Origin of the sequence: Arthrobacter liuii, from assembly GCF_014639275.1 — a bacterium.
In the GTDB taxonomy this organism is placed as follows: domain Bacteria; phylum Actinomycetota; class Actinomycetes; order Actinomycetales; family Micrococcaceae; genus Arthrobacter; species Arthrobacter liuii.
In genome coordinates, this window is the sequence record NZ_BMFW01000003.1 from 1 (window position 1) to 230,686 (window position 230,686).

At 65.4% G+C, this 230,686-nt stretch carries 200 protein-coding genes, 2 tRNA genes and 8 pseudogenes (1 of these 210 cut by a window edge); 117 read left to right on the forward strand and 93 right to left on the reverse strand.

Annotated features, from left to right (window positions below):
• The first annotated feature begins 557 nt into the window (after positions 1 to 557).
• From IEW19_RS03955 to IEW19_RS03990, 8 genes are all read left to right on the forward strand, one after another.
• Entirely contained in the window at positions 558 to 3,023 is a 2,466-nt protein-coding gene (locus IEW19_RS03955) for a sensor domain-containing protein (protein ID WP_188570402.1), read from the forward strand.
• Between the two features lie 1,896 nt (positions 3,024 to 4,919).
• Positions 4,920 to 6,638 (forward strand): glycoside hydrolase family 15 protein, encoded by a 1,719-nt coding sequence (locus IEW19_RS24405; protein WP_505592650.1) that lies wholly within the window; start codon positions 4,920 to 4,922, stop codon positions 6,636 to 6,638.
• 59 nt (positions 6,639 to 6,697) lie between these two features.
• A complete protein-coding gene (locus tag IEW19_RS03965) occupies positions 6,698 to 7,717 on the forward strand; it encodes an SDR family oxidoreductase (protein ID WP_188570404.1) in 1,020 nt (339 codons plus the stop codon).
• Between the two features lie 206 nt (positions 7,718 to 7,923).
• Positions 7,924 to 8,100, forward strand: coding sequence for a hypothetical protein (locus IEW19_RS03970; protein ID WP_188570405.1), 177 nt, complete (start codon positions 7,924 to 7,926; stop codon positions 8,098 to 8,100).
• A gap of 95 nt (positions 8,101 to 8,195) precedes the next feature.
• Entirely contained in the window at positions 8,196 to 8,654 is a 459-nt protein-coding gene (locus IEW19_RS03975) for a hypothetical protein (RefSeq protein WP_188570406.1), read from the forward strand.
• Positions 8,651 to 9,307 (forward strand): gluconate 2-dehydrogenase subunit 3 family protein, encoded by a 657-nt coding sequence (locus tag IEW19_RS03980; RefSeq protein ID WP_188570407.1) that lies wholly within the window; start codon positions 8,651 to 8,653, stop codon positions 9,305 to 9,307. The genes IEW19_RS03975 and IEW19_RS03980 overlap by 4 nt, the downstream gene beginning before the upstream one ends.
• Positions 9,307 to 10,977: a GMC family oxidoreductase gene (locus IEW19_RS03985; RefSeq protein ID WP_188570408.1), complete on the forward strand. Its 1,671-nt coding sequence runs from the start codon at positions 9,307 to 9,309 to the stop codon at positions 10,975 to 10,977. Before IEW19_RS03980 ends, IEW19_RS03985 begins: the two co-directional genes overlap by 1 nt.
• A 178-nt stretch (positions 10,978 to 11,155) precedes the next feature.
• Complete coding sequence (locus IEW19_RS03990; protein WP_229748319.1) at positions 11,156 to 12,277, forward strand: enolase C-terminal domain-like protein; 1,122 nt, start codon at positions 11,156 to 11,158, stop codon at positions 12,275 to 12,277.
• A 534-nt stretch (positions 12,278 to 12,811) separates the two neighbouring features.
• Here the strand turns inward: IEW19_RS03990 and IEW19_RS03995 are convergent.
• The 6 genes and pseudogenes from IEW19_RS03995 to IEW19_RS04020 form a co-directional block, all read right to left on the reverse strand.
• Positions 12,812 to 14,647 carry a thiamine pyrophosphate-requiring protein gene (locus IEW19_RS03995; RefSeq protein ID WP_188570410.1) on the reverse strand — a complete coding sequence of 612 codons (1,836 nt, stop codon included), beginning with the start codon at positions 14,645 to 14,647 and terminating at the stop codon, positions 12,812 to 12,814.
• A 95-nt stretch (positions 14,648 to 14,742) separates the two neighbouring features.
• Positions 14,743 to 14,961, reverse strand: a complete 219-nt coding sequence (locus IEW19_RS04000; protein WP_188570411.1) for a hypothetical protein — start codon at positions 14,959 to 14,961, stop codon at positions 14,743 to 14,745.
• A gap of 547 nt (positions 14,962 to 15,508) precedes the next feature.
• Positions 15,509 to 17,004: pseudogene (locus IEW19_RS04005) on the reverse strand (phytoene desaturase family protein).
• On the reverse strand, positions 16,994 to 18,853 hold the full coding sequence (locus IEW19_RS04010) for a glycoside hydrolase family 15 protein (RefSeq protein ID WP_188570412.1): 1,860 nt from the start codon (positions 18,851 to 18,853) through the stop codon (positions 16,994 to 16,996). The pseudogene IEW19_RS04005 and the gene IEW19_RS04010 overlap by 11 nt, the downstream one beginning before the upstream one ends.
• Complete coding sequence (locus IEW19_RS04015; RefSeq protein WP_188570413.1) at positions 18,853 to 19,491, reverse strand: hypothetical protein; 639 nt, start codon at positions 19,489 to 19,491, stop codon at positions 18,853 to 18,855. Before IEW19_RS04015 ends, IEW19_RS04010 begins: the two co-directional genes overlap by 1 nt.
• A 21-nt stretch (positions 19,492 to 19,512) precedes the next feature.
• A pseudogene (locus tag IEW19_RS04020) lies at positions 19,513 to 20,268 on the reverse strand (ZIP family metal transporter).
• Between the two features lie 503 nt (positions 20,269 to 20,771).
• Between IEW19_RS04020 and IEW19_RS04025 the strand changes: the two are divergent.
• Positions 20,772 to 21,209: a MarR family transcriptional regulator gene (locus IEW19_RS04025; RefSeq protein ID WP_188570414.1), complete on the forward strand. Its 438-nt coding sequence runs from the start codon at positions 20,772 to 20,774 to the stop codon at positions 21,207 to 21,209.
• A gap of 121 nt (positions 21,210 to 21,330) precedes the next feature.
• On the opposite strand, the gene IEW19_RS04030 is transcribed toward IEW19_RS04025, so the two are convergent.
• The 7 genes from IEW19_RS04030 to IEW19_RS04060 form a co-directional block, all read right to left on the reverse strand.
• Positions 21,331 to 22,299: an aldose 1-epimerase family protein gene (locus IEW19_RS04030; protein ID WP_188570415.1), complete on the reverse strand. Its 969-nt coding sequence runs from the start codon at positions 22,297 to 22,299 to the stop codon at positions 21,331 to 21,333.
• On the reverse strand, positions 22,296 to 23,366 hold the full coding sequence (locus IEW19_RS04035; RefSeq protein WP_188570416.1) for a glucose 1-dehydrogenase: 1,071 nt from the start codon (positions 23,364 to 23,366) through the stop codon (positions 22,296 to 22,298). Before IEW19_RS04035 ends, IEW19_RS04030 begins: the two co-directional genes overlap by 4 nt.
• Before the next feature lie 282 nt (positions 23,367 to 23,648).
• Positions 23,649 to 24,149 carry a phosphatase PAP2 family protein gene (locus IEW19_RS04040; RefSeq protein ID WP_229748320.1) on the reverse strand — a complete coding sequence of 167 codons (501 nt, stop codon included), beginning with the start codon at positions 24,147 to 24,149 and terminating at the stop codon, positions 23,649 to 23,651.
• A 157-nt stretch (positions 24,150 to 24,306) separates the two neighbouring features.
• Positions 24,307 to 24,606 (reverse strand): DUF4193 domain-containing protein, encoded by a 300-nt coding sequence (locus IEW19_RS04045; RefSeq protein ID WP_188570418.1) that lies wholly within the window; start codon positions 24,604 to 24,606, stop codon positions 24,307 to 24,309.
• A gap of 32 nt (positions 24,607 to 24,638) precedes the next feature.
• A complete protein-coding gene (locus tag IEW19_RS04050; RefSeq protein WP_188570419.1) occupies positions 24,639 to 25,049 on the reverse strand; it encodes a low affinity iron permease family protein in 411 nt (136 codons plus the stop codon).
• Positions 25,049 to 25,495, reverse strand: coding sequence for a hypothetical protein (locus IEW19_RS04055; protein ID WP_188570420.1), 447 nt, complete (start codon positions 25,493 to 25,495; stop codon positions 25,049 to 25,051). The genes IEW19_RS04050 and IEW19_RS04055 overlap by 1 nt, the downstream gene beginning before the upstream one ends.
• Entirely contained in the window at positions 25,492 to 25,845 is a 354-nt protein-coding gene (locus IEW19_RS04060) for an SDR family oxidoreductase (protein WP_188570421.1), read from the reverse strand. The genes IEW19_RS04055 and IEW19_RS04060 overlap by 4 nt, the downstream gene beginning before the upstream one ends.
• A 276-nt stretch (positions 25,846 to 26,121) precedes the next feature.
• Here IEW19_RS04060 and IEW19_RS23380 point away from each other — a divergent pair, with 276 nt between their 5' ends.
• Positions 26,122 to 26,817 carry a DUF6789 family protein gene (locus IEW19_RS23380; protein ID WP_229748321.1) on the forward strand — a complete coding sequence of 232 codons (696 nt, stop codon included), beginning with the start codon at positions 26,122 to 26,124 and terminating at the stop codon, positions 26,815 to 26,817.
• A 155-nt stretch (positions 26,818 to 26,972) separates the two neighbouring features.
• Here IEW19_RS23380 and IEW19_RS04070 read toward each other — a convergent pair whose 3' ends face one another.
• Entirely contained in the window at positions 26,973 to 27,299 is a 327-nt protein-coding gene (locus tag IEW19_RS04070) for a hypothetical protein (RefSeq protein WP_188570739.1), read from the reverse strand.
• Between the two features lie 46 nt (positions 27,300 to 27,345).
• On the opposite strand from IEW19_RS04070, the gene IEW19_RS23385 reads away from it, so the two are divergent.
• The 3 genes from IEW19_RS23385 to IEW19_RS04085 all read left to right on the forward strand — a co-directional run bounded on the left by IEW19_RS23385 (position 27,346) and on the right by IEW19_RS04085 (position 28,610).
• Positions 27,346 to 27,456 carry a hypothetical protein gene (locus tag IEW19_RS23385; protein ID WP_229748322.1) on the forward strand — a complete coding sequence of 37 codons (111 nt, stop codon included), beginning with the start codon at positions 27,346 to 27,348 and terminating at the stop codon, positions 27,454 to 27,456.
• A 445-nt stretch (positions 27,457 to 27,901) separates the two neighbouring features.
• Positions 27,902 to 28,165 (forward strand): cyclase, encoded by a 264-nt coding sequence (locus IEW19_RS04080; protein ID WP_188570422.1) that lies wholly within the window; start codon positions 27,902 to 27,904, stop codon positions 28,163 to 28,165.
• Positions 28,166 to 28,370: 205 nt separating this feature from the next.
• On the forward strand, positions 28,371 to 28,610 hold the full coding sequence (locus tag IEW19_RS04085; RefSeq protein WP_188570423.1) for a hypothetical protein: 240 nt from the start codon (positions 28,371 to 28,373) through the stop codon (positions 28,608 to 28,610).
• Between the two features lie 68 nt (positions 28,611 to 28,678).
• On the opposite strand, the gene IEW19_RS04090 is transcribed toward IEW19_RS04085, so the two are convergent.
• The 4 genes from IEW19_RS04090 to IEW19_RS04105 form a co-directional block, all read right to left on the reverse strand.
• The gene (locus IEW19_RS04090) at positions 28,679 to 30,112 is read right to left on the reverse strand and encodes an MFS transporter (protein WP_188570424.1); all 1,434 of its coding nucleotides are present in this window, start codon (positions 30,110 to 30,112) and stop codon (positions 28,679 to 28,681) included.
• A 76-nt stretch (positions 30,113 to 30,188) separates the two neighbouring features.
• The gene (locus tag IEW19_RS04095) at positions 30,189 to 31,472 is read right to left on the reverse strand and encodes a helix-turn-helix transcriptional regulator (protein ID WP_308419972.1); all 1,284 of its coding nucleotides are present in this window, start codon (positions 31,470 to 31,472) and stop codon (positions 30,189 to 30,191) included.
• 256 nt (positions 31,473 to 31,728) lie between these two features.
• Positions 31,729 to 33,240, reverse strand: a complete 1,512-nt coding sequence (locus tag IEW19_RS04100) for a CYTH and CHAD domain-containing protein (RefSeq protein ID WP_188570425.1) — start codon at positions 33,238 to 33,240, stop codon at positions 31,729 to 31,731.
• A gap of 1,215 nt (positions 33,241 to 34,455) precedes the next feature.
• Positions 34,456 to 34,686 carry a hypothetical protein gene (locus IEW19_RS04105; RefSeq protein ID WP_188570426.1) on the reverse strand — a complete coding sequence of 77 codons (231 nt, stop codon included), beginning with the start codon at positions 34,684 to 34,686 and terminating at the stop codon, positions 34,456 to 34,458.
• Positions 34,687 to 34,763: 77 nt separating this feature from the next.
• On the opposite strand from IEW19_RS04105, the gene IEW19_RS24185 reads away from it, so the two are divergent.
• The gene (locus tag IEW19_RS24185) at positions 34,764 to 34,916 is read left to right on the forward strand and encodes a three-helix bundle dimerization domain-containing protein (protein WP_373283557.1); all 153 of its coding nucleotides are present in this window, start codon (positions 34,764 to 34,766) and stop codon (positions 34,914 to 34,916) included.
• Positions 34,917 to 35,196: 280 nt separating this feature from the next.
• Positions 35,197 to 35,454, forward strand: a complete 258-nt coding sequence (locus IEW19_RS04110; protein ID WP_188570427.1) for a hypothetical protein — start codon at positions 35,197 to 35,199, stop codon at positions 35,452 to 35,454.
• A gap of 67 nt (positions 35,455 to 35,521) precedes the next feature.
• Here the strand turns inward: IEW19_RS04110 and IEW19_RS04115 are convergent, their stop codons facing one another.
• Positions 35,522 to 36,028, reverse strand: coding sequence for a hypothetical protein (locus tag IEW19_RS04115; protein ID WP_188570428.1), 507 nt, complete (start codon positions 36,026 to 36,028; stop codon positions 35,522 to 35,524).
• A 178-nt stretch (positions 36,029 to 36,206) separates the two neighbouring features.
• Positions 36,207 to 36,734 (reverse strand): DUF4188 domain-containing protein, encoded by a 528-nt coding sequence (locus tag IEW19_RS04120; protein ID WP_188570429.1) that lies wholly within the window; start codon positions 36,732 to 36,734, stop codon positions 36,207 to 36,209.
• Positions 36,735 to 36,814: 80 nt separating this feature from the next.
• On the opposite strand from IEW19_RS04120, the gene IEW19_RS04125 reads away from it, so the two are divergent.
• Entirely contained in the window at positions 36,815 to 37,429 is a 615-nt protein-coding gene (locus IEW19_RS04125) for a TetR-like C-terminal domain-containing protein (RefSeq protein WP_229748323.1), read from the forward strand.
• 424 nt (positions 37,430 to 37,853) lie between these two features.
• Here IEW19_RS04125 and IEW19_RS04130 read toward each other — a convergent pair whose 3' ends face one another.
• Positions 37,854 to 38,684 (reverse strand): phosphotransferase family protein, encoded by an 831-nt coding sequence (locus tag IEW19_RS04130; protein WP_229748324.1) that lies wholly within the window; start codon positions 38,682 to 38,684, stop codon positions 37,854 to 37,856.
• Positions 38,685 to 39,471: 787 nt separating this feature from the next.
• Between IEW19_RS04130 and IEW19_RS04135 the strand changes: the two genes are divergently transcribed.
• A complete protein-coding gene (locus IEW19_RS04135) occupies positions 39,472 to 40,140 on the forward strand; it encodes a FadR/GntR family transcriptional regulator (protein ID WP_308419983.1) in 669 nt (222 codons plus the stop codon).
• A 69-nt stretch (positions 40,141 to 40,209) separates the two neighbouring features.
• On the opposite strand, the gene IEW19_RS04140 is transcribed toward IEW19_RS04135, so the two are convergent.
• The 6 genes and pseudogenes from IEW19_RS04140 to IEW19_RS04165 all read right to left on the reverse strand — a co-directional run.
• A complete protein-coding gene (locus IEW19_RS04140; protein ID WP_188570431.1) occupies positions 40,210 to 40,638 on the reverse strand; it encodes a GlcG/HbpS family heme-binding protein in 429 nt (142 codons plus the stop codon).
• Positions 40,635 to 42,818 carry a malate synthase G gene (locus IEW19_RS04145; protein WP_188570432.1) on the reverse strand — a complete coding sequence of 728 codons (2,184 nt, stop codon included), beginning with the start codon at positions 42,816 to 42,818 and terminating at the stop codon, positions 40,635 to 40,637. Before IEW19_RS04145 ends, IEW19_RS04140 begins: the two co-directional genes overlap by 4 nt.
• 76 nt (positions 42,819 to 42,894) lie before the next feature.
• Positions 42,895 to 44,295 (reverse strand): FAD-binding oxidoreductase, encoded by a 1,401-nt coding sequence (locus IEW19_RS04150; RefSeq protein WP_188570433.1) that lies wholly within the window; start codon positions 44,293 to 44,295, stop codon positions 42,895 to 42,897.
• Positions 44,296 to 44,347: 52 nt separating this feature from the next.
• Positions 44,348 to 46,096: an L-lactate permease gene (locus IEW19_RS04155; protein ID WP_229748326.1), complete on the reverse strand. Its 1,749-nt coding sequence runs from the start codon at positions 46,094 to 46,096 to the stop codon at positions 44,348 to 44,350.
• A 487-nt stretch (positions 46,097 to 46,583) separates the two neighbouring features.
• Entirely contained in the window at positions 46,584 to 47,033 is a 450-nt protein-coding gene (locus IEW19_RS04160) for a rhodanese-like domain-containing protein (protein ID WP_229748327.1), read from the reverse strand.
• A 196-nt stretch (positions 47,034 to 47,229) separates the two neighbouring features.
• Positions 47,230 to 47,902, reverse strand: a pseudogene (locus IEW19_RS04165) (glycoside hydrolase family 15 protein); the annotation flags it as partial.
• 473 nt (positions 47,903 to 48,375) lie between these two features.
• On the opposite strand from IEW19_RS04165, the gene fdh reads away from it, so the two are divergent.
• Genes fdh through nrfD form a run of 3 tightly spaced genes read left to right on the forward strand, consistent with a single transcriptional unit; the run spans position 48,376 to position 53,833 of the window.
• On the forward strand, positions 48,376 to 51,711 hold the full coding sequence (gene fdh / locus IEW19_RS04175; RefSeq protein ID WP_229748328.1) for a formate dehydrogenase: 3,336 nt from the start codon (positions 48,376 to 48,378) through the stop codon (positions 51,709 to 51,711).
• 35 nt (positions 51,712 to 51,746) lie between these two features.
• Positions 51,747 to 52,742 (forward strand): 4Fe-4S dicluster domain-containing protein, encoded by a 996-nt coding sequence (locus IEW19_RS04180; RefSeq protein WP_188570437.1) that lies wholly within the window; start codon positions 51,747 to 51,749, stop codon positions 52,740 to 52,742.
• Positions 52,739 to 53,833 carry an NrfD/PsrC family molybdoenzyme membrane anchor subunit gene (gene nrfD / locus IEW19_RS04185; protein ID WP_188570438.1) on the forward strand — a complete coding sequence of 365 codons (1,095 nt, stop codon included), beginning with the start codon at positions 52,739 to 52,741 and terminating at the stop codon, positions 53,831 to 53,833. The genes IEW19_RS04180 and nrfD overlap by 4 nt, the downstream gene beginning before the upstream one ends.
• Before the next feature lie 14 nt (positions 53,834 to 53,847).
• Here nrfD and selD read toward each other — a convergent pair whose 3' ends face one another.
• Positions 53,848 to 54,852, reverse strand: coding sequence for a selenide, water dikinase SelD (gene selD, locus IEW19_RS04190; protein ID WP_188570719.1), 1,005 nt, complete (start codon positions 54,850 to 54,852; stop codon positions 53,848 to 53,850).
• Between the two features lie 64 nt (positions 54,853 to 54,916).
• Here selD and IEW19_RS04195 point away from each other — a divergent pair.
• From IEW19_RS04195 to selB, 3 genes are all read left to right on the forward strand, one after another.
• Positions 54,917 to 55,011: transfer RNA gene (locus IEW19_RS04195), tRNA-Sec, on the forward strand.
• 37 nt (positions 55,012 to 55,048) lie between these two features.
• Complete coding sequence (gene selA / locus IEW19_RS04200) at positions 55,049 to 56,380, forward strand: L-seryl-tRNA(Sec) selenium transferase (protein WP_188570439.1); 1,332 nt, start codon at positions 55,049 to 55,051, stop codon at positions 56,378 to 56,380.
• Positions 56,381 to 56,383: 3 nt separating this feature from the next.
• The gene (gene selB, locus IEW19_RS04205; protein WP_188570440.1) at positions 56,384 to 58,180 is read left to right on the forward strand and encodes a selenocysteine-specific translation elongation factor; all 1,797 of its coding nucleotides are present in this window, start codon (positions 56,384 to 56,386) and stop codon (positions 58,178 to 58,180) included.
• A 28-nt stretch (positions 58,181 to 58,208) separates the two neighbouring features.
• On the opposite strand, the gene IEW19_RS04210 is transcribed toward selB, so the two are convergent.
• Positions 58,209 to 58,724 carry a nucleoside kinase gene (locus IEW19_RS04210; protein ID WP_188570441.1) on the reverse strand — a complete coding sequence of 172 codons (516 nt, stop codon included), beginning with the start codon at positions 58,722 to 58,724 and terminating at the stop codon, positions 58,209 to 58,211.
• 65 nt (positions 58,725 to 58,789) lie between these two features.
• On the opposite strand from IEW19_RS04210, the gene IEW19_RS04215 reads away from it, so the two are divergent.
• Positions 58,790 to 59,542 (forward strand): lytic transglycosylase domain-containing protein, encoded by a 753-nt coding sequence (locus IEW19_RS04215; RefSeq protein WP_188570442.1) that lies wholly within the window; start codon positions 58,790 to 58,792, stop codon positions 59,540 to 59,542.
• Positions 59,543 to 59,624: 82 nt separating this feature from the next.
• Here the strand turns inward: IEW19_RS04215 and IEW19_RS04220 are convergent, their stop codons facing one another.
• The 8 genes from IEW19_RS04220 to IEW19_RS04255 form a co-directional block, all read right to left on the reverse strand.
• Positions 59,625 to 60,791, reverse strand: a complete 1,167-nt coding sequence (locus IEW19_RS04220) for a cytochrome P450 (protein ID WP_229748330.1) — start codon at positions 60,789 to 60,791, stop codon at positions 59,625 to 59,627.
• Between the two features lie 913 nt (positions 60,792 to 61,704).
• Positions 61,705 to 62,679 carry a Gfo/Idh/MocA family protein gene (locus tag IEW19_RS04225; RefSeq protein ID WP_188570443.1) on the reverse strand — a complete coding sequence of 325 codons (975 nt, stop codon included), beginning with the start codon at positions 62,677 to 62,679 and terminating at the stop codon, positions 61,705 to 61,707.
• A 114-nt stretch (positions 62,680 to 62,793) separates the two neighbouring features.
• Positions 62,794 to 63,912, reverse strand: a complete 1,119-nt coding sequence (locus tag IEW19_RS04230) for an endo-1,4-beta-xylanase (RefSeq protein ID WP_229748332.1) — start codon at positions 63,910 to 63,912, stop codon at positions 62,794 to 62,796.
• A 182-nt stretch (positions 63,913 to 64,094) separates the two neighbouring features.
• A complete protein-coding gene (locus IEW19_RS04235; protein WP_188570444.1) occupies positions 64,095 to 65,069 on the reverse strand; it encodes an acetylxylan esterase in 975 nt (324 codons plus the stop codon).
• A gap of 66 nt (positions 65,070 to 65,135) precedes the next feature.
• A complete protein-coding gene (locus IEW19_RS04240; protein ID WP_188570445.1) occupies positions 65,136 to 67,454 on the reverse strand; it encodes a beta-xylosidase/alpha-l-arabinosidase in 2,319 nt (772 codons plus the stop codon).
• A gap of 28 nt (positions 67,455 to 67,482) precedes the next feature.
• Positions 67,483 to 68,349, reverse strand: coding sequence for a carbohydrate ABC transporter permease (locus IEW19_RS04245; protein WP_188570446.1), 867 nt, complete (start codon positions 68,347 to 68,349; stop codon positions 67,483 to 67,485).
• Positions 68,346 to 69,362, reverse strand: coding sequence for a carbohydrate ABC transporter permease (locus tag IEW19_RS04250; protein ID WP_229748333.1), 1,017 nt, complete (start codon positions 69,360 to 69,362; stop codon positions 68,346 to 68,348). The genes IEW19_RS04245 and IEW19_RS04250 overlap by 4 nt, the downstream gene beginning before the upstream one ends.
• A gap of 11 nt (positions 69,363 to 69,373) precedes the next feature.
• Positions 69,374 to 70,660, reverse strand: coding sequence for an ABC transporter substrate-binding protein (locus IEW19_RS04255; RefSeq protein WP_188570447.1), 1,287 nt, complete (start codon positions 70,658 to 70,660; stop codon positions 69,374 to 69,376).
• 213 nt (positions 70,661 to 70,873) lie between these two features.
• On the opposite strand from IEW19_RS04255, the gene IEW19_RS04260 reads away from it, so the two are divergent.
• The 3 genes from IEW19_RS04260 (at position 70,874) to IEW19_RS04270 (ending at position 73,927) form a co-directional block, all read left to right on the forward strand.
• Positions 70,874 to 71,881, forward strand: a complete 1,008-nt coding sequence (locus IEW19_RS04260) for a LacI family DNA-binding transcriptional regulator (protein WP_188570448.1) — start codon at positions 70,874 to 70,876, stop codon at positions 71,879 to 71,881.
• Positions 71,882 to 71,986: 105 nt separating this feature from the next.
• The gene (locus IEW19_RS04265; protein ID WP_188570449.1) at positions 71,987 to 72,880 is read left to right on the forward strand and encodes an SMP-30/gluconolactonase/LRE family protein; all 894 of its coding nucleotides are present in this window, start codon (positions 71,987 to 71,989) and stop codon (positions 72,878 to 72,880) included.
• Between the two features lie 15 nt (positions 72,881 to 72,895).
• A complete protein-coding gene (locus tag IEW19_RS04270; RefSeq protein WP_188570450.1) occupies positions 72,896 to 73,927 on the forward strand; it encodes an aldo/keto reductase in 1,032 nt (343 codons plus the stop codon).
• A 24-nt stretch (positions 73,928 to 73,951) separates the two neighbouring features.
• Here IEW19_RS04270 and IEW19_RS04275 read toward each other — a convergent pair whose 3' ends face one another.
• The 3 genes from IEW19_RS04275 to IEW19_RS04285 all read right to left on the reverse strand — a co-directional run bounded on the left by IEW19_RS04275 (position 73,952) and on the right by IEW19_RS04285 (position 76,674).
• A complete protein-coding gene (locus tag IEW19_RS04275; RefSeq protein WP_188570451.1) occupies positions 73,952 to 74,194 on the reverse strand; it encodes an NfeD C-terminal domain-containing protein in 243 nt (80 codons plus the stop codon).
• A gap of 9 nt (positions 74,195 to 74,203) precedes the next feature.
• The gene (locus IEW19_RS04280; RefSeq protein ID WP_188570452.1) at positions 74,204 to 75,637 is read right to left on the reverse strand and encodes a flotillin family protein; all 1,434 of its coding nucleotides are present in this window, start codon (positions 75,635 to 75,637) and stop codon (positions 74,204 to 74,206) included.
• A 248-nt stretch (positions 75,638 to 75,885) separates the two neighbouring features.
• On the reverse strand, positions 75,886 to 76,674 hold the full coding sequence (locus IEW19_RS04285) for an IclR family transcriptional regulator (protein ID WP_188570453.1): 789 nt from the start codon (positions 76,672 to 76,674) through the stop codon (positions 75,886 to 75,888).
• 215 nt (positions 76,675 to 76,889) lie between these two features.
• On the opposite strand from IEW19_RS04285, the gene IEW19_RS04290 reads away from it, so the two are divergent.
• From IEW19_RS04290 to IEW19_RS04300, 3 genes are read left to right on the forward strand one after another with little or no spacing between them, the layout of a single operon-like run.
• On the forward strand, positions 76,890 to 78,212 hold the full coding sequence (locus tag IEW19_RS04290) for an MFS transporter (protein WP_188570454.1): 1,323 nt from the start codon (positions 76,890 to 76,892) through the stop codon (positions 78,210 to 78,212).
• A 6-nt stretch (positions 78,213 to 78,218) separates the two neighbouring features.
• Entirely contained in the window at positions 78,219 to 78,875 is a 657-nt protein-coding gene (locus IEW19_RS04295) for a flavin reductase family protein (protein ID WP_188570455.1), read from the forward strand.
• Positions 78,876 to 78,913: 38 nt separating this feature from the next.
• Positions 78,914 to 79,672, forward strand: a complete 759-nt coding sequence (locus IEW19_RS04300) for an enoyl-CoA hydratase/isomerase family protein (RefSeq protein ID WP_188570456.1) — start codon at positions 78,914 to 78,916, stop codon at positions 79,670 to 79,672.
• A 69-nt stretch (positions 79,673 to 79,741) separates the two neighbouring features.
• Here IEW19_RS04300 and IEW19_RS04305 read toward each other — a convergent pair whose 3' ends face one another.
• On the reverse strand, positions 79,742 to 82,360 hold the full coding sequence (locus tag IEW19_RS04305) for an excinuclease ABC subunit UvrA (RefSeq protein ID WP_188570457.1): 2,619 nt from the start codon (positions 82,358 to 82,360) through the stop codon (positions 79,742 to 79,744).
• A 137-nt stretch (positions 82,361 to 82,497) separates the two neighbouring features.
• Here IEW19_RS04305 and IEW19_RS04310 point away from each other — a divergent pair, with 137 nt between their 5' ends.
• Both IEW19_RS04310 and IEW19_RS04315 read left to right on the forward strand, forming a co-directional pair.
• Positions 82,498 to 83,322, forward strand: a complete 825-nt coding sequence (locus IEW19_RS04310; RefSeq protein WP_188570458.1) for a DUF1206 domain-containing protein — start codon at positions 82,498 to 82,500, stop codon at positions 83,320 to 83,322.
• 201 nt (positions 83,323 to 83,523) lie between these two features.
• On the forward strand, positions 83,524 to 84,252 hold the full coding sequence (locus IEW19_RS04315) for an SGNH/GDSL hydrolase family protein (RefSeq protein ID WP_188570459.1): 729 nt from the start codon (positions 83,524 to 83,526) through the stop codon (positions 84,250 to 84,252).
• Positions 84,253 to 84,263: 11 nt separating this feature from the next.
• Here the strand turns inward: IEW19_RS04315 and IEW19_RS04320 are convergent, their stop codons facing one another.
• The gene (locus IEW19_RS04320) at positions 84,264 to 84,998 is read right to left on the reverse strand and encodes an SCO1664 family protein (protein ID WP_373283566.1); all 735 of its coding nucleotides are present in this window, start codon (positions 84,996 to 84,998) and stop codon (positions 84,264 to 84,266) included.
• 25 nt (positions 84,999 to 85,023) lie between these two features.
• Positions 85,024 to 85,656, reverse strand: a complete 633-nt coding sequence (locus IEW19_RS04325) for an MSMEG_4193 family putative phosphomutase (protein WP_188570460.1) — start codon at positions 85,654 to 85,656, stop codon at positions 85,024 to 85,026.
• Between the two features lie 145 nt (positions 85,657 to 85,801).
• Between IEW19_RS04325 and IEW19_RS04330 the strand changes: the two genes are divergently transcribed.
• From IEW19_RS04330 to IEW19_RS04375, 10 genes are all read left to right on the forward strand, one after another.
• A complete protein-coding gene (locus tag IEW19_RS04330) occupies positions 85,802 to 87,190 on the forward strand; it encodes a sigma 54-interacting transcriptional regulator (protein ID WP_188570461.1) in 1,389 nt (462 codons plus the stop codon).
• A 14-nt stretch (positions 87,191 to 87,204) separates the two neighbouring features.
• Positions 87,205 to 89,205: a vWA domain-containing protein gene (locus IEW19_RS04335; protein WP_188570462.1), complete on the forward strand. Its 2,001-nt coding sequence runs from the start codon at positions 87,205 to 87,207 to the stop codon at positions 89,203 to 89,205.
• Between the two features lie 120 nt (positions 89,206 to 89,325).
• On the forward strand, positions 89,326 to 89,943 hold the full coding sequence (locus IEW19_RS04340; protein WP_229748334.1) for a dihydrofolate reductase family protein: 618 nt from the start codon (positions 89,326 to 89,328) through the stop codon (positions 89,941 to 89,943).
• 120 nt (positions 89,944 to 90,063) lie between these two features.
• A complete protein-coding gene (ribA, locus tag IEW19_RS04345; RefSeq protein ID WP_188570464.1) occupies positions 90,064 to 91,917 on the forward strand; it encodes a GTP cyclohydrolase II RibA in 1,854 nt (617 codons plus the stop codon).
• A 61-nt stretch (positions 91,918 to 91,978) separates the two neighbouring features.
• Positions 91,979 to 92,917 carry a 5'-3' exonuclease gene (locus IEW19_RS04350; protein WP_188570465.1) on the forward strand — a complete coding sequence of 313 codons (939 nt, stop codon included), beginning with the start codon at positions 91,979 to 91,981 and terminating at the stop codon, positions 92,915 to 92,917.
• Between the two features lie 145 nt (positions 92,918 to 93,062).
• On the forward strand, positions 93,063 to 93,578 hold the full coding sequence (locus IEW19_RS04355) for a flavin reductase family protein (protein ID WP_188570466.1): 516 nt from the start codon (positions 93,063 to 93,065) through the stop codon (positions 93,576 to 93,578).
• 148 nt (positions 93,579 to 93,726) lie between these two features.
• Entirely contained in the window at positions 93,727 to 94,029 is a 303-nt protein-coding gene (locus tag IEW19_RS04360; protein WP_188570467.1) for a hypothetical protein, read from the forward strand.
• 25 nt (positions 94,030 to 94,054) lie between these two features.
• On the forward strand, positions 94,055 to 94,603 hold the full coding sequence (locus tag IEW19_RS04365) for a hypothetical protein (RefSeq protein ID WP_229748335.1): 549 nt from the start codon (positions 94,055 to 94,057) through the stop codon (positions 94,601 to 94,603).
• A 39-nt stretch (positions 94,604 to 94,642) separates the two neighbouring features.
• A complete protein-coding gene (hrpB, locus tag IEW19_RS04370) occupies positions 94,643 to 97,264 on the forward strand; it encodes an ATP-dependent helicase HrpB (protein WP_188570469.1) in 2,622 nt (873 codons plus the stop codon).
• A gap of 152 nt (positions 97,265 to 97,416) precedes the next feature.
• On the forward strand, positions 97,417 to 97,602 hold the full coding sequence (locus IEW19_RS04375) for a hypothetical protein (protein WP_188570470.1): 186 nt from the start codon (positions 97,417 to 97,419) through the stop codon (positions 97,600 to 97,602).
• Between the two features lie 4 nt (positions 97,603 to 97,606).
• On the opposite strand, the pseudogene IEW19_RS04380 reads toward IEW19_RS04375, so the two are convergent.
• Positions 97,607 to 99,759: pseudogene (locus IEW19_RS04380) on the reverse strand (amylo-alpha-1,6-glucosidase).
• Positions 99,760 to 99,908: 149 nt separating this feature from the next.
• On the reverse strand, positions 99,909 to 100,601 hold the full coding sequence (locus IEW19_RS04385) for an alpha/beta hydrolase family protein (protein ID WP_188570471.1): 693 nt from the start codon (positions 100,599 to 100,601) through the stop codon (positions 99,909 to 99,911).
• A gap of 69 nt (positions 100,602 to 100,670) precedes the next feature.
• Between IEW19_RS04385 and ligD the strand changes: the two genes are divergently transcribed.
• Positions 100,671 to 101,693 (forward strand): non-homologous end-joining DNA ligase, encoded by a 1,023-nt coding sequence (gene ligD, locus IEW19_RS04390; protein ID WP_188570472.1) that lies wholly within the window; start codon positions 100,671 to 100,673, stop codon positions 101,691 to 101,693.
• A 122-nt stretch (positions 101,694 to 101,815) separates the two neighbouring features.
• Here ligD and IEW19_RS04395 read toward each other — a convergent pair whose 3' ends face one another.
• Positions 101,816 to 102,436, reverse strand: coding sequence for an L-threonylcarbamoyladenylate synthase (locus IEW19_RS04395; RefSeq protein WP_188570473.1), 621 nt, complete (start codon positions 102,434 to 102,436; stop codon positions 101,816 to 101,818).
• Positions 102,437 to 102,672: 236 nt separating this feature from the next.
• On the opposite strand from IEW19_RS04395, the gene IEW19_RS04400 reads away from it, so the two are divergent.
• From IEW19_RS04400 to IEW19_RS04425, 6 genes are all read left to right on the forward strand, one after another.
• Positions 102,673 to 103,104 (forward strand): VOC family protein, encoded by a 432-nt coding sequence (locus tag IEW19_RS04400; protein WP_188570474.1) that lies wholly within the window; start codon positions 102,673 to 102,675, stop codon positions 103,102 to 103,104.
• Between the two features lie 101 nt (positions 103,105 to 103,205).
• Positions 103,206 to 103,892: a hypothetical protein gene (locus IEW19_RS04405; RefSeq protein WP_229748336.1), complete on the forward strand. Its 687-nt coding sequence runs from the start codon at positions 103,206 to 103,208 to the stop codon at positions 103,890 to 103,892.
• Between the two features lie 19 nt (positions 103,893 to 103,911).
• Positions 103,912 to 104,418 carry an HAD domain-containing protein gene (locus IEW19_RS04410; protein ID WP_229748337.1) on the forward strand — a complete coding sequence of 169 codons (507 nt, stop codon included), beginning with the start codon at positions 103,912 to 103,914 and terminating at the stop codon, positions 104,416 to 104,418.
• A gap of 152 nt (positions 104,419 to 104,570) precedes the next feature.
• Positions 104,571 to 105,836 (forward strand): inorganic phosphate transporter, encoded by a 1,266-nt coding sequence (locus IEW19_RS04415; RefSeq protein WP_188570476.1) that lies wholly within the window; start codon positions 104,571 to 104,573, stop codon positions 105,834 to 105,836.
• Entirely contained in the window at positions 105,815 to 106,036 is a 222-nt protein-coding gene (locus tag IEW19_RS04420; RefSeq protein WP_188570725.1) for a hypothetical protein, read from the forward strand. Before IEW19_RS04415 ends, IEW19_RS04420 begins: the two co-directional genes overlap by 22 nt.
• 32 nt (positions 106,037 to 106,068) lie before the next feature.
• Positions 106,069 to 106,629 carry a dihydrofolate reductase family protein gene (locus tag IEW19_RS04425; protein ID WP_188570477.1) on the forward strand — a complete coding sequence of 187 codons (561 nt, stop codon included), beginning with the start codon at positions 106,069 to 106,071 and terminating at the stop codon, positions 106,627 to 106,629.
• Positions 106,630 to 106,640: 11 nt separating this feature from the next.
• On the opposite strand, the gene IEW19_RS04430 is transcribed toward IEW19_RS04425, so the two are convergent.
• Positions 106,641 to 107,105, reverse strand: coding sequence for a hotdog fold thioesterase (locus tag IEW19_RS04430; RefSeq protein ID WP_188570478.1), 465 nt, complete (start codon positions 107,103 to 107,105; stop codon positions 106,641 to 106,643).
• Between the two features lie 217 nt (positions 107,106 to 107,322).
• Here IEW19_RS04430 and polA point away from each other — a divergent pair, with 217 nt between their 5' ends.
• The 3 genes from polA to rpsA all read left to right on the forward strand — a co-directional run bounded on the left by polA (position 107,323) and on the right by rpsA (position 113,033).
• On the forward strand, positions 107,323 to 109,965 hold the full coding sequence (polA, locus tag IEW19_RS04435; RefSeq protein WP_229748353.1) for a DNA polymerase I: 2,643 nt from the start codon (positions 107,323 to 107,325) through the stop codon (positions 109,963 to 109,965).
• Between the two features lie 68 nt (positions 109,966 to 110,033).
• Entirely contained in the window at positions 110,034 to 111,332 is a 1,299-nt protein-coding gene (locus tag IEW19_RS04440; RefSeq protein ID WP_188570480.1) for a GNAT family N-acetyltransferase, read from the forward strand.
• A gap of 225 nt (positions 111,333 to 111,557) precedes the next feature.
• A complete protein-coding gene (rpsA, locus tag IEW19_RS04445; RefSeq protein ID WP_018761235.1) occupies positions 111,558 to 113,033 on the forward strand; it encodes a 30S ribosomal protein S1 in 1,476 nt (491 codons plus the stop codon).
• Positions 113,034 to 113,117: 84 nt separating this feature from the next.
• On the opposite strand, the gene IEW19_RS04450 is transcribed toward rpsA, so the two are convergent.
• Both IEW19_RS04450 and IEW19_RS04455 read right to left on the reverse strand, forming a co-directional pair.
• Positions 113,118 to 113,627, reverse strand: coding sequence for a GNAT family N-acetyltransferase (locus tag IEW19_RS04450; protein WP_188570481.1), 510 nt, complete (start codon positions 113,625 to 113,627; stop codon positions 113,118 to 113,120).
• A complete protein-coding gene (locus IEW19_RS04455) occupies positions 113,611 to 114,300 on the reverse strand; it encodes an IMPACT family protein (RefSeq protein WP_188570482.1) in 690 nt (229 codons plus the stop codon). The genes IEW19_RS04450 and IEW19_RS04455 overlap by 17 nt, the downstream gene beginning before the upstream one ends.
• 58 nt (positions 114,301 to 114,358) lie before the next feature.
• On the opposite strand from IEW19_RS04455, the gene coaE reads away from it, so the two are divergent.
• Positions 114,359 to 115,573, forward strand: coding sequence for a dephospho-CoA kinase (gene coaE, locus IEW19_RS04460; RefSeq protein ID WP_188570483.1), 1,215 nt, complete (start codon positions 114,359 to 114,361; stop codon positions 115,571 to 115,573).
• Between the two features lie 78 nt (positions 115,574 to 115,651).
• A complete protein-coding gene (gene uvrB / locus IEW19_RS04465; RefSeq protein WP_188570484.1) occupies positions 115,652 to 117,766 on the forward strand; it encodes an excinuclease ABC subunit UvrB in 2,115 nt (704 codons plus the stop codon).
• 111 nt (positions 117,767 to 117,877) lie between these two features.
• On the opposite strand, the gene IEW19_RS04470 is transcribed toward uvrB, so the two are convergent.
• Complete coding sequence (locus IEW19_RS04470) at positions 117,878 to 119,197, reverse strand: ABC transporter substrate-binding protein (protein ID WP_188570485.1); 1,320 nt, start codon at positions 119,195 to 119,197, stop codon at positions 117,878 to 117,880.
• Positions 119,198 to 119,515: 318 nt separating this feature from the next.
• On the opposite strand from IEW19_RS04470, the gene IEW19_RS04475 reads away from it, so the two are divergent.
• The gene (locus IEW19_RS04475) at positions 119,516 to 120,544 is read left to right on the forward strand and encodes a TerC family protein (RefSeq protein WP_188570486.1); all 1,029 of its coding nucleotides are present in this window, start codon (positions 119,516 to 119,518) and stop codon (positions 120,542 to 120,544) included.
• Between the two features lie 130 nt (positions 120,545 to 120,674).
• A pseudogene (locus IEW19_RS24190) lies at positions 120,675 to 121,922 on the forward strand (MFS transporter).
• On the opposite strand, the gene IEW19_RS04485 reads toward IEW19_RS24190, so the two are convergent.
• The 3 genes from IEW19_RS04485 to IEW19_RS04495 form a co-directional block, all read right to left on the reverse strand.
• On the reverse strand, positions 121,908 to 123,221 hold the full coding sequence (locus IEW19_RS04485; RefSeq protein ID WP_188570487.1) for an alpha/beta fold hydrolase: 1,314 nt from the start codon (positions 123,219 to 123,221) through the stop codon (positions 121,908 to 121,910). The pseudogene IEW19_RS24190 and the gene IEW19_RS04485 overlap by 15 nt on opposite strands.
• Positions 123,222 to 123,285: 64 nt before the next feature.
• Positions 123,286 to 123,801, reverse strand: a complete 516-nt coding sequence (locus IEW19_RS04490; RefSeq protein ID WP_188570488.1) for a GNAT family N-acetyltransferase — start codon at positions 123,799 to 123,801, stop codon at positions 123,286 to 123,288.
• 53 nt (positions 123,802 to 123,854) lie between these two features.
• Complete coding sequence (locus IEW19_RS04495; protein WP_188570489.1) at positions 123,855 to 126,395, reverse strand: DEAD/DEAH box helicase; 2,541 nt, start codon at positions 126,393 to 126,395, stop codon at positions 123,855 to 123,857.
• A 96-nt stretch (positions 126,396 to 126,491) separates the two neighbouring features.
• Between IEW19_RS04495 and IEW19_RS04500 the strand changes: the two genes are divergently transcribed.
• The 17 genes from IEW19_RS04500 to IEW19_RS04580 all read left to right on the forward strand — a co-directional run bounded on the left by IEW19_RS04500 (position 126,492) and on the right by IEW19_RS04580 (position 145,866).
• Positions 126,492 to 127,271, forward strand: a complete 780-nt coding sequence (locus IEW19_RS04500) for a trans-aconitate 2-methyltransferase (RefSeq protein ID WP_188570490.1) — start codon at positions 126,492 to 126,494, stop codon at positions 127,269 to 127,271.
• Between the two features lie 155 nt (positions 127,272 to 127,426).
• On the forward strand, positions 127,427 to 129,157 hold the full coding sequence (locus IEW19_RS04505) for an ABC transporter ATP-binding protein (protein ID WP_229748338.1): 1,731 nt from the start codon (positions 127,427 to 127,429) through the stop codon (positions 129,155 to 129,157).
• Entirely contained in the window at positions 129,154 to 130,968 is a 1,815-nt protein-coding gene (locus IEW19_RS04510; RefSeq protein ID WP_188570492.1) for an ABC transporter ATP-binding protein, read from the forward strand. The genes IEW19_RS04505 and IEW19_RS04510 overlap by 4 nt, the downstream gene beginning before the upstream one ends.
• Positions 130,965 to 131,345 carry a GntR family transcriptional regulator gene (locus IEW19_RS04515; RefSeq protein ID WP_188570493.1) on the forward strand — a complete coding sequence of 127 codons (381 nt, stop codon included), beginning with the start codon at positions 130,965 to 130,967 and terminating at the stop codon, positions 131,343 to 131,345. Before IEW19_RS04510 ends, IEW19_RS04515 begins: the two co-directional genes overlap by 4 nt.
• A gap of 47 nt (positions 131,346 to 131,392) precedes the next feature.
• Positions 131,393 to 134,317 (forward strand): excinuclease ABC subunit UvrA, encoded by a 2,925-nt coding sequence (gene uvrA / locus IEW19_RS04520; RefSeq protein ID WP_188570494.1) that lies wholly within the window; start codon positions 131,393 to 131,395, stop codon positions 134,315 to 134,317.
• A gap of 79 nt (positions 134,318 to 134,396) precedes the next feature.
• Positions 134,397 to 135,113: an HAD hydrolase-like protein gene (locus IEW19_RS04525; RefSeq protein ID WP_188570495.1), complete on the forward strand. Its 717-nt coding sequence runs from the start codon at positions 134,397 to 134,399 to the stop codon at positions 135,111 to 135,113.
• Positions 135,100 to 135,768 (forward strand): lysophospholipid acyltransferase family protein, encoded by a 669-nt coding sequence (locus IEW19_RS04530; RefSeq protein ID WP_188570496.1) that lies wholly within the window; start codon positions 135,100 to 135,102, stop codon positions 135,766 to 135,768. Before IEW19_RS04525 ends, IEW19_RS04530 begins: the two co-directional genes overlap by 14 nt.
• 83 nt (positions 135,769 to 135,851) lie before the next feature.
• Positions 135,852 to 137,852 carry an excinuclease ABC subunit UvrC gene (gene uvrC / locus IEW19_RS04535; protein ID WP_188570497.1) on the forward strand — a complete coding sequence of 667 codons (2,001 nt, stop codon included), beginning with the start codon at positions 135,852 to 135,854 and terminating at the stop codon, positions 137,850 to 137,852.
• A gap of 68 nt (positions 137,853 to 137,920) precedes the next feature.
• Positions 137,921 to 138,844: an RNase adapter RapZ gene (rapZ, locus tag IEW19_RS04540; RefSeq protein WP_188570498.1), complete on the forward strand. Its 924-nt coding sequence runs from the start codon at positions 137,921 to 137,923 to the stop codon at positions 138,842 to 138,844.
• Positions 138,844 to 139,863, forward strand: coding sequence for a gluconeogenesis factor YvcK family protein (locus IEW19_RS04545; RefSeq protein WP_188570499.1), 1,020 nt, complete (start codon positions 138,844 to 138,846; stop codon positions 139,861 to 139,863). The genes rapZ and IEW19_RS04545 overlap by 1 nt, the downstream gene beginning before the upstream one ends.
• A 9-nt stretch (positions 139,864 to 139,872) precedes the next feature.
• On the forward strand, positions 139,873 to 140,853 hold the full coding sequence (whiA, locus tag IEW19_RS04550; RefSeq protein WP_015937022.1) for a DNA-binding protein WhiA: 981 nt from the start codon (positions 139,873 to 139,875) through the stop codon (positions 140,851 to 140,853).
• A gap of 102 nt (positions 140,854 to 140,955) precedes the next feature.
• Positions 140,956 to 141,582 carry a superoxide dismutase gene (locus IEW19_RS04555; RefSeq protein WP_188570500.1) on the forward strand — a complete coding sequence of 209 codons (627 nt, stop codon included), beginning with the start codon at positions 140,956 to 140,958 and terminating at the stop codon, positions 141,580 to 141,582.
• A gap of 259 nt (positions 141,583 to 141,841) precedes the next feature.
• Positions 141,842 to 142,852 (forward strand): type I glyceraldehyde-3-phosphate dehydrogenase, encoded by a 1,011-nt coding sequence (gap, locus tag IEW19_RS04560; protein WP_188570501.1) that lies wholly within the window; start codon positions 141,842 to 141,844, stop codon positions 142,850 to 142,852.
• 10 nt (positions 142,853 to 142,862) lie between these two features.
• Entirely contained in the window at positions 142,863 to 144,089 is a 1,227-nt protein-coding gene (locus tag IEW19_RS04565; RefSeq protein WP_188570502.1) for a phosphoglycerate kinase, read from the forward strand.
• Positions 144,090 to 144,212: 123 nt separating this feature from the next.
• Positions 144,213 to 145,028, forward strand: coding sequence for a triose-phosphate isomerase (gene tpiA / locus IEW19_RS04570; RefSeq protein ID WP_188570503.1), 816 nt, complete (start codon positions 144,213 to 144,215; stop codon positions 145,026 to 145,028).
• Positions 145,029 to 145,077: 49 nt separating this feature from the next.
• Positions 145,078 to 145,332, forward strand: a complete 255-nt coding sequence (gene secG / locus IEW19_RS04575) for a preprotein translocase subunit SecG (RefSeq protein WP_188570504.1) — start codon at positions 145,078 to 145,080, stop codon at positions 145,330 to 145,332.
• Positions 145,333 to 145,470: 138 nt separating this feature from the next.
• Entirely contained in the window at positions 145,471 to 145,866 is a 396-nt protein-coding gene (locus tag IEW19_RS04580; RefSeq protein ID WP_188570505.1) for an RNA polymerase-binding protein RbpA, read from the forward strand.
• Here IEW19_RS04580 and pgl read toward each other — a convergent pair.
• Genes pgl through tkt form a run of 6 tightly spaced genes read right to left on the reverse strand, consistent with a single transcriptional unit; the run spans position 145,819 to position 154,036 of the window.
• Positions 145,819 to 146,589 carry a 6-phosphogluconolactonase gene (gene pgl, locus IEW19_RS04585; RefSeq protein WP_229748354.1) on the reverse strand — a complete coding sequence of 257 codons (771 nt, stop codon included), beginning with the start codon at positions 146,587 to 146,589 and terminating at the stop codon, positions 145,819 to 145,821. The two genes, IEW19_RS04580 and pgl, sit on opposite strands and share 48 nt — an antisense overlap.
• A 37-nt stretch (positions 146,590 to 146,626) precedes the next feature.
• Complete coding sequence (locus IEW19_RS04590; RefSeq protein ID WP_188570507.1) at positions 146,627 to 147,568, reverse strand: glucose-6-phosphate dehydrogenase assembly protein OpcA; 942 nt, start codon at positions 147,566 to 147,568, stop codon at positions 146,627 to 146,629.
• Positions 147,565 to 149,124: a glucose-6-phosphate dehydrogenase gene (gene zwf / locus IEW19_RS04595; protein WP_188570508.1), complete on the reverse strand. Its 1,560-nt coding sequence runs from the start codon at positions 149,122 to 149,124 to the stop codon at positions 147,565 to 147,567. Before zwf ends, IEW19_RS04590 begins: the two co-directional genes overlap by 4 nt.
• A 14-nt stretch (positions 149,125 to 149,138) precedes the next feature.
• Positions 149,139 to 150,770, reverse strand: a complete 1,632-nt coding sequence (locus IEW19_RS04600; RefSeq protein ID WP_188570509.1) for a phosphoglucose isomerase-related protein — start codon at positions 150,768 to 150,770, stop codon at positions 149,139 to 149,141.
• Positions 150,771 to 150,775: 5 nt separating this feature from the next.
• Positions 150,776 to 151,891: a transaldolase gene (tal, locus tag IEW19_RS04605; RefSeq protein WP_188570510.1), complete on the reverse strand. Its 1,116-nt coding sequence runs from the start codon at positions 151,889 to 151,891 to the stop codon at positions 150,776 to 150,778.
• Positions 151,892 to 151,918: 27 nt separating this feature from the next.
• On the reverse strand, positions 151,919 to 154,036 hold the full coding sequence (gene tkt / locus IEW19_RS04610; RefSeq protein ID WP_188570726.1) for a transketolase: 2,118 nt from the start codon (positions 154,034 to 154,036) through the stop codon (positions 151,919 to 151,921).
• Between the two features lie 514 nt (positions 154,037 to 154,550).
• Between tkt and IEW19_RS04615 the strand changes: the two genes are divergently transcribed.
• Complete coding sequence (locus IEW19_RS04615) at positions 154,551 to 155,507, forward strand: heme o synthase (RefSeq protein ID WP_188570511.1); 957 nt, start codon at positions 154,551 to 154,553, stop codon at positions 155,505 to 155,507.
• A 379-nt stretch (positions 155,508 to 155,886) separates the two neighbouring features.
• Positions 155,887 to 158,140, forward strand: a pseudogene (locus tag IEW19_RS04620) (SulP family inorganic anion transporter).
• A gap of 69 nt (positions 158,141 to 158,209) precedes the next feature.
• Here IEW19_RS04620 and IEW19_RS04625 read toward each other — a convergent pair.
• The 3 genes from IEW19_RS04625 to IEW19_RS04635 are packed head-to-tail and all read right to left on the reverse strand — an operon-like array spanning position 158,210 to position 160,912.
• Entirely contained in the window at positions 158,210 to 159,172 is a 963-nt protein-coding gene (locus IEW19_RS04625) for a COX15/CtaA family protein (RefSeq protein ID WP_188570512.1), read from the reverse strand.
• Positions 159,173 to 159,179: 7 nt separating this feature from the next.
• Positions 159,180 to 159,947, reverse strand: coding sequence for an ABC transporter permease (locus IEW19_RS04630; RefSeq protein ID WP_188570513.1), 768 nt, complete (start codon positions 159,945 to 159,947; stop codon positions 159,180 to 159,182).
• On the reverse strand, positions 159,944 to 160,912 hold the full coding sequence (locus IEW19_RS04635; protein WP_188570514.1) for an ABC transporter ATP-binding protein: 969 nt from the start codon (positions 160,910 to 160,912) through the stop codon (positions 159,944 to 159,946). Before IEW19_RS04635 ends, IEW19_RS04630 begins: the two co-directional genes overlap by 4 nt.
• A 125-nt stretch (positions 160,913 to 161,037) precedes the next feature.
• On the opposite strand from IEW19_RS04635, the gene IEW19_RS04640 reads away from it, so the two are divergent.
• The 6 genes from IEW19_RS04640 to IEW19_RS04665 are packed head-to-tail and all read left to right on the forward strand — an operon-like array spanning position 161,038 to position 166,107.
• Entirely contained in the window at positions 161,038 to 161,844 is an 807-nt protein-coding gene (locus tag IEW19_RS04640; protein WP_373283562.1) for a helix-turn-helix transcriptional regulator, read from the forward strand.
• The gene (sufB, locus tag IEW19_RS04645) at positions 161,844 to 163,307 is read left to right on the forward strand and encodes a Fe-S cluster assembly protein SufB (RefSeq protein WP_110543080.1); all 1,464 of its coding nucleotides are present in this window, start codon (positions 161,844 to 161,846) and stop codon (positions 163,305 to 163,307) included. The genes IEW19_RS04640 and sufB overlap by 1 nt, the downstream gene beginning before the upstream one ends.
• Positions 163,307 to 164,548, forward strand: a complete 1,242-nt coding sequence (gene sufD, locus IEW19_RS04650; RefSeq protein WP_188570516.1) for a Fe-S cluster assembly protein SufD — start codon at positions 163,307 to 163,309, stop codon at positions 164,546 to 164,548. The genes sufB and sufD overlap by 1 nt, the downstream gene beginning before the upstream one ends.
• A 20-nt stretch (positions 164,549 to 164,568) precedes the next feature.
• On the forward strand, positions 164,569 to 164,925 hold the full coding sequence (locus IEW19_RS04655; RefSeq protein WP_188570517.1) for a non-heme iron oxygenase ferredoxin subunit: 357 nt from the start codon (positions 164,569 to 164,571) through the stop codon (positions 164,923 to 164,925).
• Between the two features lie 42 nt (positions 164,926 to 164,967).
• The gene (gene sufC / locus IEW19_RS04660) at positions 164,968 to 165,762 is read left to right on the forward strand and encodes a Fe-S cluster assembly ATPase SufC (RefSeq protein ID WP_188570518.1); all 795 of its coding nucleotides are present in this window, start codon (positions 164,968 to 164,970) and stop codon (positions 165,760 to 165,762) included.
• Between the two features lie 12 nt (positions 165,763 to 165,774).
• Positions 165,775 to 166,107: a metal-sulfur cluster assembly factor gene (locus IEW19_RS04665; protein ID WP_188570519.1), complete on the forward strand. Its 333-nt coding sequence runs from the start codon at positions 165,775 to 165,777 to the stop codon at positions 166,105 to 166,107.
• A gap of 132 nt (positions 166,108 to 166,239) precedes the next feature.
• Here IEW19_RS04665 and ypfJ read toward each other — a convergent pair whose 3' ends face one another.
• On the reverse strand, positions 166,240 to 167,121 hold the full coding sequence (ypfJ, locus tag IEW19_RS04670) for a KPN_02809 family neutral zinc metallopeptidase (RefSeq protein ID WP_188570520.1): 882 nt from the start codon (positions 167,119 to 167,121) through the stop codon (positions 166,240 to 166,242).
• Between the two features lie 58 nt (positions 167,122 to 167,179).
• On the opposite strand from ypfJ, the gene IEW19_RS04675 reads away from it, so the two are divergent.
• Both IEW19_RS04675 and IEW19_RS04680 read left to right on the forward strand, forming a co-directional pair.
• Positions 167,180 to 168,586: a class I adenylate-forming enzyme family protein gene (locus tag IEW19_RS04675; protein WP_188570521.1), complete on the forward strand. Its 1,407-nt coding sequence runs from the start codon at positions 167,180 to 167,182 to the stop codon at positions 168,584 to 168,586.
• Between the two features lie 4 nt (positions 168,587 to 168,590).
• Positions 168,591 to 169,778 carry a thiolase family protein gene (locus tag IEW19_RS04680; protein WP_188570727.1) on the forward strand — a complete coding sequence of 396 codons (1,188 nt, stop codon included), beginning with the start codon at positions 168,591 to 168,593 and terminating at the stop codon, positions 169,776 to 169,778.
• Positions 169,779 to 169,795: 17 nt separating this feature from the next.
• Here IEW19_RS04680 and IEW19_RS04685 read toward each other — a convergent pair whose 3' ends face one another.
• The 4 genes from IEW19_RS04685 to IEW19_RS04700 form a co-directional block, all read right to left on the reverse strand.
• Positions 169,796 to 170,419, reverse strand: coding sequence for an energy-coupling factor transporter transmembrane component T family protein (locus IEW19_RS04685; protein WP_188570522.1), 624 nt, complete (start codon positions 170,417 to 170,419; stop codon positions 169,796 to 169,798).
• Positions 170,416 to 171,147, reverse strand: a complete 732-nt coding sequence (locus IEW19_RS04690; RefSeq protein ID WP_188570523.1) for an energy-coupling factor ABC transporter ATP-binding protein — start codon at positions 171,145 to 171,147, stop codon at positions 170,416 to 170,418. Before IEW19_RS04690 ends, IEW19_RS04685 begins: the two co-directional genes overlap by 4 nt.
• Before the next feature lie 6 nt (positions 171,148 to 171,153).
• Positions 171,154 to 171,798, reverse strand: a complete 645-nt coding sequence (locus IEW19_RS04695; RefSeq protein WP_188570524.1) for a biotin transporter BioY — start codon at positions 171,796 to 171,798, stop codon at positions 171,154 to 171,156.
• A 278-nt stretch (positions 171,799 to 172,076) separates the two neighbouring features.
• Entirely contained in the window at positions 172,077 to 172,376 is a 300-nt protein-coding gene (locus tag IEW19_RS04700) for a hypothetical protein (RefSeq protein WP_188570525.1), read from the reverse strand.
• A 220-nt stretch (positions 172,377 to 172,596) separates the two neighbouring features.
• Between IEW19_RS04700 and IEW19_RS04705 the strand changes: the two genes are divergently transcribed.
• Positions 172,597 to 173,034, forward strand: a complete 438-nt coding sequence (locus IEW19_RS04705) for a VOC family protein (RefSeq protein ID WP_188570526.1) — start codon at positions 172,597 to 172,599, stop codon at positions 173,032 to 173,034.
• A gap of 90 nt (positions 173,035 to 173,124) precedes the next feature.
• Positions 173,125 to 174,132, forward strand: coding sequence for a DUF808 domain-containing protein (locus IEW19_RS04710; RefSeq protein WP_188570527.1), 1,008 nt, complete (start codon positions 173,125 to 173,127; stop codon positions 174,130 to 174,132).
• Here the strand turns inward: IEW19_RS04710 and IEW19_RS23895 are convergent.
• A complete protein-coding gene (locus IEW19_RS23895) occupies positions 174,129 to 174,263 on the reverse strand; it encodes a hypothetical protein (protein WP_268236235.1) in 135 nt (44 codons plus the stop codon). The genes IEW19_RS04710 and IEW19_RS23895 overlap by 4 nt on opposite strands.
• Positions 174,264 to 174,324: 61 nt before the next feature.
• Positions 174,325 to 174,474 carry a hypothetical protein gene (locus tag IEW19_RS23390; protein WP_229748339.1) on the reverse strand — a complete coding sequence of 50 codons (150 nt, stop codon included), beginning with the start codon at positions 174,472 to 174,474 and terminating at the stop codon, positions 174,325 to 174,327.
• A 367-nt stretch (positions 174,475 to 174,841) separates the two neighbouring features.
• On the opposite strand from IEW19_RS23390, the gene IEW19_RS04720 reads away from it, so the two are divergent.
• Together IEW19_RS04720 and IEW19_RS04725 are read left to right on the forward strand one after the other, a co-directional pair.
• Complete coding sequence (locus IEW19_RS04720; protein WP_188570728.1) at positions 174,842 to 177,547, forward strand: cation-translocating P-type ATPase; 2,706 nt, start codon at positions 174,842 to 174,844, stop codon at positions 177,545 to 177,547.
• Between the two features lie 144 nt (positions 177,548 to 177,691).
• Positions 177,692 to 179,290 (forward strand): ABC-F family ATP-binding cassette domain-containing protein, encoded by a 1,599-nt coding sequence (locus IEW19_RS04725; protein WP_188570528.1) that lies wholly within the window; start codon positions 177,692 to 177,694, stop codon positions 179,288 to 179,290.
• A 309-nt stretch (positions 179,291 to 179,599) separates the two neighbouring features.
• On the opposite strand, the gene IEW19_RS04730 is transcribed toward IEW19_RS04725, so the two are convergent.
• The 3 genes from IEW19_RS04730 to IEW19_RS04740 are packed head-to-tail and all read right to left on the reverse strand — an operon-like array spanning position 179,600 to position 181,161.
• Complete coding sequence (locus IEW19_RS04730; protein WP_188570529.1) at positions 179,600 to 180,472, reverse strand: SURF1 family cytochrome oxidase biogenesis protein; 873 nt, start codon at positions 180,470 to 180,472, stop codon at positions 179,600 to 179,602.
• Positions 180,473 to 180,736 carry a hypothetical protein gene (locus IEW19_RS04735; protein WP_188570530.1) on the reverse strand — a complete coding sequence of 88 codons (264 nt, stop codon included), beginning with the start codon at positions 180,734 to 180,736 and terminating at the stop codon, positions 180,473 to 180,475. It abuts the gene before it with no gap.
• The gene (locus IEW19_RS04740; protein WP_188570531.1) at positions 180,733 to 181,161 is read right to left on the reverse strand and encodes a DUF3099 domain-containing protein; all 429 of its coding nucleotides are present in this window, start codon (positions 181,159 to 181,161) and stop codon (positions 180,733 to 180,735) included. Before IEW19_RS04740 ends, IEW19_RS04735 begins: the two co-directional genes overlap by 4 nt.
• Before the next feature lie 152 nt (positions 181,162 to 181,313).
• On the opposite strand from IEW19_RS04740, the gene IEW19_RS04745 reads away from it, so the two are divergent.
• Entirely contained in the window at positions 181,314 to 182,039 is a 726-nt protein-coding gene (locus tag IEW19_RS04745; protein WP_188570532.1) for a beta-ketoacyl-ACP reductase, read from the forward strand.
• Positions 182,040 to 182,180: 141 nt separating this feature from the next.
• Positions 182,181 to 182,942, forward strand: coding sequence for an SDR family oxidoreductase (locus IEW19_RS04750; protein ID WP_188570533.1), 762 nt, complete (start codon positions 182,181 to 182,183; stop codon positions 182,940 to 182,942).
• A 77-nt stretch (positions 182,943 to 183,019) separates the two neighbouring features.
• Here IEW19_RS04750 and serB read toward each other — a convergent pair whose 3' ends face one another.
• The gene (serB, locus tag IEW19_RS04755) at positions 183,020 to 183,913 is read right to left on the reverse strand and encodes a phosphoserine phosphatase SerB (RefSeq protein ID WP_188570534.1); all 894 of its coding nucleotides are present in this window, start codon (positions 183,911 to 183,913) and stop codon (positions 183,020 to 183,022) included.
• 125 nt (positions 183,914 to 184,038) lie between these two features.
• Between serB and IEW19_RS04760 the strand changes: the two genes are divergently transcribed.
• The 5 genes from IEW19_RS04760 (at position 184,039) to lplAB (ending at position 188,065) form a co-directional block, all read left to right on the forward strand.
• Positions 184,039 to 184,824: an ABC transporter ATP-binding protein gene (locus IEW19_RS04760; protein ID WP_188570535.1), complete on the forward strand. Its 786-nt coding sequence runs from the start codon at positions 184,039 to 184,041 to the stop codon at positions 184,822 to 184,824.
• A 20-nt stretch (positions 184,825 to 184,844) separates the two neighbouring features.
• Positions 184,845 to 185,630 (forward strand): sulfite exporter TauE/SafE family protein, encoded by a 786-nt coding sequence (locus tag IEW19_RS04765; RefSeq protein ID WP_188570536.1) that lies wholly within the window; start codon positions 184,845 to 184,847, stop codon positions 185,628 to 185,630.
• 7 nt (positions 185,631 to 185,637) lie between these two features.
• A complete protein-coding gene (locus IEW19_RS04770; RefSeq protein WP_188570537.1) occupies positions 185,638 to 186,447 on the forward strand; it encodes a TrmH family RNA methyltransferase in 810 nt (269 codons plus the stop codon).
• 166 nt (positions 186,448 to 186,613) lie between these two features.
• Positions 186,614 to 186,871 carry a type B 50S ribosomal protein L31 gene (locus IEW19_RS04775; protein WP_188570538.1) on the forward strand — a complete coding sequence of 86 codons (258 nt, stop codon included), beginning with the start codon at positions 186,614 to 186,616 and terminating at the stop codon, positions 186,869 to 186,871.
• Positions 186,872 to 186,967: 96 nt separating this feature from the next.
• Positions 186,968 to 188,065 carry a lipoate-protein ligase LplAB gene (lplAB, locus tag IEW19_RS04780; RefSeq protein ID WP_188570539.1) on the forward strand — a complete coding sequence of 366 codons (1,098 nt, stop codon included), beginning with the start codon at positions 186,968 to 186,970 and terminating at the stop codon, positions 188,063 to 188,065.
• Positions 188,066 to 188,113: 48 nt separating this feature from the next.
• On the opposite strand, the gene pepN is transcribed toward lplAB, so the two are convergent.
• Entirely contained in the window at positions 188,114 to 190,756 is a 2,643-nt protein-coding gene (gene pepN, locus IEW19_RS04785; RefSeq protein ID WP_188570540.1) for an aminopeptidase N, read from the reverse strand.
• A 31-nt stretch (positions 190,757 to 190,787) separates the two neighbouring features.
• Positions 190,788 to 191,846: a YeiH family protein gene (locus IEW19_RS04790; protein WP_229748340.1), complete on the reverse strand. Its 1,059-nt coding sequence runs from the start codon at positions 191,844 to 191,846 to the stop codon at positions 190,788 to 190,790.
• A gap of 113 nt (positions 191,847 to 191,959) precedes the next feature.
• Between IEW19_RS04790 and IEW19_RS04795 the strand changes: the two genes are divergently transcribed.
• Genes IEW19_RS04795 through IEW19_RS04805 form a run of 3 tightly spaced genes read left to right on the forward strand, consistent with a single transcriptional unit; the run spans position 191,960 to position 195,351 of the window.
• The gene (locus tag IEW19_RS04795) at positions 191,960 to 193,516 is read left to right on the forward strand and encodes a circularly permuted type 2 ATP-grasp protein (protein ID WP_188570541.1); all 1,557 of its coding nucleotides are present in this window, start codon (positions 191,960 to 191,962) and stop codon (positions 193,514 to 193,516) included.
• A 60-nt stretch (positions 193,517 to 193,576) separates the two neighbouring features.
• Positions 193,577 to 194,503, forward strand: coding sequence for an alpha-E domain-containing protein (locus IEW19_RS04800; RefSeq protein WP_013600945.1), 927 nt, complete (start codon positions 193,577 to 193,579; stop codon positions 194,501 to 194,503).
• Positions 194,500 to 195,351, forward strand: a complete 852-nt coding sequence (locus IEW19_RS04805) for a transglutaminase family protein (RefSeq protein ID WP_188570542.1) — start codon at positions 194,500 to 194,502, stop codon at positions 195,349 to 195,351. Before IEW19_RS04800 ends, IEW19_RS04805 begins: the two co-directional genes overlap by 4 nt.
• A gap of 49 nt (positions 195,352 to 195,400) precedes the next feature.
• Here the strand turns inward: IEW19_RS04805 and IEW19_RS04810 are convergent, their stop codons facing one another.
• From IEW19_RS04810 to glgC, 3 genes are all read right to left on the reverse strand, one after another.
• Positions 195,401 to 195,868: a pyridoxamine 5'-phosphate oxidase family protein gene (locus tag IEW19_RS04810; RefSeq protein WP_188570543.1), complete on the reverse strand. Its 468-nt coding sequence runs from the start codon at positions 195,866 to 195,868 to the stop codon at positions 195,401 to 195,403.
• An 18-nt stretch (positions 195,869 to 195,886) separates the two neighbouring features.
• The gene (locus IEW19_RS04815) at positions 195,887 to 197,338 is read right to left on the reverse strand and encodes an SDR family NAD(P)-dependent oxidoreductase (protein ID WP_188570544.1); all 1,452 of its coding nucleotides are present in this window, start codon (positions 197,336 to 197,338) and stop codon (positions 195,887 to 195,889) included.
• Positions 197,339 to 197,427: 89 nt separating this feature from the next.
• Positions 197,428 to 198,840 carry a glucose-1-phosphate adenylyltransferase gene (gene glgC / locus IEW19_RS04820; protein ID WP_188570545.1) on the reverse strand — a complete coding sequence of 471 codons (1,413 nt, stop codon included), beginning with the start codon at positions 198,838 to 198,840 and terminating at the stop codon, positions 197,428 to 197,430.
• Between the two features lie 102 nt (positions 198,841 to 198,942).
• Here glgC and glgA point away from each other — a divergent pair, with 102 nt between their 5' ends.
• Positions 198,943 to 200,148, forward strand: a complete 1,206-nt coding sequence (glgA, locus tag IEW19_RS04825; protein WP_194398770.1) for a glycogen synthase — start codon at positions 198,943 to 198,945, stop codon at positions 200,146 to 200,148.
• A 93-nt stretch (positions 200,149 to 200,241) separates the two neighbouring features.
• Here the strand turns inward: glgA and IEW19_RS04830 are convergent, their stop codons facing one another.
• Both IEW19_RS04830 and IEW19_RS04835 read right to left on the reverse strand, forming a co-directional pair.
• Positions 200,242 to 202,356: an acyl-CoA dehydrogenase family protein gene (locus tag IEW19_RS04830; RefSeq protein ID WP_188570547.1), complete on the reverse strand. Its 2,115-nt coding sequence runs from the start codon at positions 202,354 to 202,356 to the stop codon at positions 200,242 to 200,244.
• A 1-nt stretch (position 202,357) separates the two neighbouring features.
• Complete coding sequence (locus IEW19_RS04835; protein WP_188570548.1) at positions 202,358 to 203,128, reverse strand: TetR/AcrR family transcriptional regulator; 771 nt, start codon at positions 203,126 to 203,128, stop codon at positions 202,358 to 202,360.
• Between the two features lie 19 nt (positions 203,129 to 203,147).
• Here IEW19_RS04835 and IEW19_RS04840 point away from each other — a divergent pair, with 19 nt between their 5' ends.
• The 3 genes from IEW19_RS04840 to IEW19_RS04850 are packed head-to-tail and all read left to right on the forward strand — an operon-like array spanning position 203,148 to position 206,785.
• On the forward strand, positions 203,148 to 204,503 hold the full coding sequence (locus tag IEW19_RS04840) for an acetyl-CoA C-acetyltransferase (protein WP_188570549.1): 1,356 nt from the start codon (positions 203,148 to 203,150) through the stop codon (positions 204,501 to 204,503).
• Between the two features lie 9 nt (positions 204,504 to 204,512).
• Positions 204,513 to 205,853, forward strand: coding sequence for a 3-oxoacyl-ACP reductase (locus IEW19_RS04845; RefSeq protein WP_188570550.1), 1,341 nt, complete (start codon positions 204,513 to 204,515; stop codon positions 205,851 to 205,853).
• The gene (locus IEW19_RS04850) at positions 205,850 to 206,785 is read left to right on the forward strand and encodes a MaoC family dehydratase (protein ID WP_188570551.1); all 936 of its coding nucleotides are present in this window, start codon (positions 205,850 to 205,852) and stop codon (positions 206,783 to 206,785) included. The genes IEW19_RS04845 and IEW19_RS04850 overlap by 4 nt, the downstream gene beginning before the upstream one ends.
• Here IEW19_RS04850 and IEW19_RS04855 read toward each other — a convergent pair.
• The 5 genes from IEW19_RS04855 to IEW19_RS04875 all read right to left on the reverse strand — a co-directional run bounded on the left by IEW19_RS04855 (position 206,782) and on the right by IEW19_RS04875 (position 211,409).
• Complete coding sequence (locus IEW19_RS04855) at positions 206,782 to 207,834, reverse strand: FUSC family protein (RefSeq protein WP_188570552.1); 1,053 nt, start codon at positions 207,832 to 207,834, stop codon at positions 206,782 to 206,784. The genes IEW19_RS04850 and IEW19_RS04855 overlap by 4 nt on opposite strands.
• 93 nt (positions 207,835 to 207,927) lie before the next feature.
• Positions 207,928 to 209,037 carry a serine hydrolase domain-containing protein gene (locus IEW19_RS04860; RefSeq protein WP_188570553.1) on the reverse strand — a complete coding sequence of 370 codons (1,110 nt, stop codon included), beginning with the start codon at positions 209,035 to 209,037 and terminating at the stop codon, positions 207,928 to 207,930.
• 50 nt (positions 209,038 to 209,087) lie between these two features.
• Entirely contained in the window at positions 209,088 to 210,170 is a 1,083-nt protein-coding gene (locus tag IEW19_RS04865; RefSeq protein WP_188570554.1) for a glutathione S-transferase family protein, read from the reverse strand.
• Positions 210,171 to 210,199: 29 nt separating this feature from the next.
• Positions 210,200 to 210,940 (reverse strand): M50 family metallopeptidase, encoded by a 741-nt coding sequence (locus IEW19_RS04870; protein ID WP_229748341.1) that lies wholly within the window; start codon positions 210,938 to 210,940, stop codon positions 210,200 to 210,202.
• Positions 210,941 to 211,106: 166 nt separating this feature from the next.
• Entirely contained in the window at positions 211,107 to 211,409 is a 303-nt protein-coding gene (locus tag IEW19_RS04875) for a DUF4193 domain-containing protein (RefSeq protein ID WP_018761323.1), read from the reverse strand.
• 204 nt (positions 211,410 to 211,613) lie between these two features.
• Here IEW19_RS04875 and IEW19_RS04880 point away from each other — a divergent pair, with 204 nt between their 5' ends.
• The 5 genes and pseudogenes from IEW19_RS04880 to IEW19_RS04900 all read left to right on the forward strand — a co-directional run bounded on the left by IEW19_RS04880 (position 211,614) and on the right by IEW19_RS04900 (position 215,459).
• A complete protein-coding gene (locus tag IEW19_RS04880; RefSeq protein ID WP_188570556.1) occupies positions 211,614 to 212,756 on the forward strand; it encodes a glycosyltransferase family 9 protein in 1,143 nt (380 codons plus the stop codon).
• Positions 212,753 to 213,724, forward strand: coding sequence for a glycosyltransferase family 9 protein (locus tag IEW19_RS04885; protein ID WP_229748342.1), 972 nt, complete (start codon positions 212,753 to 212,755; stop codon positions 213,722 to 213,724). Before IEW19_RS04880 ends, IEW19_RS04885 begins: the two co-directional genes overlap by 4 nt.
• A gap of 108 nt (positions 213,725 to 213,832) precedes the next feature.
• A pseudogene (locus IEW19_RS04890) lies at positions 213,833 to 214,796 on the forward strand (IS481 family transposase).
• 76 nt (positions 214,797 to 214,872) lie between these two features.
• Positions 214,873 to 215,103: a hypothetical protein gene (locus tag IEW19_RS04895; protein WP_188570557.1), complete on the forward strand. Its 231-nt coding sequence runs from the start codon at positions 214,873 to 214,875 to the stop codon at positions 215,101 to 215,103.
• 164 nt (positions 215,104 to 215,267) lie between these two features.
• A complete protein-coding gene (locus IEW19_RS04900) occupies positions 215,268 to 215,459 on the forward strand; it encodes a three-helix bundle dimerization domain-containing protein (RefSeq protein ID WP_188570558.1) in 192 nt (63 codons plus the stop codon).
• Between the two features lie 15 nt (positions 215,460 to 215,474).
• On the opposite strand, the gene IEW19_RS04905 is transcribed toward IEW19_RS04900, so the two are convergent.
• The 4 genes from IEW19_RS04905 to IEW19_RS04920 form a co-directional block, all read right to left on the reverse strand.
• Positions 215,475 to 216,500, reverse strand: a complete 1,026-nt coding sequence (locus IEW19_RS04905) for an NADPH:quinone reductase (protein ID WP_188570559.1) — start codon at positions 216,498 to 216,500, stop codon at positions 215,475 to 215,477.
• A gap of 94 nt (positions 216,501 to 216,594) precedes the next feature.
• On the reverse strand, positions 216,595 to 216,813 hold the full coding sequence (locus IEW19_RS04910; protein ID WP_188570560.1) for a hypothetical protein: 219 nt from the start codon (positions 216,811 to 216,813) through the stop codon (positions 216,595 to 216,597).
• Positions 216,814 to 217,035: 222 nt separating this feature from the next.
• The gene (locus IEW19_RS04915) at positions 217,036 to 217,209 is read right to left on the reverse strand and encodes a CsbD family protein (RefSeq protein WP_142133841.1); all 174 of its coding nucleotides are present in this window, start codon (positions 217,207 to 217,209) and stop codon (positions 217,036 to 217,038) included.
• Between the two features lie 102 nt (positions 217,210 to 217,311).
• Positions 217,312 to 218,916: a phospholipase D family protein gene (locus tag IEW19_RS04920; protein ID WP_188570561.1), complete on the reverse strand. Its 1,605-nt coding sequence runs from the start codon at positions 218,914 to 218,916 to the stop codon at positions 217,312 to 217,314.
• Between the two features lie 212 nt (positions 218,917 to 219,128).
• On the opposite strand from IEW19_RS04920, the gene IEW19_RS04925 reads away from it, so the two are divergent.
• From IEW19_RS04925 to IEW19_RS04935, 3 genes are all read left to right on the forward strand, one after another.
• Positions 219,129 to 219,590 (forward strand): GatB/YqeY domain-containing protein, encoded by a 462-nt coding sequence (locus IEW19_RS04925; protein WP_188570562.1) that lies wholly within the window; start codon positions 219,129 to 219,131, stop codon positions 219,588 to 219,590.
• A 176-nt stretch (positions 219,591 to 219,766) separates the two neighbouring features.
• The gene (locus IEW19_RS04930) at positions 219,767 to 220,063 is read left to right on the forward strand and encodes a hypothetical protein (protein WP_188570563.1); all 297 of its coding nucleotides are present in this window, start codon (positions 219,767 to 219,769) and stop codon (positions 220,061 to 220,063) included.
• A gap of 297 nt (positions 220,064 to 220,360) precedes the next feature.
• Positions 220,361 to 220,633 (forward strand): hypothetical protein, encoded by a 273-nt coding sequence (locus tag IEW19_RS04935; RefSeq protein WP_229748343.1) that lies wholly within the window; start codon positions 220,361 to 220,363, stop codon positions 220,631 to 220,633.
• A gap of 213 nt (positions 220,634 to 220,846) precedes the next feature.
• Here the strand turns inward: IEW19_RS04935 and IEW19_RS04940 are convergent.
• Positions 220,847 to 220,929, reverse strand: a tRNA-Leu gene (locus IEW19_RS04940).
• 169 nt (positions 220,930 to 221,098) lie between these two features.
• On the opposite strand from IEW19_RS04940, the gene IEW19_RS04945 reads away from it, so the two are divergent.
• Together IEW19_RS04945 and IEW19_RS04950 are read left to right on the forward strand one after the other, a co-directional pair.
• Positions 221,099 to 222,403 (forward strand): M20/M25/M40 family metallo-hydrolase, encoded by a 1,305-nt coding sequence (locus IEW19_RS04945; RefSeq protein WP_188570564.1) that lies wholly within the window; start codon positions 221,099 to 221,101, stop codon positions 222,401 to 222,403.
• 12 nt (positions 222,404 to 222,415) lie between these two features.
• Positions 222,416 to 223,575: pseudogene (locus IEW19_RS04950) on the forward strand (acyl-CoA dehydrogenase family protein).
• On the opposite strand, the gene IEW19_RS04955 reads toward IEW19_RS04950, so the two are convergent.
• A complete protein-coding gene (locus tag IEW19_RS04955; protein ID WP_102975559.1) occupies positions 223,572 to 223,805 on the reverse strand; it encodes a DUF5703 family protein in 234 nt (77 codons plus the stop codon). The pseudogene IEW19_RS04950 and the gene IEW19_RS04955 overlap by 4 nt on opposite strands.
• Positions 223,806 to 223,845: 40 nt before the next feature.
• Here IEW19_RS04955 and IEW19_RS04960 point away from each other — a divergent pair, with 40 nt between their 5' ends.
• Positions 223,846 to 224,112 carry a hypothetical protein gene (locus IEW19_RS04960; RefSeq protein ID WP_018771129.1) on the forward strand — a complete coding sequence of 89 codons (267 nt, stop codon included), beginning with the start codon at positions 223,846 to 223,848 and terminating at the stop codon, positions 224,110 to 224,112.
• A gap of 55 nt (positions 224,113 to 224,167) precedes the next feature.
• On the opposite strand, the gene IEW19_RS04965 is transcribed toward IEW19_RS04960, so the two are convergent.
• Positions 224,168 to 225,103 (reverse strand): aldo/keto reductase, encoded by a 936-nt coding sequence (locus IEW19_RS04965; protein WP_188570565.1) that lies wholly within the window; start codon positions 225,101 to 225,103, stop codon positions 224,168 to 224,170.
• A 51-nt stretch (positions 225,104 to 225,154) separates the two neighbouring features.
• Between IEW19_RS04965 and IEW19_RS04970 the strand changes: the two genes are divergently transcribed.
• Both IEW19_RS04970 and mshC read left to right on the forward strand, forming a co-directional pair.
• Positions 225,155 to 225,988, forward strand: a complete 834-nt coding sequence (locus IEW19_RS04970; protein WP_188570566.1) for an undecaprenyl-diphosphate phosphatase — start codon at positions 225,155 to 225,157, stop codon at positions 225,986 to 225,988.
• Between the two features lie 15 nt (positions 225,989 to 226,003).
• Positions 226,004 to 227,281, forward strand: a complete 1,278-nt coding sequence (gene mshC / locus IEW19_RS04975) for a cysteine--1-D-myo-inosityl 2-amino-2-deoxy-alpha-D-glucopyranoside ligase (protein WP_188570567.1) — start codon at positions 226,004 to 226,006, stop codon at positions 227,279 to 227,281.
• 78 nt (positions 227,282 to 227,359) lie between these two features.
• Here mshC and IEW19_RS04980 read toward each other — a convergent pair whose 3' ends face one another.
• A complete protein-coding gene (locus IEW19_RS04980) occupies positions 227,360 to 228,265 on the reverse strand; it encodes a PAC2 family protein (RefSeq protein WP_188570568.1) in 906 nt (301 codons plus the stop codon).
• Between the two features lie 199 nt (positions 228,266 to 228,464).
• On the opposite strand from IEW19_RS04980, the gene IEW19_RS04985 reads away from it, so the two are divergent.
• From IEW19_RS04985 to IEW19_RS04995, 3 genes are all read left to right on the forward strand, one after another.
• The gene (locus IEW19_RS04985) at positions 228,465 to 229,145 is read left to right on the forward strand and encodes an HAD family hydrolase (protein ID WP_373283567.1); all 681 of its coding nucleotides are present in this window, start codon (positions 228,465 to 228,467) and stop codon (positions 229,143 to 229,145) included.
• Positions 229,138 to 230,340 (forward strand): site-2 protease family protein, encoded by a 1,203-nt coding sequence (locus tag IEW19_RS04990; protein WP_188570570.1) that lies wholly within the window; start codon positions 229,138 to 229,140, stop codon positions 230,338 to 230,340. The genes IEW19_RS04985 and IEW19_RS04990 overlap by 8 nt, the downstream gene beginning before the upstream one ends.
• 99 nt (positions 230,341 to 230,439) lie before the next feature.
• Positions 230,440 to 230,686, forward strand: partial view of a tRNA (adenine-N1)-methyltransferase gene (locus tag IEW19_RS04995; protein WP_229748344.1) — the 5' end (the start) only. It continues 818 nt past the right edge of the window; only the first 247 of its 1,065 coding nucleotides appear in the window; it begins with the start codon at positions 230,440 to 230,442; the stop codon falls past the right edge of the window.

The following is a 230,686-nucleotide window of genomic DNA, read 5'->3' on the forward strand; positions in this document are numbered from 1 at the left end:
CCGGAGGAAACACTGCGGCTCACCCAGACCAGCCAACCCCGTGTAGGGGTCTATCCTTACGGTCCGATGGCCCAAACCCAGCGCAGCCGCAAAATCGAAGGCGGCAGGTAAACCCCGAACTGGTCCCCGAAAGTTGGACCGGCCACGTAACGGCCTTAAGCCGCCAGGTGCCTGAGCAGGTACCCCGGCGACCCGGGTCATCTCGGCCAGGGCGTCGCGCATGGGCGGGTGGCAGATGAATTACGAGAGTTCGGAAGGGTCGGCCTGGTTGCCGTCGGATCCACTCCCCACGACGATAGCGAAGAAAGGACGCCACTGAACGTTGTGTGTGTGCTGATGCTTACACGAGGGGTACCGTGGCCGGTCCGGCTCGGTGACCGTTGCTGCAGCTATCGAGGGTTTAGGTGCATGAGTCATCTTGTTCGTCCATTTCGGGGGCACTCGCAGTGCAGGGTTTGGCCGCGGGAGGCTGCCGGTTGTGGCGGCGCCTGGCCTATACTTCAGCAACTGGACCGATGGGGCTGCCGGGTTCGGGCTGGGGAGGACGCAGGGGAGCGATGGTTGGGCAAGAACGGGATGATCTGCTGACGCAGTCGCTGCTGCTGGACGAGATCGGTCAGTCTGTGATCGGGATGGACAGCAAGTGGCGGGTGACGTACTGGAACCGCGCCTCGGAGCGTTTGTATGGTTTCCGCGCCGCCGAGGTGCTGGGCATGACGCCGCAAGATTTAGGAATCGTCATGAACCTCCAGGCCGTCGGGAATGGGCTGACGGGGGAAGAAATCGCAGAACTGATCTCGCACGGACACGACTGGGCGGGCGAGTTGTGGATCCGTGACCGGAACGGCAGGCAGTTTCCCGTGCATGCAACGATCAGCCCGATCAGGGGCAGACACACCGTGCCCGTGGACATTGTGGCCATCTCAAAGGACATCACCGACAGGAAACGCCAGGAAGCGGTCCTGCGCCGCCTCTCCGCGATGGTGGAGTCCTCAGGAGATGCCATTATCGGCGCCGACATGAACGGGAAGATCACCATCTGGAACGCGGGTGCGATCAGTATGTTCGGGTGGAACCGGCCTGAGGCCATGGGGAAAACCCACGACTTGTTCACGACGGCAGACTCGGAAAACCTGGACCATCGTGTCGCCGGGCGGATCCGCAGCGGCGCATTTGTTACCGGTGTGGAAGCGCGGTGGCGGCGCAAGGACGGGTCAATCATCGATGTTGAACTGACCGTGTCACCGGTATACGGGCAGGACGGCAAGCTCGCCGGCGCTTCCGCCATCGCGCGGGACATCACGGAAATTAAGGCACTGCGGGCCGAAGCGGACGCGGAGCGGCGCCGGCTGCTGGCCGCGCAGGAGATGGCCCAGGTGGGAAGCATCGAATATTCCGCCGACGACACCGCGACCTGGCACTCGGAGGAATTCGGCCGCATTGTGGGTGCGAAGGGCGATGATTCCCTATCGCGGGCATGGATGCTGGAGCGGACTCATCCGGAGGACCGCGACCGCGTAGGGCAGGTGTGGCGCAGCCTGCACGCGGGTGCGGGATATGCCGATATCGAGTACCGCATCATCCGGTCCGACGGCGGGCAACGGTGGCTGCATTCACGGATACGGACCGTGTACGGCCCTGATGGCCTGCCGTTGCAGTTTCTGGACACGGTGCTGGACGTGACCGAGCGAAAGGACACGGAACAGGTCCTGCAATGGCAGGCGCGCCACGATGCACTGACCGGCCTGCCAAACCGGTACCTGGTCACCGAGGTATTGCAGGGGTTCCTTGACCGCGGCTCGCGGCCGGCGGTCATGTTTATCGATATTGACAGGTTCAAGCTGGTCAATGACGGCATCGGCCACCGGGGAGGTGACAGGATTCTAATGCTCCTCGGTGAGCGGCTGATGGAGGCCGTCCGGGAAGGCGATACCGTGGCTCGTTTCGGCGGTGATGAATTCGTTATCGTCTGCGAAAACTTGGGGGTGCGTGCTGCCAAGGTTCTGGCTGCTCGGATCCGCGAACGTCTCAGGGCCCCTTTTGAGGTTGAGGATCGCCAGCTCTTCCTCAACGTCAGTGTCGGCATTTCATTGGCCGGTCCGAAGGAGACGGCCGAATCCATGCTCGGTGGGGCGGACACCGCGATGTATCGGGCCAAATCGGCCGGCGGGAACGCATCGGTGGTCTACCACGCCAGAATGACCCAGCGAGCGAGTGGACGGCTTGATCTGGAGTCAGACCTACGGCTGGCCCTGGACAGGGACGAACTGTGTCTGTACTACCAACCGATCATGGACCTCGAGGCGGGCGTACCGCTCGGATTTGAGGAATTACTCCGCTGGCAGCACCCGGCCCATGGGTTGCTGATGCCGGACAGGTTTGTCCCCATCGCCGAAGAAACAGGTCTGATTGTCCCGATCGGAAGCTGGCTGCTGAAGGAAACCCTGAACCAGGTCCAGCAATGGCGCAGGGACTTGGCGGAGGGGCCTGACCTGACCGCCGCGGTTAACATCTCAGGCCGGCAGCTCGTCGCGGAGGATTTCCCCGACATCGTGGAGACAGCGATCCGGGAAACCGGCATTGATCCTTCCGCCGTAAACCTCGAAATCACCGAAACTGTCCTAATGGACGAACCCGACCTGCCAAAGGAAACACTGCAGCGCCTCTACCGCATGGGTGTCGGCCTTTCCATCGATGATTTCGGTACCGGCTACTCATCGCTGAGTTACCTCAAATGGCTCTCTGCACGGACCCTGAAAATCGACCGTACCTTCGTTCAGGAACTGGCGGCGGACCCCCGCGCCGGAACAGTGATTGAACTCGTCCTGGGAATGGCGAACAGCCTTAAACTGGACGTCGTCGCAGAAGGCGTGGAAACCGAAAGCCAGTTACGGGAATTGCGCCGCCTGGGCGTCACGCAGGCCCAGGGCTTCATCTGGAGCAAACCAATACCGGCCGAACAGGTCCCCGCTTTCCTGAGCACCTTTCCTGCCCTCAAGAAGCCCCAGGCCCCAGCGCACTAACACAGCACCCCGGTCGCGCAGGAATTACGGCAGTCGGTCCCGCCGGCGGCCACATACGAAATATGGGTTACCGGCGACATCCGCTGGTGGTGGGTCAGCCGGGGGAGTGGCCTGTCCCGGCCATCCGGCGTACGCGAACGGTGAGGTACCTGAAACGGCGGGCCGAAACGACGTCGGCACTGGTCACCGCTAACGGAATGGACCGTATTCCCTGCGCATGACTCGGGGGATGTATGACGCGGGGACTACGGTGATGGCCTGCCCCCGTTGGCGCTACGTGGTGCTGTTAGGGGTGAAGCAGGGACGGGACGCTGTTCTGGGCTACTTCGGTGAGCTTGTCACCCGTTCCCAAGCGTCTTTCAAGGCCACGGTCCAGGACGTCGTTGGTGCCAACCACATAAGGTCGGCATTCATCTCGCGCATGCCCAGAGCAATGGTAAAACGATGGACGCCGCACCGGTTATCGTCTTCGTGGTCTGCTACGGCAAAGTGGTCGAAGGCCGGGAATACTTTGACGACACCGCCAAAGCCGATGAATTTTTTCGACGTAAGACTTCCGAGGACGACCCTCTAGAACCCCGGGAAGAACTTGGCCCGCATCAAGGTGTGCCGCTGGCTTCCAGGCGTCGGAGGCCTTGACGCAGCGAGCCCGCGACCGGCGCGTTCCGCGTCACCACGATCAACAACGCCGCGAGACGGACTGCCAAGCTCGTGGGTTTCCGGTTTCCGGTTCCAGGTCACGTGGAGCCGTGACCCCCGTCCTCACCTGGCTCGATCCGGGCGCTGACGTAACTGCCTGGGGCGCAGAAATTGCTCTCCCGCACCGTCCATGTGACAACCTGGGGATCTGACCAGTCGTAGTGTTCCCTGGCCCAGACAGTCCCGCCCGGAGACTTGCTTCCCTCCCGGAGATCCGCGGGAGCCTCACTCACCGGGTAAACCTCATACAAAGGCGGATAAATCCCGGGCCAGACATCGGGCCTGCGCGGGCTAAAGTCCAGTAACGTTCCACGGATTCTTTCCGGTGACACGCGTGAATCCAACACCCTCTCCACCTTGGGCACTTGCACTCCCTCCCGAACGCTTCCAGTGTCCCCGAGTCCCAGCGCGATGCAAGAGTTTGGGTTTGGACTCCTTGGTGTCACCGTCGATGTCACCAACCTCAGCCCGGATGGATCGACTTGGGGGACAGATGCCTTCGCCAATGTCAGAATCACTCCCTGGAATCCCAAAGCCGTAGCTCCTGAAACGAGTTGAACGACAGTAAGTACGCAGTAGCCGGGCATTAGCAACGCGGCAGGGTGTTAACCGGTCGTGCAGGCTCGGTGCCTCCTGTTGTGGCGGCCGGTGGGCTGTCAGCCTTAAACCGTATCTTCGTCGTGGCGTTTGCTCCCTGCGGTGGTTCGTCGCCTGCAATTTCCGGAATCGCTACTGCACACTCTGCGAGGATGCACCCGGAACCCATCCCGACCTCGTCCGAATGGCGTTGTTCGGCTGTGTGGCCAACAACGCCGACCGGAAGAGCGGGCATGTACTGCGCGGCCGGGACGGCCGGATCTGTGGCATCGACCACAGGCTTTTGTTTTCCGCCGGATTCAGGCCGCGCACCGGGATCTGGGCTGCCGCGCAGCCGTTTCTCCCATTCTGGCTCTTCCAGTTCCTAGCCGGGGCGAACTCAACCACGGGTATTTGCCTACAACATATCATTGCGTCTACGCAATGATAAGGGAAACTTCATCCCAATGCGAACTGCGGGAGAAAAGCTGGGGGACTTGAGCATTTGGTCTGCCGAATCTGGGGGATGTTCATTGCGCCCTAGCAATTATTGCCCTTAGACTAATTGTTATGGCAGAGCCACCAATGGACTTCCCCCCGCATGTTTTGCGTGAGTACGCGATGGTTGCAGACGGTGCCCGGGCGGCGTTGATAGGTCCCCGGGGAGATGTGGTCTGGATGTGTGCGCCGCGCTGGCACAGTGATGCCGTCTTCTCGGGGCTGCTGGGTGGGCCGGGGACTTTCGCGGTAAGTCCGACCGATCCCCGCTATGTGTGGGGCGGACAGTACGAGGACGGAACGCTGATTTGGGTGAGCCGGTGGGTAACCGGGACTGGGATTGTTGAGTGCCGCGAGGCGCTGGCATATCCCGGGGATCCTACTGGGGCGGTACTGCTGCGCCGGATTTCTGCTGTACTGGGCCCGGCGTCTGTTCGGATGGTTTTGGACGTGCGGGCGAACTTCGGCAAGCACAAAATGACCCGTCTTTCCTGTCAAGACGGTGTGTGGACTGCGCGTTCCGGGAACATGAGGGTGCGTCTGGTTGGTGCGTCGAGGGCGAAGTCCGGGGAAGAAGGTCTTGAAGCGGTTTTTGAGCTGGCAGAAGGTGATTCCCACGATCTTGTGCTGGAAATCTCCGATCACCAACTTCCCGGAGAACCGGCGGAGCCGGGGCCCACTTGGAGTGCCACGGAAAATGCGTGGCATTCGGCGGTTCCCCGGTTCGATAACACGATATCCGCCGATGACTGCCGGCAGTCATATGCTGTTCTCCGCGGAATGACGGGGGTGGGGGGCGCGATGGTGGCGGCATCCACCATGGGCTTGCCCGAGCGGGCCGAGCAGAAGAGGAATTACGACTACCGCTATGCGTGGATCCGGGACCAGTGTTACGTCGGCCAGGCAGTCGCGGCTTGCAAGATGTTTCCACTGCTGGACGACGCGGTGGGTTTTGTTGCCTCCAGACTGCTTGCGGACGGACCGGATATGCGGCCGGCGTACACCACGGAGGGTGGCCAGGTCCCGGATGAATGGGACATTGGGCTACCCGGATACCCCGGTGGCGCGGGCCGGGCCGGGAACTGGGTCAACAAGCAGTTCCAGCTGGATGCATTCGGGGAGTCACTACTGCTTTTCGCCGCCGCTGCAGAAAATGACCGGCTGAACCTTCAGCATTGGAAGGCGGCAGAGATCTGCGCGGGCGCCATTATGGGGCGGTGGCAGGAACCCGATGCGGGCATGTGGGAACTCGACAACCGCAAATGGGCCCATTCGCGCCTCATCTGCGCTGCCGGCCTGCGGGCCATAGGGCGGAACGCCCCGCCGCAACAGGGGGCGAAATGGACGTCACAGGCTGACACCCTGATTACGGACGTGGCCAATGACTGCCTGCACCCCAGCGGGCGGTGGCAACGCGCACCGGATGATGACCGCGTCGACGCGTCGCTGCTTCTTCCGGTGATCCGCGGTGCTCTTCCGCCCGATGACCCCCGGTCAGTAGCCACCCTTAGAACAGTTCAGGACGGCCTGGCCAGGGACAGGTACCTGTATCGCTTCCGCCAGGATGGACGGGCTCTGGCCAAGTCTGAGGGAGCGTTCCTGCTGTGTGGTTTTGACATGGCCATGGCCCTCCACCAAAGCGGAGAGACCACTGAAGCGGCCCGCTGGTTCGAAAGAAACCGCGCTGCCTGCGGCTCCCCGGGCCTCTTCACGGAGGAGTACGACGTCGAGCAACGCCAACTTCGTGGCAATTTCCCACAAGCCTTTGTACACGCCGCCATGCTCGAAACCTCACGTCGGCTGGCGGATCCTCCGCCCCCGTGGGGCGGCCTGAATTCCTGACGGCGAGCACGGCCAACCACATATTTGGTGAAGTAACCGAGACGCGAGAAGGAGCAGGCATGAACACCTTCAAAGGCAAGACAGTGGTTGTTACAGGCGCGAGCGGCGGTATCGGGCGGGCCACGGCCATCGGCTTCGGCCGACAAGGAGCCTACGTCGCGCTGCTGGCCCGGGGAGAAACAGGACTGGCCAGTGCAGCCAGAGAAGTGGAAGCGGCGGGGGGACGGACACTGACGATCGCGGTGGATACCTCCGACCACGATGCCCTCGATACGGCAACCACCCGCGTTGAGCGGGAACTGGGTCCAATCGACGTCTGGGTTAATGTCGCTTTCACTTCAGTTTTCGCCCCCTTTGCGGATATTAAACCCGAGGAGTACAAGCGCGTCACCGAGGTCAGCTATCTCGGGTACGTCTACGGAACAATGATCGCATTGAACCGGATGAAGAAGCAGGGGCAGGGCACTATTGTCCAGGTGGGCTCGGCCCTTGCCTATCGCGGAATCCCGCTCCAGTCCGCCTATTGCGGTGCAAAACATGCCATCCAGGGCTTCAACGAATCCCTTCGGTGCGAACTGCTCCACGATGGAAGCCCGATCAGGACAACGATGGTGCAGATGCCGGCCGTCAACACACCACAGTTCAGCTGGGTGCTTTCCCGTCTGCCGAACAAGGCCCAGCCGGTGCCGCCCATATACCAGCCCGAAGTTGCAGCAAGTGGCGTCCTTTACGCGGCCGCCCACCCGCAGCGCCGGGAGTATTGGGTTGGAGGAAGCACCATGGGCACCTTGGTGGCCAATGCCGTCGTCCCAGGGCTGCTCGACAGGTACTTGGCACGGACAGGATTCAAATCCCAGCAAAGGCCGCAACCGCGCGACCCCGATCAGCCCGTAAACCTTTGGAAACCGGCAGACGAGGACCGGGACTTCGGCACCCACGGCGCATTTGATGGGCGTTCAGCAGAGTGGAGCGGCCAATTGTGGGCTTCCCATCACCACGGCCTCTTGGCAGCGGCCGGAGCTGCGGCAGCGGGATTGTTGACGTTGCTCCCTCTGTCGCTGGGAAAGAGGCGGCGATGATGGAGCCGCTGGAGACCACCCGCGGAGCATACGGCCTGTGCCAGCTGGCCTTCCCGGCGCCGGTTTTCCGTCTTGCGGTTCGCCAGCAACCGGAACCGGATGCGCGTGTCCGGGCCGTGATGCGCATTCTGGGCGCGAGGCATCTGATTCAAGCCATAGTCGTTGGGGCAGTCCCAACCTCAGGTGCGCTCCGCGTGGGTGCCGGCGTGGTCGACTTACTGCACTCCGTCAGCATGGCCGCCCTGGCCCTCGCCGATCGGCGGCGCCGCAGGGCAGCCGCCGTGGACGCCGTGATCGCAGGGCTGTTCGGAGGCATGGAATTCGCGGTTGCCTCCCGTCGTAAACGGGGCGCGCCCGCGGCGGCGCCCCGCCGGCGCGGATGATGTGGCTCTGATTGGGCCACTGGGGATCAGCGCCGCGTGTGTAGTAAGGGAAGATTTTGCGGAATGAAAGAAGCAGCGTCAGGACGGGGAGCGGCATGAAGACACCAGTTCCAACAAATGCAACCATTCACGGGATAGACCGCATGATCCGCAATGTGGAAACCGGACGATTTGAGAGGTCACTTTCCGGGCTCACTGCGGCCGGCGCCCTGGTTACCGCGGCGGAAATATATTTTGAACACGACAAGGCAAGCTTCGGCAACAAACTCATGTGGCTCCCGGTCGCCCTTGGACCGGTGGGAGCGGCTGCCGGGATCGCCGGGATCTTTAGCAAGAGGATGGCCAAGACAGCACTTCCCCTGGCTTCCGCGGCCATCGTCGCCAACGGCTTGCAGGGAACGTATTTGCACGCGCGGGGCATCGCCCAGAAGCCTGGAGGATTCTCCAACCTGACCTACAACATGGAGATGGGACCACCATTACTGGCACCGCTTCTGGTGACGCTGGTTGGCGGGATGGGTTTGCTTGCCGCAGTACTGAGGAGGGAAAAGTGACAGCACTCCCGCTTGACGCCAACGACGGCGGCGGCCGCTTTCCCGGCTTCGACGCGCAAGGACAGTCCTCGCGTTGGGATCGGGTTACCCAGGGGGTGGTCCTGGCCCGCCTGGGACGGCCCACAGATCTGCGGTTTTTTACCGTTGCGGAGGAAGCAGCAGCGAGGGCGCTGTTTGATCAGTTGCTGGACCAGCGCCAAGAGCCCCGGGTTCCAGTGGTAAACATGGTCGATGCCCGCCTGGCTGAGGACCAGACCGACGGCTGGCATTACGAAGACATGGAACCGGACCCGGCTGCCTGGCGCAGCACACTGGCTGAGCTGGACGCCGAAGCCCGTGAACGCCACGAAAGGCCGTTCGCCGAGCTTTCCTGTGAAGAGCAAACGCTGCTTCTGACCGACATTCAGGCAGCGGAAAAGTGGCGGGGCCGACAGGCGTCTCGCGTCTGGAGCTTGTGGACGCGGTACGCATGCACGGCCTTCTACTCGCACCCCCTGGCCTGGGACGAGATAGGTTTCGCCGGGCCCGCTTATCCCCGGGGATACAAGAATCTCGGTCTCAACGCCCGGGAACCCTTCGAGGTGGCGGATGCGCGCCCGGCCCAGGATCCTGCACCACACAAGGCCAAATCTGAAACAGGAAGGCAACGCTGATGGCTTCGGTAAAAGATCGAAATGCCTCGGCCTGGCTGCTGCCTCCCGTGCCCGGAACAAATCATGCCATGCGCGCCAACATGGCGCAGTTTCGTGACGAGGATGAGGTCGACGTAGTGATCGTCGGCTGTGGTGCGGGCGGCTCAACCCTGCTTCAGCGCCTGGCTCGCGCTGGCTGGAAGGCTGTGGCCTTGGACGCTGGCCCGTTTTGGGACCCGGAACGTGACTGGGTGAGCGACGAAGCAGGCTCGCACCACCTGTACTGGACCGAACCCCGGATCATTTCCGGAGATGATCCGGTACCGCTCGGTTCGAATAACTCCGGGAGGGGAGTGGGCGGCTCCATGGTGCACTACGCCGGTTACACGCCCAGGTTCCATCCCAGTGACTTTCATACCTACAGCGCCGATGGCGTGGGTGCCGACTGGCCGCTCGAGTATGGGGAACTCAAAGCCTATTACGAGGACATCGAGGGGGAACTGCCCGTAGCCGGAGAGCACTGGCCGTGGGGCGACCCACACTCGTATCCTCACAGCCCCCACCCCGTTTCGGGCAACGGTGAATTATTCCTTCGGGGGGCGCTGGCGTCCGGCATAACGGCCAAGGTTGGCCCGGTCGCGATCTCCAACGGCCGCTTCGGCAACCGCCCGCACTGCATTTACCGCGGTTTCTGCCTCCAGGGTTGCAAGGTCAACGCCAAAGCGTCACCACTGGTCACCCATATCCCCGATGCCCTGCACCACGGGGCGGAGGTTCGGGCCGACTCGATGGTCACCAGGATCGAAATAGACGACAGAACGGGCAAGGCCACCGGAGTGCATTACGTCCGGCACGGACGGGCCCGCTTCCAACGTGCCCGGATCGTCGCCGTCGCCGGTTATTCCATCGAGACACCGCGCTTGTTGCTCAACTCCGCCTGTAAACGTTTCCCGGCGGGGCTATGCAATGACTTCGACCAAGTGGGGCGATACCTGATGGTCCAGGGGGCACCCCAGACGGCCGGCAGGTTCGAGTCTGAGGTGCGAATGTGGAAGGCCCCACCGCCGGAAGTCAGCTCTGAGGACTTCTACGAAACCGACCCGTCCAAACCCTACAAGCGCGGGTTCTCCATACAGACGGTATCGCCGCTGCCCATCACGTGGGCAGAGCACGTCGCTGCGCAGGGACATTGGGGGGGAAAGCTGCGTGAATACATGAGCGACTACGTGCACTGGGCCTGTCTGGGAGCGTTGTGCGAATTCTTACCGCAGCCCGACAACCGTGTAACGCTCAGTTCGGAAAAGGACAGGAATTCAATGCCAGTCGCGCATTTCCACTACTCCCAATGTGACAATGACCGCCAGCTGATGGAGGCGGCCCAGGGAGCCATGGAGAAGATCCTCTATGGTGCAGGCGCCGAGGAAGTCATCACCATTAAACGCTTTGCCCATCTTGTGGGCGGTGCGCGAATGGCCGCCGACGAACAACGCGGCGTTGTCGACGCCGACTGCCGCAGCTTCGCCGTACCTAACCTCTACATCACGGACGGAAGCGTATTGCCGACCCAGGGAAGCGCCAACCCGGCACTAACCATCATGGCCGTCACGGCCCGCGCCGCGAATCGATTGATCGCGGGCGGTGCCGGCAAAGCCACCAAAACCACACAGCCCGCACGTCCAGCCACTGCTTAGCAAATGAACAAACAACGGCAAAAGAGACCGAACGTCAGCTAGTTCCTTTGCGGAGATCGCAAAAGGGAGCTGCGGCGAAGCCCCCGCCTCCAGGAGATGGTTTGCGCATGGTGCACATTGCCGCCGGCGGAGCCAAAGCAGAATGGCAGGAAACCTTCCCAAACAAGAAAGGCTGACCATGCCGGCCACTCGAACTAAATCCGATCCGGCCCTCACCGGCCTGGACGTCGGCACCTACACAATTCCCACCGACAGCCCGGAGGCAGACGGCACTTTCGCCTGGGATTCCACTACGGTTGTGGTGGTCCGTGCCCGGGCCGGCGACCGCGAGGGGCTCGGCTGGACGTATGCACCACCCTCCTGCTCAAAGCTGATCACAGAACTGCTTGAGCCAGCCGTTTCCGGACGGTGTGTCTGGGACACAACAGGCGCGGCCCTTTCGATGTTGAGGGCCGTACGAAATACCGGCCGGAGTGGGCTTGCTGGCTACGCCATCTCGGCGGTGGACTGTGCCTTATGGGATCTGAAGGCACGTTTGCTTGACCTTCCCCTGTTCCGCCTCCTGGGAGCGGCGCGCGACAAGATCAACATTTATGGCAGCGGCGGGTTCACCACCTACTCCCGTCAACAACTGGAGGACCAGCTCACCGGCTGGGTCCACGGTCAGCAGATCCCTCGAGTGAAAATAAAGATTGGTCAGGACAACGGAAATGACATCCCGCGGGATTTGCAGCGCATCTTCCAGGCACGCAGCATCATCGGGAACGGCGCAGAACTGTTCGTCGACGCCAACGGGGCCTACACGGCGAAACAAGCCGTCAGGGTTTTCGAAGCGGCTCAGGAATCCCGGCTCGCGTGGTTTGAAGAGCCGGTGTCCTCCGACCACCTACTCGGACTGCGGACCGTTAAGGAGGCAATAACTGCCGACGTTGCCGCGGGGGAATACGGTACTGACTTGTTCTACTTCCAGCGGTTATGCCAAGCCGAGGCCGTGGACTGCGTTCAGCTGGACGTCTCACGCTGCGGCGGCATCACCCAATGGCTGCGGATAGCCGCTGCGGTGGCAGCGTATGGACTTCAGGTGTCCGGCCACTGCGCACCGAACCTGAGCGCTCCCGTTGCTGCCGCGACAGAAAACTTTCGGCATCTGGAGTGGTTCCACGACCACGTGCGGATCGAACGGACGTTCTTTGATGGGACCTTGGACCCCAGCGGCGGCGCTATCGCACCCGATGCAGGCTCGCCGGGCAACGGGCTGACCTTCCGCGGCGCCGCCGTCGAAAAGTACCGGGTGGGTTAGACAAGCCCGGCGGACGACGCTCGTCCCCTTCTGACTCGCTGCTCCTTCCTCCCGGGCGGACCTATTCGTGGATTGCTCTCAGATCACCGGCCAAACTGACGGCCGGTGATCTGCGTGCCTCTGGGAGATCGAAGAACATGACACCTTCTTTGAGCCACGAGCGAGGGCGCCTATTCCAAGGGAGTCTTCTTCGTGATTTCTGACTGTTCGTGGCATTCTCTGCCCCTTGGGATTGAAGCCCGTGCTAGTCTCCTTCGGTCCGGTAGCGAGGCCTCGGCCTTAACGGCTATCCTCCCACTAGGGGCATTTCGCGTCTTGGCCGCAAGCCCTGAACCGCGCAGGCGAAGCAGGGCCCAATCATGCATATGGACACAAAGAAACGACTCAGCGGTTATGCGGCTTCCTCTAGTAATGGTCCCAACCGTGTTTCCCGGAGGGCGCAATCAACTATGCCGCCGTATTGACGCTTCCGCGAGCCATCCATCCATAACGGTCCGGCCAGGGCGGTTCTTCAACGCCTGGCCCGTGCTCTCGTTAGCGTTCTTCCCCGTCGTCGGCTTGGCCAAGGTGAAGTTTCCCTTTAACGCGTTCAATTCCTTCGGTAAGGAGGGCCTTGGCCGAGTCGCGCACCACGTCGACCCCGTCAGGGTCTTTCTTGAGTAGTGCCTCCGCAGTGTGCTTCGCGAACTCGAGGGTGATGTGCGGGGGAAGGGGCGGTACGTTCTTGCTTGTGTAGGCATCAATGACGGTGACCCCCTGGTGCGCGAATGCCGTGTCCCAGGCGCCGGGGACCTCGTCGTCTGTTTTGACGCGAATGCCGCGGAAGCCAAGCAACTCCGCCCACCCCGCGTAGTCTACTGACTGAACGTCCTGGGAGGTGGACCATACAGGGTTAGCATCCTCGGTGCGCATTTCCCAGGAGACTTGTGTGAGGTCGTTATTGTGCAGAATCAGGATGATCAGCTGGGGGTCCTCCCAGTCCCGCAAGTACTTTTTGATCGTGATCAGTTCGTTCATGCCGAGCATCTGGAAGGCGCCGTCGCCGATGGTGCAGATTACGGATCGGTCGGAATAGGCGAATTTTGCGGCTGTAGCGTACGGCATGGCGGCGAGCATGCTGGCAAGCCTTCCGGAAAGATCACCAAGCATCCCGCGGCGAAGTCTGATGTGGTGGCCGTACCAGTCTGCCGTGGAACCGGCGTCCGCCGTGACGATGGCGCGCGGCGGCAGGCGCTTGTTGAGTTCATGGTAGACGCGCCGGGGGTTGACGCCGTCTTTGTAGGTCAGCATCGCCTGTGCTTCCATCTCACCTTCCCACTCCAGCATCTCCTCGGCGACGGTGTTCTGCCAGGAGAGGTCGGTTTTCTGGACCAGATGCGGGATGAGCGCGCTAAGGGTTGCCCTCACATCACCCCACAAGTTGAGTTCGGTGGGATAGCGCAGCCCCATTTGCTCGGGCTTAAGGTCGATCTGGATCGCTCGCGCCTGGCCGCTCTTCGGCAGGAATTGGCTGTAGGGATAGTTTGTGCCGAGAAATACGAGAGTGTCGCAACCGCTCATTTGATGGGCACTGGGCAGGGAACCCAGGAGGCCGAGCTGCTGGGAATGGTGCGGCACGTCGGAGGGAATAACCTGTTTCGCGCGTAGGGCCGTGATCAGGCCGGCCCCGCAGAGTTCTGCGGCCTTTAGGACCTCATGGGTGGCCCCATTCGCCCCGTGGCCGACGACGAACGTGACTTTACTGCCCGCATTGATGATGTTTGCTGCCTTCTGGATCTCAGTTTGCGGGGGGACGATTGAGATGGACGGCGCAACAGCGCTGGAGCGCGATACCCAGTTCTGGGGGGCAAGCTCGGGCATCTTCATTCCCTGCACATCGTGGGGAAAGATGATCACGGCAGGACCCAGCCTGACTTTGGCGGTACGGAAAGCAGTGTCCACGACGGCCTGAGCCTGCTCCGGGGAGACGATCGTCTGGACATAGACTGCGACGTCCGCAAGAGTGCGTTCGAGATTGCTCTCCTGCTGCGTGAAGGTACCCAACGCGTTGAGCCCCTGCTGGCCAACGATCGCCACGACAGGCTGATTGTCCATCTGCGCGTCATAGAGACCGTTGAGCATGTGGAAAGCACCGGGACTGGAGGTGGCAACGCATACGCCCACCTCACCGGTGAACTTGGCGTGCGCGGTGGCCATCAACGAACAGATCTCCTCATGCGTCGGGCGCACATACTTCAGGCCTGCTTCAGCGCGTTGGGCTTTTTCCAGGGCACCATCGAACTCGCCAATCCCGTCGCCAGGAAACGCGAAGATACGGCTGACACCCCAATCCCTCACGCGTTGGACCACAAAATCGCTGACAGTTGCCATGGTTCTTCCTCCTGCTTTTGGTATTGGCCGAAGGGTCATCGTGACCAGTTCGGCCTAACTGAGGACCAGCGGCGCGCCCACCGTGGTGTTGTTGTTCAGCTGCCGCTCCGGACAGCAGCTGCCGCGAGGATGAAGCCGGTGATCACAGAAGCGGCGCATAATATCCAGAGCATGCCTATCTGTCCGCTTTTCTCCCGAACGATCCGGGGCCCGGCGGTGGAAGCCACACCGGCCCGGACCAGTGCGGTGCCCGCGCTGACGACGGCAACTGTCCAGCACAGCCACTGGATGAAGGCTGTTGAACCTTGGTCCATGATCCTCCCTTTCCGAAAGGGGCATTCGACGGCAGGGTGCAGGCCGAGATTCCTTGCTTCAACGCTACCATTGCGGGAACGCAAAGGAAATGACTTCATGTCATCCCGGACCGCGACACCCGATCATCCGCTTATTCCTCGTCCGGGTTCCAGGACCGCAGTACTTGGAGAACCGCAGTGCCCGCACCTTGATTTTCTCGAGCCTGATTCTCCGGGGCGTTCCGACGGCAGCACAAGTGGTGATCCAGAACGATAGGTTGCTGATCATCATTTGATTCCTGATTCCCCGGCAGCCCCGGTGACCGTCCTATGACATGCGGTGGTGTCCGGATTTTTGATCGAAGCGACCGCTTGGCGATGGTTGCCGATGGGGGCGCTCCGGCGCGTCATCTGGGCCTTCGCCTTCCACCGGCGGGCTGGGCCCGCTGGCTCCGTGACGTGGGCAGCGAAGTGGACGGAGAGACCTTGGGGCAGGGGCGGCCGGGTCACGAGGACACGTGTCCCAGAGCGACTGGCCCCACTGGTGCCCGTCCAGGTCCTTCACCCGCTACCTTCCCAGGTCATCCCTCGCCTGCTTCCCCGGCGGCAACGTCCGGTACGTGAGTTCCGGTGAGGGGAGTCCGAACTCTCGTTTAAGCGCGGATTGTGCGGCGTACCAACCGCACAGGCCGTGGACTGAGGGCCCCGGTGGGGTTGAGGATGAACATAGATGGACACCTTTTGCCGGTGTCCGCCAAGGGTCGGATGAGATTACCGGGCGTTTGAGTAGTTGACGGGCTGACAGTGCCCCTGCAGAGAAGTCGCCTCCAACGTAGTTCGGGTCGTATTGGCTGTATTGGTGGGCCGTGATGGAGTGCGCGGCCAGGATGACGTCACGGAAGCCCGGCGCGAATTGTTCGACCCGCCGGATGATCGTTTCTGTCGTGTCCACAGTCGAGCCCGCAGGGACGTGGGTGTAGGTCCACAGGATGTGATATCCGCAGGGGGCGCGGCTGCTGTCCAGGATCGACGGTTGACAGGCAAGGACAAAGGGCCGTCGGGGATGCCCTCCGGACGCTACCTCGGCCTCCGCCCGCGACATCTGGGCCCTGGTTCCGCCCAAGTGCACCGTGGGGGCGGCGGCAAGGGCAGGGTTGGCCCACGGTACCGGCCCTGACAGGGCGAAGTCGACCTTACTGACCCCATTTCCGTACCGGAACGAGGCAAGTCTACGCAGGTAGCGTGTGGGAAGTTCGGCTGCGGCGATCTGGGCAAGTCCCGCTGCGGAGAGGTCCAAAAGAACGGCCTTAGGCCGGGAGCCATCGCGGACTTCAGCCAGGCCGGTGATGGGGGAGTCAAGGACTATCTCACCGCCATGGTTCAGCAGGTCCTCCGCCATGGCGTTGGCGATTGACTGGGATCCGCCGACGGGGAGCGGCCAGCCGCCCGCATGGGCGTGCGCGCCCAACAACATCGCTGTGCCGCTGGTCGCCGGCCCTGGCAGCGACCCGATGCAGTGGGCGCTGACACCGGTGATCATGGCTGGGGCGATGTCACCTTGGAAGCGCGCGTTCCACCAAGGCCCGCCCTGTTCCAGGGTCCTGGCCGCGTAGAGGAGTGATCCGAGGCGGTCCCGGGGATGCGCAGCAGTTGGTGCATGGTGAGGTCAGTGATTCCGTTGACCCGTTCAACGAGGGGTTTGAACAGCCGACGGTAACGCTCGCCGTCAGGGCCCAAGCCCTCAGCTGTTCGGGGGAGGCCGCGGTAAGCGATCCCAGCTGTGTCTGCGTCCACTGCATGGGCGTAGGAGATTTCGGGAACCCGGAGCTCAATGCGCTTTTCAAGTTCAAAGGCCCGGAAGAAAGGGCTGGCAAGGGCCATGGGGTGGACAGCTGAACAAACGTCATGCAGGAACCCGGGCAACGTCAGCTCTGATGTCCTGGTGCCACCCCCGACCGTCCGGCTTCCCTCAATCATTCGCACTTTAAGCCCAGCCCGCGCCAAGGTTACGGCAGCAGCCAGCCCGTCAGGCCGCGCCCCCACAACCACGGCGTCAGGCTTCACGTTGACATTCCACAGACGGATTCCTCGCACCCGCCGGCCTGGCAGGGCTCACCTTTTTCGGGCTGGGCAGGGGAGTGTTGCTGTGTTTGGACCGGCCGTGGTGGAGTTGCAGGGCGCAGCGGATGAGGGGAAAGTGGCTGAAGGCCTGTGGGGTGTTGCCCAATTGCCGCTGGTTCTTGGGGTCCCATTCTTCGCTGAGCAGACCGACGTCGTTGCGGAGGCTGAGGAGGCGTTCGAAGAGTTCCTCCGCCTCGTTGCGCCGGTTGATTCCCAGCAGGGCGTCGACAAGCCAGAACGAGCAGGCGAGGAAGACGCCTTCGGTGCCGGGCAGCCCATCGTTGCTGGCCTGTGGGTGATAGCGGAGGACGAACCCGTCTTCGGTGAGGTGCTGTTGGATTGCCTCGACGGTGCCGACGACGCGGGGGTGATCGTGGGGCAGGAACCCTACGCGGGGGATCAGCAGGAGGCTTGCGTCGAGCTCTTTGCATCCGTAGGACTGGATGAAGGTGTTGCGCTGGCTGTCGAAGCCGTGGGTCATGACGTCTTTGTGGATGGTGTCGCGCAGCGCCGCCCAGCGGTCCCCGGGGCCGGGCAGCCCGGATTGCCGGATTGCTTTGACCATCCGGTCCGCGGCGACCCAGGCCATGACTTTTGAGTGCGTGTTCTGCCGGCGGGGCCCGCCCATTTCCCAAAGCCCGTTGTCGGGTTTGTCCCATGCACCTTCGAGGTATTCCATGAGAGCCACCTGGATGTCCCAGGAATCATCGACAGTGTCCGGGAAGGCGGCGCGGGTGAGGGAAAGCCCGTCCAGGACCTCACCCCAAACATCGAGCTGCAGTTGTGGTGCGGCAGCATTTCCTGTCCGGACAGGTTTGGATCCTTCGAAGCCGGAGAGCCATGGCAGTTCCGTTTCGGGGAGCCGGCGGGTGCCGTCAATGCCGTACATGATTTGCAGGTCAGCGGGGTCGCCCGCAATCGCCCGCAGCAGCCATTCCCGCCAGGCCGCGGCTTCGTCCGTGTAGCCTCCGGCGAGCAGGGACTGCAGTGTCAGCGTCGCGTCGCGGAGCCAGCAGAAGCGATAGTCCCAGTTCCGGGTTCCACCGGGGTCTTCCGGCAGGGACGTGGTGGGCGCTGCGACGATACCGCCGGTGGGTGCGTAGATGAGTCCTTTGAGGGTGATGAGGGACCGTTCGACGGCGTCCTTGTACTTTCCTTCCATCGTGCTGCGGCCGATCCATTCCTTCCAAAAGTCCTCCGTTGTTCGGAGCGCCGCACTGGGGTCAGTTTGCCCCGGGGCTGGTTTTCTGCTGGGCAGCCAGCGCAGCACGAAGGGCACCTTTTCGCCGGCCCGGACGGTAAATTCGCTGACCGTGCGCATGTCGCGGCCTTCGAGTGGGGCCGCGGTGGTCAGATAGGCGGCGTCGGGGCCCGCGACGGCGCTTAAGCCATGGTCGTTGCGCCGGACCCAGGGCACGATGTGGCCGTAGTCAAACCGGAGGCATAGTTCGCCGTACATCTGCACGCTGCCGCTGAGGCCCTCAACGATACGCACCAGGTCGGCGGCGTCATCCCGAATAGGCATGAAGTCGGTGACCCTGACGTTTCCGCCGGCCGTTTCCCATTCGGTTTCCAGAATGAGGGTGCCTGGGCGGTACCGGCGGCTTGTGCACTTCTGCGACCCGGCGGGTGCCAGTAGCCACCGCCCAGCGGCCGGGGCGTCCAGCAAGGCTGCGAAGCAGGCCGGGGAGTCGAAATTGGGCAAGCACATCCAGTCGATTGACCCGCTGTTGCTGATCAGCGCGGCTGTGTGCAGGTCACCGAGGATTGCGTAATCACTGATGTCAGACATTACTGCCCTTTCTGGCCGTACCGTTGACTGAATGAACCGGTAGGGGGCACCAGGCGCCGGCTGGACCGCTGCAGAGCCCGGATGGTGATGAGCACCGCCATTGCCACCGCTACGGCAGTCAGCACTGCACGGGTGCCACTTTCCGTCCGGGATACGGTGACCTGGCGCGCCGGGCCGGCAGTGCGGGGGTGGGTGACCGCGTCGGCCGGTACGTTCCAGTCGCGGGCAGAGGGGAAGGTCCCTGCCGGGAGTTTCTCCTCCCGGAGTTCCCGGAGTTCCCGGCGGGAGGCGAGCCGATCCCTGATGTCTTTGTTCGGAGCGGGCTCAGCATCGTCTGCCGCGACCGCTGCCGGGAAATCAATGATGTACGGCTCACCGTAGAAGGCTGAGGAGGCCACTGACTCAAGCCAGGTGCCCGGGGGTGTCCCAACGCCCTGGGCGGCGAAGGCAGACCGCAGACTTTCCAGAATCACGTCAAAGCTTTTGCCCTGCGCGTGCCTGGTGACGTCGAAGATGGCCAGCTGGAGCCGCAGTTTCGCGCCCGCGGCAGGGTCTTTGGCGCTGGGGTCCTGGCCTGTGGGGTCCGGGTTCAGCGGTTCCGGGTTGGCGCGGTAAGCGTCCCCTGGCTCGTTGCTCATGGGAATCCTTTCAGTCACACTTCAACTTCCTATCTGGTCAACGGTGAATGCGGCGAGGAATCCGACGGCGGCGATCAGCCCGGTGGGCAGGTGGTGTTCTTCGAAGGCCTCGGGGATCATCGTGTCGGCGAGCATTGCAAGGAGCGCTCCGGCGGCCACTGCAGTGATGAAGGCGACGACTTCGGCGGGTGCGTCCTGCAGGACCAGGAATCCGACCAGTGCCGCAAGCCCTGAAAGCACGGCGATTCCCACCTACACGCCGGACACGTATTTGGCGCTGCGACCAGCCTTTTTCATGCCGGCCGTGCTGGAGAGGCCTTCAGGGACGTTGGAACTGAAGACGGCGGCCAGCATGGCTGGGCTGACGGCGCCGGCGGTTACGAGGCCCACGCCGAGGACCACCGATTCCGGGATACCGTCCAGCAGTGCCCCAACGGCGATGGCGGTCCCGCTACCTGGCTTTTGCTGCTCCGACGGTTGTTTCCCACCCGAGCGTTTGCGGTGCTCGGCGCCTTTACGGGCCAGCAGGGCGTTGGCGGCAACGTAAACGACGGCGCCCGTGGCGAAGCCCCCGATCGTGGGCCAGAGACCACCGCCGTTGACGGCTTCCTCCACCAGTCCAAACGCGAGGGCCGAGATCAGCACGCCCGCGCCAAAGGACATCACGGAGGACACTACTTTGGACGGAATCCTCCATTTCCATGCCAGGGCGCACCCCAAAACCAAGGCCCCGCCGGCGATGGTGCCCCACATCCAGGCCAGCAACCACGCCGGTATCACGCAGCCCCTGCCAGCGGGCAAAGGGTCGGATCGTTTTTCAGGTACGTCATAAGATGGATCCTTTCCATTGTTGTCAGCATCCAGGGGCGCGGTATTTGTTGACCTGCAATGGAAGCTTTATCTTGGTCGTACGGCGGCCAGGCTTCCGCCGCCGGCCGCTGCTCCGAAAGGACCGAGGGCCGCTGGCGTCCGCACCCCCTCGGAGCCTTGCGATAGGGGAGGAAGATCGCTACGGCGGGCAGTATCTTGAGGGACCGCGCAAACCCGCCCGTCTCCAGCTCCGGATGAGTCGGTCCATCCCGTCCAGGGTTTCCGGTACGGTATCTTATGCCTGTTGTGTTTTCATGATTCTCCTTATCCGGACCGGGGTTCCCGTACTTGTGCTGTGGAATCTTCAAATTTTGCGGGGAAGCAACTATGGGAGGAAACTTGTGCCTATGGATGTAGTTGGTGGACCTGAATCAATCCCGCAACCATCGAGCCGGGAAGTTGAAGCGGTAATGCGTGCCGCAGATACCCTTTTGCGCGTCGTGTCCCGCTCGGTGGCTGAGGTTGAGGACGTGGTGAATACCCCGCAATTGCGGGTCCTGGTTCTCATCCACACCCGGGGACCGCAAAATTTGGGCGGCGTGGCCGCTGAACTGGGTGTCCACGCCTCCAACGCCACACGCATTTGCGACCGACTGGTCGCCGCTGACCTGCTCGAACGGCGCGAAGACCCGGCAGACCGGCGATACATCCGGCTCGAACTGACCACAAAAGGAAATGCCTTGGTGGACTCGGTTCTCGAGCACCGGCGGCAGGCTATCGCGGAGGTCATTTCGAGGATGCCATCGGGCCGCCGGCCGGCATTGGCGGCCGCGCTGGAGGCCTTCGCGGCAGCCGCCGGTGTCCAAGGCACCACTGACGGCCGCTTTACCTTGGGGGCCAACACGTGAAGTGACGGGGTCCTGGTGCCGCAAGCCATGTCTTCATTGAACCCTAATAGTTGCGTATCAGCAATAGTTGACCAACAGGCGGCGTCAGTGTTTGTGCCCCGCGCGGATTCGGAGCAGTCCCTCAGAGCGGCCTTATCCCCCATTCGCCAGCGTGGGACTGCCCTGGTTCAAGAGCGATCAGCCCCTCGCCGGAATTGAAGGCGTCAGGGGCACATGTCATGGGTTCCACACCCAGCCCCGTGCGCCGCCGGTGGGGCTGGGGGAGGGTGTCTCCGGAGAAGATTTCCACGTACGGGTAGGATCCGTCCACCCACAGCTCAACTCCTCCGGAGTTGTCCGGGCGCAGGAGTTTCACCCGGGCCCGCCCGTCGGCATCGCGGAGCAGGTCGGTGTAGGCCACGTCGATATGCCGCCCGCCGAGCTGTTGAAGTTCCCGCAGGTCATACTCCGTGCCCTCCACCCGCTCGTGCCCGGTGGGTATCCCCCGTTCATCCACGGGCAGGAAGGTTCGACCTGGCACCTGCACCAGTGCGGCATCGATGGCGCCGGGAGTGGTGACGCCGGTGCTGAGGTAAGGATGTGCCCCCGTCCCGTAAGGGCAACGTGATGCACTCCGGTTCATTGCCGTGGTCCGTACGGTCAGCCCTCCCGGGCCCAGGTGGTAGTCCAGGCGGCAGTCAAGGATCCAAGCCCAACCCTGGCAGGCATGCAGGGTGTAGGTGAAGGAGATGGAGTCTTCAGTGTGCTGCACAACCGGGGCGTCCCAGTTCCGCCAACGGGTGAGCCCGTGGATGGCACCGCTTTTGTCCGGCTCGCTCAGGTCTAGCTGCAGCTGCTGGCCTTCCCACTCGTAACTGCCGCCCTTGATCCGGTTGGGCCAAGGGATCAGTGACTGCCCCCGGGCGCCGGTGCACATGTCCTCCGGTCCGTACCCGTCCAGCAGGTCCCTCCCGTCCTGGTGGTATTCCCTCAATGCACCGCCCACTTCCGTCACCGTGGCGGTTTGGCTGCCGCAGGCAATGCCGTACTGGCGTCCGGAGGGGAGCAGGCGCGTTCCGGCGGTCTGCTGAGACCCGCCCCTGGGGTTCATAGCTGTTGGTTCCTGTGGCCGGGGGCCTTCAGGTCCAGGACCACCTTGACGTCGTCGGACTGGTGTTTGAAGGCCTCCGCAAAGCGTTCCAGCGGAAGCCGCCGGCTGATCAGGCGGCGAAGCCAGTTCCGGTCCGCCGCCGCCAATGCCTGCGCGCCGGCGTCGTAGTGGCGGCGGTTGGCGTTGACGCTGCCGAACACCACTCCGTTCATGAGCACTTCCTCACGGTTGAGCGCCCCCACGTCCACCCGTGTCTGCTTGCCCGTTCCGGACACTCCCGTCAGGCAAGTGACGGCGTCCTGGGCGCGGCACGTAAGGGCTTCCAGTACCACTGGAGTGACGCCTGTGCATTCCACCAGGACGTTCGGCTTGATGCCGGAGTCCGGCAGCGGTTCGCTGTGGTAGGTGGCCCCCAGGTCGCGTACAAGCTGCGGTTTGGGTCCGTCCGTGACGATGTCGAAGACGTGGACGTCCAGGCCCTGCTGGACTCCCAGCAGGGCGGCGAGCAGCCCGACAGGTCCCGCCCCGGTCACCACGGCCGTATGAGGATCGAAAAAGGCCCTCTTCCCGATCCGGTTGATCTGTTCCCAAGCCTTGGCCACGATGGTAGTGGGCTCCAACAGGACGCCCACGTCCTCCAGATCGGGGTCCAGTTTCACCATTGCCTCCGCGTTCGCCCGCCAGTGTTCCCGGGAAAAACCGTCGAGGCCCTTGATCCCGTGCTCGGTGTAGTTGCCGTTGAGGCACATATCCCATTCCCCGGCGGCGCACGCTTTACAGGGCTCCGGGTCCGGCCTGCGGACGATGCCCACCACCAGGTCCCCTTTGGCCAGCCCGGAGTCCGGGGGAGCGTCCAGCACCCGCCCCAGATTCTCGTGCCCCAGCACCAGGAAGTCCTGGCCCGGCGGCGCCTCACCGTACTCCGCGGCAACGATTTCACTGTCCGTTCCGCACAGGCCCACGGCCAGAGCTTCCACCAGCACCTCGCCCTCGCCCGCCGTGGGCTCCGAAACGTCGCGCAGGCTGAGTGAGCCTTTCTTTCCGGGAGTTACCGTCAATGCACGCATTACTTCTTCCCTTCGGATTGAGAAACCTACCTCTGTCAAGCTTCCCGCACTAGTTGCGTGTGTGCAACAGTCGCGGAATATGGAGGAAGTACTAATGGGGGCCATCTGCTGTCCCGTAGGTCTGCGGGCAGTAAAGCGACGGCCTAAGATGCGGCAATGGTGTGTCATTCGGTGAGGCTCCTTTTCAGGCAGACGGGAAACGCCGGAGGCGACCAGACCGTCCGGTTCCCTCCCGGAGGCCCTCCGGGAGGCCGGAAGCGGGGGGCCTCAGCTTCGAGGAAATCACGCTGTACGTTCAGGACGTGGCGGCTCCCCGCGGCTGACGTCCAGCAGGATCACGACAACGAGGAGAGCGATGGAGAGGCAGGCGGAGGCTACGGTGTCGGTAAACCAGTGGTAGCCGAGGTAGACACGGCTTGCTGCTTCCACGGTCAAACCAAGGGCAGCGGCACCGAAGGCACCGATCACGGCAGTTCTGCTGGAGGAACGTGAAAAGACCAGGTAAGCCCCGACGAGCAGGAAGTTCGAGGCACCAACGACGTGCCCGGATGGAAAGGATGATGTCGCGTCGGCGCCAAGCATCATTATTCCGGCCGGCGGCCGGGAACGTCCGACAGGGCGGGCGATTACCTCCGTGAGGACCACCCCCGTGATCATCGTGCCGGCCAACAGTATCGGGCGCCACAGACGTACAAACGAGGACATGCCTGCCAGGAGCAGGCTCAGGGACACGGCATGAAGAGCCAGGAAGCGGACCGTGGAGACCTTGTTGCTGTTACCCAAGGAGAAACGTTTGTGCCCGCTCTGTTGGGCAGCCCGATGACCACTGCTCATCTGCTGCTCATCGTACGGACAGATCGGTTAAGCTGCTGCGGTGGCAGGCGAGTGCCCCTGCAGGCTGCTGGTTGTGTGGTCAGGTGCTGCCAGGACCGTCAATGCTTCATCCCTCGCATTCGATGCAGTAGGCGTGCGCATCTTTCTCCTGGGCCAGTTGGGAGCGGTGTTGTACCAGGAAGCAGGACGAGCACAAAAACTCGTCCTCCTTTTGCGGGACGACTTCCACAATGAGCTCTTCGGCGATGTAATCCCCGGGCAGGTTGACTCCGTCCACGGTGTCGGCCTCCTCGAGTTCCCTCACGACGCTGCGTGCGTCGGGGATGTTTTCTGTCCGCAGTGCTTCCAATGAACTTTCTTGGGACTCTTTTACGTCAGGGCGGACTTCGTCGTAATCGCTGGCCATGGCCTTACTCATTTCTGCTCGTGCTTGTTCTCCTAATTGACGTGCTGCTCTTCTTTGGCTGGCGGCTCTTCGGATTGTTCTTCGATGTGCTTGCGCTGAAGCTCGAGTTCGTCTTCGCCCTCGTCTTCAGCTTCGTAGAGCTGGGAGTTGGTGATCCGAAGCTCGCGCATTATGGCGTCGAGTTTGAGGTGCAACGCGGCGGAATCCCGGTTCTGGGTGTTCTGGATTATGAACACCATCAGGAACGTCACGATCGTCGTGCCCGTGTTGATCACCAGCTGCCAGGTGTTGGAGAAACCCAGTATCGGTCCGGTGCAGGCCCACACGACGAGAACGGCGACGGCGGCGGCAAAGATCCAGGCATGGCCAAGGACCTTTGCGGTCCTGGAAGTGAATCTGGTGAAGAAGCCGGCCCTGTCGCCATTGCTTTTATCGGTAGTCATCATCCCATCCTTGTATGACGCGTTCCTCTGACCAGCACATCCACTGAACAGTCGCCCACCGGCTGCCCGGTAAGGCCGCCGCAGGGGCATGATATCTGGCTACGGACGCCCGCGCGGGTCCCTGATCGAAGTTCCCCGGCGGCGAAGGCCAGGGCGATGGCAGCATTGGCGACCGCTGGCTGCCGCCGTCGCCGGTCCACTGCGGCCAGGGCCAACATCGTCAACGCATGAAGGGCATCGACCCCGGCGCTGATCCAGTGCAGGGCAGCCCCACCACCGAGAGTGGTAGCGGCGGCGGCCTGCAGCAGGTGACGTGCCCCCAGGACACGGATGAACGTGCGGGCGTGGGCATCGGGGGCCCGTCCGATCAGGAAGCATTCGGCCGCTCCAGGGGCCAGGACCTCCGCGGTACCATAAGCTGCCCTGAGTACTTCGAAAGCTCTCACCGCGCATCCTTTCGGCTCAGGGGTGCCATCGCGCCCACAATCCCGGGGAGGGCCACCCCGAGTCGGGCCGTAGTGAAGCGGTGATGCGGGGAGACAATCAGCTTAAGGCCAGGCTCCTGCTCGACGCGCCCAGTGGTAGCGTCAAACTCGTGCGGGTCTACGACATCGACCGGGCTGGGCAGCGCCCTCCCGCCCGCAGGTTCAACCTTTGCCGCCACGACCGCAATGCCTGCCGAATGCCCGGCCAGGAGGGCGCCAGCGTAACCCCGCCGCCAAAAGGCGATGGCCGAGGCCCGGTCGGTCCACCCGTTGGCTCCTGTCACGACGACAACCCTGCGTGCTGTTTCCATCTGGATCCCCCCTCTGGCTTTCAGCCGGAAGTGACAAAAAGCATATCGCAAAAGTTACTTATGCGCAACTACCCCGCGCCTCGTAACCCCGTCCTCGGGCACAGCTCGTACCCTGTCCGGGTACGGGCTTCATGCACGCTGGAGTGCCTTGACGCCGTCAGATAGCTCTTCCGGATTCAAGCGGCGTACGATGTCGGGCTCCACTGGGTACGGGAAAGTCTGTCTAATCCTGCCGTTGTACTTGCGCTTACACAAATATCCCGGTTCCATGAAGGGATGAATACCGATAGCACTGGATCAACGCTGGAAAAAGTTGCCAGCGGCGGTTTGGCGGGGCTGCTCGCTACGGGAGCGATGAGCGCGCTGCTCGTTGCCGCCGACGCCGCCGGCGTGATGAACAACGAGCCGCCCCTGAAAATCGTGGATGAGTTTGCCCCCAGGCTTCCGCTGCCGCTGAGGGACACTGCCGCCGTCCTCGCTCATTTCGGGTACGGGGTGGCGGGTGGCTGTCTTTACGCTTTGATAGGCAAGAAGCAGTCCACCCTTGGCGCCGGCGTCGCCTACGGTGCACTTGTGTGGGCGGTGGGGTACGAGGGCTGGCTGCCGGCCATGGGAATATTGCCCCCCGCGCACCGGGACAAGACCGGTAGGGCGGTGACGATGCTGGCCGCGCATCTGCTCTACGGCGCCGTCCTCGGTAAAGTCGCTGGAGGCCGGCCCCGGGTCGATCGTGTCCGAGTTGAGCCTTCAGGCAATGTGGACACCGTTGATCTTCCGTCCCAACTGCCGGAATCGTATGTCACGTATCTTGCAGGAAAGGATCCCGCCTTCACCGCGACAGTGCTCCCGGTACTGGAACAATCGGCAGCAGCCCAGGAACATGGCGTTCACGTGCGCTTGGTCCCCGGAGGGGTTCAGGCACTCGTGGATCCCGCCGTGCCTTATCCCCAGGTCACCGAAGGCGTTGACTAGGACTTTTTCGCCGGACCTGGGGCGCTCACGCCGCCGTCGTTTCTGTGTGCTGACCGCATCCAAGACAATAGGAGGCGTGTGAAGCGTTCGGTCGCCCCCCACCCCGCCTGTAGGTGCCTGGAGGTATGGACGGTACAGTTTGCCCGTCGTCGCGTTCAGCGCAGCATGGACGGAGGTGGTGAGGGGAACCGGTGGCCAGGGTATTGCGGGGCGGCATTCATGAGGTGCGCCCATTGGGTGCCGGCGATGTTGGCTCCGTCCAGCCCGGTGTAGTACGTCCCGTTGATGGTGGTGTTCTCGTTCGCCCACTCAGATCCGAATCCTTTGTAGCTGCCGAACCAAGAGGCGGTAGCGATGCCCGTGGTGGCGCCAACCGTCCATGTCTGGGTATGGCCGTCGGTGGTGCGGTTTTGGCGAAGATGTCCTGTTCCTTGTCCACAGGGATGTTGTGGCCCGACCCCTTGGTCAGCAGGTGACATCATCACCAAATTCGCCCAAACCCAGATTGGAAACGTCACAGACCTGCTCGTGGCACTCAGGAGGCAGGACCCCGGACAGCAGGTCGACATTGTGGTGCAGCGCGGCTCAACACCACAGACCCTGCACGTCACGCTCGGGAACGTGGCCACAGCACCCTAGGCAGCTGCCACCCTGCGGCAACGGGCAACGCTTTGGCAGCACCATTTCCAGCGCCGAAATCACCCCATCATTTGGTTGACCGTGTAAATAAGGACGCCCGAACAAACTCAGATAATAGACGTTCCGTAAGGTCCTCAGCAGGTGGAGCTGCTAGCGGGATCATGAAGGCCGAAATAGCCTGGTCGGGAGATACCCAGGTAAGCCGAATTGCAGTGCATGCGCGCGAAGCTGATATTTGTCGAATTCTCCAATGGGCGTCGCAGCGCGTGTCAAGCACCTCGATGCCCCTTTGTCCAAGGTTAGGGAAACCGGACCGGGTCCGGGGGCTACCTGCCCGGATAGCCCATTGACAGGTGATGGGGGCAGGAGTATCACGGCCATGAGCGGGACAAACCTGCCCCGTTCCTCTGGATGGCAGAAGCAGCAGATGAGAAGGAGCAACATCATGGCGATGTCACTTGTCTTGCACCGGGTGGCGGACTACGAAGCGTGGAGGAAGGTTTACGATTCGTTCGGCCACCTTCAAAAAGAAGGCGGCGTCACCGAGGAGTCAGTGCACCGGATGGCAGATGACTCGAACAACGTCCTGGTCATCCACCATTTCAACAGTGTGGATGCTGCGCGGGCTTTCTTCGCCAGGGACGACATCCGTGAGGCGCTGCAGCGCGGCGGCGTCCAAGGCGAACCGCGGATTGAATTCTTCGAGTAGGTGAGATGGCCTGGCGGGTGTCCCGCAGACGGGACACCCGCCCCCCGTTTGTCAGCCTGGAGGGCGATTGCTTCCATTTCCCGACAACCCGGCACGCTCCCAAAAATGCCGGCCTCCGGGCGCTTTTAGAGACCGGGCATGATACTGGCAGGCGGGACCTCATTGCTGATAGCGCTCTCTTGCCCGTTTTCAGGAGAGGATTGGCATGGCCGCCGAGGACTTCTTCGTTCACCGCGAGCAAGACACCTGCAATGAGGAAGACCCGGAAACCGATTCCGCGAGGAGAGCTGGACGCTTCCATTCAGATCGACCAGGCCGACGGGTGACGGCGTCCGCGTACTACCGGGCCGAGCATGCTCCGGCCCTGGCCACGGCGATCCTGGCGGCAATGAACCTGGACCCCAGGAGGGTGTTCGCGGGCGAGCCGCCTGAGCTGAATCCGTAGACCAGCTCTCCGGCCGCTGCGCCTCAGCTCTGGCGGCTGTTGGCATCGCGCCGCGGCCGGCCTTAGCGCTAGCGCCACCACTTGGTAAAAGTCAAGGGACCCTCCGCCCGACGTGGAGGTTCGGGTCGGAGGGTGAGGAAGGCTGCGACGGCGGTGAGTGTGAGCAGGGACGCTGCGATGGTGAAGCTGAGCTGCATTCCGTGGACGAAGGCGGCGCGGTCGGCGATGAGGGCTCCGAAGACTGCGATGGCGACGGCGCCGCCAACTTGCCGGAAGGTGTTGAAGACGGCGCTTGCGGTGCCGGCTTTTTCGCTGGGGACAGTTGCCAGGACAACGGAGGTGACCTGCGGCATGGCGATCGATCCGCCGGTGCCGGTGAGGACCAGGAATGTTCCGACGAGGATCGGGGAGTGAAGCGGTGCTGTGAGGATCAGTCCGGTGAGCCCGGCGGTCATGGTTGTCAGTCCGAGAACGATGGGTGTCCGGGGTCCGAACCGGTTCGCGAGGGTCCCGCTGATGATGTTCCCGACGATGCTGAATGCCGCGGAGGGCAGGAAGACGAGGCCGGCTTGCAGCGGTGTGAGTCCCATGTGTTGTTGAAGGAAGAGGCTTAGAAGGAACACGGTGCCGAAATGGCTGGCCATAAAAGCGAATCCCCCGGCGAGGGAGACTCGCATGCCGGTGGAGCGGAACAATTCCAGAGGCATCATTGGGTGGTGCCCGCGCGCTTGGATCAGGAGAAATCCCGTGATCCCGGCCGCCGCGGCTGTCAGGCTCAGGACGACGTTGGTTGAGCCGAAGCCTTCGGCGCCTCCGGTGATGAGGCCGTACATCAACGCGGTCAGGGCGGTGATCGCGGTGGTTTGGCCGGCCCAGTCGAACGGGGCAGGCCGGCGTGGAGAGGTGGCCACTTTGGTCAGGAGCACGAGCATTGCGATGCAAACGGGGAGATTGATCGCGAACACGAGCCGCCAGTTGACGGTGGTGAGCAGTCCGCCGACCAAGGGTCCGACGGCGCCGGCTACGGCGCCGCCGACTGCCCAGATCCCCAGGGCGTGCGCACGCCGTTGCGGGTTAGGGAAGGCCTCCCGGATTAACGCCATGGACGCGGGAAGCATCACTGATGCGGCAGCGCCTTGGAGGACCCGGGCGCCGATCAGGATCCCGGCGGTCGGTGCCAGGGCGCAGGCGATGGAGGCCAGGAGAAAGAGTCCGATCCCGATGCCGAAGGCGGTTTTCGCGCCGAACCGGTCGGAGAGGTTCCCTGCGAACAGCAGGAGGGCGGCGAACATGAGGGTATAGGAGTCGATTACCCACTGCTGGCCGGAGGTTCCACCGCCGAGTTCCTTGCCGATGCTGGCCAGGGCAAGGTTGACGATCAGGATGTCGAGTGTGATGAGGAAGAACCCGAGCGAGGCCAGCAGGAGTGTGCCTCGAGCCTGTGGTTCTCCGGAGGCCGGGGCTGGCACTGGTTCGGTGGACGTTGTTTGGCGACGAGGCATGTGATCCTAAGCACGAAGGGGACGTCGTAGGGTTGGCCGGTTCTGGGACCTGGCGGTCGGTGGGTGAGGTGGTGCTTCAGCCTGCCTCGGTGGCGTGGGTGGCGGAGGGCCGGGGCATCTGGTCCTGTGGGGTGGCCCAGCTGGCGAGGATCCGCATGGCGTCCGCGGTCGCGGATCCGGGCTCGACCGTGTAGACGAGCATGACGAGCCCCGGGTCGGTGGAGAGTTCGAATGATTCGTAGCCGAATTCGAGGTCTCCGACGGCTGAGTGGGTGAGCATCTTTTGCCCGGACCGGTAGCGGAAGACATCGTGGGAGGCCCAGAGGGTGCGGAATTCCTGGCTTTGGGTTGAGAGCGTGCCGATGATCTCGATGAGTTCCCGGTCATAGGGGTCCCGGGCCGTTGCGGCGTGAAGGAGCGCGACAACGTTGTGTTTGGCGGTGTCGAAGTCGCGGTGGAATCCCGGGGCGCGTGAATCCAGGAACAGGTAGTGGGCGTAGTTGAACCTGTCGCCGGATCCGTCGTGGGGGAGCGAGTAGAGTGCCCGGCCGATCCTGTTGGAGGCGAGGCGGTCGAGGCGGGCGTTCTGTACGAACGCGGGGGCATCGATGGAGTCCAGGACACTCTGGATCCCCGGCCGGACAGTGGTGCGGTTGGAGGGTTTCCGTCGGGGGGTGCGCCGTTGGGTGATTCGGGCGAGGTCCAGCAGGTGGTCTCGTTCGTCGTCGTCGAGCTGCAGCGCGCGGGCGATGGCTTCCATCACTTCGCGGGACGCGCCGGAGATCCTGCCGCGTTCGAGCCGGGCGTAGTAGTCGACACTGACACCGGCAAGGTGGGCCACTTCCTCGCGGCGCAGGCCAGGGACGCGGCGCCCCCCGCTGTACAGCGGGACCCCTGCCTGCTCGGGGGTCAGTTTGGCGCGTCGGGTTGTGAGGAAGCTGCTGATCTCGGACCGGGAATCCATAGTTCCAAGGGTAGGTCTGCCGCCTCGGGCGCTAACAGGACCTGTCAGACCATGTCTTACCAGGACCTTCTGGTTCGGTGGCCTGCGGCCCAGCCAGCCGAACAGTTCTGCGCGTGCCTTCGCGGCTTCGACATAGTCGATGACGGATCGCTGGGTTCCGTCGGTAGGCTTCGCGAGGAGGCCGTTGAGGGGGCCGGTGTGTTCTTGGGTAACGCGCAGGTGAGTCATTCCCGTGTGGCTGGAGAGGGTGAAAGTTCTGGCGTTCTTAAAGAGCCCCAGGGGCACGCCGCCGGTCCAGGTCATCACCTCGCCCGGTATTTGTTGTACCCGGAGCCCGTACCGGCGGTCGCCGCCGGTGGTGGTGCGGACCCGGATGATGCTTCCGGTGCGGAACATCCCCCTCGATGGCGATTATCCCTAATTCCCACACGGCGTGGTTACCCGCGTCGGCGAGGATCTCGCACACGGTCGATGTGCGGGCATTGATCTGCGTCCCGGCTTCAGGGATGTGCATGAAGATTACGGTAACTGCCTGCACCGCCCGGAGGGGCTGGTCTGGCCCGCGAAACGGTGAACATCAGCTGACGCATTCCAAGGTCCGCGATTCTTCCCGCGGCTATTGGTGCTGGCGGTGAGGCTCAAGCCAGGGGGTTTAGATGCGGCGCCCGCGAGCTTTTTTGCGGAGATTTCGGTAGGCCGCCTCGGCGTTCGCTGCCGTTTCGGTCTCTTGCTCGATCAGTGCCTGGTAGACGGCGGCGGTCCCGGCGGCCATGTCCGGTGCCGCTGCGAGACGGTGCAGGAGTTCGCGGGCGACGACCGAGTCCTGGTGGTCGCCGAGGACTCGTTGGATGCGGTGGCTGGTTTTTTCCAGCGTGCGTGCCCGTTTCCCGTGGATGGCGGCGGCGGATTCAGCGGCGTGCCGGAGGCGTTTGGCGTCTTTGCGGACCTGGTGGAGCGCGGTGTCGTGCCCGGTGGTTCCCTGGGATTTTTTGGCGGCCTGGTGGGCTTTGTCGAGGCGTCGCGCAGCCTTGTTTACGAGGCGTGCGCTGGATTTGCGCGCCTTCCGGGCGGCCTTGGCTTTCGTGGGCGGGGTGTCGCGGACGCGTTCGAGGGCGTCCAGGAGCCGGTAGTACCGCTGCGAGTTCAAGGTTGTGAGGGCGCGCTGGTAGCCGGCGTTGTAGGTGGTATCGAGTTCGTGTTCAAGCTGGCCAAGGGCTGGACTGGCAGCCTCTGCATCGGGCAGGTTGTTCAGGTGCGCGAGGATACGCTCGCGTATGACCTCGGCGTCCCGGGGTCTGCCTAGGACGCGGCCCAGCCATTGCAGCTCCCGTTCCAGCCCGGCACCGGTTTCTCTGTCGAACAGGGTTCGGTAGGTCCGCAGTACTGACCGGGTGCGGCGGGCGGCAGAACGCATTTGATGCACAGAGTCGGGCGCGCCCGTCCGGACGCCGGGGTCATAGGTGAGGAGCTGACGGATCTGGGCCCCTACGTAACTGGTGACGACGTCACGGACGGGCCCGTTCTTCCGCGCCGGGTTGGTGCGGGTGGCCTTGGCTTCTGGCCAGGATCCGTCAAGGGCGCGGGCGAGCTTGGACGGATGAGCGGACGGTACTGCCCCGGCAGTTTTCAGCGCTGGTTTCGCGGCGGAGAAGAGTTTCGGGGTGGCGCGGACGAGTTCGAATTCCCATTCGTGCCATTGCGTTTCCGGGCCCAGGCCACCCAGCGGGACGGCGTGGACATCGTCGTCAGTGAAGTCGGCGAGATGTTTTCCGTCGGCCCCGTATAAGGGGTAGGTGCTGCGCCGGGTGGAGAGGCGGGCGACGGGGGAGAGTTCACGTCCTCTGGTGATGGCGGCGAGGTGGTCGAGCAGCTCGGCAGGGACGTGGTCGGGCTGTCCGAGGGGATTCTGTATCTCGGTGAGGCTGTCCGGGCTGACGGGGAGTTTTAGGTGCCAGCCCGGGTCGCTACCGCCCGTTCGCCGCCGCAGAGTCATGCCCCGGGCTGCGAGCTCCAGAGTGCCGGTGTCGTAGTAGACCGCCTCCAATAATGTCTCTGACGCTTCCCCGACGTGGTCGACGCCGGGAATCGCGGTCAGCTCCGGGATCCTCGAGCGGAGGCGGGGGTCGTACTTACGCTCCTTTTCGGTGCTGTCCCGCGCTGTCATGACGTTGCCCGGCCCGTCGACCCGGCCCCGGAAGTCGGCTTTGATGTATGAACGTTCGCCATGTGACGCCTCCTCGGTTTGGCGCCGGCAGCATCGGCCGCACGGCGCCCATCTGCGGCGGTCGTAAGCCGATTCTAGGACCTGTTCACAGCACCGGACCAGTGCCGAAAGGTCCGACCATGGCGACTCGCACTCCCACCTGGTTCCGGAGGGCGCTCGGGCCGGTGCTCGGCTGCCCCGGTACCCGTCGGCCGGTTGCTGCACGTACCCGGGATCGTCCACTCGATATCGAAATCTCGAGCCATTACGGTCGAAGGTGAAAGCCCGTCGGTCCCCCACCGGCGGGCTTTCCTCGCTACCTTCCGGGCCCTTACGTCCGGTGCGTCGGAGAACCCTGACGTGCGCTGTTCTGCAGTCGGCGGCGCTGCGGCCAGCGGCTACTCTTGGGTTAGCAGGACGACCCTTGATCAGGACAGTGGGGATGGACGACGCTCAACAGCTATGGCGGACGGACCCGGTCACACTGCGTGACTACATTGTTGACGCTGCGGCAGCGCGGGCAAGAATCACTTCCTGCCCGGTTCTTGAGAAGTTATGGCTGACGGCGCTGCTCGGCCACGAGGAGCAGGCACTGAAAGAAGGCATGCCCCTGCTTAAAGGTTCGGCTGACCCTCTTGAGTTCACACCGAATACGTCACGATTTCCCATCGCGCCATGCACAGGCCTGGCAGCTCGCTGCCGCCCACGTGGACTACTTCCGACCTCAGGCCTCTGGTTCGCATCCTGGAGTCTGACCCGGCTGGTTGGCGCGAGTCTGCGCACCGGGACGGGCCCTCGGCGCTGCCGGTCGCTGATCGTTAACTGTTCATCTGGAATTCGTTGTCCCGCGAGGGGTATTGCACGAAGATGGTGCGACGGTGTCTGTTCTGCGCTACCGGGAGGAAACTACACCCCTCTCTTCGGGGCAGGCGCCAAGAAAGGCGGGACTGGCTCCTGGTCTCAGAATGTTGAGGAGCCGGTCCCGCTGAAGGATCGGTGCCGCAGGCGCGGCGACAGGCCCCGCCCGGGAATAACTGGCCGGGGGTAAAGGCACACTTGTCCTGACCTCATCTCTTTGTTGTGAGGCCCACCGTAGAGGGCCATGCACATGCCATGCGTTCGGCCCGGCCCCTGCCCACCGTGTGCCGGTGCGCGCCCGTTGGTCTGTGGGCCCAGCTAAAGGCGGGTGATGTCGAACTCGGTCACGTCCAGCAGGCGTCGGGTTCCGCTGAGGTCGTCGGTGATCCAGAACAGTTCGTCCCCGGAGGTGATTCGTGTGACCGTTCCCCGGCGGATCACAGCGCCTCGATATGCCGCCTCGATGAGGTCCCCGCAGGCGAGGTCTGCCGTTGAGTGGACTGCTTTCTTTTTTGCAGGCGACGGGGCGAGGAGTTCTTCGGTGTTCATGCCCACAGGATCGCCTGTGCAGGTTGCAGGCCGGTATCCGCAGGATTAATGGGCCGCGTAGTCCGCTTCCGGGGGTTGTGGACCGGCTCGCCGGTAAGGACCTGTCGGTCCCACGCGAGCACATCGAAGACATCGTCCAGCAAGAGCACGGATCGCTCGATACCGGCAGGGTACGGGACTACTTTCCGATTCTGGTCGAGCACGCCGCGAAAGACCGCTTGAATCGGTGACACCATCGATTCCCCGCTCAACGTCAGGCGGACATCATGACTTTTCGGCAACCCCTGCCCTTCCTGCGAACGGCGGGGGTTTGTCATGACCGGCCGGCGATCAATCCCTAGCTGGGTGAGGAACCGGAACGGGACGATGCGGGGAGCCAAGCCCGTGACGCGGGGCCTCCTGGCGCCCCGGGATACGTTCGCCAAAAACCATCTTCGAGACACCTGCAGGTAACCCGGCTCCTGAACCATGGATATTGGGGGAGCCCTTCAGTATTGGACAGGACGAACCATGATTGTTGAGCGCAGCGCGATCGGCTCGTGCCACGAGCTGAAACCAGGTGACACGATAGAGGCGTTCCACGAAAACAACCTCGTTCATCGCGGGCCGGTCACACATACCGTCCCGGAACTGGGATTGTTCTGGATTTTGGACAACCTCACCGGAGGCCGGCGCCTCCTTGACATGTCCGAACTCGAGATCGTCCGCCTTCCGGCGCACTACCGGGACGTCTCAGCACAGGCGCATGGACAACACGACACCCACTGATGAGCCCAGGATTGCTCCCGGCCGCATGGGCGGACAGATCCCGGGACTGGGCGGCCTCGGCATCCGGTCAGCCGGCGGCGTGAAAAGCATCGGTGAAAAGCCGTGCGCGTTCGCTGAGGTATAGCTCCAGCGGCACGAAGATCGTTCGTGATGCCGCACCTCTGCTGACACTGGCGATGAAGAGTTCGGAAGATTCGACGTCGAGTAGTAACCGCGGTGGCGGGAACGGCTCTGTGGGCGCTTCGTCGCTCCAACTGCCCTGAACGTCCTCGAGACGTCCAAGCCTGACATAGGGAATAAGTGAATCGATCAGCGACGCCCCCTGCTCCTGACCTGCCAGTGCAAGATCGCCCGCACGGTCGATGCGGAAGTAGACCGCGCCCCGCGGGTGGTATGCCAGCGTGTCCCCGTGGCGGATGAACCGTGCATCGGCGACGGGAAACTCGGAGTCCTGGAACGCGGAAAGTACCCCTCCGCGCTCATAGGCGCCCAGGGTCTGTTCGCCGAGGCGGCGAAGGAACGGGCCCAGCATATCCAGCCGGCGCTGCACCTCAGCACTATCACGCTCGTGCATGCGGCCGATGTTACGCCGCTCAAAGGCGCCACCGCGACCATCAATTCGGTGGGCGCAGAGCGTCCCCGTTACGCTGCCGACGAAGGGCCGCTTGCTGGGCCTCTAACCCCCGCACACAAAGTGCAAAGTACGGTCGGTGGCGGCGTTGATGCGGTCACTGCAGAGCTCGGCGCCGCGGTCAGGTGATCCGGTCTGGGTGGGCCGTCTGGGTTCCAGTGCCATGGCCGGTGAATTTGCCAAATCGTTGCTTGGCCGTGTGTGTCCCAGCTCCAATTGGCACCTGCGAGGTGGCTTTCGCCAGGCCGAAGAGCGGCATCCCGCTGTACACCGTCTCTATTCCCGTGGCAGGCACCCGGTAGGTTTCGTGCCAGATACCCACATTTCCGGTACCGGAGAGTTCCTTCATGAACCGCCGCCACGGTTCCAGGTGCGGGGCCTCCCGGTCCGCTGCAAACCGGCGCAGATGTTCGGGGCTTTCCCAGTAGCTGACCATCATGGTGGTCCGCCCGAACCACTGTTCAAAACCGAGCATTCCTGATGAGGGATCGGCGGCAAGGTGGCGGAGCATGCGCGGCATGGCCGAGGCGACCTGGGCGACCTTCCCGATCCGCCACCACCGGTTTGCCCTCATGCCAATAAGGAAGACGGTTACCGAATCACGGCCAGGATCAGCGGTGCAGCGGCCGGGGAAAATCTGCTGTGCCACGGGACTCCTCTTCCTAGGAATCAGTCAAGAGGCCTTGACGTAACAGTGTTACAAAACAAGGTTATGGAATGATGGCGGGTATGGCAAGACCTGTAACGCACACCGATTCGCTTCGCGATCAGCTGCTCACCGTGACAGCCGACCTGGTGGACCGGGAAGGCCCGGCGCGGGTGACGCTTCGGGACGTGGCCGCCGCCGCCGGCACGTCCACCAGCGCGGTTTATTCGCTGTTCGGCGGAAAATCCCAGCTTCTCACCGCTGTGGTGGATGACGGGTTCCGTTCGTTCCGGAACTCCCAGGCCGCCGCGGCAAGCGAGGGGCTCCGGGGGCTTGGGGTGGCTTACCGCGCCTGGGCGCTGGGACATCAGGCTCTCTACCGTCTGATGTTTGGCGGTGCGCTTGCGGCGTACGCCGATTGTCGGCCTGACCCGGAGGCTGCCACTGGGGCGATGGGGCCACTTTTGGCAGTGGTCGCGGCCGGGCAGGCCGCCGGCGAAATGGCGCCGGCCCCGGTTGAAATGGTGGCGGCAGCCATCTGGGGCCAAGTCCACGGGATGGTGAGCCTGGAACTGGCCCTGATGGGACCGGTCGACATTGACTGGGCTGCCGCTTACGAGGCCGCTCTCGACGGTGTGTCCAGAGGGTGGGCCGCCCGGGTCCCGTCAGACGCCGGCGGGGAGGTACCTGAAGCGTAACGGGCGGGCATGGCGCCGTGGGTAGGGTGCCAGGCTTAGTCCCGACCGCACTGATTCCCGCCGGCGCATTCTCCTGATGCTTGTTGGGTCCCGACTGTGCCGTCTTGGCACAAGCGACGCCCAAGCACGGGCGCATGTGTTGGCGACAGTTCAACGTTGTGCTTCGGCCCTAAACAGCGGCGTTTTCCCGGCGCTATATGGCGCTTGGTGCTGCCCGCAAGGGGTCGCCCCGAGACAGGTTTCCGCGGCGGCGTAGGGCATGGTCGATTGCCCCGAGCGGAGGCGGGAGCGCGTCCTAAGCCGCGTACCAAGCACCGACGGCGGGCGTTGTCACACGAGCAGTGCCTCAAGCTGCGGAAGTCGGCCGAACAGGTCGGGGAGGCCGCGCAGCCCGTTGCGCACGGATTCGTGCGACAGCGCAAGGTCAGGGCCGGTGCTCGCCTCGACACCGGCGAGGCACCGAAGGATGTTCCACCCCGTGTGCCCCAGCCAGCCGCCGATCATGGAAACAAACCAGCTTGGACCTGACGGCCGGCAGCACTCCGCCACCCGTGACGTAGCCCTCGAGAACCGAACGGAAAATGGCGGCCTCGATGTCATCGAAGCCGGGCCCCTTCGCGAGGCTCAGCGCGGTCGAGCCGAGCTCACCGGACAGGTCAAGCATCCCCGAGAGTTCCCAATCGAGCACCACCGGCCGACCCTGTCGGGCGAGCAGGTTCCACGGTTGGATGTCCCTGTGTGTCAGCACGACGGGGCCGCGCCGTTCGCAGGTGTCGACGAAGCGGGCAATCGCGAGGAACGTCTCGACGTGAGTTGCGAGCTCGTCGGCCCACGGCTGTCCGGTCGCCGCCGCCCGCGCGGCGAGCCCGGACCAGTCCCTTGACGTCGGGTCCTCGACCGTTACGTGGGGCCACGCGACGTCGAGCGCGTGTATGCGCGCCAGAATCTCACCGACCTCAAACGCGTACGCCGCCGACACCGGAGCTTCGGGCACCTTCTCTCCTTCGACCCATCGGTGAACGACCACGGAGTGGCTGGCCAAGATCGGCTCTGGCATGGGAATGCCGGCAGCGAAGGCCGCCCGCTCAAACCTGAACACGTCCTCAACGCGGTACGTCCAGCGTCGGTCGTCGAGGTTCAACTCCTTGACCGCGAACGACCCCTGCTCGGTGTCGAGCCGGTACATCCGGTTGGCGAACCCGCCGTGGACGCGAGTCATCGGCCCGGTCGGCGCGCCGAGATGCGAAAGGTCCACCCACTCATTCTAGGAACCGGCTGTTTATTGATGCACCGAACTTTCCCGCCCGCTTCGCTCACTGCGTGCTTGAACTTCCGGTCGACCGCGCCTCGTCATCGGGAACAGACGACAAAGACCGCCAACGAATCACCGCCAACAGGTTCTGAAGCCAGCACCTCAACGATGGGGCAGCATCCGCAGTCTCACGGATGCTCTGGACGCCGGTCCTTGTCCCCATTTGTAAGGTCCTGCTCCCAACGGCGGGATCTTTCCTCAACGGTAGGGGGTCCTTCCCAAACGGCAGCCCACGACGGGCACAACCTCCGCTCAAGACTGGGGACGACCGGTCGACAATAGCCGTAGCGGGGAGTGACCCGGCAGCCTGGGAGGTGTGGGGCGCTTCGGTTGACGGCTGCGGACGCAAGGCGTCTCTCCTTTTGCGCTTGTGCTGGCCGATTTGAATGGCGGCGGAGCCATGTTCGTGGTTCCGCCGCCATTTCGGTGTGTCTCCTGGGGTAAAAAGCTGCAGCTGCCATCAGAAATCAGCACCACCTAGCCGACAAAACAGACACGTGAGGGGACCACCGCAGCGGGTCCCCTCACACCCGATTGCAGGACCCAGACAGCAATACCCGGCAAGCAGGAGCGTGACCACCCGCGTGGAGACGCGTTCCGCTCCACGGCGTTTCAGGTCCGTCGGGTGGCAAAGATTCCGGCCCCGAGTTAGAAGGCGGCTGCGGTTGGGCCAAGCTGCGGCATGATTGGCTTTATGTCTGAATTCACCGCCGCCCGAGCCCACGATGCCGTGTTGCGCCATGTAGAGGAGAGCCTCCGCTCCGGAGCCATCAAGCTCGGCGACAGGTTGCCTGGTGAACGCGCACTTGCGGAGCAGTTCAGCATTTCGCGCGCGTCCGTGCGGAATGCCATCCGGTCGCTTGAGGTTATGGGCGTCGTCCGTTCGGCGACGGGCTCTGGGCCCAACTCCGGAACGATTGTGGTCTCGAACCCGTCCACTGCTCTCGGGGGGGCCTTGCGAATGCACGTCGCGAGCCATCAACTGCCCCTCAAGGACATCGTCGAGGCCCGAACCATGACAGAGACCTGGGCCCTCGAGCACGCCGCAGCCGCACCATGGATGCCTGAGCAAATCGACGATGCGCGCCGGCTGCTTGAGGCGATGGACGATGATGGTCTGCCGTCGCAGATCTTCACTCTGCTCGACGCCCAGTTTCACGTCGCACTGAGCGCCCTGGCGGGCAACGTCGTGGTGAGCACCATGATGGAATCGATGCGCGAGGCGATCCGCGACTACATCAGTGACGTCGTGGTTCGGCAGGCTGCTTGGGAGGAAGTCGTGCACGTCCTTCGCTCGCAGCACCACGGCATCTTCGACGCTGTCGAGGCCCGCGACGGGGTCCTGGCAGCGCGTCTGGTCCGCGAACACATCGAATGGTTCTACGGACAGGCCGTCTGAGCCCGGTTACGCTCCAGCCCCCCGGTGGGTAAGCCTCCGGGGGGCTGGATCTGCGCTGTGCTGCCCTGGTCAGGCTATCTGTGCTGTAAGCCCTGTCGCCTGAATGGCCTTGGATGCCGCCGACTCATCATTGTCGGAGCTGTCGCCGCTGATGCCGACGGCGCCCTGGAGCGCGCCGTCGCCGCCGCGGACGAGTACTCCACCGGGGACCGGGATGAGGCGTCCGCCGATGGCAGCAGCTGCAGCGGCAATGAAGTAGGCCTGGTCCTCAGCTCGTTCCATGAGGGCGCGTGAGCCCATACCGAGGGCCAGGGCCCCGTATGCCTTGCCGTGGGCGATTTCAAAGCGGTTGTTCGAGGCACCGTCCTGCCGGGCGGCGGCGATAACGTGCCCTCCAGCATCGAGTACGACGACGGTCAGCGGCTTAAACCCTTGCTGCTGTGCCGCCGCGAGGGCCTCGGCAATGATGGACTGGGCGGTGTCGAGGTTCAGGCTCATGATGCGCTCCTGGCAAGGTCGGTGGTGTGCTTCTGCGCTTCGCGGCGCCGGTGGAGGATTGGTTCGGTGTAGCCGGAGGGTTGGGCAGCACCATTGAGCACCAGCTCCCGGGCAGCCAGGAAGGCCTCGGTGTCGAATGACGGCGATATCGGCAGGTACTCCGGATCACCGGCATTCTGTGCGTCCACCACCTCGGCCATGCGCCGCAGCGAGTCTTCCACTTGCTCCTGGGTGATGATGCCGTGAAGGAGCCAGTTGGAGATGTGCTGGGAGCTGATCCGGCAAGTGGCGCGGTCCTCCATCAGCGCGGTGCCGTGGATGTCGGGGACCTTGGAGCAGCCGATGCCGGCGTTGACCCAGCGTGCGACGTAGCCAAGGGTGCTCTGGATGTTGTTGTCCAGTTCGGTGCGCCGGTCGTCGGCGTCCCAGTCTTCGGAATGTCCCAAGGGGATGGTGAGCAGCTGCCGCAGCGTGGAGCGGCGTGCGTGGCCAAGCTGTGCCTGCTGGGCATCCACGTCGACCTGGTGGTAGTGGATGGCGTGCAGTGTCGCCGCGGTCGGGGATGGGACCCAGGCACAGTCGGCACCCGCAAGGGGATGGGCGATCTTCTGCTCCAGCATCTCCGCCAGGTTGTCGGGCGCGGCCCACATGCCCTTGCCGATCTGGGCCCGGCCGGCGAAACCGCACTCGAGTCCGATGTCCACGTTCGCGTCTTCGTACGCTTTGATCCAGCTGGTGGAGCGCATGTCGGCCTTGCGGACCATTGGCCCGGCGAACATCGAAGTGTGGATCTCATCTCCGGTGCGGTCGAGGAATCCGGTGTTGATGAATGCAACCCGGTCCCGCGCCTCCCAAATGCAGGCCTTGAGGTTCGCGGACGTGCGGCGCTCTTCATCCATGATCCCGATCTTGAGGGTGAGCGGTTCCAGGCCCAGGACGGTTTCCACACCGGCGAGCAGGGCGCACGCCACAGCTACCTCATGGGGCCCGTGCATCTTGGGCTTGACGACATAGGCCGACCCGGTCCGGGAGTTGTTCCCCGCGTGGGGCCCACGCAGGTCATGCACCGAGCCAAGGCCGGTGAAGAGAGCGTCAAGGATCTCCTCCGGCACCGGCTTGCCGGCCGCGTCGAGGACGGCGTCACTGGTCATGAGATGGCCGACCTGGCGGATAAGCAACAACGAGCGCCCGGGCAGGGTGAGCTCCGATCCGTCCGGAGCCGTGTAGAGGCGGTCGGGGTTGAGCCGGCGCGGGAAGGTCTTGCCGCCCTTCTCGACGTCCGCCGTCAACGTTCCCTGCATGAGCTGGAGCCAGTTCCGGTAGCCTGCCACCTTGTCCTCGGCATCCACCGCCGCCACCGAGTCCTCGAGGTCCATGATCGTGGTGACAGCCGACTCCAGCACGATGTCCTTCACTCCCGCCGGGTCGCCCGCTCCAATGGGATGGTTCCGGTCGATCTGGATCTCAAGGTGCAGCCCGTGGTGCACAACCAGCACGGCATCCGGTTCCGGCGCCGTTCCGCGGAAGCCTGCGAACTGGGAAGGCTCGGCCAGTCCCGTCCTTCCGTGGGCGGTCTCGGCAACCAGGGCGCCATCGACGACGTGATACGCGGTAACGTCCGCGTGCGACCCTTCGGCCAGGGGGGTGTTCTCATCAAGGAACTGCCGGCCGCGGGCGACGACGGCAGCACCGCGGACGGGGTTGTAGCCTTCGCTGCGTTCACGCCCTTCTGCCTCATCGATGACATCTGTGCCGTAGAGCGCGTCATACAGGGAACCCCAACGGGCGTTGGCCGCATTGGTGGCGAAGCGTGCGTTCAACAGGGGCACCACGAGCTGGGGACCGGAAACTCTGGCGATCTCCGGGTCGACCCCACCGGTGGTAATGCTGAAGCCCCCCGGTTCCTCGACCAGGTAGCCGATCGAACGGAGGAACGCCTCGTACGCCTCGGGATCGATCGGTCCTGCATGGGAGCGGTGGACCTCGTCGATCTGATCCTGCAGCCGGTTACGGGTTTCCAGCAATTCCCGCACCTGCGGGGAGAACTTCTCGATCACCGACGCTGCCCCCGCCCAGAAGGCCTCCTGCTCGATCCCGGTGCCGGGAAGTGCCTCATCCCGGACGAAGGCATAAAGGCCTTCGGCGACACTGAGTCCGTTTGTCTTCACGTGAGACGACATGCTTCTTGCTCCTAATAAAGGGGTTCGGTGGTGTGGAAACTTGTGTGTTTGACCAAGAGTGGTCCTGGAACCCGGGTCAAATGGCTTTGCCGGGGTTGAGGATTCCACCCGGGTCAATGACGTCTTTGATCGCCTGCTGAAGGGAGCGGGACGTTTCGCCGATTTCCTCGCCAACCCATTCCCGTTTCAGCAGTCCTACGCCGTGTTCGCCGGTAAGGGTGCCGCCAAGGCGCTGGGCGAGGTGGAACATGTCCCCGAGCGCGGCCTTCGCAGGACCCTCCGTGATCGGCTCGTGCGGGTCGACGACGAGCATAGGGTGCAGGTTGCCGTCAGCTGCATGGGCCACGCTGAATATCCGGACACCCGTCCGGGACGCGATGTCTTCCAGTCCGGCGAAAGCCTCAGCGAGCCGGTTCCGAGGCACGGCAATGTCGCCAATCGAGACGCGCCCGAGCTTTTCCAGGGCCGGGATCGCGTCGCGCCTTGCCTTGACCAGGGCTTCGGCCTCAGCGGCATCGGCGGCACGGTGGACCGAGGTGGCGTATGGACTGATGGCCTGGGCGATCTCGTCGAGTTCGAGGTGGGCGCCGTAGCCGTCTGTCTGGGCAAGGAGGAAGGCCCCGCCGAGCTCGCGGTGCCCGGTGCCCTCAGCCTGGTCGACGGCCTCAAGGGTGGGACCGTCCATCAGTTCCAGGATCGAGGGCTGGATCCGTGCAGCAGTGATCGCGGAGGCGGCACGGCCCGCGGCCTCGATATTGGGGAAGTAGGCTGCGAGCGTCTCCGTCCGTACGGGCTTCGGCCGCAGTCGAAGGGTGGCCTCAACGACCACGCCCAGGGTCCCCTCCGAACCGATGAAGAGCGCGTTGAGGTCATAGCCGGTGACGCCCTTAATCGTCTTCCTGCCGGTGCGCAGGATGCGCCCGTCTGCTAGGACGATGGCCAGCCCGAGCACTGATTCGCGGGTGACACCGTACTTCGCGCACCACATGCCGCCCGCGTTGGTGGCAATGTTTCCCCCGATCGAGCATATTGCGGTGCTCGCGGGATCGGGAGCGTAAAAGAGTCCATGCTGGGATGCGGCGGCGTTGACCTCAGCGTTGAGCACTCCGGGTTCGACGACGGCGATCATCTCCACGGGATCGATGGCCAAAATGCGGTTCATCCGGGAGACATCGAGCACGATCTCGCCCGCACGGGCGCTGGCCCCGGCGGCTAGACCGGTGCCCGCTCCGCGCGGGACGACGGGGACGTGCTGGGCTTGGGCAAGCCGCAGCAAGTCGACGACGTCGTCAACGCTTTGGGCGACCACAACCCCGTCCGGGATGGTGGCGGGAACGTAGCCGGAGCGGTCTGTGGCGGCAGCTTTACGGGCATCGGCGTCCGTAGTGGCCCGCGGATGTGCTGCCAGGACGGCAGCGGTCGGCGAGGGGGTGGGCGCCGCGGGCGGCGCGGCGGTCGAGGCTGTGTGAACGGTCATGATCGGGCCTTTCGGTCGTTATGCGCGGGATTGGATGCTGCCGTGGGTGTGCTCACGGCACCATCCACGCGAGGACGTTGGTCTGGAGCAGGACGAGGACAGTGAGCAGTGCGAGCAGGCCGATGCTCCAGCCCAGGAGTCGGCGGAACAGCGTGCTTTCCAGCCCTTCGATCCCGACGGCGGCCGCGGCCACGGCCAGGTTCTGGAGCGAAAGCATCTTGCCCAGGACGCCGGCGGAGGAGTTGGTGGCGGCCATCAGTACCGGTGAAAGGCCGGCATGCGAGGCTGCGGTCACCTGGAGTTGGCCGAAAAGCGAGTTCGACGAGGTGTCCGAGCCTGTGAGGGCAACGCCGATCCAGCCCAGGACCGGAGAGAGCAGGGCGAAGATCCCGCCGGCGGAGGCGAGGGCCACGCCGAGGGTTCCGGTCTCACCCGAGAGGTTCATGACGAACGAAAGGGCCAGCACGGAGCATACGGTCAGGATGGTCCACCGGAGCATTGCCAGGGTCTTGACATAGATCCTCACGCCCGCGCCGAAGCGGATGCGGTACAGGGCGAGCGTGATGAGTCCGGAGATGAGCAGCAGTGTCCCGGTGGCCTTGAGATGGTCGAAACGCATGATTTGCGATGAGGCCGGTTTGCCGTTAGGCCCGACAACGTCGAGCCAGGGCCAGCTGAACGAGAACCCGCCTGCGGCGGTCAGCCACGCCTTGATGGCCGGTATCTGCGAGATGGAGAAGACGGCGATGATCACGAGGTAGGGTGCGATGGCCATCCAAATCTCCCGGGGCGCCGGACGCGTGGAAGCATCTGGTTTCCCGTTGGCCCCAGGGCCCGGGTTGGTGGACAGTCCCGCTCCGGTGGCCGTTGCGCCGCTGGCCGCTGCTCCACCCGCGTTCAGTCCGGTGTAGGTCTGGTTGCCCGTCATTACGGACTCGTGTTCATGGGCCACGGGTGTATCAGCGCCATCACCGGTCATGGTCTCCGCGGGCTTCCAGATCCTGAGCAGAAGCAGGACAGCTGCGATGGCGACAATGCCTGCGAGAACGTCGGTGAGTTCAACAGTGAAGAAGTTCGATGTGAGGAACTGGACGATGGCGAACACCGTGCCGCCAACAACTGCAGCCGGCCATGTCTGGCGTACGCCGCGCCGCCCATCCACTAAAAACACCAGCAGGAGCGGGACAATGAGGGCCAGGAACGGTGTCTGCCGCCCCGCCATTGAAGCGAGGGTTCCGAGCGGAATGCCAGTGACGCCGCTAAGGGCGATGACAGGCGACCCCATGGCGCCAAAGGCAACGGGGGCGGTGTTGGCCAATAGCGAGACCGCCGCAGACTTGAGGGGCTTCATGCCGGCTGCCATAAGCATGCCGGAGGTGATCGCCACCGGTGCGCCGAACCCGGCAAGGGCTTCGAGGAGAGCCCCGAAACAGAACGCGATAAGGATCGTCAGTATGCGCAGGTCGCCCGAGACGGACCGGATTGTTGCTCCCAGCACCTCGAACCATCGGGTTTCCGTAGTCAGCCTGTAGATCCAAAGGGCATTGATCAGGATCCAGAGGATGGGGAAGAACCCATAAAAGGCACCCTCGGCAGTCGCGCTTAGGGCCTGGCCCACGGGCATCCGCCATACGACCACAGCCAACACGATGGAAAGGGCCAGGCTGGCTATAGCTGCCTTCCAGGCTTTGGTTCTGAAGACACCGAGAAGGATGAACAGCAGGATGAGGGGAAGGGCCGCGAGCACCGCTGCAAGCGCGAGCGAACCTAGAGGATCGACAATTTGGTGGAACGTTGTCACGAGAGACTCCTTTGTCCGAGACAACAAACGGAAAGTGTTTCCCAGCTTCGACAAATTTCGGAAGAGAATTCTCACTAAACGGAAATTTGTTTGATGCCGAGAATAGTAGGCGCTGGACCCGGCGGGGTCAATGGTCCGTCCACAGTGGTCCGTCCACAGGGCCTGGTCAGTCCGTAGCCTCTCCGCGGTGGAACGGGATGTGCCTTTACGGCCGCGACCACGGAGTGCCGAGTGAAAGCGATCGGGGGGCATGGACTGCGGGCGTCGCTGCCATGTCCGCCGCCGGCATCCTTCGGCCTGCGGGTGCACAATCGTCGCAAAGCGCAAGTGAGTCGGCGACGCAGGGAAGTCGAGCCAATCAAGCCCCTCCGAGGCCGGAAGGATTGCATGCTCACGGCGGTCTACGCTTCCTTCCTCTCAACGGGCTGAAAGCCGCGGAGACAGTCCCGCGAAGCCTGGAACTGGAAGCCCGGGCCGCTCGGGCCATTTAGTCAGGCTGTTTGCGCAGTGCTGCCCAGGCCTGGAAGCCGCCGATGAGGTCGGTCGCGCGGCTCAATCCCAGCCGTTGCAGGGTGTGTGCAGCGAGGCTGGAACTGTAGCCCTCATTGCAGACGACCACGATCCGCCGTTCGGGGTCGTCTGCAATCGGGAGCCGGTGCGGGCTTGACGGATCGAGCCGCCACTCGAGAACGTTCCGGTCAATGACGACCGCTCCTGGAAGATCACCATCGCGCTCCCGCTGATCGACCGGCCGTGTGTCAACAACAAGGGCGCCCGCTGCCATCTCCCGCTCAAGATCCGCGGGATCAACGCGCTGGAGCCCGACGCGGCTTTCAAGTAATAGTTCGTTGATAGTAAGAGTCCCGGGGGAATCGCTTAGGCCTGGACTCCGTTGGCGGATCGCACCGCCGCCTTCGGGAGTATCACTCTGCTTCACCGTTTTCCTCGCTTTGCCTGCCGCTCGCTCGGTCGTTTCACCATGAAGAGTAACGATGGGGCGGTTCTGGTCGTCAATCCCAAGGGTATGGAGGAATCAGCCAACACGCGTCAACAACGCAATATGTGCTGTTCCCACGCCTGTGACGATCCTCCTGTAGCCGTCATGTTGGCCGCGGGGAACCTTGCCCCTCCAATCATGGAGCCATGGATCCGGTCCCGGTGCGTGCTTTCGGCCCGGGAAGGGGAGTGTTGCTGTGCCTGGAGCGCCCGTGCTGGAGCTGCGGGGCACAGTGGATGAGGGGGAAGTGACTGAAGGCCTGTGGAGTGTTGCCCAGCTGCCTGCCGGCTTTGGGGTCCCATTCCTCGCTGAGCAGGCCCACGTCGTTTGCGGAGCGTGAGGACACCCGGGGGTGGTCATGGGGCAGGAATCCCACCCGGGGAATCAACAGGAGGCTGGCGTCCAGCTCTGTGCTCCCGTAAGACCGAACGAAGGTGTTCCGCTCGCTGGCGAACCCGTGGGTCATAACGTCTTTGTGGATCGTATCGCCCAGTGTGGACCAGCGGGCCTCAGGTCCGGGCAGGCCGGATTGCTGGATTCCTTTGACCATGCGGCCGGCTGCTACCCCGGCCATGACCCTGGAGTGGGTGTTGTTCCGGCGGGCCCGCCGCACGGCTGAGAGACAGTTTGTCCAGGACTTCGCCTCACACGTCCAACTGTAGCTGGGGCGCGGCCACGTTCCCTGTCCTAACGGGCCTGGGGCCTTCAAACCCCGCGGGCCAGGGCAGCTCCGTTTCGGGGAGGCGGAGGGTCTCGTCGATCGCGTACATGATCTGTAGCTTTGAGGGGTCCCGGGCCGCGGCGCGCACGTTCATTCCGCTGTCCTGTCCGATCTTGATCCTTACCCGGGGAATCCGCTGGTCAACGACCCAGCCCTCCAGCTGGTGTTCCGAGTAGGTGGTGTGAGGTCACGGACTCCGTGCAGCATATGGACTAAGTCACCGCGTCATATCAACGAGCCATGCATGGGCGGCGTTCGGTGCGGTGCAGTGTCGCCGGCCGTGCCGGGGAGTCCAGTTCTGCCTCCACTCCGGCACTGGGAAAGGGACACCCGAAAAACCCGTGGCGGTTAAAGGCTTGGGACAGTGCGTTGAAAATTGCCACGGGCTGATCCCGCGGATAGGCAACCTCCTGGGCTCCCGCCTGCAACTGTGCAAGCCATGGAATCTCGGCGGGGACAGCGCTCGGCGGTGCGGAACTCACAATGGAATGTCGAAGATTCGACAGGCCGGTACGCGGCCGCTTGTGTCGCTCCCGCCATGGTCTGGGATATGCTCCAGAAATGGCATCGCGAAGTTTTCTTCAATGGCCGGTCGTCCGTCAGCTGAGCACGGGCGACCTGCTGGGCCGTGGCCCGGCAGTTACGTCGGCCAAGACCAAGGCGATAACGCCCCGTACTGCCACTGCCGACCGCGTTGTGCAGAGTGTGTGCCCGTATTGCGCGGTTGGTTGTGGACAGCGTGTCTACGTCAAGGATGAGAAGGTAGTCCAGATCGAGGGCGATCCGGATTCACCCATTTCCCGCGGCCGGCTCTGCCCCAAAGGCTCCGCCAGCGAGCAACTGGTTAACTCGCCGGGCCGGCAAACAAAGGTGCTTTACCGTGCGCCGCGTTCCACGGAGTGGGAGCACCTGGACCTGGCCACGGCCGTGGACATGGTGGCGGACCGGTTCATCGAGACACGCCGCAGGACGTGGCAGCAGGAAGACGAACAGGGCCGGCTGCTGCGCCGTACCATGGGTATCGCCTCGCTGGGCGGGGCAACCCTGGACAACGAAGAAAACTACTTGATCAAGAAGCTCTTCACGGCTGCGGGGGCGGTGCAGACCGAGAACCAGGCCCGCATATGACACTCCGCCACGGTTCCCAGTTTGGGAGCCTCGTTTGGACGCGGTGGTGCAACGCAATCACTGCAGGACATGGCCAATGCCGACTGCATCATCATTCAGGGTTCCAACATGGCCGAGTGCCACCCTGTCGGGTATCAGTGGGTAGCCGAGGCTAAGGCCCGTGGAGCGAAGGTCATCCACATCGACCCCCGGTTCACGCGTACCTCTGCTGTCTCGGATAAGCACATTCCCATTCGTGCCGGCTCTGACGTTGTGCTTCTGGGCGCCCTCATCAACTACGTGATTACCAACGACCTCTGGTTTAAGGAGTACGTCGGCGCGTACACCAACGCGGCCACCCTGGTCCATGACGATTATCGCGACGCCGAAGACCTGGGCGGCCTGTTTTCCGGTTTCGACCCGGAAAAAGGCGCTTACGACTCGTCGTCGTGGTCGTATGCAGAAGAAGAGGGCGGCACGATCGGCGAGCCTTCGGGCCCGGAACACGGTGCCGATGCTGGGGCTCGGGCTGCCGGCGACCTGTTCGGCAGCGGCGGTCCGGCCCTGGAGCACGCAGAAGTGCAACGTGATGACACCCTCCAGGACCCCCGGACTGTGTTCCAGATCGTCAAACGGCATTACGCCCGCTACACGCCGGAGATGGTCGAGAACATGTGCGGCATCAAGGCCGCGGACTTTGAATATCTGGCCCGTGCCATTACGGAAAATTCCGGACGCGAGCGGACAACCTGCTTTGCTTACGCCGTCGGCTGGACGCAGCACTCGCTGGGAGCGCAGTTCATACGGGCCGCCGCCATCCTGCAGCTCCTGCTTGGAAATGTGGGCCGCCCGGGCAGCGGGATCATGGCCCTGCGCGGCCATGCCAGCATCCAGGGCTCCACGGACATTCCGACGCTCTTCAACCTGTTGCCCGGGTACCTGCCCATGCCCAGCGCCGGCCGCCATGACACGCTGCAGGAATATCTGGACGCCAACGCGTCGAAGCAGCAAAAGGGCTTCTGGGCGGATGCCGACGCCTATACCATCAGCCTGCTGAAGGCCTGGTGGGGCGACGCCGCAACCGCGGAAAACAACTGGGCCTTCGACTACCTCCCGAGGCTGACCGGAGCGCACGGCACCTACGAGACGGTGATGAGCATGCTCAGGGACGAAGTGGAGGGGTACTTCCTGCTCGGGCAAAACCCGGCAGTCGGCTCGGCCCACGGCCGGATGCAACGGCTTGGCATGTCGCACCTGAAGTGGCTGGTGGTCCGCGACCTGAACATGATCGAGTCGGCCACGTGGTGGAAGGACGGCCCGGAGATCGAATCCGGGGAGCTGCGCACGGAGGACATCGAGACCGAGGTGTTCTTCCTGCCGGCAGCAACCCACGTGGAGAAGGCCGGATCGTTCACGCAGACCCAGCGGCTGCTGCAGTGGCGGCACCAGGCGGTGGCGCCGCCCGGGGAGTGCCAAAGCGAACTGCAGTTCTTCTACGAACTGGGCCAGCGGATCCGCGCGAAGCTGGCCGGTTCCGACGACGACCGGGACCGTCCGCTGCTGGACCTGACGTGGGACTATCCCACGGACGAACACGGCGATCCGGATCCAGAAGCGGTGCTTGCCGAGATCAATGGGCGCCACCTGGACGGGCCGGATGCCGGCAAACCGCTCTCCACGTACACCGAGATGCGCGCCGACGGTTCTACGTCCGGGGGCTGCTGGATTTACACCGGGGTGTACGCCGACGGCGTCAACCACGCCGCCAACCGGAAGCCGGGCCGTGAGCAGGGGCCCGCGGCTCCGGAATGGGGCTGGGCCTGGCCCGCCAACCGCCGGATCCTCTACAACAGGGCGTCGGCCGACCCGTCCGGTAAACCGTGGAGTGAGCGGAAGAAATATATCTGGTGGGACGAGGAGCAAAGGCGGTGGGTCGGAGACGACGTGCCCGACTTCCCGGTGGACCTTGCCCCGGGCAGCAAGCCCGACCCCGCGCTCGGTGGTCCGGCCGCACTTAGCGGAGATGACCCGTTCATCATGCAGGCCGACGGCAAGGGCTGGTTGTTCGCGCCAAAGGGGCTGGTGGACGGACCCCTTCCCACCCACTACGAGGCTCAGGAATCGCCGGTGGCCAACGGGCTTTACCCGCAACAGCAGAGTCCGGCGCGGCTGGTGTTCCCCCGCAAGGACAATCTGAGCGCGCCAAGCGCCGGTACCCGTGGCGCGGATGTCTACCCGTTTGTCTTCACCACATACCGGCTCACCGAGCATCACACGGCGGGCGGCATGAGCCGCTGGCTTCCGTACCTGTCGGAGCTGCAGCCGGAGATGTTCTGTGAGGTATCACCAGAACTGGCTGCTGAGCGCGGGCTTGAGCCCTATGGGTGGGCCACGATTATTTCGCCCCGCTCCGCCATCGAGGCGAAGGTGCTGGTTACTGACCGGATGAGGCCGCTGGCGGTTGGCGGGCACACGGTGCACCAGATCGGACTGCCGTACCACTGGGGCGTCGGCAACAATGCGGTCGTCAGCGGTGACGCGGCCAACGACCTCCTGGGTGTGACGCTGGATCCCAATGTCCAGATCCAGGAATCCAAGGTGGCCTCCTGCGATATCCGTCCAGGCCGCAGGCCGCGCGGGGAGGAACTGCTCGCCTTGGTTGCTGAGTACCAGGCTCGGGCCGGAGTGACCATCGAGACCGGTAATCGCGCCATCACCGATCCGGAAGCGGAGGGCATTGCGCCCGGCCCCAGCGGGGACGCCAGCGCCGGTGATGGGCCGCAGACATGAAACTGATCGATACCGACCCGACGTTGGAGAACTAGATGGGCCAGCTGTCCGGACCGACCGACCCCACTGCCGATGCCCACTGGGAGCACAACCATCCGCGCAAGGGGTTCTTCACTGATACCTCGATCTGCATCGGCTGCAAGGCCTGCGAAGTGGCCTGCAAGGAGTGGAACCACAACCCGCAGGACGGCAACCTGGAACTGCTCGGGTCGTCCTACGACAACACCGGGTCCCTGGGCGCCAGCACCTGGCGACATGTCGCATTCATCGAACAGGGCCAGGAACGTATAGCCGAAGCGCGGGAATCAGGGCGGGCCCTGGTCAGCCTGGGCATGCCCCGCATCGGTCCTCCCGCGGCACCGGATCTGGCGGAAGCGGACACCACCCCGCCTGATACAGCCGACTTCCGCTGGCTGATGTCCTCCGACGTCTGCAAGCACTGCACGCACGCCGGATGCCTGGACGTCTGTCCCACCGGAGCGCTCTTCCGCACCGAATTCGGCACCGTGGTGGTCCAGGATGATGTCTGCAACGGCTGCGGAACCTGCGTGGCCGGGTGCCCCTTCGGTGTCATCGAACGCCGGAGCAATGGCACGATCAAGGTCGCCACGAGCAGGGAAGATCAGCACGACAACCATCCCGCCGTTCCCAACGTGGGCATCGCCCAGAAGTGCACGCTGTGCTATGACCGCCTGGTCGACGACCAGACGCCCGCCTGCGCCAAGGCGTGCCCCACGACGTCCATCAAGTTCGGCGACCACGACGACATGGTGGAGACGGCCCGGGAACGGGTGGCCAATCTGCACGCCCAAGGCATGACGGAGGCGAGGCTGTACGGCGCGAACGAAAACGACGGCGTCGGCGGAATCGGATCTGTCTTCCTGCTGCTCGACGAACCGGAGGTGTACGGGCTTCCGCCGGACCCTCGCGTGCCCACGGCGGACCTGCCGCGGATGTACCAGCGGGCCGGCTTGGCCGTAGCGGGCATGGCCGCGGCCGCTGCACTGGCTTTCCTGGGAGGACGCGCGTGACACTCTCAGAATTCGACAGCTTCCGGCCAGCGGAGCCCGCGCGCCGTCGTCGTCCGGATGGCAGTAAACGCGGTACGGGACGCCGCCGGGAGAACGGTGACGGCGGGCGGGAAATGCCCATGGTTCCGGAAGCGGAATTCACCTCGTATTACGGGCGCCCCGTGGTGAAGCCGGCGCCTTGGGGCGATGACGTTGCCATCTACCTCTTCCTTGGCGGAGTGGCAGCTGGGTCGGCCCTCCTGGGCCTCGGCGGGCAGTTGACCGGCCGTCCCACGCTTCGCCGCAATGCCCGGTTGGGCGCCCTGGCAGCAGTGAGTGCCGGTGCCGTTGCCCTGGTAAAGGACCTGGGTCGGCCGGAGCGTTTCCTGCATATGCTGCGGACCTTCAAAGTGACCTCGCCCATGAGCGTGGGGTCATGGATCCTCAGCGCTTTCAGCGCCGGCGCCGGCGTCGCGGCGGTTGCTGAGATCGACCGGATGACTGGGAGCAGGCTTCCGCTGGGTCCGTTGCGGAAGGTGCTGCAGGCTGTGGAGGGACCGGCCGGCGTCGAGGCCGCGGTATTCGCCGGCCCGCTGGCGGCGTACACCGCCGTCCTGCTGGGCGACACCGCCACGCCGACGTGGAACGCTGCGCACGAGGAACTGCCGTTCGTCTTCGTAAGTTCGGCCTGCCTGGCGTCTGCCGGGCTCGCCATGGTGACCACGCCGGTGCGCGAAACAGGTCCTGCCCGGAAGCTCGCCGTGCTCGGCGTCCTGGGTGACGTGGCGGCCATGAAGGTGATGGAATACCGGATGGACCCGATAGCCGCGGAGCCGCTGCACCAGGGCAAGGCGGGCGCCATGCTCAAGTGGAGCGAGCGGCTGGCAGTGGCCGGCGGGCTTGGTACATTGCTGGGCGGCCGCAACCGCGTGGTGGCCGCGGCGTCGGGAGTGGCGTTGCTGGCCGCATCGGCACTGACCCGCTTCGGTGTGTTTGAGGCGGGCCTCGCCTCTGCCAGGGACCCGCGCTACACCATCGAACCGCAAAAGAACCGGCTCGCGGCGCGCCGTGCGGCCGGCGTCACCGACGACGCGATCACCACGGGCAGCTGAGCGGACTGCCGGGGTCAGCGGATCTCGACGCCCTGGCCGCCGGTGGTGTGGCCGATCACGGGGTACCCCGGCAGTTCGCCGACCACCAGCAGGCCGCCGGAGGTCTGGGCGTCGGCCAGTAAAAGCAGATCGTCTTCGGTGATGCCGGACCCTGCGGTGATGTGCGGCCGCACCCAATCGAGGTTCCGGCGGGTCCCGCCGGAGACAAAGCCATCCCGCAAGGCCTCCAGCGCCCCGCCGATCAGCGGTACCGCGTTCCGATCGATTACTGCGCCCACTTGCGAGGCACGGACCATCTTGTACAGATGTCCGAGCAGGCCGAAGCCAGTCACGTCCGTGGCTGCCCGGACACCCGCGGCGACCGCGGCCTCGGCGGCATCGCGGTTGAGGCTCGCCATCGCCTCCACTGCTTCAGCGAATACCTCACCGGTCTGCTTGTGCCGGTTGTTGAGGAGTCCGACGCCGATCGGCTTGGTGAGCGTGATGGGCAGCCCAGGCCGGGCGGCGTCGTTGCGCAGCAGCCGGTCGGGATGCACAACGCCCGTGACGGCCATGCCGTACTTCGGCTCCGGATCGTCAATGGAGTGCCCGCCGAGCACAGGGCATCCGGCCCCGGACGCAACGCTCAGCCCGCCGCGGAGGACTTCGGTCATCAACTCCATCGGCAGGACACCGCGGGGCCAGCCCACAAGGTTGATCGCCGTGACGGGACGGCCACCCATGGCGTAGATGTCCGAGAGGGCGTTGGCGGCGGCAATCCGTCCCCAGTCGAAGGCATCGTTGACGACAGGGGTGAAGAAGTCGGCGGTGGTGAGTACCGCGAGGTCCTCGCGCACCAGGACCGCCGCCGCGTCGTCGCCGCTGTCGAGGCCCACCAGCACCTCCGCACCCGGCTGGCCGATCAGGCCGCGGACGGCGTCCTCGAGCTCGCCGGGTGGGATCTTGCAGGCGCAGCCTCCGCCATGGGCGTAGTCGGTGAGCCGGTGTGCGGCGACGACATCGGCAACGGGTTCCGGGATTGCTGTTAGGGCCTCATTCACCCGCCTAGCGTACCCCCGCAGGCAACCTGCTATATTGAGGCGCGGTGGCGTCCGGGTCCTGGTGGGCCCCCCGGTCTTCAAAACCGGTGCGGCTGAGTATCTCGGCCTGGCGGGTTCGATTCCCGTCCGCCACCGCCAACCACCGGCATGCATTGCCGCGAAATGAGGAGGAGCCGTGGACGACATTGATCCCCGCAGGCTGATCCCTCGCACGAATGACCTGCTGGCACTGCCTGCCGTCCGGGAGGCCAGGACGCGGCTGAGCGAGCGCGTCGTCAACGACCTGGTCCGGCAGTTCCAGGAGCAGGCACGGCGTGGTGAGCTTGGGCCAGGCCAGGTGCAGCCCGCCCTGCTGGCCGCCGTCGCTGAGCGCAAAGCGACAACCCTGCGCCCGGTGCTGAATGCGACCGGCGTCATCGTCCATACCAACCTCGGGCGGGCCCCCCTCTCCGCCGCTGCGGTTGAAGCGCTTGTCACGGCCAGTGGCTACGTTGACGTGGAACTCGACCTGGCTGACGGGAGCCGCTCCCGCCGGGGCGCCGGGACCCGGGCGGCACTGCTCGCCGCCTGTCCTGCTGCTGAGGACGCACTGGTGGTCAACAACGGAGCTGCGGCGCTGGTCCTGGCCACCACAGCCCTGGCCGCCGGCCGGGAGGTGGTGGTGAGCCGCGGTGAACTCGTTGAGATCGGCGCCGGCTTCAGGCTCACCGACCTGATGGAATCGACGGGCGCAAGGCTTCGCGAGGTGGGTACCACCAACCGCACCCACCTGCACGACTACGCCGGAGCCCTCGGACCCGATACAGGCTGCGTCCTCAAGGTCCACCCCAGCAACTTCCGGGTTGACGGATTCACTTCCGCTGTTTCCCTGCAGGAACTGAGTCCGCTGGCTGCGGCCAACGGGATACCACTCGTGGCCGACCTGGGCAGTGGACTCCTGGCGCCGGACCCGTACCTGCCGCAGGAACCCGATGTTGCCACTGCGTTGGCCAGCGGGGCCGACGTCGTGATCGCCAGCGGCGACAAATTGCTGGGCGGACCCCAGGCAGGCCTGCTGCTTGGCCGCAAGGAGGTCATTACGCGGTTGGCCCGCCACCCTCTCGCGCGTGCCGTCCGCGCCGACAAACTAGCCCTCGCGGCCTTGGAAGCGACCGTCGCCGGAGAACCGCCGCCGGTTGTCCAGGCGCTGCACGCCGACGCCGGGCAGTTGCGGCGCCGCACGGAACGGTTGGCCCAGGAACTCGGCGTCCCTGTCGTGGCGCATGACGGAAGGGTGGGCGGCGGCGGTGCCCCCGGTTTTCCCCTGCCTGGGTGGGCGCTCCGGCTCCCCGAAGGACTGGCGCGGCTCCTGCGCACCGGCGATCCGGCCGTCCTGCCGCGCGTCCATGACGGCTCCTGCCTGATCGATCTTCGCTGCGTGCCCCCGACGGACGATGACCGGATACTCGATGCCGTACGCCAAGCGCTGGCGTCCCTCGAGGTCGCGGGCGCAGGCAGGGCTGGCTGAGTCGTGCACGTCGTTGCCACAGCCGGACACGTCGACTCCGGTAAAAGCACCCTGGTTCGCGCCCTTACCGGCATGGAGCCGGACCGCTGGGAGGAAGAACGCCGCCGCGGGCTGACCATTGACTTGGGCTATGCGTGGACCACCCTGCCGTCCGGACAGGATGTTGCATTCGTGGACGTACCGGGGCACGAGCGTTTCCTGGGCAACATGCTTGCCGGAATCGGGCCCGCGCCCGTGGTCTGCTTCGTCGTTGCCGCCGATGAAGGCTGGCAGGCACAGTCAGGCGATCACCGCGACGCCGTCGCTGCGCTGGGCATTGAACACGGCGTCGTGGTCCTCAGCCGCGCCGACCGGGCTTCCGGGCAGCGGATTGCAGACGTGCTTGCCCGGACCCGCACAGAGCTGGCCGGTACTGGGCTTAGGGACGCCCCGGCAGTTGCCGTGTCTGCCATTGACGGGACCGGCCTGGCTGACCTGCGGGCCGTGCTCGACGGCGTCCTGGCCGGCGTGCCCCATCCCGCCACCGATGGGCGGATCCGGTTGTGGGTGGACCGCTCATTCACGATCACCGGTTCCGGAACGGTGGTGACCGGAACACTGGCAGCAGGAACGCTGGCTCAAGGTGACCGGCTGCAACTGCTGGGCCACTTTGATTCCCGGCCCGTCGCGGTCCGTGGCCTGCAGAGCCGCGACACCTCCTACACTGCGGTGGGGCCGGTCAGCCGGGTGGCGTTGAACCTGCGTGACGTATCCGCCACGGACATCCGCCGCGGCGATGCGTTGGTGACTCCCGACGCATGGCCCACCACTAGCGTCGTCGGCATCCACCGCACTACCGGCGTCGCCTACACAGATGTGCCCGAACAACTCATGGTGCACGTTGGCACTGCGTCCGTGCCTGCCCGGCTGCGTCCCTTTGGTGCCGACCACGCCCGGTTGGTCCTCGACAGGCGCCTGCCGCTCGTTCTGGGGGACCGCCTTGTTCTGCGTGACCCGGGTAGCCGCTCCGTGCTGGGCGGTGCACGCATTCTTGATGCCGATCCACCAGCCCTGCTGCGGCGCGGCGACGGTGCCCACTGGGCGGAGCGGCTTGCAGGCATGGACCCGGCCGGAGACGTACTGGGTGAAGTAGCAGCCCGCGGACTGGTGGAGGTACACCATCTGGGCCGGCTCGGGCTCGTGCCGGAGCACGACGCGGAGGCACCATCCGGCGTCAGGGTCTTCGGTGCGTGGTGGGTGCATGCTCCTCTCTTCGATGCATGGCAGCACCGGCTGCGCACCGCAGTCCAGGCCCTGCAGGACGGCGATCCTTTGGCCCCGGGCCTTTCCATGGGGGCGGCCAGGGACCTGCTCGCGTTGCCCGACGAGAAGTTGCTTTCGCACGTCATCGTCGCTGCAGGCCTCGAACAGGATGGCGGCCACGTCCGGCTTCCCGGCAGCCGTGGCACCCTCGGTGCCATCGAGCCGGCAGTGGCCGAGTTGGAGCGCAGGCTTACAGCACGTGCGTTCCATGCCCCGGAAGCCGGTGAGTTGGCCGCGCTGGGCTTGGGCACGCGCGAATTGGCTGCCGCCGAGCGCACCGGGCGGTTGCTGCGGTTGCGCGACGGAGTGGTGCTGCTGCCTACGGCGCCGGCCCTTGCGATGCGCGCCCTCGCCGGCCTGGACCAGCCCTTCACTACGAGCCAGGCACGTCAGGCGCTGGACACCACGCGGCGGATTGCGGTTCCGTTGCTGGAACATCTCGATTCGCGGGGCTGGACCCAGCGCCTGGATGCCGGTCACCGGAAGGTGGTGCGCTGACCCCGGGAGTGGGAAACCTCTCGGGAGATCATGCCGGGCCGGCGGCGTGAACCCGGCGAAGAATGTCATCCACAACTTTCCCCAGGGGAGCGGTGGCATCGATCATGATGCCGCAGGCCGGGATTTCTTCCCGTGTCCGGTAAAGGCGTTCGATCAGTATCCGTTCCGCTGCCCGCCCGCCCCATTCCTCCTGCGGGCGTCCGTCAAGCCGTCGGTTCAGCGTCTCGAGGTCGACCTCGAGAACGAAGACGGCGTCGAACAGATCGATGAACTTCGCGAGATTTCTCGACCCGCCACAAAAAAACGTAAGCGCCTCCCGCTGGTCTGCCACCTCGGCCCGCACCTCGTCAACTCTCCAAAGGTGATGGGCGTGCGCCGCCACTCCGGTAATGCCTGCCACAGGTTCGCCGGTTTCCGGATCACCTTGATAGGCCAGTTCGCGGTCGCCGTTGATGGCGTGATAGCCGCGGCGCCGCAATTCCATGCAGACCGAGGTCTTGCCGGTACCGGAGCCACCTTCGATGAGGTAGTTCTTTCTGCCCATGCCTGATGGTAGCGATACGCCAGGTCCATGTGGCCGGTCCCTGGGCTTGGTGGTTTGATTAGTCAGTGCTCCGTGTAAAACGCTTTGTGGTCTTTAGCCTGTTCGTGGTTTGCGTCAGCACGGCTTTCTCCTTCTGGTTTATCCGGCAGTCCGGCGCGGACTCACGCATGGTCCTTCCAGCTCCGCCGCAGGCGGGGGTGAAGCTCGAAACGGGCCCTCCCGGCCTCACCACCGCCGTGAACGTCACACGAACCCCGGACGCCCAGTGGATTGTGCAGGCTGCCGACCGGACGGGGATCCCTGCCCGGGCGCTGCAGGCCTACGTCGCTGCGGCGGCCGCGGCCAATGCTTCCACCCCGGCGTGCGGAATCGGCTGGAACACGCTGGCGGCTGTCGGTTTGGTCGAATCAGCCCACGGAACCTATGGCGGCGGCAGTCTGAACGCGCAGGGGCAGGCGAGCGGCCCCTTGGTGGGTCCGAGTCTCAACGGCGCTGGATTCGCCGCCATCGCGGACACTGACGGGGGCGCCCTGGACGGCGACGCCGGCTGGGACCACGCCGTGGGCCCCATGCAATTTATACCCTCTACCTGGCGGCTCGTCGGAATGGACGGCAACGGGGATGGATCAGCAGACCCGTTCAACATCGACGACGCCGCCCTGAGTGCGGCAACTTTCTTGTGCTCCCACGGCCGTGACCTCACAAAGGCGCAGGGGTGGACAGACGCCATCTACTCCTACAACCAGTCCGATGCCTATGTCCGCCAGGTGCGGGGCCACGCCAGCGATTACGCCGCGGAAACGGGCACCGCTGGATGATTCCACGGGCCCGCAGCCCCTGGCGGTTGGTGCCGGGAGCTCTGGGTCTCCTGAAAGTGCCCCGGGTTGCCGTCCGTGCCGGTCAGGCCGGCTGCCATGTGGCGGGTAGGGCCTTCAGCCCGTAAATGATGGTGCTTTCCATCCGTTCCAGCTCCGCTCCAGGAGCCACGGAAAGGCCTGGCAATCGGGACAGCAGCGCCTCCAGGGCAATCCTGGCTTCGAGCCGGGCCAGCGGCGCGCCGACGCAAAAATGTATGCCGTGGCCAAAGGCCAGATGCCGGTTGGGGCTGCGGTCGATGTCGAACACAGCCGCCCTCTCGAACTGCTGCCCGTCCCGGTTGGCGGAACCGATCCAGGCCACGAGCGGCGCGCCGGCGGGGATGGGTTGCCCGGCCACAGTGGCCTCCGCTACGGTCACCCGGTACATGGACTGGACCGGCGAGCGAAAGCGCAGCACTTCTTCCAGGGCCTGCGGGATCAAGGCGGGTTCCTTCAGGAGACGTTCGAGGGTGCCGGGCGACTCAGCCAAACAAAGAACGGCGTTGCCGATCAGATTGGTGGTGGTCTCGTTGCCGGCAACGAGCAGCAGGCTGCAGAAACCCAGCAGTTCAGGCACCGTCAGTCTTTGGCCGTCTATCTCAGCGGACAGCAGGCTGCTGATCAGATCTTCGCCGGGCTGGCTCCTGCGCTGGGCGATGAGGGCCAGGAAGTACTCGATCATTTCTGCGGTGGTGGCGTCATCCTTCCCGTTGCCCGGACCGGCCTGCGTCTGGCTCACGATCACGTCTGACCAGTGCTTGAAGCGTTCACGGTCCTCCGCGGGGATACCCATCAGTTCGGAGATCACAATGACCGGCAACGGGTAGGCCAATTCCTTTATCAGGTCTGCACTCCCGGTGGCCTCGATCCCCGCCAGCAGTTCGTCGGTGAGTTCGGCGATGCGCGGAGCCAGGGCGTCAACGGCTTTCGGCGTGAATGCCTGGGTGACCAGGGAGCGCAGCTGCCGGTGTCGTGGAGGATCGGCGGTGATCAGGCTCGAGGCGAACAATTGGCCGGAACCGGACGGGTTCCCGCCGCCCATCCGGGACGAGAACGTTGCGTGCTCGGACAGCACCCGCTGGACATCGTCGTAGCGGAACACGTGCCAGCTCCCCGATTGATCGTCGTGGAAGACGGGGGATGCTGCCCGCATCCGCTCATAGTGCGGAAAAGGGTTGAGGGGATATGCAGCAGACTGGGTGATGTCCACGATGGCCTCCCTGCCCACCTGGCGCTTTGGCCCCCTGCCGCTTACCGGCAGGACGGGCGCCAAAACCAAGTGACTGACGTAGATCCTTGATCCTAACGAAAGCCTGCTTCCGGGTCACTAGTCCCGCCGTCGAACTTCCTGGAGCCTTTGTTTGATTTCCTTGTTTCGCGGCGCCCTCCGGCCAGCCTGGGCCGGCGCTCATGCTTTGCAGCAAACCAGATGGCGGCCAGCATGAGTCCCAGCACGTCAACGAAACCCAGGAGGGATTCCCATGGCATCTGGATGGAGCCCCCGCGCATGTTGCTGTAGACGGATCCGAGGGGAACCAGCAGGGGCCAGATAACGATGAGGTTCCGGGCAACGCCGTAGGCGACCGCGTAGACCCCGCCGGGCCCGAAAGGAAGAGCATCTCCGAGCCTTCATGCCATAGCCGACGTGGTACGCCGCATACAGGGCCGCAGGACGAATGCCTGGCCCAAGTTGGTGCGGCTGATGCCCAACGCCGCAAGGGGCCTGCGCCGGATCCAGCTGTTGTAACCGACCGGACCGAGGACACGCCTTCCCGCTCAGATCCGTTGCCGCCATGGCTCCTCACTTGATGTGCATGCGGCCTGCATGCATCAAGTCTTGCCGCAGCCAAACCCCGTCCATAGGGGCCAACGGCCCAAGTGCGTCTTATGGTCTTGGAGTCTCCTCGGCAGGGTTGGCGTCCGGATGCGCAGCTTCCGGTGTCAATGCTTCTTCCGGCGCGGCTTCGGCTTGCAGCACCGGCGGCATCTGGACCCCGCGGTGGACCGAGAGATCAAGGACGGGGCCGCCGTCGACCGTTCCAAACCTGCAGGTCGGTGCGAATGGCGCGCAGGTGGACTGTTTGTCCACCCCTCGTGGCTTCTGGGCGCGCCGCTGTCTGGCTTCAGCGGCTGACCCCAGCGGCGAGGTAAATAGCGTCAATGACAGCCATATTCGAGAGGCAGTCGGTGCCTTCGGTGGGCAGCTGGGTCCCCGACTCCAAGGCGCGGACGATAGCTTCCAGCTGGTGATCGTAGGTCTCGAGGCCATGCACCGTCCACGTGCGGTCAAGCCCCTTCTTTGAAAGGGTGATGGAGTGGCCCCTGGACGGGAACACCAGGTTGTTGACCAACAGGCTTCCTTCCGCGCCGGTAACTCTGAGCGACGAGTTCAGGTGCTGGGGCCGTTCGACCATTGCCGAAGTGAGGAGGGCTGTTGCTCCCGACGGGAATTGCATGTCGGCGCTGACGCTGAGGTCGGCGCCGAGCGGGTTGAGTGTTGCACTCGCCCGACGCACGGTTGGTTCCTCGCCCATGAACGCACGGACCCAGTGGACTGGGTAGCACCCGAGGTCCATCAGCGACCCGCCGCCCAGTCGGGGGTCATGCCGCAGCGATGCAGGATCAAACGGGTTCGAACTGGAGAAGTCCGCTCGCAGCATCGTGATCTCCCCGAGCGCGCCGGAGGCCTTGACCGCATCGATTTCGCCGCTCAGAGGATGGTACCGGTCGTGGAAGGCTTCGATCAGGCGGTAGCCCGTCGATCGCGCGGCTTCAAGCATTTGCGCGGCTTCGTCCGTATTCATCGCGAATGGTTTTTCACAGAGCACGTGTTTGCGTGCCTCCAGGGCCGCGATTGACCACTTGGCGTGCTCAGAAGGTGGAAGTGCGTTGTAGACCAGGTCGACCTCCGCGTCCTCCAGCAACCCGGAGTAATCACCGTAGGAGCGGTCGATCCCATGGCGCTCCGCGAACTGCTGCGCGGGCTCCGCCCAGCGGGACGCAACGGCCACCACCCGGACGTCTGAGCGTCTGGCGGCCGGCCGAATGATCGCGGCAGGCGCAATACCCGCTGCACCCAAAATTCCTATTCGTAGCACTGCAATTCTCCTTGCCGCTCACCCCCATGATTTTAGTGTCCCGCGGGGCCAGCCTGGCGATGGAGTTCGCCTCCATCGCCAGGCTTTCGGGCAGAATTCCCTTAGGCGCTGACCCTAGCCGCGGCCGGCTCCCACGCCGCTCCTGTGGGGTGCGCCCGTCGCCAGCTCCAGGTCTTGCTGGAGGGCGTAATACTCCGGCTTGGGCTGGAGGTTCTCGTCGTAGATGCTTGCGGCACCTTCTCCCTGGAAGACCCCCGGGACCCACGAGTAGGCATCGCCAAAGCCCCACACCGTGTACGAAATACATTGCTTCACTGCCATGCACGCCTGCAGCGTTTGCGAGTATGCGGCCACCTGCGCCGACTGTTCGGTGGCTGTGACGGGCAGCGTGGTGCGGACATCCACTTCCGTTTCGGCTACATCCAGGCCAAGGTCAGCGAATCTCTGGAGGTTGTTCCTGAGATCCGGGAGCGGGTATCGCGTGTCCAAGTGGGTCTGGAAACCTACCCCGTCAATAGGCACTCCCTGGGCTTGGAGGTTCTTGACGAGCGCGTAGACCGCATTGCTCTTCGGCCCGGTGTATTCAATGTTGTAGTCGTTGTAGAAGAGCTTCGCCTGTGGATCTGCCTGGTGGGCCCAGCGGAACGCATCCGCAATATATCCCGGCCCCAGTTTCTGTAGCCAAATGCTGTTACGGAGGGTTCCATCGTCATTGAAAGCCTCGTTGACTACGTCCCACTGCCAAATTTTGCCCTTGAAATGGGTTACCTCGTCGGTGACGTGCTTACGGAGGATCTCCCTCAGCTGGTCAGGGCTCATGCTTGGCGCACTGGCTGTGAGCCAATCGGGAAGCTGGCTGTGCCAGACCAGCGTGTGTCCACGGACCAGCTGGTGGTTCGCCTCCGCGAATGCCACCAGCCGGTCTGCGGCCGCCCAGTCGTAGGTGCCCTGGGCCGGTTCAACCAGCTGCCATTTCATGACGTTCTCCGGCGTGACAGTGGAAAATTGTCCGGCAGTGATGTCGGCGTAGGCGGCATTGCTTCCCAGTTGGTCCGTGTTAACGGCCGTGCCAATCCGCAACCCGATGTTTGCCCCGAGTGCGCGGAGTGAATCCCGTTGTTGGGACGAGCCGCCGCCCTCTGCAGGCCCTGGTGCAGCCATGGCAGCGGCTGGGGTGGCAAGAAGAGCGCACAAGCCCAGCGCGCCGACGAGAAGGGAACGTTGAATAACCACTGAATACTCCTTGGTTTGAAGTCTGACTGCACGCGGATGGACTATCCGGAGTCAGGAAATACAGGAACGGCTGCTTTCGGCGGGCTGTGGCCCATATGTGGGTCGTAACTCCTATAGGTCCTCGTTTCTTTCGGGCCGCCGGGGCGGCATGCCGCGGCCTGCGGGATGGCATGTTGGGGTCGCTAAAGCACTGACGGGTCGAGCTGTTGTGCAAGGAATTGGAGCATGAAGTGGTCGTCGTCAGGCCCTCCGGCTTCATGTCCGTTAAAGGGCCAAACCTGGATTTCCTTTTCGCCACCGTAGGCGTTGTAGGCGGCGAAAACGGTCGAAGGCGGGGTGATCGGATCCATCAGCGCAACGGAGAAGTATGCGGGCTGCCTTGACCGTGTGGCGAAGTTGACACCGTCGAAATAAGTGAGGGTGTTGGCGACTGTATCGATGTCTTGGCGGTGGGTGGACAGATAATCCGCGATCTCCCGGAAGGGATAGGCGTCCGTTATGACTGTGGCCCGTGGGAAATCGCACAGGAAGGGGACAGTCACGGCCAGTGCTGAGATATCCGGGACGAGAGCGCCCACTGCCAGGGCGATTGCTCCTCCCTGGCTGCCTCCGGTGACGGCGACGCGGCCAGGATCGATCCAGGGGAGGGTACGGACGGCATCCACTGCCCGGACTCCGTCAGTGATAAGGCGGCGGTAGTAGTAGGTCTCCTTGTTGGTGATTCCCTTCGTCATAACTCCCGGGACCTGCGGGCCTGAGGCTCCCGGGTCGGGTGTGTCCCCGACAGACCACCCGGATCCTTGGCCCCTGGTGTCCATCTGAAGGTGGGCAAATCCCGCAGAGGCCCAGAAAAGGTTCTCCCAGGGACGCCCCCGGCCGCCGCCATAGCCCACGTACTGGACTACCGCGGGCAATGGCCGGCGCGGGTTCTTCGGGGTTCGCAGCCAGGCCTTGATGGGGTCGCCTCCGAAGCCGGGGAAGGTGATGTCATAAACATCGACCGTCGCCAGGCCCGCCGGAACCCGTTCGATGACGACTTCACCCCCGGCCCCGCGGGCTTCCAGCAGGGTCTGCTCCCAGAATGCGTCGAAGTCCTCTCTGCAAAGTTGGGAACTCTTATAGGTTCGAAGTTCCGTTTCGGGCAGGTCGTTGTACATATGCAGCGCTCTTTCGGGAAGGGAGTGGCGGGGCTGTTTGAGGGACCGGACTGCCGTGCCCTGGGGCTACGCCACTGAAGCGGGTGCGGGGACTTCGACAGTGTGCCGGGCCAACCGGCTGTCATCGGCCGTGACGGCATGTTCGCGACCCGTGATGGTGAACGCCGCCGTGGTTTCGCGGTGGGCGCAGGAAGGACCTACCCACAGCTCAATGTCGCCCGGCTCCACGATGCGGACACCCTGCCGGCCCGTGAAGGCGAGGCGGGCAGTCGGGACGTCGAACGTCACCAGTCCGCTTTCACCCGGCTCCAGCGATATCCGCGCGTAGGCAAGGAGCTGTGCGACAGGTCGGGTGACGCTGGCGTAGACATCACGCGCGTAGAGCTGAACCAGATCCGTGCCTGCGCGTTCACCGGTGTTTCGGACGGTGACGGCGGCGGAAAAGGCTTCACCGGCGGACACTGTATCCGCCACCTCAAGCCCGGCGTGCTCGAACGTCGTATATGTGAGGCCGTGCCCGAAAGGGAGCACAGGTGTGCTGTCGGCGCTGGTAACCCCGGACGGGCCCCCAAGAACCGGGTGCAGGTAAGAGAACGGTTGCGAGCCCGCGGACCGCGGCAGGGAGACCGGCAGATGCCCGGATGGCGCTGCCTGCCCCGAAAGCACGGCGGCTACGGCAGGACCGCCTTCTTCTCCCGGAAAGAAAGCCTGGAGAACTGCTGCTGGGGCGTCGGGGCCCTGGACCGCCCAGCCGAGCGCGTACGGCCGACCGGAGAGTACGACCACGACTGTAGGTGTGCCTGTGCGGACCACAGCCTCCACCAGTTCACGTTGGACCCCTGGCAGCTCCAGGCTCTCCACGTCGTTTCCCTCTCCCACAGTTCCGCGGCCAAACAGCCCTGCCCGGTCACCGACGACGACGATCGCAACGTCCGCCGCGGCCGCGATCTTCGCAGCCCCAGGGATGCCGGAACGGTCATCGCCTTCCACGTCGCAGCCTTGGGCAGCAGTTGTTGTGGCCCCGGGAAATTCCTCCCGCACCGCGTCCAGGATTGACGTGATCTCGAACCCGAGCGGCACGTCCGGGTGGTGCGCCAACACGTGGTTTGCGAACGAATAGCAGCCCATCAGCGCCTCCGGCGCGCCGGCGTTTGGACCCAAAACGGCGATCCGTCCTGGCTGGTGGTGAAGTGGAAGCGTCCCGTCGTTGGTCAGCAAGACGAGTGATTCCTGAGCCAGCCGCAACGCGAGTTCACGGTGCCGGGGGCTGTCGAGGTCAACGTGGACGGGTGGCGAGTCGAACGTCTCATCGAGCAGGCCCAGCTCCTCTTTCTGGGCCAGCACACGCAGCACGGCCCGGTCCACCAGCGCCTCGTCTGTGACGCCGGCGCGGATACGTTCCGCGAGGGGGGCGGTGAATGCGTCCCCGGTAGGCAACTCCACGTCGATGCCGGCCTGCAGTGCCAGCTCGGCGGCCTCACCCCGGTCCGCAGCCACCCTGTGCATGGTTTGCAGGAACGCGACGGAGAAGTAATCGGAAACGACCGTGCCGTCGAAATTCCATTCGTCGCGGAGGATACTGCTCAGGTATTCAGGGCCCGCGGCTACTGGCACGCCGTCGATTTCCGCGTAGGAATTCATCACGGAGCGTACATTTCCGTCACGTACCGCCATTTCGAACGGTGGGAGCAGTACGTCCCGAAGCTCGCGGGCGCCCAAGTGCACGGGAGCGTGGTTGCGGCCTGCCTGTGATGCCGAGTAACCGACGAAGTGCTTGAGCGTGGCGTGTACGCCGGCGGACTGGAGGCCCCGCACGTAAGCGGTGCCGATGGTGCCCACTACATATGGGTCCTCGGAGATGCACTCGTCCACGCGGCCCCACCGCGGGTCGCGGATTACATCCAACACCGGGGCCAGGCCCTGGTGGATGCCAAGCTCCCGCATTGAAGCGCCGATAGCGGCGCCCAACTCCCCAATAAGTTCAGGGTTGAACGCGGCGCCCCAGGCAAGCGGGGTGGGAAAAGTGGAGGCTTTCCAGGCCGCCAGCCCAGTAAGGCACTCCTCGTGCACAAGGGCCGGGATGCCGAGACGGGTTTGTTCACGAAGCCGGCGCTGCTCCGACCACAGCCACCGGGCACGTTCAAGGGGCTCAACCGGGCGGGTGCCGTAAACCCTCGTGAGGTGGCCGATGCCCTCGGCAGTCGCATCTGCGTAGCTCGGAATGGCAGCGAACTCGCCGTCAAGGGGGGCCACCTTGTCCTCAGACTTGTCCACCCAGTAACCGACCAATTGTGCCAGCTTCTCCGTGAGGGTCATTTCGGCATGCAGTTGGCCGACCCGTTCCGAGACCGGCGGGAAGATGGGGTGGTTGCCAGGAACGCTCATGTTTCTCATTTCCTTAAATTTGCCGCCGTCAGCCCTTGACGGCACCGGTAAGTCCTCCGACGATCCGACGTTCAAACAAGCTGAAAAACACCAGCGCAGGGATCATGGAGAGGGACGTAAAGGCGAGGACCTGTGCAGTGTCCGTTGAATACTGCGACGAGAACGCCTGCACGCCGAGCGGGAGGGTGAAGGCGGCTTCCTTGTTCAGGATGAACAGCGGCAGCAGGTAGCTGTTCCAGCTGCCGATGAAGACCAGGATGCCGGTAGTGATCACACCCGGGAGCGAGAGCCGCAGCACCATCCGAAAGAAGAATCCGAGGCGGCTACAGCCGTCAATGAAGGCCGATTCTTGTATTTCGTCCGGGATGGCACGCAGGAAGGGCACCAGTATGATGATCGTCGTTGGCAATGCGAACGCGATCTGCGGGAGAATGACGCCCGCCAGCGAATTCATCAGGCCGAGATTGCGGACCACTATGTAGAGCGGTGTAATGGCGACCGTGATGGGGAACATCAAGCCGGCCGCGAAGAGCGAGTAAAGCGCCCCCCGCCCTCGGAACTGATATCGCGCAAGCACGTAGCTCGCCATGAGGCCCAAGCCGACGGCGCCCAAGGTGGTTACTGCCCCAACGATGGTGGAGTTCAGTACTTGCCGCCAGAAGATGCCCCCGCCGATAACGGTGAGGTAGTTGCCAACGTTCCAGGGATCCGGGAGCCCAGCCGGGTCCGTCGTGATCTGCGCATTCGTGCGAAACCCACCCAAAATGATGTATGCGATCGGTGCCAACATCAGCGCAATGACGATAAGGGCCACGAAATACACGACGGGGGAGCCCCAGGGCAGGCTTTGGTGCTCTGTCCGGCGGGGCCGCCGGGCAACGGTGGGGGCGGTCATCGCGCCTTCCTTTCTGTAAGGGCACCTGCGGTATCACGGCGCAGCACGAACCGCTGGTACACCAAGGCGACGACGAGGGAGATGATGAAGATTACGACGGCGACAGCGTTGCCGTAGCCGTAGTTTCCGGCGTTTCGGCCGTTTGTCACCATGTAGCTCGCCATGGTGGACGTTCCGGCAGTGGACGAAACGTACTGGCCCCAAATGATGTAGACGAGGTCAAACAGCTGCAGTGCACCAATGACTGACAGGAACGCCCAGATGCGCAGCGTCGGACCTAGGAGCGGCAGGGTAATGCGCCGCTGGATTTGCCAGTAGGACGCCCCGTCGAGGGCGGCAGCTTCGTAAAGCTCCTCCGGGATGCCCTGCAGACCAGCAAGAAACAGGATGACCGCGAAGCCGATGTACTTCCAGGTCAGGATGGCCATCAGGGTCCAGATGGCGACGCTGGGATCCGCCAGCCAGTCGTGGGCCAGGTCGCCGAGCCCCAGGTTCCGAAGCCAGCCGTTGAGCGCGCCGTTGTTCTGGAGCATCAGGCTCCATCCCGTACCCACGACGACCTCTGAGATGACGTAGGGCACGAAGATCAGGACACGGATGACGGATTGGCCACGCATTCTGCGGTTCAGCAGCAGCGCCAACAGGATCGCTGCCGGCCCCTGAAGGACGAGCGACGCCACGAGGATAAAGGCGTTATGGGACAAGGCCTGCAAAAATGCCGGGTCCTGCAGGATAACCATGTAGTTCTGCAGTCCAACGAAGTTGGTGGGTGGCCCGTACCCGTTCCAGCGGTAAAAGCCGTAATACGCTGCCATAACGACAGGAAGGATCACGAAGGCCACGAAGAAGACAGTCGCTGGTCCTGCCAGGATTGCGATCTCCAACGGCCCAGACCAAGCGATGCGGCGGCGCTGCCCCGATGGGAGCGACGCGCCGGCGACGCTCCCATCGTGCTGCGCGAGATCCGCCGTCGACACACGCTCGGTCGAGGTTGTCTCGGGGGCGTTGCTCACGGATCTTCCTCTTAGCCCTTCTTGGCGGCGTCGTTCGCCGTCTGGATAAGCTTTTGCGGGTCGCTCTTGCCCGCAAGCATGTCGACAACGGCGACATTAAGCGCGTTGCCTATGTTCTGGCCGAGGATCGTGTCGAGCCACTGCGAGACATACGGAGCCGCGTTGTAGGCCTTGAGGATTTCCTGCAGGTACGGCTCGGTAACCGACTTCTGCGCCTCGGAGTTTACGGGGGGTGCATTGAAGGCCTTGTAGTAGGCAACCTGCTGCGGGGTGCTCGCGATGAAGTTGAGGAAGTCAGCGCATTCCTTGGGCGCGTTGACGGAGCATGAGAATCCGTCGACACCACCCATGATCGCGGCCGGGTCGCCCTTTCCGCCGGGAACCGCCGGGAATGGATACCAAGAAAGGTCTGCGAGCGGTTTCTTGTCCGGGGTGAGTGAAGCGATCACGCCGGGATCCCAAGCACCCATGAGTTCCATCGCGGCCTTGTGGTTGGCAACGAGCCCGGCTGAGCTGCCAGCGCCCTGCTGCGCGGAGGTGGTGAGGAATCCGTCGTTAAACGGCTTCTTGTCGGCGAAGCCCTGCAGGTCCTGCGCAGCCTTCAGCCAGCAAGGGTCGGAGAAGTCTTTGGAGTCGGCTGTCTTCTGCATTGTCCCGGCATCGCACTCGCGAAGTGCGAACCAGTAAAACCACATCGCCGCAGGCCACGCATCCTTGGCGCCAAGTGCAACCGGGGCAACGCCGGATGCCTTCAGTTTCTCGACATCGGATTGGAGGTCGCTGATCGTGGCGGGAGCGTTGGTGATGTTAGCAGTCTTGAAAATATCCTGGCTGTAGAAAAGGCCCCCGGGAAGTACCGCGATGGGCATTGCCCAAACTTTGTCCTGGTAGGTCTCCGCCTTAAAGGATCCAGACGAAATCACTTTCTTCGTCTCAGGCGAAACCTTGTCAGTCAGGTCCATCAGCTGTCCGGCCTGGACCATCGCCGTCATCTTGCCGCCGCCCCGTTGCATGAAAATGTCGGGGGCGTCACCGGAGTTGAGCGCAGTTTGCAGCTTGCCGTCGAGGTCCTCATTCTGGATGGCCTGGACATTGATGGTGACGTTCGGGTTCGCTTTTTCGAAGTCTGCGACTGCCGTCTTCCAGAACTCCAGGCCGGGGCCCGTCGTCGAATTCTCCCAAAGTGTCATGGACACCTTGCCGTCGGAGGAATTGCCGGAGGGACCGCCGCAGGCGCTGAGGGCTATCGAGCCCAGGGCCAGAATGGCCGCCCCTCTCAGGAGTTTCGTGGCTTTCATCTAATTCCATCCTGTTCTCTTCGTTGAGCCGTCCATCAGACGCGCTTAGGAGGCAAGCTCGTTCCCCGGCAGGGCATAAGTGAAATCACTGGTTCGGCCGGGTTTGGCTTGAAAAAGTGATCCGGAGCAGTCCGGATCGACTAAAGCCTCCCAACGACCTGTCGGGGCGTCAAACGTTTTCGAAAACATTTTCCATGCGTAGAATCAGGGCTCGTGAGAAAACGTGCAACCATCGTCGACGTAGCCGAAGCTGCGGGCGTTTCAGTTTCTACCGTGTCCAAAGCGGTTAATGGGCGTTATGGCATTGCGGTGGAAACCGTTGAACGAATACTTCAAATCGCCCGGGACCTCGGCTACGAGTCAAGCCTGGTTGCAAGCAGCATGCGTTCGCGGAAGACCGGCGTCATTGGGGTGCTTGTGGCAGGCTTCGAACCCTTCAGCGCGGAGATCCTGAAGGGCGTGGGCTCCGCCCTCAGTGGTTCCCGGTATGACCTCCTGGCTTACAGTGGGTCAAGCCAGCTCTCTTCAGAGGGTTGGGAACGGCGTTCGCTCAGCCGCCTGAGTGGCACCCTCATCGACGGCGCGATCATGGTGACGCCCACGGTGGTAAATGTCACCGCGGATGTGCCGATTGTGGCCGTTGACCCGCACACTGGTCGCGCCGACCTCCCCACTGTGGAATCGGACAACCTTGGCGGCGCCCGCGATGCGACCAGGTTCCTGATCGGCCTGGGCCACCGGCGGATCGGCTTCGTCGCGGGCCGCCCTGACCTTCGCTCCGCCATTGCGAGGGAAGCTGGATACCGCCGGGCTCTATCCGAGGCCGGGCTTCCCTTCGACCAGGCCCTCGTGGAAGTCGGCAATTACGACCCGGAATGGGCCCGGAAAGCAGCGCACCGTCTCCTCGCCAGGGCCGACCGCCCGACCGCCGTCTTCGCCGCCAATGACCTGTCCGCAATAGTTGTCATCGCGGTGGCGCGGGAGCTGGGAATATCGGTGCCGGCCGAGCTTTCGGTGGTGGGCTTTGATGACATACCAGAAGCAGCGCGCCATGTTTTGCCGCTGACAACGGTGCACCAGCCCATGAGCCGCATGGGGGCTTCCGCAGCTGCACTCGTGGTTGCGCTCATGAATGGCGAGGCTCCCGAAATGACCCAGCTCAAGATGCCGACAAGATTAATCAGCCGGGCGACAACCGCTCCACCCGCCGGTCTCAAATGAAGCGCCTGTCTCCGGATAGGGTGTTGCCTGTGCGTGCCACCGGCTGCAGCCCGACGGAACGGTCGGCAGCGGAACGGCAGGAACCAGGACTGCGAAGGAGCTCCAATGGGTGATGGGCTGACGAACGGCCTCCTGGAGTGCCTCCACACGGGCTCGATATGGGCCGAGGGTCCCCTGTGGGTCCCGTCGTCGCAGACAGTGCGGTGGAGCGACATCCCGAATGACCGCATCCTTGAGTTCAACCCGGCCACCGGGAGCACCCGGGAGTACGCAGCCGGTGTCGAATACACCAACGGCCGCACCCTCGACGCCGACGGCAGCGTGGTGCAGTGCAGCCACGGCCGGCGCCAGGTGGAGCGGGATACCGCGGGGACCGTAACGGGCCTGGTCGACTCCTTCGAGGGCCACCGGCTGAACTCGCCCAACGACGTTGTCGTGGCCCGCGACTCCAGCATCTGGTTCACGGACCCGCCGTACGGCATTCTTCCGGGGACAAGGGAAGGGCACGAGGGCGAGCAGGAGTACGGCGGCTGCAACGTCTTCCGCTTCGAGCCGGCCACCGGAAGACTCACTGCCGTCATCACAGACCTGGTGCACCCCAACGGGCTGGCCTTCTCGCCTGACGAGTCTGTCCTCTACGTTGCGGACACCGCCGGCTCCGGGTACGGCGTCCCGTTGCGGATCGCCACCTACAGTGTGCACCAGGGCTCCTGTGGTCCCCGGACCGGCACCCTGGAGCTGGAGGACGGCTACCCGGCTGACGGCTTGAGGGTCGACGTCGAGGGCAGGATCTGGACTTCTGCCGGTCCCTCCATCCGGATCTACTCATCGTCCTTCGAACTCCTGCACACCATCGCAGTGCCCGAGACCGTTTCGAACCTGTGCTTTGGCGGGCCCGACGGCCGGGACCTCTACCTCACCGCAACCACCAGCCTGTACCGGATCGGCACCACCACCACAGACGCTGCCGCCCGAAACCTAACGCCCAAACACAACTGATCGCGAGGACACACTATGCAGTACAGAACCCTGGGCCACAGCGGCACCGTGGTCACCAGCTACGCGCTGGGGACCATGACATTCGGCGCGGAAGCGACGGAGGAAGCTTCCCATGGCATCCTGGACAGCTACTTCGAAGCGGGCGGCAACTTCATCGACACCGCCGACGTCTACAGCTCGGGAGTCTCGGAAGAAATCATCGGCAGCTGGCTGGCCAAGCGGCCCGACCTAAGGGATAGGGCTGTGATCGCCACCAAGGCGCGCTTCCCCATGGGGACGGCACCGAACGACGTCGGGACGTCCCGGCGACGCTTGACCCGCGCCCTTGATGATTCCCTCCGCCGCTTGGGCGTGGAGCAGATCGACCTCTACCAGATGCATGCGTGGGACCCCATCACCCCCTTGGAGGAAACCCTCCGCTTCCTGGACGACGCCGTGAGCCGGGGCAAAATCGCCTACTACGGCTTTTCGAATTTCCTGGGCTGGCAACTCACCAAGGCTGTCCAGGTTGCAAGCAGCCAGGGATGGAACCCGCCCGTCAGCCTGCAGCCCCAATACAGCCTCCTGGTCCGGGAGATCGAATTCGAGATCGTTCCGGCGGCGCTGGACGCCGGAATCGGCCTGCTGCCGTGGTCGCCTTTGGGCGGCGGCTGGTTGTCCGGCAAGTACAAGCGGGACCAGCGCCCTTCCGGTGCAACGCGGCTGGGGGAGAACCCCGAACGCGGCATGGAGGCCTGGAAAGCGCGCAATGACAACCCCCGGACGTGGACGGTTATCGACGCCGTGGAAGAGATTGCCGCCGCCCATGGCGTGAGCCCCTCCCAGGTAGCCCTGGCCTGGCTGGCCGACAGGCCCGCGGTGACGTCGGTGATCCTGGGGGCCAGGACCACGGAGCAGCTCGCTGACAACCTCGCCGCCGCGGAACTGCAGCTCAGCGCCGACGAAGTCGAGAGGCTCACCAAAGCGAGCCAGCCCGACACGGGGGTTTATCCCTACGGTCCAATGGCCCAGCAGCAGCGCAGCCGCAAAATGGAGGGCGGGCGGTAGCTCCACCGGGGGCGGGGCCGCGGCCTACTCTGGATGCTTCAACACCTCCGGGAGTTTATCCACATACACCGTTTGTGGCGGCTCGAAGTAGATCACCAGCACTTCAGCGCCTACCGGAAATTCACTGCTCTTGTCGAACGGATGGGCGTGGAAGGCCATGGTGCCGCCCAGGTAGGGCAGCATGACTTCGCCGATGGTGCCCGGGCCGATGCGCCCTGTCACCCGGCCAATCTTTCCGGTCAGGCTCCGGTCAACGTCCCTGTGCATCCGCTGTTCCTACGCTCCCGGAGCCGTGGTCGGACGCTTGGCGTCTTCGCCCTTCCGAAGCGCGGACGCGAGGGCCGGCAGGTAGTCGCCTGCCTGTGCCAGGATTCCGCCGAGCATCTTGTTGACGCCCTCGCCGCCGTTCAGGACGGTCATCTGGCCCACGTGGGAGAACGGCTCGGCCGCCGCGGCGATGATGGCGGGCATGTTCTCGGCAAGCTGCTGGGATATGACCGCGTCCTGGTTGGTGCCCAGCGCTTCTGCCCTGGCCTTGATGCCGTCCGCCTCTGCCAGTGCCTTGGCTTTGATCGCGGACGCCGCAGCATCACCTTTTGCCCTGGTCGCGGCGGCTTCGGCCTCGCCCGTGACCTTGGTGGCTCCGGCCGCCGCCGCCGCGGCCGTGGCATTTGCCTGGGCCTGGAGTTCCGTCCGGCGGCCGTTGGCCTGGGCCTCAAGTTCGGTGCGGCGGGCCAGTGCCTCGGCGGCGCTGATGTCCGCAGCCTTCTGGCCCTCCGCGTCCGTGCGTTTTGCGTAAGCCTTCGCGTCGGCAGGTTTCCGGATACTCGTCTGCAGTTTCTGCTCTTCCCGGTCCGCTTCGAGCTTGGCAACTTCGGTTTCCTGGACCACCACCTGCTGCCGCGCCGTGGCGTCGGCCAGCGGCCCGGCCTGGGCCGCGTTGGCCTTGGCACGTTCGGCGTTGGCCTGCGCCACCGACTGCCGGATCGCCGAAACGCTCTGCGCGTCCGCGATCATGGCCGCCGCTTCCGCCTCCTTTTCCGCAGCTTCCCGGTTACGGGTGGCCTCGGCGATCCGGGCCTCCATCTTCACTTGGGCAATATGCGGCTTCGCGATGTTCTGGATGTACCCGGTGGGGTCCTGCAGGTCTTTGATCTGCAGCGAATCCACCACCAGGCCCAGCTTCTCCATCTCCACGCCGCTGGCGCTGCGGACCTGCGAAGCGAGTTTGTCCCGCTCGCGGATGATCTCCTCCACAGTCATGCTGCCGATGATGGAGCGCAGGTGGCCCTCGAAGACGTTATATACCTGGCTTTCCATTTTTGGCTGCTGGCCCAGGAAGCGGCGGGCCGCGTTCGCGATAAAGGGCGGCGCGTCGCCAATCTTGTAAATGACCACGCCCTCCACAATTACCTGGATGCCCTGTGAAGTAACGCAGGAAACCTTGAGCTCGGTTTCATTCAATGTCAGCGAAAGGGGTCGCACTGTCTGAAGGCCGGGAAGGACCAGGGCGCCCTTGCCGGTGACAATCTTGAAATCCATTCCTTCCCGGGTTTCAAGGGTTCCCCGAGTCAGTCCCGAGATGATCAGGGCCTCGTTTGGTTCAGCCACCTTCCACATCAGCTTTGTTGCCACCCAGATAAAGCCAATGGCAAAAAGCACCCCCAAAATAATGGCGATAAGCGGGAAGAATGGTGCGAAGTCCGGCATAACCAGGTCCTTTCAATGCCACTGGCGGGCATCACGGTAAAGCCCCAATAATTGCAGCGGTCCATTTGCCAGATCAATGAAAGTGGCGTCAATTCCGGTTCGCGTGGCCAGCTGTTGTAGACAGTCTGGTTGTGCCCTGCCCCAGAGTCCAGAGCCGGGCCGATATTTGCCTGCGGCAACGGAAAAAGGCATCCGACGGCGGCACTTGGCGGCCGTCGTCAGGTTCGGGTCAGAACAGCCGGACGTTGTCAGGAAGGAAGATTTTTCCCCATATAGCCGAGGGCGGCGCTGGCCGCCCTCGCCGCATCCGCCACCGCCGGGCCCAGTCGCCCCACGTCGTCCGGGCCAACGCGCTGGGTGGGAAAACCCACGCCCAGGACTGCGGCGAGGCGCCCGGCGTGATTGAAGACCGGAGCGCTGATCGAGCCGACGTCTGAATTCCGCTCGCCGAAGGCTGCATAAAAGCCGGCGGCCCTCGCGTTGCTGACTTGGGTGTCGAGTTTCTCCCAGGTATCGGGCGTCGCGGAGGTGTAGCGGGTCAGTTCCGCGGCCTCGATTGCCTGGCGGGCTTCGGGGTCGAAGGCAAGGAAAATTTTTCCCGGGGCCCCGGCATGAATTGGCATGACCTGCCCAACGAGGAAGGGCCGCATCACCACATGGCGGGTTTCGGCCACCGCAACCACCGTGCGGTAAGCCCCGTCCCGCATGTACAGGCAGGCTGTCTCTCCGGTGCTGTCGCGCAGTTCCTGAACGTATGGATGGACCAGGCGGACCACATCGAGCCCGAATGTGCCAGGGGTGGCCCACTGGACGAGGCGCAGCCCGATCCGGTAGCGGTCTCCGTCGCGGTCAAGGAACCCTTCCCGCACCATGTTCTGCACCAGTCGCTGGCACGTACTCGACGGGAGGCCGGTCTCCCGGACGATCTGCTGGAGAGTTGGCTCGGGGAACTCAACGGAGAAGCAGTTCAGAATCTCGCTGACTTTGCGCAGCACCAGAAGGGGCTGCGCGGATCCGCTGCTTCGCTCTGCCGCCAACGTCTATGTCCCTTGTCTTTTCAGTGGTCCTAGGGGTGTGACTGGATATTCTATGGTGCCTGAGCGTGGAAGATAACCGTTGACATAGGCAACTGGGACCCGCAACATGGGTTGGAGAACCGCATTGCGGGTTCAGCCGCCTGACTTCACAGCCGCGGAATTCCGCTTGCTGAAGTCAAGCGGGCGTTCTGCTGCATCTGACCAATGGAGAGATGATGAGTATTCAAGGAGTCACCCGGGAGCAGGCCGTAAGACGGGCCACCGTGGCAAGTGTCGTGGGTACGACCATCGAGTGGTATGACTTCTTCCTTTACGGAACAGCCGCTGCCCTGGTGTTTCCCCAGCTGTTCTTCCCGGGCCAGGTAGCCTTCGCCGGTGTCCTGGCGGCATTCGGAACCCAGTTTGTCGGGTTTGTGGCCCGCCCAATCGGTGCAGCCATCTTTGGCCACTTCGGTGACCGGATCGGCCGTAAGACGACGCTCATGGCGACGCTTTTCCTCATGGCTTTTGGAACGGTGCTGATCGGGTGCCTCCCCACGTACCAAAGCATTGGGGTGGCCGCACCGGTGCTGCTGGTGGTTCTCCGCATCATCCAGGGCATCGGCGTGGGCGGCGAGTGGGGCGGTTCGGTCCTGCTGAGCATGGAATGGGGCGACCAGAACCGCCGCGGCCTGTCCGCTTCCTGGCCACAGATCGGGGTGCCGCTGGGACTGGTCCTGTCCACCGGCGTCGTCAGGATCACCACCGCCGCAACCGGTACTGACGGGTTTGCTGCCTACGGCTGGCGGATCCCCTTCATCCTGAGCATCGTCCTGATCGGGGTGGGCCTCTTCGTTCGGATGCGGGTCATCGAAAGCCCGGAGTTTGACGCCGTCCGGAAGTCCAACAAGGTGGTGGCCGCCCCGATCATCGAGGTGATCAAGCGGCAGCCCAAAGAGATCCTCCTTTCCGCCTTGGTCCGGACTTCGGAGCAGGCCCCGTTCTACCTGTTCATCACGTTCGTGATTACGTATGCCACCAAGCAGCTGAAGCTGGACAGCAACTCCATCCTCGACGACACGCTGATTGCGGCGGCGCTGGGGCTGATCAGCGTTCCCCTGTTCGGACGCCTTTCAGACCGTTTTGGCCGGCGCCGCGTCTACGGAACCGGCATAGTGCTCACCGCGCTGTTCGCGTTTCCCTACTTTGGGCTGCTGAACACGCGCGATGCCCTGTGGGTGGGCGTTGCCGTCGTGGTCAGCCTGATCCTGCACGACATCCAGTACGGCCCGCAGGCGGCACTGATCGCCGAGAGCTTCGACACCGACATCCGTTACACCGGCGCCGGGCTGGGCTATCAACTGGCGAGCGTGATTGCGGGCGGTCCCGCGCCGCTGATTGCGGCGGCATTGCTCGCGAACTACGGCAATTCGACGTCGATCTCGCTCTACATCATCCTCTGCTGTGTCATCGCCATGGCTGCCTTGATCCTCCTTCCCAGGGCCAAGGGAGCGCTGGCCAAGGACGCCGCTGCCGCCGCGACGCCACGAAACCTGTAGGACCGGATGCGAACGGACTTCGACCCTGAACGGCTGGGTCCGCGGGACTTCTACAAATTCCTCACGTCAGTGGTGGTTCCGCGCCCCATCGCCTGGGTTTCGAGTACGTCCCCGGCGGGGGTGGACAATCTTGCGCCCCACTCGTTTTTTACGGTTGCGTCGGTGGACCCTCCGATCATCCAGTTCACCTCCGTTGGTGAAAAGGATTCGCTGCGGAACATCGAGGCCACAGGGGAGTTCGTGGTGAACCTCGCTCCGGCAGCATTGATCCAGGAGGTCAACGCCACCGGCACCAATTTCAGCGCCGATGTCAGCGAATTCGATGCCGCCGGCCTGACCCGTGAGCCCAGTGCCTTGGTCCGTCCGCCCCGCGTCAAGGAGTCTCCCGCGGTTCTGGAGTGCTCGCTTCATCAGACCATGCGCGTAGGCGACTGCGTCCTGGTGTTCGGCCTGGTGGTGCACGGATCCGTCTCTTCCGAGGTGCTGAGGGGCAGCCACCCTGATGTAACCCGGCTCGATCCGCTGTCAAGGCTCGGCGGGGATGAGTGGGGCAGCCTTGGCCCCATCCACGACTTACCGCGGATCCGGGCATCGCAATGGCCGGGCGCCTTCAAACCGCGCAATACCACCGAAACGGTGCGGGACGCCCGTGCGGACAATTGACATCCGCAGCAGGCAGCAAGCGGGAAAGCCGGCGGGGCATGGGCACGGTAGGTGTTGAAGAAGCAGGGTCCGTTGCCACCCTTTCCTTTGGCACCGGGGAACGGCTCAACGCCCTCGGGCATGCCGACTGGCAGGAACTGGGGCGTGCCGTCAACAGGCTGGCAGCCCTGCCTTCCCTGCGTGCCGTAGTTGTGCGGGGCAGGGGAAACGTGTTCTGCTCCGGCTCTGACCTCCGCGAATGGGAGGATGTGACCGACACGGCGGAGATCAGCCGCACGTTCGAGGTCATCGAAGCCGCACTGCAGGCGCTCGAGGACGTGCCCGTTCCCACCGTGGCCGTCGTCGAGGGGGTCGCCGCCGGCGCGGGCTGCCAGCTGGCCCTCGCCTGCGACCTCCAGCTACTCACGCCCTCATCCCGCATCGGGATGCCTGTGGCACGCCTCGGACTGCTGGTTCCCGCCACCTTCGCCACCCGCATGGCACTGCGGATAGGCCCCTCCCGCAGCAAGGACCTCCTCTTCGGGGGACGCATGCTGTCTGCCGGCCAGGCGTGGGAGATGGGGCTGGTAACCACCCTCGCCGCCGACGACGACGCAGATGCGGCGCTCGACGCGATCCTGGACACCTGGAAAGGAGTCTCGGCGTCGTCCCTGAGGGCATCAAAGGCAGCGGTGGATGACGGCCTGCGCCTGCTCACTGAGGCCGGCCGCCGGGCGCCGCGGGGTCCGGCCGCGGATCCTGTTGAATTCCAAAGCCGGGTCCAACGCTTTCTCCATCGTCACCGAAGCAGGCCATAGCCGGCGCCGCATGCTGGGAACGCATTCCCCCCTCCCACGCCACGCGGATATGGGCAGGAGGGCCCGCCTCTACCGGTCCTTGCTTCCGGAACGTGCGTGGAGCGCTGCCGCGAGGTAGGGGGCGGTGCGGCTGTTGCGGGAACGCGCGACGGCGGCAGGGTCACCAGCGGCGACAATGGTGCCGCCGGCGTCACCGCCGGCGGGCCCCAGGTCCATCACCCAGTCGGCACCGGCAACCACGTCCATGGCGTGTTCCACCACGATCACCGTGTTGCCGGCGTCCACGAGGCGGTTGAGCTGCGCCATCAGGAGCTGGACGTCGGCCGGGTGCAGTCCCGTGGTGGGCTCATCCAGCAGGTACAGGGTGTGCCCGCGGCGGGCCCGTTGCAGTTCGGTGGCCAGCTTGATGCGCTGGGCTTCGCCGCCCGAAAGCTCGGTGGCAGGCTGGCCCAGCCGGAGGTAGCCCAGCCCCACTTCCTGGAGTGTCTGCAGGGAGCGGGCGGCAGCGGGAAGCCCGGCCAGGAAGCCGGCGGCGGCGTTGACCGTCATGCCCAGCACCTCCGCGATGTTCCTGCCCTGGTACGTGACCTTCATGGTTTCGGGGTTATAGCGCGAGCCGTGGCACTCAGGGCACGGGCCGTAGCTTCCGGGCAGGAAGAGCAGTTCCACGGCCACGAAGCCCTCTCCCTGGCAGGTCTCACACCGTCCACCGGCCACGTTGAAGGAAAAGCGCCCGGCGCCGAAACCGCGGGCCCTGGCAGCCTGGGTGGCGGCGAACTCCTTGCGGACGGCATCGAACAGTCCCGTGTAGGTGGCCAGGTTGGACCGCGGGGTCCGGCCGATCGGTTTCTGGTCCACTTTCACCAGGCGGTCGATCAGCTCCAGCCCGGCTATGTGCCCCACGCTCAGCGGTCCGCTGCCGTCCTCGACGTCTTCTTCCGGCTCTTCGGGTGCCGGCCCGGTGCCCGCCCCGGGACGCAGTGCGGCGCCGGCAACGTCGGCGAGGACCCGGCTGACCAGCGTGGACTTCCCGGAACCCGAGACACCTGTGACCGCTGTCAGGACGCCGAGTGGAAAGGACGCGTCCAGGTGCCGCAGATTGTGGCGGCTGACGTCCCGCAGTTCCAGCCACCTGGCCGCTTCCCGCGGCACACCCTTGGTGGTGGCAGCATCGGCGTCGACCTTTGTCGCTGGTGGGCCGCCGGGGAACAGGAACGGCCGCGTCACGGATCCAGCCACTGCCTCGAGGCCCTGCACGGGCCCGCTGTAGAGCACCTCCCCGCCGTCTTCGCCGGCCCGTGGGCCCACATCCACAAGCCAGTCCGCCCGCCGGACCATGTCCATGTTGTGCTCCACCACGAACACGGAATTTCCTGATGACTTGAGCTGGTCCAGGACGGCGAGGAGGGGTTCGGCGTCCGCGGGGTGCAGGCCGGCCGAGGGTTCGTCCAGCACGTAGATCACGCCAAACAGCCCTGACCGGAGCTGGGTGGCGATCCGGAGCCGCTGCATCTCCCCGGGCGAGAGCGTGGGCGTGGCCCGCCCCAGCGCCAGGTAGCCCAGCCCGAGTTCCAGCAGCACGTTGATGCGCTGCAGCAGGTCGCGGGTGATGGCTACGGCCACTTCGTTGGACTCGGATGACTGCTGTCGGGACGCGGTTCCCGCCGTGGCCAGGGTGGTGGTGGGGCGGATAATCTCCGCGAGCTCGGCCATGGGCACCGCATTGAGTCCGGAAATGGTGTGCCCGGCGAAGGTCACCGCGAGGGCTTCGGGCCGGAGCCCGGTTCCGCCGCACCGCGGGCATGGTCCGGTCTCCATGAAACGCAGCACCTTGTCCCGCATGGCGGGGCTTTTGGAATCGAGCAGCGTGTGCATCACATAGCTCCTGGCGCTCCAGAACCGGCCCTTGTACGGCTTGGCCACGCGGTCCCGCTGCGGCGTCACTTCCACGACGGGCTGCTCTTCGGTGAACAGGATCCAGTCCCGCTCCTTCCGGGGCAACTCCTGCCAGGGAACGTCCACGTTATAGCCCAGGTGGGTCAGGATGTCGCGCAGGTTCTTTCCCTGCCACGCCCCGGGCCACGCGGCGATCGCGCCGTCACGGATGCTCAGGGTGGCGTCCGGAACCAGCGACGCTTCGCTGACAGTGTGGGCCGTTCCCAGGCCATGGCATTCCGGGCAGGCACCTGCTGCAGTGTTGGGGGAGAAGGCATCCGAGTCCAGGGGCGCTGCGCCGGCCGGGTAGCTGCCGGCCCGGGAGAACAGCATGCGCAGTGAATTGGACAGCGTGGTGACGGTCCCCACCGTGGACCGGGACGTTGCCGTGCCCCGGCGCTGTTGGAGCGCGACGGCGGGCGGCAGCCCGCTGATCTGCTCCACCTTGGGGTTGTGGCCCTGCTGGATGAGGCGGCGTGCATAGGGCGCCACTGACTCGAAAAACCGGCGCTGGGCCTCCGCGTAGATAGTGCCGAAAGCCAGGGACGACTTGCCCGATCCGGAGACCCCGGTGAACGCCACAATCGCATCCCGGGGCACGTCCAGGTTGACATTCCGCAGGTTGTTTTCGCGGGCGCCGCGCACCCGGACGAAGCCGTCTTCGGTGTGGTCCAGCGTTGGGGCAGGAAGGTTCAGCCCGGTCAGTTCTTCAACGTTCTGTTTGGCATGCACCACTTCGACTGTAGTAGTCATCCCCTCCCGGCCGGAACTCCACGGGACCTGTCGGGACGGCGCAGACGGATTTACACTGAAGCATTCCGTGACGCTGGCAGGCTGGGAAGCTGGCCGGGGAACAGAAGACCAAACTACATATTTTGGAAGGGCCGGCCATGGGCAACGCGTCGCAGGGAGCTAACAGGGCAGTATCGGAGGCGGCGTCGGCAAGCCGCAGTCCGGCGGTACGCATTCTGGCCCGTGCCGGATTCGTCTTCATCGGCCTGGTCCATATCCTGATCGGCGCCATCGCCCTGCAGTTGAGCCAGGGCCACGGAGGAGAGGCTGACCAGTCCGGGGCCATCGGAGCCTTGGCTTCCAAGCCCGGCGGCGGGATCCTGCTCTGGGCCGGTGCTGTTGCCTGCGCCGGGCTTTCACTGTGGATGGTCAGCGAGGCCTTTTTCGGGGCCCGCTCACAGAGCGACCCCAAAAAGAAACTAAAGGAGGCGGCCACTGCAGCCGGAAAAGCAGTGATCTTCGGTTTCCTGGCTTTCACATTTGCCGTCTTCGCCTCCGGCGGCAGCAAGAACTCCAGCCAGTCGGCCAGTGATTTCACCGCAAAGTTGATGGCAGCGCCCGCGGGGGTGGTCTTCGTCATCGCGGGGGGACTGGCGATCATCGCTGCCGGCATCTATTACGCCTACTGGGGCATCACGCAGAAGTTCATGAAGGACCTGCAGGACCCGGGGGATGCCCGGACGGCCGTCGAGTGGATCGGAACCATCGGCTACGCGGCCAAGGGCGTGGTGCTTGCCGTCGTCGGTGTGTTGATCATCGTGGCAGCCGCAACCGCGGACCCCTCCAGATCCTCGGGCCTGGACGGTGGGCTGAAGACCCTCGGCTCGCAGCCCTATGGCGTCTTCCTTCTCGCCGCGATCGCCGCGGGGCTCATCTGCTACGGGGTGTATTCCATGGCGCGGGCACGCTACGGAAAGTTCTAGGCGCTGCCCGGGGACGGGCCGCTGCCAGGGGGTACCTAATGCCCTAAAGTTTCTGTGCAGTCGCTGTGCATCCTGTTGATCTGGTCACGTTAGCCCTACAGTAATCCCACAATTGCCTACGATGGGACACGGACCAAGACAGACAAACGGGGGCAGCGGCCACGCTGCTCCCGGCGAAGCCAGGCAGGAGGCGGCGCACCCATGCAACACAATGTGCTGCTTCACGGGCACCCCGCCCGGCTGGTGACGGCCGGTGTGGCGGCCGTCCTCCTGGCTGTAACGTCGGGAAGCGCAGCCCACACCCAGCCCCAGGCCGCGGGGGCACCTCCGGTCCGCGTTGTGGTTGTGGGTGATTCGCTAAGCACCGGCCACGGCACCTCGCCGCAGGAGGCATGGCCGGCGTTGATGCGGACGGACCCGCAGGTAGCGGGCCTGGAAGTGGTCAACGCTGCAGAGGACGGGAGCGGTTACCTCAGCCTTGGGGACTACAACGGGACATTCGGAACCCAAGTGGATGACTTCGTCACCCCGGACACCGGGATCGTGGTCTTCTTTGGCTCGGAAAATGACCTTGGCTATGCCTCCGCCGACGTTGGCGGCGCCGCGCTCGCCGCCATTGACCGGGCTGAAGCCCTTGCCCCCGAAGCGAGGATCATCGTGGTGGGGCCGCCGTCGTACACCGCGGAGCCAGACCCGGGGCTCGTGGACATCAGCGACCAGCTCAAAGCAGCTGCCCTGCAGGCGGGCGGTGAGTTCGTGGATCCCATCGCCGAGGGCTGGATCAGCGGTGACTTTGACGACCTCATCGGCCCCGACGGCGATCATCCCACAGTCCTGGGCCAGCACTACCTGCTGGAGCACATCGGTGCTTATCTTGAGCAGGCGGCCCCGGCGGCGGCCGCGGCGCAGGGGTGTCCGGCGGCCCAGTAACCTCCGCCGCCTCAGATCAGCGGCCAGGGGTACCGCATGCCGGTGCGGTCCACGGGGAGTACCTTTTCCCGCAGGATGCGTTGCACCCGGCGCTGGAGCGCGGCCACTTCGGCGGGCTGGAGCAGCGCCGCCACCTCGGCCGGGACAGCGACGGCCAGCGGACTGATGTCCCCGAGCAGCTTTTCCGGAATGGGGTCGCCGGCGAAGTCCCAGATCACGGTGCGCAGCTTGAACGCGGCCGAGAAACACAGGCCATGGTCAATGCCCCAGATACGGCCATCAGTTCCGCGCAGCACGTGCCCGCTTTTCCGGTCCGTATTGTTTGCCACGTAGTCGAACAGGGCCATCCGGGCCAGCGCGGCGTGGGTCTCCGGGGAGTCTTCGTACAAGGTGAAGTAATGTTCCTGGAGGTCGCCCTCGATGAACCACTGCAAGGATCCCACTCCCAGCGGCGCGTCCGTGCGGACCACCGTGGGCGGCACTATTCCCCAGTCCAGTGCTTCGCTGAGAAGGTACGCGGCGCACTCCCGGCGGTATAGGCCGGCGTCGAAATCTGCGAGTGGCCGTTCGCCCGCCTCCGGCTTGTAAATGGCCCAGGCGGAATCCCCGGCGCAGGAAAGCTCCGCGAGGAACGTGGCGTTGCTGCCGCTCATGATGCGGCCTAGCAGCTCAACCCGGCCCTCGTTGAGGAGGGTCAGCTCCCGCCCGGACACCGTACGCCCTGTGTGGCCGCGTCCCGCGGCCATCCGTTCCATCCCAATCCGTGGAGCATCACGTAGGCCTCAGCCTGGCGAGGGGTTCCGACGTCGAATTCACCATGAGCACAGCCGGCGCCTTCCCATCCGCATACGAGATCGCCGAGACCGACGCCGGGCTGATCATGATCCGCTGGAAAAGGTCCAGATGGGTGCCCAGGGCGTGGGCCACGGCCGCCTTGATGGGGTCGGCATGGGAGAAGCAGACCACGACGCCGCCTGGGTGGGCGGCGCGGAGGGTATCCAGCGTGCCGACCATCCGGGCCTGCATCGCTGAAAATCCTTCGCCGTTGGGAAAGCGGAAAACCGATGGGTTGTGCTGGACGGTTTGCCACTCAGGCAGGCCCGTGAGGCCGGCGAGCGCGGCGCCGGTCCAGTCACCGAAGTCGCATTCCAGGAGCCCGGCTTCCACAGCCACCGCCGTTCCTGTGCGGATGGCAGTGGGCTCCGCAGTCTCGCGCGCACGCTCCAGGGGCGAGGAATAGATGGCCTCGACGGGCAGGTCCCAAAGGCGTTCGGCAACCGCGTCGGCCTGGGCGCGGCCCCGCTCGGAAAGATGCAACCCCGGAGCCCGGCCCGGCAGGACCGTGCCCGTCGTTGGCGTCTCGCCGTGCCGGACCAGGAGGATCAGCGTGCTCTCTTCAGTCATCAGCAACCAGCCTAGCGCCCGCTGCGTGCCCCGCGGCCCGCAAGCCCCGACGGGGACCGCTGGCGAATCCCTTGGCCGCCACGCTGCATCAAGGAAAGTGGAGGAATCTCTCGATTAGCTGGAGGGCGGGGACTACCGTAGAGGGGTGACTGATCGCCCCGATATCTATACCGTTGGTGAACTGCGTGCGGCAGGGTACGTCCACAAGGACCTGCGCCACGAAATCCGCGACAATCTCCTCGCCGCCCTGGCTGAGGGGCGTGACCCCTGGCCGGGCCTGTACGGCTTCAGCCGGACCGTGATTCCGCAGCTGGAGAGGGCCCTGATTGCCGGCCATGACATTGTCCTGCTGGGCGAGCGGGGGCAGGGCAAGACACGCGTGCTCCGTACCCTTGCCGGGTTGCTTGACGAGTGGTCTCCCGTGATCGAGGATTCGGAGCTGAACGAGCACCCGTTTGAACCGATTACCGAACAGTCCCGTGCCAGGGTCCTCACTGAAGGGGACCGGCTGCGCGTGGCATGGCGGCACCGTTCGGAGCGCTACGTCGAGAAGCTCGCAACGCCGGACACGTCGGTCGCGGACCTCATCGGGGACGTGGACCCGATGCGGGTGGCCGAGGGCCGCCGCCTGGGGGATCCTGAAACCATCCACTACGGGCTTATCCCGCGCTCAAACCGCGGCATCATCGCGATCAATGAGCTTCCCGACCTTGCCGAACGCATCCAGGTGGCCATGCTCAACGTCATGGAAGAGCGGGATATCCAGATCCGCGGCTACGTGCTGCGGTTGCCGCTCGACGTACTGGTTGTTGCATCGGCAAACCCGGAGGACTACACCAACCGCGGCCGGATCATCACCCCGCTGAAGGACCGCTTCGGCGCGGAGATCCGGACCCACTACCCGATCGACCTGGAGGACGAGGTCTCGGTCATCCGGCAGGAAGGCCGGCTGGTGGCCGACGTCCCACCCTTCATCCTGGAGATCCTTGCCCGCTACACCCGGGCACTCCGGCAGTCCCCGGCCATTAACCAGACCTCCGGCGTCTCCGCCCGCTTCGCCATTGCCGGGGCTGAGACGGTGGCCGCGGCGGCACTTCGCCGGGCCAGCCTGCGGGGGGAGGATCAGGCCGTGGCGCGGATCATCGACCTCGAACCGGCAGTTGAAGTACTGACCGGCAAAATCGAGTTCGAATCGGGCGAGGAAGGGCGCGAACAGGGCGTCCTTGACCACCTGTTGCGCACCGCCACCGCCGAAGCCGTCAGGGCGCACTTCCAGGGCCTGGACATGGGCCCGCTCGTGGCAGCCCTGGACGGGCACCGGACCGTCACCACCGGCGAACAGGTCACGGCCCGCGAGTTCCTCGGCAACCTCCCGTCCCTGAACGGCTCAGGCCTCTACGACGACATCGGGCGGCGCCTGGGTGCGGCGAATGACGGACAGCGGGCCGCCGCCGTCGAACTGGCACTGGAAGGCCTGTACCTCGGCCGGCGGATCTCCAAGGGGTCCGACGACGAGGAAACCATTTACGGCTAGGCACAGGAGGCATCATGCCCATCCACAAGCGGTCCGCCAAGTACGGCCGGTATACCGGCGGCCCGGACCCGCTCGCGCCGCCGGTGGACCTGGCCGAGGCGCTGGACGCGGTCGCCGAGGACGTGATGGCAGGCTACTCGCCGCGCCATGCCCTGCAGGAATTCCTGCGGCGCGGCGGCCGGAACCGTGACGGGCTGGACGACCTTGCCCGGCGCGTCCAGCAGCGGCGACGCGACCTGCTCAGCCACCACCGGCTGGACGGCACCCTGGACGAAGTGAAGAAACTCCTGGACACCGCTGTGCTGGAAGAACGCAAGCAACTGGCGCGCGACGCCATGATGGACAACACCGACCGTGCCTTCCGGGAAATGCAGCTGCAGAACCTTCCGCCCTCCACGGCCGCGGCGGTCAACGAGCTTGCGTCCTATGACTGGCAGTCGGGGAGCGCCAGGGAAGCGTATGACAGGATCAAGGACCTGCTGGGCCGGGAAGTGCTGGAGCAGCGGTTCGCCGGAATGAAGCAGGCGCTGGAGAGCGCCACCGATGAGGACCGCGAGGCCGTGAATGCCATGCTCCGGGACCTCAATGAGTTGTTGGGCAAGCACCGGCGCGGCGAAGACACGGATGCCGACTTCCAGGAGTTCATGGCAAGGCACGGGCAGTTCTTTCCCGAGAACCCGCAATCGGTCGAAGAGCTGGTGGATACCCTGGCCCAGCGCGCCGCCGCGGCCCAGCGGCTCCTGCAGTCAATGTCCCCGGAGCAGCGGGACGAGTTGATGCAGCTGTCCGCCCAGGCCTTTGGCTCACCTGAACTGTTGGCCCAGCTCAGCGAACTCGACGCCGCCCTTCAGGCGCTGCGGCCCGGGGAGGACTGGACGGGATCGGAACGCTTCGAAGGGCAGGAAGGACTGGGGCTGGGGGACGGCACCGGCGTGCTGCAGGACATCGCCGAACTCGACGAACTCTCTGAACAGCTTTCCCAGTCCTACAGCGGCTCCCGGCTTGATGACCTGGACTTGGACGCCCTGGCCCGGCAGCTTGGTGAAAATGCGGCCGTGAGCGCACGCACCCTCGCGGAGATCGAACGCGCCATGCAGGATGGCGGCTACCTGCGGCGCGGCGCGGACGGGGACCTCAGGCTGTCGCCGCAGGCCATGCGGCGGCTTGGGAAGTCACTGCTCCGCGATGCCGCCAGGCAGCTGTCCGGCCGGCAGGGAAGCCGGGACACCAGGATGGCCGGGGCCGCCGGGGAACAGACGGGCTCAAGCCGGCAGTGGGAGTTCGGTGACGCCGAACCCTGGGACGTCACCCGCACCATGACCAACGCCATCCGGCGCACCATGGCCGACGGCGGTGATCCGGCCCGCGGACTGCGCCTCGCCGTCGGTGACATCGAAGTGGCGGAGACGGAAGCCCGAACCCAGGCGGCGGTTGCCCTGCTGGTGGACGTGTCCTTTTCCATGGCGGCCGAGGGGCGGTGGGTCCCCATGAAGCGGACCGCCCTCGCCCTGCACCACCTGGTGTCCACCCGCTTCCGCGGGGACAGGCTGCAGCTGATCACGTTCGGCCGTTACGCGCAGTCCATGGACATCGGGGAACTGACGGCCCTGCCTGCCCTCCGCGAACAGGGAACCAACCTCCATCACGGATTGCTGCTGGCAGGCCGCTTCTTCCGCCAGCACCCGTCCATGCAGCCGGTCCTGCTGGTGGTCACGGACGGTGAGCCCACCGCGCACCTGCTGCCGGACGGGGACTCGTGGTTCAACTGGCCGCCGGACGCGGAGACCATCCGCGCCACTGTTGCCGAACTGGACCGCCTGGGCCGCACAGGCGTCCAGGCCACGTTTTTCCGCCTGGGCAACGACCCCGGCCTGGAGCGGTTCATCCAGCGGATGGCGCAGCGGGTGGACGGCCGTGTGGTGGCGCCCGAGGTGGGCGACCTTGGCGCTGCAGTGGTGGGGGAGTACCTGCGTGCCCACGTCCGGAGCGCCTACGCCGACGGCGAATGGTTCTGATTCGTCGTTGGGTCCAGGCGGCAGCCTCCACCTTCGCAGCCGGTTCCCCTTCGGCAGCCCGGGCGGCGTCGGGGGTTCCCGCCGGGCACCACCTTGCCGGGCTCCCGCGCCGGGAATAGCATGGCCGGCATGAGCCGGCTGATGGTGGACATGATCGTCACCCTTGACGGATACGCCTCGGGCGAGGGATGGCCGGGCTGGTGGGGCCTGGAGGGGCCGGAATACCTGGCCTGGCTGCAGCAGGAAGCGGAGAAGCGCTACACGATCCTGCTGGGCGCCAACACCTACCGCCTCATGTCCGGGATGTCAGAGCAAGGCGCCGGCGGGGGCGAAGGATTCTCGGAGGACGAAAGTGCTTCCCTGACGGCCCTCGCCGCCGTTCCCAAAGTGGTGTTTTCCTCAAGCCTAACGGCACCCCTCCGGTGGCCGAACTCCGAACTGGTGGCCGGCGATGCGGTCGAAGCCGTCAGGCAGATGAAGCAGACCCATCCCGGGCCGTTGAGTACCCTGGGCAGCCTCAGCCTCTGCCGTTCCCTGGTGGCAGCGGGCCTCGTGGACAGGTTCCGGCTGGTTGTCTTCCCCCTGATCACCGGCCGCACCGGAAGCGAACGGATTTACGACGGCTACCCTGATGTGGCCCTGGAGATGGTGGACAGCAGGACCTTCGATGGCCGCCTGCAGCTGCTCGAATACGTCCCCCGCGTGATCGACCACCCGCCTCTCAGCGGAGGGCGGTAATCACTTCAACGGTCCAGGCGTGGGCGACGGCAACCATTGCAAATGCTTGAAGCTTTAACTAATTGGGGCTACGATTGCTTTAATCTTCAACTATCTCCCTGCAGAACACCGAGGCCCGCAATGACCGCTGTTGTCCATTCCGCACCGCCCCTGGCCCACCTGCCTGCGGCGACGATCCGCTCCCAGGTCACCGTGCCCCTGCGGTTCCCGGACGGCTACCGCACTTCCGCCGATGTCATGACATTCCATGGGCTGGCTGACGGCAGGGAACATCTGCTGCTGGCCCTGGGCGAGTGGGAGGACGGGCTGCTGGATGGCGCAAAGATACCGCTGGTCCGGCTGCACAGCGAGTGCATGACAGGTGACGTCTTCGGCAGCGAGCGCTGCGACTGCGGGCCGCAGCTCCGGGAAGCGGTGGAGCGCATTGCGTCCACCGGGGGCTTCCTCCTCTACCTCCGCCAGGAAGGCCGCGGCATCGGCCTCTACCCAAAACTCGATGCCTATGCCTTGCAGGACGAGGGCCTGGATACGTACGACGCCAACCTGGCCTTGGGCCACGGCGAAGACGAACGTGACTACACCGCGGCAGCGCAGATGCTCCACGCCCTCGGCGCCCCCACCGTACGGCTGCTCAGCAACAACCCGGACAAGGCTGCCCAGCTGGCCGCGCGCGGCATCGCCGTCACGGAAAAGATCCCTACCGGGGTCCATGTTTCGGAGGCCAACTCCCGGTACCTCGCCGCCAAGCGGGACCGTACCGGCCATACGCTGGAACTCAGCCCGGCCGGCGTCGTGCCTCCAGCAAAGGGTGCCGCCGGACGCGTTCCTGACCACGCCGAAATGCTTGCCCGCGTGGAAGCCATGATTCCTGGACTGCGGGCCAGGGCTGAAGAAACGGAAGGGCTGCGCCGCCTGCCTGGGCTGACGGTGCAGGCACTGCAGGAAGCCGGCGTCTTCGGCATGCTGGCACCCGTGGCGGTTGGCGGCTACGGAATGGGCGCGCGGGCGTACGGGGAGTCCGTCAGGGTGCTTGCCACGGGCTGCGCCTCCACGGCCTGGACTGCCGGACACCTGGCCGAGCACGCGTGGATGCTGGCCCGCTGGCCCCGCACTGTGCAGGACGAGGTATTCGCCGGCGGGCAGGTACCGCTCGCTGCCGCGACCAGTGCTCCCGTTGGTGCGGCAAGGAAAGTTCCGGGCGGCTACGCCATTTCGGGCCACTGGAGTTTTGCCTCGGGCATCATGCACTCACGCTGGGCCCTGCTGGCCGTGCAGCTCGGCGGGGTCCGGCTGCAGGCGCTCGTTCCGGTTGCGGACCTGGAGCTGCTGGACGCCTGGCACACCGACGGGCTGAGGGGGACCGGCAGCAACGACCTCCGGGCGGACGGGCTTTTTGTTCCGGACCACCGCGTGGCGGATTGGGCGCTGCTCAGTGGCCCCGACAACCCCGGCAGCCTCGTGCACCGGGACCCGTCGATCCACACGCCCATGGCCACCCTGCTGAACCTCGTGGCCCCTGCCGTGGCGCTGGGCTCCGCGGAGTACGCCCTGGAACTGTTCCGGAACCAGTTGCTGGCACCGAAAGAAAGGAATGGCGTCGCAGTCCGGCCGGCGGATTCGGTGCTGGCCCAGGCCCGCTACGCCAGGGCGTCGGGAGCCGTGGCCACCGCCCAACTGCACTGGCAGGCAGCGCTCTCCCTGCCGGCGGCAGGCGGGGATGCGGCCGGTCTTTCGGAAGGGCAGCGTGCCTCGTTCCGGCTCGCGCTAGCCCTCAGTGCGGAGGCCGCGCAGGAAGCCGTCCGCCTGGCAGTGGCGGGTTCGGGCGGCAGTGTCCATCGGCTGTCCCACCCGCTGCAGCGCATCCAGCGCGACGTCAGTGTCCTGGCAAACCATCCCACCCTGGGCATCGACCCCATCCTGGAGCAGGCCGGCAGGGGCTTGCTGGGCCTGGGAATCACAACGCGGTCCTTCTAGGCGCCACGGCGGCGCGTCCTGGCTGCTGCCCCGCTGGCCAAATCCGTGTCAGGATCAAGGTATGCCCCAGCGCCTCATGCTGCTTGACACTGCCTCCCTGTACTTTCGCGCCTTCTACGGGCTGCCGGACACCATCCGCCGCCCGGATGGAACGCCGGTCAATGCCGTCCGCGGGCTGCTGGACATGATCGCCAGGCTCAGCGCCGACTATCAGGCCACACACCTGGTGGCCTGCTGGGATGATGACTGGCGGCCGCAGTGGCGGGTGGACCTGATCCCTACCTATAAAGCCCACCGGGTGGCCCAGGCAGTGCCGGGCGGCACCGACATCGAGGTGGTGCCGGAAGGCCTCGAAGCGCAACTGCCCATGATCCGCCGGGTCCTTGGGCTGGCAGGAATCGCCATCGTGGGAGCGGCTGAACACGAGGCCGACGACGTTGTGGGCACCTACGCCAGCCAGGCCGGCTTTCCGGTGGACGTGGTCACGGGCGACCGCGATCTTTTCCAGGTGTGTGACGATCAACGCAGGGTCAGGGTGATCTACACCGCCCGGGGCATGAAGAACCTCGAAGTCATCACGGAGGAAACCGTGGTGGCCAAATACAAAGTCCTTCCGCAGCAGTACGCCGACTACGCCACCCTGCGCGGGGACGCCTCCGACGGGCTGCCCGGTGTGGCAGGGATCGGCGAGAAGACGGCGTCGTCCCTGCTGCTGAAGTACGGAACCCTCGAAGGTCTGCTGGCAGCTGCGGACCTGCCCGGGGCCGGTGTGTCCGGACCAGTCCGGGCCAAATTGTCCGCCGCCGCCGCGTATCTCGAAGCAGCCCCCGCCGTCGTCCGCCTGGTGCGCAACCTTGAGCTGCCCACCCTGGACGAGGCGGGCGCCCGGCTCCAGCCTGTGACGGGCGACCGGCGCGGGGAACTGGAGCAGCTGGCCGCCGACTGGAACCTGGGCGGCTCGGTCCGCCGGCTGCTGGCAGCGCTGGACCGCCGGGAGTAGCCGGCCCGCCTGGCGGGGAACTGATGACGCCGGATGTACGGGCATGACCTTTCATGGCGCTGCGCGTCCGTGCGTTTCGCACGGCTTGAATAAGGCAATTTGCCGATGGTTTGGTGAGGTAACGATCCAGACGAGAGGCCATTCCATGACAGCCACTTCAGACCTTGCTCCACGCCGGCTTCGGGATATTTTCGGAACATTCGCCAGCGGCCTGACCGTGATCACAGCTTCCACCCCCGACGGGCCCGCCGGTTTCACTTGCCAGTCCTTTGCATCGCTCTCACTCGACCCGGCCCTGGTGACGTTCAGCCCCGCGCGCACGTCCACCACCTGGCCGGCGCTGCGGAAAGCCGGTTCGTTCACCGTTAACGTCCTCCCCGCGGAACTCCAGCACCTGGCGGGACAGTTCGCCCGCTCGGGTGCGGACAAATTCGCCGGGGTCGGCCACGCGTCCTCCCCGCTGGGCAATCCCGTGCTGGATGACGCGCTCGCCTGGATCGACTGCGAACTCCACGCAGAATACGACGGCGGCGACCACACCATTGTGGTGGCTGCGGTGCGGCACCTCAATGCCCGGCTCGACGCCGAACCCCTCCTGTTCTTCAAGGGGCGGTACGCCGGGCTCACCCCGGCCGAGCGCCTCCTCGAAGCGGCGGGCTGACCGGCACCCGCCAAATCCCCGGGAGGGGAGAGGACGCCTGGCCGGTGGGTCCGTGGCCTTTCCTGCTATTGCTTCAGGCCCACCAGGTAGTAAGCTTGCTGAGCATCACTAGTAAGCTTGCTGATTAAATGGGATGGGAACAGGAGCCATGGGCGCAATCTTAGGTACGGCCCTGTCACTGATGCTGGCTGTTGGCGGCGCGGCTGTGGCCGCAGAAGGCGGCCCCGCAGCCGCACGACACTACCTGGCCGGCCACGTGATCCTCGGAGTGGGCATCGGCCTATTGATCGCCACCATCCTGAGGGCCGGCGTCCGCATTCTCCTGGCACGCCCTGCCTCCCAGGCGCGGATGTCCGCAGCGCTGCCGCCAACGTCGGATACCGCCACGGTGACTGTACTGCCTGTCCGCGCTGCACCCGCCGTCCCGTTGCGGGGCAGGCATGCCGCCTAACGGGGAACCGCCGCCCGGACATACCTTGACGGAGGAGGAGGCGAAGTCCGCACCCGGCCGCCGTCGAGGAGCCCGTGCCCTGATCCTCCTGTGCTGCGCTGTCATTGCCGCACTGGTTGCCGGTGCTGCAGGCGTCCGTTCGGGCAACACGGACGACAACGCGCTGCGGGGTTTCCAGATCCGGGTGTTGAGCATCAGCCAGGCCGCGGCCGAAAACAGGACGGACGGGGCCCTGGCTGCCTTGCAGGCGCTGGAGAAGGACCTTGGCGAGGCGGCAGCGGCCGGGCGTGTGTCGGCCGCTCGGTACCGCGGCATCGAGACCGCGCTCGCGGCCGTCCGGGCGGACATTGCCACGCAGGTGGCAGCGTCGGCGGCATCGTCCGGCACCCAACCGGACACAATCGCAGTGTCCCCTGCGTTGGCAGACACGGCACAGGACGCGCCCGCTCCCGCGGAACCGGCCGTTCCCGCTGTGGCCCCGGCGCCGGCCACCGCGCCGGAGGCTCCCGGTTCACAACATTCAGACGCTGCCAAGGACGCCAAAGGCAAAGGTAAGGGCCAGGGTAAGCCCTGACAGCGGAGGAGAGCGTCCCCGCCAAGGCAGAATGGACAGATGACCCCTCCTGACGGCATCCCCGCCGCCAACGCCTTCAACCTTGGTGCCATCGGTGCCGGACTCGCTTTCGAAGGCACCCTGCCCGCGCTGCAGGAGGCGCTGGAACGCGCCGGCTCACCGGGGGCCGCCATTGTGCAGGCGCCGCCGGGAACCGGCAAGACCACGCTCGTTCCGCCGCTCCTCGCAAATCTTTGCGGCCGGTCCGGGCGCGTCGTCGTCACCCAGCCACGGCGTGTCGCCGCCCGGGCCGCCGCCCGCCGCCTCTCCGCACTTGACGGCAGCCGGCTGGCGGGCCGCGTGGGCTACACGGTCCGCGGGGAACGCCAGGCGGGCCTGGACACCCTGGTCGAGTTTGTCACCCCGGGCATCCTGTTGCGCCGCCTCCTGGCCGACCCCGGGCTCGACGGGATCGCCGCCGTCGTCCTGGACGAGGTGCACGAACGCGGCCTGGAAACCGACCTGCTGGTCGGCATGCTCGCGGAGGTCCGCGCGCTGCGCGGCGACCTCGCTGTCGTCGCCATGTCCGCAACGCTGGACGCCCCCAGGTTCGCGGCCCTGCTGGGGGCTTCCGACGGCGGCGGCCCGGCGCCCGTCGTCGACTGTCCTTCCGTCAACCATCCGCTGGAAGTGCAGTGGCACCCGGCACCGGCCGCACGGCTGGACGCCCGGGGAGTGACGCGCGCCTTCCTGGACCACGTCGCCGCGGCGGCCGCTGACGTCCACGCCCGTGCACTTGCCGCCGATACGTCAGCGGATGCGCTCGTGTTCCTGCCCGGTGCCAGGGAGGTCTCCCAGGTGGCAGCAGCGCTGCGCAGCAGGCTGGGCCGCCGGGTGGATGTGCTGGAACTCCACGGCCAGGTGGGCGGCCCGGAGCAGGACCGGGCGGTGTCGGGCCGTGGACCCGGGGACCCGCCGCGGATCATCGTCTCCACGGATCTTGCCGAGTCCTCCCTGACAGTGCCCGGCGTCCGGCTGGTGATCGACTCCGGGTTGGCCCGGGAACCGCGGCGGGACTCAGGCCGGGGCATGAGCGGGCTGGTCACGGTCTCCTGCTCCCGTGCGTCCGCGGACCAGCGCGCCGGCCGCGCCGCACGGCAGGGCCCCGGGACGGTGGTCCGCTGTTATCCGCAGCAGGCGTACGGCGCGGCTCCTGCCCACGTGACGCCGGAAATCAATGTTGCGGACCTGACCGGAGCCGCCCTCACCCTCGCCTGCTGGGGCGCGCCCGGCGGGAAGGGGCTCGCCCTTCCGGATGTGCCGCCCCGCCAGGCCATGGCGGACGCCATGGAGGTGCTCCGGGAGCTGGGGGCCGTGTCCGACGACGGCCAGGTGACGACAGCGGGCCGGGCCCTTGCGGCAGTCCCCGCCGATCCCCGGCTTGCACGGGCACTGCTCGACGGCGGCACTGCCACCGGGCAACAGCGGGCCGCCGGGGTGGTGGCCGCGCTCTCCGAAGACCACCGTGCGCCGGGCGGCGACCTGCCCCGCCTGCTGCTACAGCTCCGTGCTGACACCGGCCCGGCAGGAAGGCGCTGGGCAGAGGAGTCCAAACGGCTTGCGGCCCTGGCCCGGCGGCAGAAGGCCGGTGCCGCGGTGATGCCCGCCATCCCTGCAGGGGACCCCTTAGCCGTTGGCGCCGTCGTCGCCCTGGCCTTTCCCGACCGCGTGGCCCGCCGTGTGCCCGGCGGTGAGGGCGCGGGGCAGTACCTGCTGACCTCAGGCACCAGGGCAGGCCTGCCCGCAGGCAGCACGCTGTCAGGCCACGAATGGCTGGCCGTGGCCGAAGTATCCCGCGCGGAAGGCAGGGACGCGGCCGGCACCGGTGCCGTGATCCGTGCCGCGGCGCCTCTTACCGCCGCCATGGCCGAATCGGCCGCGTCGCACCTGCTGACCGATACGGTGGAGGCAGAATTCAGCGGAGGCCGGTTGAGCGCGCGCCGGACCAGGCGGCTGGGTTCCATCGTGCTCTCGGCAACACCGGTGCGTCCCACCGCCGAACAGGGGAGGAAGGCGGTGGCGGCCGCGGTGCAGTCAGGAGGGCTGGCGGTCCTGCCATGGTCGACGGCGGCGGCTTCCTTCCGGCGCAGGCTTTCGTTCCTGCACCGCGGGATGGGAGGGCCCTGGCCCGATGTGTCGGACGCGGCGCTGCTGGCCCGGCTGGAAGAGTGGCTGGGGCCCGAGCTGGCCGACCTTGCCGCCGGGAAACCGGTCGGCTCGATAGACCTGGCGGACCCCTTGCGCCGCCTGCTGCCCTGGCCCGAAGCCGCGCGGCTGGACGAGCTCGCCCCGGAAGTCCTTGGAGTCCCCAGCGGCTCCCGGGTCCGGATCGACTACCCGGAACCAGGGGATGACGGCGCCGCGCCTGTGGTGGCGGTGAAACTGCAGGAGTGTTTCGGCCTGGCCGAGTCCCCGCGGCTGCTTGGCGGCCGTGTCCCGGTCCTGTTCCACCTACTCTCCCCGGCCCGCCGTCCCCTTGCGGTAACGGATGACCTGACCTCTTTCTGGTCGGGCCCCTACACTCAGGTGCGCGTGGAAATGCGGGGCAGATACCCCAAGCACCCCTGGCCGGAGGACCCCTGGTCAGCCCCGGCCACCGCACGCGCCAAGCAGCGAAAGTAGCCATCTTCCAAAGACCTGGTACCCGGCGGGCCCGCGCGTGAGATCTCCGATACACCGCCGAAACGTTCCGTCGACCCGGTGAAACATGCGCTGGCTAGGCTCCTTTCCATGTGGATTGGTGCAGTCCATGCACCGCCAGGAAGGACGGAACCATGTTTCTCTTGAACAGCCTGAATCTCTTGCTCGACGGCCGCGACCACGAGGCACGGCATTACGGCGCCGGGGCCCCCGGGGAGGGTGCCGCGCCCGGCACGTTCCCTGCCGGCCAGCTCACCTCCGCCGCCTGGGAGGGGTGGTGGCACGAGGACGCTGCCTGGCGGCCGGCCACCACCACATGAAGGTTTACTCCGGCAGCCCGGCCTGGGCCATGAGTTCCGTGAGCCAGGGGCGGTGTTCGCGGTGGAACGTGATGCCCTCCGGCAGTCCTTGAACGGAAGGCACGGAACCGACGATGTCGATCGTCATCCGGCTTCCGGCGATCGGAGCGTTGGTCAGGTGCACATCGCCGTAGGATGCCGGCAGCACGGGGTCCAACCAGAAACCGCCGCGGGACACGTGCGCGTCGTACCGCATGAGGCTGGTGATCAGCATGATCGGGGTGGTGGCCGCCCAGGCCTGCGGGGAACACGCGGTGGGGTACGGAACAGGCTCCGTAACCTGCTCCCTGCTGAACCCGCAGAAGAGTTCCGGAAGCCGGCCGTTGGAGTAGCCGGCTGCCTCCAGCAGGGCGGTGGAGATGCGCTGCGCCTCCTCGACGAAGCCGTAGCGCAGCAGGCCCGCGGCAATGATGGCGTTATCGTGCGGCCATACTGACCCGTTGTGGTAACTGGCCGGGTTGTACGCGCCCATGTCGGCGCCCAGGGTCCGTACGCCCCACCCGCTGAACATCTCGGGCGACATGAGACGCTCCGCCACGGCCGGCGCCTTGTCGTCATCAATGATGCCGTGCCACAGGCATTGCCCCATGTTCGAGGCGCAGGCGTCCACCGGTCTCTTGTCGCGGTCCAGGGCTACGGCGTAGTAACCGCGCTCGGGCAGCCAAAATGCGTCATTGAACCTTTTCTTCAGCTGCGCCGCCTCGCCGGTGAGCCTCGCGGCCAGCGGTGCGTCCCCGGCGTCGTACGCCATCCACGCCTGGACAGCAGTGCACTGTAAACCAATGCCTGCACCTCACACAGTGCTATCGGCGGCTTGGCCAGCGTACCGTCGGCGAAGTTGATGCCGTCCCACGAGTCCTTCCACCCCTGGTTGATCACGCCTTGGTCATTGAGGCGGGAATATTCCACGAACCCGTCGCCGTCCTTGTCGCCGAATTCCCGCACCCAGTCCAGCGCACGGTCGGCGTGGGGGAGCAGGGCGGCAATGGTGTCCCTGGCGAAACCCCAGCGGCTCACCGATCCCACAGCCATGACGAACTGGGGAGTGGCATCCACGCTGCCGTAGTAGACCGATTTGCCGCCCAGGGCCAGTCCGCTGGAGACTCCCAGCCGTACCTCGTGCAGGATCTTTCCAGGTTCTTCCTCACTCATCGGATCCACCGCTTTGCCTTGCCGGTCAGCCAGGGTCTGCAGGGTGCCCAGTGCCAGGGACGGGTCCACGGGGAGGGCCATTTCCGATGCCCAGAGCGCGTCGCGGCCGAATAGGGTCATGAACCACGGCGCCCCTGCCGCCACCACGATCCGCTCCGGATGCGCGGGATCCTGGATGCGGAGTGCGCCAAGATCGTCATAGCTGCGCCGCAGGGTTGCTTCAATGGACCGGTTGCCCATGTGGAGTTTGGGAATCTTGGCCACCCACTCCCGCCGCCGGCGGTCGCTGGGCGAGATATCAGGCGCTGCGGGCTTCTCGAGGGGCGAAGCCGGTGCAGGGGCGTCGCCGCTGACGGGGACTACGCTCAGTTGCGTGCTCCAGTGGCCATGCGGCGGGACAAGGGCCTGGTAGGTCAGGACATCGGTGGTGGCGGCGGCGCCATCGCCACGGACGATCACGCGCTTGAGGACATCGTGCCAGACCGCACTGATGGTCAGTGAGTCGCCGGCGTGGTGGCGGGATTCCCGCCAGTGCCTTTGGATCCGGGCCTCCTTCACCTCGAAAAGGTCGGCGAAGTCCGCCTCGGCCCTGACGGAGACGGTGCACTGGGCCGGCTCGGAGGAATAGTTCCGGATGGTGATGTCCTCCATGATTCCGGTAGCAACTTCCCGCAGGCGCTCCACGACCAGGGGACTGTCTGCATATCCGTCCGAGCGCGGAACCCGGCCGATGAACAGTGCACGGTACGGTTCCTTCACCTCGGCGGCCAGCGGTTCAAGGGCCGCGCCATTGACCCGCAAATCCCAGCGGGACAGAATGCGGGTGTCTTCGTGGAAGGCCCCGTGGGGATGTTCGGGATGGATGTCCCCGTTGGCGAGCGAGATACAGAAGCATGCGCCCTCTACGAGCGTGATGTGTCCCGCCCCGACGGGTCCCGCGGCGGTGTCAGCGTTCCATCCAGCCATCCTGCGCTCCTCAAACGGTAGGTTCTTCCGCGGCCGCCGCTGCGGCCCGGGAACAGCGTTGCCGTGGTCCAACGAGATAGACGCTACGCCTCCGGCCATCAACATGTAAGAAACGGAAAATGCCCCGCCCGCAGCAGTTGGGGGCAGGGTCAGCGCTGGAGCCCTGGGGTACCGTCCCTGATGAAGCGTGCCACGGCGGCGGCCAGGGACGCGCCCACCTCGTCGGCGGGCCGCTTCCTGCCTGCGACCGCGAATGAGTGGTCCCCGCCCTCCACCCACTGCAGCACGGCGTTGGAACCGATTCGTGACACGACGTCCGCCAGGATATCCGGGGTGGCAAAGGCATCGCGGGTTCCCTGCAGGAACAGCATGGGTGTCGCCATCCCATACAGGTGCTCGTCACGGAGCTTCTCCGGCTTCCCCGGGGCGTGAAGCGGGTAGCCCAGGTACACCAGGCCTTCAGCGTCCATGCCCCCGGCAACGGCCATGGACGCCATCCTTCCCCCGAACGACTTGCCCGCCGCCCAGACCGGGCCCCTGTCTCCATTGGCGTCCGCCTGCGAGCGGGCCGCGGCCATCGCGGCCCGCCAGGCGGCGATGGCCAGTGGCGGGCGGTCAGGGAACTTCCGCCCTGCCTCCCGGTACGGGAAATTGAAGCGCAGCGTGGCCAGGCCCAGGCTGTTCAGGGCGTCGGTGAAACCGCGGAGGAACGGGTGGTCCATGCCGGCGCCTGCGCCGTGCGCCACCACCACAGTCGCGGCGGGATCCGCGGGGCGGGCGTAGACGGCGGAAAAGGAGGTATCGCCGGCGGCGATGGTGAGCTGCTGGTCGGATGCTGGCATGGCTCCATCATGCCGGAGGGCTGCCAAAATGTGCCTGGCTGTGCCCATTGCGGGGTGTACGTTGTCCCCATGGCGAGCGAACAGACCACCATCACAGTCCAGGGTCCCAACGGGCCGCGCGCGATGCGCATTTCCAGTCCCAGCCGCGTTCTCTGGCCGGACCTCGGCCTCACGAAGCTGGACCTGGTGAATTACATCTGCGACGTGGGGGAGGCGTTCATCGCCGCCAACGGGGACCGGCCCGTGGCACTGCAGCGGTTCTCCGGCAATGTCGACGGCGAGCAGTTCTTCTCCAAGAATCCGCCCAAGGGAACGCCGGACTTCATCCGGTCCGTCAAGGTGGTGTACCCCAGCGCAAGGTCCCACCCGCAGCTGGTGTTCGACGAGCCCGCGGCAGCCGTTTGGGCCGTCCAAATGAATACCGTGGTGTTCCATCCCTGGCCGTCCCGCGCCGACAACACGCACAACCCGGACCAATTGCGCATCGACCTCGACCCGCAGCCCGGAACCGACTTCGACGACGCCATCCCCGCCGCCCTGGTGCTGAGGGAGGTCCTGGCCGAGGCTGGGCTCACCTGCTTCATCAAAACCTCCGGGAACCGGGGCCTGCACGTTTACGCACCCATCGAACCGACCCGGGAGTTCCTGGATGTCCGCCACGCCGTGATCGCCGCTGCCCGGGAAGTGGAGCGGCGCATCCCGGACAAGGTGACCACGGCCTGGTGGAAGGAGGAACGGGGCCGACGCGTGTTCCTGGACTTCAACCAGGCCAACCGCGACCGCACCATCGCCGGCGCCTACAGTCCGCGGGCCCTCCCGCACGCCCCCGTGTCCTGCCCCGTCACCTGGGACGAACTGGAACACGCCGACCCCAGGAACTTCACCATCCTCACCGTTCCGGAGCGGCTGAAGACTGTGGGCGATCCGTGGGCGCAGTTCAATGCCGTCCCCGGCACCATCGATACGCTGCTCCAGTGGTGGGACCGCGACTGCCAAGCCGGGCTGGGAGAGTTGCCCTTCCCGCCCGACTACCCCAAGATGCCCGGCGAACCCCCGCGGGTGCAGCCCAGCAGGGCACGCAAGCAGGACTGACCGGACCGTCCGCAAAGGGGCGCTTTGACGCGGACACGCCGGCCGCCGTCGTAGTTCACGACGGCGGCTGGTCCCAAAGTGCCCCGCGACGGCCGCCGGGCGGCTGCCTGGGCTGACGGCGGTTACTCGAACCGGGACGGATCGCCCATGCCCCGCCGGACAACTTCGGCCACTCCGCTGGAGAAATCCACCACGGTGGTCGGCTCGGCGCCGCAGTCCCCGGCGTCGATCACGGCATCCACCTGGTGGTCCAGGCGCTCCTTGATCTCCCAGCCCACAGTCAGTGGTTCCTCCTCGTCCGGCAGCAACAGCGTGCTGGACAACAGCGGCTCGCCCAGCTCCGCGAGCAGCGCCTGGACCACGCGGTTGTCCGGAATGCGCACTCCCACCGTCTTCTTCTTGGGGTGGAGCAGGCGCTTGGGAACCTCCTTGGTGGCGGGCAGGATGAACGTGTAACTGCCCGGGGTGACGGCTTTGATGCTGCGAAAGACGTCATTGCCGATGTTCACTAACTGTCCCAGCTGCGCGAAGTCCCGGCAGACCAGCGTGAAGTGGTGCTTGTCGTCCAGGTGCCGGATGCTCCTGATCCGGTCCAGGGCCTCCCGGTTGCCCATCTGCGCCCCCAGGGCGTAGCAGGAGTCAGTGGGGTAGGCGATCAGGCCGCCGTCACGGATTATCTGCACCGCCTGCGCAATGGCGCGGGGCTGGGGATCCTGGGGATGAACATCAAAGAATCTGGCCATGCCCCCGAGCCTACGTTCCTACTGGCCGCACCGCACCATGTCCGCGGGCAGCGTGCCTGTCCGGCGTACGCTTAGCCCACGTGCACCCACGGCCGGTGTGGGCTACCGTTTCGTTCCCTGGAATTCGGTGATGAACAGGGGAGTCGTCCCCTTCCGGCCTGCTGCGGGATGGGGCAGGATGTTGTCTGCCCCGGTTCCGGCCAATGCAGTTCCGCCCCTGTGAAGGAGACCCCGTCATGCCAACAATCCTCAATCCCTACCTCAGCTTCCGGGACAACGCCCGCGACGCAATGAACTTCTACCAGTCCGTGTTCGGCGGCGAACTGACGCTCAGCACCTTTGCCGACTTCCAGGCCAGCGAGGACCCCGCCGAAGCGGAGAAAATCATGCATGGCATGCTGACCACCACGCAGGGTCTGGTGCTCATGGGCGCCGACACCCCGAACAGTATGGAGTACCACCCGGGTTCCTCCATTTCCATCTCCCTCAGCGGCGACGATGAGGCGGAGCTCCGCGGCTATTACCAAAAGCTCAGCGGCGACGGGGGAGCGGTGACCGTTCCCATGGAGAAGGCGCCCTGGGGTGACGTCTTTGGCATGTGCACCGACCGGTTCGGTGTCTCCTGGCTGGTGAACGTCAACGGAGCGCAGGCAACGGCGGCGCCCTGACGGCCGGGCGGGCGGCCAACGGGCGTGCTTGCAGCCCGCTCCGCCCGCCGGATCTGTCCTTGCTTCTTGAGGTCAGGCCCCGGGACTGCGACGATTATCGGGTGAGGCCCCTTATGGAGTTCCTGTCCGACAAATGGTGGATGGTGTTTCCACTGATGGCTTTCGCCAGCCGCTGGGCCAGCGGCTGGCGGCGCGCCGGGGAACGCCGCCACCGGCGCCAGGTTGAACTGTACAAGCTGAAGAACCAGGCGGCGGAAGCAGAAAAGGCGTCAGCGGCCGAAGTACAGGCGCTGATGGCCACGCATGACGCCACCAATCGCCGGTGGCTCGAATATGAGCTGGACGTGGGCAAGCTCATCGACTTCCCCCTCATGACCGACGTCCGCGAACCCCTCACCGTGGCCTTCCTTCGCGCCAAGCGGGAAGCCGACGGCCAACGCCCGGAGTCCGCCGAAGACCTTCGGTCCGCCTCCGGCCTGGACGCCTACCGGCAAGCAGTCAACAATTTCGCGGTGGCCCTTGACGTGGCGGAGCGCGAAGCCAGGCGGATCAGGGACAGCAAGTTCAGCGGACCCGAACGTGAACGGCTGGCCACGGCACGGAAGCTCCTGATGATCGCGGAGAACCAGGCGGCCACCCCGGCCGAACGGCAGGCTGCCTACAAGCGGGCGCGGCGTGAGCTGGACGGCCTCATCGTCCTCCCCGATGTCACCCTGGCGGCCCTTGAGCAGAAGATCGCCCTGGAACTGGACGCGGCCCCCCGGCCGCCGCAGTTCCACCAGGGCTGAAGTTCCTGCAAGGTGCAGCGTGGGCCGCACGCTTTATCTCGATGTCGACGGCGTGGTCTGCCCATTCGGCCCGGAAGGGACCACCGGCTGGGGGTCCGCGTGGCAGCGCGTGGACGCTGGCCTGTTGCCCGTCGCCTTCGCTGCCGAACTCGTGGCCGGGCTGAACTCCCTGGCCCTGACGCCCGGGCTGCGTTGTGTCTGGCTCACCAGCTGGGAGGAGTTGGCGCCCCAATACCTGTGTCCCGCCGTCGGACTTAGGGGCAGTGACTGGCCGTACCTGGCCGCGGACGGGGCTGGCGGCGGTACGGGCTGGTGGAAGCTCCGGGCCATCCAGGAAGACGTCGAAGGCGCCGGGCCCGACGCTGTCGCGTGGGTGGACGACCAGCTGGCGTTCGAGGCGGAAGCGCAGCAGTGGGCACGTTTCCTGGGCCGGCGCATCCTCACTGTCTCGCCCCATCCCCGCCACGGAATCACGCCTGCTGAACTGGACCGGCTCCGCTCATTCCTGGCCTGTCCCGTGTTTTGACCTCCCGCCGGGGACGCGTACGATCGATAAGGTTTCCCGCCGATTGTGCCATCGCCGCAAGTCATTTCAGATGAACAGTTCGTGAACTATGCTGTGCAAGGCGGCCGGGTTAGAGAAACTGCTGAACGTCGACTCTGCAGATTGGGCAACAGGTGGATATCACCTTCATGGTGGCGCTGGTCATCGGACTGGCACTATTTTTCGACTTCACGAATGGCTTCCACGACACCGCGAACGCCATGGCAACGCCCATCGCTACGGGTGCCATCAAGCCCAGGACAGCGGTGGCCCTCGCAGCCGTACTGAACCTGGTGGGCGCCTTCCTTTCCACTGAGGTGGCCAAGACAGTGTCCGGCGGCATCATTCGCGAAGGGTCCGGCGGCGTCCAGATCACCCCGGACATTATCTTCGCCGGGTTGATGGGAGCCGTCTTGTGGAACATGGCCACCTGGCTGAAGGGCCTGCCGTCCAGCTCATCCCACGCACTCTTCGGCGGGCTCATCGGCGCGGCCATCGTGGGCGTTGGATTCAGCTCCGTCAATCTTGAAACCCTCCTCCAGAAGGTCATCCTTCCGGCAGTCTTTGCGCCGGTGATAGCGGGGCTTTCGGCCTACGTCTGCACGCGCCTGGCCTACGCCCTCACCTCACGCCAGGATCCCGAGACCGGCACCAAGCTCACCCAGAAGCGCGGTGGCTTCCGTACCGGCCAGGTCTTCACCTCCAGCCTGGTGGCCCTGGCCCACGGGACCAACGACGCCCAGAAGACCATGGGCATCATCACACTGGTCCTCATCGCCGCCGGAACCCAGGCGCCCGGCTCCGGTCCCCAGCTCTGGGTGATCACCGCGTGCGCCCTCGCCATCGCGGTTGGCACCTACGCCGGCGGCTGGCGCATCATCCGCACCATGGGTTCGGGCCTGACCGAGGTCAAGCCCGCCCAGGGCTTCGCGGCCGAGACCAGCACCGCGTCCTCCATCCTCGCCTCCTCCCACCTTGGCTTCGCCCTTTCCACCACGCAGGTGGCATCCGGTTCCGTGATTGGCTCCGGAATGGGACGCCGCGGTACCACGGTCCGCTGGAACATGGTGGGCAAGATCGCGCTCGGATGGATCTTCACCCTGCCGGCAGCCGGCATCGTGGGCGCCCTGACCGCCCTCTTGGTGAAGACCGGCGTCGTGGGCGTACTCATCGCCGCCGTTGCCGGCAGCGCGGCAATCCTCTTCATGTTCTTCTACTCCCGCAAGTCCTCGGTGAGCCACCAGAACGCCGTCGAGGTCGAGGAAGCCGGCCAGGCTGTCCGGTTCGCCAAGAAGAAGGCCTTGGCACGCGCCCGGGCCGAAGCCAAAGCCAAGGCGCAGGCCGATGCCGGCGCCACCAACCCCAAGGAGAACCAGCGATTAAGTGGTTGGAACTCCTGACCGTTGCCGGCGCCACCCTCGTATCCGCCGCAGTTGTAGTGACCCTCTACTCGCTCGGCGTCCGGTTTACCGCCATCGCCGCTGACGCCCAGCAAACGTCCCCCAGGGTGAAGCGCTCCTTCGCCAATATCTGTTTTGCCTTGTGCGGCGCCGCTGTGCTCTTCGGGCTGTACCTGATCATCCCGTACTTCACCAAGTAGCAGCACCTTTGCCGGTTGGCTAGGCTGGGGCCATGCCGCGCATCCAGTACTTTGTGGCCGCGTCCCTCGACGGCTTTATCGCCACGCCCACGGACGACCTGGGTTGGCTGTTGCAGTTCGACGGCTTCGAGGGCGGGGCGGACAGTTACAACGACTTCATGGCCGGTGTGGGCTGCATCGTCATGGGCGGGGAAACCTACGCCTGGCTGATGGAGCACGAACCCGGCGCCTGGCCGTACGCGGGCACGCCCAGCTACGTTTTCACCCACCACGAATACCGTGCCCCGGACGGTGCGGACATCACGTTCGTCCGGGGTGACGTCCTGGAGTTCGTCGCTGACTTCCGGCGCTCCGCCGGGGACCGGAACATCTGGGTGGTGGGCGGCGGCAACCTGGCGGCCCAGTTCGCCGACGCCGGCCTCCTGGACGAGATCATCCTCTCCGTCATTCCCGTGGTGCTGGGCGGGGGAAAGCCGTTGCTGCCGATGAAGGGCCCGACGCCGCCGCTTCAGTTGGCTGCCTCCCGCACCTTGGGCCGGGGGATCGTCGAGTTGCGCTACCTGTTGCGTGCGGGGACCGTTCCGCAGCCCTGACGCGGGTTGCCTCAGCCGGCGTTGTCCCGGAGCAGGTTGGTGATCCGCGCGGTTGAAAGGCGCCGTCCCTGCGCGTCAGTCATGACGATCTCGTGGGTGGCCAACGTCCGCCCCAGATGGATCGCGGTGCACGTTCCGGTGACCAGGCCCCTGGCGATGGACCGGTGGTGCGTGGCGTTGACCTCGATGCCCACCGCGTGGCGTCCCGGACCGGCATGCATTCCGGCGGAGAAGGAGCCCAGGGTTTCCGCCAGCACCACGTGCGCACCGCCGTGGAGGATTCCTGCCACCTGAGTGTTGCCCTCCACCGGCATGGTGGCAACCGTCCGTTCCGGGCTCATCTCCAGGAAGTGGATCCCCATCTTGACCACCAATGCGCCGACGCCGAACCCGCCCAGCCAAGCGTGCATGTGGTCGGGAATTCCGGCGGCTGCGAGCTCTTCGGCGAAAGCGCCCGGCGTGAAATTGTCTGTCATGGCAACTAGGCTGGCACCTGTGAGTGAAACAACCAAACCGGCTCCTTTCCCGTCCCAGGCCATCGAGGAGGGAGCTGCCCTGCAGCCTTCGTCCCCGGCCCGCAGGCCTGCTGCAAAGGCCGCCACCCCCGCTGCCGGTGGGTCTGTTTCAGCTACTGACGCGCCCGTCATTCCCATCACCGACCAGCCCCGGCTGCTGGTCCTGGATGGCCACTCCATGGCGTTCCGCGCCTTCTTCGCGCTGCCCGCGGACAAGTTCTCCACCGCCAACGGCCAGCACACCAACGCCATCCACGGCTTCACCTCCATGCTGATCAACCTCATCAAGGAGCAGCAGCCAACCCACGTGGCGGTTGCCTTCGACGTCTCGGATGAGTCCACCCACCGGAAAACCGAGTACAGCGAATACAAGGGCGGCCGGAACGAAACCCCCCGCGAGATGAGCGGCCAGATCGACCTCATCGCGCAGGTCATGCAGGCCTGGGGCATCAAGACCATCAAGATGCCCGGCTATGAGGCCGATGACATCCTGGCCACCCTTGCCGCCATGGGCGAAAAGGCCGGATTCGAGGTCCTGCTCGTCTCCGGCGACCGGGACGCCTTCCAGCTCATCACTGACAACGTCTTCGTGCTGTACCCGCGGAAGGGCGTCAGCGACATCCCGCGGATGGACGCCGCCGCCATCGAAGCAAAGTATTTCGTCAGCCCGTCCCGCTACTCAGACCTCGCCGCCCTGGTGGGGGAGACGGCAGACAACCTTCCCGGCGTGCCCGGCGTCGGACCCAAGACGGCAGCCAAGTGGATCAACCTCTATGGCGGCCTCGAAGGCGTCCTGGAACACCTCGATGCCATCGGCGGCAAAGTGGGGGATGCCCTCCGGGAGAACGTCGACGCCGTCAAGCGCAACCGACGCCTGAACCAGCTCCACACCGATCTTGACCTCCCGGTCACGCTCGAAGACCTCTACCAGCCGCGCCCGGACCAGGCGGCGATGGAAGACCTCTTCGACCAGCTGGAGTTCAAGGCCATCCGTGGCCGGTTGTTCGCCCTCTACGGTGACGCCGACACCCCGGCCGCTGAGCGCGAAAGCATCGAAACCCCGGCGTACACAACCCCGGCCGGCGCAGCTGAACTGGCCGGCTTCCTGGCCGCAGGCGACGGCCAGCGCTCCGCCCTCGCCGTCGACCTCGTCCCGGGACGGATCGGCGAGGACGCCGCCGCACTGGCCATCGTCCGCGGCGACACCGCAGCCTACGTCGACCTCGCCGGCCAGGACGCCGAGGCTGAGAACGTCCTGGCCGCGTGGCTGCGCGATCCCGAGGCGCCCAAGGTGATGCACGGCTTCAAGGCTGCGCTCAAGGCACTGACGGCCCGTGGCCTGGAGTTGGAGGGCGTGGTCGATGACACCTCCATCTCCGGCTACCTCATCCAGCCGGACCGGCGCACCTACGAACTCGCCGAACTTGCCCAGCACCACCTCAACGTGGGGCTTCCCGCCGCCACCGCCAAGGCCGGTCAGCTGGAACTGTCGTTCGACGGCGACGACACCGCGGCCGCGGACGCCCTGGTGCAGGCCGGTGCCGTGGTGCTGGCCCTGAGCCGCTACTTCGAGGACGAACTGAAGGAACGCAAGGCAGGGGAACTCCTGTCAACCCTTGAGCTGCCGGTCAGCCGTGTCCTGGCGGACATGGAGCTCGCAGGCATCGCGATCGACATGGACAAGATGGACGAGCAGCTCGCCGACCTGGCCCGTGTCATCGACCAGGCGCAGGAACAGGCCTTCGCGGCCATCGGCCACGAAGTCAACCTGGGCTCGCCCAAGCAGCTCCAGACCGTCCTGTTCGACGAACTTCAGCTCCCCAAAACCAAGAAAATCAAGTCCGGCTACACCACCGATGCCGCGTCCCTGAAGAACCTGCTGGAGAAGACCGGGCACGAGTTCCTGGTGCAGCTCATGGCGCACCGCGAAGCCGCCAAGCTGCGGCAGATGATCGAATCCTTGAAGAAGTCCGTGGCGGAAGACGGGCGGATCCACACCACGTACGCCCAGAACGTGGCCGCCACCGGCCGGATCTCGTCCAACAACCCCAACCTGCAGAACATCCCCATCCGCAGCGAGGAGGGCCGGCGCGTGCGCGGCATCTTCGTGGTCAGTGCAGGTTACGAGTGCCTGCTGTCAGCTGACTACTCGCAGATCGAGATGCGCATCATGGCGCACCTCTCCGGGGACGCGGGCCTGATCCAGGCCTACAAGGACGGCGAGGACCTGCACCGGTTCGTCGGCTCCAATATTTTCCATGTCCCCACAGACCAGGTCACCAGCGCCATGCGCTCCAAGGTGAAGGCCATGTCCTACGGCCTGGCCTACGGACTGACGTCATTCGGCCTGTCCAAACAACTGGAGATCTCCGTCGATGAGGCCCGCACCCTCATGAAGGACTACTTCGACCGCTTCGGCGCCGTCCGCGACTACCTCCGTGGCGTGGTGGACCAGGCCAGGGTGGACGGCTACACCGCCACCATCGAGGGCCGCCGCCGCTACCTCCCGGACCTCACCAGCACGGACCGGCAGCTGCGCGAGAACGCCGAGCGCATCGCGCTTAACAGCCCCATCCAGGGCTCCGCCGCGGACATCATCAAACGCGCCATGCTGGGCGTCCACGCCGAACTGAAGGCGCAGGGCCTGAAATCCCGGATGCTGCTCCAGGTCCATGACGAACTGGTCCTCGAGGTCGCCGCGGGTGAACGGGCCGCCGTCGAGGCCCTGGTGACTGAGCAGATGGCCGCCGCCGCCGACCTCAGCGTCCCCCTGGAAGTGCAGATCGGCGTCGGACCCAGCTGGTACGACGCCGGCCACTAGGAACGGGGCGCCTCCGCCACGTTGTTCATGCTGGTCAGCGGCCGGATTCATTGACTAGGCTCGGGTAAATGGGTGATCTGAGCGGAAACTATGACATCCGGCGCTTTCCTGCCGTGTCCATGGGCAGTGCCGGCTACGCTGAAGCGGAGACGTGGGCCCGGGCGGTTGCCTTCGGCTTCCATGACTCCGTCCGTACCCCGGAGCATGTGGCGCGTTCCATGGCCACCTACGAAGCGGATGGCAGGATTTTCACGGGTGCCTACCAGTCGGGCACCGTTGCGGATTCCTCGCTCCCGGCCGAGGTACCCGTGGCCACCTTCGGGACGTTCCGGAAAACCCTCAACGTCGGCTTTGGTCGGATGCTTGAAACCCAGATGGTCACCGCTGTCACGGTCCGGACCTCGCACCGGCGGCGCGGCCTGCTGCGCCGGATGATGACCGAGGACCTGCAGGCGGCCAGGGATGACGGCATCGCGGTGGCCGCCCTCACCGCCTCCGAGGGCAGCATCTACGGACGCTTCGGCTACGGCGTCGCCAGCCTGGAGCGTTCCGTCAAGGTGGACACCACCTCCCGGTTCACCATGCGCCACCAGGCCACGGGGAGCGTGGAGGTGGCGGACCCCAAAGTCCTGCTCGAGGTAGCCCCCAAGGTGTTCGACCGGGTGCACCGCCACACCCCCGGCTCCCTGGGCCGCCAGCAATGGTACTGGCAGCTTGCCTCGGGATCGCTGAACCGGGAGGGCAAGGAGGACCCTGCCATCAAAGTGGCGCTGCACTACGGGCCGGATGGCGGGATCGACGGTTACGTCTCGTACAAGTTCCTCGGCTGGGAGCCCGCCCCGGTCACCGTGGAAGTGGTGGACCTCGTGGCCGCCACTGACCACGCCTACCTGGAACTTTGGCAGTACCTGGCGGCCATCGACCTCGTGGAACGCGTGTCCTGGAACGAGGCGCCGGTGGACGATCCCCTCGCCTGGGCGCTGGCGGACCCGCGCTGCATTGATGCCTCCGACAGCCGGGACATGCTCTGGCTCCGGATCCTCGATGTGCCGCAGGCCTTGGCGGCCCGGCACTACCCTTCCGAGGGAACGCTGATCCTCGAAGTGGGGGACCCGCTGGGCCTCACCGCAGGAACTTTCGCACTGGAGGTCCAGGGCGGCCAAGCCGCCGTCGAACGCGTTCACGCCGGGGCCGAGCCGGACCTGGCCCTGGATGTCTCGGCGCTGTCCTCGATCTACCTCGGCGGGGTCTGCCCGGTAACGCTGGCGGCCGCCGGGAGGATCGCCGAACGCACCAAGGGGGCCGCGCTCAAGGCGCGCCAGATGTTTGCGGTGGAACGGGCGACACACTGCCTGACCCACTTCTAGCGCCGGCACCGCTTTGACCCAAATTGTGGGCAGCGACTAGAATAAACGGGCGTGTACCACGTGCACGCACTTGCTGTCCCTCCAGGGGCCGCATTGAAAAGCAATCCACAAATCAGGATGACCCGGAGAATCCGTTGGATTCACCGCGAATCGCGCCTGCGTTCCATAACGCGGGCGCGCCGGTTTGCCTGACCGACTAACTATCCACAACGGAGCCCCTACTACATGACCATCACCTCCACCGAGAAGCCCGGTACCCCCGTAGTCGCGATTAACGACATCGGTACCGCTGAGGACTTCCTCGCAGCAGTCGACGCGACCATCAAGTACTTCAACGACGGAGACCTCGTCGAAGGTACCGTCGTCAAGGTCGACCGCGATGAAGTCCTGCTCGACATCGGTTACAAGACCGAAGGTGTCATCCCCTCCCGCGAGCTTTCCATCAAGCACGACGTTGATCCCGGGGACGTTGTCTCCGTTGGCGATCAGGTCGAAGCCCTGGTGCTCACCAAGGAAGACAAAGAAGGCCGCCTGATCCTCTCCAAGAAGCGTGCTCAGTACGAGCGTGCCTGGGGCGACATCGAGAAGGTCAAGGAAGAAGACGGTGTCGTCACCGGTACCGTCATCGAGGTTGTCAAGGGTGGTCTTATCCTCGACATCGGTCTGCGCGGCTTCCTGCCCGCATCCCTCGTCGAGATGCGCCGTGTGCGCGACCTTGCTCCGTACATCGGCCAGCAGATCGAAGCCAAGATCATCGAGCTGGACAAGAACCGCAACAACGTTGTGCTGTCCCGCCGTGCATGGCTCGAGCAGACCCAGTCCGAGGTCCGCTCCACGTTCCTCAACAAGCTGGAAAAGGGCCAGGTCCGTCCCGGCGTCGTTTCCTCCATCGTCAACTTCGGTGCCTTCGTGGACCTGGGCGGCGTGGACGGCCTGGTACACGTTTCCGAGCTGTCCTGGAAGCACATCGACCACCCGTCCGAGGTTGTCGAAGTTGGCCAGGAAGTCACCGTCGAGGTTCTCGAGGTGGACCTGGACCGCGAGCGCGTCTCCCTGTCGCTCAAGGCTACGCAGGAAGATCCGTGGCAGACCTTCGCCCGCACCCACGCCCTCGGCCAGGTTGTTCCGGGTAAGGTCACCAAGCTGGTTCCGTTCGGTGCGTTCGTCCGCGTCGAAGACGGCATCGAAGGCCTGGTCCACATCTCCGAGCTCGCTGTGCGCCACGTTGAACTGGCCGAGCAGGTTGTCTCCGTTGGTGACGAGCTGTTCGTCAAGGTCATCGACATCGACCTCGAGCGCCGCCGCATCTCGCTGTCCCTCAAGCAGGCCAACGAAGGCGTCGACGCCGACAGCACCGAATTCGATCCGGCTCTCTACGGCATGGCCGCTGAGTACGACGAAGAGGGCAACTACAAGTACCCCGAGGGCTTCGACCCCGAGTCCAACGAATGGCTCGAGGGCTACGAGAACCAGCGCGCAGCCTGGGAGCAGCAGTATGCTGACGCCCAGACCCGTTGGGAAGCACACAAGAAGCAGGTTGCCCAGCACGCTGCCGACGACGCGGCAGCTGCAACGTCCGGTGACAGCGACTCCGGCGCCACCAGCTACTCCTCCGAGCCTGCTGCCACCGACACCGGTGCCGGCACCCTGGCTTCGGATGAGGCCCTTGCTGCTCTCCGCGAGAAGCTGACCGGCAACTAATTGCCACTGGCCCGGACTTCCGGGCTTGAGCAACAGGCCCCCTGCCCGCAAAGGCAGGGGGTCTGTTGCTTTAAGGCGTTTGCTTTAAAGGTCGACGACGGCGCGTACCGTTCCGTCGTCGTCGGGCTTCAGCGCGGCCCCTGCTCCGGCAAGGAGGCGTTGCGCACCAAGGTTGCCAGCCAGCGTGCGGGCGACAACCTGCTCCAGTCCCGCCCGGCGTGCCTCCGCCAGGACAAGGCCAAGCGCCGCGGTGCCGATGCCGCGGGACCGGAAGCTCCGGCCGAGCCAAACGCCGGTCTCGGCTGTCTTCCGGCCGCCGCCATCAACGCGCTTGAGCCGGATAGACCCTGCGATGTTCCCGCCCGCCATGATGGCCCAGGATTTCTCCCCGGCTTCCCCGTCCAGGCCGTTCGCGGCGGCGCGGTGGTAGCTGAAGAACCAGGCCGTACGTTCCAGGTTCCAGCCCGGCCCGCCCAGAGGTGGGGCCACCTCGTCCGGGGAGGCTTCCCGTTTGGCCAGCTGCAGGAGCTGTTCCATCACCTTTTCATCCACGTCCGCCAGGTACACGAAGGGGACGTCAGGGGAGCGGGACATCGACCCACTCCGTTCCCTCGGGAGCCAGGTCGGCGCCGCCCGCCGTCAACAGCCGCACGTGTTCCGACGCCGCCGCAAGGACCCCGGCCTGGTCCGCTACGGCCACGCGGAGGACGGTGTCCTGGGCGCCGTAGCTTGTTCCGGCCATCACGAACCCCGCAGCCCGCAGGTCGTTCTCCAGCCGGCCGGCAGCGGCGTGCGGCACAGCGGCGGAGCAGATCCGAAGCCGGCTGCGGCGCACCATGGACGCCAATTCCAGTGCCCCCGAAACCGATTCGGAGTAGGCGCGCACCAGCCCACCTGCGCCCAGCAGCACCCCGCCGAAGTAGCGCACCACAACGGCACAGACGTCGCTGAGGTCGGCCACCCCTGGCGCGGTTTCCCTTCGGACCAGGGCTTCGAGCATCGGAATGCCGGCAGTTCCGGCGGGTTCGCCGTCGTCGCTGGACCGCTGGATGGTCCGGTCCGGGCCGATGATGAAGGCCGAGCAGTGGTGCCGGGCGTCATGGAACCCGCGGCGGAGGTCTGCAACGAGGTCCCGTGCCTCGTCCTCGGTGCCGGCCCTCCGTAGGACGGTGATGAACCGGGACCGCTTGATCTCGATCTCGTGGCGGAAATCCGGCCCGGCCGCCAGCGTGGTGTAGGCGCTGGTCCGGCTCTCTTGCTCCTGCATCCGGCCCAGTCTAATGCCGCTCCGAACCATGGCCCCGCCGGTTCAGTAGTGTGGGAGGGTGCTGAAGATCGGGTTGACGGGCGGGATCGCCTCAGGGAAATCGGTGGTGGCCGAGCGGCTGAAGGAGCGAGGCGCCGTGCTGGTTGATGCCGATGCGCTGGCCCGGGAGGTGGTTGAGCCCGGAACCGAAGGGCTGGAACGCATCGTGTCTGAGTTCGGCGAAGGAATGCTCGACGGCGACGGGCGGCTTGACCGGGCCCGGCTCGGCGAAGCGGTGTTCGGCAACGCGGAGCGCCTGGCGGCCCTGAACGCCATCGTGCACCCCTTGGTGCGTGCCCGCGCCGCGGCCATCACCGCGGCCGCGCCCGGTGATGCAGTGGTGGTCCAGGACATCCCCCTCCTGGTGGAGACCGGGCAGGGGAGTAGCTTTCACCTGGTGGTGGTGGTGGATGCGCCGGATGACGTGCGGCTGGAGCGTATGCTGGAGCACCGCGGAATGACCGCCGAAGCGGCCCGTGCCCGCATGGACGCGCAGGCCACTCGCGCGGAGCGGCTCGGCGCCGCCGACGCCGTCCTGGACAACTCTGGCACCGTGCAGCACCTGCTGGACCAGGTGGACCGGCTCTGGGACGGGCGCCTGGTGCCCTTCGCCCGCAACCTGGCGGCGGGGCAACGCGCACCGAGGAACGGCGGACCGTTCCTGGAACCGCACCGCCAGAACTGGGCGCAGCAGGCAGCGAGGATTGCAGCACGGCTGGCGGCGGCAGCTCCGGACCTCATCCTGGCCGTTGACCACATCGGGTCCACGTCTGTTCCCGGCCTCGCTGCCAAGGACGTCATCGACCTCCAGGTGGCCGTGCCGGATCTCGGGGTCGCGGCCAGGATCGCGCCTCTCCTTGCCGCGGCCGGCTTTCCGGCGGTTCGCGGGATCGAATCCGATACCCCTAAGCCGAACGCCCCCGATCCGTCCGAATGGTTGAAGCGGTTCCACGCCAACGCGGACCCCTGCCGCGCGGTGAATGTTCATGTCCGGCCGGCTGGCTCCGCCGGATGGCGGTACGCCCTGATGTTCCGGGACTGGCTGCGGAACGACCCGTCCGCGCTCAGGCTCTATGAGGGACACAAGGCGGACCTCGCAGCACGCTTTGCCAGTTCGGGCACCACCAGGACGTATGCGGAAGCCAAGGAGCCATGGTTCACGGACGTCGCCTGGCCCCGGATGTCCGCCTGGGCTGGGGCAACCGGGTGGGAACCGCCGTCGTACGCGTCCTGACGCCGGTCCCGCCCCAAGGATGTTCGCCGGTAACGGACGGGGCCGTTCGCTGTCGGTGCCCGGCTGTAAATTAGATCCATGAGCCTTGCGCAGGAAGTCAACCGTGTTGTAGCGCCCTTCGAAGTCATCAGCGAATTCAAGCCTGCGGGCGATCAGCCTGCCGCCATCGCGGAACTGACGCAGCGCATCAACAACGGTGAGAAGGACGTGGTGCTGCTCGGCGCCACGGGTACGGGTAAAAGCGCTACCACCGCCTGGCTCATCGAACAGGTGCAGCGCCCCACCCTGGTGATGGTGCAGAACAAGACCCTCGCCGCGCAGCTGGCCAACGAGTTCCGCGAACTGCTGCCCAACAACGCGGTGGAATACTTCGTCTCCTACTACGACTACTACCAGCCCGAAGCTTACGTGGCCCAGACGGACACCTTCATCGAGAAGGATTCCTCCATCAACGAGGAAGTCGAACGGCTCCGCCACTCAGCCACGAACGCGTTGCTGACGCGCCGCGATGTGATTGTGGTGGCCACTGTTTCCTGCATTTACGGCCTGGGAACCCCGGAAGAATACATTGCGGGGATGGTCACGCTGCGCAAGGGCCAGGAGATGAACCGGGATGCCCTGCTGCGGAAGTTCGTCGCCATGCAGTACGCCCGCAATGACATGGACTTCCACCGCGGCACCTTTCGGGTGCGCGGCGATACCGTGGAAATCATCCCGATGTATGAGGAACTGGCCATCCGGATCGAGTTCTTTGGCGACGAGATCGAGAACATCCACACCCTTCATCCGCTGACCGGGGAAGTCATTCGCGACGAAGAGGAAATGTACGTGTTCCCGGCCTCGCACTACGTGGCCGGCCCGGAGCGGATGGCACGGGCCATCAAGCGGATCGAGGATGAACTGGCCGACCGGCTGAAGGTGCTGGAAAGCCAGAACAAGCTGGTTGAAGCACAGCGCCTTCGCATGCGCACCACCTACGACCTCGAAATGATGCAGCAGATGGGCTTCTGCAACGGCATCGAGAATTACTCTTCGCATATTGACGGGCGCGGGCCGGGCACCGCCCCCCATTGCCTCCTGGACTACTTCCCGGACGACTTCCTGCTGGTGGTGGACGAGTCCCACGTGACCATTCCCCAGATCGGGGCCATGTACGAAGGCGACATGTCCCGCAAACGGAACCTGGTGGACTTTGGTTTCCGCCTGCCGTCCGCCATGGACAACCGGCCGCTGAAGTGGGACGAGTTCCTGGAACGGGTGGGCCAGACCGTCTACCTTTCCGCCACGCCCGGTAAATACGAGTTGGGCAAGGCGCACGGGTTCGTCCAGCAGATCATCCGGCCCACCGGGCTGGTCGATCCGGAGGTGGTGGTCAAGCCCACCAAGGGCCAGATCGATGACCTGCTCGGTGAAATCAAGACGAGGGTGGAGAAGAACGAACGTGTCCTGGTGACCACGCTGACCAAACGCATGGCCGAGGACCTCACGGACTACCTGCTGGGCCACGGCGTCAAGGTGGAGTACCTGCACTCTGACGTGGATACCTTGCGGCGCGTGGAACTCCTGCGCGAGCTGCGCATGGGGTCCTTTGACGTCCTGGTGGGCATCAACCTCCTCCGTGAAGGACTCGACCTTCCCGAGGTCTCCCTGGTCAGCATCCTGGACGCGGACAAGGAAGGCTTCCTGCGCTCGTCCACGTCGCTCATCCAGACCATCGGGCGTGCCGCCCGCAACGTGTCCGGTGAGGTCCACATGTACGCGGACCGCATCACCGACTCCATGGCCAACGCCATCGATGAGACCAACCGGCGGCGCGCCATCCAGGTGGCATACAACAAGGAACACGGCGTGGACCCGCAGCCGCTGCGGAAGAAAATCGCCGACATTACGGACCAGTTGGCCAAGGAAGACGCCGACACCGATGCGCTGCTGGGCAGCTTCGACTACGGCAAGGGCAAGCGCGGCATCACGGGGACAAACAAGGCGGGCGCGAAGAAGGGCGCTGCCCAGGTACGCGCGGACGGCCTGGCGGCGGCGCCGGCCGAGGACCTTGTGGGCCTGATCGAGCAGCTTACGGAACAAATGCACGGCGCCGCGGCGGAACTGCAGTTCGAGGTGGCGGCACGGATACGCGACGAAGTCAGCGAACTGAAGAAGGAACTGCGCCAGATGCAGGCGGCAGGCCACGCCTAATCAGGGGTTTCTTTTCCAGCACACGATTTCAGGCGCGGGCCTGGCCAATGGAACGGCGGGCACCCCGGGTGGGGTGCCCGCCGTCGCACTGTCTGATGCGGTGCCGCCGCCTTACTTCCTGGCCGAGTCGATCATGGCCTGTGCCTCCTGCATCAGGCCCTTGGCTGCGTCGGAGGGGGACTTGCGGTCGAAGAGGACATCGGTGCTATAGCGCTGGATCAGCGCCTGCACCCCGGAGGAACCGGTGGGAGGCACTGGAGGACCGCTTTTCAGGTCAGGCTTAATGTCCTTCAGGAATGCCGCAGCGGCCTTGTCCGCAGCCGTCAGCAGCGGGTCGATCGCCGTTTGGACGTCGGAGTTGGTGGGGAAGCCGCGCTCGGTCAGGATCGTTTTGGCCGAATCCAGGTTGTTGAGCATGTAGTTGACAACTTCAGCGGCTTCCTTGGGGTGCTTGCTGCGCGAGGAAACGGACCAGAACATGGACGGCTTGTAGGACATGCCGTTGTCCTTGGCGCTGCCCGTGGAACTGGGAGCGCGCAGGATCTTCACGTCGGTCTTCAGCGCCGATTGGAGGGCGTTGACCTGGTTGGTCCACCACCATGACATGGCCGTTTTGCCGGTGGCGAAGAGGGTCTGTTCGACCGGGGCGCTGATGTCCTCGGTGGCAATGTTGGCCGGAGGGGCGGCCCCCTGGTTGCGCAGGTTCAGCACGTTTTGGAAGAAGGATGTAGCGGTGGCCTCCTTGAAGCCAAGGCCCCCGTCCGCTGAGTACAGCGACTCGCCGTGCTGCATTGCCCACGTGTTCAGGTCGGAGTCGGTCAGCGAGTAGGAACTGCCGTAGTTGGCCTGGCCGGCCTTCCCCGCAGCCGCCGCAATCTGGGCGGCTGTCTTGGCGTAGTCGTCCCAGGTCCACGTTTTGTCGTCAGGGATGGCAACGCCGTAGTCCTTGAACAATTTGGTGTTGATCATCACGGCCTTGGCATTCTGGCCGGTGCTGAGGCCGTACTGCTTGCCGGTGACCTGACCGGACTTCAGGGCGTCCTGGTCAATCTTGGACGTCTCGATGTTGCTCTGCTTGGACAGGTCCAGCAGCGCGCCCCGGCCGCCGTACTCAGCGATGTAGGCCTGGTCCATCTGGATCACGTCCGGAGAATCATTGGCGGCCGTGGTGGTGGCAAGTTTGTCCCAGTAACTGCTCCAGACTCCGGGCTCAGCCTGGACCTTGATGTTGGGGTGCGTGGCCTGGAATGCGTCGATTACCTGCTGCGTCTCCTTGTTGCGCAGGTCGTTGCCCCACCAAGTGAAGCGGACGGTGACATTACCGCCGCTGTCGCTGGACGGGGAGGAGGAGCAGCCGGCAGCGAGCATCGCCACGGCGGCGGCCGTGGCGATCGCCTTGACTGCATTGCTAGTGCGAAGAGAAGTCTTCATTGACCCAACCCTGACTTTCTGAAAGAACACAGATCGGACGAGAAACCGCTTTCTCGTTTCGTGCGATTATTACAAGGCCAGCGGCAGGCGTCAACGGGTAGAGGGAAAACGTTATCCAAGGCGGGCTCGCCGGGCGTGGCCCGATACCGGCCTGGGGTAGAGTTAAAGGCACGTAGGGGAGTATCCCAAACGCTACGATCGTCAACACGCAGGGCACAGTTGCCCTGCCGGGCGTAGCGGGCCGCCACATCAGCACCAAGTGCACGGGCAGGCCGGAGAGACTTACACCGATTTGTGTACCCTGCGAAAGGCTTCCCTGTGCTCGATTTGCCCCTATGGTTCGAGGTCGGCTCATTTGTTGTCCTCGGCCTGATTCTCCTGACCGACCTCCTCCTTGTGGTCCGGCGCCCCCACGAACCCTCCATGAAGGAAGCCGGCCTGTGGGTGGCGTTCTACGTGTCCCTGGCCCTGGCCTTCGCCGGTGCCATGTTCGCCTTCACCGGGCCCGAGTTCGGCAGCCAGTTCGTCGCGGGCTGGATCACCGAGTACAGCCTGAGCATCGACAACCTGTTCGTGTTCATCATCATCATGGCCAGGTTCTCCGTACCCCGGAAATACCAGCAGGAAGTGCTGATGGTGGGCATCATCATCGCCCTTATCCTGCGTGGCATCTTCATCCTGCTCGGCGCCATCGTCATCGAACAGTTCAGCTGGGTGTTCTACATCTTCGGCGCGTTCCTGCTGTGGACGGCATGGAAGCAGGCCCAGGACGAGGGCGAAGAGGAAGAGGACCGCGAGAATCCGCTGATTGCCAGGATCCGCAAGGTCATCCCCATGTCGGAGAAGTTCGACGGCGGCAAGTTGCGCACCACGGTCAACGGCAAGAAGGTCTTCACCCCCATGGTGATCGTCTTCATCACCATCGGCCTGACCGACCTGCTGTTCGCGGTGGACTCCATTCCGGCCATCTTCGGCCTGACACAAAGCCCCTTCATTGTCTTCACCGCCAACCTGTTTGCCCTGATGGGCCTGCGGCAGCTCTACTTCCTGCTCGGGGGCCTGATGAACCGTCTGATTTACCTGAAGCACGCCCTGTCCTTCATCCTGGCGTTCATCGGCGTCAAGCTTGTCCTGCACGCCATGCACGTTAATGAGCTGCCGTTCATCAACGGCGGACGCCATATCGAGTGGGCGCCTGAAATCCCCACCTTCGTCTCGCTGGCCGTCATCGTGGGCACCATCATCATTGCCGTGGTCGCCAGCCTGGTCAGCTCCAAGGCCCAGGCCGCCAAGGTGGACCCGCGGCTTGAGGAAGACGCCCGGAAGAGCCACAGCGACGCCGAGTAGGCGCGCGGCGGCCCCTTCGAATCCGGTGATCCCGGCCGCCTGCGCGGCCGGGATCACGCTTTAACCCCCTGCATGAAACCCCCATTTCAAACCCCTGTGGGAGGCGACGGCACACGACTATGCTCCGATCATGGCTGCCCGCACACTTGTGAAGGGACAGGGCGTGCGCCAAGTGCAGCGGCGCACCGTTGCGGTCTTGAGCATCGCCCAGGTTTTTGGTGGACTCGGGACGGGAGCCACCGTGTCCATTGGCTCCATCCTGGCCGTAGCACTCTCCGGTTCCAGTGCCTGGGCGGGCGCCGTTGCCACGGTGATGACCTGAGGGCTGCCGTGGCAGCACTGCCGCTGGCAGCGCTGGCGGAACAGCGCGGCCGCCGTACCGGCCAGGTGGCCGGGCTCTCGGCGGCTCTTGCAGGAGCTTTGCTTATGGTGCTCGCTGTTGTATCCGGTCTCTTCATCCTTTTGCTCCTGGGATCGGCAGGCATCGGCGTGGGCACCGCAGCGGGCCTGCAGGCAAGGTTCGCTGCGGTGGACCTCGCCGCCCCGGAACACCGTGGACAGGCGCTGTCCACCGTTGTCTGGGCGGTAACCGTCGGCGCCGCGGCCGGGCCCAACCTGATCCAGCCCGGCACGGGCGTGGGGACGGCGCTGGGCCTGCCTCCCGTTGCGGGTCCTTTCGTAATCTCCGGGGCCGGCCTCCTCATAGCGGCCGTGCTTCTCTTCGCCGTTCCACATATGCCGGGCCCGTGGTGAGCACTGCAGCCAGCGCCTGCCGCCCCTCCTGCCGGCGCCCCCGCAGGTGCCGCCAAGGGGTCGCTCGGCCGGGGGTTTCGGGCCATCCGCAGTTCCAGGATGGCATTGCTGGCGGTGACCGGCATCGCCACCGCCCACGCGGTGATGGTAGGCGTGATGTCCATGCCGCCGCTGCACCTGCAGCATTTGGTGGTAGGACCCGGTCGCAGGATGTTCGCGCTATCCCCGGTCATGGGTTGGCTGACTGACAGGGCGGGCAGGTTGGAAACCATCATGGTCGGGTTCACCGTTCTGACTGCCGCCGTGGCCGTCGCCGGGTTCGGGCAATCCTCAACCGCCGCGGTGGCCGCAGGACTGGCCCTGCTGGGCATAGGCTGGTCCGCAGCCACGATCTCAGGGTCCACGTTGCTGGCCGAAAGCGGCGCAGGAAGCCCGGGTGGCTGTCCAGGGCGTCTCCGATATGCTGATGGGCGCCGCGGGCGCCGCGGGTGGCGCAGTGTCCGGCCTGGTCCTGGGCTTCGCCGGTTACCTTGGCCTGAACCGGCTCGGCGGAACCATCGCGGCGGCTGTCCTGGCAGCGGCCGTCATCACGCGGACGTCACACCGGCAGTCAGCGGCCGCCTGACCGGACCATCCCCAGCAGGCGCGCGAAGATCCCCTCACCGTCGTCGGCGATTCCGTCGTGATGGAAGTCAGCAGTCTCCCAGACCTGCAGCCCCTGGACCGCCGCTGCTGTCTGCAGGGAGAGATCCCGGTCCACGTAGATGTCGTCCGAGTAGACAGCCGCTGCGGCGGGGACGGTGTTGGCGGCCAGTACCTGCGGGTCATAGAGCGCCTTCCAGTCCTGCTTGGCGGCCAGCAGTTCCGCCACTTCCTGGAGCGGCTGGAGGGCCGGGTCCTGCTCGAAATACCACGGGTACACCATCTCGCCGGTCAGCAGCAGCGGCTCGGCGTCCGGCCTGAACCAGGGCTTCTCGCCGAGCATCCGCCAGGCTGACCAATTGGTGGCCTGCCCTTGGCCGTAGATGGACTCGTGCATCAGCGCGTACAGCGGGTTGGAGCGGCGGGAGACCACACTGTGGAGCTGCTCCAGGAACGTGTCCGCAAGCCTGGGTCCGCCCGCAGTGTCCACGAAGGCGTCCTCCAGGAGGTAATGAAGGCTGTCCACGCGGGTGTTTCCGCCCAGGAATGCCCCCGCCATCTGGAACCGCTCCACGGTAAGGGCGCTGCCGTCGGGCAGGGGCTCCGGTGTGGACCGCAGGTGGCGGGCAATCCGTTCCACCGCGTCGCGGTCCTCCGGGTACCAGCCGAAGTATTCATCGTTCCGTGCCGCTACCCGCTGGTACGTGGCCCGGTACACGTCATCCGCGCTGCCGGTGAGTGGCGGCAGGCCGCCGGTGATGAGCGCTCCGCGCAGTCCCCCGGGGGCGAATGAGAGGTAGGACAAGGCGCAGAAGCCACCATAGCTCTGGCCGTAGACGGTCCAGGCGGGTGATTCCAGCGTGTGGCGGATCAGCTCCGCATCCGCCACGATCGAATCGGCCCGGAAGCGTTCCAGGTAGGCGGCCTGGTGGGCCGCTGACCCCCGGCGTGGCAGCGTGTTGCGGTCAAGGGGCGTGGAGAGGCCGGTGCCGCGCTGGTCCAGCATCAGGATTCGGAAGTCTTGCGCTGCGGCCTTGCTCCAGCCGCCCAGGGACCCCCACCTGTTGCCGCGCCCGCCGGGGCCGCCCTGCAGGAACAGGAGCCACGGCAGCCGTGCGGCGGCCTCCTCGCTGTGCGCCGCAGACACGTACTCCCGCGCGAAAACCGTGATGGTCTCACCCGCCGGGCCTCCGTGATCCGGCGTCCCCCGCCCCGGCGAAGCGTCCCCGGGAGGGGCGAAATGGTCCAGCGGGACCGTGAAGTAGTGCTCAAATGTGCGCATGCCACGGAATTCATGTCGGGCCCTGATCTCATGCCCGACGGCAGGGATCGCGCTCCGCTGTGCCTTAACCACGGACAGGAGCGGGAAGGGAGCCGGCGGACGGTACGCGGCCGAACTGGTCCAGCGCCTCGCCGGTGAGCCGGAAGGTGGACCAGCCGTCCATGGGGCGGGCACCAAGGCCGCGGTAGAAATTGATGGAGGGCTCGTTCCAGTCCAGCACGCTCCACTCCACGCGGGCATAACCGTTTTCGACGGCGATCGCGGCCAGGTGCTGCAGCAGCGCCTTGCCGTGGCCCTCGCCGCGGGCTTCCGGGCTCACGTAGAGGTCTTCGAGGTAGATTCCGTGCACGCCCTCCCACGTGGAGTAGTTCAGGAACCACAGCGCAAAGCCCTGCACATCGCCTGCCGCGTCCTCAGCCATGGCCGCGAAAACGCGGGGGTTCGCGCCAAAGAGCACCTGCTCCAGCAGTTCAGGAGTATTCCGGACGGCGTCGGGTTCCTTCTCGTAATGCGCCAGTTCATGGATCATTCGGAGGATCGCGGGCACGTCGTTCCGGGTTGCGGGGCGGATTACACTCATTGTCCGAGCTTACCGCCGGCATCAATGGGGCCCAGGCAGGGCCGGGACACGCCTTACAGCCTGTTCACATCCGTTACCCTGACCACGGCCGTTCCGGTCGTGTCAGACTCCGCCAGGTCCACCACGGCCGAGATACCCCAGTCGTGGTTGCCGACCGGGTCGTCGAAGATCTGTCGCACCTTCCAGGTTCGGGGCTCTTCGGTGATGATGAGCAGGCCAGGGCCGCGCGCATCCGGGCCGGTCCCGATGTCGTCGTGTTCGTCGAAGTAGTCGTCCAGCGCGTCTTCCCAGCGTTCGGCACCCCATCCGGAGCCGCCGTCGAGCTCTCCCAGGGCCGTGGCGTCCTCATCGGCAAACAGTTCCACCCGGCGGAACATCTCGTTGCGCACCATAACCCGGAACGCCCGGATGTTGGATGTGAGCGATGGCGGCGGGGGCGGTGGCGCGTCGTGCGGCGTGGGCGCGGCACCGGAGGCCAGTTCCTCCCACTCGTCCAGGAGGCTGGAGTCTACCTGTCGAACCAGCTCACCCAACCAGGCGGTCAGGTCTGCCAGGTCCTCGCGCAGCATGTCCTGCGGCACGGTTTGGCGCAGCGCCTTGAACGCATCGGCAAGGTACCGCAGCACGATCCCTTCGGACCTGGCCAGGCCGTAAAACTGCACGAATTCGCCAAAGTTCATGGCACGCTGGTACATGTCGCGGACCACCGACTTGGGCGCGAGCTCAAAGTCGCCCACCCATGGCGCAGCCTTCCGGTACACCTCGAACGCTTCGCCCAGGATCTCCGCAAGCGGCTGGGGGTAGGTGACCTCGTCCAGCATGGCCATCCGCTGGTCATATTCGATGCCGTCAGCCTTCATGGCGGCCACCGCCTCTCCCCGCGCCTTCTTCTGCTGGGCGGACAGGATCTGCCGCGGTTTCTCCAGGGTCGCCTCGATCACGGACACCACGTCCAGGGCGTACGACGGCGACTCCGGGTCAAGGAGGTCAAGTGCGGCAAGTGCAAAGGGGGAGAGCGGCTGGTTCAGGGCGAAGTTCGGCTGCAGGTGCACGGTCAGCCGGACCGTGCGGCCATCGGCCCCCTGCTCCTCCGGAGGTATCCGTTCGATGACCTCGGCGGCGAGCAGTTCACGGTAGATACCCAGCGCCTTCCTCATCAGCCGCAGCTGGGAAGAGCGCGGTTCGTGGTTCCCGGTGAGCAGCCGCCTGGCTGCCGCGAACGGATCACCGGGGCGTTCCATCAGGTTCATCAGCATGGCGTGTGTCACCGTAAAGCTGGACGTCAGCGGGTCCGGCACCGATTCCACCAGCCGTTTGAAGGTGGGCTCACCCCAGGAGACGAAACCTTCGGGCGGCTTCTTCTTCACCACTTGGCGGAGCTTTTTCTGGTCGTCACCGAACTTGGCAGTGGCCTTCGCCATCGCCTTGACGTTCTCAATCACGTGCTCGGGTGCCTGAACCACCACCGTCCCGGCGGTGTCGTACCCCGCACGCCCGGCCCGGCCCGCTATCTGGTGGAACTCGCGTGAGTTGAGCAGGCGGGTGCGGACGCCGTCGTACTTGCTCAAAGCGGTAAGCAGCACGGTGCGGATGGGCACGTTGATGCCTACGCCCAGCGTGTCCGTGCCGCAAATGACCTTCAGCAGCCCGGCCTGCGCCAGCTGCTCCACCAGCCGGCGGTACTTGGGCAGCATGCCGGCGTGGTGCACACCGATCCCGTGGCGCACCAGCCTGTTGAGTGTCTTGCCGAACCCGGCGGCGAACCGGAAGTTGGCAATGAGCTCCGCTATCTTGTCCTTTTCCTCCCGGCTGCACACGTTGATGCTCATCAGGTTCTGGGCCCTGTCGATCGCTTCGAGCTGGCTGAAGTGCACCACGTAGACCGGCACCTGCCGGGTGGACAGCAATTCCTCCAAAGTCTCGTGGACGGGAGTCTGGTGGTAGTAGTAGTGCAGCGGAATGGGCCGCTCTGCCGAACTCACCGTCGTGGTGGGACGGCCGGTGAGCGAGGTGAGCCCCTCCTCGAACCGGGTCACGTCCCCCAGGGTGGCGGACATCAGCAGGAACTGTGCCTGCGGAAGCTCCAGGAGGGGAACCTGCCAGGCCCAGCCGCGTTGCGGGTCGGAATAGAAGTGGAACTCATCCATGATCACGGCGCCCAGTTCCGCTGCGGAGCCTTCCCGCAAAGCTATGTTGGCCAGGATCTCGGCCGTGCAGCAGATGATGGGCGCGTCCTGGTTCACCCCGGAGTCGCCTGTGATCATGCCGACGTTCTCCGCCCCGAAGATGTCGCAGAGTGCGAAGAATTTTTCGGACACCAGTGCTTTGATGGGTGCCGTATAGTAGCTCCGCCGGCCCTGGGCCATGGCCTGGAAGTGCGCGACAATCGCCACCAGGGATTTCCCGGACCCCGTGGGCGTGGCGAGGATGACATTCGCACCGGTTGCCAGCTCCATGATGGCCTCGTCCTGGGCCGGGTAGAGCGACAGGCCCCTGCTTTCCGTCCATTCCACGAAGCGGGTGTAAAGGGCGTCGGGGTCGACGGCGGCGGCTTTGGGGATGGACAGATCGCTCAGCTGGTCAACGAGTTTCATTGATTTCAACCTTAGTGCCACGCTGCTAATCGATTCCCGTCCCGTCCGGGTTAAGCTACGCCTTGCCCGTCTGCCCGCCAGAACCTGGAGAATTTCATGAAATGGGACCCCGCAAAGTACGTCGAGTTTGGCGACTACCGGAGCCGGCCTTTCTTCGACCTCACTGCCCGGATCCACGCCGACAGGCCCGCGCGGGTGGTCGACCTTGGCTGCGGGCCGGGGAACCTCACGGCCACGCTGGCCGAACGCTGGCCCGGTGCCCGGGTGCTTGGCCTGGATTCGTCCGGGGAGATGCTGGCGAAAGCGGCATCCCTGGCGGAGGAGGTTCCGTCCCTGCAGTTTGAGCAGGCGGACATCGCCGCCTGGATGCCCGCTCCGGACACAGACGTTGTGGTCAGCAATGCTGCCCTGCAATGGGTTCCCGGCCACCAGGACCTGATGCGGAGGTGGCTGGAGGCCCTCCGGCCGGGCGCATGGTTTGCCATGCAGGTGCCCGGAAATTTCAACTCCCCGTCGCACTCGCTGATGCGGGAGCTGGCGGCGTCAGGCCGCTGGGCCGCCAAGCTGGACGGGGTGCTGCGTGGCGGGGAATCAGTGGGGGAGCCCCGGGACTACCTAAGCATCCTGCTCGACGGCGGGTGGGCGGCGGACGCATGGGAAACCAGCTACCAGCAGGTCCTTCCGGGGCCTGACCCCGTGCTCGAATGGGTCCGGGGCACTGCCCTCCGGCCGGTGGTGGCCGCCCTCGAAGAGGACGACGCCAAGCGCTTCGAATCGGAGTATGCGGCCGCCCTGCGGGACGCGTATCCCCAAGGTGCCCACGGCACTGTATTTCCCTTCCGCCGGATCTTCGCAGTGGGGCGCAAAGCGCGCTAGTTGCGCTCCTTTCGACTGGTTTTCCAGGCTGTCACACGATGTGACAGTGCTGCAAAGTGATTGGGCTTACAATGGCGACTGTGGTTTAGGGGTCAAGCCGCCGGCCCCCTCTTCGGCCCAGGCATTTACAGGGGGGTATTTTGCTGGTCGGACTTATGAGGCGGCAGTTGGCCGGCCAATACGGGCAGGTCTGGGCTATCGTGCTCCTGCAACTGGTCCAGGCGGCGGCAAACCTGCTGCTGCCTACGGTCAATGCCGCCATCATCGATGACGGCATTGTGGCGGGCCAGCCTGGGGTGATCTCGCGGCTGGGCATGCTCATGGCGACCATTGCCGTAGTGCAGGCTGCGTCCGCCATCGCGGCGGGCTACCTTGGGGCGGTGGTGGCCATGAGGATCGGGCACCGCCTCCGGGCTGAGGTTTTTACCCGGATCCAGTCGCTGTCCTCCCAGGATGTGGCCCTGTTCGGTACCCAAAGCCTGACCACGCGCGCCACGAACGATGCCCAGCAGATCCAGGCTTTCGCCGTGCTCGTTTTCACCATGCTCTTTGCCGGGCCGGCCATGGGCGTGGGCGGCATCGTCCTTGCGGTGCAGCAGGATGTGGCGTTGTCCGTGGTGGTGATCGTCATCGTGCCCCTGCTCCTGCTGATCATGTACTTGATCGTCCGCCGGCTGATCCCGCTCTACCGTCAGGGCCAGGAACTGCTGGACCGGTCGGGCGGCATTCTTCGCGAACAGATCATCGGCGTGGACGTGATCCGCGCTTTCGTACGCCAGGGACATGAAGTGCGGCGGTTTGCGGAAACCAACGCCGGCCTGACTGCCAACAACCTGCAGTCCGCGCTCCTGGTGGCCGGGATGTTGCCGATGATCATGCTGGTGGTCAACACCAGCTCGGTTGCGGTCGTATGGTTTGGCGGCCACCGCATCCAGGCAGGGTTGATGAACCTTGGGGCGCTCACGGCGTTCATCGCGTACATCATGCAGATCCTGCTGGCGATCATGATGTCCATGTATGTGCTGATGACGGCGCCGCGGGCCTCCGCTTGCGCCGAACGCATCCAGGCGGTGCTGGATACGGAGCCGTCCGTCAGCAGCTCGGCCTCGGCCGGCGCGCAGCCCCGGGTAGACACAATTCAGCCGGCTGCTGTGTCTTTCCAGGGCGTCGGCTTCGCCTATCCGGGAGCTGAGGCGCCCGTGCTTGCGGAGATCAGTTTTACCGCCGCTGCCGGCACCACCACCGCAATTGTCGGCTCCACCGGAAGTGGCAAGACAACGCTGCTGAACCTGATCCCCCGTTTCCTCGACCCCACCGAGGGCAGCATCACCCTTGCCGGCCACGACATCCGGGACCTGCCCCTGGACCAGCTCCGGGCTGCCATGGCCATCGTGCCCCAGCACTCCCACTTGTTCACGGGAACCATCGCGGACAACCTGAGGATGGCTGCGCCCGAAGCCACGGACGAGGAACTTTGGGCTGTCCTGGAGACGGCGCAGACCATGCGGTTCATGCGTGACCTCCATCTTGGGCTCGCCACTCCCGTAGGCCAGGGAGGCGCCAGCTTGTCAGGCGGGCAGCGGCAAAGGCTGTGCATCGCCAGGGCCCTCCTGCGCAAGGCGCCCCTCTACCTCTTTGACGACAGCTTCTCCGCCCTGGACTACGACACGGACACCAGGCTGCGGCACGCCATGGACCAGGCGCTCGCCGACGCAACCGTCATCGTTGTGGCCGAACGCGTCTCCGCGGTGGAAGACGCAGACCGCGTCCTGGTGCTCGACGACGGCCGGCTGGTTGCGCAGGGAACGCACCGGGAGCTGCTGGAAACGTCCGCCACGTACCGCGAGATCGCCGAATCGCAGCTCGCACTGGATGGCACCCTGTGAGCGCACGGGAGGAGGAAGCCGGGGAAACGGCACACAGGTTCTGGCCGACCGCCAGCAGGCTCCTTGGCCTCCTTCGCCCCTTCCGGCTGCAGATACTCGGAGCCGTCGCGGCCACCTGCGCATTCGCGGTCCTCAATGTCGCGGCCCCCAAGTACCTGGGGGACGCCACCGACGTGGTGGTGGACGCCGTCTTCCAAGGCGGCCTGGACCAACGGCTCGGACTCCTGCTGGCAGCCGTGGCCATGATGTACGTCTTCGCCTCGCTGTTCAACTGGGTCCAGGGGGCGCTGACTGCCCGCGCAGTGCAGGGGCTCATGTACGGCCTGCGTGCCTCGGTCGAAGACAAGCTTCACCGGCTCCCGTCCACCTACTTCCGCGAACGCTCCCGCGGCGACGTGTTGAGCCGGGCAACCAACGACATCGATAACATTGCCCAAGCCCTGAACCAGGTCCTGACACAGCTGATCGTGTCGGTCCTGATGCTGTGCGGTTCGCTGGCCATGATGCTGTGGATCTCACCGTTGCTCGCCGCCATCGCCATTGCCAGCGTTCCTGTCTCCATCTGGATCACCGTCCTTGTGGCCAAGCGGTCCCAGGAGCACTTCGCCGGACAATGGAAGGAGACCGGCGAACTCAATGCGCACGTGGAGGAATTCATCAGTGGGCACGAAGTCATCAAGGCCTTTGGCCGCCAGGAACAGGCGGCGGAAATCTTCAGCCGCAGCAACGGACGGCTGGCCCGGGCGGCGGCCAAAGCCCAGTACTCAGCCGGGGTAGTCCAGCCGCTGATGGTGCTGATGGCCAACCTTAACTACATAGCGGTTGCGGTCGTGGGGGCACTGCAGGTCCTCGCAGGGGCCATGACCATTGGGGGTGTCCAGGCCTTCATCCAGTTCAGCCGGTTGTTCACCCAGCCGGTGGGGCAGATCGGCGGACTGCTCAACGTCATTCAGTCCTGCGCAGCGTCAGCCGCCAGGGTTTTCGTGCTCCTGGATGCCGGCGAGGACCCGCAGGAGCCCGGTGGCCGGCCTGCCGGCGCCCCCGCAGCAGGACGCATAGTTTTCCACGACGTGACGTTCGGCTACCCCGGTTCAGTTCCCGCTGTCCGTAACCTCAGCTTCACCGTAGAACCGGGCCAGGCAGTAGCCATCGTGGGACACACCGGGGCGGGCAAGACCACCATAGTGAACCTGCTCATGCGGTTCCTGGAACCTTCATCCGGCCGGATCACCATGGGCGGCAAGGACATCGCGGCAATTCCCCGGGACCAGTTACGTGGGCAGTTCGGTGTGGTGCTCCAGGACTCCTGGCTCTTCGGGGGAACCATCCGCGAGAACATCGCTTACGGCCTGCCGGACGCCACGGATGATGCCATCGTCGCCGCCGCGGAGGCCACCCACGCGGACCGGTTCGTCCGGTCCCTGCCGCATGGCTACGGAACGGTGCTGGAAAGCGGCGGCGAGCCGCTCAGCCAGGGGCAGCGCCAACTCATCACCATTGCCAGGGCCCAGCTGGCGGGGCGCGCCGTACTGGTCCTGGATGAAGCAACCAGTTCCGTGGATTCCAGGACGGAACTGCTGATCCGCCAGGCCATGCAGCGGCTGCGCCACGGCCGGACGAGCTTCGTGATCGCCCACCGTTTGTCCACTATCCGGAACGCTGATCTAATTCTCGTCATGGACCACGGACGCATCGTCGAACAGGGCGCACATGGAAGCCTCCTTGCCGCCAACGGCTACTACGCCAGGCTCTACAACGCCCAGTTTGCCGAACGCGACGGCAGGGCCGGGGTCCTGGAGGGCGGCCTGTGAGCACCGCTGGCGACTTTCCCGGATCATGGCGGCCTAACCCGGCCAGCAGCGTGGCGCTGTTCGAACAACTGCGGCTCCAGGTCATCCATCTGGCGGACAGCGGCGCGCTGGCCCCAGGCACCCGGCTGCCCGCGGTGCGGGCCCTCGCAGAAAAACTCGACGTCGCCCCGCACACCGTGGCCAGGGCCTACAAAGAGCTGGAAGCGGCCGGCATCGTCGCTACCCGCGGGCGGAACGGGACCGTGGTTTCAGCTCGTGATGAGAGGCTCGGGAGCCTCTCTGACGCCGCTGCCGCCTACGCCGCCGTCGCCAAATCCCAGGGCGCCAGCTTCGCAGAAGCGGTGAAGCTCCTGGCCGCCGCCTACGATGTTCCCTGAGGGCGGAACCGTGAGTGTTCGAAAAAGTTTTCGATTAGCATAATGGGGTGCCTAAAGCCGTAGCTGAAGAAACCCCTGCCCGCGCCACGTCCCTCACCGTCCCCTCCGCTGCCGTCCCGCAGCGCCCGGACCTCTCCCGCCTTGTGGTGAAGGGCGCGCGGGAGCACAACCTGCGCAACGTGGACCTCGACCTGCCGCGCGATGCCATGATCGTCTTCACTGGCCTCTCCGGATCCGGCAAGTCTTCGCTGGCATTCGACACGATCTTCGCCGAAGGCCAGCGCCGCTACGTTGAATCGCTGTCCGCCTACGCACGCCAGTTCCTGGGCCAGGTGGACAAGCCCGATGTCGATTTCATCGAAGGCCTCTCCCCGGCCGTCTCCATCGACCAGAAATCCACCAGCAAGAACCCGCGGTCCACGGTGGGCACCATCACCGAAATCTACGACTACATGCGCCTGCTCTGGGCCCGCGTGGGCAGGCCGCACTGTCCCGTGTGCGGTGAGCCGGTGTCCAGGCAGACGCCGCAGCAGATCGTCGACCAGCTGCTGGAACTCGATGAGGGCACCCGCTTCCAGGTCCTGGCGCCCGTGGTGCGCGGGCGCAAGGGCGAGTGCGTGGACCTCTTCAAGGAACTCACTGCCAAGGGCTATTCCCGGGCACGCGTGGACGGCAACCTGGTCCAGTTGAGCGATCCTCCCAAGCTGGGCAAGCAGTTCAAGCACACCATTGAAGTGGTGGTGGACCGGTTGGTGGTCAAGGAGGGCATCAGCCAGCGGCTCACCGATTCCATCGAGACGGCCCTTGGGCTGTCCGAGGGCCGGGTCCTGGCCGAATTCGTGGACCTTGAAGCAGACGCGGCCGGACGAATCCGGGCGTTCTCGGAAAACCTCGCATGCCCCAATGAGCACCCCCTCGCCATCGACGAGATCGAGCCCCGCTCGTTTTCCTTCAACAACCCCTTCGGCGCCTGCGCCGCCTGCAGCGGAATCGGTACCCGGCTCGAGGTGGATGAGGAACTCATCGTTCCCAACCCGGAACTGTCCCTCTCGGAAGGCGCCATCGCTCCCTGGTCGCTGGGCACCGCCACCACTGAGTACTGGAACCGGCTCCTGGAAGGCCTGGCGAAGGAAGTGGGATTCTCCATGTCCACGCCGTGGGAAAAGCTGGGCAAGGATGTGCGCCAAACGATCCTGCACGGCAAGGACCACAAGGTGGTGGTGCAGTACCGCAACCGCTTTGGCCGTGAACGCAAGTACAGCACCGGGTTCGAAGGCGCCATTCAGTACGTCCACCGCAAGCACGGCGAGACCGACTCCGACTGGGCCCGCGACCGCTACGAAGAATACATGCGCCAGGTCCCGTGCCCTTCCTGCAACGGTGCCCGCCTCAACCCGGCCTCCCTGTCGGTCCTCATCAACGGCAAGTCCATCGCCGAGGTTGCGGCCCTGCCCATGCGGGACTGTGCGGAGTTCCTGAACAACCTGGTGCTGACCGGGCGTGAAGCGCAGATCGCCCATCAGGTCCTCAAGGAGATCCAGGCTCGCCTGACGTTCCTGCTGGACGTGGGCCTGGAGTACCTGAACCTCGAACGCCCCTCCGCCACCCTTTCCGGCGGCGAAGCCCAGCGCATCAGGCTCGCCACCCAGATCGGTTCCGGCCTGGTCGGGGTCCTCTATGTCCTGGACGAACCCTCCATCGGACTGCACCAGCGGGACAACCGCCGGCTGATCGAAACCCTTACCAGGCTCCGCGACATGGGGAACACCCTCATCGTCGTCGAGCACGACGAGGACACCATCCATGTGGCCGACTGGATCGTGGACATCGGCCCCGGCGCCGGCGAGCACGGCGGCCAGGTGGTCCACTCCGGGACCTACAAGGAACTCCTGGACAACAGGGAATCCCTGACCGGCGACTACCTGTCCGGCCGCAAGGCCATCGAGGTACCCAAAAAGCGCCGGAAGTACGACAAGAAGCGCGAGATCAAGGTAGTGGGCGCACGGGAGAACAACCTCGTGAACGTCGACGCAGCCTTCCCGCTGGGCCTCTTCACCGCCGTGACCGGGGTGAGCGGTTCCGGCAAGTCCACCCTCGTCAACGAAATCCTCTACAAGGTGCTGGCCAACAAGCTCAACGGTGCCAAGCAGGTCGCAGGCCGGCACAAGACAGTCCAGGGGCTGGAACACCTGGACAAGGTGGTCCACGTGGACCAAAGCCCCATCGGCCGTACCCCGCGGTCCAACCCGGCCACGTACACGGGCGTCTTCGACAACATCCGCAAGCTCTTCGCCGAGACCACCGAGGCCAAGGTGCGCGGTTACCTTCCCGGGCGGTTCTCCTTCAACGTCAAGGGCGGCCGCTGCGAAGCGTGTTCCGGTGACGGCACGCTGAAGATTGAGATGAACTTCCTGCCTGACGTGTACGTCCCCTGCGAGGTGTGCCACGGGGCCCGGTACAACCGGGAGACCCTGGAGGTGCACTACAAGGGCAAGACCATCGCCGATGTCCTCAACATGCCCATTGAAGAGGGGGCCGAGTTCTTCGCGGCGTTCTCGCCTATCGCGCGCCACCTGAACACCCTGGTGGACGTGGGACTGGGCTACGTCCGCCTCGGACAGCCTGCCACCACCCTGTCCGGCGGTGAGGCGCAACGGGTCAAGCTCGCTGCGGAACTGCAGAAGCGGTCCAATGGACGCAGCATCTACGTCCTGGACGAGCCCACCACAGGCCTGCACTTCGAAGACATCCGCAAGCTGCTCATGGTCCTGCAGGGGCTGGTGGACAAGGGCAACACAGTGATCACCATTGAGCACAACCTCGATGTCATCAAGAGCGCCGACTGGCTGGTGGACCTCGGGCCGGACGGCGGCTCGGGCGGCGGCCAGATTGTTGCGGCAGGCACCCCGGAGCAGGTGGCCAAGTCGGGCACCAGCTACACCGGGAAGTTCCTCGCCGAAATACTCGGCTGACCGGAGCAGATTCGACCCGAATATTCCTCAACGGGCATGCGAGTTTCAGGCACTCCTGCTGTCGTGAGAAACTAACCCGGTGACTTCAACAACAGTGCCCGTGATCTTTGACCTGGACGGCACTCTTGTCGACCCGGCCGGTGGAATAACTGAGGGGATTGCCTCCGCCCTCCGCGGGCTTGGGCTCCCGGTTCCCGGCCAGGACCTGCTGGACGCGATGATCGGCCCCAAGCTGAGTGATTCCCTGCTGAACGTGGCAAAGGTGCCGGTGGACCGCCTCGAAGAGGTGGTCCACCGCTACCGAGAACACTACGTGGCGACGGGAATCGCCCAGAGCCGGCTGTACCCGGGCATCCGCGACATCCTGGAATCCTTTGCGGCAGCGGGACGGCCCGTGGCTGTAGCCACCCAGAAGCCCCAGCGGCTGGCCCATAAAGTGCTGGCACACCATGGCATCGACAGGTTCTTCCACGGAATCCACGGCTCCGCCGACGACGAAACGGAAGTGGAAGGCGTCCCGCTGGGTAAGACCCAGATCATCGCTGCCGCCCTGAGGGACCTGGAGACGCAGCACGCCATCATGGTGGGAGACCGCGCCCAGGACGTTGCCGGTGCGATCGCCAACGGGTTGGACTGCGTCGGAGTTGTTTGGGGGTTCGCCCCGGACGGAGAGCTTGAGGAAGCCGGTTCGGTCGCCGTGGTCAGCACGGGTGAGGAACTGGTAGCGGTCATCGAGCGGCTGCAGACAATCCACACCGCTGCCATGAGCGGGGTGAGCAACGATGGAAATGTTTGATGCCGTCCGCTGGACCACCCGCAACCTGATCGCCGGCACATGCCGGCCCACCGTCGTCGGACTCGAAAATGTCCCTTCCGACGGCCCCTTTATCGTGGCGCCCAACCACCTGTCCTTCTTTGACAGCGTGATCGTCCAGGCGCTGATGCCCAGGCCGGTTGCATTCTTTGCCAAGGCCGAGTACTTCACCACAGGCGGCGTCAAGGGCAAGGTTATGAAGGCCTTTTTCGAATCAGTAGGCTCCATTCCTGTGGAGCGCGGCGAACAGGCTGCCAGCGTGCAGGCGCTCAAGACCCTGCTGGACATTCTTGAGGCCGGCCGCGGCATCGGCATCTACCCCGAGGGCACCCGCTCCCGCGACGGCATCCTCTACCGGGGACGCACCGGGGTTGGCTGGCTGGCGCTCACCACGGGGGCGCCCGTGATTCCCGTGGGCCTGATCGGAACCGAGAAGCTCCAGCGCGCCGGCGAAAAGGGGGTCAGGCCGCAGCACTTCACCATGAAGGTGGGGGAGCCGCTGTACTTCGACAAGACGGGACCGGACCACTCACTGCCGGCACGCCGTGAAGTCACCGACCGGATCATGGAGGCGATTGCCGGCCTCAGCGGCCAGGAGCGCTCGGCCAGCTACAACCAAAGCAAGTCCGCCGAGTAGGCGGTCGGCGGACCAGAGGGACAGCACGGCGTGAACCGGCCCGGCTGGCAGGGAAGACCGGCGGAAATCAGTAGACTTGATAGGTGGCAAATCCAGCAAGTTACCGGCCCAAGACTGGTGAAATCCCCACCAATCCGGGCGTCTACCGGTTCCGTGACCCGCACGGCCGGGTCATCTATGTGGGCAAAGCCAAGAGCCTCCGGTCCCGGCTGAACTCCTACTTCGCCAATCCGGCGGGGCTGCTGCCGAAGACCTATGCGATGGTCCACGCGGCCAGCAGCGTCGAATGGACAGTGGTGGGCAGCGAACTCGAGTCGCTGCAGCTGGAATACACCTGGATCAAGGAATTCAAGCCACGCTTCAACGTGGTGTTCCGTGATGACAAAACCTATCCCTACCTCGCGGTGACCATGAGCGAAAAGTACCCGCGGGTGCAGGTAATGCGGGGGGACAAGCGGAAGGGGACCCGTTACTTCGGCCCCTACACCGCCGGGGCCATCCGGGAAACCATGGACACCCTGCTCCGTGTCTTCCCCGTCCGGAGTTGCAGCGCCGGCGTCTTCAAGCGGGCCGAGGCCAGCGGCCGGCCGTGCCTGCTGGGCTACATCGATAAATGTTCCGCGCCGTGCGTGGGGCGGATTTCCCCGGCGGACCACCGGGAACTGGCCGACGATTTCTGCGCTTTTATGGGCGGTGAGGCCAAGAGGTTCATCAACAAGCTGGAAAAGCAGATGGCCGGCGCCGTGGCGAAACTCGACTATGAGCACGCCGCACGGCTGCGTGACGACATCACGGCGCTGCGGAAGGTGTTCGAGCGGAACGCCGTGGTGCTGTCCGAGGACACCGACGCCGACGTCTTCGCCCTTCACGAAGACGAACTGGAAGCGGCCGTCCAGGTGTTCCATGTCCGCGGCGGCAGGATCCGCGGCCAGCGCGGCTGGGTAGTGGAAAAGGTGGAGGACTTCACCACCCCGGACCTGGTGGAGCACCTGCTGCAGCAGGTCTACGGCGAGGACGGCGACACCCACGGCCGGCTGCCCCGGGAAGTCCTGGTGCCGGTGGCGCCCAGCAACCCGGAAGACCTCGCCGTTTGGCTGGGCGGGATCCGCGGCGCCAAAGTGGACATCCGGGTGCCGCAGCGCGGGGACAAGGCGGCCCTGATGTCCACCGTGCGCGAAAATGCCGAACACGCGCTGAAGCTCCACAAGACACGCCGGGCGGGGGACATTACCGTAAGGTCGCAGGCCCTCCAGGAGTTGCAGGAAGCCCTGGACCTGCCCGTGCCGCTGCTCAGGATCGAATGCTTCGACGTCTCCCACGTCCAGGGCACCAACGTCGTGGCCTCCATGGTGGTGGTGGAGGACGGGCTGCCCAAGAAGTCCGACTACCGCAAGTTCTCCATCACCGGCGCCGCGGCGTCTGATGACACCGCCGCCATGCATGACGTCCTGACCCGCCGGTTCCGCCATTACCTCCAGGACAAGTCAGCGCAGGTGGACGCATCCGTGCTGGAAGCGGACGGCCAGGAAGAGCCACCGGATGCCGCCGTGCTGGACACCACCACCCCGGCGCCCAAGGCCAAGTTCGCGTACCCGCCAAACCTTGTCGTGGTCGATGGCGGCCAGCCGCAGGTGAACGCCGCTGCCCGCGCCCTCAAGGACCTGGGCATCGACGATGTCTACGTGGTGGGGCTGGCCAAGCGCCTGGAGGAAGTGTGGCTCCCGGACAGCGACTTCCCGGTGGTCCTGCCCCGCACCTCGCAGGGGCTGTACCTGCTGCAGCGGATCCGTGACGAGGCCCACCGCTTCGCTATTACGTTCCACCGGCAAAAGCGCGGCAAGGCCATGACGGTGTCGGCGCTGGACGCCGTCCCAGGCCTTGGCGCGTCCAAGCGCAAGGCCCTGCTGGCGCACTTCGGATCCGTCAAGGGAGTGAAGGCTGCCACTGCGGAGGAGCTGGCAGAGGCGAAAGGCATTGGCCCGGCTTTGGCCGGCGCCATCGTGAACCACTTCGCCGCCGAGGGACCAGAGGCCGTGACCGTCCCGGCGATCAACATGGCCACCGGCGAAATCATTGAAACTTAGTTAGGGTAAAGGACGGGGCAGCGCCACAGCGGCCGCCCACGGGACAACGAGGAAACGGGGCAGGCTTCATGGCAGACACGACGGCGGGATCCGGAGCGGAGCACGATGGGCTGGAGCCCGTCAAGCCGCTCGAAGCGGAACTGCTGGTGGTCACCGGAATGTCCGGCGCCGGGCGGAGCACCGCCGCAGACGCGTTGGAGGACCACGGCTGGTATGTCGTGGAGAACCTCCCGCCGCAGATGCTGGGCACGCTCGCGGAACTGGTCTCGCACGCACCGCAGTCCATTCCCCGGCTGGCGGTGGTGATCGACGTCCGCAGCAAGGGCCTCTTCGCGGACATCCGCGCAGCGCTGGGCGCACTGGCCGCCAGCGGAGTGACCTTCCGCGTCCTGTTCCTGGACGCCAGCGACAACGTGCTGGTCCGGCGCTTCGAGCAGGGACGGCGCCCGCATCCGCTGCAGGGCGGCGGACGCATCCTCGACGGCATCGCTGCCGAACGCGAGCTGCTGCAGGAACTGCGCGACAGCTCCGACGTCGTCCTGGATACCTCCAACTACAACGTCCACGGCCTGGCCACCGCCATCACGGAACTGTTCAGTGAAACCGGCCCGGTTGCCCTGCGGCTCAACGTCATGAGCTTCGGTTTCAAGTACGGCCTGCCGGTGGACGCCAACTACGTGGCCGACGTCAGGTTTATCCCCAACCCGCACTGGGTGCCGCAGCTGCGCCCGCTGACCGGTTTGGACAAGGACGTCAGCGACTACGTACTGGAGGCCGAAGGCGTCAAGAACTTCGTGGACCGCTACGTCCTGGCCCTGGAACCCGTCCTCGAAGGGTACCGCAGGGAGAACAAGCACTACGCCACCATCGCCGTCGGCTGCACGGGCGGCAAGCACCGCTCCGTTGCGGTCGCCGTGGAACTTTCCAAGAAACTCGCGCAGTATCCGCGGGTCACGGTGACCACTGCGCACCGGGATCTGGGCCGCGAATAATGGCCCTGTTCACCGGAGCCCTGCCCCTGGTGCCGCCAGCCGCCGGAACGGGCTCGGGCCAGCAGGACAAGGGCCCAAACGTCGTGGCCCTGGGCGGAGGGCACGGCCTCGCTGCCTCGCTGTCAGCGCTGCGCCTGCTCACCTCCGAGCTCACTGCGATCGTTACTGTGGCGGACGACGGCGGCTCATCCGGGCGTCTGCGGGAGGAGTACGGCGTCCTCCCGCCAGGGGACCTCCGCATGGCACTGTCCGCGCTCTGCGACGATACTGACTGGGGACGCACCTGGCGCGATGTCATGCAGCACCGGTTCCGCGCCGGGAAAGGGACCGGCGGCTCCCTGGACGAGCACGCCATGGGCAACCTCCTGATCGTCACGCTCTGGGAGCTGCTGGGCGACGCCGTCGCAGGGCTCAAGTGGGCCGGCGCCCTGCTCGGCGCCCGCGGCCAGGTCCTGCCGATGTCAACCGTCCCGCTCACCATCGAAGGCGACGTGCGCGTGACCGCCCCGGACGGCGGAACTGCCCTCCACACCATCCGCGGCCAGGCGCGCTGTGCCGTTGCCGGCTCGCTCGAGGAAGTCCGGCTCCTGCCGGAAGCGGCCCCCGCATGCACCGAGGCCCTGACGGCAATCGAACTGGCGGACTGGGTGGTCCTGGGCCCGGGCTCCTGGTACACCTCCGTCCTGCCGCATCTGCTCCTGCCCGAGATGCGGCAGGCCCTGTGCAGCACCCCCGCCAAACGCTGCCTGACCATGAACCTCGCCACGGACACCAAGGAAACCACCGGGATGTCGGCCGCGGACCATCTCCACGTCCTTCGGCGTTACGCCCCGGAGTTCAGCGTGGACGTGGTCCTGGCCGATCCCGCCTCCGTACCGGACCGGCAGGAGTTCGAGAAGGCCGCCGGCATGATCGGCGCGGAGGTGGTCTTGGGTAAAGTAGGGGCGTCGGGACGCCGCCCTGTCCACGAGCCTCTGCGGCTGGCGACGGCGTACCAGGACATTTTTGGGAACAGTTAGGAAGGTGCCATGGCACTGACAGCATCGGTCAAGGAAGAACTGTCCCGTCTGGACATCAAGAAGTCATCAGTGCGCAAGGCGGAAGTCTCCGCAATGCTCCGGTTCGCCGGGGGACTGCACATCATTTCCGGCAGGATCGTCATCGAGGCGGAAGTGGACCTGGCGTCAACGGCCCGGAGGCTCCGCGCCGCCATCGCCGAGGTCTACGGGCACCAGAGCGAAATCATCGTGGTGTCCGCCGGCGGACTGCGCCGCGCCAGCCGCTACGTGGTCCGCGTGGTCCGCGACGGCGAGGCGCTGGCCCGCCAGACCGGCCTCCTGGACGGCCGCGGACGCCCCGTGCGCGGCCTGCCATCCGCCGTCGTCAACGGTTCAGCTGCAGACGCCGAGGCCGTGTGGCGCGGCGCGTTCCTGGCCCACGGATCGCTCACGGAACCCGGCCGGTCGTCGTCCCTGGAAGTCACTTGCCCAGGGCCCGAATCCGCCCTGGCCCTGGTGGGCGCCGCCCGCCGCCTCGACATCCAGGCCAAGGCCCGGGAAGTCAGGGGTGTGGACCGCGTGGTCATCCGCGACGGCGACACCATCGCCGCGCTCCTGACGCGCATGGGAGCCCACGATGCGCTGATGGTGTGGGAGGAACGCCGGATGCGCAAGGAGGTCAGGGCCACTGCCAATCGGCTTGCCAACTTCGACGACGCCAACCTGCGCCGCTCTGCGCAGGCAGCCGTTGCTGCGGGGGCACGGGTGGACCGGGCGCTGGAAATCCTGGGCGACGACGTGCCTGACCACCTGAAGTACGCGGGTGAGCTGCGGGTGGCGCACAAGCAGGCCAGCCTGGACGAGTTGGGCCGGCTCGCGGACCCCGTCATGACCAAGGACGCAATCGCCGGCAGGATCCGCCGCCTGCTCGCCATGGCGGACAAGCGCGCGCTTGACCTGGGCATCCCCGGAACGGACGCCAATGTGACGCCTGAAATGCTTGACGAGTAGGCGCCCCATAGAATCAGAAATAATTCCGGGCACCAGCTGTCCGGATGCACAATCCAAGAGTTACCAACCGGGCCTTCCTGGTCCACGATATTGGAGGATTTTGTGACCGAGTACGTATTGCCGGAACTCAGCTACGACTATGCCGCCCTGGAACCGCACATCTCCGCGCGGATCATGGAGCTGCACCACAGCAAGCACCACGCCGCCTACGTGGCAGGAGCCAACAACGCCCTGGCCCAGCTGGCCGAAGCCCGTGAAAAGGGCGACTTCGCCAACATCAACCGGCTCTCCAAGGACCTCGCTTTTCACACCGGCGGCCACATCAACCACTCCGTCTTCTGGAAGAACCTTTCCCCGGACGGCGGCGACAAGCCCGAAGGTGAGCTGGCTGCGGCGATCGACGACGCCTTCGGCTCCTTCGACGCGTTCCGCGCCCAGTTCTCCGCCGCAGCCCTTGGCCTGCAGGGCTCGGGCTGGGGTTTCCTGGCCTACGAACCCATCGGCGGGAACCTGGTCATCGAGCAGCTCTACGACCAGCAGGGCAACACCGCGCTGGGCACCATCCCGCTGCTGATGCTGGACATGTGGGAGCACGCCTTCTACCTGGATTACGTCAACGTCAAGGCTGACTACGTCAAGGCGTTCTGGAACATCGTCAACTGGGCGGATGTTGCCCAGCGCTTCGAAGCAGCACGCGCCAACGCCACGGGACTGATCACCCTCCCATAGTGACCGGCGTTATACACCGCTGTAACGAACTTCACATTCTGACTTAAACCGGCCGGGATGTGGCCCGTCCGCCCCCGCACTTGCGGGGGCGGACCCAGTTAAACGTAAGATAGGTCACGGAAGGCGGTTAGCCTTCAGCAATGAGGCTGGTCGCCCTCCATGTAAATCATCTCTGCCCAACGGCGTGCGGGATCTGTTAGTTGGCTTGAACGCCCGCTCAACTAGTAGTGCTTCTCATAGCACCAAGGAGACTGTAAAAGTGACGACCCGTATTGGTATCAACGGCTTCGGCCGCATTGGCCGCAACTACTTCCGCGCAGCGCTTGCCCAGGGCGCGGACCTGGAGATCGTTGCCGTCAACGACCTCACCAGCCCCGAAGCCCTGGCGCACCTGTTCAAGTACGACTCCGTCGGCGGCCGGCTGCAGGAAACCATTGAGGTCAAGGACGGCAACATCGTCGTCAACGGCAACGTGGTCAAGGTCCTGGCCGAACGCGATCCGGCCAACCTGCCCTGGGGCGAGCTGGGCGTTGACATCGTCATCGAGTCCACCGGCTTCTTCACCAAGGCAGCGGACGCGCAGAAGCACATCGACGCCGGCGCCAAGAAGGTCCTGATCTCCGCCCCGGCCTCGGACGAGGACATCACCATCGTGATGGGTGTGAACCACAAGCTCTACGACAACGCCACGCACCACATCATCTCCAACGCGTCCTGCACCACGAACTGCCTCGGCCCGCTGGCCAAGGTGGTCAATGACGAATTCGGCATCGAGCGCGGCCTAATGACCACGGTCCACGCCTACACCGCGGACCAGAACCTGCAGGACGGCCCGCACAAGGACCTGCGCCGTGCACGTGCCGCCGCCATCAACATGGTTCCCACCTCCACCGGTGCCGCCAAGGCCATCGGCCTGGTCCTGCCGGAGCTCAAGGGCAAGCTGGACGGCTACGCCATCCGCGTCCCCGTGCCCACCGGTTCCGCCACCGACCTCACCGTCACCGTTTCCCGCGAGACCACGGTGGAGGAAGTCAACGCCGCCCTCAAGCGTGCCGCCGAATCCGAGGAGCTCCAGGGCTTCCTGACCTACACGGACGAACCCATCGTGTCCTCCGACATCGTCGGCGACCCCGCTTCCTCCATTTTCGACTCGGGCCTGACCAAGGTCATCGGCAACCAGGTCAAGGTTGTTTCCTGGTATGACAACGAATGGGGCTACTCCAACCGCCTCGTTGACCTCACGGAGCTTGTCGCATCCAAGCTGGGCTAGGGTTAGACACATGACATCCCACACCCTCAACGAACTGATCGCTGAAGGTGTCCGCGGGCGGTACATTCTGGTTCGAAGTGACCTGAATGTGCCGCTCGACGGCTCTACAGTCACTGACGATGGCCGCATCAAGGCCTCCCTTCCAGTGCTGTCAAAGCTCACGGACGCCGGTGCCCGCGTGCTGGTAACAGCCCACCTCGGACGCCCCAAGGGCGCTCCTGAGGACAAGTACTCACTCCGCCCTGCAGCGGACCGGCTCGCCGAACTGGCGGGCTTCAAGGTCACCCTGGCTGCCGACACGGTCGGTGACGCCGCCAAGGCGGCGGCTGCATCCCTCCAGGATGGCGAAGCCCTGGTCCTCGAGAACGTCCGCTTCGAGGCCCGCGAGACCAGCAAGGACGACGCCGAACGCGGCGCCTTCGCTGACGAGCTGGTTGCCCTGACCGGCGGCAACGGAGCGTACGTGGATGACGCCTTCGGTGCGGTCCACCGCAAGCACGCCAGCGTCTACGACGTTGCGACCCGGCTGCCGTCGTACCAAGGCGACCTTGTGCACACCGAAGTCGAGGTCCTGCGCAAGCTGACCGCGGACACCCAGCGTCCCTACGTGGTGGTGCTCGGCGGTTCCAAGGTTTCGGACAAGCTCGCTGTCATCGACAACCTGCTCGGCAAGGCTGACACCATCCTGGTGGGCGGCGGCATGCTCTTCACCTTCCTGGCAGCGCGAGGCCACAAGGTTGCTTCGAGCCTGCTCGAGAAGGACCAGATCCCCGTTGTCCAGGACTACCTGAAGCGAGCCGAGGATGCCGGCACGGAATTCGTGGTTCCCACGGATGTCGTGGTGGCAGGGAAGTTCGCTGCCGACGCAAAGCACGAAACCGTTGCAGCCGACGCCATTGAAGGCAGCAGCTTCGGTGCCCAGGGAATCGGCCTGGACATCGGCCCGGATACCGCTGCCGCCTTCTCCGAAAGGATCAAGGGCGCGCGGACGGTCTTCTGGAACGGCCCCATGGGTGTCTTCGAATTCGAGGCATTCGCGGCAGGAACCCGCTCCATTGCCCAAGCCCTGGCTGAAACCGACGGGTTCACCGTGGTGGGCGGCGGAGACTCGGCTGCTGCGGTACGCACCCTGGGTTTCAGCGATGACCAGTTCGGCCATATTTCCACCGGCGGCGGTGCCAGCCTGGAATACCTCGAAGGCAAGGACCTCCCAGGTCTCAGCGTCCTGGACCGGTAGGACCATACCGGTCAAGCCACCGCTGCTGGCCCGCAGTAATCGGACTTCGCAGTCCTCCGGCCGGCAGGTTGCCCGCAGCAGCCTGCCGGCCGAACACATATCGAGAACTTTTTTGGAGATTACGTGACTACGTCAACGAACGGCGCTTTTGACCGCAAGCCCTTCATCGCGGGCAACTGGAAAATGAACATGGACCACGTGCAGGGCATCACCCTCCTGCAGAAACTTGCGTGGACCCTCTCTGATGCCAAGCACGACTACAACCGCGTTGAAGTTGCCGTTTTTCCGCCGTTCACCGACCTCCGCGGCGTGCAGACCCTGGTCCAGGGTGACGACCTGCACATCGCCTACGGCGGCCAGGACCTGTCGCCGTTCGATTCAGGCGCCTACACCGGCGACATCTCCGGCCAGTTCCTGAACAAGCTCGGTTGTGCTTACGTCCTGGTGGGCCACAGCGAACGCCGCACCATCCACAACGAGTCCGACGACGTCCTCAACGCCAAGGTCAAGGCGGCTTTCAAGCATGGCGTTACCCCCGTCCTTTGCGTGGGTGAGGGCCTGGAGGTCCGCCAGGCCGGAACCCACGTCGACCACACGCTGCAGCAGCTCCGCGCCGGAGTGGCAGGGCTCGCCAACGAGCAGGCAGCCGAACTTGTGGTTGCCTACGAGCCCGTCTGGGCCATCGGCACCGGCGAAGTGGCCGGCCCGGAGGACGCGCAGGAAATGTGCGCCGCCATCCGGGCCGAGCTGGAGTCGCTCTTCGGAGCGGAGACAGCCGGCAAGCCCCGCCTGCTCTACGGCGGCTCGGTCAAGGCCAACAACGCGGCAGCGATACTGCAGGAACGCGACGTGGACGGACTGCTGGTGGGTGGCGCAAGCCTCGACCCGGCCGAGTTTGCTAATATTGTCAGGTTCGAGAGCCACCTGGTGACGGACTAGTCCCCAGCCAGCGGAATACTCCCGCAATCCCAACTTCTGAAAGGCCGTCGTGGACGTTCTTCATGTCATTCTGCAGATCCTCCTGGGCATCACCAGCCTCCTGCTGACGCTGCTGATCCTCCTGCACAAGGGACGCGGCGGCGGGCTGTCCGACATGTTCGGCGGCGGTATGAGCTCGGGCCTCAGCTCTTCAGGGGTGGCAGAACGGAACCTCAACCGTTTCACCATCGTCCTGGGCATCACCTGGGGCGTGGTCATCATCGCCCTCGGCCTGATCATGCGATTCAGCGGCGGGGATTCCTAGAGCACCGGCCGAATAGAGGCGTGCGGCCCTCCCGCCGCCCCGCCCGTGCATCTAGACTGTGGCTGTCGGTTCACCCGGCAGCCACAGTTTTTGTTTAAGCTGGCCCTCCGCGGCGTCCGCTTCGAGGCAGGAGTTGTCATGGTCCACCCAGCATCAGGCTTTCGGGGCACGCGAGCCGGGGTTATCGCAGGGTCCGGATCCAGCCTGCAGTCCAACGACTCCTCCTCGCGTCCGCTCCCGCGCATCCGGGTGTCCTACTGGTGCGTCAAAGGTCACGAAACCCAGCCGGTGTTCCTGAAGATGCCCGAGGACCAGATTCCCCAGACATGGGACTGCCGGCGTTGTGGCGCGCCCGCTTCCCGGGACGGCCAGGCGGCGCCCCCCGACGACCCGTTCGACGACGGCTACAAGAGCCACCTGGAATACGTTAAAGAGCGGCGCTCCGGCCAGGACGCCGAAGACGTCCTGGCCGGAGCGCTGGAAAAGCTACGCGCCCGCGGCGTCCTTCCGGACCAGCTGCTGCGGGACACGTGATGCTGCGTTCTCGTCGATCAGCCACAGGGTGCGCGACGTTCCACGCGGACCGGACGCAGGAACCTGCACGGGGTTGGCCCCGGCCAGGGCCAGTCCCACCGCTCCGGCCTTGTCCTCCCCGGCCACGACCATCCATACCTCAGCCGCCGTGTTGATGGCCGGCAGCGTCAGGGAGATCCGCAGCGGCGGCGGCTTGGGGGAGTTCCGGACACCCACAACCGTGCGGTCCTTTTCGCGAATCCCTGCCTGCTCCGGGAACAGTGACGCGATGTGCGCGTCGGGCCCCACTCCAAGCAGCACCACGTCGATGCGGGGGAGTGAGGACGGTTCCTCCGGCCTGTCATCAGACATGTCAGCCGCGTGCTCGGTGGCTGCAGCCTCCCGCAGCCGGCGAGCGTAGTCCTCCGCAGCTTCCTCGGGAGTGCCGAACTCATCCGAAGAACCCGGCGAGTGGACCCGTTCCGGAGCCACCGGAATGTGGGAAAGCAACGCATCGAACGCCTGCTTGGTGTTCCGGTCTGGATCAGCGGAACCGACGAACCGTTCGTCGCCCCACCAGAAGTTGACTTTCGACCAGTCGACGGCGGGCGCCGCCGGAGAGTCCGCAACAGCCCTCAACGTGCCGATCCCCACGGTTCCCCCGGTGAGCACCACCGTGGCTTCGCCGTACTTGTCCTGGACATCAACAAGCTTGGTGATCAGGCGTGCCGCGATGGCGGCCATCAAAACGGACGAATCAGGATGGATGCTTACTCGTGGGTCAACGCTCACTGGGTCGGACGCTCCTTAGATTGGTACGTGGCAGTCCAATAGTAATCACTTCACCAAATACTTCGTCCGGGTCCAGGCGGCGGAGTTCTTCGGCGAGGCAGTCCCGGAGGCTGCGGCGCGGGAGCGAGATCCGTTGGGCTGGCTGGCCTGGCTGGGTGAGCTCGGCAACGGAGAGTCCGGGGCGGAAGAGCTGGACGTCGCCGCCGGGGCGGGTAAGCCGGACGCGGCGGATGCCGGTTCCGGCCGGATCCGCCACGATGGTGACCGGTGCGTTCAGGGTCAGGGTGAGCCACGCCGCCAGCAGGATGGTGGAGGGTGAGTCCGACGCACCTTCAACCGCGACGGCGGTCACGGGGGAGGAGTCCACTTCGTCCAGGGCGGCTGCGAGTTGGATGCGCCAGTTGGTCAGCCGGGTCCAGGCGAGGTCGGTGTCCCCGGCCTTGTACGTCCGGTGGATCCGTTCCAGCGCTGCCTGCGGGTCGGATTCGTTCGCGGAGTCGGTGATCCGGCGGTGCGCGATGGCACCGATGGACGTTTCACATGCGTTCTCGGGTGCTCCGTGCGGCCACCAGGCCACGATGGGCGCGTCCGGGAGCAGCAGCGCGGCTACCAGGGACTCGGACTCGTGCGCGAGTTGGCCATAGCCGCGCAGCACGATGACCTCGGAGGCGCCGGCGTCACCGCCCACCCGGATCTGCGCGTCCAGCCTGTCACCGGCCTCAGAGCCGGCATCGGCGAGGACGATGATCCGGCAGGGGTGCTCGCGGCTGGCGTCGTTCGCGGCTTCGATGGCTTCTTCCTCGAGCCCGGACTTGGTCACCACCACCAGGGTCAGGACCCGGCCCAGGGCGATCACGCCTCCCTGGTCGCGCAAGGCCATGAGCTTCTTGGAGACCTTTGACGTGGTGGTGTCGGGCAGGTTAACGATCATGGCCTTCTCCAGGTTCGTCCGTCACGGGCCAGCAGCTCATCAGCGGAGGCGGGCCCCCAGGAACCGGGGGCATAGGGTTCGGGCTGCTCACTCAGGGAAGCCCAGTATTCCTCGAACGGGTCAAGGATCTTCCAGGACAGTTCCACTTCCTCATGCCGCGGGAACAGCGGCGGCTCACCGAGCAGCACGTCAAGGATCAGCCGCTCATACGCCTCGGGGGAGGACTCGGTGAAGGAGTGCCCGTAGCCGAAGTCCATGGTCACGTCGCGGACTTCCATCTGCGTGCCGGGGACCTTGGAGCCGAACCGGATGGTCACGCCCTCGTCGGGCTGGACCCGGATCACTACCGCGTTCTGCCCGAAGTCGTCCTCACCGTGGTCACGGAAGAGCAGGTTTGGCGCCCGTTTGAACACCACCGCGATTTCCGTCACCCGCCGGCCCAGGCGCTTGCCCGCACGCAGGTAGAACGGCACCCCGGACCAGCGGCGGGTGTGGATGTCCACCCGGATCGCGGCATAGGTCTCGGTGGTTGAGTTGGCTGGGATGCCTTCTTCCTCCAGGTAGCCCTGGACCTGCTCTCCGCCCTGCCAACCACCGGTGAACTGTCCCCGTGCTGAATGCGTGGACAAGTCCTCCGGCAGCTTCACCGCGGCGAGGACCTTTTCCTTCTCCGCGCGCAGGTCATCGGCGTTAAAGGAGATCGGCTCCTCCATGGCCGTCAGGGCCAGCAGCTGCAGCAGGTGGTTCTGGATCACGTCCCGGGCAGCGCCCACGCCGTCGTAATACCCTGCCCGGCCGCCGGTGCCGATGTCCTCGGCCATCGTGATCTGGACATGGTCCACGTAGTTGGCGTTCCACAACGGCTCGAACAACTGGTTCGCGAACCGCAACGCCAGGATGTTCTGCACCGTTTCCTTGCCCAGGTAATGGTCGATCCTGAACACCGCGTCCGGCGGGAACACCGATTCCACGATGTCGTTCAGCTTCCGGGCCGACTCCAGGTCATGCCCGAACGGCTTCTCGATCACCACCCGCCGCCACTTATCGCCCTCGGCCTGCGCCAGGCCGTGCTTGGACAGCTGCCGGCATACCTGCTCAAATGCCTTGGGCGGGATCGACAAATAGAACGCGTGGTTTCCGCGCGTGCCGCGGACATCGTCGAGTTCCTTGATCGTCTCGCCAAGCCGCTCAAACGCCGCGTCGTCGTCGAACTCGCCCTGGACAAACCGGATGCCCTCGGACAATTGGTTCCACACAGCCTCATCGAACGGGGTCCGGGCGTGTGCCTGCACCGAGGCCTTCACCTCGGCGGCGAAGTCTTCCTTGTCCCACTCACGGCGGGCAAACCCCACCAGCGCGAAGCTCGGCGGCAACAACCCACGGTTGGCGAGGTCGTACACTGCCGGCATCAGCTTTTTACGGGCAAGGTCACCCGTGACCCCGAAGAGGACCAGCGAGGACGGACCGGCAATCCGGTTCAAACGGCGGTCACGCGGATCGCGCAACGGATTACGCCCGCGGCCCGCGCCCTTCCTGCCGTATTCAGTTTCTGGCATGGTGCTTTTGCGCCTTAGCTTTCGGTTGCGGATGCGCGGGTGGACAGGGCAGCGACGATGTCCTGCAACTGGGCCACGCCGGCGGCACGGTCGGTGAGGTGGAGGCGCAGCACGGGACGGCCGTGCTCACCCAGGACCTGGGCGTCGCCTGCAGCCTGGGCGGCGATGAGCTCGCCGAAGGTGAAGGGCCGGTCCGGGATACCCAAGTCCTCGGCGGGGGCCGCCGTGACCTGGAGGAACACGCCGATCGCAGGGCCGCCCTTGTGGAACTGTCCGGTGGAGTGCAGGAAGCGCGGACCCCAACCGAACGTCACGGGACGCCCGGTGGCGGCGGCCAGGTCGTCGCGGATTCCTTCGAGTCCGGCAAAGGCGAGCCGGTCGAAGTACGCCTGGACGCTCAGGTAGCTGTCGGAAGCCAGCGTGCCCAGCAGCGCCTTGACCGCGCCCTCTGCGGTTGCGGCGTCCCCGAGCCAGTCGCCGCCGCGCACCTCGATGGCGCCGTCAACGAACGCAGCCGGCGTGGGCTCCGGCTGGGCGTCCAGCAGGCCGCGTGCGGCAACCTTGGCGGCCTCGACGTCGGGCTGGTCGAAGGGGTTGATGCCCAGCAGGCGGCCGGTCACGGCGGTAGCGAACTCCCACACCATCATCTGGGTGGGAAGGCCGCCGGCGATGGCCACCTGGTTCTCGCCAAGTTCGACGTCGGCATCCGCTGCCACGAGCCGGACCACCAGGACGTCAGGCGCGCCGGCGGTGACCTCCGGTGACTGCGGACCTGCAACAACGGGAAGGATGCCGGTACCCAGCTTGCCGGTGGATTCGGCGATGAGCTGCTCAGCCCAGTCGGCGAAGCCGACAATGCCGGAGCCGTCCTCCGCGATGACGATCTTGTTCCGCAGCGGGCTGGTTCCGCCCAGGGCGGTGCCCAGGGCAAGCCCGATGTTTTCCGGGGCGTCGTCATTGAGAATTTCCGCAGCTTCCTCGGCCTCGTCCAGGAAGGCCTGGATGTCCACGCCGGCCAGGCCGGAGGGGACCAGGCCGAAGGCGGTCAGGGCTGAGTAGCGGCCACCGACGTTGGGGTCAGCATTGAAGACTGCGCGGTAGCCGGCTTCGCGGGACGCCTTGTCCAGTGGCGAGCCGGGGTCGGTCACGATGATGATCCGGCTTTTGGCGTCCACGCCGGCCTCGGTGAAAGCCTGCTCGAAGATGCGCCGCTGGGAATCCGTCTCCAGGGTGGAGCCGGACTTGGACGAGACCACAATGGCGGTCGCATCCAGCCGGTCCGCGAGGGCAGCACGGACCTGGTCGGGGTCCGTGCTGTCCAGCACTGTCAGCTCGACGCCGGCCGTGCCCGCGATGACTTCGGGTGCCAGCGAGGATCCGCCCATGCCGCAGAGCACGATCCTGCTGACGCCCTCGGCGCGCAGGGCGTCACGGAGTTCCAGGATGTCCTTGACCAAAGGCTGTGAGACGGTGGCGGCCTCCACCCAGCCGAGGCGGACTGCCGACTCGGATTCGGCGTCGGGGCCCCACAGCGTGTGGTCCTTGGCGAAGATCCGCGTGGCGATCCGGTCCTCAACGAGGGTGGGAAGGTGCTGTTCAAGCGCCTGCTGTGCAGCGCCGGTGGCGTCGTAGCTGAGAGTGCTCATAGGTGTTAGGAAGCCTTCCGTGCAGAGTCGAGGGCGCCTTCGACGTCGGCAAGCAGTTCCTTCCAGCTGGCCACGAACTTGTCCAGGCCTTCGGTTTCAAGGAGTGCGACGACCTCGTTGTAGGAGACACCAAGATTTTCCAGCGCGTCGAGGGTGGCGTTCGCCTCCGCGTAAGTGCCGGTGACGGTGTCACCGGAGACAACTCCGTGGTCGAAGGTGGCGTCCAGCGTCTTTTCGGGCATGGTGTTCACCACGCCGGGGGCCACGAGCTCGGTGACGTAGAGGGTGTCCGGGTATGACGGGTCCTTCACGCCGGTGGAGGCCCACAGCGGCCGCTGGGGGAGTGCGCCGGCGTCTGCCAGCAGGGCCCAGCGCTCGGTGGCGAAGAGCTCCTCGTAAACCTGGTAGGCCAGGCGGGCGTTGGCCAGGCCGGCCTTGCCCTTGAGTGCCCTTGCCTCGTCCGTGCCGATCTTGTCGAGGCGCTTGTCGATTTCGCTGTCCACGCGGGAGACGAAGAACGAGGCCACGGAGTGGATCTTCGAGAGATCGTGGCCGCTTTCCTTGGCCTGCTCAAGGCCGGACTGGAAGGCGTTGATAACTGCACGGTAGCGCTCAAGGGAGAAGATCAGGGTCACGTTAACGCTGATGCCCTCGGCGAGGGTTGCCGTGATGGCCTCGAGGCCTTCGAGCGTTGCCGGGATCTTGATGTGGACATTGTCCTTGTTGACGCGCTGGTAGAGATGCTTGGCCTCGGCGATGGTTCCTGCGGTGTCCCAGGCAAGGCGCGGGTCGACTTCGATGGAGACGCGGCCGTCGACCCCCTTGGTGGCGGCGGCAACAGGTGCGAACAGGTCACACGCGTCGGCGACGTCGGTGGTGGTGATCTCGAAGATCGTGTCCTCCACGCTCGCCCCGGCGGCGGCCTTGCCGGCAATGATGTGGTCGTAGTCGGTGCCGGCCGTGATGGCTGCGTGGAAGATGGACGGGTTAGTGGTTACACCAACCACGTTCTTCTCCTCGATGAGCTTGCGGAGGGTGCCGGTTTGCAGGCGTCCGCGGGAGAGGTCATCGAGCCAGATGGATACTCCGGCGTCGGAGAGCTGCTGGGTGGGGGTAGTCATGGTGTTGATCTCCTAAAAGTTTTGGTTTCAGGCCTGGAGGCTGGAGAGGGAGTCCTTGGCGGCGGCGGCGACTGCTTCCGCCGTGATGCCGAACTCCTGGAAGAGGCGCTTGTAGTCCGCGGAAGCGCCATAGTGCTCAAGGCTCACGGAACGGCCGGCGTCGCCGACGAATTCCCGCCAGCCCAGGGCCAGCCCTGCCTCAACCGAAACGCGGGCCTTGACAGTGGCCGGCAGGACGGATTCGCGGTAGGCGGCGTCCTGCTTCTTGAACCACTCAACGCAAGGCATGGATACCACCCGGGCTGCGATGCCGTCGGCTTGGAGAGCCTCACGGGCCTGGACGGCCAGCTGGACTTCCGAGCCTGTGGCAATGAGGATCACGTCGGCCGGAACCGTGGCGCCGTCCTTCGAAGCCTCAGCCAGGACGTAGCCGCCCTTTGCCACCCCTGCGGTGGACGCGAAGGTGTCACCGTCGGCGTCGCCCTCGCCACGTTCCCAGGTGGGAATGTTCTGGCGGGTCAGCACGATGCCCGCCGGGTTGCTGTGGTTCTCGAGCATGGCCTTCCACGCAGCTGCCACTTCGTTGGCGTCGCCGGGGCGGACTACGTCCAGCCCCACGATGGCGCGCAGCGAGGCGAGCTGTTCCACCGGCTGGTGGGTGGGGCCGTCCTCGCCCAGTCCGATGGAGTCGTGCGTCCAGACGTACAGCGACGGGACGCCCATCAGGGCGCCGAGGCGGATGGCGGGGCGCTGGTAGTCGCTGAAGATCAGGAAGGTGCCGGAGAACGCGCGCGTGTTGCCCGCCAGGGTGATGCCGTTCACGATCGACGCTGCGGCATGCTCACGGATGCCGAAGTGCAGGACCCGGCCGTACGGGTTGCCCGACCATGCGTTCGTCTGCTTGGACGCCGGGACGAAGGACGGCGAGCCTTCAATGGTGGTGTTGTTGGACTCGGCCAGGTCGGCGGAGCCGCCCCAGAGTTCGGGCATGACCGGGCCCAGGGCGTTCAGGACCTTGCCGGATGCGGCGCGGGTGGAAACGTCCTTGCCGGCCGGGAAGACCGGAAGGGCAGCGTCGATGCCTTCGGGAAGTTCCTGTGCCTCGATGCGCTGCAGGAGCGCTGCGCCCTCGGGGTTGGCTTCCTGCCAGGCGTTGAAGGTCTCTTCCCATTCCTTGCGTTCCGCGGCGCCGCGCTCCACCACCTGGCGGGCGTGGTCCAGGACTTCCTGGTCCACCTCGAAGGACTTGGCGGGGTCGAAGCCCAGGATTTCCTTCAGGGCTGCGACCTCGTCGGCGCCGAGGGCGGAGCCGTGGATCTTGCCGGTGTTCTGCTTCTTCGGGGCCGGGTAGCCGATGACGGTGCGCAGCGAGATGATGGACGGCTTGGAGGTTTCGGCCTTGGCGGCAAGCAGGGCACTGTACAGCTCCTGTACGTCTTCCTTGTATTCTCCGGTCCGGGTCCAGTCCACCCGCTGGGTGTGCCAGCCGTACGCTTCGTAGCGCTTGAGGACATCCTCGGTGAACGCGATGTCGGTGTTGTCCTCGATGGAGATGTGGTTCTCGTCGTAGATGACCACGAGGTTGCCGAGTTCCTGGTGGCCGGCCAGCGAGGAAGCCTCGGCCGTGACGCCTTCCTGGAGGTCGCCATCGGAGGCGATAACCCAGATGGTGTGGTCGAACGGCGATTCGCCGGCGGGGGCATCGGCGTCGAACAGGCCGCGCTGGCGGCGCTGGGAGTAAGCGAAGCCCACGGAGGACGCAAGGCCCTGGCCCAGCGGGCCGGTGGTGATTTCCACACCGGCGGTGTGCTTGTACTCCGGGTGGCCCGGGGTCAGCGAGCCCCAGGTACGCAGGGCTTCGAGGTCCTTCAGTTCCAGGCCGTAGCCGGAGAGGAACAACTGGATGTAGAGCGTCAGGGATGTGTGGCCCGGGGACAGCACGAAGCGGTCACGGCCCAGCCACTGCGGATCCCGCGGATCATGGCGCATCAGCTTCTGGAAGAGAAGGTAAGCGGCCGGGGCCAGGCTCATGGCGGTTCCGGGGTGGCCGTTGCCCACCTTCTCCACGGCGTCGGCGGCCAGGACGCGGACGGTATCCACCGCTTTCTGGTCCAAGCTGGTCCATGACAGTTCTTGCTCTTCCAAATGTGGCACGAAAACCGGGCCCCTCTCTGTGCTGATGGCGGTGGTACACCGGATCCGGCCAAGGGCGCGCTATGGCGCCGCTGCGGTGTGTACCAGCCGTTCACCATCGAAACGTTGATCCTTGCATTCAGTCACAAACAGCAGCGGGAACGCGTTTTCCACCGCTTTCTTGCTGTGCGCTGATCTGATGACAGCTTAGCTCTTATCCATACTCCGGGCGGCTCGAATCTCACGTTTTGGACGCAATTTCCCCTTTTGTGAATCACCGTCACGAAGGGTTGAGTTAATCTGCTCGAATGGGCCTGCGAGCAATCAACTGCGCATATGCCAGGGCCGGGGGAGGGTTCACGGCGCGGTATGATATTTGGAGGCCAACGCCGGGTGGGCTACCCAACGCCGCCCGGGGTTTCCCCGCTGTTGCACGCACCTGGCGCATTTCCTCCCTTAGTGCCGTGCCCGGGTCCGGGCCGCACGACCGGAGCTGCACTGCAGCCTCAACTGCCACACAGAACGGGTGACTGCCACCGTGAGCACAACAGATACGCCGCTGAAAGCATCCCGGGCCTCCGGCGCCGGGTTTGCCCGTAAGGCCAAGGCGTATCTCGCCCTCACCAAGCCGCGCGTGATCGAACTGCTCCTGGTCAGCACATTGCCCACCATGATCTACGCCGAGCGGGGCTTCCCTTCCATCGGGCTGATCCTTGCCACGTTGGTGGGCGGCGCCTTCGCGGCCGGCAGCGCCGGAGCATTCAACTGCTACATTGACCGGGATATCGACAAACTGATGCACCGGACCGAAAACAGGCCGCTGGTCACCGGGGAAGTCACCCCCCGCGAAGCCCTCGTCTTCTCCTGGCTGCTTGGCGCGGCCGCCATCGTGATCCTTTGGTTCGGCGCCAATCCGCTCTCCGCTTGGCTGGGGCTCGGCGCCATCTTCTTCTACGTGGTCATCTACACCATGATCCTCAAGCGTCGCACTGCGCAGAACATTGTGTGGGGCGGCGCAGCAGGCTGCTTCCCTGTCCTGATTGCATGGGCCGCCGTGACCAACTCCGTGGAGTGGCCCGCCATCATCCTGTTCATGGTGATCTTCCTATGGACACCGCCGCATTACTGGCCGCTGTCCATGCGCTACGGCGAGGACTACCGCAATGCCAATGTCCCCATGCTTGGCGCCATCGCCGGCGCCAAGGTGGTGTCTGTGCAGGTGGTCCTTTACGCCTGGGCCATGGTCGCCTGCTCACTTCTGATGATCCCCGCTGGCGGGGCCGGCTGGGTCTACACGGTCACCGCGGTCACCGCCGGCGCCTGGTTCCTCTACCAGTCCCATGCCCTCTACGCCCGCGCCCAGCGCGAGGACATCCAGGACAAGCGCGCCATGAAGGTGTTCCACGGCTCCATCAGCTACCTGACGCTGCTGTTCATCGCCCTGGCGGTGGACCCGTTTGTCGGGCATGCCATTATCGGCTAGACCCCGCCACCCGATCCCGAGCTCAACAGGGCGGCGGCTTCCACCTCACGGTGGGAGCCGCCGTTTTGGCTTCCCGCGAAACGCGCCATCACCTCCTGCACCCAATGACGAAACGCGCCATCACCTCCTGCGGCTTATCGGCCAACGCGACATCAGCGTTGGATTCGCGTTGGTTGCGGCGCCACTTGAGTAGAGCCGTGACCTGCTGGGGCGTTAAGGAAAAAGCCGCAGGAGGTGATGGGGCGTTGAGGGGCAGTGAGGATCGGAAAGGCCTCCAGCAGTAATTGACAAATACGTCATATCCGTCAATTCGACTGTCATTGCCAATGACAAACTGCTTACGGTGGAGCGGACCCTTCCCGCAACCAAAGGAAAATCCATGGAAGCCCGTCCGTCCGCCGTACCTGCTCCCAGCCACAGCCCGCCGGGAGGAAAGCGAAGCCGCCGCCGCTTTCCATTCCCCCGCCCGCCGTTTGCCGCCCATGTTGGCGCCGATGTGCCGGCGTCGTTGGTGGTGTTCCTTGTAGCCCTCCCGCTCTCGCTAGGCATCGCAGCCGCTTCCGGAGCGCCGGTCATGGCCGGACTCATTGCCGCCGCCATCGGCGGGATCGTGGCCGGAAGCCTCGGCGGCTCACCGCTCCAGGTGAGCGGACCGGCCGCCGGGTTGACCGTCGTGGTGGCAGGCCTGGTCCACGAATTCGGGTGGCAGGTGACCTGCGCCATCACAGCGGCAGCCGGCGTGGTGCAGCTCCTGCTGGGCATCAGTCGGGTGGGCAGGGCCGCCCTGGCCGTTTCACCGGTAGTGGTCAAGGCCATGCTTGCCGGCATCGGGGTCACCATCATCCTGCAGCAACTGCATGTGCTTCTCGGGTCCCGCCCTGCGGGCTCGGCCCTCGAAAACCTCGCCGCACTGCCGGCAGCCATCACCCACCTGGAACTTCATGCTGCCCTGCTCGGAGTGGCCGTCGTGGCCATCCTCCTGTGCTGGAATTTCCTGCCGGCCGCTGTCCGGCGCATGCCCGGCCCCCTCGCCGCCGTGGCGGCAGGCACCGCACTCGCAGTGGCCTTTGCCCCCGGCGTTGAGCGGATCTCCCTGGATGGTTCGATTCTCTCGGCCATCAGCCTGCCGCAGCTCCCCGACGACAACTGGCGAGCCTTCGCTTTCGCCATCCTGACCATGGCCTTGATCGCCAGCCTTGAATCCCTCTTGTCCGCTGTGGCCGTGGACAAGATGCACACCGGCCCGCGCACCAACCTCAACAGGGAGCTGATCGGCCAGGGCACCGCAAACATCGTCTCTGGATCCCTCGGCGGACTGCCCGTAACCGGCGTCATCGTGCGCAGCGCCACGAATGTTGAGGCGGGCGCAGCCACCCGGACCTCCGCAGTGCTGCACGGGGTCTGGGTCCTTGCGTTCTCTGCCTCTTTGCGGGCCTGATCCCGCTGGCCGTCCTGGCCGGTCTGTTGGTGGTCATCGGTGCGCGCCTGATCAAAGTGGCCGACATCCGTACCAGCCTGCGGACCGGGGACCTGGCGATTTATGCCGTCACCGTCATCTGCGTGGTGTTCCTGAACCTGCTCGAAGGCGTCATGATCGGCCTGGCCCTCGCCGCCGCCCATGTCCTGTGGCGTGTCCTGCGCGCCCCGATCCATGTCCACCGGCCTGCCGTCCCGTCGTCGCCCTGGCGCGTGACCATTGCCGGGTCGTGCAGCTTCTTCGCGCTGCCCAAGCTCAACGGCGTACTGCAGTCAGTGCCTGCCGGCGCGGACGCGGTGGTCGAACTCAACGCGGACAACGTTGACCATTCCTTCCGCGAAGCCCTGCTCGCCTGGCAGCTCCAGCACCAGGCCACGGGCGGTACGGTGAACCTTGAGGAGCACGGCAACACCGTGTTCCAGGACGCTGCGCACCAGGCACCTAGGCGCGAAGACGCCACCGAGTTGCCCCTTCCGCCAAGGACGGAGCCGCTGCTGGATGGCATCAACAAATACCACCGCCGGTCTGCCCACCAGGTCCGTCCGCTGGTGCATGACCTGGCAGAAGGGCAAAATCCGGACAGCCTGTTCGTGGCCTGTATCGATTCCCGCGTCAACCCGAATCTGATCACCAGCAGCGGCCCGGGGGACCTGCTCACCCTGCGGAACATCGGCAACGTGGTGTGCAGCCACGGCCAGGACGCCTCGATCGACTCAGCCCTGTCCTTCGCCGTCAACGGCCTGGGGGTTCAGTCCCTGGTTATCTGCGGTCATTCCAACTGCGGTGCCATGAAGGCGCTCCTCGCCGAAGCAGACGGCGCGGACCACAGTTCCCTGGGCCCGGCATTCGGGCGCTGGCTGGACCACGCCCGTCCAAGCCACACAGCAGTGCTGGCGGGGCACCCCGTCGGCAGGCAGGCCGCGGCAGCGGGTTACGGCACCGCGGACCAGCTGGCGATGGTCAACGTGGCCGTGCAGCTGGCCAAGCTGCAGGACCATCCGGTGGCGGGCCCTGCGCTGGAAGGCGGAGCGGTGCCACGGGCCTGTTCTATGACATTGCCACTGCAAGCGTCCTCCGGGTCACGGCCAATGGCATCGAGAACCTGGACCCAGCCGTTGAAGCAGCGGTCCAGGGCAGCGCACTGGCCGGCCGGTAGTTGCCCTGGAGGCAGCGTCCCGTGATTAAGTCGCCACGACGGCGGTGACGCGGGGGAAGGAGCGTGCCCCTACTTCACCGCTTTTGACGAAGCAACAGCGCTGGAGCGGGCGATGTCCCAGGCGTTCGTCGATGCAGCCATCAGCAGGGCTGCGCCCAGCATGTGGGCCGCCACCAGCAACGCCGGAATCCCGTTGTAATACTGCGTGAAACCGATGACCGCCTGCAGCACCGTGACCGCGAGAAGCATCAGGACGGCACTCCGGAAGGGGCCCGTGACGTGGCGCCTGATGACCAATACCAGGGCCACCAAGGTCCCGGCGGTGACCAGGTACGCCGGCACCGCGTGGATGTGGGAGAACAGGTCCCAGTCGAGATCGTTGCGGGGAGCATCGGCGTCACCGGCGTGCGGCCCCGCTCCTGTCACTACGACGCCCAGCATCACGGCCACGGCAGAAAAAAGGGCGACGGCGGCCGTCACCGGGCGCAGCACTGCGGGCAGGGCGGCGGCCAGGGAAGCCTGGAACCGGCCTGTGCGGCCGAAGGCACGGTTAACCAGCAAGGTGGCAAACACCACCAGGGCCATGGACACCAGGAAGTGCAGTCCCACCACCCACGGGTTGAGGTTGGTAAGGACCGTGACACCGCCAATCACCGCCTGGGCGGGGATGCTGGCAAGCAGCCCGAGGGCCAGCAGGAAGAGGTCCTTGCGTTCCTTGCGCAGGTTCCACAGGTACACCAGCATGAGGGCTGCCACAGCTGCCAGCGCGAACGTCAGGAGCCGGTTCCCGAACTCGATGAACCCGTGGATGCCCATCGCAGGGGTGTTCACCAGGGAGTCCGAGGTACAGCGTGGCCAGGTGGGGCAGCCGAGGCCTGACGCGGTCAGGCGGACCGCGCCGCCGGTGACCACCAAAAGTGTCTGGCCGATCAGGGAGGCGACGGCGAGGCGGCGGATGCGGACGTCCACGGTGCGGGGGAGCCGCGACGCCAGGCGGCCGGCGATCTGGGGGAGGCGTGAAGCCGTGGTCACGATTATCTCAATTCCACTTGAACCAACGGATGGCTGCTGCCCCGGCGATAACGGTCCAGAGCAGCAGGATGAGGGCGGCGCTGCCGTTCACGGCCCCGCCCAGGAAGGCGGCGCGCATCGATTCGCCCAACGCGCCGGACGGAAGGAAGTGCACGACGGCCTGCGCTGTGGCCGGCAGCCGTTCGGCCGGGATGACAATGCCGCCCATGGCTCCAAGGAGGATCCAGAGCAGGTTGGTGATGGCCAACGTGGCTTCCGGCCGGACTGTTCCGGCCACCAGCAAGCCCAGCGCGGTGAAAGCCGCCGCGCCCAGCCCGAGCAGCGCCAGCCCCGGGAGCCAGCCCGCCGCCGTCGGCTGCCAACCCAGCGCCAGGGCAACCAGGCCCACCACCACCACCTGGATGCAGAGGACGGCCAGGACCGAGAGGACTTTGCCTGCGATCAGGCCGCCGCGGCCCAGCGGCGTGGTGGACAGGAAGCGGAGCACCCCGTAGCGGCGGTCGAAACCGGTGGCGATGCCCTGGCCGGTGAAAGCCGTGGACATGGCGCACAGGGCAAGGATCCCCGGAACGGCCACGTTGATGCGGCTGGAGCCCATCCCGTCCAGGAAAGGGGTCACGGTCAGGCCAACAAGTGCCAGCAGCGGCAGCACCACCGCAAGGATCAGCTGCTCGCCGTTCCGCAACATTGTCAGTGCCTCGTACTTGCCCTGCAGCAGGACACGGCGCAGCAGGGGCGCGGGCTGCTGCGCCTCCGGGGTTGCTGCGGTGCTCATCGGATGTCCTTTCCTGAAATGTCCAGAAAGACGTCTTCAAGGCTACGCGCCTGAAGGCTCATGGATGCCGGCATGATGCCCTTCGCTTCCCACCACTGTGCGAGGGCGGAGAGGTGGCGCGGCGTGAGGGCGCCGGTGACGGTGTAGCTGCCGGCACGGGCTTCTGACATGTCGACGTCGTCAGGCAGCACGGTGGACAGGTCCAGGCCGGCCGGGGCTTCGAACACGAGAGTCCGGATTTGGTCGGCGCCCTGCTCCGCGGCAGGGCTGCGCTGCAGCAGCTCCTGGACGGTTCCCTCTGCCACGTTGCGGCCGCCGTCGATGATGTACACGTAGTCCGCCAGGCGCTGGGCGTCGTCCATGAGGTGCGTGGTAAGGATGATCCCCATCCCGCTGTTCCGCAGTTCCGCGATCAGGTCGAACACCAGCTGCCGGGACTGGGGATCCAGGCCAGCGCTGGGCTCGTCCAGGAACAGTACTTCGGGCCTGCCGATCAAGGCCGCGGCAAGTGCCAGGCGCTGCTTCTGGCCGCCGGACAACCTCCGGACGCTCGTCCTGCTGAAGGTATCGATACCGAGCCTGCCCACCAGGTCTTCCATCGGCCAGGGCCGGGCGTACAGCCCGGCAATGTGCCGCAACAGCGGCAGGGGCCGTGCCGACGGCGGGAGCCCGCCGTCCTGCAGCATCACACCTACGCGGGAGCGAAGGTGGGCACCGGCGGTGGCCGGGTCCTGCCCCAGCAGCGAGATGCTGCCGCCACTGCGCTTCTGCAGGCCCTGGGCGCATTCAAGGGTGGTGGTCTTTCCGGCGCCGTTCGCACCCAGCAGGGCGGTTACCTGTCCGCGCTCCGCAATGAGGGATATGCCGCTGACAACCCTGAGCATCTTTCCGTCCAGGCTGGACAGGGGGCCAACGTCCTTGATGAGTCCATGGATGGACAAGACGGGAGACTGGGGGGATCGCACCACAGTATTCTACGGGATGTAGATTTACCGCCGTCCGTCCTGCCGGCGTGCTGTGGCCACCCAAGGTCAGCCTGCCCTTACTGGAGCCCGGGACTAAATTACGACATGATTGTGTTGTGTATTCCATGACCAACGCTACTGCTGTGCCCATGGCCGGGCCCGGTCCGTCGGCATCCAGCCCTGTGGCTGATGCGGACGAGCGCACCCGGGACCGGGTCCTTGCTGCCGTCCTGGAGCACGGGCCCGTCAGCGCGGCCGAACTGGGAGACATGCTGGGGTTCACCCCGGCGGCGGTCCGGCGCCACCTGGACCACCTTTCACGTGCCGGCGTCATCGAAGTCAAGCGGGTTGCCAAACCCGGAGCAGGTGCCGGCCGCCCCGCCCGCCGCTACGTCCTTAGTTCCCAGGGCCAGTCGAGCCTGGGCAATGACTACTTGGACATCGCCGCCCTTGCTCTCCAGCAGCTGCAAAAATTGGCCGGACCCGATGCCGTGCGCGCTTTTGCCGAGGAGCGGTTCGCCGACATGGAGCGGCGCTACGCACCTGAAATTGAACAAGCCGGGGCTGATGTCCGGGACAGGGCCACCGCACTCGCCGCCGCCCTGAGCCGCGATAACTTCGTGGCCTCCGCCGCCTCCATCGAAGCGAAGGCACCCCTGCCCGCGGCGCTCTCCAGTGTCCAGCTCTGCCAGGGCCACTGCCCCATCCAGCAGCTCGCCGCCCGCTTCCCGGTGTTCTGCGACGTGGAAACCGAAGTCTTCTCAAGGCTGGTGGGAGTTGACGTACGCCGGCTCTCCACCCTGGCGCGCGGCGGCCACGTCTGCACCACCCACATACCAACAGGCAGGCTGTCTGCCAAACCGGCCACGATGCCGGCCGCAGCCCCCGCCAGCCTGGACGAAGTAACCAACCATCAGCAAGAAAGGCCGTGATGACGGACCAACTATCAGAGAAAGCAGTAGCCGAAAACACTGTGATCTCGGAGATTCTGGAAAAGAATCCCGAGCTCCACGGCATCGGCAACTACGAGTACGGCTGGGCCGACAAGAACGACGTCGGCGCCAATGCACGGCGTGGTCTCGATGAAGAGGTAGTCCGGGACATTTCGGCCAAGAAGAGCGAACCCGAGTGGATGCTTGACCTGCGCCTGAAGGGCCTGAAGTACTTCGACCGCAAGCCCATGCCCACGTGGGGTGCAGACCTCTCCGGCATTGACTTCGACAACATCAAGTACTTTGTCCGCTCCACCGAGAAGCAGGCGGCCACCTGGGAAGACCTGCCCGAGGACATCCGGAACACCTACGAAAAGCTGGGCATCCCGGAAGCTGAGCGCAGCCGCCTGGTTTCCGGCGTCGCAGCCCAGTACGAGTCCGAGGTTGTCTACCACCAGATCCGCGAGGACCTCGAAGCCCAGGGCGTCATTTTCCTGGACACCGACACCGCGCTGAAGGAACACCCGGAGATCTTCCAGGAGTACTTCGGGACCGTCATCCCGGTGGGCGACAACAAGTTCGCCTCGCTGAACACCTCTGTCTGGTCCGGCGGCTCCTTCGTGTACGTCCCCAAGGGCGTCCACGTGGACATCCCGCTGCAGGCATACTTCCGGATCAACACGGAAAACATGGGCCAGTTCGAGCGCACCCTGATCATTGCCGATGAGGACTCCTACGTCCACTACATCGAAGGCTGCACCGCCCCGATCTACACTTCGGACTCGCTGCACTCCGCCGTCGTGGAGATCATCGTCAAAAAGGGTGCCCGCGTCCGGTACACCACCATCCAGAACTGGTCCAACAACGTGTACAACCTGGTGACCAAGCGCGCTGTCTGCGAAGCGGGCGCCACCATGGAGTGGGTCGACGGCAACATCGGTTCCAAGGTGACCATGAAGTACCCGGCTGTGTACCTGGTTGGTGAGCACGCCAAGGGCGAAACCCTGTCCATCGCTTTCGCGGGCGAAGGCCAGCACCAGGACACCGGCTCCAAGATGGTCCACATCGCGCCGAACACCAAGAGCTCCATCATCTCCAAGTCCGTTGCCCGCGGCGGCGGCCGCGCAGCCTACCGGGGCCTGGTTCAGGTCCGCGAAGGCGCCAAGCACTCGGCCAACACCGTGCGCTGCGACGCGCTGCTGGTGGACACCATCTCCCGGTCCGACACCTACCCGTACATCGACATCCGCGAGGACGATGTGCAGCTGGGACACGAGGCAACGGTTTCCCGCGTCAGCGAGGAGCAGCTGTTCTACCTCATGTCCCGCGGCATGCCCGAGGACGAGGCCATGGCCATGATCGTGCGCGGCTTCATCGAGCCGATCGCCCGCGAACTACCCATGGAATACGCCCTCGAGCTGAACCGCCTCATCGAACTCCAGATGGAAGGATCCGTCGGTTAATGACTGCCGAAGCAACTACCGAAAAGGCGCGCATCGGCGCACCGTCGATCGCAGGCTTCACCGAGGAGGGCGAGCACCTCGTCGCCTCCAAGGTTGACCGCCACCACAGCCACGGCACGCAGGTCATGGCCTCCCGGGCCGAGCGCCTCACCAGCCATGACGTGGCCGACTTCGCCCTGCCCAACGGCCGGGAAGAAGAATGGCGCTTCACCCCGGTGCGCGAACTGGCCAACCTTCTGTCGGACTCTCCGTCGGAGGCAGGAGCGCTGGGCGTTACCGTCGAGGCCCCCGCAGCCGTAGTGCAGCGGACGCTCCGTGCCGGCGAGGCCCCCCGTGGTGCCACGCTGATCCCGGCCGACCGTGCCGCCGTCGTGGCTTCCGCCAACACGGAGGCAGCCCAGCTGATCTCCATCCCGGCCAACGCGGAGCTGGACGCCCCGGTGCGCCTGGTCCTCACCGGCAACGGCGCGGACCGCCGCACCAATTCCCACCTGGTGATCGAGGCAGGGGCAAACAGCCGCGGCGTTGTCATCATCGAACATGACGGCACTGCCGACCACAACGGCAACGTTGAGGTCCTGGTCCGCGAAGGCGCCCACCTCACGGTTGTTTCCCTGCAGCTGTGGGAGGACGACGCCAAGCACCTGGCACAGCACGACGCCGAGGTTGCCAAGGACGCCGTGTACAAGCACATCGCCGTCACGCTCGGCGGAAAGATCGTCCGCCTGAACTCCAACGTCCGGTTCGCCGGAGAGGGCGCAGAGGCCGAGCTCCTGGGCCTCTACTTCGCCGATGCCGGCCAGCACCTGGAGCACCGTTCCTTCGTGGACCACAACGTGGGCAACTGCAAGTCCAACGTTCTGTACAAGGGCGCGCTGCAGGGCAAGGGTGCACACACGGTCTGGGTTGGCGACGTGCTGATCCAGAAGCAGGCCGAAGGCACTGACTCCTACGAGAAGAACCAGAACCTGGTCCTCACGGACGGCTGCCGCGCGGACTCCGTGCCCAACCTGGAAATCGAGACCGGCCTGATTGAGGGCGCGGGCCACGCCAGCGCCACCGGCCGTTTCGATGACGAACACCTGTTCTACCTGATGGCCCGAGGCATCCCCGAGGATGTTGCCCGCCGCCTGGTGGTCCGCGGCTTCCTCAACGAGATCATCCAGCAGATCAAGGTCCCGGCCCTCGAAGAGCGCCTGACCGAGGCTGTGGAACGCGAACTCGCGGCATCCGAGAACTGAAGACAGGCAGGCAGGAACGTATGAGCGGACAACACAAGGGCGAGCTGGTGTGCAGCGCCAGTGACATCCAGGTCAAGCAGGCGCTGCGGATCCTGGTCGACGGCTACCCCGTAGCCGTGGTCCGGGACTCGATGGGCGACATCCACGCCATTGGAGACACCTGCTCGCACGCAGACATCTCGCTGTCCGAAGGTGATGTGGAAGGTTGCGCCATCGAGTGCTGGGGCCACGGTTCCAAGTTCGACCTGCGCAGCGGCCAGCCACTGCAGCTCCCCGCCTACGACCCTGTTCCGGTGTTCGCCGTCGAGCTCGACGGAGACGACGTCTACGTGGACGTCACCAACGTTTTGAACGGCGCAGCAGTAAATAATTACTGAGCGCCGGCAGCACCAGACTTACGAGCGAAAAGAAAGAAGAGCATGTCAACTCTTGAGATCAAGGACCTGCACGTCAGCATTGAGACGGAACAGGGCACCAAGGAGATCCTGAAGGGCGTCAGCCTGACCATCAGGACGGGCGAAACGCACGCCATCATGGGCCCCAACGGCTCCGGCAAATCCACCCTCGCCTCCACCATTGCGGGCCACCCCCGCTACACCGTCACCAGCGGCACCATCACCCTGGACGGCGAAGACGTGCTGGCCATGAGCGTTGACCAGCGCGCCCGCGCCGGTGTCTTCCTCGCCATGCAGTACCCGGTGGAGGTGCCGGGTGTCACCATGACCAACTTCCTGCGGACCGCCAAGACCGCAATTGACGGCGAAGCACCCAAGCTGCGCACCTGGACCAAGGACGTCAAGGCCGCCATGGAGCAGCTGCGCATCGACGCCGACTTCGCCCAGCGCAACGTCAACGAAGGTTTCTCCGGCGGTGAGAAGAAGCGCGTCGAGATCCTCCAGCTGGAGCTCTTCAAGCCCAAGTTCGCCATCCTGGACGAGACCGACTCAGGCCTGGACGTTGACGCGCTGAAGATTGTGTCCGAGGGCGTCAACCGCGCCCACGCAGAAGGAAACATGGGCACGCTGCTCATCACGCACTACACGCGCATCCTGCGGTACATCAAGCCTGAATTCGTGCACGTGTTCGTGGACGGCCAGGTTGTCGAGGAGGGCGGCCCTGAGCTTGCCGACCGCCTTGAGGAAGAAGGCTACGACCGTTACGCCAAGGGCGCCGGTGCAGCCACCATCGCGGCTGACGCCGCAGTCCAGGCCTAGTTAGGACCAGTCATGACCGAAATCAAGCCGGGCCGTACGGCCCTGGAGGACGTCGAAGAGGCGCTCAAGGACGTCATCGATCCTGAGCTTGGCGTCAACGTAGTGGACCTGGGCCTTTTGTACGGCTTGAAGTACTCCGATGACGACGGCGCGCTGCTGATCGACATGACGCTCACCACCGCCGCCTGCCCGCTCACCGATGTCCTCGAGGAGCAGGTGGGCCAGGCCCTGGACGGCGTCGTTGACGAGTGGCGCCTGAACTGGGTATGGATGCCGCCATGGGGTCCCGAGCGGATCACCGACGACGGCAAGGACCAGATGCGGGCCCTCGGCTTCAACATCTAGTCGCCTTAACGTACGACGACGGCCGGTCACCTTTCCCGGGAAAGGTGACCGGCCGTCGTCGTTGGTTCATCGATTGCTGCGTAACTGCCGTTATGACCTCTCAAAACGGCAGTTAGGCAGCAATCGATGGGGTTAAAGGGTGGCGGCGGAGAACGTGTCGCACTGCTTGATGTCGCCGGACTGGTAGCCCCGGGAGAACCAGCGCTGGCGTTCCTCGCTGGAGCCGTGCGTCCAGCCTTCCGGGGAGACCCGGCCGGTGGCGGCTTTCTGGATCCGGTCATCGCCCACTGAGGCGGCCGCCGACAGGGCGTCGTTCACATCCTGCTGGGTGAGGGGTTCCAGGTAGGGCTGGCCGGTGCGGGGGTCCGGAGTGGTGGAGGCGTACTTTGCCCACAACCCTGCATAGCAGTCCGCCTGCAGTTCGGTGCGGACGGAGCCGGACTCGGGTCCCTTCGGATCCTGCTGCGCCCGCTTCAGGTCACCGAGCAGGTTTTGGATGTGGTGGCCGAATTCGTGCGCGACCACGTACTCCTGGGCCAGCGGACCGCCGGAGGACCCAAAGCGGTCCACGAGTTCCTGGAAGAAGCCGGGATCGAAGTACGCCGTGGTGTCCGTGGGGCAGTAGAAGGGCCCTACCTCGGAGGTCGCGGCTCCGCACCCGGTGTTGGTTCCGCCGCTGAAGATCACGGCTTTCGGGCGCGGATACTGCACGTTGTACTGCTTCAGGTAACCGGGCCAGAACGCATTGAGGCTGTTGACGGTGCCGGTGATCCGGCAGTCCAGCCGCTTGTCTGCGTCCGCGCCGGTGGTGCAGGCGGGCGCCGTGCCCTGGGACTGACCCGCGGTCCCGCCGTCGGTCAACCCGCCGAGCATGTTGGGATTGATCCCCAGCAGAAGCGCAACGAGGAGCACCAGGCCCCCGCCGATTCCGCCGCCGACTTTCACCCCAGTGCCCATGCCCCTTCGGTCCTGGACCTGGTTGGGATCGAGCTGAACGTTGTCATTGAAACTCATATCGTCACATTACCCGGGGGCCGCAGGCTCAATCCGTGCCGGCCGGTAAAGTTGATCCGTGCCCTTCCTCGACAAGATCCAGCGCTGGGCTGAGCAACGGCCGCACGACACCGCCGTCGTGATCGCCGGGCGGCGCCTGGACTGGGCGGAGCTGCGGGACGCTGCTGCCGGCCTCGTAGCAGAGACGAAGCCGGTCACCACCCTCGCCGAGGCCAATTCCGTGGACTTTGCGGTGAAGTTCGCGGCCGCACTGGCCGGCGGCCGCCAGTGTGCCGTCCTTGACCCATCATGGCCCGTACTCCTGCAGGAGGACATTGTCCGGCGCGTGGAGGCGTGCGCTGTCCCGGCCACGGTGTCCCCGGACGACGAGCTTGCGGATGGCCCCCCGGACTCCAGCTTCCTCATCGGCCTCACCTCAGGGACCACGTCCGTGCCCAAGGCCTTCACCCGCTCCCGGCGGTCCTGGCAACAGTCCTTTGACGCCTCCATCGGGTTCTTCGGCCTCAGCCAGGACGACGTCACCCTGGCGCCCGGCCCCCTGGCTGCGAGCCTCAACCTCTACGCCCTCGCCGAGTGCCTCTACGCGGGGTCCGAGTTCCAGACGCTCGCGGCGTTCGACGTCGGCGACGTCCACGCTGCCATCACGCACGACCGGGTCACCCGGCTGGTGCTGGTGCCCACCATGCTGCGGATGCTCAGCGAACGCGGGATGACCGGATGCGTTGATGCCTCCAGTGTGCGAACCATCATCTGCGCAGGCTCCAAGCTCGATGCCCGGACCCTTGAAGCAGCCCGGCGCTGGGCCCCCAACGCCACCATCTACGAGTACTACGGCGCCTCCGAGCTGAGTTTCGTCTCCGGCGCCGGCCTGGCGCCCGGGCAGGTTGCCGCCACGGGTGGAACGGGAATCGGCAAACCTTTTCCCGGCGTCGACGTCAGGATCCTGGACGACGCCGGGGCCCAGGTCCCAGATGACGGGTACGGCAACATCTGCGTCCGCAGCGGCATGGTGAGCAACGGCTACCTGTGGGGCGACGACGGCGAAGCGCTGCGGTCCTTCGGTTCCTGGTACACCGTGGGGGACCAGGGCTACCTTTCGGACGGGGAACTCCACATCCTGGGCCGGCGTGCCGACATGATCCTGACCGCCGGACGGAACGTCTACCCGCACGAGGTGGAACTGGCCCTGGGGGCAGTTCCCGGGGTTGCGGCAGCCGTCGCCGCCGGCATGCCGGACGACCTGCGCGGCCAGCGCGTGGTGGCCGGCGTGGTTCCATCCCACGGCGGGATAACCGCCACCCAACTGCGGGCCGGCCTGGAGGACATCCTGTCCCGGCACAAACGCCCGCTCCAGTACTACCTCCTGGCGGAACTGCCCACCACGGACCGCGGAAAGGTCAGCCGGAGCCTGCTGCTGGAGTGGATCACTGCCCGGGACCCCAGGGTGCTTTCCCTTGGGACGTGACCTCCTGCCCGGTGGGCTCCTGCCGCCGGACCGCCAGCCGGTCATCATCGCCGCACTCCGGACCCCGGTCTGCCCCGTCAACGGAGCCCTGCGGACCCTGCGGGCGCATGAACTCCTGGCACCGGTCCTGCGGGGGCTTGTCACCCAACTGGCATTGGAGCCGGCTGCCATAGAGGACGTCGTCATCGGCAACGCCGTGGGCGGCGGCGGAAATGTTGCCAGGCTCGCCTTGTTGGAGGCGGGGCTGCCGGTCACCGTCCCTGGCATCACGGTGGACCGGCAGTGTGGTTCAGGACTGGACGCAATCGTGCTCGCCGCGCGGTTCGTGGCAGCCGGCGGGGACCCGTTGTACCTGGCGGGGGGAGTGGAGAGCACCAGTACCGCGCCCCTGCGCGCCCACCGGAGGGACGACGGCGGCCCGGAGTTCTACTCCCGTGCCCAGTTTGCGCCGGCCAGCTTTGGCGATCCGGACATGGGCGTCGCCGCGGAAACGGTGGCTGCGGAATACGGCGTCGGCAGGGACCGCCAGGATGCCTTCGCACTGGCCAGCCATCGGAAAGCCCTCGAGGCGATCCGCGAGGGGCGCTTTGCAGCTGAACTCGTACCGTTGGGCACTGCCTCCGGCACAGTCTCCTCCGATGGCGGGCCGCGGGCCGGCCTTACCCCGGCTGTCATCGCACGTTTCCCGGCCGCCTTCGTACCAGGAGGAACCGTCACCGCAGGGAACTCCTGTTTCGATGCGGACGCCGCATCCGCCGTCGTCATCACCTCCCTTGAGCGCGCACGCCAACTCGGCGCGCGCGACGGCCTCCTGGTGCGTGGCACCGGAACCGCCGGTGTGGCTCCGGAAGTCCTGGGGATCGGCGCTGCCCGGGCAGCCCGGGATGTGCTGGCGGGGGCTGGTGTGTCAGCTGATGAGCTGGACCTGGTGGAGTTCAACGAGGCATTCGCGTCGCAGACACTTGCGTGCCTGGACCAGCTTGGAATTGAATCCGACCGGGCGAACCTCGATGGTGGTGCACTGGCGCTGGGGCACGCCTACGGTGCTTCGGGGGCCGTCCTGGTGACACGGTTGCTCGCCCAGGCGCGGAGGGGCCGAAACCCTGGAGCCTTGGCGCTGGCCATGATCAGCATGGCCGGCGGCATGGGCACGGCGGCGTTGCTGGAATACCGGCTGCTGGGCGCCCGCTGACCTTCCGGGCCGCCGCTTCATTCCTCTGCCTCACCCAGGCCACGGGCGGCGAGGGCTTCGCCTGTTTGGCGGGCGTAGGCCACAGACGTGATGAACACCGGCAGGACCAAAGCCCGAGGATTGCGCTCCAAGCCCCGGGCTTTGGCGGAATCGCGGACGTCGGCGAAGGTTCCGGCAATGAACGGGATGCTGCGGAGCATGATACCGATGGTCAGGGCAAAGCGTTCCGGATCGGCACCGAACCTTTTGAAGGGAGTTGCTGCTGCAGCCACTCCGTCCAGGAGCTTTTGGACCGGTGTGGTGGCGGTAAGCAGGGAGGCTGCCACCACGCAGACCAGGATGTTCAGCACGATCCGCACCGCCGTTGGCCCGCCAAGCTGCCACCACTGGAAGATCCCGATCACCAGGAGCACGGGGGCCAACGGCCGCACGGCGCCCCAAAGCCGTTTCACCCCGGCGCCGGTGACCAGGAAAAGGCCGCAGAGCACCGCGAGTACCGCGGCGGACACGCGCCAGTCCAGGATTACGAACGATGCCAGGCCGCAGGCGAATACCAGGAGGAACTTCAGCGCCAGCGGTGCGCGGTGCAGGAGGGAGTTGCCGGGCACGTAGTTGGCAAGGAGGAAGCCGTGGCCTCTCACGGCGCATCCCTTTGCGGCGCGCCGAGCCCTTGCAGGCACCACGAACGGTAGGCGGCCACAGCTTCCGCCGGGGCGCCGTCAAATGCCACTCGGCCCGCTTCGATGACCAGCACTCGGTCCATGTCCAAGGCCAGGTCCAGGTCGTGGGTGGACATGATGATCTGCTGGTCCAGGTCCGCCAGGGTCCTGCGGAGCAGTTCGCGGTTGCGCAGGTCCAGGAGGGTGGAGGGCTCATCCAGCACCAGCACCTCCGGGTTCACTGCCAGCACGGCTGCGAGCGCCATCAGCTGCCGTTCGCCGCCGGAGAGCTCATAGATGCTTTGGTCCGCCAGGTGCCGGATGCCCAGCCTTTCGAGTACTGCTTCGGCCTGGCGCCGCCGCTCGGACCCGTTCTTATGTGAACGGCGCAGGGACAGCTCGACATCCTCCCTGCCGGTGGGCATTACCAGCTGGGACAGGGGATCGGTGAAGACGAAACCAACGTTGCGCCTGACCTTCCGGACGGCACGTACTGTATCGTCGCCGTCGACCGTGACTGTACCGCTGGTGGGCTGGATGAGCCCGTTGACCAGGCGCAGGAGCGTGGACTTCCCGGAGCCGTTGGCGCCGATGACGCCGACGCGCCGTTCGGTGATCTGGAGGTTGACGGCGTCGAGAAGGGTTTTAGGCGTGGCGGAGTGGTCCGTTTCGACGGCAACCGCCACCTGGTCAAAAATCACTGCGGGCATGGCGTGCTAGGCGCTCTCGGCCGCCAGTGCACGGCGCCGCACGCGGCGCACCAGGACATCCGGGAATGCCCGGTGAAGGGCAACGGCGATGACGGCCGCGATGATGTTCTTGATGATGTCGCCCGGGTAGAAGACCAGGTCGCCCAGGAAGGCCTGCTCCAGGGAGGCCTTTGAGTTCAGGGCGATGCCCACGATGCCCAGCGAGTGCACCACCACGATGCTCGTCACCGTGGCGGAGAGGAAGAACCAGAGGGCGCGGGCCTTGGTGGTGCGTTTGATCACCACAGTGGCCAGCCATCCCACGACGAACGCGGCGATGGGGAAGGCGATGATGTACCCGGCCGAGGGACCAGCGAGGATGGCAAGGCCGCTGCGGCCCTGGCTGAAGATCGGCAGGCCGGCAAGGCCAAGGAGCGTGTAGAGTCCGACGGCGGCGAACCCGCGGGCGGGGCCAAGCACCAGTCCGGTGAGCATCACCGCCAGGGTCTGGAAGGTGATGGGGACACCGAAGCCGTTCAGTGCCAGTCCCGGCACAAGGGCGGCGCCGGCAACGAGGGCGGCAAACACGGCGATCAGCCCCAGGTCAGTGCCGTTCCAGCGGCGCACCTGCGCCCGGGTGCTGTTCTTGGTGGTCGTTTCGGCGTTGCTCATGGCGGTCCTGTCGGGGTTGTACAAGCGGAATCTAATGTACAGCCGACGCTACCGGCGTGGAACAGGGTCCATTTTGTAGGGGTTCCACTAATGCGGAGGGTTGCTGCTTTGGGCTGGGCACAATGGGTCGTCCGCGATGTCCCGTGTGGCGGACAGCGACCAAGCGAGGCGAACATGTTTGGTGATCATCCTGGCGGCACAACGATGTGCGCCAGCGCGTCTCGGTCGCCGCGGGCGTTCAACCAGGGATTTCCGCCCATTCACGCGACCGCTGCCCATCACCTGACTGTGAGTACCACGATGGTGGTTGCTGGAAGCAGGAACAGGAGTATCCGCGAGAAGTGGCTGTACCCGTTGTCGTACCGCCCGTGCATGAATGCGAGTGCGATCAGATAGACAACATTGACTACCAGCGTCATTCCGAAGAGCAAGATCAGTGCGTACGTCAGCAGCAGTCCGGCCCAGAACAGGGCCTCACCGTCCTGTCCGGAATTCAATGGCAGAACGAAATGGATCAGGAGGAGGGCCAGCAGTGACAGGATGTCCGCGGCGAGGACAGCGATCCGGAGAATACGCATCCCGGTGGACTGTCGACGCGGCCGTTGAACTTGCTCATGGATCTCTTCCACACCATCACCGCCTCCCTGATGTCATGTTGTTCATGTCGACAGGGTACACATCCGCATACTTGATGCCGCGTGCATGCTGTGAGGTCCCACTACCGGCACTCAGTGGAGTTCGTTCTCGGGCGTTCGGATCCACTGACCCCGGGGGTGCTGGGTTGGTAATCTGTGGCACATGCCCATCAAACTCGAGAACGTTGGCATCGCCGTCCGCGACCTGGAGGCGACCATCGCCTTCTTCACGGACCTGGGGCTCACTGTCCTGGGCCGGCAGACAGTCAGCGGAGACTGGGCCGACACTGCCGTGGGCCTTGACGGCAACCACGCCAAAATAGCCATGCTCCAGACGCCGGACGGCCACGGACGGCTCGAGCTCTTTGAGTACATCCACCCCGATGCGATCGAGACAAAGCCCACCCTTCCGAACGAAATCGGCATGCACCGCGTCGCCTTCTCGGTGGACAACATCGAGGATGCACTGGAGATCGCCGCGAGGCACGGCTGCCATCCCTTGCGGGGCGTGGCCACATACGCCGACGTGTACAAGCTCACCTACGTCCGGGGGCCCAGCGGCATCATTGTGATGCTCGCCGAGGAACTGAAGAAGGGCTGACCGCGCGCTGCAATATACTCCGAACATGCCCATCACGCACCCACCCACCCATGCCCAACTGTCCAGTCACGAGCTGCGCGCGGGTCAACTGTGAGCGGCGGCCTCGTTGCCCTGCTGGATGACGTGGCAGCCCTGGCCCGCATCGCTGCAGCCTCGGTGGACGACGTCGCAGCCGGCGCAGCAAAGGCGGGGGCCAAGGCCGCCGGCGTCGTGGTCGATGACGCGGCCGTCACCCCGCAGTATGTGTCAGGGGCAGACCCGTCCCGCGAACTGCCGATGATCAGGCGGATCTTCTGGGGCTCCATCCGGAACAAACTCCTCATCATCCTCCCGGCACTGCTGCTCATCAGCGCCTTCATCCCGGGCGTCATCCCGTTCATCCTCATGCTGGGCGGCACCTACCTCTGCTACGAGGGCGCCGAAAAGGTCTGGCACAGGCTTCGCGGCGGCCACCATGAAGCTGAAGAAGCGCCGGCAGTGGAACGCGGACCCGAGGCAGAAGCCAAGGTTGTCAAAGGCGCCATCACCACCGACTTCATCCTGTCCTGCGAAATTATGGTCATCTCCATGAACGAGGTGGCTGCGGAGTCCATCTGGATCCGCGCGTTCATCCTGGTCCTGGTAGCATTCGCAATCACCGTGCTCGTGTACGGGGCCGTCGCGCTCATCGTCAAAATGGACGACATCGGACTGCACCTGACCGCCAGGGACTCTCCTGGCTCCAGGCGCTTCGGCGAACTCCTGGTTAAGGGCATGCCTGCCGTGCTGGCGACCATCACCTTCGTGGGAACCATCGCAATGCTGTGGGTGGGCGGCCACATCATGCTGCAGGGGGCGCATGACCTTGGATGGCACGCACCGTATGACCTCGTCCACGCTATTGAGCACCCGGCAACAGGGGTCCCGGTTGCCGGTGGCTTCCTGGCCTGGCTCATCAACACCCTGTGCTCGGCAATCCTTGGCCTCATCTGGGGTCTCGCCGTCATGGCGGTCGTCGGACCGCTGCTGAAGGTACTGCCGTTCGGCAAAGCGAGGGGCGGCCACGACGAGGGCGCTGTTCGGGCCGCGGCCGGCATTCACCCGACGGAGAAACCCTAAAACGCGTAGCGGATACGGCAGACAGCAAGCTGCGCCTTGGCGGCGGGCGTCAGGGTTGCGTCAAGCTGGCGCAGCAGTTCCTCCCAGTCAGGCAGCCAGGTGTCTGTGATGATGACGGGGGAGAAGTTCACATGGACCTCATAGCCGGCAGTTCGCGGAAAAGCGTGACGAGCTCCTCTACGTTGTGGCTGATCAGAGCGTCCACTGAACAATCACTGTTTCGCCGATGTCGTAAACCCAGAGCTCCGGGTCGCACTGGTTGGGCTCCAGCTTCAGCCCTTGGCGGGTGGCGTGCCGCTCGATCGCCTTGCCGGTCTGGCCGATGTTGGCGAACACGGTCACCGGGTTGCTGTAGCCCTACTGGCGCGGTACGTAGCAGTAGGCGCACGCCATGGCGCACCCGTTGGCTGTGGAAGGGGCAATGAAGTCCGCCGACCTGCCGTTTGGCTTGACGGTCAGTGCCTTCTTGACGCCCAGGACCAGCGCGGCACATTGGTTTCGTCAGTGGTTGTCCAGGGACCGGTGTGCAGTTATGCCCACGGCGTCTGCCGGGTTTTCACCCTTCACGGTTGGCGGAGCGGGCGTTAACTGCCGGTGCGGACTGGACCGGTTTCCGGGCAGCCGCTCCGCTCTTACTGCCATCCGGCTCTAGTTTAGGGGGACAAGTTCGCGGTCTACTTGCGTTTATGGACCATGAGGCATCTGACCCATCAGAGGCCGCCCCCGCGTTGACCCCAGGTCTTCGGTCGACAGGCTCCTGAGGGACCTGCGCTCGAGCCGGCACGGCTTGACCGACCGGGAGGCCGCGCGACGCCAGGTGGTATATGGGCCGAACATGCTCATCCGCAGGGGCCGCCGCAGATGGCCGCGCCAAATTCTCCGCCAACTCACCCAGCCGCTGGCCCTCCTCCTCTGGTTGGCCGCCGTCCTGGCTTATGTCACCGGGGCCGGGGCGCTGGCCGCGGCCATTATCGCGGTGATCCTGCTCAATGCGGCATTCGCGTTCATCCAGGAAAGGCACGCCGAGCACGCGGTTGAGGCGCTGGCCGCGTATCTTCCGCCGTCGGCGCGCGCGATCCGCGACGGGAAGGAAGCCCTCGTTGACGCGCGTCTCCTCGTACCCGGAGACGTGATTTTTATTGGGGAAGGTGACCGCGTCTCTGCCGATGCCCGGCTACTGGAGGGCTCAGTGGAGATGGACGTCTCTGCCCTGACGGGAGAATCGCTGCCTGTGCTGCGCAGCGCCGAGGGCGATTCGCTCGCGGAGCGCCTACTGGACGCTTCGGACATGGTTTTCAGCGGCACGAGCTGCACGGGCGGGGAGGCGACCGCCGTCGTGTTTGCCACTGGTATGCGCACGGAACTGGGCCGCATTGCGGCGCTCTCGGAGAGAGTGGGCCACGACAAAAGTCCGCTTGAACAGCAGGTGACGCGGGTGGCCAGGGTCATCGCGATCGTCGCCATTGTCATGGGGGCGGCATTTATTCCTGTCGGTACTCTGCTGGCCGGCCTTCCGCTTGGCGATACCTTGAGTTTTGCCATCGGACTGCTTGTGGCCAACGTACCCGAGGGGCTGCTTCCCACAATCACGCTCGCCCTTGCCGTTGGCGTCCGGCTGTTGGCCCGCGAGGGAGCGCTGGTGAAGCGGATTTCCGCCGTTGAGACGCTCGGGTCGACGAGCGTGATCTGCACGGACAAGACGGGGACGCTCACCATGAACCGGATGCGTGCTCTGGAGGTCTGGACCCCCGAGTCAGGGATACTGGGGCTCGACGGCGTGGTCCCGGCAGCCCCACCGGGCTCGGACTTGGCCCGGCTTGCCACCGCGGCCGTTGCCTGCAGCAGTGCGCGTATTGCCCCCGACGGCGCCGAGACCGGCGATCCCACGGAGCTCGCCTTCCTGCACGCAGCGTCGGCGCTGGGCCTGCCAAGCGACCGCGCGGGCGTCGCCCGCCTGGCTCAGTTCCATTTCGACCCTGCGCTGCGGCGGATGTCCACGGTGGACGCCCTGGCCGACGGTACCTGGGTGCACTGCAAGGGGGCACCTGAGGAGATCGTGCCCCTCTGCGGCTGGATCTCCGAACCTGGCGGGGGTCGGGCACCTCTCGTCGAGCCCGTCCGCGACCGGGTATTCGAGACAGTGGACGCGTGGGCGAAGCAGGGGCTGCGCGTCCTCGCCGTGGCCGAACGCGCGGTCGATGGGAACCCTGCCTCACTCACTCGGCGTGAGGCCGAGAGTGGGCTCACGCTGCTGGGGGTCGCTGCACTCTTGGACCCGCCGAGGCCCGAGGTGCCCGCCGCGGTGGCCAGCTGCCATGCCGCAGGGATCAGGCTCATGATCGTCACCGGCGATCACGGTCTCACGGCCCGCGGCATCGCGGCCCGGGTGGGGATCGGCAATGAGCATACCCGGGTGGTCAGCGGCACCGAGCTGGACCACATGCCCGAGGCCGAGCTCGACGCGCTGCTCATGGCGAACCGGGAAATGATATTCGCACGCAGCTCACCTGAGGCCAAGCTCAGGATCGCCGACGCCCTCCGCGAGCTCGGCCATGTCGTGGCGATGACCGGCGACGGTGTTAATGACGCCCCGGCGCTGCGCCGTGCCGACATCGGGATCGCCATGGGCCGTTCCGGGACGGACGTGGCCCGGGAGGCCTCGGCGATGGTGCTTACAGACGATGACTTCGCTTCCGTCGTCAACGCCGTCCGGTCGGGGCGCCGCGTCTACGATAACGTCCGAAAGTTCATCGTCTACATCTTCGCGCACGCAACACCCGAAGTCGTCCCGTTCCTCCTCTATGCTGTGGCCGGCGGCGCAATACCGCTTCCGCTCACGGTCATGCAGATCCTCGCTGTGGACCTCGGCACGGAAACCCTGCCGGCCCTCGCGCTGGGACGCGAGCCCGAAGAGCCCGGCACAATGGAGCGCCCGCCCCGCGAGCGCGGCCAGAACGTGATCGACGGACCGATGCTGGCGCGCGCGTGGGGCCTGCTGGGCGGAATTTCAGCCCTCCTCGTCACCGGAGCGTTCTTCACAACCCTCCTCGCCGGGGGCTGGCACTACGGCGAATCCACCGCATCTGGTTACCTCCATTTCGTGGAGGTGCAGGCCACGACCATGACCTTCCTCGGCATCGTAGCGTGCCAGATCGGCACGGCGTTCGCGGCTCGCACCCAGACCGCGTCCCTCGCCCAGATCGGCCTCGGTACCAACCGCCTCCTCCTTTGGGGCATCACCTTCGAGATCGCCTTCTCCGCCGCGATCGTGTACATCCCACCGCTTCAAACAATCTTCGGTACGGTTGCCCCCGCCCCCTGGCAACTGCTCCTGCTCATCCCATTCCCCTTCATCGTCTGGGGCGCCGACGAGGGGGTCCGCTCGATCCGACGCCACAGGGCCCGGCGGGACTGAAGCTGTGCGACATTCCCTTGAATTTTCCATGCGCCGTCGAACGGTAGACTGGACTGTGCCGTTCTCCGGCCACTCTGCCCCAGCGTCCCTTCGCATTCCGTGCACGGACTGTGGCGTTCCCTGTTGTGAAAGGCCTTACCTGCTGTGATTACTGTCCAGGATCTTGAACTGCGTGCCGGCGCCCGGCTCCTGATGGACCAGGTGAGCTTCCGCATCGACAAAGGGGACAAGATCGGGCTCGTGGGCCGGAACGGGGCGGGGAAGACAACGCTGACCCGCGTGCTTGCAGGCGAAGGCCTTCCTGCGGCCGGCAAGGTGACCCGGAGCGGCGAAATCGGCTACCTGCCCCAGGACCCCCGTACCCCGGACATGGAGCAGTTGGCGCGGGACCGCATCCTCTCCGCCCGCGGCTTGGACATCGTGGTCGGCAAGCTCCGCAAGGCGCACGACGAAATGGCAAGCGAGGACGCTGACGTCCAGCGCAAAGCCCTGAACCGGTACGATCGGCTCGAATCCGAATTCCTCGCAGCCGGCGGTTACGCGGCCGAGGCTGAAGCTGCCTCGATCTGCTCCAATCTGGCGCTCCCTGACCGCCTGCTGAACCAGCCGCTGAAGACGCTGTCCGGTGGACAGCGGCGCCGCGTGGAGCTCGCCCGGATCCTCTACTCGGACGCTGAGACCATGCTCCTGGACGAGCCCACCAACCACCTCGACGCTGACTCCATCGCCTGGCTGCGCGACTTCCTGAAGAACCACCAGGGCGGCCTGATCGTCATCAGCCACGACACCGACCTGCTGGAAGCCACCGTCAACAAGGTGTTCCTGCTGGATGCCAACCGCGCCCAGATCGACTTCTACAACATGGACTGGAAGCGTTACCTCCTGCAGCGGGAGACGGACGAGCGTGCCCGCAAGCGTGAACGGGCCAACGCCGAGAAGAAGGCACAGGTCCTCATGGACCAGGCCAACAAGATGCGGGCGAAGGCCACCAAGGCTGTGGCCGCGCAGAACATGGCAAAGCGCGCCGAACGGCTGCTCAGCGGCCTGGAAGCGGTCCGCGAGCAGGACCGCGTGGCAGCGCTGCGGTTCCCGGACCCGTCACCCTGCGGCAAAACCCCGCTTACCGCGGACGGGCTCAGCAAGTCCTACGGGTCACTGGAAATCTTCACCGACGTGGACCTGGCCATCGACCGCGGCTCCAAGGTAGTCATCCTGGGACTCAATGGTGCCGGCAAAACCACGCTGCTGCGCATGCTCGCCGGCGTTGATGCGCCCGACACCGGTGAGGTCATTCCCGGCCACGGGCTGAAGGTGGGCTACTACGCCCAGGAGCACGAAACCCTGGACCACGACCGCACCGTGCTCGAGAACATGCGTTCGGCCGCGCCCGACATGAAGGACGCCGAGGTCCGCGGCATCCTTGGATCGTTCCTGTTCTCGGGCGACGACGTCGACAAGCCCGCCGGCGTGCTCTCCGGCGGCGAGAAGACCCGCCTGGCCCTTGCCACGATCGTGGCCTCCAGCGCCAACGTCCTCCTCCTCGACGAACCCACCAACAACCTGGACCCCGCCAGCCGCGCAGAAATCCTGGGCGCCCTCCGCAACTACACCGGCGCCGTCGTCCTGGTCAGCCACGACGAAGGCGCGGTCGAAGCCCTGAACCCGGAACGCGTGGTCATGCTTCCCGACGGCGTCGAGGACCTTTGGAACGAGGACTACCTGGACCTGATCACCCTGGCCTAGCTGAACCCCCGTCACCTCGGCCGGGTTTGCGTCGCGCCCCCGGCCGCTGACGCTTGAGGCTTCGCTTGAGTTCGGACACATCCAGTTCCTGCACCACGAAATCCTGCGCTGTCGTCCATGTTCCTGCTTCAGCAATCAGGGCCCTGTCCGTTTCCAGGCACGCTGTGGCTAGCCTCGACCGTTGACGGTTCCTCTGGTTCAGGGTGGACGATGCCATCTTTTGGTGACTCTTATCCGACGCTGGTGCTGACTTGCTGCGGAGCGGACGGAAGAAGCGCAACTAAGCAGGGGGGCCGCCGTCGCCATCCTTCAGTAGCCCTGCGCGTCCAGGAGGGCGTCCTCTTCTTCCTCGGCGGTGGCCTTCTTGCGCTTGCGCGGGGCAGCGGGCCGACGGCGGGGGGTCACCGCGGCATGCGCGGTCCCGTCGTCAATCAGCTCCTCGTCCTCGGCGTCGATCGCTGCATTCCGCGCCTGCTGCCGGGCCGCGTAGCCGAACCCGACGAACATGAGCACGCCGAAGGCGAACCACTGCAGCGAGTAGGACAAGTGCGTCCCCTCGTCGGTGGACGGCTTGGGGAAGGCAACCGGCATCTCAGCCGACGGCGGGGTTTCCGAGGCAATTTGGCCGTATGCACCGGTCATCAGGGGGTATCCGAGTTGCGCGGCGTAGGTGGGAAGGTCGATCGATGCCAGCTGCCCCTCAGGTGCCCCGCGCTGCAGTTCCGGCTCGCCGTGCTTCAAACGGACGACGGCGGTCACGTCGCCTGTGGGCGGGGCGGGAACGGAGTCAGGACTGCCTGGATTCTTGTTGCCGATGGGCAGCCACCCGCGGTCGATCACAACGGTTTCCCCCGTGGCGAGGCGAAATGGAACCACTACCTCGTACCCGGGCTGCCCGTTGAGCGGCCGGTTGCGGACGATCCGCTGCCCTGCGGCATCGTAGGTGCCTTTCAGCTCAACCTGCGTCCACTCCTTGGCCGGATCCAGCTGGGTGAACTGGTCCCGGGCCTGGGCGAAGGAAATGGGCGTCGCCGAATAGTTCGTGACGACACGGTTGATTTCGGCCAGGGTCTCGGCGCGACGGTCCATCTGCCAGCGGCCCAGGAAGACGCACGCCGTGGCAAAGACGGCGGCCAGCAGCAGATAGCCCAGCCACTTGCTGGAAAAGAGGAAACGGTACATTCAGATGTCCTGCTCCGGTGACATGTCTCCGGACAATTCAAGCGGGAGCGTTTCCTTCCAGAGTCCCCGCGTCTGCAGGTAATCCTCCAGCCATTCCCGGTGGTCGGCGCAGGCCAGCCAGGTCTTGCGCCGCTCAGGAGCATGGATTTTCGGGTTGTTCCACAGAAGCTGCCAGGACGCCTGGGCCCTGCACGCCTTCCGGGAGCAGACGGCGGCAGCCTCCGATGCCACGTCCGATCCTGCTGCAAAATCGAAAATACTCATGCCTGCCGCTCCTCCCGGTGCTCCGCGTCCTCGTCCTTCACCAGCTCGCCCTGCAGTACGGCGCTTCCGGGTTCGTCATCCTCCACCGGGGGAGCAGGGCTTTCCAGCTCGGCCAGGGGCGCGGAGTCCAGCAGCAGGTCGCTGGGCGTCTCCGCTCTGTCGCTGCCGTTGGCGATGACCACCGCGATCCAGGGCAGGAACACGGCACCTGCCACCGCAATAATCTTGAACCATCCGTCCACCACGAAAATCAGGATCAGGCACACCATGCGGATGCCCATCGCCAGGGCGTACTTGATCATCCGCTGGCGCATATCCTCGGAATGCGCTCCTGCGGCGTCCGTGATGCTGTGGACCTCGCTGTCGCCGGAGAACCGGCCCGGTTCTTCGGGCGCGGAACGTCCCGCATGGTTTTCAAGGGTCACGGTGAATGATCACGCTCCAAAGGCTTCCCTTAATTCTCGCACCATCGGCAGTGCTGCCCAAACCCGGCGCAGGCCTGCCGCTAAGATCGGAGGCAGCCCAAACCTCACTCTGCTACCGCGGCCCGCCTGCCGCAGAATCCCGGAGCCCCTCTATGACTGAACCAGCTTCCGCACCCCGCAGCGTCCTGATTACCGGCGGCAACCGCGGTATTGGCCTTGCCATTGCGCAGGCCTTCCTCGCCAACGGCGACAAGGTGGCGGTGACCTACCGCAGCGAAACGCAACTTCCGGAGGGAATCCTCGGCGTCAAGGCCGACGTCACCGATGAGGCGTCCGTAGACGCCGCTTTCAAGGAAGTGGAAGCTGCCCACGGTCCCGTGCAGGTGCTGGTGGCCAACGCCGGGATCACCAAGGACACCCTGCTCCTGCGCATGAGTGAGGAGGATTTCACCTCCGTCATCGACACCAACCTGACCGGCGCCTTCCGGGTCATCAAGCGTGCATCCAAGGGCATGATCCGCCTCCGCAAGGGACGCCTGGTCCTCATCTCCTCCGTCTCCGGCCTCTACGGCGCACCCGGCCAGATCAACTACTCGGCGTCCAAGGCCGGCCTGGTGGGCATCGCCCGGTCCCTAACCCGCGAACTGGGCTCCCGCGGCATTACCGCAAACGTGGTGGCACCCGGTTTCATCAACACGGACATGACGGCCGAGCTCCCCGAGGCCACCCAGAAGGATTACCTGGCCAGCATCCCCGCCGGGCGTTTTGCCGAAGCTTCCGAGGTGGCCAACGTGGTCCGGTGGATTGCCAGCGACGAGGCCGCCTACATCTCCGGTGCCGTCATACCCGTGGATGGCGGCCTGGGCATGGGCCACTGACTCTTCGGACTCCGCTGCTGCAGGAAACTAGCCCCGGGCTCCTTTATTTGTCGAGGTCGGACAAGGGATATCGGCTCTGGCCGCTGGCATGATGGACTGCAGACCACCACGATTTAGATGTTTCGAACAAAGGAAGCTCGTATGGGACTGCTGGACAACAAGACGGCAATCGTCACCGGATCATCACGGGGCATTGGCGCTGACGTAGCAAAGATCCTCGCCTCGGAGGGCGCCGCCGTCGTGGTCAACTACCGCCAAAAGGCGCCGCGCGCCAACAAAGTGGTGCAGGGGATAGAAGCCGACGGCGGCCGCGCAGTCGCCATCGGTGCGGACCTGACCACCCAGGAGGGTGTGCAGGCCCTGGCCAGCGCCGCCATGGAGAACTTCGGCTCCCTGGACATCCTGGTCCTGAACGCCTCCGGCGGCATGGAAACCGGTATGGGGGAGGACTACGCCCTCAAGCTGAACCGCGACGCGCAGATCAACATGCTCAACGCCGCAGTGCCGCTGATGAAAGAAGGCTCGCGCGTGGTCTTCGTGACCAGCCACCAGGCCCACTTCATCAACACCGTGCCCACCATGCCGGCCTACGAGCCGGTGGCCCGCAGCAAGCGGGCCGGTGAGGACGCCCTGCGTGAACTGATCCCCAACCTGGCGGAAAAGGGCATCTCCCTGGTGGTGGTCTCCGGCGACATGATCGAAGGAACAGTCACCGCCACCCTGCTGGACCGTTCAACCCCGGGCGCCATCGAGGCCCGCCGTGCCGAGGCCGGCAAACTGTACTCGGTGGAGGAATTCGCGCAGGTCGTAGCCGGGATGGCAACGGCCGAGGTCGAGTCCGGCCACACCGAATACGCCGGCGGAGCCGATTACTTCGGCAAGGGCGCCGAGGCTTCCAGCTAAGCAGCAGCGGGCAGATGGCCCCCGCCGCCGGTAAATCCGGGGGCGGGGGCCGTTTTGTTAAGAGGCGTCGCGGGGGGTCAGACGCCGGCGACGTGGCGGACGGCGTCCAGGTACGGCATGTTCAGTGCGGCATCGGCCACGGCCCGGACGGCTGGCTTGGCATTGAAGGCCACCCCGATGCCGGCCGCGCCGAGCATGTCCAGGTCGTTGGCCCCGTCCCCCACGGCGATGGTGTGCTCAAGCGCGATGCCCTCCGCGGCGGCCCACTCACGCAGGTACTTTTCCTTGGCGGCCCTGTCCACCACGGCGCCCAGCACCTTGCCGGTCAGTGCGCCATCGACGATTTCCAGTTCGTTGGCCTGCCAGTAGTCCAGGTCCAGGCCGGCGGCGATCGGCTCAAGGATCTGGTTGAAGCCGCCGGACACTACTGCCACCGTGTGGCCGGCAGCCTTGAAAGCGGCCACCAGCTCGGCGGCACCTTCGCTGAGCTTCACTTCCCTGCGAACGGAGTGGACGACGTCGGCAGGCAGCCCCGCGAGCACCGCTACCCGGGCGTGGAGGCTCTGGGCGAAGTCCAGCTCGCCGCGCATGGCAGCTTCCGTCACTGCAGTCACCTCCTCCCGCTTGCCGGCGTAGGCGGCCAGGAGTTCGATGACCTCCTGCTGGATCAGTGTGGAATCGACATCCATGATCAACAGCTTGCGTGCAGCTGAACGAAGGCCTGAAGGTACCAGGGCAGTGTCGAAATGCTGGGGTGCGGAGTCTGACACGGATCGGCGCAGGGCCGCCAGCGCGGCCCCCGTCGCATCAGGAAGGTCCAGTTCAATGACCTGGACCTGGTACCTGTCATCACCGCCGGCAGATTCCGACAACACCTCGGCGCCATGCGAGGCAAGGACGGAACGCAGCTGCTCCAGCCCGGCGGGGGTCACATTGAGGCCATAGCTGACCGCAGTCACGTTTGAAGTCATGCCTGCAATCTTAGTCAGCGCTGATGGGTGGCTTGAATTCATTGGGGGCCAGCTGCAGCGAAGCCGTTAGGGAGCCTTCACACCGGTTATCAGTCATCATCTTTTTTGTCCTAGTGTCTACTCCTATGAGTGATGTTCTGGAACTGGACTCCGTCAGCGTTGTCCGAGGTAAGAAGACCCTGCTGGACAGGGTCGACTGGCAGGTCAACGAGGGCGAACGATGGGTCATCCTGGGCCCCAACGGCGCCGGCAAGACCACCCTTCTCCAGATCGCGGCGGCCCGGCTCCACCCGAGCACCGGCACAGCGGGCATCCTCGACGAAGTCCTGGGCCGCGTTGACGTCTTCGAACTCCGGCCGCGCATCGGCCTTTCCTCTGCAGCCCTTGCCACCCAGATCCCCGAGCACGAGAACGTCCTCAACGTGGTGGTCACCGCCGCCTACGGTGTTACCGGCCGCTGGCGGGAAGGCTACGAGCGCGACGACGAACGGCGCGCCTTCCGGCTGCTCAACGACTGGGGCATGGGCCCGCTGCTCAACAGGACGTTCGCAACCCTGTCCGAGGGCGAGCGAAAGCGCGTGCAGATCGCGCGCGCCCTCATGACGGACCCCGAACTGCTGCTCCTGGATGAGCCTGGCGCCGGACTCGATCTGGGCGGCCGCGAGGAACTGGTCCACAAGCTGGGCGAGCTGGCCAGGGATAAATCAGCCCCGGCCATGGTCCTGGTCACGCACCACCTTGAAGAAGTCCCGCCCGGATTCACGCACGCCATGCTGCTGCGCGACGGCGGAGTTGTGGCCGCCGGCCCCATCACCGAGGTCCTGACCGAAGAGCACCTGAGCACCACCTTCGGGCTTCCCCTGGATGTCTCCGAGAACGCGGGACGCTACACCGCCACGGCACGCCGCTAGAAGAGACCTTCACCGTTACCTTGGAAATCTTCAGCAGCATCATTGTGTTCATCGCCGGCCTGTGGGCCGGCACCATCAACGCGGTGGTGGGCTCCGGTACCCTTGTCACCTTCCCGGTGCTTATCGCCCTGGGCGTGGCTCCAGTGACCGCGTCCATGAGCAACGCCATGGGCCTGGTCTTCGGTACGGGCGCCGGGGCCTTCGGCTACCGCCGTGAGCTGGCCGGCCGGCGACGGCAGGTCCTGCGCCTGCTGCCGGCGTCCGTCCTCGGAGGAATCACCGGCGCCTGGCTGCTGCTGCACCTGCCCGAACAGGTCTTCCACTACGTCGCCCCCGTACTGCTGGTCCTCGCACTGTTGATGGTCGTGTTCCAGCCACGGCTCCAGGACTGGGTTCGCAACCGCGAGGCCAACCCCGAACACGCAGTCCGGGACAAGCGCCACGGGTTCCTCCTGGTGCTCCTGGTCTACCTGGCCGGCGTGTACGGCGGCTACTTCGTGGCTGCGCAGGGAATCCTGCTGGTCGGAATCCTGGGCGTGTTCCTCACCGGCACCATCCAGAATGCCAACGCCATGAAGAACATCCTGGTGCTGGGCGTGAACATGGTGGCGGCCATCTCCTACCTCCTGTTCGCCTTCGACCGGGTCAACTGGCTGGTGGTGCTGCTCATCGCTGTCAGTTCCACCATTGGCGGCCTCATGGGCTCCAAGGTGGGGAGGAAGCTCTCGCCGCGGGTCCTGCGCGCCGTGATTTTCAGCCTGGGCATTGTTGCCTTGGGCGTCATGATCGCCAACCTGCTGAAATAATCTCCCGGTGACCTTCCACTACCTCGAATCCGCCGATGACCCGCGCGTCAGTGACTACACCACGTTGACTGACGTGCACCTGCGCAAGCTCCGCGAACCGGCCGAGGGAATGTACATCGCAGAATCCTCCCGGGTGCTGCGCAGGGCCCTCGCGGCGGGCCACCAGCCGCGCTCGTTCTTCCTCGCGGAGAAATGGATGGCGGACCTCGACGACGTCTTCCAGGCGTATCCCGACGTTCCGGCCTTCATCGGCTCAGCCGGTCTGCTGGAGGAGATCACCGGGTTCCACCTGCACCGCGGCGCCATGGCGGCCATGCAGCGCCCAGCCCCGGTGCCCCTCACGGACCTCCTGGCCGGAGCGCGCCGCGTTGCCGTGCTGGAGGACATCGTGGACCACACCAATGTCGGCGCCATCTTCCGTTCCGCGGCAGCACTGGATATCGACGCCGTCCTGGTTTCCCCGCGCTGCGGAGACCCGCTCTACCGCCGCAGCGTCCGGGTCAGTATGGGCACCGTCTTCCAGGTGCCCTGGGCGCGCCTGCACCACTGGCCGGGGGACCTGCAGGTGCTCAAGGAACACGGCTTCACCGTCGCCGCCCTGGAGCTGACGCCGGAAGCTGAGGACGTCGACGCCGTCGCGTCCCGGAACGTTGACCGGCTTGCCCTGGTGCTTGGCACGGAAGGCGCCGGCATGAGCCCGGAGACGCTCGCCGCCGTCGACCTCGCCGTCAAAATCCCCATGCGCAACGGCGTGGATTCCCTGAACGTCGCCGCGGCCTCGGCAGTGGCATTCTGGGAGCTGCGGGCGCGCAGCTGAGCAGGTGCCGCGGCGGCGGGCTTCGGTTCGTCAGCCCCTCCCGTTTCGGCTATGATTGATAGCTGGTTGTCCTGCTTTTTCAGCTTCGGCTGATGGGACAGATCCCAGCCATCCCATTCATACCTGGCAGCTGGCAAAATCCAGTTGCCCGAACAAAGGTCCCATTATGAAGTCTGATACCCACCCGAAGTACGAAGCTGTTGTCTTCAACGACCTGGCCTCCGGCACCAAGTTCCTGACCCGCTCCACCGTGTCTTCCAACAAGACCATTGAGTGGGAAGACGGCAACACCTACCCGGTCATCGACGTCGAAATCTCTTCCGAGTCCCACCCGTTCTACACGGGCAAGCAGCGCATCATGGACTCTGCAGGCCGCGTCGAGCGCTTCAACGCTCGCTTCAAGGGCTTCGGCGCCAAGAAGTAATTCCTTCGCCCGAGCTTTCCAGGAAAGCCCGCACCGGTAACGGTGCGGGTTTTCTGCGTTAACAGCGCATCTGCATTCTGGGGCAGGATGGGAAGCATGACCCAGCCTCCTTTTCCTGCCAGAAATGGCGCCAGCAACCAGCGCCTGCACGGCGAATACAAGGTCCCGGGCGGCAAGCTCGTCGTGGCGGACCTGGCAGTGGTGGACGGGGCCCTTGCGGACGTCTCCGTCAGTGGCGATTTCTTCCTGGAACCGGACGAGGCCCTTGAGGACATCAACCGTGCACTGACCGGGCTTCCGGACTCCATGCCGGCCGCGGACCTGGCAGCCGCCATCACCGCCGCCCTGCCGGCCGGAGCCGTGCTGTTCGGCTTCTCCGCGGACGCCGTGGCCGTGACCGTCCGCCGCGCGCTGGCGAAGGCCACCTCGTGGGGAGACCACGAGTGGAACGTCATTGCGCCAACCGTGCTTCCAACGGAAATCAACGTTGCCCTTGACGAGGTGCTGACCGAGGCCGTGGGTGCGGGTCAGCGCACTCCCACTCTCCGGTTTTGGGACTGGCAGGAGCCGTCGGTGGTCATCGGCAGCTTCCAGTCCGTACAGAACGAGGTGGATCCCGAGGGCGTTGCCAGACACGGCATCAACGTGGTCCGGCGGATCAGCGGCGGGGGAGCGATGTTCATGGAGGCCGGCAACTGCATCACCTACTCCCTCTACCTGCCGCAGACCCTGGTGGACGGGCTGAGCTTCGCCGACTCCTATCCGTTCCTCGACGCCTGGGTCATGGCGGCATTGGAACGGCTGGGCATCAATGCGTTCTACATCCCGCTGAACGACATCGCTACGGACCAGGGGAAGATCGGCGGTGCCGCGCAGAAGCGCCTGGCCAACGGCGGCATGCTGCACCACGTCACCATGAGCTATGACATCGACGCCGACAAAATGGTGGAGGTCCTGCGGATCGGCAAGGAGAAGCTCTCCGACAAGGGCACCCGCAGTGCCAAGAAGCGGGTGGACCCGCTCCGCCGCCAAACCGGCCTGGCCCGCACGGCGATCATCGAGGCGATGATCGAGGTGTTCAGCGAGCGTTACGGGGCAACTCCATCACGGCTGGCAGGACACGAGCTGGCAGCTGCCGAGGAACGCGTGGCGGCCAAGTTCGGTACCGAGGAGTGGCTCCACCGCGTCCCGTAACCCCATCCATTGCTCCGGGGGTGCCCTTTTGGCGCCCCAAAAGGGCACTTACGGAGCACCCGATGAGTGGACGACGACGGCCTGCGCAGTGAGCGCGCGCAGCAGGTGATTACGCTGCTCGATGATGATCCGGCGCAGGGCGTGCGGCCCGTCCGGGTTGGCGGCGAGCCAGTCGTCGGTGCGCCGTACCACCGGGTGGCCTGCCGGGCGTGCGCCCGGTGGCAGGTCCTGCGCCGCGGGGTAGAGGCCCCGGACGATCCGGCTGGCGATTTCGATGCTGCGCCCGTCCCAAACAGTCAGCAGGCAGTCGAAGTAGGGCTCCACAAACGGCTCCAACAGTGCCGGGGGCGCGGTGGTAAACCCGCTGATGGTGGCCGTGAGGAGCTGGTTGGAGAGCTCGTTCCCGTGGACAGCTGCTTCCCAGGCCCCTGCCTTGACTCCGGGATCAGGCCGGGACGCCATGGCCGTCGCGTGCCCTGCACGGCCGGCGGCGGTGGTGTCCCTGGCCAGCTCGGCGTCCAGGTCCGCGGCGGTGGCCCGGCCGTTGGCAGCCAGCGCATGCCACAGGTGCCAGCGCAGTTCGGCATCCACCGCCAGGCCTTCCACCCGGGCTGTCCCGTCGAGCAGCCCGCGAAGCCGGGGGAGCATGGATGCGTCGTGCCTGCTGAGGGTGGCAACGGTACGGGCCCAGGCGAGCTGGGCGTCGGAGCCGGGGACTGCCCGGTCCAGCTCGGCGGCGGCTGCGGCCAGGAAGGAGGCACGCACGCTGTCCCGGTTGTCCGCGGGCGTGTAGCGTTCGACGGCGGCCGTTGCGTTGTCGAGGATGTTCAGCAGGACCCCGATCCCGGTTTCAGCCGGTGCGAAGGCGGCCACGGCGTCTACGTAGCGGGCCGCAGGAGTTTCGCCGTCCCGGGCCGAGTTCCAGAGCGAGGTCCAGCACAACGCGCGGGCCATGGGATCGGCAATCCGGTCCAGCGATCCCCGGACCGTCGCCAGCGAGGAGGGGTCCAGCCGCACTTTGGCGTAGGTCAGGTCCTCATCGTTGACCAGCAGGAGCGCAGACCGCGGCTGCCCGGAGAGTTGGGGGAGTTCGGTCCGTGCGCCAGCCACGTCGGTTTCGATGCTCCCGGTCCGCACCAGGGCGCCGTCAACATCGAAATCGTAGGAACCCACCCGGAGGCGGTGCGGCCGCAGCTCCTCCCGTCCCGTGACCGGATCCGTCGCCTCCTGGACGATCGCCACCCCGCCCAGCACGCCGTCGTCGTCCCCTGCCGCACCCAGGGAAGCGAAGTCCAGGGACAGAGTGGAAATCCCGGAGGTCTGCAGCCACTGCCCGGCCCAGTTTGTCAGGTCGCGGCCCGAGGCGGCACCCAGCGCTGCCAGGAGATCGGCGAGGGACGTGTTGCCGTAGGCGTGCTTCCGGAAGTAGTCCCGCGACCCGGCGATGAAGGCGTCGAAGCCCACGTAGGCCACCAGCTGTTTGAGGACAGAGGCACCCTTGGCGTAGGTGATGCCGTCGAAGTTCTGTTTGGCGGCCTCCAGGTCGGGGATGTCGGCCACGATGGGGTGCGTGGTGGGCAGCTGGTCCTGGACATACGCCCAGGCCTTGCGCTTGCTGGCGAAGTTGACCCATGCGGTATCCCAGTCCGTCGCCTGGTCCACGCCCAGGGTGCCCATGTAGTCGGCGAAAGATTCCTTGAGCCACAGATCGTCCCACCATTGCATGGTCACCAGGTCCCCGAACCACATGTGCGCCATCTCGTGCATCAGGGTGTTGGCCCGCGCCTGGTACTGGGCGTCTGTGGCGCGGGAGGTGAACACGTAGCTCTCGGTAAAGGTCACCAGGCCGGGGTTCTCCATGGCGCCGAGGTTGTACTCAGGGACGAACGCCTGGTCGTATTTGCCCCAGGGGTAAGGAAAGTCGAAGAGGCGATTGAAGAAGTCCAGGCCCTTCTTGGTCAGGCTGAAGAGTTCCTCCGCGTCGAACGACTCCGCCATGGATGCGCGGCAGTAAAGGGCCAGCGGGATGTCCAGGCGGGTGCCGTCGTCGAGCATTGCCTCCCAGCGGTCCTCGGCCTTGAAGTAGGGACCGGCCAGCACGGTGGTGATGTAGGTGGACATGGGCAGGGTGGTGGCGAAGTCCCAGCAGGCGGTGGCCGAATCGCTGGTCAGCAGTGTGCGGTTCACCTGGGCACCGTTGGAGGCCACCTGCCATTCCGCGGGGGCCATGACGTGGAAGGTGAAGGTTGCCTTCAGGTCGGGCTGTTCGAAGTTCGCGAAGACCCGGCGGGCATCGGCCGGTTCGTACTGGGTGTACAGGTAGCACTGGCCGTCCGCAGGGTCCACGAAGCGGTGCATGCCCTCGCCCGAGCGGCTGTACAGGGCTGTTCCGGTGACGCTGACCTGGTTCTCGGCCTGCAGGTTGTCCAGCCGGATCCGCGCCCCGTCCACGACGTCCGCCACGCGCAGGCCCTTGCCGTTCAGGAAGACGCTGTGCACCGCGCTGCCGATGAAGTCCAGGAACGTGCTGGTACCGGGTTGGGCGGTGAAGGTGATGACGCTGCGGCTCGGGTAGCCGGGCACGGCCGGGTCCGCTGCCTGGCGCACGTCCAGGGAAATGTCGTAGCTGGTGGTGCTGATCAGTGCTGAACGTTCGGCGGCTTGGCGGCGCTGCAGATTCTCATGTGACACCCGGCTATCTAATCACGGTGTTTCGCCAACCTCAGCCTGCGATCAGGAAGGCGGCAGCGAGACCCAGCACGGCGATCAGGAGCCAGGACACGAGGGCTGCCAGGAGCGCCTGTCCGCCGGTGTGGAGGAGGGTGCGGATTCGTACTGCCGAGCCCAGCCCAAAGAGGGCCGCGCCCAGGAGGATGTCCTGCAGCGTGGCCCCGGCTTCAAGCCAGACGGGGGACAGCCAGCCGGTGGAGCGCAGCACCACCATGGCCACGAACCCCACGACGAACAGCGGCACCACCGGCGGCATTTTCGACAGCGAACCGTCGGCGGCGCCGGGGGCACGCGCGCCTATTCTGTGGTGCGCGCCCGCGACGGCGGCAACCGGCGCGAGCAGCAGCACGCGGGTGAGCTTGACGACGACGGCGATCGCCAGGGCGGCGGTCCCAGCGGTCTGCGCGGTGGCCACCACCTGGCCCACATCGTGCACGGAGGCGCCGGTCCAGGCCCCGAAGACTGCGGCCGTCAGGCCCAGGGGGTGGGCGAGGAGTGGGAGGACGCCGATGGCGAGCGTTCCGCAGAGCGTCACCAGGGCCACCGGCAGGACGGTGTCCGCGTGCCGGATCCGGCGGACCGCGGCCATGGCGCCGATGGCCGAGGCGCCGCAGATGGAGAAGCCCGTGGCCACCAGGAGCGAGGTCACGGGCGGCAGGCGGAACAGGCGCGAGATGGCGTAGGTTCCGCCGAAACTGGCCGCCACGACTGCCACGATCAGGACCAGTGCCGGCCATCCGAGGTCCAGGACGTCCATGACGCTGACCTTTAGGCCCAGCAGCACGATCCCGCCGCGCATCAGGTGCTTGCCGGCGAAGTCCAGTCCCGGGCGCGCCCGGCCGGCGGTCCAGCCGCTGGCGCCGGGGAGGTTGGCGGCAAGAACTCCCAGGACCACGGCCAGGGTCATCGCAGGCAGTGCCGGCAGCAGCCCGTGCACCAGGAATGCCGCTGCAACAGCGGCCGCCGCGGCCAACAGGCCCGGCATCAACCGCGCAGCAAGGAGCCGGAAGCGGCCGTGGCCCCGCGCTGGGAGGCTTCTGCTGTCTGGCACTCACCTACTGTGCCCGACGAGGCCAGTAAAGTACGAACCGGGCCGCAGGCGCCAACACGCCACAATGGATGGCAGTAATGAATTCGAAACAAAAAGATGGTTGGCTATTGGACATGTCAGACCTATTCCAGGATTACTCCGAGGCCGCAGGCCGCACCGGAGCCTACGACGAGATGTTCGCCCCGGGGCAACAGGCCCGGGACTCGTACGGGCAGGTGGCGGACGCGCTCCGGAAGCTCTCCCTGGCGGACGTCAGCGCACGCGCCGACTCCATGGCCCGCACCTTCCTGGACCGCGGCGTGACGTTCGACTACGCAGGTGAGGAACGGCCCTTCCCCCTCGATATCGTGCCCCGGGTCATCCCTGCGGCCGAGTGGGATGTCCTGGAACGCGGCGTTGCGCAGCGCGTGCGCGCCCTGGAAGCGTTCCTGAACGACGTCTACGACAAAATGACAGTGGTGTCCGACGGCGTGATCCCGCGTCAGCTCGTCACCACCAGCGCCCATTTCCACCGCCAGGTCCACGGCTTCGAGCCGGCGGGCGGGGTCCGGGTCCACATCTCCGGCATCGACGTGGTCCGGGACGCGGCCGGCACCTTCCGGGTCCTGGAGGACAACGTCCGCGTTCCCTCCGGGGTCAGCTACGTGCTGGAGAACCGGCGCGCCATGGCCAAGGGCCTGCCCGAGGCATTTGGCCAGCAGCTCATCCGGCCCGTGGAAGAGTACCCCCGCCGGCTCCTCTCGGCCCTGCGCAAAACCGCGCCGGCCGGCGTCGACGATCCCACCGTCGTCGTCCTGACCCCTGGCGTGTTCAACAGCGCCTACTTCGAGCACACCCTCCTGGCGGGCCTCATGGGCGTGGAACTGGTGGAGGGGCGCGACCTTATTTGCCGCGGAAACCGCGTGTACATGCGCACCACTGCCGGCGAACAGCGTGTGGACGTCATCTATAAACGGATCGATGACGACTTCCTGGACCCGCTGCAGTTCAGGTCGGACTCCATGCTCGGCTGCCCCGGCCTGGTCAACGCCGCCCGCGCCGGCGGCGTCACCATCGCCAACGCGGTGGGCAATGGCGTTGCCGACGACAAACTGGTTTACAGTTACGTCCCTGACCTGATCCGCTACTACCTCAGCGAGGAGCCCATCATCGCCAACGTGGACACCTTCCGCCTCGAGGAGAAGGAGGCCAGGGAGTACACCCTGGACAACCTCGCGGAGCTGGTGGTCAAGCCCGTGGACGGTTCCGGCGGCAAGGGCCTGGTCATTGGTCCTGACGCCTCAAACGACGAACTGGACGCCCTTCGCCAGCGGATCGTCGCGGACCCCCGCGGCTGGATCGCCCAGCCGGTGCTGCAGCTCTCCACCGTTCCCACCTTGGGCGGCGACAAGTTCGGTCCCCGGCACGTGGACTTGCGGCCCTTTGCCGTGAACGACGGCGACAACGTCTGGGTGCTCCCGGGCGGACTGACCCGCGTCGCGCTCAAGGAAGGGTCCCTGATCGTCAACTCCAGCCAGGGCGGCGGTTCCAAGGACACCTGGGTCCTGGCCGACTCACCCCAGATGCCGGTGGAAACCGTTCCCCGCCAGTCCGTCACGGTCCGTGAGCGGGTTTCCGTGTGGCCGGTGGAAAGCAACTGGCGCGACCGCCAGTCGGAGCAGCAGCAGTGAGCCGCGCCGCCGTCGGGCATTTCCCTTTCAACGTTCCGGGCGCGCAGGAGGTAGCCGCGAATGCTTAGCCGTATTGCCGAGTCGCTGTTTTGGATCGGCCGTTACGTGGAACGCGCTGATGGCACGGCACGTATCCTCGATGTGCACCTGGAACGCCTTAACCACCTCCCCATGGAGGAACGCAAAAGCGTGGCGCAGGAACTCCTTGCGGTTATGGGTGCCCGGCCGCAGAGCGAGGATTTCGGCCTGCCGGAACTGCTCCACGCCCTGGCCTACGACAAGACCAGTGCTACCTCCATCGCCGGCTCCCTCGGGGCCGCCCGGGAGAACGCACGCCGTGCCCGCGAAACCGTGTCGTCCGGCCTGTGGGAGAGCCTGAACACCACCTACTACGGGCTGAGCCAGCACCGCAAGGATGTGGTGGGCACCTACCGGTTCTGCAACTGGACCCTGGAGCGCACGGCCATGGTCAGCGGCCTGGCCGACACCACCGTGAGCCATGACGAAAGCTGGCTCTTCCTGGTGCTGGGCCGTTCCCTGGAACGCGCGGACATGACGGCCCGGATGCTCTCCACCCGGGACGTACTCTCCGCCGGCATGTCCTGGGTGAACATGCTGCGCTGCGCCGGAGCCTACGAATCCTTCCTGCGGACCCGCCGCGCGGCGTTCGGTGACCAGCACGCTGCAGAATTCCTGCTCTTGGACCGCCTGTTCCCGCGGTCGATCGTCTACGCGCTGCGGGACGCCGACGAGTGCCTCGCCAAGCTGGACCCGTCGGCGCAGCGGGTGGGCTTCATCAATGACGCCCGCCGCATCGTGGGGCAGGCCAGGACCTTCCTCGAGTTCCACCGGACGGACGACCTCATGTCCGAACTGCCCGAGCACATGGAACGGGTGCAGAAGGCCGTGTCCCAGGCGTCGGATGCCATTTCCCGTAAGTACTTCAATCAGGCGGACGAACTTGCCTGGGTGGGAGAAGTTTCATGACCCGGCTGAGCATCGTCCACCGGACGGCCTACAAGTACAACAAGCGGGTGACCCTGTCCTACAACGAGGCCCGGATGACGCCACTGACCGATTCGCAGCAGGTGGTCCTGGAATCGGTGGTGAAGGTTTCCCCGTCGCAGGCTGCGGTGAGCACCTACCGCGACTACTGGGGGACCAGGGTCACAGCCTTCGACATGCAGATGCCGCACGAGAGCCTTGAGGTGGTCTCCAACATCACCGTGGAGGTGCACAGGGCGGAGAAGATCCCGGCGGAGGCTGACATCGTGGGCTGGGACGTCCTGGCGTCCCCGGAGAAGCTTGACGCCTTCAGCGACTGGCTGCCGCAGTCCCGGCTGAGCGGTCCGGGCGGCGAAGTCCTGGGCATCATCCCGGACGTCGTGGCAGGGAAGAACCCGCACGAGGCAGCGATGGCAGTTTTTGCTTGGATGCGCGGGGAGATGACGTACATGTCCGGCTCCACGGCGGTGACCACAAATGCGGAGGAAGCCTGGGGCCAGCGCAAGGGGGTGTGCCAGGACCTGGCCCACCTGGCCATCGGCGCGCTGCGCAGCTGCGGAATTCCGGCACGCTACGTCTCCGGCTACCTCCACCCCCGGTCCAGCGCAGGAATCGGCGAGACCGTCGCCGGGCAGTCGCACGCCTGGCTGGAATGGTGGGACGGTGACTGGCGCAGCTGGGACCCCACCAACCACAAGCCCGCCGGCGACTTCCACGTCACGGTGGCCAGGGGCAGGGACTATCGGGACGTGCCCCCGCTCAAGGGCATCCTGTCCGGGGGCGGCGGGTCCGCCCTGCAGGTAAGCGTGGAGATCACCCAGCTCGCCTGAAACGGTACGTTCCCCGGCCTCCCTGGCCGGGGAACCCGCCGTCGCCGGCCTATTCCTGCGCGGACCTGCCGGACCTGCTGATCTGTGTCCACCATGTCATCGGATCGGTGACCTTGAAGCGGCGGCCCGTGACCGTGTCCGGAGTGATGCGGACGAACGCGTCCTTGCGCCCCGCCTGCCAGGGGAAAAGATACAAGCTGGAGGTCTCCAGCACTTCTTCGGTGCTCTTGACCAGCGCCGCAGTGCCTTTGATCACCACGCTCCACGCCAGTCCGGTTTCCGGGTCCACGCCATCCGCCTCCACTGCGACGGGGGAATCGCCGGATGCTGCTGACAGTTTGGTTCCCTGGCCGGTCCGGAACACCACAGTGCCGCCGTCCACCGTGTAGTTGACGGGGAAGATGTCAGGACGCCCGTCGGCCAGCACTGCCAGCCTGCCCACGGACACAGTCCGCAGCAGGGCCCAGCACTCGTGGTGTTCGAGGTTCTGCACCAAGTTTGATGACTCGTTGCTCATGCCGTGAGCATACGCCAATCACCAGGGGCTGGGCTTGTAATCCTTCAGGAAGACGCCGTACTGGTCCTCGCCCTTCTCACCCATGACGATGGGGTCGTAAACCCGGGCCGCGCCGTCCACCAGGTCCAGGGGCGCGTGGAAGCCTTCCTCCATGAGCCGGACCTTGGTGAAGTGGGGTCGTTCGTCCGTGATCCAGCCGGTGTCCACGGCGGTCATCAGGATCCCATCCGTGTCCAGCATCTCCTGGGCGCTGGTGCGGGTCATCATGTTCAGCGCAGCCTTGGCCATGTTGGTGTGCGGATGTCCCGGTCCCTTGTAGGCCCGGGAGAACTGCCCTTCCATGGCGGAGACGTTCACGATGTACTTCCGCTGCGCCGTGGAGCGCCTCATGGCACCGCGCAGGCGGCTTACCAGCAGGAACGGCGCCGTGACGTTGCAGAGCTGCACCTCGAGCATTTCGAGGGGGTCCACTTCGTCCACCACCTGGGTCCAGCTGTTGATGGTGGCCAGGTCGGGAACCAGCCCACCGGCGTCGATCGCGGTTCCCGAGGCAATGCGCTCCAGCGAGGCGGACCCCGTGGACAATGCCAGCGAGGTGATGGCATCGCCGGCCAGGACCGGATGTTCGGTGACGCTGCCGGCAAGCGCCAGCGGGTGCTTGTCATGGGCGTGGCCGAACGTGAGCAGTTCGGGACCCCCGTTGGCCTGCTCCAGCACCGCCGGGAGCGGCTCGTCCTCGGCATCCACCAGCGGTTTGTAGGCGTTCCCGGAACGCCGTACGGTCTGGGCGGCGTTGTTGATGATGATGTCCAGCGGGCCTGCTTCATTGAGCGAGTCGGCCAGGGCTATGACCTGGGCAGGATCGCGCAGGTCGATGCCCACGATCCGGAGACGGTGCAGCCATTCGCCGCTGTCCTCCATGGCGGCGAACCTGCGGGCGGCATCCTTGGGGAACCGTGTGGTGATGGTGGTATGGGCCCCGTCGCGCAGCAGCCGGAGGGCGATGTACATCCCGATCTTGGCGCGGCCGCCGGTGAGCAGCGCCCGGCGCCCGGTGAGGTCTGTGCGCGCATCGCGCTTGCTGTGGTTGAAAGCCGCGCATTCGGGGCAAAGCTGGTGGTAGAAGGCGTCCACCTGGGTGTAATGCTGCTTGCAGATGTAGCAGGGCCGGGACCGGATGAGGTGCCCCGCCACGTTGCCGGTGGCGGACGGTGCCAGCTTGTTGCCGCGGGTTTCGTCGTCGATCCGGTCCGGCGCGGCAGTGGCCGTCTGGGCGAGGACGGCGCGGTCGGCCTCGGCGATCGTGTCGCGCTTGGTGACCCGGCGGTGGCGCTTGACTGCCTTGAACATCTTCCCCGTGGCGCGGCGCACCGAGATGTAGTCCGGGTGCTCCTCGTCGTACGCATGGATGGTGTTCAGGACCTTGAGGCAGGCCTGTATATCCTCAGGAGTCAAATCGGGGGAGCTCATTGGAAGAATTTTACAGCGTAGGCCGCAGGCCGGGGCACCATCGTGGTGCCCCGGCCCGCGCAGTCCTGTGGAAGGGGGAGGGGTCTGGGTCAGGACACCCTGGCGTTGTCCGGTGACGCCTTCGCCGCTGCTGCCGCATGCGTTTCCGCTACCTTGTCCGCGGCCTCGCGGACATCAGGGTACTGCTCCGCCGCGGCCTTGATGGCGTTGGGCAGGACGCTCAGGTGGCTGGCGGCAAGCCGCCGTTCCTCATCACTGGGTTCCGGAACCTCCTGGCCCTTGGCGAGGACGGTGATGCCGGACTCCGTGACCTTGAAGCCGCGGGACCGGTCCAGGTCCGGGTCCAGGCCGATGGCGGCACCGGCGGGGACCTTGACGTTCTTGTCCAGGATGGCGCGGCTGATTACTGCCCCTTCACCTACCTGCACCTTGTCCATCAGCACGGAATCGATGACCCGGCCGCTGGTTGCCACATAGACGTCGTTGGACAGCACGGAGCCCTCCACCACGCCGCCGGAAATCACCACCCCGTTGGCCACGATGGAGTCAAGCGCAGTTCCTACGGTGTTGTTCTTGCCCCGGACGAACTTGGCGGGCGGGGAGATGCTCTGCCGGGTGTAGATGGGCCACTCGGAGTTGTAGAGGTTGAACACCGGCAACGGGGAAATGAGGTCCATGTGGGCGTCATAGAAGGAATCGATGGTTCCCACGTCGCGCCAGTAGGTGCGGTCGCGCTCCGTGGAGCCTGGGATGTCATTGAGCGTGAAGTCGTAGACGCCGGCCTCGCCGCGGTTGACGAAGTACGGAATGATGTCCCCGCCCATGTCGTGCTTGGTGTCCAGGCGCTCGGCATCCACGTGCAGTGCGGCCACCAGCGCATCGGCGTCGAACACGTAGTTGCCCATGGAGGCCAGGAACTGCGAAGGGTCGGCCGCCAGGCCAGGCGTGGAAGACGGCTTCTCTACGAATGCGCCAATCTTCTGGGGATCGTTCTGGTCCACTTCGATGACACCGAACTGGTCTGCCATGTGCAAAGGCTGGCGTACTGCGGCCACGGTGGCCTTGGCGCCGCTGGTGACGTGCTGGGCCACCATCTGGGCGAAGTCCATCCGGTATACGTGGTCCGCGCCGACCACCACCACAATGTCCGGGTTGGCGTCGTGGATGAGGTTCAGGGACTGGTAGATGGCGTTGGCGCTGCCAAGGAACCAGCTTTTGCCCACGCGCTGCTGTGCCGGCACCGAAGCGATGTAGTTGCCAAGCTGGGTGGACATCCGCCAAGTCTCGGAGATGTGCCGGTCCAGGCTGTGGGATTTGTACTGGGTCAACACCACGATTTGCAGGTAGCGGGAATTCACGAGGTTGGACAGCGCGAAGTCGATGAGGCGGTAACTGCCGGCGAACGGCACGGCGGGCTTGGCCCGGTCTGCCGTCAGTGGCATCAGCCTGTTTCCCTCGCCGCCTGCGAGGACAATGGCCAGGACTTTTTTGGTTAACGGCATGATGGTCGCTCCTGTACGCCTTCGTAACTCCCCAAGACAGTCCGGTAGGCCCGGACTCCTTCACACTAGAACAGTTATGCGTGAAGGACTACCTTGGGTCTTGTGCGAATAGACATTGTGACTAAAGAGTTCCCGCCGGAGATCTACGGTGGCGCCGGGGTGCACGTAGCCGAATTGAGCAGGGTGCTTAGTAAGCACGTTGACCTGCAGGTTCGTGCGTTCGGTGCTCCCCGGGATGCCGATTACCATGGCGCAGCGGTGACGTCGTACCAGGTCCCGGAGGACCTGGGCGGGGCCAATGCGGCGGTGCAGACCCTTGGTGTGGACCTGCGCATTGTGCCGGACGTGCAAGGCGCGGACCTGGTCCATTCGCATACCTGGTACGCCAACATGGCCGGGCACCTGGCCTCCCTGCTGCACGGCATTCCGCACGTTCTCAGTGCGCACAGCCTCGAGCCGCTGCGCCCCTGGAAGGCTGAGCAGCTCGGCGGCGGCTACGCACTGTCCTCCTGGGTGGAGAAGACGGCCTATGAGGCGGCGGCGGCGATCATTGCGGTGTCCGAGGGCATGCGCCAGGACATCCTGCGCAGCTACCCGAACGTGGACCCCGCAAAGGTCCGGGTTGTCCACAATGGCATCGACGTTGAGCTTTGGCAGCGTGATGAAAACGACGACGCCGTCCGTGCCCTGGGCATCGACCCCGCCAAGCCAAGCGTTGTCTTTGTGGGAAGGAACACTCGCCAGAAGGGCGTCCCTTACCTCCTTCGGGCAGCAGCGAAGCTTCCCGCCGACGTCCAGTTGGTCCTGTGCCTCGGCGCGGCGGACACCCCGGAACTGGCGGCCGAAACCGCAGCCTTGATTGAGGATTTGCAGAAACAGCGCACCGGTGTGGTGCTGATCGAACGGATGCTGCCGCGGCATGAGCTGATCCAGGTCCTCAGCCACGCCACCGCTTTCGCCTGCCCCTCCATCTACGAACCGCTGGGCATCGTCAACCTTGAGGCCATGGCCTGCGGGGCGGCGGTGGTGGCCAGCGCCACCGGTGGTATCCCGGAGGTGGTTGAGCATGGCCGTACCGGCCTGCTGGTGGACCTGGAACAGGTCACCGACGGCACCGGCACGCCGCTGGATCCGGAGAAGTTCGTCAAGGAGTTCGCTGCGGCCCTCACCGAGGTGGTGACCGATCCCGAACGCGCCCGCGCCATGGGAGAGGCCGGCCGGGAGCGGGCCGAAAAGCACTTTTCCTGGGAGTCGATCACCGAGACCACCCTCGAGGTGTACCGCTCGGTGCTGCCCGCCGCCGGCTGAGCGTCCCGGCGGCAGAACCCACGACGGCGCCGCTCCCCACGGAAGGGGAGCGGCGCCGTCGTGCGTTCCAGGCTGGCAGACGCAGCCGGCGGGTCAGCCCTTCCGGGCCGCTGCTGTCCTGGCAATCAAGACCTTCTCGTCCACCGGCGCCTGCCCGTTGGCCCGTTCGCTGCGGAAGTGCGCACGCGCGTCATCCTGGCGTTCCTTCTCGGCACCCGTTGCGATGGCAGCCCGGACGTGCTCCTCTCCGTACCCGAAGGCGTCCACGAGGTCGAGGGCATGTGGGCGGATCTTCTCCAGCAGCCTGTTGATGTACCCTCCCACGGTGCGGGCGCGCTGCATGGAGAGGCGGCCGTTCATGAGGTACCAGGACAGGTTCTTCTCGATCAGGGACAGCCCGAAGAGGTCCCGCAGCCAGGTCAGCACCTTCCTGGTTCCGGGGTCCGCCACCTGCTGCAGGGCCTCCGTGAAGGCCTCCCACTGCAGCAGTTCGGCATGGGCCTGGGCGGCATCGATGAGTTCATTCTGATGCCGGTTGAACAGGGCCGCACCCTTGTCCTGCGGAAGCCGCTTGCTGCCCTTGAGTGCGGCCCCTGCCTCCGCCACCATGGTCTGCACCCTGTCGGTGAGGAGGGCACGCTGGCCTTCCTCATCCCGAAGCGCGATCGCGGCCCTTTGGACCGAACCTGTGTCTGCCACGAACTGAGCCACCTGGCGCAGGCCGGTGCGGTGGACGGCAGCGCCGGCAGCCTGGTTCACCACGTACCGGGCAAGGACACCGAAGTCCACGCTGCGGAATTCCTTGGCGTAGTCAGCCAGCAGTCGCTTGGCCACCAGTTGAAGCAGCACCGTGTTGTCGCCCTCAAAGGTGGCGTACACGTCCAGGTCGGCGCGCAGCGACGCGAACCGGTTTTCGATGAGGAACCCGGCGCCGCCGCAGGCTTCCCGGCATTCCTGCAGCGTCTCCAGGGCATGCCAGGTGCTTAGGGGCTTCAGCGCGGCTGCCAGGGTTTCCAGGTCCTGGCGGTCCGCGTCGGTGTCATGGGCGCCGGAGAAGACATCGTCGAACTTCTGCAGGAGCTGTTCGTGGGCAAAGCCTGCGGCGTAGGTGGTAGCCAGCCGGGTGAACAGGCGCCGCTGGTGCCGCTGGTAGTCGAGCAGGACTTCTTCCTCGGTGTGGGAGGAAGCGTTGAACTGGCGGCGTTCAGTGGCGTACTGGATGGCAGCCTTCAAAGCCACCTTGGAGGCGGCCACGGCTGCACCGTCCAGTGACACGCGGCCCTGGACCAGCGTTCCCAGCATGGTGAAGAAACGCCGGCCGGGGCTGGCGATGGGAGAGGTGTAGGTTCCGTCGGCGTCGACGTTGCCGTACCGGTTCAGGAGGTTGGTCCGTGGAATGCGGACGTTGGTAAAGTGCAGCCGGCCGTTGTCGATGCCGTTGAGGCCGCCCTTGATCCCGTCGTCCTCCCCGCCGATCCCCGGCAGGAAGTCCTTGGATTCCGGGTCACGCAGGTCAACGAAGAAGGCGTGCACCCCATGGTTGACCCCGCGGGTGACCAGCTGGGCAAAGACCACTGCGCCCAGGCCGTCCGTGGCGGCGTTGCCGATGTAGTCCTTCCAGGCTGCGCGGAAGGGGGTATGGACGATGAACTCTTCGGTTGCAGGGTCATAGGTGGCGGTGGTGGCGATGCTGGCTACATCCGAGCCATGGCCCGTCTCCGTCATGGCGAAGCAGCCGGGGATTTCCAGGCTCATGATTCCCGGCAGCCATTTGGCGTGGTGTTCTGTGGTCCCCAGGTGCATGACCGCGGATCCAAAGAGTCCCCACTGGACGCCGGCTTTGATCTGCAGCGACGGGTCAGCCACCACCAGCTCCTCGAACCCGGCGATGTTTCCGCCGTGGTCGTCGGAGCCGCCCAGTGCCGCCGGGAAGGCGCGGTGCACGGCTTCATTGTCCACAAGGTATTTGAGCTGGTTGAACACGCGGGCGCGGTGTTCGGTGTGCGTCAGGCCCTCGGTCTTGTGCAGTTCCGGCCTGGCGGCCAGGTCCCTCGCCTGGAGCCGGACGCCGGCCCAATTGCCCAGGAGCTGCCGGCCCAGTGCCTCAACGTCGACGGCGGGCGCGGGGCTTTCGCCCACGGGGTTGGCTGCATGCGTTGCCACGGGGCGAGGCCCCTTGCGGGCGGGGCGGTCCACTACGTCAGTCATGTCACAGTCCTTCTTTGGCGGATAACTTGGTGGTCGGTGAAGCGGGAGTGAGCTCGGGGGCTATGCCCACGCACAGCCACGCCGTGATCTGGCGTGCCATGGTCTCCTGGGTTGGCTTGGTGGGGGAGTCCGGGGTGCTGAGCCACTGTTCGCCGGCGTTGCGCACCAGGCCGATCGCCGCCTTTGGCCAGTAGCCGATGACGGTTTCCTTGTCGTCGCCCAGGTGCGACCGCATGGGGGTGGCGATCATGTCCGCAATTGCGTCAAAGAAGTGGCCCAGCGGGCCGCCTGCCGCTGACGGGTGCGGCGGGTTGGCGGGGTCGCCGGAGGCATAGCTGGTGACGAACGTGTAAACGTTGGGGCTGGTGTCCGCCATCTGCAGGTAGGCCGACACCATGGCCAGTAAACCTTCCCGGGGGGTCACGGCGCTTTGCGCTGCTTCCCGGATTCGGTGCTGCATCTGGCTGAGGACCACTTCGCCCACGGCCTGCTGCAGCCCGGCCTTGTCCCTGAAGTACCGGTAGAAGACCGACTTGGAGGTCCCCGCGGCCGATGCAATGTCTTCCATGGACGCGTCGCTGCCCAGCGCGTGCACCGCACGGCGTGCCTGCTTGATCAGTTCGCGGCGCCGTTCCTCCCGGTGGCTCTGCCAACGTGCCGAGCGGCCATCAGGACCGGCGGGGGAGGGCAATTCGATAGCCAGTGGGAAGTTTGAGTCCTGCAAGTTCACGATACCCAGCGTATCAGGTACGCTGGGTATCGGTAACCACATGTGACCAGAGGAGCCCTCCATGCCCATAGACGGACAGTCCACGCCCACACCTGGCGGATCAGTGCCGGCCACCGTCCCGGAAACCCGCAGGGCAGTCATTGTCGGCGCTAACAGGATCCCCTTCGCCCGCGCCGGGGGCGCCTATGCAAAATCCTCCAACCAGGACATGCTGACGGCTGCCCTGGACGGCCTGATTGCACGGTTTGGCCTCCAGGAAGAACGGATCGGCCAGGTAGCCGCCGGTGCCGTGCTCAAGCATTCCAGGGACTTCAACCTCACCAGGGAAGCGGTCCTGGGTTCGGCACTCTCCGCCGAGACTCCCGTATACGACCTTCAGCAGGCGTGTGCCACGGGACTTGAAACCGTGGTGGGCCTGGCCAACAAAATCAAACTGGGCCAGATCGATTCCGGCATCGCCGGCGGCGTGGATTCAGCTTCCGACGCGCCGGTAGTGGTCAGTGAGGGGCTCCGCGAAGTCATCCTGGACCTGCACCGCGCCAAGTCACTTCCCCAGCGGCTGCAGATCCTGGGCCGGCTCCGGCCCAAGGACCTGGCACCGCTGGCACCCGGCACTGCAGAGCCGCGTACCGGCCTGAGCATGGGTGAGCACCAGGCCCTGACCACTGCACAGTGGAAGATCTCCCGCGAAGCGCAGGACGAACTGGCACTGAACAGCCATCACAACCTCGCTGCAGCCTACGAGTCCGGGTTCTTTGATGACCTCATGACCCCCTATCGCGGCCTGACGCGTGACGCCAACCTGCGGGCGGACACCTCGCTGGAGAAGCTTGCTGCGCTGAAGCCGGTGTTTGGCCGGAACCTTGGCGCAGATGCAACCATGACCGCAGGCAACTCCACCCCGCTCACCGATGGCGCCTCCACCGTGCTGCTGGCTTCGGACGATTGGGCAGATGCCCGCGACCTGCCTAAATTGGCGTCCGTGATCGACGCCGAGGCAGCGGCGGTCGATTTTGTCCACGGCAAGGACGGGCTGCTGATGGCTCCCGTGTTCGCTGTGCCCAGGCTCCTGGCCCGGCAAAACCTGACGCTGGCGGACTTCGACTATTTCGAAATCCATGAAGCATTCGCCGCCACCGTCCTCAGCTCCCTCGCTGCATGGGAAGACGACGAATTCGGCCGCACCCGCCTCGGCCTGGACGGTGCGTTCGGCATCATCGACCGTTCCCGCCTCAATGTCAACGGGTCGTCGCTGGCGGCAGGCCACCCCTTTGCCGCAACAGGTGGCCGCATCGTAGGTACACTTGCCAAAATGCTCCACGCCAAGGCGGCCTCCACCGGTCGCCCGGCGCGCGGCTTGGTATCCGTTTGCGCAGCCGGCGGCCAGGGCGTCGTCGCGATCCTGGAATCTCTGTAGGGGGCCGGCGTGGCGGATACATACACCCAACTGGTCAACAGCGGCCTGGGCCGCAACCTTGCAAAGAAACTCAACCTTCCACAGCCCGCCGTCCTGCGCCGTTACAAGCCCGGGCAGCCGCTGGTTATTGGACCTGTCGTTGTCCTGGGGGATACTCCGGGGGCGGACAAACTCGCTGCCGAACTGCTGTCATGGGACCTCGACGTCAGGCGGCACGCCGTCCCGGCCGAAAAGCTGGGCGCAATCATCCTGGTCCTCGATGGGCTACAACACCCGTCGGACCTGGAAAAGCCTGTGCTGGCAGCGGCAGGTTCCCTCCGCGACCTGCGGTCCGGCGGCCGGATCATCACGCTGTCCCATCCGTCGGCCGAAGCATCGTCGCCCGAAACGGCAGCGGCGCGGCAGGGCGTGGACGGCTTCCTGCGGTCGCTGGCCAAGGAACTGCGGTCCGGCGCAACCGGTAATGGCGTACTCCTTGCAGACGGCACCACAACCACCAGCCCCAGTGCACTGGGCGCGGTGCGTTTCCTCCTCTCAGGCCGTTCAGCATTCGTCGATGGACAGTTCCTGACGGTCTCAACGGAGGACGGCGCGCTTCCCGCCGAACCCGAACGGCCACTGGCCGGAAAGGTGGCAGTCGTCACCGGCGCAGCACGGGGCATCGGTGCCCAGATCGCCAGGACGTTGCACCGCGATGGCGCAACGCTGATCCTGGTGGACATTCCAGCAGCCGGAGACCAGCTGGCAACCGTAGCCAACGAGGTTCGGGGTACCGCCTTGCAGCTCGACATCACCGGCGCCGACGCTGGCCAGCGGATCATCGACCACGCCGCGCAGCGGCACGGACGGTTGGACATCGTGGTGCATAACGCCGGCATCACCCGGGACAAGCTGCTGGCCAACATGGACCACACACGGTGGAACGCGGTCATCAACATTAACATCGCCGCGCAGCTCCGCATTAACGAGGCACTGTTGGCATCGGAACACTTCCGGACTTCCCCGCGTATCGTTTCAGTTGCCTCCACCAGCGGCATCGCCGGAAACAGGGGGCAAACCAACTACGCCGCATCAAAGGGGGGAGTGATGGGAATGGTACGTGCCACCGCCCCGCTGCTCGCATCCCGTGGCGGCACCATCAACGCAGTGGCCCCCGGATTCATCGAAACCGAGATGACCGCCCGCATTCCCTTTGCAGTCCGCGAAGTGGCGCGGCGGCTGAACTCGCTTCAGCAGGGCGGCCGTCCGTCCGACGTCGCCGAGACCATCGCGTTCCTTGCCAGCGACGCCGCGGGCGGAATCAACGGGGAGGTGCTCCGGGTTTGCGGGCAGAACCTGGTGGGGGCATGACGTTCCAGGAACCGGTGGTCCTTGCCGAGATGCCGTCGTTGTCCAAGCTCTACGTCAATGCCGCCGCCCAGGCTGCCCGGCGCAGGCTCCTCGGAACGCATGACTCGGCGGTCCTCCCGGAAGTTAGCCACGAAGCCAGGGGCGTCACCGTGGGCGTCGAAAACCTTACGGCTTACCAGCACCTGATCGGTGAGACGGCCAGTGATGTCCTGCCTGCCGGCTTCATCCATGCCGTCGTGTTCCCGCTGGCCATGAGCGTCATGAACCGCGACGATTTCCCGTTGCCCCTCTTGGGGATGATCCACCTGCGCAACAGCGTTGAGCATCGGTCACCGCTTGTCTTCACTGCCGTCCTGGACATGGCAGCCCGGGTGGAAAATCTCCGCGGCCACCGTGCCGGTACGCAAGTGGACGTTGTGGCGGAAGTGCGGCTCGCCGGCGCCAGTGATGTCCGTTGGCGCGGGGTTTCCACCTACCTGGCCAAAGGGGTGTTCCTCCCTGGGATCGACAAGCCCACGGCCGTAGCCGGTAAAGCTGATTTCACGGCACCGGACCCAACCGCGCTGTGGCAGCTGGGCGTGGACACGGGCCGTGCCTACGCCGCGGTCTCGGGGGACTTCAACCCCATCCACTTGAGTGTGCTCTCGGCCAAGGCCTTGGGAATGCGGCGATCGATAGCGCACGGCATGTACCTGGCCTCGCGCGCGCTGGCGGATGTCGGCCCTGCCCGTGGCGACTCTTTCGCGTGGGACGTGGAGTTCGAGGCCCCGGTTTTCCTCCCCTCACGGGTTGCCCTGGAGATCGGGACCGAACAGAGCTGCTCCGGGGCGTGGAAGCACTCCCGGTATGTCGCCTGGAACCCGCGCTCCGGGCGACGCCATTTCAGTGGCACCGTTTCAGCCCTTCAACCCCTGGCCGGGTGGCCGGCTTAATCCTGTGGGCGCAGAGCCCGCAGGATTCGATGGAGGCTCAGCAGGACCGATTCGGAGGCAGGGACGGTTCCCTGTTCCGCCGGCCTTTCGGCGGTGGCAGCCATGCAGGCTTCCACCGCCGTCCTGGCGGCCTTATAGGCGTCTGCACCCTCCTGGTCGTCAATATCCGCATGCACTGACAACAGCTCTCCCGTTGCTGTGATGGCGTCCGCCAGCGGTTCGTTGTCCTGCAAGGGGATGGCATACGGCACGTCGTCTTCCCAGATCACATCCGAAAGCACATCCGTCATGTCCTGGATATGGAACGTGACGCGCTCCAGGTCCCGCAGGTCCCGGTAGTCTCGGTCCACGTCACGGGGGTGCAGCTTGCGGCGGGGATTGGCCCTGCGGCTGGCATCGGCTTCCTTCACCAGGTGCCGCACCGAGCTTGCGGCCTCGGCCAGTTCGTCCGACCTGCGCGACCACTCCTCGTGCTCAGGGGGCCACTTTTCCTTGAGGGCGGCGCCCATGTCAGTGAGCTGCCTGCCAAGGGCGAGCCGCAGCTCGGCCAGGCTGGACGCCGCAGCGTTGAGGTGCAGGGGTGGAAAGATCAGGAAATTCACGGCGATGCCCACCGCCACTCCTGCTGCCATCTGAACAAGGTAGCCGTACGAAAAATCTTCGGCGTTACTGCCGCCGACCAGCAGAACCAGCAGGGCCGCCGTCGGAATCCAATCACTGCCTGAACCGATGCCCGGCAAGCCGCCCAGCAGGACACCTACCCCCATGAACACGGCGACTGTCAGGGGTGAGGGCTCGCTGATGCTCACCAGGACAAAGGCAAGGCCGATTCCTATCGCCAACCCCGCAAGGGCCTGTGCCCCCTGCTTCACGGACCCGGCGACATTGTGATACATGGCCACCAGGGCGCCCAGCGGCGCGTAGTACGCGTAGTGCGAGGCGGCGCCCGGCATGAGGGGTGCGATGGCGAACGCCAGCCCTGCGGCAATGGCCGCTTTCCCTGCCAGTTGCAGGCGCTGCGCCGCGAAGGCAGCAGAAAGCCCCGCCACTGATTGTCTAAGTAGTTGGGTCCCCCGAGCCCACCGCGCATCCGGCCGTGCTTGAGTATTGCCCATCCGGACCACAGTAAGCCCGCGGCCCCGTCAGGACAAGCTGGCCGCGGCTCGCCGCACCTCGGCGGCAAGGCGGTGGGCCCGGCCCGGCGTCCGCCCCTCCTCCTGGCGCCGGGGGATGTAGCCGAAGCCCAGGCCGTAGCATGGGTCGGCAAATCCGAGGGCCGCGTTGGCACCTTCATGCCCGAATGCCCTGTGGCTGCCGAAGTTCCGCGAAGGGTGGGGTTTCATGAAGACGACGGCGAACGCATTGTCCAGGCCGGAGGACCGGTCCAGGCCCCACACCTGCTCCAGGGTCATGCTTGCCACCGTGCCGGCCGTGAGGAACGGTTTGCCACCATCGACGCCGGTGGTCGCTGCCGCATACAGCCGCGCCAGACCGACCGCGGACCCCACACCGCCGGCGGCGGACATGCCCGCGGCACGCACGGAACGGATGTTGGGCAACTCCATGATCGTGCCGATTGGGGCGTTGTTGTTGATGCCCTCGAGGCTGAGGGGATCAACCCAAGCCTGGCTGGGGTCTTCCTCGTAGAGCACATCCTGGTATCGGGTTTCCAGGTCCTCGGGAAGCCCCAGGAAGAAATCCACCTCCTGCGGTTTCCGGATCCTGCGCTCGTAAACATCCTGGAGCGACTCGCCTGCAGTCCTGCGGCACAGCTCCTCCATGAAGATCCCAATGGTCAGGGCGTGGTAACCGAATTGCCGGCCCGGCTCCCAGGCAGGAGCAGCGGCAGCGAGCCGGGCCGCCGCGCCGGCTGTGGTGAACTCGTCCAGGCCAAACCCACCCTCGACGCCCATAAGACCTGCCCGGTGGGACAGCGCCTCCCTGACCAGCAGCTTGCCTTTGCCATGTGCGGCAAATTCCGGCCAATAATGGGCAATTGTCCGGTCAAGGTCAAGGATGCCGTCCTGGACAAGCAGGGCAATGACCATTGCAGCAACACCCTTGGAGCAGGAATAGGCGCCGGTCAGGGTTTCGCCCGTCATCTCCGGGCCGCCCGTCAGGCGTACCACCGGCGCCCCGTTGCGGTAGGCGGCCAGCTGTGCGCTGTAGCGCGGATCCCCGCCAAGGAAGGACTCAAACAGGGCAAGGACGTTTTCGTACCCCGGCGCCACGAAACCCAGAGAAGTATGCATGCTCTCGAGTCTATGGGGAAGGCGGTTTCCTGTTGGGGGACTACCCTCGCTTAGGCTCCGTGTCCCGGTGCAACTTCCTCACCAGGCCGGACGGGCCCCGGCGGTGTTCCTTCTCCGAATGGGCGGCCGCCCAGGGACTCCCGGCCGTGGTCCTCCAGCCAGCCGCTCAGATCAGGGCCCGCAGGAACGATGCCGGTGGGGTTGATGTCCTCATGCACGATGTAGTAATGCCGCTTGATCTGAACAAAATCGATGGTGTCGCCAAAGCCGGGGGTCTGGAACAGGTCCCGCGCGTAGCCCCACAAGTTGGGCATCTCGCTCAGCTTCTGCCGGTTGCACTTGAAATGTCCGTGGTACACGGGATCGAACCTCGCCAGCGTGGTGAACAGCCGCACGTCTGCTTCGGTAATAGTGTCACCCACGAGGTAGCGCTGACCCGCGAGGCGCTCCTCAAGCCAGTCCAAGGCCGTCCACAAGCGTTGGTATGCCGAATCGTACGCTTCCTGGGAGCCAGCGAAACCGCAGCGGTAAACCCCGTTGTTCACCTCGGTGAAAACGCGCTTGTTCACCTGGTCTATTTCACCGCGGAGGTGCTTCGGATAGAGCTCCGGTGCACCCGGCCGGTGGAACTCGACCCACTCGGTGGAAAAGTCCAAAGTGATCTGGGGGAAGTTATTGGTGACCACTTCGCCGCTGCGGACATCGACGATGGCGGGCACGGTGATTCCACGCGGGTAGCCGGGGAAACGCTTGAAGAAAGCCTCCTGCAGGCGCCCTATGCCCAGGACCGGGTCCACGCGGCCGGGATCCAGGTCGAAGGTCCATGAACGCGCGTCATGCGTGGGGCCTGGCTGGCCCAGCGATATAGCTTCTTCCAGCCCGAGCAGCCTCCGGACAATCACTGTCCGGTTTGCCCACGGGCACGCCCTGGCGGCGATGAGGCGGTAGCGTCCTGCTTCCACCGGCCACCCGGGCTCGCCATGGCTACCCGGAGAAGCGTTCCTGGTGATGCGGTCCTCGATGTAGTTCGTATCCCGGGTGAACTCCGCGCCGCCTGTCACATAGGCTCCACGTGTGCTGTGCCCATCGGTGCCGTCGGTCACTGTGGGGGTGCTTTCCGTTTCCTGGCTCATGCCACAAGCCTATGCGCCGCCCGACCGGTCTAGGCACCTTCCAGCAGGATTATCGAGATGGGCTGCCAGGCCACCAGCCAGGCCCCAGCCACCAAAAGGGTGAACAAGGCAATCCAGACGCCGGACGGAACGGAGGTGGCGCGGTACAGGAGGTAGGCGTCGGAGCTGCTGAGACGGTCCCGACGACGTATGTGGACGTTGCTGAGTTTAAGCAGGTCGCGGACAGCGGCCACCAGGAGTGCAAGGCCGAAGATGACGGCCACGTGCCCCACGACGGGAGGTGGTGCAAAGAAAGTGAGGGCGGCCGTGCCGGCGATGGCGGCGGCCGTGATCACGAAACCGGCAAGATTGCGGAGGAAGAGGAATGAAGCGGCCAGGACCAGCGCGCTGATGGCCATGGCTGCCGGCCCCCATCCGTGAAACCCACACCATACGAAGGCGGCGCCCACCAGCGCCGGTACCGGGTATCCCCAGAAACACGACCAGGCAGCAGCCACCCTGCTCCGGCTGTAGCTGGTGGTGGTTCCGGAGTGGTCAAGCCGCAGGCGGATTCCGGACAGGCGCTGCCCCGACGTCAGAGCTGCAAACGCATGGCCCAGCTCATGGGTGGCGGTGGCCAGGAGCCCGAAGTAGCGCCAGCTGCGGCGCGGAATGGACAGCACGACGGCGGCCGCCAGGGACAGAAGCATCTCGATCCAGGTGATATTGGGTACGTCTGTCTGCGTGAACGCCGCACTGAAGGTGTTCCATAAGCTCGTGGGGCTGTCCAACGTTTCCTCCTGGTGCCGTTCCGGCGTCGTAAGTGCCGACGTCGTATGTATCATGCCCAAGGCTACGCAGCCCAGCTTGGCGAAGGCTTAAAACCGAAAGGCACGCCTGTTGCGGCGTGCCTTTCGGGCAGGACCGGACGCTCCTGCGCCGCGGGAAGCTTGTTGACTAGCCTTCGCACTCGGTGCAGTAGCTGTGGCCGTCCTTTTGCCGGGCAATCTGGGACCGGTGGCGGACCAGGAAGCAGGAGTAGCAGGTAAATTCATCCTCAGCCTGGGGGATGACCTGGACTACGAGCTCCTCGGCGACGAATTCGCCGCCAGGGACGCCTGCGCCGTCCAGCCCGTCAGCTTCGTCCAACTCCTGCACGACACTGCGTGCATCGGGAGCATTAGCTGACTGGAGCTGCTCGAGTGAGTTGTCCTGCGATTCCTTAACGTCGGAACGCAGTTCATCGTAATCGGTTGCCACTTTAGGTGCTTCTCTTTTCTTTGATTGGCTGTCGGGTATGAAACGTACAGCATCAGGCCGGTATTCCCCAACAGGAAGCGTAGATCCGCTGCCTGTTGGGTAATGGTTCAAGGGAGAGGCCGCGGGGTTGTCACCGCAATAAGGCTGTACGGGCAGTGGAGGGACAGCCGTGCTGATCCCTCTGCGTGAGGAAAGGGGCAATGTGTGGAACAACTCACCGCAGAGTTCGGCGGCGCAGGACAGGTCGGTGTAGGCGTCGGTCCTGTGCTTGAGAAGTTCAACGACGTGTCCAGGATTGTTGTCCTGCGCGGAGGAGGGTTGGGTGACCTGATCTTCGCCATACCGGCCGTGGCTGCACTGAAGGCGGCTTATCCGGGATCAACAATCACCTTGCTGGGCACGCCGGTCCACAGGGCGCTGCTGGGAGCCCTGCGGAGCCCGGTCGATGCGGTGGAGGTCCTGCCCTTTGCTGAAGGAGTCAGGCCCGGGGACGAGGACCCAGACGACCTGGACCGCTTCTTCACCGACATGCGCAGCCGCAAATTCGACTTGGCTGTCCAGCTTCACGGCGGCGGACGGTATTCAAATCCCTTCCTGCTGCGGCTCGGCGCCCGGCACACCGTAGGCACCCGGACGGCCGACGCAGCCAGCCTTGAGCGCACCATTCCCTACCTCTACTACCAGCATGAACCCCTCAGGGCTTTGGAGGTGGCCGGGTTCGCGGGGGCCTTTCCCGTTGACCTTGAGGCCCGACTGGCACCCGCCGACGGGGAAGCAGCCCCTGGCACTGACGACGGCGACGGCGGCCGGCCGCTCGTGGTGATCCATCCCGGCGCTACCGACCCCCGCCGTCGTTGGCCCGCGGACAAGTTCGCCGAACTGGCTGCCGCCTGCGGGGCAGACGGCTCGCGTGTGGTCATCATCGGGGATAAGAGCGAGCAGGATCTGGCGGAGGGGATTGCCGCCAGCGCGGCCACCGGGGCCGTTCGTTCCGTAGCCGGCGCGCTGGACATGGCAGGGCTTGTGGCGCTGCTGGCGGAAGCTGACGTTGTGGTGGCAAACGACAGCGGACCCCGGCATCTTGCCCAGGCACTGGGTGTCCCCACTGTTGGCATCTTCTGGGCGGGCAACGTGATCAACGCGGGGCCGCTGGGGAGGAGCCTTCACCGCGTGCACGCCTCCTGGGTTACGGAGTGCATCACGTGCGGGATAGACGTCACCCAGGTTGGCTGGACGGCGCAGCGCTGCACCCACGATGATTCCATGGTGGCAAATATCGGGGTGCCCGACGTCTACGAGGACGTCCGCAGCCTGACCTCCACTAAGTTTGCGAAGCAGGACGCATGAGTGGCATGCAAATTGCTGGTGAAACCGGCGCTCAGATTCCCGCGGATGGTAAACCGGAGCTCCTGGTTCTCCGTGCTTTGAAGCTGGGGGACCTGTTGGTGGCCGTTCCTGCGTTGAAAGGCATCCAACGTGCGTTCCCGGAGCACCGGCTGCGTTATGCGGCGCAGGGGTGGCTGTCCGAGGCCCTGGGCTTGGTGGGCGGCTACGAATTGTTGCCGACGCACGGCCTGGATGAGCCGCTGGCGATGGAACCGGGTTTGGTGGACGTGGCCGTCAACCTGCATGGGAGCGGCCCGGAGAGCCAGGGACGGATCGAGGCGCTGAAAGCCCGGCAGACGGTTGGGCACCGAAGTGCGCAGCGGGACGGGCCGGCGTGGCGGCCCGAATTGCATGAACGTGAACGGTGGGTCAGGCTCCTGGAATGGCATGGAATAGAAGCGGATCCGCTGGATGTGCAGCTGAACACGCCCCACATCCCCAGCCCCGTGCCCGGCGCAACGGTGCTTCACGTGGGAGCCGCTTACGGCAGCAGGCTGTGGCCGGCGGAGCGGTTCGCTGCGGTGGCAGCGGCACTGACGGACGCCGGACACCAGGTGGTGTTTACCGGTGGTGAGTCTGAAAGGAAGCGGGCCGAGGAAGTGTGCCGTCTGTCAGGACTCCCCGGCACCGCCGTGTTGGCCGGCGTGTTGGGACTGGGCGAATTTGCGGCCACAATCGCGGCCGCCCGCCTGCTGGTCTCGGCCGATACGGGCGCCGCGCATCTGGCATCTGCGTACGGTACCGCTTCCGTGGTGCTCTTTGGTCCGGCCCCACCCGAAATCTGGGGTCCGCCGCCGGGGCCCCATGTTGTCCTGACGCGTGCGGAACTACGGCGTGGAGATACGTTCGCAGCCCAGCCTGACCCCGCCCTGCTTGCCGTGGAGGTGGCCGATGTGATGGCAGGCGTCAGGGCGCTGGGGGTGCTCTAGGTGTATTGACCACGGACGTTAGGAACACGCGGCGTGGTTAGGTGACAAAAAGAAGACCTCCAAGTGGAGTGGGGCTTGTCTAGAGTCCGAACCACAAGGAGGTCTTCAATGTCCCATGCTAACGCGCTCCTGACGCCCAAGGGACGGCTCCGCCTTGCAAGATGCATCGTTGACGACAGATGGCCGTTGCGGCGGGCAGCTGAACGTTTTCAGGTATCCGTCACGACCGCCGCGCGGTGGGCGGCCCGCTACCGGGCTCTTGGTGAGGCCGGAATGGAAGACCGCTCCAGCCGGCCCGTCAGGTCCCCGCGTCGGACCTCCGTGCGGCGGGAGCGGCGGATCATCGCGATCAGGGTCAATCGCCGGTGGGGACCGGCACGGATCGGCTATCTGCTGGGCATCCATCCCTCCACGGTGCACCGGGTGCTGTCCAGATTCGGGCTGGCGAAGCTGGCCTGGCTGGACCGGGCTACGGGTGGTCCGCCGGTATGAGCACCACGCCCCCGGGGACCTGGTCCACGTCGACATCAAAAAACTCGGACGAATACCTGACGGCGGCGGCCACCGCAGCGTCGGCAGGACGGCCGGAAACCGGAATAAGACCGGTACCGCGGCGAACCGGCGACCGGGCTACGCGTTCCTGCACAACGCCGTCGATGACCACTCCCGGCTCGCCTACACGGAAATCCTGACCGATGAGAAAAAGGAAACCGCAGCCGGATTCTGGACACGCGCCAACGCCTATTTCGAGTCCCACGGAATCACCGTGAAACGGGTCCTGACCGATAACGGCTCCTGCTACCGCTCATACGCGTTCAAAGACGCACTGGGACCGGCTATCAAGCACAAACGCACCCGCCCCTACCGGCCCCAGACCAACGGCAAAGTCGAACGATACAACCGCACCATGCTCGACGAATGGGCCTACGCCCGACCGTACCGCTCAGAGACCGAGCGTGTTGCCGCTTTCGCCGACTGGCTCCATCACTACAATCATCATCGAGGCCACACCTCACTCAAAGGTCAGACACCGGCCAGCCGCGTCACCAACCTCTCAGGTCAATACACCTAGGCGATGTGGATTCCCGCGTCGTTGATGTGGATCTGCAGGGGCTGGAGGGTAGCCCCCCGGGCCTAAAATTGTGAGCATGAGCACTGAGCTGCAAATCGCCTTGGTGTTGGGAACGGCGTTCCTGTGGATCACCGTGACGCTGACAATCCTCTCGGCCATTGACCGCCCCGAAAGGAAAGCGCGACGCCAGGAGCGGCGCGACGTCCGGGCCGACAAGCGGCGCATTGAGTACCGTCCGGTGGCTGCCGGATCCCATCCCCAGGGACGGAACCGGCATCCACGCGCCCGAAGGTTGCACCCGCACTGACGGCAGTTGCACCTCCGCACGTGCATCGCGGACGGAGCACCCACCCGCCCCCGCGCGGCGGGGCGATCGCCGTCGTGCGTTTCGAATGGTGCGCTGCGCCGCGGGTCAATGCTCCCGGTTAGTCAAGTCTTGACGGGGTTCTTCGGAACCCCGACACTTTCCCGATGGGAGTAAGCGAAGAGTTGCGGGCACTGGGCGATGTGGTGGACCGGTTGGCGGCGAAGTTCCCGGCTCTGCCCAGGGAACACATCGAGGACGTGGTGCAGCAGGAACACAGCCTGCTGGACAAAGGCAGGGTCCGCGCGTTCGTACCGGTCCTGGTTGAACACGCGGCCAGGGAGCGCCTCTCTCGGTAGTCCGTACGGACCGCTTCAGGCTGCGGGCGCGACGTCGATAAGCACCTTTCCGACGGTTCCCCGTTCCACCGCGTCATGGGCTGCGGGAGTCTGCTCAAGCGGGAACCGTGTCAGTGGCAGTCCGTGTTCTTCGCCTACCCGGAGCGCCCCTGCGGCTAGTGCTTGGGTGACGGCTGCTACAGCGTGCTGTTTCTGTTCGTCCGTGACCGTATAGGTAAGGATGAACTGGTAACGGACGTTCCTGGTCATGCTCTCGCGGATGGGAACAGTCAGCGATTCTCCCGGGCTGGCCGCATAAATGGCGATGGTTCCGCCGGGCTTGAGCAGGTCCAGGTCGGCCTCGATGTTGGCAGGAGCATTGACGTCCACGATTGTATCGACGCCGGTTGGGGCCACCTCGCGGACGGCGCGGGCAACGTCGTCCGTGCGGTAGTTGATGACCTTGCCGGCACCTGCGCGGCGGGCGAGTTCAGCTTTCCGGTCTCCGCTGACGGTTGTGATGACGGTGGCCCCGGCCCACCGCGCCAGCTGGATGGCGGCGTGGCCCACGGCCCCTGCACCCCCGGTGACCAGCACGGTCCGCCCCGCCAGTGCCCCGGGGGAGAGCCTCGCAGGTCCATCCTCGTTCGATGTAAGGGCCCGGTGCGCTGTCAGGGCGGGAATCCCGAGCGATGCGCCGGTGTCAAAGGATTCTGGGTCGGGGAGGGCCACTGCCTTGCTGGCGGGTACCACGACGTATTCCTGGGCAGTACCTTCGCTGCCGGCCCAGGCCACGTCCCAGAGCCAGACACGGTCGCCTGGGTTGAAACCGGCCACGCCCGGGCCCACTTGGTCGATGACGCCGGCTCCGTCCTGGTTGGGAACCTTGGGCGCGTCCAGGTTTTTGCTTCCGCTGCCGGCCCGCGACTTCCAGTCGGTGGGGTTCACTCCGGATACGACCAACCGGACCCGGACCTCTCCCTGGCCTGGGTCCGTGAGCGGCCGGTCCCGGAGCGTCAGCACAGATGATGGGCCGGTTGCTTCGTACACAATTGCTTTCACTTCTTCTCCCATGTCCGGATACGTATGGCCTTACCGCTCCAACCTACCGAAAGCCCTTCTGCTCTCGGGCACAGGCAGACGCTTGTGTAGGAAATTAAGGACCCAGCATCCACGAATTTTCGGTGTCCGGCCCAGGTCTTGATCGCCGTACTTTGCGTAGCAGGATGACGAACGGCAGTAACAGCAGTTGCAGGACGCCGGCCGCGACTAAGAGTGCAACGAACAGTGCAAGGACCGGTAAATAGAGGAGAAACACACCTGCGATGGTGGCAACGTAACCGCCGATGAAGCCGAGCACGGTCCCGGCATCCATAACTGCCTCCTGGAAATGACCACGCGGAGGAAGCCACTGCACGACTTATGTGATGATCCAAAATCTTCGAAGGCCCGGTGTCAAGGGCAGGGGAACCCTTGCAGCGAAGATGAGGGGGAGCCGGGTCCGGACTAGGGAGTTGCCGGAAGAGGAGGAGTAGGGTCCGGAGGGCATGAAAAAGGCGCACCCCGTTCGCTGGGTGCGCCCTCTCCGTAGCGCCTGTCAGTCCTTGAAGGCGTCCTTGACCTTTTCGCCGGCTTGCTTCAGCCCGCCCTTTGCCTGGTCTGCCTGGCCTTCGGCCCGCAGGCTCTCATCGCCGGTCGCATTACCGGCAGCTTCCTTGCCCTTACCGCCGGCCTTTTCGGCAGCGTTCTCAATCTTGTCACCTAGTCCCATGGTGTTTCCTCCTCCGGTTGGCAGCCGTTCGCATTCGGCTACGAACATCATAAGCATGCTTAGGATGTTGTTTTCAAGTCCCTGTGGCGTTCATGGGGTCCCCTAGAAACGGGAAGTGCCACGAAGTTGGCGGGGACGGCCATCCGGATCGACGATGAGCCGGTAGATCGGATCGGCCCAGAGTCGGTGGATGGAGGGGACTGGTTCCGGGTGGTGGTGGCGCACCTGCCCAGCCGGGCGCGGCGTACTGCGCCCGGCTCGGTGCCATCGGTCCAGGGCATCCGCCGCGCTGTTCCACAGCTGCAGTCCGGCCCCTTCCGCGTGTAGCTGGGGGTCGTCCTGGTCAAAGCCGAGGTGCTCGGCCCAGAGCTGGAGCCTAAGGTCCTTTGCGAGCGGTTGGGAGCGCAAGGCGCCTGTGCCTGCATCCGGGCTGTCGCCGGCAGATCTGTCCATCACGGCGCAGGTGAGCTCGCTGTCGGTGGTCCAGGACCGGCGGTTGAAGTTATCTGATCCACAGGTGAACCAGGTGTCATCGATGATGCAAATCTTGGCGTGGACGTAGATCGGAGTTCCCTCGGTGTTTTCCAGGTCGAACACACCTACCCTGTCCGGCGCGGCCTGGCGGAGCATGTTAATGGCCCGCACTTGCCCCAGTCGCCGGGGCGGTCCGCCAAGAAGGCCGTCCGAGTCCGGGTACCTGGGCACCACGATGATCACGTTCAACCCGGGGTTACTTTCCAGCGCGGCTGCGATTCCCGCTGCAACCTCAGTTGACCAGAGGTACTGGTCTTCGATGTAGATCAGGGAACGGGCCTGCGTGAAAGCCTTTGAATAGGCGCGCGCGATGCTGCGTTCTCCGCGCTGCGCGAAGGGGAACGGCGGGTGCTTCAGGCCGTACGTTCGCAGCAATTGAACGGCGTGTGGACCGGCCGGTGGTGGAGGCGGAGCAGCATCGGGCAGCGGTTTGGGGTGCCTGGGCATACGTGCCAGGCGCTGCAACAGCATTCGGTACGGAGTCCGTCGGTCCAGCGGGTGGGGGTCGTTCCAGCGTTCAGCGAACACCGCAAGCACATCTGCAACCACCGGTCCGCGCAGTTCGAGGGCGGCATCATGCCATGGGGGCCTTTTCCCGTAGCGGGAATCCATGTTCACGGCCTGCGGATCTCCCGCATGGCCGGCATCGTCCCGACGGCTGTGGGAGAGGTCGAGCCCGCCAACGAACGCCACGTCACGGGCGGGATCGTCACGACGGCGGATGACCATCAGCTTCTGGTGATGGGAACCGAAAAGGCGCACCCGCTGATCCAGCAGCGCCTCCCCGCCGGCGTCGTTGATCTGCCGGCTGAGAAGTTCGTTCGAGCGGCCGCTGATGGGGGCCGATACCCGTTCACCATGGGACCTCCAGACAAGGCCGCGAACTTCCACACCGGACCGGGCCAGCCCGGCGAGCAAGCCGCCGATTGTCGTACCGCCCGCTTCCAGCTGCTCGTCGGCATCACCACGCCAATCCGTGAACCACACGCGGTCTCCCGCCTGCAGGTCGGACAGTTCCTCATGCAGCCTGGCGAAGTACGTTGCTCCATGAACCAGGGGCCGAACAAGGTTGCCTTCCGACCACGAAGATTCTGCACCGCCCGCGTGGACATTGGAGTCTGGGTTTCCCCGCTCGGACCGGTTCAGAAACCACTTGCCAACCGTGCTGTCCACTCGGTGCTCCTTTCGAGGCCCGGGGACCAGGCCGCTGCGGATTCCAACCTAGCCTACGGCCAGACTCAAACCCTGTCGCTTCCAAATGAACCGGGCGAAACAAGCCAAAACCGACAGCGCAGCCGCGGCTGCCTCGGGAATAGGCTTGTCCTAGGTCACCCAGGTGCGGGCGCACCGCCCAGCTCCGATCCAACCAAGAATGAGGCAGAACCATGTCAATGAAAGAAATGCTGAAGGGCGACGTCGTTGTCCACATGAAAGCCGGCAACAAGATCGCCCTGACCACGGTGCGCAACGTCCTTGGTGAAATCGAAACGCGAGAAAAGTCCGGCAAGACCCCGGTCGAGCTCGATGACCTCCAGGTAACCGCCCTGCTGCAGAAGGAGGCCGCCAAGCGCAGGGACACCGCCGCCACGTATACGGCGGCCGGGCACGATGACCGGGCGCATGCAGAGGTCGCCGAAGCCGAAGTCATCGAAGCCTACCTGCCCAAGGCACTGACCCGCGGGGAGGCTGAAGCCATCGTCGATGAGGTCATCGCCGGCCTGAAGGCGGACGGCGCCGAGCTGACGATGCGCTCCATGGGCGCCGTCATGAAATCCGTGACCCCCAAAATCGCCGGGCGCTTCGACGGCAAGGCAGTCAGTGAGATCGTCAGGGCCCGACTGGCGTAGCCGGGACGTCCGGCTCGTTTCCCACGGGGGCCATCCCCGGAGGTGCCCTAATTCCGTTAGGTAGCCTGTTCGAAATTTCACCCCATTGACGGTCCACGAGGCGAGGCGTAGATAAGACGCTACCGATCCGTCCGCGGATCCGCTCGCGGCGATCAGCACTATCCAAGGAGCAGGTCATGGCAGTGGCAATCATTATGGAGTTCGACGGAACCAGCCTTGCTGCATACGACGAGATCAACAGGAGGATGGGGCTCACCCCGCACGGTCCCGGTCCCGAGGGGTCTATTTTCCACTGGGCCACGGAGACCCCGAAGGGGCTTCAAGTCGTAGATGTTTGGGAAAGCCGGGAGAAATTCGATGAATTCGCACAGCAAAAAATCGGGCCCTTAAGCGCGGAGGCGGGGTTCGCCGGACCCCCGAAAGTGACCTACCACGACGTGCATAATTACATGATTCGCACCACTCCAAGCTGAGGCGGGAGCGACCAACGCGCCAGCCGAAGGAAATGACGACCAGAACCAAAGCGTAGACCGCCAGGATGGCCAGTGGCGGCAAAGCCGGACGGCACGAAAGGGGGCGTGCCGTCCGTCGCCTCATCGTCAGTGAGTTGGGCGACCTGATGCGGCAGCCTGCCGTCTAACTGTGCAACTGCGGGACAACCATCAGTGATGCCAACCTCAAGTGGGCAGGAGAGGGAATACCAGCGCTCGCTTTCGTCTTATGGATTAGTGAAGCGCCGACCGCTGGTTGCCTCGCTCGAAAGGACCCCCTTGCCCACTGCTTTCATTCCCTTCACCATGCACGCCTCCGTCCGCGACGATCGCCGGCGGATGTTCCGCACCGACATCGAGCGGATGACCGACGGACATCTCCCGTCAACCCCGCTGGACGTCATCAAGTCAACGAACACGCAGGCCGTCTTCCGCGGCGCCGCTCCGAAGGGCCCGCATACCGCAACCGACGCAAGCCTCGCGCAGTACCTCCAGGACCGTCTTGCCGCCGAGAACATCCACCTGGACCTCCGCGTCTGCATCGAACGCTGAGCCGATCTGGAAAGCCCTGGACCACAGCTGGTCCGGGGCTTTCCTGCACCCGCCAGAGAACGCCGTGCAGGGGAGGGGCAAGAAGAATGCAGCCCATGCGATGACTATGCCTGAACCCCTGGCGGGCATCGCACATTCGTACTGATGTGGTTGGAATCGTGGCTCGCGTGGTTGGAGACACAAAAAAACCCCGGTTTCCCGGGGTTTTTCCTGTGCGCGGAGGGGGACTTGAACCCCCACCCCCTTTCGAGGACTAGCACCTCAAGCTAGCGCGTCTGCCATTCCGCCACCCGCGCAGGTGGTAATTCGGGAAGCTCATCCGCCTTTCAGCGTTTCGCGCCTCTCCGAAGCAGCGAGAAAAACTCTAACATGTCTTCCCGGGAACAACGAATCGGGCCAAGTGGGTAGGCTGAGGACAGCGATTCAGTCCGTGCCACCCAGTCATTCCCTACCAAGGAGCCTTCAATGCCTGACGTCCTGCCCGAGGATGAAGTTGTCCGGATCTGCCAGGAACTCATCCGGATCGACACCTCCAACTACGGCGACGGGTCAGGGCCCGGGGAGCGTGCGGCGGCTGAATATGCCGCAGGGCTCATCGAGGAAGTGGGACTGGCTGCAGAGATCTTCGAATCCGCCCCGGGCCGCGCCAACGTTGTGACCAGGATGGCTGGGGAGGACCCTTCCGCCAGCGCCCTGGTGGTTCACGGCCACCTCGACGTCGTGCCCGCGCTGCGCGACCAGTGGTCGGTAGACCCGTTTGGCGCAGAACTGAAGGACGGCCTCATCTGGGGACGCGGCGCCGTCGACATGAAGGACATGGACGCCATGATCCTTTCGGTCCTCCGGAACTTCGCGCGGGAGGGCAGGAAGCCCAAGCGCGACATCATCTTCGCGTTTTTTGCTGACGAGGAGGCCGGCGGGGCTTACGGCGCGCGCTATGCCGTGGACAACCGCCCCGAACTGTTCGAGGGCGCAACCGAGGCGATTTCAGAGGTGGGCGGCTTCTCGGCCACCATCGGTGGACAGCGGACCTACCTCCTGCAGACGGCGGAGAAAGGCATCTCGTGGCTCCGCCTCGTTGCGCACGGAAGGGCAGGGCACGGCTCGCAGATCAACACGGACAACGCGGTGACACGCCTCGCTGCAGCAGTAACGCGAATTGGCGAATACACGTGGCCCATCGAACTCACTCCCACCACCCGCCAGTTCCTTGACGGCGTGACGGAACTTACGGGTGTCGAGTTCGACCCCGACAACCCGGACCTCCTGCTCAACCAGCTTGGTACGGTGTCCAGGTTCGTCGGCGCCACCCTGCAAAACACCACCAACCCCACCCTCCTCAAAGGCGGCTATAAGCACAACGTCATCCCCGAGTCTGCCGAAGCACTGGTCGATTGCCGCACCCTGCCAGGCCAGGAACAGCAGGTCCTGGAGATTGTCCGGGAACTTGCCGGCACCGGCGTGGACGTCAGCTACGTCCACAATGACGTCTCGCTGGAGGTCCCGTTCGCCGGCAACCTGGTGGACTCCATGATCGATGCACTCCACAAGGAGGACCCGGGCGCAAAGGTGCTGCCCTACACGCTTTCCGGCGGTACCGACAACAAGTCGCTCAGCCGGCTTGGCATCACCGGATACGGGTTCGCGCCCCTCATGCTCCCGGACGGGTTGGACTTCACCGGCATGTTCCACGGTGTGGACGAGCGCGTCCCCGCAGACTCCCTCCAGTTCGGCGCCCGGGTGCTCAACACCCTGCTGACCAACTACTAAGAGGGATCGGCCGTGACTCCAGAGGGCCTGCTGCCCGATAAGCTCCTGGAACGCATTCGTAGTCGCGCCGCCGGATATGACCGCCGTAACGCCTTCTTCCACGAGGACCTTCAGGAGTTGGCGGAGGCCGGCTACCTGAAGCTGTTCGTTCCAGCGTCCGACGGCGGCGCGGGGCTTGGGCTCGAGGCGGCCGCGCAGTGCCAGCGCAGGCTGGCAACGGCCGCCCCAGCCACGGCACTGGCCATCAACATGCATCTGGTGTGGACCGGCGTCGCCCATGTCCTCGCCGCCCGGGGCGACCACTCGCTGGCCTTTGTCCTGACGGAGGCCGCGCAAGGCGAAATCTTCGCGTTCGGCAACTCGGAGGCGGGAAACGACTCAGTCCTTTTCGACTCACGGACCTTTGCCACGCCGGAACAGGATGGAGCCTACTCGTTCACCGGGACCAAGATCTTCACCAGCCTCTCGCCGGCTTGGACGCGGCTGGGGATTTTTGGCAAGGACGCGGCGGCACGCGATGGTGCCGGTGAACTCGTCCACGGTTTCATCACCCGGGAAACGTCCGGCTACCGGATCCTGGATGATTGGGACACCCTGGGCATGCGGGCCAGCCAATCCGCCACCACAGTCCTTGATGGTGTGACCGTCCCCGCGGACAGGATTTTCCGGAAGCTGCCGGTGGGCCCCAATGCTGACCCCCTGATCTTCGCAATCTTCGCGTGCTTTGAAAGCCTCCTGGCAGCTGTCTACACAGGCCTGGGCGAACGTGCCCTGACCGTGGGCGTGGAGACAGCGAAGCGGCGCACCTCGTTCAAGAACAGCGGCCGGAGCTACGCCCAGGACCCCGACATCCGCTGGAAGGTGGCCGACGCCGCCATGGCCATGGACAACCTGTACCCCAGCTCAGGGCCGTCACTGCCGACGTCGACGCCCTGGCCGACTATGGGCCCCAATGGTTCCCCAAACTGGTGGGCCTGAAGGTGAATGCGACCGAAACCGCACGACGCGTGGTGGACCTGGCCATCCGGGTCAGCGGGGGTTCGAGCTACTTCCGGGGGTCCGAACTGGAGCGGCTCTACCGGGACGTCCTGGCCGGGATGTTCCACCCCTCAGACGACGAGTCAGCACACAACACTGTCGCCAACGCCTGGCTGGGCCCGCTGGAAGACTAAACGGTCCGCTGGACCTGCATCACCCGGCGCCGCAGCCAAAAGCGCCTGCCGCCGCCCACATAGAGCTTGCTGCGTTCCAGCTCCCACTTGCCGTATTCGGAGTGTTCCACAAGGCGCCGGCGTGCCTCCGGCAGCGAATCCTCAGGACTGACCGTGAGTACGAGGTACTCGTACTGACGCAAATAATCCCGCTCCCGCTGGACCGAGCTGGTGAGAAATTGTTCCTTCATTTGCTCTCCATTTTCGTCCTTTTCCGGCTAACGTGAAGTCATGAGCATCGATCCGCGTGTCGCGCTTTCGTCCCTGACCACCGCTTTGGAAGAACACCTTATAGCAGCATCGAACCGCCGCGGGGACGGTGACCCCTCCGTTGAGGCAGCGTTTTTCGCAGTTGCCGATGCCTTCGAAGTTTACGAGGACGCGCTCTATGAGGCGTACAACGAAGTGACCCCGCTGCAGGTGTTTGACGACGAGGACGAAGAGGACGAGGAAGCCGACGTGGACGAGGACGAGGACCTGGAAATCGTCGAGGAATAGCGCGCACCGGCAGACCCGCCGTTCCGGAGCCCCAGGGTAAGACCCGGGAGCAGACCTAGGAAACTGCGGAGACGTCCTCCAGCGCCCGGGCAATCTGCGGCGGCAGGGGTGCGAGCTGGGCGCCGAGGATTTCCTTCAGCTGCACAGGCGTGCGGGCGCCAACAATTGCCGTGGCAACTCCGTGCTGTGACAGCAGCCATGACAGCGACACGTCCAGGGGAGTGCGGCCCAGTCCGTTGGCGGCCATGCACACCGCATCCACGATGCGTGACGGCTTTTCCTCCAGGTAAGGCTCCACGTAAGCGGCTTCACTGACCGAGGCCCCGCGGGAATCCACGGGCACGCTGCCCCTGTACTTTCCCGTGAGGACACCGCGCCCCAGCGGCGCCCACGCCATCAGTCCGAGCCCTGCATCGTCCGCGGCCGGAAGCAGTTCCGCCTCCGCGGTCCGGGCAAGGAATGAATATTCAGCCTGCGCGGCCACCAGTGGGACGCTGCTGACGGCGGCGGCCTTGGCGGCCTGCCAGCCCCTGAAGTTCGAGATGCCGGCGTACCGCGCCCGCCCGGTGCGTACGGCGAATTCAAGCGCAGCCAGGGTTTCGTCGAGGGGAACATTGCCGTCCCACGCCTCGGCAAACCAGAGGTCCACATAGTCCGTGCCCAGCCTGGCCAGGCTGCCGTCCAGCCCGGTGAGCATCGCATTGCGTGACGTGTCCACCGCGCGCCGGCCATCCGGCGTCGTCATTCCCGCCTTGGTGGAGATGGATATCTCCGGACGGGACACCACATCACCCAGGAGCGAGCCAAGGATGGCTTCCGAACCTCCGCCTGCATACGACGCCGAGGTGTCCACGTGGCGGCCGCCTCCATCGAGGAAGGTACGCAGCAGCTCCGAGGCGTCCTGGTCGTCCGTTTCCCCACCCCAGGACCGGGTGCCCAGGGAGAGGGCTGAAACTCGCAAACCACTGTTGCCGACGTAACGCTGCTGCATAGCAGCAAGCTTACGGGCAGTGTCACCGCTGCCATGCCGTAGGGTCTTAGCGTGAACTGGTTTGAAGCGGCCCTGCTGGGCCTAGTGCAGGGACTGACCGAATTTCTACCTATTTCATCGAGCGCGCACCTTCGGATCGTAGGGGAGTTCCTCCCAAATGCGCAGGATCCGGGAGCCGCTTTCACGGCCATCACCCAGCTCGGCACGGAGACGGCCGTGCTGATCTATTTCTGGCGCGACATTGTCCGCATCGTCAAGGCCTGGGCCGGCTCCCTCACCGGCAAGGTGCCGCGGCAGGATCCTGACGCCCGGATGGGGTGGCTGGTCATTCTTGGCAGCCTTCCCATCGTCGTGCTGGGACTGCTTTTCCAGGACCAGATCGAGTCCGTCCTCCGCAGCATGTGGATCGTGGCCACGACGCTGATCGTCTTCGGCCTGTTCCTCGCCGTGGCAGACGCCATCGGTGCCCAAAAACGCGACCTGGCCCACCTGACCTATAAGCACGGCATCTTGTACGGCCTGGCGCAGGCCCTGGCACTGATTCCCGGTGTCTCCCGCTCCGGCGGCACCATTACCGCAGGCCTGCTGATGGGCTACACACGGGAGGCCGCGGCACGTTACTCCTTCCTGCTCGCCATCCCGGCAGTTTTCGGCAGCGGGCTGTACCAGCTCTACAAGGTGGTCACCAAGGAGGGCATCACCGGGCCCTTCGGCCTGCCGGAGACCGCCCTTGCCACCGTGATCGCGCTGGTGGTGGGCTACGTCATCATCGGCTGGTTCCTGAAGTTCGTGTCCACGCGCAGCTACCGGCTCTTTGTCTGGTACCGCATCTTCCTGGGGCTGGCCCTGTACCTCCTGCTCGGTTTCGGCGTCATCAGCGCGTAGGGCTAGGCTTGGTTTGTGAAATCCTGGACTTCCCGCCCCGTTCCTACCCTGCCCGGAAACATGCCCGCGATCCGGCTGTTCGATACTGCGGCAGGACGCCAGGTGGCGCTGGAGCAGGAGGCCCGTCCCTCCATGTACGTCTGCGGCATCACACCCTACGACGCAACCCACATGGGCCACGCCGCCAGTTACGTGGCGTTTGACCTGCTAAACCGCGTGTGGCGCGACGCCGGCAGCGATGTCTCCTATGTCCAGAACGTCACCGACGTGGACGATCCGCTGCTTGAGCGCGCCACCGCCACCGGCATTGACTGGCGTGACCTCGCAGCGGAGCAGGTGGAGCTGTTCCAGACCGATATGGAGGCGCTCAACGTCCTGCCGCCGGACCACTACGTTGGCGCCGTCGAATCGATCGGCATCATCGTGCCCGAGGTGGAGCGGCTGGTCAGCATGGGGCTGGCCTACCAGGTGGACGGCACCAACGGTGAACCTGACGGGGATGTCTATTACGACGTCGAAGCGGCCGGCAAGCAGTCAACGGCGCCTGATGCCTGGGCCCTGGGGAGCATCTCCCACCTGGGCGAAAGCGCCATGCTGGAGCTTTTCGCCGAGCGCGGCGGAGACCCGGGCCGTGCGGGGAAGCGGCAGGCCCTTGACCCGCTGCTCTGGCGGGTGGAACGGCCGGGCGAGCCCAGCTGGCCCGGTGGCAGCCTGGGCGCGGGAAGGCCCGGCTGGCACATCGAGTGCACGGTCATCGCCCAAAAGTACCTGCCGTCTCCCTTCACTGTTCAGGGGGGAGGGTCGGACCTGATCTTCCCGCACCACGAGATGGGCGCAGGCCATGCGTACTCCCTGGCCGGGGTGCCGCTTGCCAGGCACTATGCCCACGCCGGAATGGTGGGCCTCGATGGGGAAAAGATGAGCAAGTCCAAGGGCAACCTGGTGCTGGTCTCCAGGCTCCGCGCCGCCGGTGAAGACCCGGCAGCTATCCGGCTGGCCATCCTGGCCCACCACTACCGCTCCGATTGGTCCTGGACGGACGAAGGTTTCACGGCTGCCAAGGCAGACTTGTCAGCATGGCGGAAGGCGCTGGACCACGCTCCCGAGGGTTCAGCCCAGGCACTGCTGGCCGAAATGCGGGAAGCGCTGGCCGCCGACCTGAATGCGCCCGCAGCGGTGGCCGCTGTATCTCGGTGGGCACGTCACGCGAACGACTCCGGTGCTGCCGGCAGCCCCGCTGACCGCGCCCTCGTCAAGGACGCTGTTAACGCCCTCCTGGGCATCAGTCTCTAAGGCTTCCGCTCCCAGCGGTACAAAACGGGGGTGGGCCTGGCCCGGACTCCTCCGGGCCAGGCCCACCTCCCGTTAACGTCAGGGCCGGTCCTGGCCCCGCCGCTTCAGGTACCGCTCAAATTCGCGGGCGATGGACTCGCCACTGGCTTCGGGCAGATCAGCGGTGTCCTTGGCTTCCTCCAACTGCCGCACGTAGGCGGCAATTTCCGGATCCTCCGTGGCCAGTTCATCCACCCCGCGTTCCCAGGCATCAGCTTCCTCCGCCAGTTCCTGGGTGTCCAGGGGCACCTGCAGCAGCTCCTCGATGCGGTGGAGGAGGGCGAGTTGGGCCTTGGGAGAGGGCGCCTGTGCCACGTAGTGCGGGACGGCGGCCCACAACGAGACGGCGGGGATTCCCGCCAGCAGCGCCACCTCGGACAGGACGCCCACAATCCCGACGGGGCCTTCGTACTGTGACGCTTCCAGGTTCATGCGCTCCCGGAGCGGGGCGTCGTCGGACGACGTGCTCACCGGAATGGGGCGGCTGTGCGGAACGTCTGCCAGCAGTGCGCCCACCAGCACCACGTAATCGACGTTCAGTGCCTCGGCATGGACCAGCAGCTCCGCGGTGTAGGCGCGCCATTTATACGAGGGCTCCGTACCCTGCACGAAGATGACGTCAACGTTGGAGTTGGGGGCGCTGGCCTTGTAGATCCGTGTGGATGGCCATTTGATCTTGCGCTCCCCGGCAGCATTCCTGCGGACTGTGGGACGCGTGAACTGGAAGTCGTAGTACTCATCGGCATCGATGGAGGCGACTTTCTTGCCACCCCACAACTTGTTCAGGTAGCGCAGCGAATCACTGGCCGCTTCTCCGGCATCGTTCCACCCTTCAAAGGCGGCAAGCATCACAGTTACGCGCTGTCCGTCAGCCACTGGCTGAAGGAACCGTTCCCGCTCGGGTCCGGCACCCTGTTCGGCGGTGTCTCCCTCGAAGCTATTCATTTCTTCACCCTACGTCCAACGTGCTCGCCCGTGCATGGAATGAAGCGCCGCAAATCGCTTACAACCACTACAACGGGCACCGGGGCTGCGCCATATTCGCCAACGGCGTAGCCCACAGCCTCCGCCCAGCCATGCCCCGTAGACTGGCGTTATGCCGATTCCTGCCGCCAGTTCCCCGCTCAAAGCCGTCCTTTGGGACATGGATGGCACCATCGTGGACACCGAGCCGTATTGGATCGCGGCCGAGCACGCGCTGGTGAAGGCGCACGGCGGAACATGGAGCCATGACCAGGCCATGCAGCTGGTTGGCCAGTCACTGACGTTTTCCGCGGGGCTGCTCCAGCAGGCCGGCGTCGAGCTCGAGATCCGCGAAATCATCGACACCCTGACTGCCCAGGTCATCACCAGCGTCCAGCAGCAGGTGCCATGGCGGCCGGGCGCCCGTGAACTCCTCGAGGACCTGCACCAGGCCGGCGTGCGCTGCGCCCTGGTCACCATGTCGGAAGGCCCATTGGCCCGGCAGGTGGTGGCCAGCCTTCCCCGGCCATACTTCGAAGTGCTGGTAACGGGCGACACGGTGAGCCAGGGCAAGCCGCACCCCGAGGCGTACCTGACCGCTGTGGAACTGCTGCAGGAGAACGATCCTGATCTCGGAATCCACCACTGTGTAGCCCTCGAGGACTCCGTGCCGGGCGTGGCCGCAGCCGTCGCCTCCGGCGTCGCCACCGTGGCTGTCCCGCATATCGTTCCGCTGCCGGACGACGGCAGCTACGCGCTCTGGGACTCCCTGTCCGGCCGCAGCCTGGTCGAGCTGGAAGCCCTCCTCCTGCGGGCGGATGCAGCGGGCCCGGCCGCGGCAGCGGGTGATCCGCGTGGCTGACCCCGACGCCGGCCACCGCTCCAAACCAGGCGCGGAACCAGTCACGCCGGTGCGCCGCGAAGGCATTCCGCTGGGACGGATCGCGGGCGTCCCCGTCGTCCTCGCCTACTCGTGGTTCGTGATCGCAGCCTTCACCGTCATCGTTTACGGGCCGGTATTGGCGAAAAACAATCCGATGCTTGGCGTGAGCGCCTACATCGTGGCCTTTGCTTACGCCGTCCTGCTCCTGATCTCGGTACTTGTCCACGAACTGGCCCACGCCCTGACCGCGAAAATCTATGGCTGGCCCACCCAAAAGATCGTCCTCAACCTCTGGGGCGGGCACACCCAGTTCGAAAGCTTCACGGCGTCCCCTGGCCGGTCCCTGCTGGTTGCGCTGGCCGGCCCGGCTGCCAACTTCGTCCTGGCCGGCGCTGCCTGGCTGGTGCTTGGCACCAACAGCCTGGGAAGCGTTGCCGAAATCCTGACCAACATCTTCATGTGGGCCAACTTCCTCATCGGTGTCTTCAACGTCCTTCCGGGCCTGCCGCTGGATGGCGGCCGGCTGGTTGAATCCATCGTCTGGAAAGCCACCGGCAGCCAAGCGAAAGGAACTGTGGCTGCCGGCTGGGGCGGCCGGATCATTGTCCTGGCCATCGTCTACTGGTTCCTCCTCCGTCCGTTCCTTGCCGGTGACCGGCCTGACTTCAGCCTCCTCATGATCACTATCCTGGTGGCCGGTTTCCTGTGGATGGGCGCATCTGCGTCCATCCAGCAAGGCACCCTGCGGGGACGCCTCCCGCTGGTCAGCGCCGCAACGTTGTCGACGCCGGCGGCCGGATTGCCTGCCACCGGCACCGTCCGCGACGCCCTCCGGGCGGGGGCCGCAGGAACAAAGTCCGTGGTGGTCTGCGGACCGGACGGGCGGCCGCAGGGCGTGGTGGATCCGGACGCCCTGGCTTCGGTACCCGGCGCTGCAGCCGACACGACTCCCGTCACCGCCATTTCGTTCCCGCTGGCTGCAGGCGCTTATGTTCCCGAGTGGTCCGAGGGGCAGGAACTGCTCCAGTTCCTTTCGCAGGTTGAAGGGCGCCACTATGCAGTGGTGGACCACAACGGCACGGTCACCGGTCTACTGACCCAGGACGCTGTGCTTGCGGCCATTACAGGTAAGCGCCAGCGCCACGATAGGCACCCGCAGGGCCAGAACCGGTAGAGTTACCTGCCGGTCGTGCATTGCCGCCGCAAACGCCAAACGCTCCCCGAGGGACAGCCAGGCCGCGGCACAACAGGTTTACAGGAGCGAGGAAAAATCATGAGCAGCGAAACTGCCGTCAATGACGCCGAGGGGGCAGCGCAAGCCGATGCTGCCGCCGGCGGCTCGCAGCCGGTGGGTGCTGCACGGCGCCGCGGCCCCTTCCGGGAAGGCGAACGCGTGCAGCTGACCGACGAACGCGGCCGCATGAACACCGTCACGCTGGAACGCGGCGGCGCTTTCCACACCCACCGCGGCTTCCTGAACCACGACGAAATCATCGGCAAGGTTGACGGCTCTGTCGTGG

Coding starts and splice junctions, on each gene's coding strand:
- IEW19_RS03955 (WP_188570402.1), top strand. CDS start 558: ATGGTTGGGCAAGAACGGGATGATCTGCTGACGCAGTCGCTGCTGCTG.
- IEW19_RS24405 (WP_505592650.1), top strand. CDS start 4,920: ATGGTTGCAGACGGTGCCCGGGCGGCGTTGATAGGTCCCCGGGGAGAT.
- IEW19_RS03965 (WP_188570404.1), top strand. CDS start 6,698: ATGAACACCTTCAAAGGCAAGACAGTGGTTGTTACAGGCGCGAGCGGC.
- IEW19_RS03975 (WP_188570406.1), top strand. CDS start 8,196: ATGAAGACACCAGTTCCAACAAATGCAACCATTCACGGGATAGACCGC.
- IEW19_RS03985 (WP_188570408.1), top strand. CDS start 9,307: ATGGCTTCGGTAAAAGATCGAAATGCCTCGGCCTGGCTGCTGCCTCCC.
- IEW19_RS03990 (WP_229748319.1), top strand. CDS start 11,156: ATGCCGGCCACTCGAACTAAATCCGATCCGGCCCTCACCGGCCTGGAC.
- IEW19_RS03995 (WP_188570410.1), bottom strand. CDS start 14,647: ATGGCAACTGTCAGCGATTTTGTGGTCCAACGCGTGAGGGATTGGGGT.
- IEW19_RS04000 (WP_188570411.1), bottom strand. CDS start 14,961: ATGGACCAAGGTTCAACAGCCTTCATCCAGTGGCTGTGCTGGACAGTT.
- IEW19_RS04010 (WP_188570412.1), bottom strand. CDS start 18,853: ATGTCTGACATCAGTGATTACGCAATCCTCGGTGACCTGCACACAGCC.
- IEW19_RS04015 (WP_188570413.1), bottom strand. CDS start 19,491: ATGAGCAACGAGCCAGGGGACGCTTACCGCGCCAACCCGGAACCGCTG.
- IEW19_RS04025 (WP_188570414.1), top strand. CDS start 20,772: ATGCGTGCCGCAGATACCCTTTTGCGCGTCGTGTCCCGCTCGGTGGCT.
- IEW19_RS04030 (WP_188570415.1), bottom strand. CDS start 22,299: ATGAACCCCAGGGGCGGGTCTCAGCAGACCGCCGGAACGCGCCTGCTC.
- IEW19_RS04035 (WP_188570416.1), bottom strand. CDS start 23,366: ATGCGTGCATTGACGGTAACTCCCGGAAAGAAAGGCTCACTCAGCCTG.
- IEW19_RS04045 (WP_188570418.1), bottom strand. CDS start 24,606: ATGGCCAGCGATTACGACGAAGTCCGCCCTGACGTAAAAGAGTCCCAA.
- IEW19_RS04050 (WP_188570419.1), bottom strand. CDS start 25,049: ATGACTACCGATAAAAGCAATGGCGACAGGGCCGGCTTCTTCACCAGA.
- IEW19_RS04060 (WP_188570421.1), bottom strand. CDS start 25,845: ATGGAAACAGCACGCAGGGTTGTCGTCGTGACAGGAGCCAACGGGTGG.
- IEW19_RS23380 (WP_229748321.1), top strand. CDS start 26,122: ATGAATACCGATAGCACTGGATCAACGCTGGAAAAAGTTGCCAGCGGC.
- IEW19_RS04070 (WP_188570739.1), bottom strand. CDS start 27,299: ATGATGTCACCTGCTGACCAAGGGGTCGGGCCACAACATCCCTGTGGA.
- IEW19_RS04080 (WP_188570422.1), top strand. CDS start 27,902: ATGGCGATGTCACTTGTCTTGCACCGGGTGGCGGACTACGAAGCGTGG.
- IEW19_RS04085 (WP_188570423.1), top strand. CDS start 28,371: ATGGCCGCCGAGGACTTCTTCGTTCACCGCGAGCAAGACACCTGCAAT.
- IEW19_RS04090 (WP_188570424.1), bottom strand. CDS start 30,112: ATGCCTCGTCGCCAAACAACGTCCACCGAACCAGTGCCAGCCCCGGCC.
- IEW19_RS04095 (WP_308419972.1), bottom strand. CDS start 31,472: ATGTTCCGCACCGGAAGCATCATCCGGGTCCGCACCACCACCGGCGGC.
- IEW19_RS04100 (WP_188570425.1), bottom strand. CDS start 33,240: ATGACAGCGCGGGACAGCACCGAAAAGGAGCGTAAGTACGACCCCCGC.
- IEW19_RS04105 (WP_188570426.1), bottom strand. CDS start 34,686: ATGAACACCGAAGAACTCCTCGCCCCGTCGCCTGCAAAAAAGAAAGCA.
- IEW19_RS04110 (WP_188570427.1), top strand. CDS start 35,197: ATGATTGTTGAGCGCAGCGCGATCGGCTCGTGCCACGAGCTGAAACCA.
- IEW19_RS04115 (WP_188570428.1), bottom strand. CDS start 36,028: ATGCACGAGCGTGATAGTGCTGAGGTGCAGCGCCGGCTGGATATGCTG.
- IEW19_RS04125 (WP_229748323.1), top strand. CDS start 36,815: ATGGCAAGACCTGTAACGCACACCGATTCGCTTCGCGATCAGCTGCTC.
- IEW19_RS04140 (WP_188570431.1), bottom strand. CDS start 40,638: ATGAGCCTGAACCTCGACACCGCCCAGTCCATCATTGCCGAGGCCCTC.
- IEW19_RS04145 (WP_188570432.1), bottom strand. CDS start 42,818: ATGTCGTCTCACGTGAAGACAAACGGACTCAGTGTCGCCGAAGGCCTT.
- IEW19_RS04150 (WP_188570433.1), bottom strand. CDS start 44,295: ATGACCGTTCACACAGCCTCGACCGCCGCGCCGCCCGCGGCGCCCACC.
- IEW19_RS04180 (WP_188570437.1), top strand. CDS start 51,747: ATGGGCCAGCTGTCCGGACCGACCGACCCCACTGCCGATGCCCACTGG.
- IEW19_RS04210 (WP_188570441.1), bottom strand. CDS start 58,724: ATGGGCAGAAAGAACTACCTCATCGAAGGTGGCTCCGGTACCGGCAAG.
- IEW19_RS04235 (WP_188570444.1), bottom strand. CDS start 65,069: ATGTACAACGACCTGCCCGAAACGGAACTTCGAACCTATAAGAGTTCC.
- IEW19_RS04240 (WP_188570445.1), bottom strand. CDS start 67,454: ATGAGCGTTCCTGGCAACCACCCCATCTTCCCGCCGGTCTCGGAACGG.
- IEW19_RS04245 (WP_188570446.1), bottom strand. CDS start 68,349: ATGACCGCCCCCACCGTTGCCCGGCGGCCCCGCCGGACAGAGCACCAA.
- IEW19_RS04255 (WP_188570447.1), bottom strand. CDS start 70,660: ATGAAAGCCACGAAACTCCTGAGAGGGGCGGCCATTCTGGCCCTGGGC.
- IEW19_RS04265 (WP_188570449.1), top strand. CDS start 71,987: ATGGGTGATGGGCTGACGAACGGCCTCCTGGAGTGCCTCCACACGGGC.
- IEW19_RS04270 (WP_188570450.1), top strand. CDS start 72,896: ATGCAGTACAGAACCCTGGGCCACAGCGGCACCGTGGTCACCAGCTAC.
- IEW19_RS04275 (WP_188570451.1), bottom strand. CDS start 74,194: ATGCACAGGGACGTTGACCGGAGCCTGACCGGAAAGATTGGCCGGGTG.
- IEW19_RS04280 (WP_188570452.1), bottom strand. CDS start 75,637: ATGCCGGACTTCGCACCATTCTTCCCGCTTATCGCCATTATTTTGGGG.
- IEW19_RS04290 (WP_188570454.1), top strand. CDS start 76,890: ATGAGTATTCAAGGAGTCACCCGGGAGCAGGCCGTAAGACGGGCCACC.
- IEW19_RS04295 (WP_188570455.1), top strand. CDS start 78,219: ATGCGAACGGACTTCGACCCTGAACGGCTGGGTCCGCGGGACTTCTAC.
- IEW19_RS04300 (WP_188570456.1), top strand. CDS start 78,914: ATGGGCACGGTAGGTGTTGAAGAAGCAGGGTCCGTTGCCACCCTTTCC.
- IEW19_RS04305 (WP_188570457.1), bottom strand. CDS start 82,360: ATGACTACTACAGTCGAAGTGGTGCATGCCAAACAGAACGTTGAAGAA.
- IEW19_RS04310 (WP_188570458.1), top strand. CDS start 82,498: ATGGGCAACGCGTCGCAGGGAGCTAACAGGGCAGTATCGGAGGCGGCG.
- IEW19_RS04315 (WP_188570459.1), top strand. CDS start 83,524: ATGCAACACAATGTGCTGCTTCACGGGCACCCCGCCCGGCTGGTGACG.
- IEW19_RS04320 (WP_373283566.1), bottom strand. CDS start 84,998: ATGGCCGCGGGACGCGGCCACACAGGGCGTACGGTGTCCGGGCGGGAG.
- IEW19_RS04325 (WP_188570460.1), bottom strand. CDS start 85,656: ATGACTGAAGAGAGCACGCTGATCCTCCTGGTCCGGCACGGCGAGACG.
- IEW19_RS04335 (WP_188570462.1), top strand. CDS start 87,205: ATGCCCATCCACAAGCGGTCCGCCAAGTACGGCCGGTATACCGGCGGC.
- IEW19_RS04340 (WP_229748334.1), top strand. CDS start 89,326: ATGGCCGGCATGAGCCGGCTGATGGTGGACATGATCGTCACCCTTGAC.
- ribA (WP_188570464.1), top strand. CDS start 90,064: ATGACCGCTGTTGTCCATTCCGCACCGCCCCTGGCCCACCTGCCTGCG.
- IEW19_RS04350 (WP_188570465.1), top strand. CDS start 91,979: ATGCCCCAGCGCCTCATGCTGCTTGACACTGCCTCCCTGTACTTTCGC.
- IEW19_RS04355 (WP_188570466.1), top strand. CDS start 93,063: ATGACAGCCACTTCAGACCTTGCTCCACGCCGGCTTCGGGATATTTTC.
- IEW19_RS04360 (WP_188570467.1), top strand. CDS start 93,727: ATGGGCGCAATCTTAGGTACGGCCCTGTCACTGATGCTGGCTGTTGGC.
- hrpB (WP_188570469.1), top strand. CDS start 94,643: ATGACCCCTCCTGACGGCATCCCCGCCGCCAACGCCTTCAACCTTGGT.
- IEW19_RS04375 (WP_188570470.1), top strand. CDS start 97,417: ATGTTTCTCTTGAACAGCCTGAATCTCTTGCTCGACGGCCGCGACCAC.
- IEW19_RS04385 (WP_188570471.1), bottom strand. CDS start 100,601: ATGCCAGCATCCGACCAGCAGCTCACCATCGCCGCCGGCGATACCTCC.
- ligD (WP_188570472.1), top strand. CDS start 100,671: ATGGCGAGCGAACAGACCACCATCACAGTCCAGGGTCCCAACGGGCCG.
- IEW19_RS04395 (WP_188570473.1), bottom strand. CDS start 102,436: ATGGCCAGATTCTTTGATGTTCATCCCCAGGATCCCCAGCCCCGCGCC.
- IEW19_RS04400 (WP_188570474.1), top strand. CDS start 102,673: ATGCCAACAATCCTCAATCCCTACCTCAGCTTCCGGGACAACGCCCGC.
- IEW19_RS04425 (WP_188570477.1), top strand. CDS start 106,069: ATGCCGCGCATCCAGTACTTTGTGGCCGCGTCCCTCGACGGCTTTATC.
- IEW19_RS04430 (WP_188570478.1), bottom strand. CDS start 107,105: ATGACAGACAATTTCACGCCGGGCGCTTTCGCCGAAGAGCTCGCAGCC.
- polA (WP_229748353.1), top strand. CDS start 107,323: ATGGCGTTCCGCGCCTTCTTCGCGCTGCCCGCGGACAAGTTCTCCACC.
- IEW19_RS04440 (WP_188570480.1), top strand. CDS start 110,034: ATGGGTGATCTGAGCGGAAACTATGACATCCGGCGCTTTCCTGCCGTG.
- rpsA (WP_018761235.1), top strand. CDS start 111,558: ATGACCATCACCTCCACCGAGAAGCCCGGTACCCCCGTAGTCGCGATT.
- IEW19_RS04450 (WP_188570481.1), bottom strand. CDS start 113,627: ATGTCCCGCTCCCCTGACGTCCCCTTCGTGTACCTGGCGGACGTGGAT.
- IEW19_RS04455 (WP_188570482.1), bottom strand. CDS start 114,300: ATGCAGGAGCAAGAGAGCCGGACCAGCGCCTACACCACGCTGGCGGCC.
- uvrB (WP_188570484.1), top strand. CDS start 115,652: ATGAGCCTTGCGCAGGAAGTCAACCGTGTTGTAGCGCCCTTCGAAGTC.
- IEW19_RS04470 (WP_188570485.1), bottom strand. CDS start 119,197: ATGAAGACTTCTCTTCGCACTAGCAATGCAGTCAAGGCGATCGCCACG.
- IEW19_RS04485 (WP_188570487.1), bottom strand. CDS start 123,221: ATGCGCACATTTGAGCACTACTTCACGGTCCCGCTGGACCATTTCGCC.
- IEW19_RS04490 (WP_188570488.1), bottom strand. CDS start 123,801: ATGAGTGTAATCCGCCCCGCAACCCGGAACGACGTGCCCGCGATCCTC.
- IEW19_RS04495 (WP_188570489.1), bottom strand. CDS start 126,395: ATGAAACTCGTTGACCAGCTGAGCGATCTGTCCATCCCCAAAGCCGCC.
- IEW19_RS04500 (WP_188570490.1), top strand. CDS start 126,492: ATGAAATGGGACCCCGCAAAGTACGTCGAGTTTGGCGACTACCGGAGC.
- IEW19_RS04505 (WP_229748338.1), top strand. CDS start 127,427: ATGAGGCGGCAGTTGGCCGGCCAATACGGGCAGGTCTGGGCTATCGTG.
- IEW19_RS04530 (WP_188570496.1), top strand. CDS start 135,100: ATGGAAATGTTTGATGCCGTCCGCTGGACCACCCGCAACCTGATCGCC.
- rapZ (WP_188570498.1), top strand. CDS start 137,921: ATGGCAGACACGACGGCGGGATCCGGAGCGGAGCACGATGGGCTGGAG.
- IEW19_RS04545 (WP_188570499.1), top strand. CDS start 138,844: ATGGCCCTGTTCACCGGAGCCCTGCCCCTGGTGCCGCCAGCCGCCGGA.
- whiA (WP_015937022.1), top strand. CDS start 139,873: ATGGCACTGACAGCATCGGTCAAGGAAGAACTGTCCCGTCTGGACATC.
- IEW19_RS04565 (WP_188570502.1), top strand. CDS start 142,863: ATGACATCCCACACCCTCAACGAACTGATCGCTGAAGGTGTCCGCGGG.
- IEW19_RS04580 (WP_188570505.1), top strand. CDS start 145,471: ATGGTCCACCCAGCATCAGGCTTTCGGGGCACGCGAGCCGGGGTTATC.
- pgl (WP_229748354.1), bottom strand. CDS start 146,589: ATGGCCGCCATCGCGGCACGCCTGATCACCAAGCTTGTTGATGTCCAG.
- IEW19_RS04590 (WP_188570507.1), bottom strand. CDS start 147,568: ATGATCGTTAACCTGCCCGACACCACCACGTCAAAGGTCTCCAAGAAG.
- zwf (WP_188570508.1), bottom strand. CDS start 149,124: ATGCCAGAAACTGAATACGGCAGGAAGGGCGCGGGCCGCGGGCGTAAT.
- IEW19_RS04600 (WP_188570509.1), bottom strand. CDS start 150,770: ATGAGCACTCTCAGCTACGACGCCACCGGCGCTGCACAGCAGGCGCTT.
- tal (WP_188570510.1), bottom strand. CDS start 151,891: ATGACTACCCCCACCCAGCAGCTCTCCGACGCCGGAGTATCCATCTGG.
- IEW19_RS04630 (WP_188570513.1), bottom strand. CDS start 159,947: ATGAGCACCGCAGCAACCCCGGAGGCGCAGCAGCCCGCGCCCCTGCTG.
- IEW19_RS04640 (WP_373283562.1), top strand. CDS start 161,038: ATGACCAACGCTACTGCTGTGCCCATGGCCGGGCCCGGTCCGTCGGCA.
- sufB (WP_110543080.1), top strand. CDS start 161,844: ATGACGGACCAACTATCAGAGAAAGCAGTAGCCGAAAACACTGTGATC.
- sufD (WP_188570516.1), top strand. CDS start 163,307: ATGACTGCCGAAGCAACTACCGAAAAGGCGCGCATCGGCGCACCGTCG.
- IEW19_RS04655 (WP_188570517.1), top strand. CDS start 164,569: ATGAGCGGACAACACAAGGGCGAGCTGGTGTGCAGCGCCAGTGACATC.
- sufC (WP_188570518.1), top strand. CDS start 164,968: ATGTCAACTCTTGAGATCAAGGACCTGCACGTCAGCATTGAGACGGAA.
- IEW19_RS04665 (WP_188570519.1), top strand. CDS start 165,775: ATGACCGAAATCAAGCCGGGCCGTACGGCCCTGGAGGACGTCGAAGAG.
- ypfJ (WP_188570520.1), bottom strand. CDS start 167,121: ATGAGTTTCAATGACAACGTTCAGCTCGATCCCAACCAGGTCCAGGAC.
- IEW19_RS04690 (WP_188570523.1), bottom strand. CDS start 171,147: ATGCCCGCAGTGATTTTTGACCAGGTGGCGGTTGCCGTCGAAACGGAC.
- IEW19_RS04695 (WP_188570524.1), bottom strand. CDS start 171,798: ATGAGCAACGCCGAAACGACCACCAAGAACAGCACCCGGGCGCAGGTG.
- IEW19_RS04700 (WP_188570525.1), bottom strand. CDS start 172,376: ATGCGTATTCTCCGGATCGCTGTCCTCGCCGCGGACATCCTGTCACTG.
- IEW19_RS04705 (WP_188570526.1), top strand. CDS start 172,597: ATGCCCATCAAACTCGAGAACGTTGGCATCGCCGTCCGCGACCTGGAG.
- IEW19_RS04730 (WP_188570529.1), bottom strand. CDS start 180,472: ATGTACCGTTTCCTCTTTTCCAGCAAGTGGCTGGGCTATCTGCTGCTG.
- IEW19_RS04735 (WP_188570530.1), bottom strand. CDS start 180,736: ATGAGTATTTTCGATTTTGCAGCAGGATCGGACGTGGCATCGGAGGCT.
- IEW19_RS04745 (WP_188570532.1), top strand. CDS start 181,314: ATGACTGAACCAGCTTCCGCACCCCGCAGCGTCCTGATTACCGGCGGC.
- IEW19_RS04750 (WP_188570533.1), top strand. CDS start 182,181: ATGGGACTGCTGGACAACAAGACGGCAATCGTCACCGGATCATCACGG.
- serB (WP_188570534.1), bottom strand. CDS start 183,913: ATGACTTCAAACGTGACTGCGGTCAGCTATGGCCTCAATGTGACCCCC.
- IEW19_RS04760 (WP_188570535.1), top strand. CDS start 184,039: ATGAGTGATGTTCTGGAACTGGACTCCGTCAGCGTTGTCCGAGGTAAG.
- IEW19_RS04775 (WP_188570538.1), top strand. CDS start 186,614: ATGAAGTCTGATACCCACCCGAAGTACGAAGCTGTTGTCTTCAACGAC.
- lplAB (WP_188570539.1), top strand. CDS start 186,968: ATGACCCAGCCTCCTTTTCCTGCCAGAAATGGCGCCAGCAACCAGCGC.
- IEW19_RS04795 (WP_188570541.1), top strand. CDS start 191,960: ATGTCAGACCTATTCCAGGATTACTCCGAGGCCGCAGGCCGCACCGGA.
- IEW19_RS04800 (WP_013600945.1), top strand. CDS start 193,577: ATGCTTAGCCGTATTGCCGAGTCGCTGTTTTGGATCGGCCGTTACGTG.
- IEW19_RS04805 (WP_188570542.1), top strand. CDS start 194,500: ATGACCCGGCTGAGCATCGTCCACCGGACGGCCTACAAGTACAACAAG.
- IEW19_RS04810 (WP_188570543.1), bottom strand. CDS start 195,868: ATGAGCAACGAGTCATCAAACTTGGTGCAGAACCTCGAACACCACGAG.
- IEW19_RS04815 (WP_188570544.1), bottom strand. CDS start 197,338: ATGAGCTCCCCCGATTTGACTCCTGAGGATATACAGGCCTGCCTCAAG.
- glgC (WP_188570545.1), bottom strand. CDS start 198,840: ATGCCGTTAACCAAAAAAGTCCTGGCCATTGTCCTCGCAGGCGGCGAG.
- IEW19_RS04830 (WP_188570547.1), bottom strand. CDS start 202,356: ATGACTGACGTAGTGGACCGCCCCGCCCGCAAGGGGCCTCGCCCCGTG.
- IEW19_RS04835 (WP_188570548.1), bottom strand. CDS start 203,128: ATGTGGTTACCGATACCCAGCGTACCTGATACGCTGGGTATCGTGAAC.
- IEW19_RS04840 (WP_188570549.1), top strand. CDS start 203,148: ATGCCCATAGACGGACAGTCCACGCCCACACCTGGCGGATCAGTGCCG.
- IEW19_RS04850 (WP_188570551.1), top strand. CDS start 205,850: ATGACGTTCCAGGAACCGGTGGTCCTTGCCGAGATGCCGTCGTTGTCC.
- IEW19_RS04860 (WP_188570553.1), bottom strand. CDS start 209,037: ATGCATACTTCTCTGGGTTTCGTGGCGCCGGGGTACGAAAACGTCCTT.
- IEW19_RS04865 (WP_188570554.1), bottom strand. CDS start 210,170: ATGAGCCAGGAAACGGAAAGCACCCCCACAGTGACCGACGGCACCGAT.
- IEW19_RS04885 (WP_229748342.1), top strand. CDS start 212,753: ATGAGTGGCATGCAAATTGCTGGTGAAACCGGCGCTCAGATTCCCGCG.
- IEW19_RS04895 (WP_188570557.1), top strand. CDS start 214,873: ATGAGCACTGAGCTGCAAATCGCCTTGGTGTTGGGAACGGCGTTCCTG.
- IEW19_RS04900 (WP_188570558.1), top strand. CDS start 215,268: ATGGGAGTAAGCGAAGAGTTGCGGGCACTGGGCGATGTGGTGGACCGG.
- IEW19_RS04910 (WP_188570560.1), bottom strand. CDS start 216,813: ATGGATGCCGGGACCGTGCTCGGCTTCATCGGCGGTTACGTTGCCACC.
- IEW19_RS04915 (WP_142133841.1), bottom strand. CDS start 217,209: ATGGGACTAGGTGACAAGATTGAGAACGCTGCCGAAAAGGCCGGCGGT.
- IEW19_RS04925 (WP_188570562.1), top strand. CDS start 219,129: ATGTCAATGAAAGAAATGCTGAAGGGCGACGTCGTTGTCCACATGAAA.
- IEW19_RS04930 (WP_188570563.1), top strand. CDS start 219,767: ATGGCAGTGGCAATCATTATGGAGTTCGACGGAACCAGCCTTGCTGCA.
- IEW19_RS04945 (WP_188570564.1), top strand. CDS start 221,099: ATGCCTGACGTCCTGCCCGAGGATGAAGTTGTCCGGATCTGCCAGGAA.
- IEW19_RS04955 (WP_102975559.1), bottom strand. CDS start 223,805: ATGAAGGAACAATTTCTCACCAGCTCGGTCCAGCGGGAGCGGGATTAT.
- IEW19_RS04960 (WP_018771129.1), top strand. CDS start 223,846: ATGAGCATCGATCCGCGTGTCGCGCTTTCGTCCCTGACCACCGCTTTG.
- IEW19_RS04965 (WP_188570565.1), bottom strand. CDS start 225,103: ATGCAGCAGCGTTACGTCGGCAACAGTGGTTTGCGAGTTTCAGCCCTC.
- IEW19_RS04980 (WP_188570568.1), bottom strand. CDS start 228,265: ATGAATAGCTTCGAGGGAGACACCGCCGAACAGGGTGCCGGACCCGAG.
- IEW19_RS04985 (WP_373283567.1), top strand. CDS start 228,465: ATGGATGGCACCATCGTGGACACCGAGCCGTATTGGATCGCGGCCGAG.